The organism is Pseudomonas asplenii (genome assembly GCF_900105475.1).
GTDB classification, from domain to species: Bacteria; Pseudomonadota; Gammaproteobacteria; order Pseudomonadales; family Pseudomonadaceae; genus Aquipseudomonas; species Aquipseudomonas asplenii.
Genome location: NZ_LT629777.1, coordinates 1830614 through 2056940, shown reverse-complemented (window position 1 = coordinate 2056940; position 226327 = coordinate 1830614). Strand labels below are relative to the sequence as shown.

Annotated in this window: 212 protein-coding genes, 1 other RNA gene and 2 pseudogenes (2 of these 215 cut by a window edge); 104 read left to right on the top strand and 111 right to left on the bottom strand. The window is 62.2% G+C overall.

Features of this window, described 5'->3' with window-relative positions:
- The 6 genes from BLU37_RS09345 to BLU37_RS09320 all read left to right on the top strand — a co-directional run.
- Nucleotides 1-782, top strand: the 3' portion of a protein-coding gene (locus BLU37_RS09345) for an energy transducer TonB (protein ID WP_010444910.1). Its footprint begins 118 nt before the window's first position; only the last 782 of its 900 coding nucleotides appear in the window; its start codon lies beyond the left edge, outside the window; the stop codon is at nucleotides 780-782.
- A 49-nt stretch (nucleotides 783-831) separates the two neighbouring features.
- Nucleotides 832-1401, top strand: a complete 570-nt coding sequence (locus BLU37_RS09340; RefSeq protein WP_010444913.1) for a YqgE/AlgH family protein — start codon at nucleotides 832-834, stop codon at nucleotides 1399-1401.
- Nucleotides 1401-1841, top strand: coding sequence for a Holliday junction resolvase RuvX (ruvX, locus tag BLU37_RS09335; RefSeq protein ID WP_010444914.1), 441 nt, complete (start codon nucleotides 1401-1403; stop codon nucleotides 1839-1841). Before BLU37_RS09340 ends, ruvX begins: the two co-directional genes overlap by 1 nt.
- A gap of 68 nt (nucleotides 1842-1909) precedes the next feature.
- Nucleotides 1910-2425, top strand: coding sequence for a bifunctional pyr operon transcriptional regulator/uracil phosphoribosyltransferase PyrR (gene pyrR / locus BLU37_RS09330; RefSeq protein WP_019361594.1), 516 nt, complete (start codon nucleotides 1910-1912; stop codon nucleotides 2423-2425).
- Nucleotides 2426-2440: 15 nt separating this feature from the next.
- Nucleotides 2441-3445 (top strand): aspartate carbamoyltransferase catalytic subunit, encoded by a 1005-nt coding sequence (locus BLU37_RS09325; protein ID WP_010444917.1) that lies wholly within the window; start codon nucleotides 2441-2443, stop codon nucleotides 3443-3445.
- Complete coding sequence (locus tag BLU37_RS09320; RefSeq protein WP_090204274.1) at nucleotides 3442-4713, top strand: dihydroorotase; 1272 nt, start codon at nucleotides 3442-3444, stop codon at nucleotides 4711-4713. The genes BLU37_RS09325 and BLU37_RS09320 overlap by 4 nt, the downstream gene beginning before the upstream one ends.
- Nucleotides 4714-4863: 150 nt before the next feature.
- Here the strand turns inward: BLU37_RS09320 and BLU37_RS09315 are convergent, their stop codons facing one another.
- Nucleotides 4864-5283: a TM2 domain-containing protein gene (locus BLU37_RS09315; RefSeq protein WP_010444922.1), complete on the bottom strand. Its 420-nt coding sequence runs from the start codon at nucleotides 5281-5283 to the stop codon at nucleotides 4864-4866.
- A 251-nt stretch (nucleotides 5284-5534) separates the two neighbouring features.
- Between BLU37_RS09315 and BLU37_RS09310 the strand changes: the two genes are divergently transcribed.
- A complete protein-coding gene (locus tag BLU37_RS09310) occupies nucleotides 5535-6191 on the top strand; it encodes a C40 family peptidase (protein ID WP_010444923.1) in 657 nt (218 codons plus the stop codon).
- A 63-nt stretch (nucleotides 6192-6254) separates the two neighbouring features.
- On the opposite strand, the gene BLU37_RS09305 is transcribed toward BLU37_RS09310, so the two are convergent.
- Nucleotides 6255-7289, bottom strand: coding sequence for a type IV pilus twitching motility protein PilT (locus BLU37_RS09305; protein WP_090204271.1), 1035 nt, complete (start codon nucleotides 7287-7289; stop codon nucleotides 6255-6257).
- 56 nt (nucleotides 7290-7345) lie between these two features.
- On the opposite strand from BLU37_RS09305, the gene BLU37_RS09300 reads away from it, so the two are divergent.
- The 9 genes from BLU37_RS09300 to BLU37_RS09260 all read left to right on the top strand — a co-directional run bounded on the left by BLU37_RS09300 (nucleotide 7346) and on the right by BLU37_RS09260 (nucleotide 13990).
- A complete protein-coding gene (locus tag BLU37_RS09300; RefSeq protein ID WP_090204269.1) occupies nucleotides 7346-8032 on the top strand; it encodes a YggS family pyridoxal phosphate-dependent enzyme in 687 nt (228 codons plus the stop codon).
- 33 nt (nucleotides 8033-8065) lie between these two features.
- Nucleotides 8066-8884, top strand: coding sequence for a pyrroline-5-carboxylate reductase (gene proC, locus BLU37_RS09295; RefSeq protein ID WP_090204267.1), 819 nt, complete (start codon nucleotides 8066-8068; stop codon nucleotides 8882-8884).
- Between the two features lie 15 nt (nucleotides 8885-8899).
- Nucleotides 8900-9490 (top strand): YggT family protein, encoded by a 591-nt coding sequence (locus BLU37_RS09290; protein WP_010444928.1) that lies wholly within the window; start codon nucleotides 8900-8902, stop codon nucleotides 9488-9490.
- 146 nt (nucleotides 9491-9636) lie between these two features.
- The gene (gene metX, locus BLU37_RS09285; protein ID WP_090204263.1) at nucleotides 9637-10776 is read left to right on the top strand and encodes a homoserine O-succinyltransferase MetX; all 1140 of its coding nucleotides are present in this window, start codon (nucleotides 9637-9639) and stop codon (nucleotides 10774-10776) included.
- Between the two features lie 7 nt (nucleotides 10777-10783).
- Nucleotides 10784-11404, top strand: a complete 621-nt coding sequence (gene metW / locus BLU37_RS09280) for a methionine biosynthesis protein MetW (RefSeq protein WP_010444931.1) — start codon at nucleotides 10784-10786, stop codon at nucleotides 11402-11404.
- Between the two features lie 26 nt (nucleotides 11405-11430).
- Nucleotides 11431-11865, top strand: coding sequence for a DUF4426 domain-containing protein (locus BLU37_RS09275; protein ID WP_029530573.1), 435 nt, complete (start codon nucleotides 11431-11433; stop codon nucleotides 11863-11865).
- On the top strand, nucleotides 11862-12458 hold the full coding sequence (gene rdgB, locus BLU37_RS09270) for an RdgB/HAM1 family non-canonical purine NTP pyrophosphatase (RefSeq protein WP_010444935.1): 597 nt from the start codon (nucleotides 11862-11864) through the stop codon (nucleotides 12456-12458). Before BLU37_RS09275 ends, rdgB begins: the two co-directional genes overlap by 4 nt.
- A complete protein-coding gene (gene hemW / locus BLU37_RS09265) occupies nucleotides 12455-13657 on the top strand; it encodes a radical SAM family heme chaperone HemW (protein WP_090204260.1) in 1203 nt (400 codons plus the stop codon). Before rdgB ends, hemW begins: the two co-directional genes overlap by 4 nt.
- Before the next feature lie 9 nt (nucleotides 13658-13666).
- Nucleotides 13667-13990 carry a DUF3392 domain-containing protein gene (locus BLU37_RS09260; RefSeq protein ID WP_010444939.1) on the top strand — a complete coding sequence of 108 codons (324 nt, stop codon included), beginning with the start codon at nucleotides 13667-13669 and terminating at the stop codon, nucleotides 13988-13990.
- A 154-nt stretch (nucleotides 13991-14144) separates the two neighbouring features.
- Here the strand turns inward: BLU37_RS09260 and trmB are convergent, their stop codons facing one another.
- From trmB to BLU37_RS09240, 4 genes are all read right to left on the bottom strand, one after another.
- A complete protein-coding gene (gene trmB / locus BLU37_RS09255; RefSeq protein WP_029532975.1) occupies nucleotides 14145-14870 on the bottom strand; it encodes a tRNA (guanosine(46)-N7)-methyltransferase TrmB in 726 nt (241 codons plus the stop codon).
- 9 nt (nucleotides 14871-14879) lie between these two features.
- Nucleotides 14880-15674, bottom strand: a complete 795-nt coding sequence (locus BLU37_RS09250; protein ID WP_090204257.1) for a thiazole synthase — start codon at nucleotides 15672-15674, stop codon at nucleotides 14880-14882.
- 63 nt (nucleotides 15675-15737) lie between these two features.
- Nucleotides 15738-15938, bottom strand: a complete 201-nt coding sequence (gene thiS, locus BLU37_RS09245) for a sulfur carrier protein ThiS (protein ID WP_010444944.1) — start codon at nucleotides 15936-15938, stop codon at nucleotides 15738-15740.
- A gap of 74 nt (nucleotides 15939-16012) precedes the next feature.
- Entirely contained in the window at nucleotides 16013-16402 is a 390-nt protein-coding gene (locus tag BLU37_RS09240; RefSeq protein WP_090204254.1) for a DUF423 domain-containing protein, read from the bottom strand.
- A 70-nt stretch (nucleotides 16403-16472) separates the two neighbouring features.
- On the opposite strand from BLU37_RS09240, the gene mtgA reads away from it, so the two are divergent.
- On the top strand, nucleotides 16473-17195 hold the full coding sequence (gene mtgA, locus BLU37_RS09235; protein WP_090204251.1) for a monofunctional biosynthetic peptidoglycan transglycosylase: 723 nt from the start codon (nucleotides 16473-16475) through the stop codon (nucleotides 17193-17195).
- Between the two features lie 122 nt (nucleotides 17196-17317).
- Here mtgA and rpoH read toward each other — a convergent pair whose 3' ends face one another.
- The 4 genes from rpoH to ftsY form a co-directional block, all read right to left on the bottom strand.
- The gene (gene rpoH / locus BLU37_RS09230; protein WP_010444950.1) at nucleotides 17318-18172 is read right to left on the bottom strand and encodes an RNA polymerase sigma factor RpoH; all 855 of its coding nucleotides are present in this window, start codon (nucleotides 18170-18172) and stop codon (nucleotides 17318-17320) included.
- 138 nt (nucleotides 18173-18310) lie between these two features.
- Nucleotides 18311-19333, bottom strand: a complete 1023-nt coding sequence (gene ftsX / locus BLU37_RS09225) for a permease-like cell division protein FtsX (protein ID WP_090204248.1) — start codon at nucleotides 19331-19333, stop codon at nucleotides 18311-18313.
- Nucleotides 19330-20001, bottom strand: a complete 672-nt coding sequence (gene ftsE, locus BLU37_RS09220) for a cell division ATP-binding protein FtsE (protein ID WP_017903464.1) — start codon at nucleotides 19999-20001, stop codon at nucleotides 19330-19332. The genes ftsX and ftsE overlap by 4 nt, the downstream gene beginning before the upstream one ends.
- Nucleotides 19998-21458, bottom strand: a complete 1461-nt coding sequence (gene ftsY / locus BLU37_RS09215) for a signal recognition particle-docking protein FtsY (RefSeq protein WP_090204244.1) — start codon at nucleotides 21456-21458, stop codon at nucleotides 19998-20000. Before ftsY ends, ftsE begins: the two co-directional genes overlap by 4 nt.
- A gap of 355 nt (nucleotides 21459-21813) precedes the next feature.
- Here ftsY and BLU37_RS09210 point away from each other — a divergent pair, with 355 nt between their 5' ends.
- The 4 genes from BLU37_RS09210 to BLU37_RS09195 are packed head-to-tail and all read left to right on the top strand — an operon-like array spanning nucleotide 21814 to nucleotide 26305.
- Nucleotides 21814-23166 carry a M16 family metallopeptidase gene (locus BLU37_RS09210; protein ID WP_090204239.1) on the top strand — a complete coding sequence of 451 codons (1353 nt, stop codon included), beginning with the start codon at nucleotides 21814-21816 and terminating at the stop codon, nucleotides 23164-23166.
- Nucleotides 23163-24653 (top strand): M16 family metallopeptidase, encoded by a 1491-nt coding sequence (locus BLU37_RS09205; protein ID WP_090204234.1) that lies wholly within the window; start codon nucleotides 23163-23165, stop codon nucleotides 24651-24653. Before BLU37_RS09210 ends, BLU37_RS09205 begins: the two co-directional genes overlap by 4 nt.
- The gene (gene rsmD, locus BLU37_RS09200) at nucleotides 24653-25270 is read left to right on the top strand and encodes a 16S rRNA (guanine(966)-N(2))-methyltransferase RsmD (RefSeq protein WP_010444961.1); all 618 of its coding nucleotides are present in this window, start codon (nucleotides 24653-24655) and stop codon (nucleotides 25268-25270) included. Before BLU37_RS09205 ends, rsmD begins: the two co-directional genes overlap by 1 nt.
- A gap of 54 nt (nucleotides 25271-25324) precedes the next feature.
- Nucleotides 25325-26305, top strand: a complete 981-nt coding sequence (locus tag BLU37_RS09195; RefSeq protein ID WP_090204230.1) for a hydrolase — start codon at nucleotides 25325-25327, stop codon at nucleotides 26303-26305.
- A 148-nt stretch (nucleotides 26306-26453) separates the two neighbouring features.
- On the opposite strand, the gene BLU37_RS09190 is transcribed toward BLU37_RS09195, so the two are convergent.
- Together BLU37_RS09190 and BLU37_RS09185 are read right to left on the bottom strand one after the other, a co-directional pair.
- Nucleotides 26454-27308 carry a sulfurtransferase gene (locus BLU37_RS09190; RefSeq protein WP_090204227.1) on the bottom strand — a complete coding sequence of 285 codons (855 nt, stop codon included), beginning with the start codon at nucleotides 27306-27308 and terminating at the stop codon, nucleotides 26454-26456.
- A gap of 41 nt (nucleotides 27309-27349) precedes the next feature.
- On the bottom strand, nucleotides 27350-28018 hold the full coding sequence (locus BLU37_RS09185) for a TetR/AcrR family transcriptional regulator (RefSeq protein ID WP_010444966.1): 669 nt from the start codon (nucleotides 28016-28018) through the stop codon (nucleotides 27350-27352).
- Between the two features lie 152 nt (nucleotides 28019-28170).
- On the opposite strand from BLU37_RS09185, the gene BLU37_RS09180 reads away from it, so the two are divergent.
- From BLU37_RS09180 to BLU37_RS09160, 5 genes are all read left to right on the top strand, one after another.
- Nucleotides 28171-29601, top strand: coding sequence for a coniferyl aldehyde dehydrogenase (locus tag BLU37_RS09180; protein WP_090204225.1), 1431 nt, complete (start codon nucleotides 28171-28173; stop codon nucleotides 29599-29601).
- Between the two features lie 31 nt (nucleotides 29602-29632).
- Nucleotides 29633-30178, top strand: a complete 546-nt coding sequence (locus BLU37_RS09175; protein ID WP_090204222.1) for a twin-arginine translocation pathway signal protein — start codon at nucleotides 29633-29635, stop codon at nucleotides 30176-30178.
- Between the two features lie 51 nt (nucleotides 30179-30229).
- Nucleotides 30230-31825, top strand: coding sequence for a GMC family oxidoreductase (locus tag BLU37_RS09170; RefSeq protein ID WP_090204221.1), 1596 nt, complete (start codon nucleotides 30230-30232; stop codon nucleotides 31823-31825).
- Between the two features lie 114 nt (nucleotides 31826-31939).
- Nucleotides 31940-32419: a pantetheine-phosphate adenylyltransferase gene (coaD, locus tag BLU37_RS09165; RefSeq protein ID WP_010444973.1), complete on the top strand. Its 480-nt coding sequence runs from the start codon at nucleotides 31940-31942 to the stop codon at nucleotides 32417-32419.
- A gap of 147 nt (nucleotides 32420-32566) precedes the next feature.
- Nucleotides 32567-32818 carry a YfhL family 4Fe-4S dicluster ferredoxin gene (locus tag BLU37_RS09160; RefSeq protein WP_010444974.1) on the top strand — a complete coding sequence of 84 codons (252 nt, stop codon included), beginning with the start codon at nucleotides 32567-32569 and terminating at the stop codon, nucleotides 32816-32818.
- 144 nt (nucleotides 32819-32962) lie between these two features.
- Here BLU37_RS09160 and BLU37_RS09155 read toward each other — a convergent pair whose 3' ends face one another.
- From BLU37_RS09155 to BLU37_RS09145, 3 genes are all read right to left on the bottom strand, one after another.
- Nucleotides 32963-33301, bottom strand: a complete 339-nt coding sequence (locus BLU37_RS09155) for a hypothetical protein (protein ID WP_029532966.1) — start codon at nucleotides 33299-33301, stop codon at nucleotides 32963-32965.
- Between the two features lie 66 nt (nucleotides 33302-33367).
- Nucleotides 33368-34180: a bifunctional DNA-formamidopyrimidine glycosylase/DNA-(apurinic or apyrimidinic site) lyase gene (gene mutM, locus BLU37_RS09150; protein ID WP_010444286.1), complete on the bottom strand. Its 813-nt coding sequence runs from the start codon at nucleotides 34178-34180 to the stop codon at nucleotides 33368-33370.
- A gap of 34 nt (nucleotides 34181-34214) precedes the next feature.
- Entirely contained in the window at nucleotides 34215-35027 is an 813-nt protein-coding gene (locus BLU37_RS09145) for an HDOD domain-containing protein (RefSeq protein WP_172833097.1), read from the bottom strand.
- Between the two features lie 197 nt (nucleotides 35028-35224).
- On the opposite strand from BLU37_RS09145, the gene BLU37_RS09140 reads away from it, so the two are divergent.
- The 4 genes from BLU37_RS09140 (at nucleotide 35225) to ilvD (ending at nucleotide 41243) form a co-directional block, all read left to right on the top strand.
- On the top strand, nucleotides 35225-36421 hold the full coding sequence (locus BLU37_RS09140) for a class I SAM-dependent rRNA methyltransferase (protein ID WP_090204215.1): 1197 nt from the start codon (nucleotides 35225-35227) through the stop codon (nucleotides 36419-36421).
- A gap of 396 nt (nucleotides 36422-36817) precedes the next feature.
- Entirely contained in the window at nucleotides 36818-37909 is a 1092-nt protein-coding gene (locus tag BLU37_RS09135) for a SagB family peptide dehydrogenase (protein WP_172833012.1), read from the top strand.
- The gene (locus tag BLU37_RS09130; RefSeq protein WP_090204210.1) at nucleotides 37909-39090 is read left to right on the top strand and encodes an MFS transporter; all 1182 of its coding nucleotides are present in this window, start codon (nucleotides 37909-37911) and stop codon (nucleotides 39088-39090) included. Before BLU37_RS09135 ends, BLU37_RS09130 begins: the two co-directional genes overlap by 1 nt.
- Nucleotides 39091-39395: 305 nt before the next feature.
- Nucleotides 39396-41243, top strand: a complete 1848-nt coding sequence (gene ilvD, locus BLU37_RS09125) for a dihydroxy-acid dehydratase (protein WP_090204208.1) — start codon at nucleotides 39396-39398, stop codon at nucleotides 41241-41243.
- Nucleotides 41244-41298: 55 nt separating this feature from the next.
- Here the strand turns inward: ilvD and BLU37_RS09120 are convergent, their stop codons facing one another.
- Nucleotides 41299-42354 carry an HAD family hydrolase gene (locus tag BLU37_RS09120; protein ID WP_090204205.1) on the bottom strand — a complete coding sequence of 352 codons (1056 nt, stop codon included), beginning with the start codon at nucleotides 42352-42354 and terminating at the stop codon, nucleotides 41299-41301.
- A gap of 243 nt (nucleotides 42355-42597) precedes the next feature.
- Between BLU37_RS09120 and BLU37_RS09115 the strand changes: the two genes are divergently transcribed.
- Entirely contained in the window at nucleotides 42598-43989 is a 1392-nt protein-coding gene (locus BLU37_RS09115) for an L-cystine transporter (protein WP_010444279.1), read from the top strand.
- 95 nt (nucleotides 43990-44084) lie between these two features.
- Here the strand turns inward: BLU37_RS09115 and BLU37_RS09110 are convergent, their stop codons facing one another.
- Nucleotides 44085-44597, bottom strand: coding sequence for a dihydrofolate reductase (locus BLU37_RS09110; RefSeq protein WP_090210917.1), 513 nt, complete (start codon nucleotides 44595-44597; stop codon nucleotides 44085-44087).
- Nucleotides 44598-44680: 83 nt separating this feature from the next.
- Here BLU37_RS09110 and BLU37_RS09105 point away from each other — a divergent pair, with 83 nt between their 5' ends.
- Both BLU37_RS09105 and BLU37_RS09100 read left to right on the top strand, forming a co-directional pair.
- Nucleotides 44681-46060: a DUF2868 domain-containing protein gene (locus BLU37_RS09105; RefSeq protein ID WP_090204202.1), complete on the top strand. Its 1380-nt coding sequence runs from the start codon at nucleotides 44681-44683 to the stop codon at nucleotides 46058-46060.
- The gene (locus BLU37_RS09100) at nucleotides 46053-47426 is read left to right on the top strand and encodes a GTPase/DUF3482 domain-containing protein (protein ID WP_090204200.1); all 1374 of its coding nucleotides are present in this window, start codon (nucleotides 46053-46055) and stop codon (nucleotides 47424-47426) included. Before BLU37_RS09105 ends, BLU37_RS09100 begins: the two co-directional genes overlap by 8 nt.
- A gap of 29 nt (nucleotides 47427-47455) precedes the next feature.
- Here the strand turns inward: BLU37_RS09100 and BLU37_RS09095 are convergent, their stop codons facing one another.
- The 12 genes from BLU37_RS09095 to BLU37_RS09045 all read right to left on the bottom strand — a co-directional run bounded on the left by BLU37_RS09095 (nucleotide 47456) and on the right by BLU37_RS09045 (nucleotide 62470).
- Nucleotides 47456-48070 (bottom strand): hypothetical protein, encoded by a 615-nt coding sequence (locus BLU37_RS09095; RefSeq protein ID WP_232000489.1) that lies wholly within the window; start codon nucleotides 48068-48070, stop codon nucleotides 47456-47458.
- Nucleotides 48071-48148: 78 nt separating this feature from the next.
- Nucleotides 48149-49156, bottom strand: coding sequence for a lysophospholipid acyltransferase family protein (locus BLU37_RS09090; RefSeq protein WP_090204196.1), 1008 nt, complete (start codon nucleotides 49154-49156; stop codon nucleotides 48149-48151).
- On the bottom strand, nucleotides 49150-51309 hold the full coding sequence (locus BLU37_RS09085) for a peptidase domain-containing ABC transporter (RefSeq protein WP_090204193.1): 2160 nt from the start codon (nucleotides 51307-51309) through the stop codon (nucleotides 49150-49152). Before BLU37_RS09085 ends, BLU37_RS09090 begins: the two co-directional genes overlap by 7 nt.
- The gene (locus tag BLU37_RS09080) at nucleotides 51306-52586 is read right to left on the bottom strand and encodes an HlyD family secretion protein (protein ID WP_232000488.1); all 1281 of its coding nucleotides are present in this window, start codon (nucleotides 52584-52586) and stop codon (nucleotides 51306-51308) included. The genes BLU37_RS09085 and BLU37_RS09080 overlap by 4 nt, the downstream gene beginning before the upstream one ends.
- Before the next feature lie 111 nt (nucleotides 52587-52697).
- Nucleotides 52698-52856: a hypothetical protein gene (locus tag BLU37_RS28980; RefSeq protein ID WP_019362907.1), complete on the bottom strand. Its 159-nt coding sequence runs from the start codon at nucleotides 52854-52856 to the stop codon at nucleotides 52698-52700.
- A gap of 188 nt (nucleotides 52857-53044) precedes the next feature.
- Nucleotides 53045-53641, bottom strand: a complete 597-nt coding sequence (locus BLU37_RS09075; RefSeq protein ID WP_090204187.1) for a phosphonate degradation HD-domain oxygenase — start codon at nucleotides 53639-53641, stop codon at nucleotides 53045-53047.
- Nucleotides 53638-54777: a TIGR03364 family FAD-dependent oxidoreductase gene (locus BLU37_RS09070; RefSeq protein WP_090204185.1), complete on the bottom strand. Its 1140-nt coding sequence runs from the start codon at nucleotides 54775-54777 to the stop codon at nucleotides 53638-53640. Before BLU37_RS09070 ends, BLU37_RS09075 begins: the two co-directional genes overlap by 4 nt.
- 270 nt (nucleotides 54778-55047) lie before the next feature.
- Nucleotides 55048-56070 carry a putative 2-aminoethylphosphonate ABC transporter substrate-binding protein gene (locus BLU37_RS09065; RefSeq protein WP_090204182.1) on the bottom strand — a complete coding sequence of 341 codons (1023 nt, stop codon included), beginning with the start codon at nucleotides 56068-56070 and terminating at the stop codon, nucleotides 55048-55050.
- Nucleotides 56071-56123: 53 nt separating this feature from the next.
- Nucleotides 56124-57848, bottom strand: a complete 1725-nt coding sequence (locus BLU37_RS09060) for a putative 2-aminoethylphosphonate ABC transporter permease subunit (RefSeq protein WP_172833011.1) — start codon at nucleotides 57846-57848, stop codon at nucleotides 56124-56126.
- A gap of 1 nt (nucleotide 57849) precedes the next feature.
- Nucleotides 57850-58926, bottom strand: coding sequence for a putative 2-aminoethylphosphonate ABC transporter ATP-binding protein (locus tag BLU37_RS09055; protein ID WP_090204177.1), 1077 nt, complete (start codon nucleotides 58924-58926; stop codon nucleotides 57850-57852).
- Nucleotides 58927-59110: 184 nt separating this feature from the next.
- Nucleotides 59111-59974, bottom strand: coding sequence for a LysR family transcriptional regulator (locus tag BLU37_RS09050; protein WP_026007784.1), 864 nt, complete (start codon nucleotides 59972-59974; stop codon nucleotides 59111-59113).
- Between the two features lie 48 nt (nucleotides 59975-60022).
- Nucleotides 60023-62470 carry a heavy metal translocating P-type ATPase gene (locus tag BLU37_RS09045; RefSeq protein WP_172833010.1) on the bottom strand — a complete coding sequence of 816 codons (2448 nt, stop codon included), beginning with the start codon at nucleotides 62468-62470 and terminating at the stop codon, nucleotides 60023-60025.
- An 87-nt stretch (nucleotides 62471-62557) separates the two neighbouring features.
- On the opposite strand from BLU37_RS09045, the gene cadR reads away from it, so the two are divergent.
- On the top strand, nucleotides 62558-63007 hold the full coding sequence (cadR, locus tag BLU37_RS09035; protein ID WP_010450586.1) for a Cd(II)/Pb(II)-responsive transcriptional regulator: 450 nt from the start codon (nucleotides 62558-62560) through the stop codon (nucleotides 63005-63007).
- 13 nt (nucleotides 63008-63020) lie between these two features.
- Here cadR and BLU37_RS09030 read toward each other — a convergent pair whose 3' ends face one another.
- From BLU37_RS09030 to BLU37_RS09020, 3 genes are all read right to left on the bottom strand, one after another.
- Entirely contained in the window at nucleotides 63021-63992 is a 972-nt protein-coding gene (locus tag BLU37_RS09030) for a thymidylate synthase (RefSeq protein ID WP_010450588.1), read from the bottom strand.
- A 48-nt stretch (nucleotides 63993-64040) separates the two neighbouring features.
- Nucleotides 64041-64862 carry a prolipoprotein diacylglyceryl transferase gene (lgt, locus tag BLU37_RS09025; protein WP_010450589.1) on the bottom strand — a complete coding sequence of 274 codons (822 nt, stop codon included), beginning with the start codon at nucleotides 64860-64862 and terminating at the stop codon, nucleotides 64041-64043.
- Nucleotides 64863-64989: 127 nt separating this feature from the next.
- A complete protein-coding gene (locus BLU37_RS09020) occupies nucleotides 64990-65772 on the bottom strand; it encodes a sulfite exporter TauE/SafE family protein (RefSeq protein WP_019362901.1) in 783 nt (260 codons plus the stop codon).
- 109 nt (nucleotides 65773-65881) lie between these two features.
- On the opposite strand from BLU37_RS09020, the gene BLU37_RS09015 reads away from it, so the two are divergent.
- A complete protein-coding gene (locus BLU37_RS09015; protein ID WP_090204169.1) occupies nucleotides 65882-66628 on the top strand; it encodes an NRDE family protein in 747 nt (248 codons plus the stop codon).
- A gap of 33 nt (nucleotides 66629-66661) precedes the next feature.
- Here the strand turns inward: BLU37_RS09015 and ptsP are convergent, their stop codons facing one another.
- Both ptsP and BLU37_RS09005 read right to left on the bottom strand, forming a co-directional pair.
- Nucleotides 66662-68935, bottom strand: coding sequence for a phosphoenolpyruvate--protein phosphotransferase (ptsP, locus tag BLU37_RS09010; RefSeq protein WP_090204167.1), 2274 nt, complete (start codon nucleotides 68933-68935; stop codon nucleotides 66662-66664).
- A gap of 21 nt (nucleotides 68936-68956) precedes the next feature.
- Nucleotides 68957-69436 carry an RNA pyrophosphohydrolase gene (locus BLU37_RS09005; protein WP_010450599.1) on the bottom strand — a complete coding sequence of 160 codons (480 nt, stop codon included), beginning with the start codon at nucleotides 69434-69436 and terminating at the stop codon, nucleotides 68957-68959.
- 143 nt (nucleotides 69437-69579) lie between these two features.
- Here BLU37_RS09005 and BLU37_RS09000 point away from each other — a divergent pair, with 143 nt between their 5' ends.
- Nucleotides 69580-70236 carry a histidinol-phosphatase gene (locus BLU37_RS09000; RefSeq protein ID WP_019362898.1) on the top strand — a complete coding sequence of 219 codons (657 nt, stop codon included), beginning with the start codon at nucleotides 69580-69582 and terminating at the stop codon, nucleotides 70234-70236.
- A 76-nt stretch (nucleotides 70237-70312) separates the two neighbouring features.
- On the opposite strand, the gene BLU37_RS08995 is transcribed toward BLU37_RS09000, so the two are convergent.
- The 4 genes from BLU37_RS08995 to ilvA are packed head-to-tail and all read right to left on the bottom strand — an operon-like array spanning nucleotide 70313 to nucleotide 74044.
- Entirely contained in the window at nucleotides 70313-70780 is a 468-nt protein-coding gene (locus BLU37_RS08995) for a DUF2269 family protein (RefSeq protein WP_010450602.1), read from the bottom strand.
- A complete protein-coding gene (locus BLU37_RS08990) occupies nucleotides 70777-72033 on the bottom strand; it encodes an SDR family oxidoreductase (RefSeq protein WP_090204164.1) in 1257 nt (418 codons plus the stop codon). Before BLU37_RS08990 ends, BLU37_RS08995 begins: the two co-directional genes overlap by 4 nt.
- Before the next feature lie 16 nt (nucleotides 72034-72049).
- Complete coding sequence (locus BLU37_RS08985; RefSeq protein ID WP_090204161.1) at nucleotides 72050-72478, bottom strand: DUF2269 family protein; 429 nt, start codon at nucleotides 72476-72478, stop codon at nucleotides 72050-72052.
- Nucleotides 72479-72529: 51 nt separating this feature from the next.
- Complete coding sequence (gene ilvA, locus BLU37_RS08980) at nucleotides 72530-74044, bottom strand: threonine ammonia-lyase, biosynthetic (RefSeq protein WP_090204158.1); 1515 nt, start codon at nucleotides 74042-74044, stop codon at nucleotides 72530-72532.
- A gap of 159 nt (nucleotides 74045-74203) precedes the next feature.
- On the opposite strand from ilvA, the gene rpiA reads away from it, so the two are divergent.
- Nucleotides 74204-74875, top strand: coding sequence for a ribose-5-phosphate isomerase RpiA (gene rpiA / locus BLU37_RS08975; RefSeq protein ID WP_029533965.1), 672 nt, complete (start codon nucleotides 74204-74206; stop codon nucleotides 74873-74875).
- A gap of 41 nt (nucleotides 74876-74916) precedes the next feature.
- Here rpiA and BLU37_RS08970 read toward each other — a convergent pair whose 3' ends face one another.
- From BLU37_RS08970 to BLU37_RS08960, 3 genes are all read right to left on the bottom strand, one after another.
- Nucleotides 74917-75846 (bottom strand): SdiA-regulated domain-containing protein, encoded by a 930-nt coding sequence (locus BLU37_RS08970; protein ID WP_090204156.1) that lies wholly within the window; start codon nucleotides 75844-75846, stop codon nucleotides 74917-74919.
- A 197-nt stretch (nucleotides 75847-76043) separates the two neighbouring features.
- Nucleotides 76044-76709, bottom strand: coding sequence for a fumarylacetoacetate hydrolase family protein (locus tag BLU37_RS08965; RefSeq protein ID WP_090204153.1), 666 nt, complete (start codon nucleotides 76707-76709; stop codon nucleotides 76044-76046).
- A gap of 41 nt (nucleotides 76710-76750) precedes the next feature.
- The gene (locus BLU37_RS08960; RefSeq protein WP_090204150.1) at nucleotides 76751-78145 is read right to left on the bottom strand and encodes an FAD-binding oxidoreductase; all 1395 of its coding nucleotides are present in this window, start codon (nucleotides 78143-78145) and stop codon (nucleotides 76751-76753) included.
- A 202-nt stretch (nucleotides 78146-78347) separates the two neighbouring features.
- Between BLU37_RS08960 and serA the strand changes: the two genes are divergently transcribed.
- On the top strand, nucleotides 78348-79577 hold the full coding sequence (serA, locus tag BLU37_RS08955; RefSeq protein ID WP_019360234.1) for a phosphoglycerate dehydrogenase: 1230 nt from the start codon (nucleotides 78348-78350) through the stop codon (nucleotides 79575-79577).
- Nucleotides 79578-79650: 73 nt separating this feature from the next.
- Here serA and BLU37_RS08950 read toward each other — a convergent pair whose 3' ends face one another.
- Complete coding sequence (locus BLU37_RS08950; RefSeq protein ID WP_010450622.1) at nucleotides 79651-80091, bottom strand: DUF4399 domain-containing protein; 441 nt, start codon at nucleotides 80089-80091, stop codon at nucleotides 79651-79653.
- Nucleotides 80092-80230: 139 nt separating this feature from the next.
- Here BLU37_RS08950 and BLU37_RS08945 point away from each other — a divergent pair, with 139 nt between their 5' ends.
- Entirely contained in the window at nucleotides 80231-81004 is a 774-nt protein-coding gene (locus BLU37_RS08945; RefSeq protein WP_090204148.1) for a transporter substrate-binding domain-containing protein, read from the top strand.
- A gap of 1 nt (nucleotide 81005) precedes the next feature.
- Here the strand turns inward: BLU37_RS08945 and BLU37_RS08940 are convergent, their stop codons facing one another.
- Nucleotides 81006-81500, bottom strand: coding sequence for a DUF523 domain-containing protein (locus tag BLU37_RS08940; RefSeq protein ID WP_019360236.1), 495 nt, complete (start codon nucleotides 81498-81500; stop codon nucleotides 81006-81008).
- The gene (locus tag BLU37_RS08935) at nucleotides 81500-82132 is read right to left on the bottom strand and encodes a 2OG-Fe(II) oxygenase (protein WP_090204144.1); all 633 of its coding nucleotides are present in this window, start codon (nucleotides 82130-82132) and stop codon (nucleotides 81500-81502) included. The genes BLU37_RS08940 and BLU37_RS08935 overlap by 1 nt, the downstream gene beginning before the upstream one ends.
- Before the next feature lie 108 nt (nucleotides 82133-82240).
- Here BLU37_RS08935 and BLU37_RS08930 point away from each other — a divergent pair, with 108 nt between their 5' ends.
- Together BLU37_RS08930 and BLU37_RS29430 are read left to right on the top strand one after the other, a co-directional pair.
- Complete coding sequence (locus BLU37_RS08930; protein ID WP_090204141.1) at nucleotides 82241-82999, top strand: DUF2059 domain-containing protein; 759 nt, start codon at nucleotides 82241-82243, stop codon at nucleotides 82997-82999.
- A gap of 347 nt (nucleotides 83000-83346) precedes the next feature.
- Nucleotides 83347-83604 (top strand): GNAT family N-acetyltransferase, encoded by a 258-nt coding sequence (locus BLU37_RS29430; protein ID WP_232000487.1) that lies wholly within the window; start codon nucleotides 83347-83349, stop codon nucleotides 83602-83604.
- Here BLU37_RS29430 and BLU37_RS08920 read toward each other — a convergent pair.
- Nucleotides 83601-85553 carry a RecQ family ATP-dependent DNA helicase gene (locus BLU37_RS08920; protein WP_090204138.1) on the bottom strand — a complete coding sequence of 651 codons (1953 nt, stop codon included), beginning with the start codon at nucleotides 85551-85553 and terminating at the stop codon, nucleotides 83601-83603. The genes BLU37_RS29430 and BLU37_RS08920 overlap by 4 nt on opposite strands.
- 280 nt (nucleotides 85554-85833) lie before the next feature.
- Here BLU37_RS08920 and BLU37_RS08915 point away from each other — a divergent pair, with 280 nt between their 5' ends.
- Entirely contained in the window at nucleotides 85834-86961 is a 1128-nt protein-coding gene (locus tag BLU37_RS08915; RefSeq protein WP_090204136.1) for a S8 family peptidase, read from the top strand.
- 64 nt (nucleotides 86962-87025) lie between these two features.
- Here the strand turns inward: BLU37_RS08915 and BLU37_RS08910 are convergent, their stop codons facing one another.
- The 7 genes from BLU37_RS08910 to BLU37_RS08875 form a co-directional block, all read right to left on the bottom strand.
- Nucleotides 87026-88201: a tetratricopeptide repeat protein gene (locus BLU37_RS08910; protein ID WP_010450636.1), complete on the bottom strand. Its 1176-nt coding sequence runs from the start codon at nucleotides 88199-88201 to the stop codon at nucleotides 87026-87028.
- Between the two features lie 369 nt (nucleotides 88202-88570).
- On the bottom strand, nucleotides 88571-89245 hold the full coding sequence (locus tag BLU37_RS08905; protein WP_090204133.1) for a PP2C family protein-serine/threonine phosphatase: 675 nt from the start codon (nucleotides 89243-89245) through the stop codon (nucleotides 88571-88573).
- Nucleotides 89242-89943 carry a hypothetical protein gene (locus BLU37_RS08900; RefSeq protein WP_232000486.1) on the bottom strand — a complete coding sequence of 234 codons (702 nt, stop codon included), beginning with the start codon at nucleotides 89941-89943 and terminating at the stop codon, nucleotides 89242-89244. Before BLU37_RS08900 ends, BLU37_RS08905 begins: the two co-directional genes overlap by 4 nt.
- Nucleotides 89936-90640: a hypothetical protein gene (locus tag BLU37_RS08895; RefSeq protein ID WP_157696369.1), complete on the bottom strand. Its 705-nt coding sequence runs from the start codon at nucleotides 90638-90640 to the stop codon at nucleotides 89936-89938. The genes BLU37_RS08900 and BLU37_RS08895 overlap by 8 nt, the downstream gene beginning before the upstream one ends.
- Nucleotides 90641-91031: 391 nt before the next feature.
- Entirely contained in the window at nucleotides 91032-92579 is a 1548-nt protein-coding gene (locus tag BLU37_RS08885) for a phosphoenolpyruvate carboxykinase (RefSeq protein ID WP_090204128.1), read from the bottom strand.
- A gap of 179 nt (nucleotides 92580-92758) precedes the next feature.
- The gene (gene hslO, locus BLU37_RS08880; RefSeq protein WP_019360243.1) at nucleotides 92759-93661 is read right to left on the bottom strand and encodes an Hsp33 family molecular chaperone HslO; all 903 of its coding nucleotides are present in this window, start codon (nucleotides 93659-93661) and stop codon (nucleotides 92759-92761) included.
- Nucleotides 93662-93786: 125 nt separating this feature from the next.
- Nucleotides 93787-94191 (bottom strand): RNA-binding S4 domain-containing protein, encoded by a 405-nt coding sequence (locus BLU37_RS08875; RefSeq protein WP_010450640.1) that lies wholly within the window; start codon nucleotides 94189-94191, stop codon nucleotides 93787-93789.
- 216 nt (nucleotides 94192-94407) lie between these two features.
- Between BLU37_RS08875 and rimB the strand changes: the two genes are divergently transcribed.
- The gene (gene rimB, locus BLU37_RS08870) at nucleotides 94408-94890 is read left to right on the top strand and encodes a retropepsin-like aspartic endopeptidase RimB (RefSeq protein WP_010450641.1); all 483 of its coding nucleotides are present in this window, start codon (nucleotides 94408-94410) and stop codon (nucleotides 94888-94890) included.
- A complete protein-coding gene (gene rimK, locus BLU37_RS08865; protein ID WP_010450642.1) occupies nucleotides 94887-95792 on the top strand; it encodes a 30S ribosomal protein S6--L-glutamate ligase in 906 nt (301 codons plus the stop codon). The genes rimB and rimK overlap by 4 nt, the downstream gene beginning before the upstream one ends.
- Before the next feature lie 27 nt (nucleotides 95793-95819).
- Here rimK and BLU37_RS08860 read toward each other — a convergent pair whose 3' ends face one another.
- Entirely contained in the window at nucleotides 95820-97133 is a 1314-nt protein-coding gene (locus BLU37_RS08860) for an ATP-binding protein (RefSeq protein WP_010450643.1), read from the bottom strand.
- A gap of 116 nt (nucleotides 97134-97249) precedes the next feature.
- Nucleotides 97250-97990, bottom strand: coding sequence for an osmolarity response regulator transcription factor OmpR (ompR, locus tag BLU37_RS08855; protein WP_010450644.1), 741 nt, complete (start codon nucleotides 97988-97990; stop codon nucleotides 97250-97252).
- A gap of 335 nt (nucleotides 97991-98325) precedes the next feature.
- On the opposite strand from ompR, the gene BLU37_RS08850 reads away from it, so the two are divergent.
- From BLU37_RS08850 to gshA, 3 genes are all read left to right on the top strand, one after another.
- On the top strand, nucleotides 98326-100644 hold the full coding sequence (locus BLU37_RS08850) for a Tex family protein (protein ID WP_090204125.1): 2319 nt from the start codon (nucleotides 98326-98328) through the stop codon (nucleotides 100642-100644).
- Nucleotides 100644-101027, top strand: coding sequence for a PaaI family thioesterase (locus BLU37_RS08845; RefSeq protein WP_090204122.1), 384 nt, complete (start codon nucleotides 100644-100646; stop codon nucleotides 101025-101027). Before BLU37_RS08850 ends, BLU37_RS08845 begins: the two co-directional genes overlap by 1 nt.
- A gap of 200 nt (nucleotides 101028-101227) precedes the next feature.
- Complete coding sequence (gene gshA / locus BLU37_RS08840) at nucleotides 101228-102811, top strand: glutamate--cysteine ligase (RefSeq protein WP_090204119.1); 1584 nt, start codon at nucleotides 101228-101230, stop codon at nucleotides 102809-102811.
- Between the two features lie 175 nt (nucleotides 102812-102986).
- Here gshA and argA read toward each other — a convergent pair whose 3' ends face one another.
- Together argA and argE are read right to left on the bottom strand one after the other, a co-directional pair.
- Nucleotides 102987-104285 carry an amino-acid N-acetyltransferase gene (gene argA, locus BLU37_RS08835; protein ID WP_090204116.1) on the bottom strand — a complete coding sequence of 433 codons (1299 nt, stop codon included), beginning with the start codon at nucleotides 104283-104285 and terminating at the stop codon, nucleotides 102987-102989.
- A 137-nt stretch (nucleotides 104286-104422) separates the two neighbouring features.
- Nucleotides 104423-105583 carry an acetylornithine deacetylase gene (gene argE, locus BLU37_RS08830; RefSeq protein ID WP_090204113.1) on the bottom strand — a complete coding sequence of 387 codons (1161 nt, stop codon included), beginning with the start codon at nucleotides 105581-105583 and terminating at the stop codon, nucleotides 104423-104425.
- Nucleotides 105584-105859: 276 nt separating this feature from the next.
- Between argE and BLU37_RS08825 the strand changes: the two genes are divergently transcribed.
- The 6 genes from BLU37_RS08825 to BLU37_RS08800 all read left to right on the top strand — a co-directional run bounded on the left by BLU37_RS08825 (nucleotide 105860) and on the right by BLU37_RS08800 (nucleotide 117702).
- Entirely contained in the window at nucleotides 105860-107227 is a 1368-nt protein-coding gene (locus BLU37_RS08825; RefSeq protein ID WP_019360251.1) for a CYTH domain-containing protein, read from the top strand.
- Nucleotides 107228-107559: 332 nt separating this feature from the next.
- Nucleotides 107560-108624: a cellulose biosynthesis protein BcsQ gene (bcsQ, locus tag BLU37_RS08820; RefSeq protein WP_090204110.1), complete on the top strand. Its 1065-nt coding sequence runs from the start codon at nucleotides 107560-107562 to the stop codon at nucleotides 108622-108624.
- Complete coding sequence (gene bcsA / locus BLU37_RS08815; protein ID WP_090204107.1) at nucleotides 108621-110813, top strand: UDP-forming cellulose synthase catalytic subunit; 2193 nt, start codon at nucleotides 108621-108623, stop codon at nucleotides 110811-110813. The genes bcsQ and bcsA overlap by 4 nt, the downstream gene beginning before the upstream one ends.
- Nucleotides 110810-113113: a cellulose biosynthesis cyclic di-GMP-binding regulatory protein BcsB gene (gene bcsB, locus BLU37_RS08810; protein ID WP_090204103.1), complete on the top strand. Its 2304-nt coding sequence runs from the start codon at nucleotides 110810-110812 to the stop codon at nucleotides 113111-113113. Before bcsA ends, bcsB begins: the two co-directional genes overlap by 4 nt.
- Entirely contained in the window at nucleotides 113110-117024 is a 3915-nt protein-coding gene (locus tag BLU37_RS08805; RefSeq protein WP_090204100.1) for a cellulose biosynthesis protein BcsC, read from the top strand. The genes bcsB and BLU37_RS08805 overlap by 4 nt, the downstream gene beginning before the upstream one ends.
- Nucleotides 117025-117042: 18 nt before the next feature.
- Nucleotides 117043-117702, top strand: a complete 660-nt coding sequence (locus tag BLU37_RS08800) for an SGNH/GDSL hydrolase family protein (protein WP_090204097.1) — start codon at nucleotides 117043-117045, stop codon at nucleotides 117700-117702.
- Nucleotides 117703-117705: 3 nt separating this feature from the next.
- On the opposite strand, the gene BLU37_RS08795 is transcribed toward BLU37_RS08800, so the two are convergent.
- Nucleotides 117706-118179 (bottom strand): Lrp/AsnC family transcriptional regulator, encoded by a 474-nt coding sequence (locus BLU37_RS08795; RefSeq protein ID WP_010450665.1) that lies wholly within the window; start codon nucleotides 118177-118179, stop codon nucleotides 117706-117708.
- 127 nt (nucleotides 118180-118306) lie between these two features.
- Here BLU37_RS08795 and BLU37_RS08790 point away from each other — a divergent pair, with 127 nt between their 5' ends.
- Together BLU37_RS08790 and BLU37_RS08785 are read left to right on the top strand one after the other, a co-directional pair.
- The gene (locus BLU37_RS08790; RefSeq protein ID WP_090204094.1) at nucleotides 118307-118639 is read left to right on the top strand and encodes a hypothetical protein; all 333 of its coding nucleotides are present in this window, start codon (nucleotides 118307-118309) and stop codon (nucleotides 118637-118639) included.
- Nucleotides 118640-118768: 129 nt separating this feature from the next.
- Nucleotides 118769-120550: a GspE/PulE family protein gene (locus tag BLU37_RS08785; RefSeq protein WP_090204091.1), complete on the top strand. Its 1782-nt coding sequence runs from the start codon at nucleotides 118769-118771 to the stop codon at nucleotides 120548-120550.
- A 12-nt stretch (nucleotides 120551-120562) separates the two neighbouring features.
- Here the strand turns inward: BLU37_RS08785 and BLU37_RS08780 are convergent, their stop codons facing one another.
- On the bottom strand, nucleotides 120563-121630 hold the full coding sequence (locus tag BLU37_RS08780) for a hypothetical protein (protein ID WP_232000485.1): 1068 nt from the start codon (nucleotides 121628-121630) through the stop codon (nucleotides 120563-120565).
- 118 nt (nucleotides 121631-121748) lie between these two features.
- Here BLU37_RS08780 and BLU37_RS08775 point away from each other — a divergent pair, with 118 nt between their 5' ends.
- The 4 genes from BLU37_RS08775 (at nucleotide 121749) to BLU37_RS08760 (ending at nucleotide 124934) form a co-directional block, all read left to right on the top strand.
- On the top strand, nucleotides 121749-122669 hold the full coding sequence (locus tag BLU37_RS08775; protein ID WP_010450673.1) for an SPFH domain-containing protein: 921 nt from the start codon (nucleotides 121749-121751) through the stop codon (nucleotides 122667-122669).
- A 10-nt stretch (nucleotides 122670-122679) separates the two neighbouring features.
- The gene (locus BLU37_RS08770) at nucleotides 122680-123129 is read left to right on the top strand and encodes an NfeD family protein (protein WP_090204086.1); all 450 of its coding nucleotides are present in this window, start codon (nucleotides 122680-122682) and stop codon (nucleotides 123127-123129) included.
- 67 nt (nucleotides 123130-123196) lie between these two features.
- Nucleotides 123197-123514, top strand: coding sequence for a DUF2388 domain-containing protein (locus tag BLU37_RS08765; protein WP_010450677.1), 318 nt, complete (start codon nucleotides 123197-123199; stop codon nucleotides 123512-123514).
- 280 nt (nucleotides 123515-123794) lie between these two features.
- Nucleotides 123795-124934 carry a DegT/DnrJ/EryC1/StrS family aminotransferase gene (locus BLU37_RS08760; protein WP_090204082.1) on the top strand — a complete coding sequence of 380 codons (1140 nt, stop codon included), beginning with the start codon at nucleotides 123795-123797 and terminating at the stop codon, nucleotides 124932-124934.
- Between the two features lie 170 nt (nucleotides 124935-125104).
- Here BLU37_RS08760 and gcvH read toward each other — a convergent pair whose 3' ends face one another.
- The 8 genes from gcvH to BLU37_RS08720 all read right to left on the bottom strand — a co-directional run bounded on the left by gcvH (nucleotide 125105) and on the right by BLU37_RS08720 (nucleotide 134141).
- Nucleotides 125105-125488: a glycine cleavage system protein GcvH gene (gene gcvH, locus BLU37_RS08755; protein ID WP_010450680.1), complete on the bottom strand. Its 384-nt coding sequence runs from the start codon at nucleotides 125486-125488 to the stop codon at nucleotides 125105-125107.
- A gap of 59 nt (nucleotides 125489-125547) precedes the next feature.
- Nucleotides 125548-126630: a glycine cleavage system aminomethyltransferase GcvT gene (gene gcvT / locus BLU37_RS08750; RefSeq protein WP_090204080.1), complete on the bottom strand. Its 1083-nt coding sequence runs from the start codon at nucleotides 126628-126630 to the stop codon at nucleotides 125548-125550.
- A gap of 156 nt (nucleotides 126631-126786) precedes the next feature.
- Nucleotides 126787-128403 (bottom strand): ABC transporter permease, encoded by a 1617-nt coding sequence (locus BLU37_RS08745; protein ID WP_090204076.1) that lies wholly within the window; start codon nucleotides 128401-128403, stop codon nucleotides 126787-126789.
- A gap of 141 nt (nucleotides 128404-128544) precedes the next feature.
- Complete coding sequence (locus BLU37_RS08740; RefSeq protein WP_010450687.1) at nucleotides 128545-129546, bottom strand: extracellular solute-binding protein; 1002 nt, start codon at nucleotides 129544-129546, stop codon at nucleotides 128545-128547.
- Nucleotides 129547-129662: 116 nt separating this feature from the next.
- Nucleotides 129663-130880 (bottom strand): 2-octaprenyl-3-methyl-6-methoxy-1,4-benzoquinol hydroxylase, encoded by a 1218-nt coding sequence (locus BLU37_RS08735; RefSeq protein WP_172833095.1) that lies wholly within the window; start codon nucleotides 130878-130880, stop codon nucleotides 129663-129665.
- A 151-nt stretch (nucleotides 130881-131031) separates the two neighbouring features.
- On the bottom strand, nucleotides 131032-132219 hold the full coding sequence (gene ubiH, locus BLU37_RS08730; RefSeq protein WP_090204073.1) for a 2-octaprenyl-6-methoxyphenyl hydroxylase: 1188 nt from the start codon (nucleotides 132217-132219) through the stop codon (nucleotides 131032-131034).
- Complete coding sequence (gene pepP / locus BLU37_RS08725; RefSeq protein ID WP_090204070.1) at nucleotides 132216-133550, bottom strand: Xaa-Pro aminopeptidase; 1335 nt, start codon at nucleotides 133548-133550, stop codon at nucleotides 132216-132218. Before pepP ends, ubiH begins: the two co-directional genes overlap by 4 nt.
- A 36-nt stretch (nucleotides 133551-133586) precedes the next feature.
- Entirely contained in the window at nucleotides 133587-134141 is a 555-nt protein-coding gene (locus BLU37_RS08720; RefSeq protein ID WP_090204068.1) for a YecA/YgfB family protein, read from the bottom strand.
- Between the two features lie 160 nt (nucleotides 134142-134301).
- Here BLU37_RS08720 and BLU37_RS08715 point away from each other — a divergent pair, with 160 nt between their 5' ends.
- The 4 genes from BLU37_RS08715 (at nucleotide 134302) to BLU37_RS08700 (ending at nucleotide 135725) form a co-directional block, all read left to right on the top strand.
- Entirely contained in the window at nucleotides 134302-134511 is a 210-nt protein-coding gene (locus BLU37_RS08715) for a TIGR02449 family protein (RefSeq protein WP_010448091.1), read from the top strand.
- A complete protein-coding gene (locus tag BLU37_RS08710) occupies nucleotides 134508-134825 on the top strand; it encodes a cell division protein ZapA (protein WP_017125438.1) in 318 nt (105 codons plus the stop codon). Before BLU37_RS08715 ends, BLU37_RS08710 begins: the two co-directional genes overlap by 4 nt.
- A 30-nt stretch (nucleotides 134826-134855) precedes the next feature.
- A non-coding RNA gene (gene ssrS / locus BLU37_RS08705) (6S RNA) lies at nucleotides 134856-135034 on the top strand.
- A gap of 85 nt (nucleotides 135035-135119) precedes the next feature.
- Nucleotides 135120-135725, top strand: coding sequence for a 5-formyltetrahydrofolate cyclo-ligase (locus BLU37_RS08700; protein WP_090204065.1), 606 nt, complete (start codon nucleotides 135120-135122; stop codon nucleotides 135723-135725).
- A 51-nt stretch (nucleotides 135726-135776) separates the two neighbouring features.
- Here the strand turns inward: BLU37_RS08700 and BLU37_RS08695 are convergent, their stop codons facing one another.
- The gene (locus BLU37_RS08695) at nucleotides 135777-136007 is read right to left on the bottom strand and encodes a hypothetical protein (protein ID WP_080579403.1); all 231 of its coding nucleotides are present in this window, start codon (nucleotides 136005-136007) and stop codon (nucleotides 135777-135779) included.
- A 110-nt stretch (nucleotides 136008-136117) separates the two neighbouring features.
- Between BLU37_RS08695 and BLU37_RS08690 the strand changes: the two genes are divergently transcribed.
- Nucleotides 136118-136567: an EVE domain-containing protein gene (locus BLU37_RS08690; protein ID WP_090204063.1), complete on the top strand. Its 450-nt coding sequence runs from the start codon at nucleotides 136118-136120 to the stop codon at nucleotides 136565-136567.
- A gap of 64 nt (nucleotides 136568-136631) precedes the next feature.
- Here the strand turns inward: BLU37_RS08690 and BLU37_RS08685 are convergent, their stop codons facing one another.
- A complete protein-coding gene (locus tag BLU37_RS08685; RefSeq protein ID WP_010443834.1) occupies nucleotides 136632-137045 on the bottom strand; it encodes a flagellar basal body-associated protein FliL in 414 nt (137 codons plus the stop codon).
- Between the two features lie 157 nt (nucleotides 137046-137202).
- Here BLU37_RS08685 and BLU37_RS08680 point away from each other — a divergent pair, with 157 nt between their 5' ends.
- A complete protein-coding gene (locus BLU37_RS08680) occupies nucleotides 137203-138180 on the top strand; it encodes an NADPH:quinone oxidoreductase family protein (RefSeq protein WP_090204061.1) in 978 nt (325 codons plus the stop codon).
- 240 nt (nucleotides 138181-138420) lie between these two features.
- Nucleotides 138421-139770, top strand: coding sequence for a glycerol-3-phosphate transporter (gene glpT / locus BLU37_RS08675; protein ID WP_090204058.1), 1350 nt, complete (start codon nucleotides 138421-138423; stop codon nucleotides 139768-139770).
- Nucleotides 139771-139807: 37 nt separating this feature from the next.
- Here the strand turns inward: glpT and BLU37_RS08670 are convergent, their stop codons facing one another.
- Both BLU37_RS08670 and BLU37_RS08665 read right to left on the bottom strand, forming a co-directional pair.
- Nucleotides 139808-140455, bottom strand: a complete 648-nt coding sequence (locus BLU37_RS08670) for a gamma-glutamylcyclotransferase (RefSeq protein WP_090204056.1) — start codon at nucleotides 140453-140455, stop codon at nucleotides 139808-139810.
- A 27-nt stretch (nucleotides 140456-140482) separates the two neighbouring features.
- Entirely contained in the window at nucleotides 140483-142885 is a 2403-nt protein-coding gene (locus BLU37_RS08665) for a TonB-dependent receptor plug domain-containing protein (RefSeq protein ID WP_090204053.1), read from the bottom strand.
- 301 nt (nucleotides 142886-143186) lie between these two features.
- Here BLU37_RS08665 and BLU37_RS08660 point away from each other — a divergent pair, with 301 nt between their 5' ends.
- Entirely contained in the window at nucleotides 143187-143669 is a 483-nt protein-coding gene (locus BLU37_RS08660) for a sn-glycerol-3-phosphate transporter (RefSeq protein WP_090204050.1), read from the top strand.
- Nucleotides 143670-143688: 19 nt separating this feature from the next.
- Here BLU37_RS08660 and BLU37_RS08655 read toward each other — a convergent pair whose 3' ends face one another.
- From BLU37_RS08655 to BLU37_RS08635, 5 genes are all read right to left on the bottom strand, one after another.
- Entirely contained in the window at nucleotides 143689-144657 is a 969-nt protein-coding gene (locus tag BLU37_RS08655) for a CDP-6-deoxy-delta-3,4-glucoseen reductase (protein ID WP_090204048.1), read from the bottom strand.
- The gene (gene ubiD / locus BLU37_RS08650; RefSeq protein WP_010443848.1) at nucleotides 144657-146123 is read right to left on the bottom strand and encodes a 4-hydroxy-3-polyprenylbenzoate decarboxylase; all 1467 of its coding nucleotides are present in this window, start codon (nucleotides 146121-146123) and stop codon (nucleotides 144657-144659) included. Before ubiD ends, BLU37_RS08655 begins: the two co-directional genes overlap by 1 nt.
- A gap of 141 nt (nucleotides 146124-146264) precedes the next feature.
- Entirely contained in the window at nucleotides 146265-147524 is a 1260-nt protein-coding gene (gene rho, locus BLU37_RS08645; protein WP_090204045.1) for a transcription termination factor Rho, read from the bottom strand.
- 235 nt (nucleotides 147525-147759) lie between these two features.
- On the bottom strand, nucleotides 147760-148089 hold the full coding sequence (gene trxA / locus BLU37_RS08640; RefSeq protein ID WP_010443851.1) for a thioredoxin TrxA: 330 nt from the start codon (nucleotides 148087-148089) through the stop codon (nucleotides 147760-147762).
- 166 nt (nucleotides 148090-148255) lie between these two features.
- Nucleotides 148256-148954 (bottom strand): FadR/GntR family transcriptional regulator, encoded by a 699-nt coding sequence (locus tag BLU37_RS08635; RefSeq protein WP_010443852.1) that lies wholly within the window; start codon nucleotides 148952-148954, stop codon nucleotides 148256-148258.
- 256 nt (nucleotides 148955-149210) lie between these two features.
- Here BLU37_RS08635 and BLU37_RS08630 point away from each other — a divergent pair, with 256 nt between their 5' ends.
- The 5 genes from BLU37_RS08630 to ppx all read left to right on the top strand — a co-directional run bounded on the left by BLU37_RS08630 (nucleotide 149211) and on the right by ppx (nucleotide 153881).
- The gene (locus tag BLU37_RS08630; RefSeq protein ID WP_090204042.1) at nucleotides 149211-149996 is read left to right on the top strand and encodes a transporter substrate-binding domain-containing protein; all 786 of its coding nucleotides are present in this window, start codon (nucleotides 149211-149213) and stop codon (nucleotides 149994-149996) included.
- Nucleotides 149997-150020: 24 nt separating this feature from the next.
- Nucleotides 150021-150686: an amino acid ABC transporter permease gene (locus BLU37_RS08625; protein WP_010443854.1), complete on the top strand. Its 666-nt coding sequence runs from the start codon at nucleotides 150021-150023 to the stop codon at nucleotides 150684-150686.
- The gene (locus BLU37_RS08620; protein WP_029379313.1) at nucleotides 150683-151333 is read left to right on the top strand and encodes an amino acid ABC transporter permease; all 651 of its coding nucleotides are present in this window, start codon (nucleotides 150683-150685) and stop codon (nucleotides 151331-151333) included. Before BLU37_RS08625 ends, BLU37_RS08620 begins: the two co-directional genes overlap by 4 nt.
- Nucleotides 151320-152057, top strand: a complete 738-nt coding sequence (locus BLU37_RS08615) for an amino acid ABC transporter ATP-binding protein (RefSeq protein WP_010443856.1) — start codon at nucleotides 151320-151322, stop codon at nucleotides 152055-152057. The genes BLU37_RS08620 and BLU37_RS08615 overlap by 14 nt, the downstream gene beginning before the upstream one ends.
- 321 nt (nucleotides 152058-152378) lie before the next feature.
- Complete coding sequence (gene ppx / locus BLU37_RS08610) at nucleotides 152379-153881, top strand: exopolyphosphatase (protein WP_090204039.1); 1503 nt, start codon at nucleotides 152379-152381, stop codon at nucleotides 153879-153881.
- Here ppx and ppk1 read toward each other — a convergent pair.
- Both ppk1 and hemB read right to left on the bottom strand, forming a co-directional pair.
- Nucleotides 153868-156087 carry a polyphosphate kinase 1 gene (gene ppk1, locus BLU37_RS08605; protein WP_010443858.1) on the bottom strand — a complete coding sequence of 740 codons (2220 nt, stop codon included), beginning with the start codon at nucleotides 156085-156087 and terminating at the stop codon, nucleotides 153868-153870. The two genes, ppx and ppk1, sit on opposite strands and share 14 nt — an antisense overlap.
- A gap of 18 nt (nucleotides 156088-156105) precedes the next feature.
- Complete coding sequence (gene hemB, locus BLU37_RS08600) at nucleotides 156106-157119, bottom strand: porphobilinogen synthase (protein ID WP_019360272.1); 1014 nt, start codon at nucleotides 157117-157119, stop codon at nucleotides 156106-156108.
- A 207-nt stretch (nucleotides 157120-157326) separates the two neighbouring features.
- Between hemB and BLU37_RS08595 the strand changes: the two genes are divergently transcribed.
- On the top strand, nucleotides 157327-157938 hold the full coding sequence (locus BLU37_RS08595; RefSeq protein ID WP_010443860.1) for a DedA family protein: 612 nt from the start codon (nucleotides 157327-157329) through the stop codon (nucleotides 157936-157938).
- Here BLU37_RS08595 and BLU37_RS08590 read toward each other — a convergent pair.
- Complete coding sequence (locus BLU37_RS08590) at nucleotides 157916-159154, bottom strand: sterol desaturase family protein (RefSeq protein WP_090204036.1); 1239 nt, start codon at nucleotides 159152-159154, stop codon at nucleotides 157916-157918. The genes BLU37_RS08595 and BLU37_RS08590 overlap by 23 nt on opposite strands.
- A 113-nt stretch (nucleotides 159155-159267) precedes the next feature.
- On the opposite strand from BLU37_RS08590, the gene elbB reads away from it, so the two are divergent.
- Nucleotides 159268-159930: an isoprenoid biosynthesis glyoxalase ElbB gene (gene elbB / locus BLU37_RS08585; RefSeq protein WP_090204033.1), complete on the top strand. Its 663-nt coding sequence runs from the start codon at nucleotides 159268-159270 to the stop codon at nucleotides 159928-159930.
- Here elbB and BLU37_RS08580 read toward each other — a convergent pair.
- Nucleotides 159927-160382, bottom strand: a complete 456-nt coding sequence (locus BLU37_RS08580; RefSeq protein WP_010443863.1) for a YaiI/YqxD family protein — start codon at nucleotides 160380-160382, stop codon at nucleotides 159927-159929. The genes elbB and BLU37_RS08580 overlap by 4 nt on opposite strands.
- 2 nt (nucleotides 160383-160384) lie before the next feature.
- Nucleotides 160385-162280: an FTR1 family protein gene (locus tag BLU37_RS08575; protein WP_090204031.1), complete on the bottom strand. Its 1896-nt coding sequence runs from the start codon at nucleotides 162278-162280 to the stop codon at nucleotides 160385-160387.
- A gap of 126 nt (nucleotides 162281-162406) precedes the next feature.
- On the opposite strand from BLU37_RS08575, the gene BLU37_RS08570 reads away from it, so the two are divergent.
- The 5 genes from BLU37_RS08570 to BLU37_RS08550 all read left to right on the top strand — a co-directional run bounded on the left by BLU37_RS08570 (nucleotide 162407) and on the right by BLU37_RS08550 (nucleotide 167310).
- Nucleotides 162407-163756 carry a COG3014 family protein gene (locus BLU37_RS08570; RefSeq protein ID WP_090204028.1) on the top strand — a complete coding sequence of 450 codons (1350 nt, stop codon included), beginning with the start codon at nucleotides 162407-162409 and terminating at the stop codon, nucleotides 163754-163756.
- A 383-nt stretch (nucleotides 163757-164139) separates the two neighbouring features.
- Nucleotides 164140-165537, top strand: coding sequence for a COG3014 family protein (locus BLU37_RS08565; RefSeq protein ID WP_408003660.1), 1398 nt, complete (start codon nucleotides 164140-164142; stop codon nucleotides 165535-165537).
- A 17-nt stretch (nucleotides 165538-165554) separates the two neighbouring features.
- Complete coding sequence (locus tag BLU37_RS08560) at nucleotides 165555-165929, top strand: YcfL family protein (protein WP_010443869.1); 375 nt, start codon at nucleotides 165555-165557, stop codon at nucleotides 165927-165929.
- A 41-nt stretch (nucleotides 165930-165970) separates the two neighbouring features.
- Entirely contained in the window at nucleotides 165971-166561 is a 591-nt protein-coding gene (gene lpoB / locus BLU37_RS08555; protein WP_010443871.1) for a penicillin-binding protein activator LpoB, read from the top strand.
- A gap of 2 nt (nucleotides 166562-166563) precedes the next feature.
- The gene (locus tag BLU37_RS08550) at nucleotides 166564-167310 is read left to right on the top strand and encodes a penicillin-binding protein activator LpoB (protein WP_090204020.1); all 747 of its coding nucleotides are present in this window, start codon (nucleotides 166564-166566) and stop codon (nucleotides 167308-167310) included.
- Nucleotides 167311-167368: 58 nt separating this feature from the next.
- Here BLU37_RS08550 and BLU37_RS08545 read toward each other — a convergent pair whose 3' ends face one another.
- Complete coding sequence (locus BLU37_RS08545; RefSeq protein WP_010443874.1) at nucleotides 167369-168001, bottom strand: LysE family transporter; 633 nt, start codon at nucleotides 167999-168001, stop codon at nucleotides 167369-167371.
- Between the two features lie 106 nt (nucleotides 168002-168107).
- Entirely contained in the window at nucleotides 168108-170018 is a 1911-nt protein-coding gene (locus BLU37_RS08540; RefSeq protein WP_010443876.1) for an ATP-binding cassette domain-containing protein, read from the bottom strand.
- Between the two features lie 50 nt (nucleotides 170019-170068).
- On the opposite strand from BLU37_RS08540, the gene BLU37_RS08535 reads away from it, so the two are divergent.
- On the top strand, nucleotides 170069-170533 hold the full coding sequence (locus BLU37_RS08535) for a TIGR02444 family protein (protein WP_090204016.1): 465 nt from the start codon (nucleotides 170069-170071) through the stop codon (nucleotides 170531-170533).
- Here the strand turns inward: BLU37_RS08535 and BLU37_RS08530 are convergent.
- Nucleotides 170530-171606 (bottom strand): AlgP family protein, encoded by a 1077-nt coding sequence (locus tag BLU37_RS08530; RefSeq protein WP_090204013.1) that lies wholly within the window; start codon nucleotides 171604-171606, stop codon nucleotides 170530-170532. The two genes, BLU37_RS08535 and BLU37_RS08530, sit on opposite strands and share 4 nt — an antisense overlap.
- A 191-nt stretch (nucleotides 171607-171797) precedes the next feature.
- Here BLU37_RS08530 and BLU37_RS08525 point away from each other — a divergent pair, with 191 nt between their 5' ends.
- Nucleotides 171798-172463 carry an FKBP-type peptidyl-prolyl cis-trans isomerase gene (locus BLU37_RS08525; protein ID WP_010445605.1) on the top strand — a complete coding sequence of 222 codons (666 nt, stop codon included), beginning with the start codon at nucleotides 171798-171800 and terminating at the stop codon, nucleotides 172461-172463.
- 63 nt (nucleotides 172464-172526) lie between these two features.
- Here the strand turns inward: BLU37_RS08525 and BLU37_RS08520 are convergent, their stop codons facing one another.
- The 8 genes from BLU37_RS08520 to BLU37_RS08485 all read right to left on the bottom strand — a co-directional run bounded on the left by BLU37_RS08520 (nucleotide 172527) and on the right by BLU37_RS08485 (nucleotide 179968).
- Complete coding sequence (locus tag BLU37_RS08520; RefSeq protein WP_010445607.1) at nucleotides 172527-172985, bottom strand: Rsd/AlgQ family anti-sigma factor; 459 nt, start codon at nucleotides 172983-172985, stop codon at nucleotides 172527-172529.
- A gap of 183 nt (nucleotides 172986-173168) precedes the next feature.
- The gene (locus BLU37_RS08515; protein WP_090204011.1) at nucleotides 173169-173693 is read right to left on the bottom strand and encodes a disulfide bond formation protein B; all 525 of its coding nucleotides are present in this window, start codon (nucleotides 173691-173693) and stop codon (nucleotides 173169-173171) included.
- Between the two features lie 225 nt (nucleotides 173694-173918).
- On the bottom strand, nucleotides 173919-175157 hold the full coding sequence (locus BLU37_RS08510; protein WP_090204008.1) for a heme biosynthesis protein HemY: 1239 nt from the start codon (nucleotides 175155-175157) through the stop codon (nucleotides 173919-173921).
- Nucleotides 175154-176281 carry a uroporphyrinogen-III C-methyltransferase gene (locus tag BLU37_RS08505; RefSeq protein ID WP_090204006.1) on the bottom strand — a complete coding sequence of 376 codons (1128 nt, stop codon included), beginning with the start codon at nucleotides 176279-176281 and terminating at the stop codon, nucleotides 175154-175156. The genes BLU37_RS08510 and BLU37_RS08505 overlap by 4 nt, the downstream gene beginning before the upstream one ends.
- 17 nt (nucleotides 176282-176298) lie before the next feature.
- Nucleotides 176299-177066 carry a uroporphyrinogen-III synthase gene (locus tag BLU37_RS08500; protein ID WP_090204003.1) on the bottom strand — a complete coding sequence of 256 codons (768 nt, stop codon included), beginning with the start codon at nucleotides 177064-177066 and terminating at the stop codon, nucleotides 176299-176301.
- The gene (hemC, locus tag BLU37_RS08495) at nucleotides 177063-178004 is read right to left on the bottom strand and encodes a hydroxymethylbilane synthase (RefSeq protein WP_090203999.1); all 942 of its coding nucleotides are present in this window, start codon (nucleotides 178002-178004) and stop codon (nucleotides 177063-177065) included. Before hemC ends, BLU37_RS08500 begins: the two co-directional genes overlap by 4 nt.
- A 138-nt stretch (nucleotides 178005-178142) precedes the next feature.
- On the bottom strand, nucleotides 178143-178889 hold the full coding sequence (locus tag BLU37_RS08490) for a LytR/AlgR family response regulator transcription factor (protein WP_090203996.1): 747 nt from the start codon (nucleotides 178887-178889) through the stop codon (nucleotides 178143-178145).
- Nucleotides 178886-179968 carry a sensor histidine kinase gene (locus tag BLU37_RS08485; protein WP_090203993.1) on the bottom strand — a complete coding sequence of 361 codons (1083 nt, stop codon included), beginning with the start codon at nucleotides 179966-179968 and terminating at the stop codon, nucleotides 178886-178888. Before BLU37_RS08485 ends, BLU37_RS08490 begins: the two co-directional genes overlap by 4 nt.
- A 160-nt stretch (nucleotides 179969-180128) precedes the next feature.
- On the opposite strand from BLU37_RS08485, the gene argH reads away from it, so the two are divergent.
- A complete protein-coding gene (gene argH, locus BLU37_RS08480; RefSeq protein ID WP_010445620.1) occupies nucleotides 180129-181523 on the top strand; it encodes an argininosuccinate lyase in 1395 nt (464 codons plus the stop codon).
- 100 nt (nucleotides 181524-181623) lie between these two features.
- Here argH and BLU37_RS08475 read toward each other — a convergent pair whose 3' ends face one another.
- Nucleotides 181624-182283 (bottom strand): glutathione S-transferase family protein, encoded by a 660-nt coding sequence (locus BLU37_RS08475; protein ID WP_090203990.1) that lies wholly within the window; start codon nucleotides 182281-182283, stop codon nucleotides 181624-181626.
- Between the two features lie 123 nt (nucleotides 182284-182406).
- Between BLU37_RS08475 and BLU37_RS08470 the strand changes: the two genes are divergently transcribed.
- The 3 genes from BLU37_RS08470 to BLU37_RS08460 all read left to right on the top strand — a co-directional run bounded on the left by BLU37_RS08470 (nucleotide 182407) and on the right by BLU37_RS08460 (nucleotide 186059).
- On the top strand, nucleotides 182407-182691 hold the full coding sequence (locus tag BLU37_RS08470; protein ID WP_010445623.1) for a hypothetical protein: 285 nt from the start codon (nucleotides 182407-182409) through the stop codon (nucleotides 182689-182691).
- A gap of 108 nt (nucleotides 182692-182799) precedes the next feature.
- Nucleotides 182800-183045 (top strand): TIGR02647 family protein, encoded by a 246-nt coding sequence (locus BLU37_RS08465; protein ID WP_010445624.1) that lies wholly within the window; start codon nucleotides 182800-182802, stop codon nucleotides 183043-183045.
- 167 nt (nucleotides 183046-183212) lie between these two features.
- Complete coding sequence (locus BLU37_RS08460) at nucleotides 183213-186059, top strand: class I adenylate cyclase (protein WP_090203987.1); 2847 nt, start codon at nucleotides 183213-183215, stop codon at nucleotides 186057-186059.
- 6 nt (nucleotides 186060-186065) lie between these two features.
- On the opposite strand, the gene rnk is transcribed toward BLU37_RS08460, so the two are convergent.
- The 3 genes from rnk to cyaY all read right to left on the bottom strand — a co-directional run bounded on the left by rnk (nucleotide 186066) and on the right by cyaY (nucleotide 187175).
- A complete protein-coding gene (rnk, locus tag BLU37_RS08455; protein ID WP_090203984.1) occupies nucleotides 186066-186479 on the bottom strand; it encodes a nucleoside diphosphate kinase regulator in 414 nt (137 codons plus the stop codon).
- 139 nt (nucleotides 186480-186618) lie between these two features.
- On the bottom strand, nucleotides 186619-186843 hold the full coding sequence (locus tag BLU37_RS08450) for a DUF1289 domain-containing protein (RefSeq protein WP_090203981.1): 225 nt from the start codon (nucleotides 186841-186843) through the stop codon (nucleotides 186619-186621).
- Nucleotides 186843-187175 (bottom strand): iron donor protein CyaY, encoded by a 333-nt coding sequence (cyaY, locus tag BLU37_RS08445; protein ID WP_090203978.1) that lies wholly within the window; start codon nucleotides 187173-187175, stop codon nucleotides 186843-186845. Before cyaY ends, BLU37_RS08450 begins: the two co-directional genes overlap by 1 nt.
- Before the next feature lie 201 nt (nucleotides 187176-187376).
- Here cyaY and lptM point away from each other — a divergent pair, with 201 nt between their 5' ends.
- Genes lptM through BLU37_RS08415 form a run of 6 tightly spaced genes read left to right on the top strand, consistent with a single transcriptional unit; the run spans nucleotide 187377 to nucleotide 191987 of the window.
- Nucleotides 187377-187541, top strand: a complete 165-nt coding sequence (lptM, locus tag BLU37_RS08440) for an LPS translocon maturation chaperone LptM (protein ID WP_010445633.1) — start codon at nucleotides 187377-187379, stop codon at nucleotides 187539-187541.
- A 9-nt stretch (nucleotides 187542-187550) separates the two neighbouring features.
- Complete coding sequence (lysA, locus tag BLU37_RS08435) at nucleotides 187551-188798, top strand: diaminopimelate decarboxylase (protein ID WP_090203975.1); 1248 nt, start codon at nucleotides 187551-187553, stop codon at nucleotides 188796-188798.
- 4 nt (nucleotides 188799-188802) lie between these two features.
- Nucleotides 188803-189633: a diaminopimelate epimerase gene (dapF, locus tag BLU37_RS08430; RefSeq protein ID WP_090203972.1), complete on the top strand. Its 831-nt coding sequence runs from the start codon at nucleotides 188803-188805 to the stop codon at nucleotides 189631-189633.
- A 13-nt stretch (nucleotides 189634-189646) separates the two neighbouring features.
- Nucleotides 189647-190372 carry a DUF484 family protein gene (locus BLU37_RS08425; RefSeq protein WP_010445639.1) on the top strand — a complete coding sequence of 242 codons (726 nt, stop codon included), beginning with the start codon at nucleotides 189647-189649 and terminating at the stop codon, nucleotides 190370-190372.
- 2 nt (nucleotides 190373-190374) lie between these two features.
- Nucleotides 190375-191274 carry a tyrosine recombinase XerC gene (xerC, locus tag BLU37_RS08420; protein WP_010445642.1) on the top strand — a complete coding sequence of 300 codons (900 nt, stop codon included), beginning with the start codon at nucleotides 190375-190377 and terminating at the stop codon, nucleotides 191272-191274.
- The gene (locus BLU37_RS08415; protein ID WP_090203969.1) at nucleotides 191271-191987 is read left to right on the top strand and encodes an HAD family hydrolase; all 717 of its coding nucleotides are present in this window, start codon (nucleotides 191271-191273) and stop codon (nucleotides 191985-191987) included. The genes xerC and BLU37_RS08415 overlap by 4 nt, the downstream gene beginning before the upstream one ends.
- Nucleotides 191988-192119: 132 nt before the next feature.
- On the opposite strand, the gene sutA is transcribed toward BLU37_RS08415, so the two are convergent.
- The 4 genes from sutA to glnK form a co-directional block, all read right to left on the bottom strand.
- Nucleotides 192120-192449: a transcriptional regulator SutA gene (gene sutA, locus BLU37_RS08410; protein ID WP_090203965.1), complete on the bottom strand. Its 330-nt coding sequence runs from the start codon at nucleotides 192447-192449 to the stop codon at nucleotides 192120-192122.
- A gap of 101 nt (nucleotides 192450-192550) precedes the next feature.
- Nucleotides 192551-192976, bottom strand: a complete 426-nt coding sequence (locus tag BLU37_RS08405) for a secondary thiamine-phosphate synthase enzyme YjbQ (RefSeq protein ID WP_090203962.1) — start codon at nucleotides 192974-192976, stop codon at nucleotides 192551-192553.
- A 212-nt stretch (nucleotides 192977-193188) separates the two neighbouring features.
- Nucleotides 193189-194529, bottom strand: coding sequence for an ammonium transporter (locus tag BLU37_RS08400; protein ID WP_090203959.1), 1341 nt, complete (start codon nucleotides 194527-194529; stop codon nucleotides 193189-193191).
- 35 nt (nucleotides 194530-194564) lie between these two features.
- On the bottom strand, nucleotides 194565-194903 hold the full coding sequence (gene glnK, locus BLU37_RS08395; RefSeq protein ID WP_002555808.1) for a P-II family nitrogen regulator: 339 nt from the start codon (nucleotides 194901-194903) through the stop codon (nucleotides 194565-194567).
- Nucleotides 194904-195319: 416 nt separating this feature from the next.
- Between glnK and BLU37_RS08390 the strand changes: the two genes are divergently transcribed.
- The gene (locus BLU37_RS08390) at nucleotides 195320-195580 is read left to right on the top strand and encodes an accessory factor UbiK family protein (RefSeq protein WP_010445650.1); all 261 of its coding nucleotides are present in this window, start codon (nucleotides 195320-195322) and stop codon (nucleotides 195578-195580) included.
- 59 nt (nucleotides 195581-195639) lie between these two features.
- Here the strand turns inward: BLU37_RS08390 and BLU37_RS08385 are convergent, their stop codons facing one another.
- Nucleotides 195640-197280, bottom strand: a complete 1641-nt coding sequence (locus tag BLU37_RS08385; protein WP_090203956.1) for a methyl-accepting chemotaxis protein — start codon at nucleotides 197278-197280, stop codon at nucleotides 195640-195642.
- A gap of 521 nt (nucleotides 197281-197801) precedes the next feature.
- On the opposite strand from BLU37_RS08385, the gene BLU37_RS08380 reads away from it, so the two are divergent.
- The 5 genes from BLU37_RS08380 (at nucleotide 197802) to BLU37_RS08360 (ending at nucleotide 204174) form a co-directional block, all read left to right on the top strand.
- Nucleotides 197802-199172 carry a cytochrome c gene (locus BLU37_RS08380; protein ID WP_090203951.1) on the top strand — a complete coding sequence of 457 codons (1371 nt, stop codon included), beginning with the start codon at nucleotides 197802-197804 and terminating at the stop codon, nucleotides 199170-199172.
- 15 nt (nucleotides 199173-199187) lie between these two features.
- The gene (locus BLU37_RS08375) at nucleotides 199188-199709 is read left to right on the top strand and encodes a sorbitol dehydrogenase family protein (RefSeq protein ID WP_232000484.1); all 522 of its coding nucleotides are present in this window, start codon (nucleotides 199188-199190) and stop codon (nucleotides 199707-199709) included.
- A complete protein-coding gene (locus BLU37_RS08370; RefSeq protein ID WP_090203943.1) occupies nucleotides 199706-201346 on the top strand; it encodes a GMC family oxidoreductase in 1641 nt (546 codons plus the stop codon). Before BLU37_RS08375 ends, BLU37_RS08370 begins: the two co-directional genes overlap by 4 nt.
- A gap of 304 nt (nucleotides 201347-201650) precedes the next feature.
- Nucleotides 201651-202295 (top strand): hydrolase, encoded by a 645-nt coding sequence (locus BLU37_RS08365; RefSeq protein WP_010445660.1) that lies wholly within the window; start codon nucleotides 201651-201653, stop codon nucleotides 202293-202295.
- A gap of 76 nt (nucleotides 202296-202371) precedes the next feature.
- Nucleotides 202372-204174 (top strand): monovalent cation:proton antiporter-2 (CPA2) family protein, encoded by a 1803-nt coding sequence (locus BLU37_RS08360; protein WP_090203940.1) that lies wholly within the window; start codon nucleotides 202372-202374, stop codon nucleotides 204172-204174.
- On the opposite strand, the gene BLU37_RS08355 is transcribed toward BLU37_RS08360, so the two are convergent.
- Together BLU37_RS08355 and BLU37_RS08350 are read right to left on the bottom strand one after the other, a co-directional pair.
- Nucleotides 204171-205181 (bottom strand): helix-turn-helix transcriptional regulator, encoded by a 1011-nt coding sequence (locus BLU37_RS08355; RefSeq protein WP_090203937.1) that lies wholly within the window; start codon nucleotides 205179-205181, stop codon nucleotides 204171-204173. The genes BLU37_RS08360 and BLU37_RS08355 overlap by 4 nt on opposite strands.
- Nucleotides 205182-205188: 7 nt before the next feature.
- The gene (locus BLU37_RS08350; protein WP_090203934.1) at nucleotides 205189-206211 is read right to left on the bottom strand and encodes an AraC family transcriptional regulator; all 1023 of its coding nucleotides are present in this window, start codon (nucleotides 206209-206211) and stop codon (nucleotides 205189-205191) included.
- Between the two features lie 346 nt (nucleotides 206212-206557).
- Between BLU37_RS08350 and BLU37_RS08345 the strand changes: the two genes are divergently transcribed.
- Together BLU37_RS08345 and BLU37_RS08340 are read left to right on the top strand one after the other, a co-directional pair.
- On the top strand, nucleotides 206558-207367 hold the full coding sequence (locus tag BLU37_RS08345; RefSeq protein WP_090203932.1) for an EAL domain-containing protein: 810 nt from the start codon (nucleotides 206558-206560) through the stop codon (nucleotides 207365-207367).
- 86 nt (nucleotides 207368-207453) lie between these two features.
- Nucleotides 207454-209064 carry a methyl-accepting chemotaxis protein gene (locus tag BLU37_RS08340; protein WP_090203928.1) on the top strand — a complete coding sequence of 537 codons (1611 nt, stop codon included), beginning with the start codon at nucleotides 207454-207456 and terminating at the stop codon, nucleotides 209062-209064.
- Nucleotides 209065-209306: 242 nt separating this feature from the next.
- Here the strand turns inward: BLU37_RS08340 and BLU37_RS29880 are convergent, their stop codons facing one another.
- Both BLU37_RS29880 and BLU37_RS29875 read right to left on the bottom strand, forming a co-directional pair.
- Nucleotides 209307-210149, bottom strand: a complete 843-nt coding sequence (locus tag BLU37_RS29880) for a methyl-accepting chemotaxis protein (RefSeq protein ID WP_408003674.1) — start codon at nucleotides 210147-210149, stop codon at nucleotides 209307-209309.
- A 12-nt stretch (nucleotides 210150-210161) separates the two neighbouring features.
- Nucleotides 210162-210950 (bottom strand): annotated as a pseudogene (locus BLU37_RS29875) (cache domain-containing protein); the annotation flags it as partial.
- Between the two features lie 452 nt (nucleotides 210951-211402).
- Between BLU37_RS29875 and BLU37_RS08330 the strand changes: the two are divergent.
- A complete protein-coding gene (locus tag BLU37_RS08330; RefSeq protein ID WP_090203922.1) occupies nucleotides 211403-212284 on the top strand; it encodes a LysR family transcriptional regulator in 882 nt (293 codons plus the stop codon).
- Between the two features lie 54 nt (nucleotides 212285-212338).
- Here the strand turns inward: BLU37_RS08330 and BLU37_RS08325 are convergent, their stop codons facing one another.
- The 3 genes from BLU37_RS08325 to BLU37_RS29425 are packed head-to-tail and all read right to left on the bottom strand — an operon-like array spanning nucleotide 212339 to nucleotide 215500.
- Entirely contained in the window at nucleotides 212339-213232 is an 894-nt protein-coding gene (locus tag BLU37_RS08325; RefSeq protein WP_090203918.1) for a hypothetical protein, read from the bottom strand.
- Nucleotides 213229-214149, bottom strand: a complete 921-nt coding sequence (locus tag BLU37_RS08320) for a DMT family transporter (RefSeq protein WP_090203915.1) — start codon at nucleotides 214147-214149, stop codon at nucleotides 213229-213231. The genes BLU37_RS08325 and BLU37_RS08320 overlap by 4 nt, the downstream gene beginning before the upstream one ends.
- 10 nt (nucleotides 214150-214159) lie before the next feature.
- Complete coding sequence (locus BLU37_RS29425; protein WP_232000482.1) at nucleotides 214160-215500, bottom strand: acyltransferase; 1341 nt, start codon at nucleotides 215498-215500, stop codon at nucleotides 214160-214162.
- Between the two features lie 377 nt (nucleotides 215501-215877).
- On the opposite strand from BLU37_RS29425, the gene BLU37_RS08305 reads away from it, so the two are divergent.
- Nucleotides 215878-217371 (top strand): YifB family Mg chelatase-like AAA ATPase, encoded by a 1494-nt coding sequence (locus BLU37_RS08305; RefSeq protein WP_090203912.1) that lies wholly within the window; start codon nucleotides 215878-215880, stop codon nucleotides 217369-217371.
- Between the two features lie 159 nt (nucleotides 217372-217530).
- Here BLU37_RS08305 and BLU37_RS29870 read toward each other — a convergent pair whose 3' ends face one another.
- Together BLU37_RS29870 and BLU37_RS29865 are read right to left on the bottom strand one after the other, a co-directional pair.
- Nucleotides 217531-218253, bottom strand: a complete 723-nt coding sequence (locus tag BLU37_RS29870) for a methyl-accepting chemotaxis protein (protein WP_397428746.1) — start codon at nucleotides 218251-218253, stop codon at nucleotides 217531-217533.
- A 132-nt stretch (nucleotides 218254-218385) separates the two neighbouring features.
- Nucleotides 218386-219507, bottom strand: a pseudogene (locus tag BLU37_RS29865) (Cache 3/Cache 2 fusion domain-containing protein); the annotation flags it as partial.
- A 374-nt stretch (nucleotides 219508-219881) separates the two neighbouring features.
- On the opposite strand from BLU37_RS29865, the gene BLU37_RS08295 reads away from it, so the two are divergent.
- The gene (locus tag BLU37_RS08295) at nucleotides 219882-221288 is read left to right on the top strand and encodes a NorM family multidrug efflux MATE transporter (protein WP_090203910.1); all 1407 of its coding nucleotides are present in this window, start codon (nucleotides 219882-219884) and stop codon (nucleotides 221286-221288) included.
- A 59-nt stretch (nucleotides 221289-221347) separates the two neighbouring features.
- Here the strand turns inward: BLU37_RS08295 and BLU37_RS08290 are convergent, their stop codons facing one another.
- Nucleotides 221348-223018, bottom strand: a complete 1671-nt coding sequence (locus tag BLU37_RS08290; RefSeq protein ID WP_090203907.1) for a putative bifunctional diguanylate cyclase/phosphodiesterase — start codon at nucleotides 223016-223018, stop codon at nucleotides 221348-221350.
- 265 nt (nucleotides 223019-223283) lie between these two features.
- On the opposite strand from BLU37_RS08290, the gene rep reads away from it, so the two are divergent.
- Together rep and BLU37_RS08280 are read left to right on the top strand one after the other, a co-directional pair.
- The gene (gene rep, locus BLU37_RS08285; RefSeq protein ID WP_010443774.1) at nucleotides 223284-225293 is read left to right on the top strand and encodes a DNA helicase Rep; all 2010 of its coding nucleotides are present in this window, start codon (nucleotides 223284-223286) and stop codon (nucleotides 225291-225293) included.
- A 108-nt stretch (nucleotides 225294-225401) separates the two neighbouring features.
- Nucleotides 225402-225971: a xanthine phosphoribosyltransferase gene (locus BLU37_RS08280; protein WP_010443772.1), complete on the top strand. Its 570-nt coding sequence runs from the start codon at nucleotides 225402-225404 to the stop codon at nucleotides 225969-225971.
- A gap of 23 nt (nucleotides 225972-225994) precedes the next feature.
- Here the strand turns inward: BLU37_RS08280 and BLU37_RS08275 are convergent, their stop codons facing one another.
- Nucleotides 225995-226327, bottom strand: the 3' end of a protein-coding gene (locus BLU37_RS08275; protein WP_010443770.1) for a response regulator. 336 nt of this gene lie beyond the right edge of the window; 333 of the gene's 669 nt are visible here — the last part of the coding sequence; its start codon lies beyond the right edge, outside the window; the stop codon is at nucleotides 225995-225997.

Below are 226327 nucleotides of genomic sequence, written 5' to 3'. Positions count from 1 at the left end.
TCGGGTTCAGTTTCGTCGAGCCCAAACAGATCAGCAGGACCCTGGAAATCACCCTGGCGACCTTCAAGAGCGAGACCAAGCCGGCCAAGGCCGATTTCATCGCCCAGGAGAACCAGCAGGGCAGCGGCACACTGGACAAGAAGGCGATCCCGACCACCACCGAGGTCGCGCCATTCCAGGACAACGCTGTCAACAAGGTGGCCACACCACCGCCAGCCAAGCCGCAAGTCACCGAAGCAACGCCCAAGGCTGCCGTCGCCACGGTCGCGCCCAAACCGAAGAAAACCGTCACCCACCACGAAGAACGCAAGCCTGAGGCGGCGCCCCAGGCCGAAACGCCGACCTTCGACAGCTCGCAGTTGTCCAGCGACATCGCCAGCCTGGAGGCGGAACTGGCCAAGGAACGCCAGCTATATGCCAAAAGGCCACGTATCCACCGCCTGAGCGCGGCGTCGACCATGCGTGACAAGGGTGCCTGGTACAAGGATGAGTGGCGCAAGAAGGTCGAACGGATCGGCAACCTCAACTATCCCGAAGAGGCCCGCCGCCAGCAGATCTACGGCAACCTGCGGTTGATGGTGTCGATCAACCATGACGGTTCGCTGTACGAAGTGCTGGTGCTCGAATCCTCCGGCCAGCCGCTGCTGGACCAGGCCGCACAGCGTATCGTCCGCCTGGCGGCGCCCTTCGCGCCCTTCACCGGCGACCTGTCGGACATCGACCGACTGGAGATCATCCGCACCTGGCGTTTCGCCCGGGGTGACCGTCTGTCCAGTAATTGAGGGCCACCCCTGCTTGTCAGTTCGCCCGCCCACCGCCACACTAGAGTTCATGAAAAACCTCACACCGACGTACCTCAAGCATCACTTCCTGATCGCCATGCCGCATATGGCCGACCCGAACTTTGCGCAGACCTTGACCTATATCGTCGAGCACAGCGCAAACGGTGCCATGGGGCTGGTCATCAACCGCCCGCAATCACTGAACCTGGCCGATATTCTTGAGCAGTTGCGCCCGGATATCGATCCTCCCGCGCGCTGCCAGCATTTACCGATCTATTCCGGTGGCCCGGTGCAGACCGATCGCGGCTTCGTCCTGCACCCCATCGGCAAGTCCTACCAGGCCACCGTCGAACTCGAAGGCCTGGCCTTGTCGACCTCCCAGGACGTGCTGTTCGCCATCGCCGACGGTATCGGCCCCGAACACAGCCTGATCGCCCTCGGCTACGCCGGTTGGGAAGCCGGACAACTGGAGGCCGAACTGGCCGACAACGCCTGGCTGACCTGCCCGTTCTCCCCGGAAATCCTCTTCAACACCGACAGCGAAGACCGCCTGGCCGCCGCCGCCGCGCACCTGGGCGTCAACCTCAACCTGCTCACCAGTCAGGCGGGTCACGCCTGATGGCCAATATTCGTCTGCTGCTGGGTTTCGACTACGGTACCCGGCAGATCGGTGTTGCCGTCGGCCAGATGATCACCGGCCAGGCCCGTGAGCTGTGCACGCTCAAGGCGCAGAATGGGATTCCCGACTGGAATCAGGTCGAAGCCCTGATCAAGGAGTGGAAACCCGACGCGGTGGTGGTCGGCCTGCCCCTGAACATGGATGGCACACCCAGCGAGATGTGCGCTCGGGCGGAAAAATTCGCCCGCCGGCTGAATGGCCGCTACAACGTGCCGTTCTTTACCCAGGACGAGCGCCTGACCACGTTCGAAGCCAAGGGCGAGCGCATGGCCAAGGGCGGACACAAAGGCAGCTACCGTGACAACCCGGTGGATGCCATCGCCGCCAAACTGCTGCTGCAAAGCTGGATCGAAGAAAACCCCGTATCCCCCGAATCCTGACGGCGCCGCGCGTCGTACCGTCTCAGCCCTCGCCGCGCTTGCCGGGCGAGGCCCTTGAAGGAGCAACCATGAGCCTGCCCAATCCCGCCGAACTGATCGACCAGATGGCCACCCGCCTCACGGCCCATCTGCAGCAGCGAGCCATCGACACCCCGCGCTATATCGGCATCCGCACCGGCGGCGTATGGGTCGCGCAGGCGCTGCTCAAGGCGCTGGACAGCGACTCGCCGCTGGGCACGCTGGATGTTTCCTTCTACCGCGACGACTTCAGCCAGAACGGCCTGCATCCGCAGGTGCGCCCTTCGGAGCTGCCGTTCGAAATCGAAGGCCAGCACCTGGTACTGATCGACGACGTGCTGATGAGCGGCCGGACCATCCGCGCCGCCCTCAACGAGCTGTTCGACTACGGTCGCCCGGCCAGCGTGACCCTGGTCTGCCTGCTGGACCTGGACGCCGCCGAGTTGCCGATTCGGCCGAATGTGGTGGGGGCAACCCTGTCGCTGGCCCCCACGGAACGGGTAAAATTGTCCGGCCCCGCGCCGCTCCAGCTTGAACTTCAAGACCTGGCCCTTCAAGCACCTTAAAAAGAGTCCTCTGCGATGACGCCTCCAGACGCCAAGCGCCCCCTGCAGCTCAATGCTCAGGGCCAGTTGCGCCACTTCCTGTCGCTCGACGGCCTGCCCCGTGAGCTGCTGACGGAAATCCTCGACACCGCCGACTCATTCCTCGAAGTCGGCGCCCGGGCGGTGAAGAAAGTCCCGCTGCTGCGCGGCAAGACCGTATGCAACGTGTTCTTCGAGAACTCCACCCGTACCCGAACCACCTTCGAACTGGCGGCCCAGCGGCTGTCGGCCGACGTGATCTCGCTGAACGTGTCGACTTCGTCGGCGAGCAAGGGCGAAACCCTGCTCGATACCCTGCGCAACCTTGAAGCCATGGCCGCCGACATGTTCGTGGTCCGCCACGGCGACTCCGGTGCCGCGCACTTCATCGCCGAGCACGTCTGCCCGCAGGTGGCGATCATCAACGGCGGCGACGGCCGCCACGCGCACCCGACCCAGGGCATGCTCGACATGCTGACCATCCGTCGGCACAAGGGCGGTTTCGAAAACCTCTCGGTGGCGATCGTCGGCGACATCCTGCATTCGCGGGTCGCCCGCTCGAACATGCTGGCGCTGAAAACCCTCGGTTGCCCGGATATCCGCGTGATCGCGCCGAAGACCCTGCTGCCGATCGGCATCGAGCAGTACGGCGTGAAGGTCTACACCGACATGGCCGAAGGCCTGAAGGATGTCGACGTGGTGATCATGCTGCGCCTGCAACGTGAACGCATGACCGGCGGCCTGCTGCCCAGCGAAGGCGAGTTCTACCGCCTGTTCGGCCTGACCACCGCGCGTCTGGCCGGGGTCAAGCCGGATGCCATCGTCATGCACCCGGGCCCGATCAACCGTGGCGTGGAGATTGAATCGGCGGTCGCCGACGGCCCGCATTCGGTCATCCTCAACCAGGTCACCTACGGCATCGCGGTACGCATGGCCGTGCTGTCCATGGCCATGAGCGGGCAGACCGCCCAGCGTCAATTCGAGCAGGAGAACGCCCAGTGAAGCTCAGCATTATTGGCGCCCGCGTCATCGATCCGAGCAGCGGCCTGGATCAGGTCAGCGACCTGCATCTGGAAGCCGGCAAGATCGTCGCCATCGGCGCCGCCCCGGCAGGCTTCGGCCCGGTCGAAACCCTTGACGCCAAGGGTCTGGTCGCCGCTCCCGGGCTGGTCGACCTGAACGTCGCCCTGCGCGAGCCGGGCTACAGCCGCAAGGGCAGCATCGCCAGCGAAACCCGTGCCGCCGCCGCCGGCGGCGTCACCAGCCTGTGCTGTCCACCACGGACCAAGCCGGTGCTGGACACCTCGGCAGTGGCCGAGCTGATCCTCGACCGCGCCCGTGAGGCCGGCAATACCAAGGTGTTCCCGATCGGCGCCCTGAGCAAGAGCCTGGAAGGCGAGCAACTGGCGGAGCTGGTGGCCCTGCGTGACGCCGGCTGCGTGGCCTTCGGCAACGGCCTGGAGAGTTTCCGTAACAGCCGCACCCTGTGCCGGGCGCTGGAGTACGCGGCCACCTTCGACCTGACGGTGGTGTTTCATTCCCAGGACCACGACCTGGCCGAAGGCGGCCTGGCCCACGAAGGTCCGACTGCCAGCTTCCTCGGCCTGCCGGGGATTCCGGAAACAGCCGAGACCGTCGCCCTGGCCCGTGACCTGCTGCTGGTCGAGCAGACCGGCGTCCGCGCGCACTTCAGCCAACTGACCAGCGCCCGTGGCGTGGCCCTGATTGCACAGGCACAGGCCAGGGGACTGCGGGTCACCGCCGATGTCGCCCTGTATCAACTGATCCTGACCGACGAAGCGTTGATCGACTTCTCCAGCCTGTACCACGTGCAACCGCCGCTGCGCACTCGTGCCGACCGCGACGGTCTGCGCGAGGCGGTGAAATCCGGGGTGGTCAGCGCCATCTCCAGCCATCACCAGCCCCACGAGCGTGACGCCAAGTTGGCGCCATTCGGGGCGACCGAGCCGGGTATCAGCAGCGTCGAACTGCTGCTGCCGCTGGCATTGACCCTGGTGGAGGACGGCCTGCTCGACCTGCCGACCCTGCTCGCCCGTCTGAGCGCCGGCCCGGCCGACGCCTTGCGGCTGCCAGCGGGCAAGCTCGCAGTGGGCGCCGCAGCGGACCTGGTGCTGTTCGATCCGGGCACCTCCACCGTGGCCGGTGAGCAGTGGCTGTCACGCGGCGAGAACTGCCCGTTCATCGGGCATGCGTTGCCGGGTGCAGTGCGTTACACGCTGATGGATGGGCGGATTACCCACCGCGCGTAAATCGCGGCGCGCCCATTCGCGGACAAGCCTGTTCCCATAATCCGGTGGTGAATGGGCTTGTGTGGCGAGCGGGCTTGCCACAAGGCAAGCCGCTCACCCCGGGAGGAAGCCAGACAGGCCTGTTCAACACAATCAGTCCGATGCCAGGCGTCAGCCCTGCCCGTTGTTCCTCAGCGAAATCTGGTCATTCAACGTCCAGAAGTCGTACAGCACCCCCAGCCCCAGCAACCCGCCCGTCACCAGGTACAGCAAGCCGGTGATCCACTTGCCCTGGTACATCCGGTGCACACCGAAGATGCCGAGGAAAGTCAGCAACAGCCACGCAACGTTGTAATCCAGCGGACCCGAGGTAAAACGCAGGTCAGCCTCGCGATCCATACCCGGAATCAGAAACACGTCGATCAGCCAACCGATTCCAACCAACCCGAAGGTAAAAAACCAGATCGTTCCGGTCACCGGCTTGCCGTAGTAGAAGCGGTGGGAACCGGTGAAACCGAAAATCCACAGCAAATACCCGAGTAAAACGTTGTGGGTATTAGCCGGTGTGCCATCTTGCCGATAGCTGTTCATAAGTGTCCTCTCCACGGCCGATAGATAAATTTTTCGTCATTTCGTGTGACTTTTTTACTGTCTCAAAACATGTAACAGAGTCTTGCCGAAAATCGCTGAAAGCCTTGTTCTACCTGACTTGCGCGTGACCCACGAGTCTCTTTTCGCCGCCGGGAAGCTCTTTTGCCCCCTGTATGGTTTCGACAAACGGCCTCGGAAAAGACCAAAAAGCTGTTATAAAGTTGCGCGCTAACCTATATGAGCCTTGCCTAATGCGACCATTTTTCAAGACATGGCTGACCATTTGCCTTTTGATGCCACTGGCCGCCCACGCCACCAATCGTGAGCAACGTCTTCCCAACGTCGACGGTCACACTGCAAAGTCACCTGCAGCTGTTGCCAAACTTTCCGAGATCAGCGTCCCTACTCACAAGCGCCCTGGCAAGCACAACAGCCACGGTAAAGTGAAACACACCGAACTCACCAGCACCGTCGCCGGCGCACCGAATGCCAAGCAAAGCAGCGCCGCGCTGAGCCGTGCAGTGAATGTGCTGGGTACTCCCTACCGCTGGGGCGGCAGCAGCCCGAGCAAGGGCTTCGACTGCAGCGGCCTGGTCAAGTACGCCTTCAATGGTGTCGCCGCCAGCGACCTGCCGCGGACCTCCAATGCCATGGCCTCCGGCCACGGCATGAAAGTCGACCGCAAGGACCTGAAGCCGGGTGACCTGCTGTTCTTCAACATCAAGAGCCGCAAGGTCAATCACGTAGCCATTTACCTGGGCAACGACCGCTTCATCCATGCGCCGCGTCGCGGCAAGTCCGTGACCATCGATACCCTGAAGAAACCCTACTGGGCCAGCCATTACGCGGTCGCCAAGCGGGTAATCGCGAAAGAGCAGACCGGCCATATGCGGGTCGTTCAGCGCTGAGCCTGAAGCCCTGCGCACGCAGGGCCTGATCCCTCAGACAAGGCAGGCTCTCTTGGGGTCTGCCTAGAAGTTGTCGGGGATTTTCGCCTTCTCCCGAGCACTGTCGCGGCCGATCAGTCCCTTGGTCAGCAGTTCCTTGAGGCACATGTCCAGGGTCTGCATGCCCAGCGAGCCGCCGGTCTGGATCGATGAATACATCTGCGCCACCTTGTCCTCACGGATCAGGTTGCGAATCGCCGGGGTGCCCAACATGATTTCATGGGCCGCCACCCGCCCGCCGCCGATCTTCTTCAGCAGGCTCTGGGAAACCACCGCCTGCAAAGACTCGGAGAGCATCGAGCGGACCATGGACTTCTCTTCCGCCGGGAACACGTCGACCACCCGGTCGATGGTTTTCGCCGCCGATGTGGTGTGCAGCGTGCCGAATACCAGGTGCCCGGTTTCGGCGGCGGTCAGCGCCAGGCGGATGGTTTCCAGGTCGCGCATCTCACCGACCAGGATCACGTCCGGGTCTTCGCGCAGGGCCGAACGCAGCGCGGCCGAGAAGCTCTGCGTATCACGGTGGACTTCACGCTGATTGACCAGGCACTTCTTCGATTCGTGGACAAACTCGATCGGGTCCTCGATGGTGAGGATATGGTGGTGCCTGTTGTTGTTCAGGTGGTCGATCATCGCCGCCAGGGTGGTCGACTTGCCCGAACCGGTCGGCCCGGTCACCAGCACCAGGCCACGGGGCACTTCGGTGATCTTGCGGAACACCTCGCCCATCCCCAGCTCGTCCATGGTCAGGACTTTTGACGGAATGGTCCGAAATACCGCACCCGCGCCGCGGTTCTGGTTGAACGCGTTGACTCGAAACCGCGCCACCCCGGGCACTTCGAAGGAAAAGTCGGTTTCGAGGAACTCCTCGTAGTCCTTGCGCTGGCGGTCATTCATGATGTCATAGATCAGGTCATGAACCTGCTTGTGGTCCAGCGCCGGCAGATTGATCCGGCGCACGTCACCATCGACCCGGATCATCGGCGGCAGCCCGGCCGAGAGGTGCAAGTCCGACGCGCCCTGTTTGGCGCTAAAGGCCAGCAGCTCGGTGATATCCATGAGGCTCCCCAATACAGGTAGAATGCCGCAGACTTTTCAACTGCGGGCGAGATTGAATGACCACGATAGCAGACAACATTGCCTCCGTTGCAGCCCGGATCCACGCCGCCGCCCAGGCCGTGGGGCGCGATGGTGATGAGATCGGCCTGCTCGCCGTGAGCAAGACCAAGCCCGCCGCCGCCATTCGCGAAGCCCATGCCGCGGGCCTGCGGGATTTCGGTGAGAACTATTTGCAGGAAGCCCTCGGCAAACAGCTCGAATTGACCGACCGGCCCTTGTGTTGGCACTTTATCGGCCCCATTCAATCGAACAAGACTCGGGCCATTGCCGAACATTTCGACTGGGTGCATTCCGTGGATCGTCTGAAAATCGCACAACGCCTGTCCGAACAGCGTCCGGCCGACCTGCCGCCGCTGAACATCTGCATTCAGGTCAATGTCAGCGGCGAGGACAGCAAGTCCGGCTGCACCCCGGCCGACCTGCCGGCCCTGGCGGCGGCCATCAGCGCCCTGCCGAACCTGACACTGCGCGGCCTGATGGCGATCCCCGAACCGACCCAGGAACGTGCCGCACAAGACGCCGCGTTCGCCAGCGTGCGAACCTTGCAGGAACGCCTCGATCTGCCGCTCGACACACTTTCCATGGGCATGAGCCATGACCTCGAGTCGGCCATTGCCCAAGGCGCCACCTGGGTGCGGATCGGTACCGCCCTGTTTGGCGCCCGCGACTACGGCCAGGCCTGAAAGGGCCCCACACTCTCGTTCTAAGGATCCAGCATGAGCAAGAACCGAATCACCTTCATCGGCGCCGGCAACATGGCAGCCAGCCTGATCGGCGGTTTGCGCGCCGAGGGCCTGGATGCCGCATTGCTTCGCGCCAGCGATCCGGGAGCCGAGACCCGTGCACGGGTTGCGGCCGAGCACGGTATCGAAGTATTTGCCGACAACGCCGAGGCCGTCCAGGGAGCCGATGTGGTGGTGCTGGCAGTCAAGCCACAGGCCATGAAAGCCGTGTGCGAAGCCCTGCGTCCCAGCCTCAAGCCCAACCAGCTGGTGGTATCCATCGCCGCCGGCATCACCTGCGCCAGCCTGAACAACTGGCTCGGCGAGCAACCGCTGGTGCGCTGCATGCCCAACACGCCGTCGCTGCTGCGCAAGGGCGTCAGCGGCCTGTACGCCACCCGCCAGGTATCCGCCGAACAGCGCCAGCAGGCACAGACCCTGCTGGCGGCCGTCGGCTCGGCCCTGTGGCTCGACGAAGAACAGCAGTTGGATGCGGTCACCGCCGTATCCGGCAGCGGCCCGGCGTACTTCTTCCTGCTGATCGAGACCATGACCGCCGCCGGTGAAAAACTCGGCCTGCCGCGTGACATCGCCATCCAACTGAGCCAGCAGACCGCTCTGGGCGCCGCGCACATGGCGGTCGCCAGCGATGTGGATGCCGCCGAGCTGCGTCGTCGGGTAACCTCCCCGGCCGGCACCACGGAAGCCGCAATCAAAACATTCCAGGCCGGTGGCTTCGAAGCCCTGGTAGAAAAGGCGCTCGCCGCCGCCGCCCAGCGTTCGGCCGAAATGGCCGAGCAACTCGGTCAGTAATCGAGGAACTACTTGATGTTCGCACTCAATAGCGCTGCCATTTTTGTCATTCAAACCCTGGGCAGCCTGTATCTGTTGGTGGTGCTGCTGCGCTTCATCCTGCAACTGGTACGGGCCAACTTCTATAACCCGCTCTGCCAATTCACCGTGAAGGCCACCCAGCCGCTGCTCAAGCCGATGCGCCGGGTGATCCCGAGCCTGTTCGGCCTGGACATGTCCTCGCTGGTGTTGGCGATCATCGTGCAGATGCTGCTGATGGCGGTGATCCTGCTGCTCAGCTACGGCATGACCGGCCATATCGGCTACCTGCTGATCTGGGCGATCATCGGTATCACCTCGCTGTTCCTCAAGGTGTTCTTCTTCGCCATGATCATCAGCGTGATCCTCTCCTGGGTCGCACCCAGCAGCCAAAGCCCGGCGGCCGAGCTGGTGTACCAGATCAGCGAGCCGGTGCTGGCGCCCTTTCGCAAGATCCTGCCGAACCTCGGTGGCCTGGATATCTCGCCAATCCTGGCCTTCCTGGTGATCCAGTTGCTGCAGAGCTACGTGATCCCGCCGCTGGCGGTGATGAGCGGCATGCCTGAAGTGCTGTTCCGCCTGATCTGATGCACCACTGCAAGGCAACTTGCCCTTGTGGGAGCCGGCTGGCCGGCTCCCACAAGATTCGCTCCCCAGCAGGCACGGCCCGCGCTGCTTGCCGCTGATCCCCCCGCTCATTAGACTTACGCCTCATTCAAGCGTGAGCAGGGTCGATGTCCACTGTCTTTCCCCACGATTCCGTCGGGCTGGTCGTGCCGCAAACGGCACACTTCAGCGAGCCCCTGGCCCTGGCCTGTGGTCGCTCCCTGCCGGCCTACGACCTGATCTACGAAACCTACGGCACCCTCAACGCCACGGCGAGCAACGCGGTGCTGATCTGTCACGCCCTGTCCGGCCATCATCACGCGGCGGGCTACCACAGCGCTGAAGACCGCAAGCCCGGCTGGTGGGATAGCTGCATCGGCCCCGGCAAGCCGATCGATACCCGCAAGTTCTTCGTGGTCAGCCTGAACAACCTTGGCGGCTGCAACGGTTCCACCGGCCCGAGCAGTCTCAACCCGGAGACCGGCAAACCCTTCGGCGCCGACTTCCCGGTACTGACCGTGGAAGACTGGGTGCACAGCCAGGCGCGCCTTGCCGATCGCCTCGGTATCGGCCAATGGGCCGCAGTGGTCGGCGGCAGCCTTGGTGGCATGCAGGCCATGCAATGGACCATCACCTACCCGGATCGCGTTCGCCATTGCGTCGCCATCGCCTCGGCGCCCAAGCTGTCGGCGCAGAACATCGCCTTCAACGAAGTCGCACGCCAGGCGATCCTCACCGACCCCGAATTCCACGGCGGCTCTTTCCAGGAACACGGCGTGATTCCCAAGCGCGGGTTGATGCTGGCGCGAATGGTCGGGCATATCACCTACCTCTCCGACGACTCCATGGGCGAAAAATTCGGCCGCGGGCTCAAGAGCGACAAGCTCAACTACGACTTCCACAGTGTCGAGTTCCAGGTCGAAAGCTATCTGCGCTACCAGGGCGAGGAATTTTCCGGACGTTTCGACGCCAATACCTACCTGGTCATGACCAAGGCCCTGGACTACTTCGACCCCGCGGCCAATTTCGACAACGACCTGGCGAAGACCTTCGCCGACGCCAAGGCCAGCTTCTGCGTGATGTCGTTCACCACCGACTGGCGCTTCTCGCCGGCCCGCTCGCGGGAACTGGTGGATGCGCTGATGGCCGCGCGCAAGGACGTCTGCTACCTGGAAATCGACGCCCCGCAAGGCCACGATGCCTTCCTGATCCCGATCCCGCGTTACCTGCAGGCGTTCGGCAACTACATGAACCGAATAGCGCTGTGAGGACCCCATGAGAGCCGACCTGGAAATCATCCAAGACTGGATCCCCGCTGGCAGCCGCGTACTTGACCTGGGTTGCGGCGACGGCGAACTGCTGAGCTGGCTGCGCGATAACAAGCAGGTCACCGGCTACGGCCTGGAAAACGACGCGGACAACATCGCCGCCTGCGTGGCCAAGGGCATCAACGTCATCGAACAGGACCTGGACAAGGGCCTGGGCAACTTCGCCAGCAACAGCTTCGATATCGTGGTCATGACCCAGGCCCTGCAAGCCGTGCACTACCCGGACAAGATTCTCGACGAAATGCTCCGAGTCGGGCGCCAGTGCATCATCACCTTCCCCAACTTCGGCCACTGGCGCTGCCGCTGGTACCTGGCGAGCAAGGGTCGCATGCCGGTTTCCGAGTTCCTGCCGTACACCTGGTACAACACGCCGAACATTCACTTCTGCACCTTCGAAGACTTCGAAGAGCTGTGCCGCGAGCGCCAGGCCAGGGTCATCGATCGGCTTGCGGTGGATCAACAGCACCGTCACGGGTGGGCCAGTAAGCTATGGCCTAATCTGTTGGGAGAAATCGGTATCTACCGCGTCAGCAGCCCTGGCCTGCTGGAGCACAAGATCGCGATATGAATCACGAGGGTTCGAGGAGGATGATCATGGGACGTCTGGCGATTTTTCTGTTGAGCGCCTGCCTGGGCCTGTCGGCCATGGCCGCCGACGCCATCAAGGGCGAGCGCCAGGAAGTGTTCGGTGATATCACCGTGCACTACAACACGCTCAACTCCACCTACCTGCAACCGGACATCGCCCAGGCGACCGAACTGGTGCGCAGCAAGAACCAGGGCGTGATCAACGTCGCGGTACTCAAGGCCGGCAAACCGGTGGTGGCCCAGGTCAGCGGTGCTGTCAAAGACCTGACCAACAAGCGTCTGCCGCTGAGCTTCAAGCAGATCACCGAGCCCGGCGCGGTCTACTACATCGCCCAGTTCCCGGTGCCCCAGCAGGAGAATCGGACCTTCGAGATCGCGGTCACCAGCGGCGGGCAAACCCATACCTTCAGTTTCAACCAAGAGCTTTTCCCAGGCGAATGATGAACTTCACCCAATTGGTATTGGCCAGCCATAACGCTGGCAAACTCAAGGAACTGCAGGCGATGCTCGGCGAGTCGGTGCAATTGCGCTCGATCGGCGAGTTCAGCAGCGTCGAACCTGAGGAAACCGGCCTGTCGTTCGTCGAGAACGCCATCCTCAAGGCCCGCAATGCCGCGCGCATCTCCGGCCTGCCGGCGCTGGCCGACGACTCGGGCCTGGCGGTGGACTTCCTCGGCGGCGCACCGGGCATCTATTCGGCCCGCTATGCCGATGGCAAGGGCGATGCGGCGAACAATGCCAAGCTGCTCGAAGCCCTCAAGGATGTGCCTGAAGCCGAACGGGGCGCACAGTTCGTCTGCGTGCTGGCGTTGGTACGGCACGCAGACGACCCGCTGCCGATCCTCTGCGAAGGCCTCTGGCATGGCCGCATCCTCACCGCCGCCAGCGGCGAGCACGGTTTCGGCTACGACCCGCTGTTCTGGGTGCCGGAGCGCGACTGCTCCAGCGCCGAGCTGAATCCCGTGGAAAAGAATCAACTCAGCCATCGCGCCCGTGCCATGGTCCTGCTGCGGCAACGCCTGGGCCTGAAATGACCCGGACTTCCTCCGCGCTGCCGCTGATCCACGGTGGCGCGCAACCTCCTCGGGCAGCCTTGCCGCAGTTGCCGCCCCTGGCGCTGTACATCCATATTCCCTGGTGCGTGCGCAAATGCCCGTACTGCGACTTCAACTCCCACGCCGCCAGCCCGGAGTTGCCGGAAGAAGAGTACGTCGATGCGCTGCTGGCCGATCTCGAACAAGACTTGCCAGCCGCGTATGGTCGCGAGTTGAGTTCGATTTTCTTCGGTGGTGGCACGCCGAGCCTGTTCAGCCCCCAGGCGCTGGGACGGCTGCTCAAGGGGGTCGAGGCACGCATCCCGTTCGCCGACGACATCGAAATCACTCTGGAGGCGAATCCTGGAACCTTCGAGCAGGAGAAGTTCACCGCCTACCGGCAGTTGGGCATCAATCGCCTGTCGATCGGCATCCAGAGTTTCCAGGAAGACAAGCTCAAGGCCCTCGGCCGCATCCACAGCGGCGGCGAAGCCATGCGGGCAGCGGACATGGCGCGCCAGGCCGGCTTCGACAACTTCAACCTGGACCTGATGCACGGCCTGCCCGACCAGTCTCTGGAAGACGCCCTGGGCGATCTGCGCCAGGCCATCGCGTTGAAACCGACGCATCTGTCCTGGTACCAACTGACCCTGGAACCGAACACGGTGTTCTGGAACCAGCCGCCGACGCTGCCGGAAGACGACACCCTGTGGGACATCCAGGAAGCCGGCCAGGCCCTGCTGGCCGAGCATGGCTACGCCCAGTACGAGGTGTCGGCCTACGCCCAGCCCGGCCGAGCGGCACGGCACAACCTGAACTACTGGAGCTTCGGCGACTTCATCGGTATCGGTGCTGGCGCCCACGGTAAGCTCAGTCACCCGGACGGGCGTATCGTGCGCACCTGGAAAACCCGCCTGCCCAAGGACTACCTGAACCCCGCCAAGCACTTCCAGGCCGGGCAGAAGGCCCTGGACAACGACGAGCTGCCGTTCGAGTTCCTGATGAACGCCCTGCGCCTGACCGAAGGCGTCGACGCGGTCTTGTTTGCGCAACGCACCGGGCTTGGTCTCGACAGCTTGAACGAAGGGCGGGCCGAGGCAGAACAAAGCGGCCTGTTGCAGGTCGAACCGACACGACTGGTTGCGACCGCTCGCGGACAGTTGTTCCTCAATGACCTGCTGCAACACTTTTTGACCTAAGGAAACCCCATGGATCTGATACTCGGCCTGCTTGCCACGGTATCGCGCTGGAGCCGCAGCAACCTATCGGAAATTTCCCTGGCGCTGGTGGGATGCCTGCTGGTGCTGTTCGGGGCGGATCTCAAGGCCTGGGTCGACCAGCGCCTGGGCAGCATCGCCGGCGCCCTGCGTGTGCCGCTGATGGCCCTGCTGTGCATGATCGGCAGCGGCCTGGCGCTGATCTACGCCACGCCCTGGGTGGTGCGGGGATTGAGCCAGTTCAACAACTACAGCCTGGCGCCGGTGCTGTTGGTGGTGTTGATCCTGATCGGGGTGGTGGCGGATAGGCGTTGAGTGCCTGATACCGCTATAACTGCAAAATCGATCACGTTGTGGGAGCCGGCTTGCTGGCGATAGTGGCGTGTCAGTCGCTAAAAATGTCGACTGTCAGATCGCTATCGCCAGCAAGCCGGCTCCCACTCGTATCACGTCACTCCCACAAGGGGTGTCAGGCCAGCTTTTCGAACTTCAGGTCCCACACACCGTGCCCAAGGCGCTCGCCACGGCGCTCGAACTTGGTGATCGGCCGCTCGGCCGGACGCGGCACGCACTTGCCGTCTTCCGCCAGGTTGCGATAACCCGGCGCGACGTTCATCACTTCCAGCATGTACTCGGCATACGGCTCCCAGTCGGTCGCCATGTGCAGAATGCCACCAACCTTCAACTTGCTGCGCACCAGTTCGGCGAAGGACGCCTGGACGATACGGCGCTTGTGATGCCGGCTCTTGTGCCATGGATCGGGGAAAAACAGCATCAGCCGGTCCAGGCTGTTGTCCGCCACGCAGCGGTTGAGCACTTCGATGGCGTCGCAGTCATAGACCCGCAGGTTCTTCAGGCCCTGGGTCAGTACGCCATTGAGCAACGCCCCCACCCCCGGACGGTGCACTTCGACACCGATGAAGTCCTGATCCGGCGCAGCCGCCGCCATCTCCAGCAGGGAGTGACCCATGCCGAAGCCGATTTCCAACGAGCGCGGCGCAGAGCGGCCAAACACCTGATCGAAATCCACCGGCGCATCAGCCAGCGGCAGGATGAACAGCGGCCCACCCTGCTCCAGGCCCTTCTGCTGACCTTCGGTCATGCGCCCGGCACGCATCACAAAACTCTTGATACGGCGGTGTTGGCGCTCTTCGCCTTCTTCCGTGTGGATTGGCGTTTCGTTCGATTCAGTCATCAAAGGCTCTTACTTGATCAGACCATCCAGCGGCGAGGACGCGCTGGCATAGAGTTTTTTCGGCATGCGGCCGGCGAGATAGGCCAGGCGACCGGCAAGGATGGCGTGCTTCATCGCCTCGGCCATCAGGATCGGTTGCTGGGCATGGGCGATGGCCGAGTTCATCAGAACCGCTTCACAGCCCAGTTCCATGGCGATGGTGGCGTCGGAGGCAGTGCCCACACCGGCATCCACCAGCACCGGGATCTTCGCTTCTTCCAGGATGATCTGCAGGTTGTAGGGGTTGCAGATACCCAGCCCGGTACCGATCAGGCCGGCCAGCGGCATGACCGCGATGCAGCCGATTTCCGCCAACTGGCGGGCGATGATCGGATCATCGCTGGTGTAGACCATCACGTCGAAACCTTCCTTGACCAGCACTTCGGCGGCCTTGAGGGTCTCGATCACGTTGGGGAACAGGGTCTTCTGGTCCGCCAGCACTTCCAGCTTGACCAGCTTGTGGCCGTCCAGCAGCTCACGGGCCAGGCGGCAGGTACGCACGGCCTCGATGGCGTCGTAGCAACCGGCGGTGTTCGGCAGGATGGTGTAGCGATCCGGCGGCAGCACATCCAGCAGGTTCGGCTCGCCCGGGTTCTGGCCGAGGTTGGTCCGGCGCACCGCGACGGTGACGATCTCGGCACCCGAGGCCTCGATGGCCAGGCGGGTTTCTTCCATATCGCGGTATTTGCCGGTGCCGACCAGCAGGCGGGATTGGTAGGTACGGCCGGCCAGCACGAAGGGCTTGTCGCTACGAACAGTGCTCATGCACACATCCTCTTGAAGGGTTCAGGGCTTGCTGGGTGGATCAGGGCGTGAAATCGGGACGGACTAACCGCCGCCGATGGCATGTACCACTTCGACCTGATCGCCTTCACGCAGGGCGGTCTCGGCGTGCTGGCTACGCGGGACGATATCCAGGTTCAACTCGACCGCCACTCGCCGCCCGACCAGGTCGAGGCGGGTCAGCAACGCCGCGACGGTTTCGCCGTCGGGCAGTTCAAAGGATTCGCCGTTCAATTGAATGCGCATGCGCCGGGCTGCCATCATTTTTTAGGGGCCAATATTCTAGCCCGATCAGTCCAGGCGACCCAAGCCATTCGTCTTTAATACGGCCCCAGCGGTCCGCTCAGGCGCCAGGCAACCAGGCCCAGGCAGAACCAGCCGACGAGAAAGGCCAGACCACCGAACGGCGTGATGATGCCCAACTTGCTCACGCCGCTGAGGGTCAGCAGGTATAGGCTGCCGGAGAACAGCAGGATGCCGACGGTAAATGCCGAGCCGGCCCAGGTCACCAGCCGCCCGGGGACGTGCGCAGCCAGCAGCGCCACACCGAACAGCGCCAGGGCATGTACCAACTGGTAGGTGACGCCGGTGTGGAAGATCGCCAGGTAGTCGGCGCTCAGGCGGTTTTTCAGGCCGTGGGCGGCAAAGGCCCCGAGGGCAACGCCGGTGAAACCGAAAAACGCGGCAAGCAGCAGAAAACCACGTAGCATGACGAACTCCATTCAGTGGGCACAGGGTCTGTATAATGGCCCGCTCCTACGCCCCGGCCAAGCCATCTCTATGCTGCAGTTCCTTTTCCGTCGCCTGCTGACCGCCCTGAAATGGTTCGCCATCGCCAGCATCCTGCTGGTGCTGCTGTTTCGCTGGGTGCCACCACCGGGAACGGCGCTGATGGTCGAGCGCAAGATCGAATCGTGGACCGACGGCCAGCCGATCGACCTGCAACGGACCTGGAAACCCTGGGACCAGATCAGCGACGAACTCAAGGTCGCGGTCATGGCCGGCGAAGACCAGAAGTTTCCGGAACACTGGGGCTTCGACTTCGACGCGATCCAGGCGGCCCTCCAGCACAACGAGCTCGGCGGTTCGATCCGTGGCGCCAGCACCCTCAGCCAGCAGGTGGCAAAGAACCTGTTCCTCTGGTCCGGCCGCAGCTATCTGCGCAAGGGACTGGAAGCCTGGTTCACCGTGCTGATCGAGACACTGTGGCCCAAGCAGCGGATTCTCGAGGTGTATCTGAACAGCGTGGAGTGGGACGACGGCGTGTTCGGCGCGGAAGCGGCGGCGCGGCATCATTTCGGTGTCAGCGCGGCGGCCCTGTCGCATCAGCAGGCCAGTTTGCTGGCGGCGGTGCTGCCCAATCCGCGGGAATGGAGCGCCAGCCATCCGAGCACCTACGTGGCGCGGCGGGCGGGCTGGATTCGCCAGCAGATGAGCCAGCTGGGCGGCACCGGGTATCTGGCTGGGCTGAACGATTCACGCAAGGCGCCCTGGGCGCGATAGCCGGGTTACCGTGGTGCCTGGTCGGACTGCATAAACCCGCCAAGCGCTGAACAACCCGCGCACCGGCACACCAAACAAAAACGCCCCGAACAAGTCGGGGCGTTTTTCATTGCAGCGAAGGCTTAGGCAGCAATCGACAGCTTCAGCTTGTTCATCGCACTCTTTTCCAACTGGCGAATCCGCTCGGCCGAAACGTTGTACTTCTGCGCCAGGTCGTGCAGCGTGGCTTTCTCTTCCGCCAGCCAGCGCTGGTAGAGGATGTCGCGGCTACGCTCGTCCAGGACTTCCAGGGCCTCGTGCAGGTTGCTGTTGGAGTTCTCGCTCCAGTCGGCATCCTCCAGCTGACGCGCCGGGTCGTAACGATGGTCTTCCAGGTAGTTGGCCGGGGACTGAAACGCGCTGTCATCGTCGGCTTCTGCCGCCGGATCGAACGCCATGTCCTGGCCGGTCAGCCGGCTTTCCATCTCGCGCACTTCACGCGGCTCGACACCCAGGCTTTCCGCCACACGGTGGACTTCCTCGTTGTTCAACCAGGCCAGACGTTTCTTCTGGCTGCGCAGGTTGAAGAACAGCTTGCGCTGGGCCTTGGTGGTCGCCACCTTGACGATCCGCCAGTTGCGCAGGATGAACTCGTGGATTTCCGCCTTGATCCAGTGCACGGCAAACGACACCAGGCGCACACCCATTTCCGGGTTGAAGCGCTTCACGGCCTTCATCAGACCGACGTTGCCTTCCTGGATCAGGTCAGCCTGGGCCAGGCCGTAGCCGGAATAGCTACGCGCGATATGGACGACGAAACGCAGGTGGGCCAGCACCATTTGCCGAGCGGCCTCGAGATCCTGCTGATAGTAGAGACTCTCGGCCAGTTCACGCTCCTGCTCCGGCGATAACAGCGGAATGCTGTTCACCGTGTTGACGTAGGCCTCCAGGTTCGCACCCGGGACCAACGCATAAGCAGGTTGCAAAGAAGTGGTCATACGAAAAAACCTCCGACTCACATGACTCGTGCAGTGAAGCACTGCGAAAATTGACCGGGAACCGCAGAACAAGTTCCTCGAACCGCTACTACGGTCAATACCAACAAAAACACATTAATTTGACATTAATTGGTTCAATTACTTCGGTGCCAGCTCCCGCAGGTGCCGTGCGACCGCAATCCACGCACCGATATACCCCAACAACACGGCGCCAAGCAAGAGCGACAGACCATCGGCGACAGGGACACCCGTCAGAGCAAAATCGCTGCCGTAGAGGCCCGCGAGCCCGACTACCGCTTCGTTCAGCCAGTCCAGACCGAACGCCAGGACGCCCCAGGACAGAATCCCCGCGCCAAAGCCATAAAGCGCGCCCATGTACAGAAAGGGCCTACGCACATAGCTATCGGTGCCGCCCACCAGTTTAATCACTTCTATCTCGGTGCGGCGGTTTTCAATATGAAGACGAATGGTATTGCCTATCACCAAAAGTAATGCGGACACCAGCAACACCGTCAGACCGAAGACAAACTTGTCGCCGAGCTTGAGAATCGCCGCCAAACGCTCGACCCAGACCAGATCCAACTGCGCCTGCTGCACCTTGGGCAGCTCGGCCAGACGCTGGCGCAAGGCTTCCAGCGCCGGCTTGTCGACTTCGTCCGGCGTCACCAGCACCACACCCGGCAACGGATTCTGCGGCAACTCCTTGAGCGCCTCACCCAGCCCGGACTGCTGCTGGAACTCGTCCAGCGCCTTTTCCTTGCTGATGAATTCGGCATCGGCCACGCCAGGCATGGCCTTGATCTGCTCGCTCAGGCTCTCACCTTCGCTCGAGCTGGCATCCAGTTGCAGGTACAGCGAAATCTGCGCCGCACGCTGCCAGGAACCGCCCAGGCGTTCGACATTGTTCAGCAGCAGCGACAGCCCCATCGGCAGGCTCAGGGCCACCGCCATCACCATGCAGGTGAAGAAGCTGCCGATCGGATGCTTGCCCAGCCGCCGCAGGCTGTCCGCCAGGCTGGCGCGATGGTTTTCGATCCAGGCACGCAGCAGGGTACCGAAGTCCGGACCGTCGTCTTCGTCGCGTTTTTTCTTCGGTGGTGGCGCGTCAGAGGCTTTCGGAGCCACGCGCTCGGCCACTTTCGGGCTACGGGTCGCACTCATACACCAGCCTCCCCATCGCCGATCAATCGGCCGCGTTGCAAGGTCAGCATGCGATGGCGCATGCGGGCGATCAGGGCCAGGTCGTGACTGGCGATCAGCACGCTGGTGCCCAGGCGGTTGATGTCCTCGAACACCCCCATGATCTCCGCCGCCAACCGCGGGTCAAGGTTACCGGTCGGTTCGTCGGCAAGCAGCAGTGCCGGGCGGTGAACGATGGCCCGGGCGATACCGACACGCTGTTGCTGGCCGGTGGACAGGTCGCCGGGGTACAGCTCGGCCTTGTCCGACAGCGCCACGCGCTCCAGGGCCGAATCCACCCGTTTGGCGATCTCGACCTTGGACAACCCCAGAATCTGCAACGGCAGGGCGACGTTATTGAACACCGTACGGTCGAACAGCAGTTGGTGGTTCTGGAACACCACGCCGATCTGCCGGCGCAGAAACGGAATCTGCGCATTGCTGATCTGGCCCAGGTCCTGGCCGGCCAGCAGCAGCTTGCCGGAGGTCGGCCGCTCCATCGCCAGCAACAGGCGCAGCAAGGTGCTTTTACCGGCACCGGAGTGACCGGTGACGAACAAGAACTCGCCACGACGAACTCGAAAGCTCAGCTCATGCAAGCCGACGTGACCGTTCGGATAGCGTTTACCGACCTGTTCGAAACGAATCATGAACGCTCCCGCTCGGCGAAAAGAGCCTGGACAAAGGGTTCGGCCTCGAAGGTCCGCAGATCGTCGATGCCTTCGCCCACCCCGATATAACGGATCGGCACAGCGAACTGCTTGGCCAGCGCGAAGATCACCCCGCCCTTGGCGGTGCCATCGAGCTTAGTCAATACCAGGCCGGTCAGTTGGACCGTCTGGTTGAATTGCTTGGCCTGATTGATCGCGTTCTGCCCGGTACCCGCGTCGAGCACCAGCAGCACCTCATGAGGCGCGTGCTCATCGAGCTTGCCAATCACCCGACGGACCTTCTTCAGCTCCTCCATCAGGTTGTCCTTGGTGTGCAGGCGACCGGCGGTGTCGGCGATCAAGACATCGATGCCACGGGCCTTGGCCGCCTGCACCGCGTCGAAGATCACCGAAGCCGAATCGGCACCGGTGTGCTGGGCGATCACCGGAATCTGATTGCGCTCGCCCCAGACCTGCAACTGCTCCACCGCCGCAGCCCGGAAGGTGTCGCCAGCGGCCAGCATGACTTTCTTGCCTTCGAGCTGCAGCTTCTTGGCCAGCTTGCCGATGGTGGTGGTCTTGCCAGCGCCGTTGACGCCGACCACCAGGATTACGTAAGGCTTGTGCTGCGAGTCGATCTGCAATGGCTGCTCGACCGGCTTGAGCATCGCCGCCAACTCTTCCTGCAACGATTTGTACAGTGCATCGCTGTCGGTCAACTGCTTGCGGGCGACCTTCTGGGTCAGGCTGCGGATGATCACGCCAGTGGCCTCGACACCGACGTCGGCGGTCAGCAGGCGGGTTTCCAACTCTTCGAGCAGCTCATCGTCGATGGCCTTCTTGCCGAGGAACAGGCTGGCCATGCCTTCGCCGATACTGGCACTGGTCTTGGACAGGCCTTGCTTGAGACGGGCGAAGAAGCCGGTCTTGAGCTCCGCAGCGGCTGGCTGGACCGGTGCTTCGACGACCGGTTCGGCCACCACGGGCTCAACAGCCACGACCGGCGCGGATACGGGAGCAGGCACCGGCTCGACCACCGCAGGAACCACTGGCGCTGGCGCCTCGACCACGACTGGTGCAGGTGCAGGTGCCGCTTCGACGATCTGCGGCGCAGACACGACCGGTTCAGCAACGGCTGCCGGTGGAATGGGCGGCACGACATGCTCGGCCTGGACATCTTCGACCAGCGCCACCGGCTCTTCAGCCACCGGCAACTCTGGCCATGGCGCGAGGGCTGGAGCAACCTCGGCAGCAGACTGCTCGCGCAGCGGCTCGCTGGTCGCTGGCGGCTCGACGGCAACCGGAGCCGTTTCGGCTAGCGGCGCTGGCGCCACCTCAGGCTGGACGGGCGGCTGTTCGACGACGGTTTCCTGCGGCTTTTTGCGCAGCCATCCGAACAGGCCTTTTTTCTCGCCAGCCGCAGCTGGTGTCTTCTTGTCGTCGTTGGAACCAAACATGGAGGACGGCTATCTCAAGGTAGCAACGCGCCATAGGCACGTCGGCAAATGATATTCGATGCAGAACAGACTGCGATTTAACCCGCTTGTTCACGCGCAACATTTTGTCGAGAAGATCAAACTTCTCTCAAGTCAGACGCCAAACGAAGATCTGGAACGGCAAAATCGGCGAAAACACCACGATCTGCAGAGTCAGAGCGCGGGTTTCGACCGTTGACCCATACAGCCTTTTCGGGCCTGGCACGCAGCACAGGAACCGGATAGACGTGGCCGCCAGTAAAACGGATCAGTATCCTAGCACCTCCTCGCCCGCCGACGCTAAACCCAGCGGGCAGTCCTACAGGTTTAAGAACGAATGAATGCTCTAGCCCGCCGCGCTGCCGGCCTGTTGCTCAGCACGCTTTGCCTACCGCTCACGGCGCTGGCCGCCGATCCGCAACCGACCCACGAATTCACCCTCGACAACGGCCTGAAGGTCGTGGTCCGCGAAGACCACCGTGCGCCCGTGGTGGTGTCGCAGGTCTGGTACAAGGTCGGTTCGAGCTACGAAACCCCGGGCCAGACCGGCCTGTCCCACGCACTGGAACACATGATGTTCAAGGGCAGCGAGAAGGTCGGCCCCGGCGAGGCCTCGCTGATCCTGCGGGATCTGGGTGCCGAGGAAAACGCCTTCACCAGCGACGACTACACCGCCTATTACCAGGTCCTGGCCCGTGACCGCCTGGGCGTGGCCTTCGAACTGGAAGCCGACCGCATGGCCAGCCTGCGCCTGCCGGCCGACGAGTTCAGCCGCGAGATCGAGGTGATCAAGGAAGAACGCCGCCTGCGCACCGAGGACAAGCCGATGGGCAAGGCCTTCGAGCGCTTCAAGGCGCTGGCCTACCCGGCCAGCGGCTACCACACGCCAACCATCGGCTGGATGGCCGACCTCGACCGCATGAAAGTCGAGGAACTACGCCACTGGTACCAGGCCTGGTACGTGCCGAACAACGCGACCCTGGTGGTCGTCGGCGACGTCACCCCGGACGAGGTGAAAACCCTGGCACAGCGCTACTTCGGCGCGATCCCCCGGCGCGACACGCCACCGGCGAAGATCCCGCGCGAACTGGATGAGCCCGGCGAACGGCAGATCACCCTGCACGTGAAGACCCAGTTGCCGAGCCTGATGCTCGGCTTCAACGTACCGAGCATCGCCACCGCCCAGGACCCACGTTCGGTCAATGCCCTGCGCCTGATCGCCGCGCTGCTCGATGGCGGCTACAGTGCCCGCCTCTCCTCCCAACTGGAGCGCGGCGAAGAGTTGATCTCCGGTGGTTCGGCCAGCTACAACGCCTACACCCGTGGCGACAGTCTCTTCACTCTGTCGGCGACGCCAAATGCACAGAAGAAGAAAACCCTGGCCAACGCCGAGGCCGGTCTCTGGCGCCTGCTGGACCAGCTCAAGACCAAGCCACCTACCGCCGAAGAACTTGAACGTGTACGCGCCCAGGTCATCGCCGGACTGGTCTACGAGCGCGACTCGATCACCAGCCAGGCCACCGCCATCGGCCAATTGGAAACCGTCGGCCTGTCCTGGAAACTGATGGACAGCGAACTGGCCGACCTGCAAAGCGTGACGCCGGAAGACATCCAGAAGGCCGCCCGCACCTACTTCACCCGCGAACGTCTCAGCGTCGCCCATGTACTGCCCGAGGAAACCCGCCCATGAGCAAGCCCAAGGGTTCGCGTTTCACCCTGCCCGGCCTGGCCCTGATTGTCGCCGTCGGCAGCTTCGGCCTGCCCCTGCTAGGCCTGTCCAGCGCCCAGGCCGGCCAGGCTCTGGAGGAGGCCAAGTCGGGCCATAAGTTGCAATCGCTGAGCGAACTGGACGACAAGGCGCCCGCCCGGCGCAGCCTGAACGTACAAACCTGGAATACCGCCGAAGGCGCCCGGGTGCTGTTCGTCGAGGCCCACGAACTGCCGATGTTCGACCTGCGCCTGACCTTCGCCGCCGGCAGCAGCCAGGACGGCAAGACCCCGGGCCTGGCCACGCTGACCAACGCCATGCTCAACGAAGGGGTGGCCGGCAAGGATGTCGGCGACATCGCCCAGGGCTTCGAAGGCCTCGGTGCGGATTTCGGCAACGGCTCCTACAAGGACATGGCGATCGCCTCGCTGCGCAGCCTGAGTGCCGCCGACAAGCGTGAGCCGGCCCTGAAGCTGTTCGCCCAGGTGGTCGGCAAACCGACCTTCCCGGCCGACTCCCTGGCCCGGATCAAGAACCAGCTGCTGGCCGGTTTCGAGTTCCAGAAGCAGAACCCCGGTAAGCTGGCGAGTCTGGACCTGTCCCAGCGCCTGTACGGCGACCATCCCTACGGCCACCCCAGCGAAGGCACGGCGAAAAGCATGCCGCCGATCACCGTCGCCCAGTTGCGCGCCTTCCACGCCAAGGCCTACGCCGCCGGCAACGTGGTGATCGCCCTGGTCGGCGACCTCTCGCGCAGCGAGGCCGAAGCGCTGACCGCCGAGGTTTCGGCGGCCCTGCCCAAAGGCCCGGCACTGCCGAAGATCGCCCTGGCCAAGGACCCGCAAGCCAGCAAGGGACATATCGAATTCCCTTCCAAGCAGACCACCATCCTGATGGCCCAGATGGGTATCGACCGCGCCGATCCCGACTACGCCGCGCTGTCGCTGGGTAACCAGATCCTCGGTGGCGGCGGTTTCGGCACCCGCCTGATGAGCGAAGTGCGGGAAAAACGCGGACTGACCTACGGCGTCTATTCCGGTTTCAGCCCGATGCAGGCCCGCGGGCCGTTCATGATCAACCTGCAGACCCGCGCCGAAATGAGCGAAGGCACGCAGAAGCTGGTCGAGGACGTGTTGGCCGACTACCTCAAATCCGGCCCGACCCAGAAGGAACTCGATGACGCCAAGCGCGAAATGGCCGGCAGCTTCCCGCTGTCCACCGCCAGCAACAGCGATATCGTCGGTCAGTTGGGCGCGATGGGTTTCTACAACCTGCCGCTGAACTACCTGGAAGACTTCATGCAGCAAACCCAGGCGCTGACCGTCGAACAGGTCAAGGCCGCCATGGACAAACACCTGAGTGTCGACAAGATGATCGTCGTCACCGCAGGCCCCACGGTACCGCAAAAGCCGTTGCCGCCGCCGACTGACAAACCCGCCGAGCAACCGCTCGGGGTTCCGGAGCACTAATGGCCAGCCCATCACGTCCCAGCAAGAAACCCGCCCACCCGCATAACGGGGTGAACAAACTGCGCATCATCGGCGGCGAATGGCGCAGCCGACGCTTGAGCTTTCCCGATGTTCCCGGGTTGCGCCCCACCCCGGACCGCGTGCGCGAAACCTTGTTCAACTGGCTGGCGCCGTATGTCGCCGGGGCCAAGGTCCTCGACCCGTTCGCCGGCAGCGGCGCGCTGTTCCTCGAAGCGTTGTCCCGTGGCGCCGCCATGGGCCAGGCACTGGATGCGAGCAACGTTGCCGTGTCCAACCTGCGTGAGCACCTGGGGACGCTACGCTGCACCGTCGGCCAGGTACAGACCGCCGACGCCCTGCGCTACCTGGAGGCCCAACCGGCCACCGCCTTCGATCTGGTGTTCCTCGACCCGCCGTTCAACCAGAACCTGCTGCCGGGTGTCTGCGCGCTGCTCGAAGAACGCCAGTGGCTGACCGACGACGCCTGGGTCTATACCGAAAGCGAAACCGCGCCCTCGACCCTTGCCCTGCCAGGCAACTGGCGCCTGCACCGCGAGCAGAAGTCCGGCCAGGTGTACTATGCGCTATGGCAACGCAGCGCACCGGCCGCCGGCTGATCGACCGACCGGGTGCGCCGCCTGGCGCACCTTCGACGAGACAGACCACCGCCCATGTCCAACCGTTTCAGCCCGGCTCCCGGCCTGGGCAACCCTCACCTGCAAACCCTATGGGGCCCGCTCTGGCGCAAGAAAACCGTCCTTGAGCGCCAGCGCGAACGACTCTGGCTGGAGGACGGCGACTTTCTCGATCTCGACTGGTTCGGGCCCCACGAGGCCACCGTGCCCCTGGTGCTGCTCCTGCATGGGCTGACCGGGTCTTCCAACTCACCCTACATCGTCGGCATGCAACAAGCCCTGGCTGCCCAAGGCTGGGCCAGCGTCGCGCTGAATTGGCGCGGCTGCTCGGGAGAACCGAACCTGTTGCCGCGCAGCTATCACTCCGGCGCCAGCGAAGACCTGGCCGCGACCATCGCCCACCTCAAGAGCAAGCGGCCACTGGCGGCGCTTTACGCCGTGGGTTATTCGCTGGGTGGCAATGTGCTGCTCAAGCATCTGGGGGAAAGCGCCGGCGACAGTGGCTTGCAGGCGGGCGTCGCGGTCTCGGTGCCGTTTCGGCTCGACCAGTGTGCAGACCGTATCGGCCAGGGTTTTTCCAAGGTCTACCAGGCGCACTTCATGCGCGAGATGCTCGCCTACATCAAGGACAAGCAGCGTCAGTTCCAGCATGACGGCCGGGTCGATGGGCTGGCGACCCTCAGCAGCCTCGGCCCGCTGACGGGGATGCGCACCTTCTGGGATTTCGATGGCCGGGTGACGGCGCCCCTGCATGGCTACCGGGATGCCGAAGACTATTACCGCCGGGCATCGAGCCGCTACTTTCTCGGGGCAATCCGCACGCCGACGTTGATCATCCAGGCGGCGGACGATCCCTTCGTGTTCCGCCACAGCCTGCCGGAGCCGGCCGAGCTGGCAACGGACACCGAGTTCGAACTGCAGGACAAGGGCGGCCATGTCGGCTTCGTCGACGGCAGCCTGGGCAAACCCGGCTACTACCTGGAGCGACGGATTCCAGAGTGGCTGGCCGGGCGCTGAAGCAATACCGCCAATCCCTGTGGGAACCGGCTTGCTGGCGATGGCAGTGTTTCAGCTGGCGAACAGGTCGACGGTTGAATCGCAATCGCCAGCAAGCCGGCTCCCACAGGTTTGCTTCCAATTCTGACTTCAGCGCCAGCCCCGGAACTCAATCGCCGGTAGCGATCGCGCGCTGCGAATCGGTGATCCACTCACTCCACGAGCCCGGATACAGGGTCGCCAGGGGATAACCCGCCAGGCTCAGCGCGAACAGGTTGTGGCACGCGGTCACCCCGGAACCGCAGTAGGCCACCAGTTCCTGCACGGAGCGATCGCCCAGTTTCGCGGCGAAGCGCTGCCTGAGCTGATCGGCCGGCAGGAACCGTCCATCGGCACCGAGGTTTTCATTGAATGCCGCACACTGCGCTCCCGGAATATGCCCGGCGATCGGGTCGATCGGTTCGACTTCGCCACGAAAACGCGGCAACGCGCGCGCATCCAGCAGGGTCATGGAAGGCTGGCCAAGCCGCTGTTGCAATTGTTCGGCACTGATCAACAGCGCAGAGTCCGCAGTGCCGTTGAACGTGCCACGACCACTCGGCGCCGGATTCAGGCTCAGCGGCAAGCCGGCCGCGTGCCAGGCTTTCAGGCCGCCATCGAGAATGAACACACCATCGCGCTTGCCCAGCCACGCCAGCAGCCACCAGGCTCGGGCCGCGTACATGCCGGGGCCGTCGTCATACAGGACGATTTCACTGTCGGCGCTGATCCCCCAGGCCTGCAGACGCTCCACCAGCGCCGCCGGCTCGGGCAGCGGGTGGCGCCCGGTCACGCCCTTGGTCACCGGACCGCTGAGATCACGCTCCAGATCGGCGAAGTGCGCCCCCTCGATATGCCCCTCGGCATAACTGCGCTGGCCATAGTCCGGGTCTTCCAGGGCAAAACGACAATCCAGGATCACCAACCCTGGCCGGGCTTGACGCTCGGCCAGTTGCTGCGGGCTGATCAGTTGCGCAAGGGGCATGACTCATTCCTCGTTAGTGGATAAACGCCAACCGGTGACCCCTAAGCCCCCTCAAGAGCCTTGGCCAGGGGGACATAAAATTCATTCAGCAACTTGTCGACGGCCTCACGGGCCTGGGGCGTGACGAAGCCCGACTCGAGCACCAGCACCTGATACACCCCGCGCTTGATCGACTCTTCACTCAGGTGATTGGCACTTTCCCGGGTGGTGCTGAGAAAACGCACCCAGGAAGTCAGGACAATCCAGGCATTGAGAGTCAGCGACTCGATCTGCACCGCGTCCATCGCCAGAATCCCGGCTTCGACGAAACCACCGTAGATCGACTGTCCCTGGATCAGGCAGCGCTGGGAAAATCGCCGATAACGCGCCGCCAGCTCGGCATCGCTTTCCAGCAGGTGTTCAAGGTCACGGTGCAGGAAACGATAGCGCCACATCGCCGCCAGCAGCGCCTTGAGATAGAAGCGCTTGTCGTCGATGGTCGCGGCGCGGCCCTGAGGCGGGCGCAGGAAGCTGTCCACCAGCGCCTCGTACTCGGCGAACAGCACGGCGATGATCGCCTGCTTGTTGGGGAAGTGGTAGTAGAGGTTGCCCGGCGAAATATCCATGTGCGCCGCGATGTGATTGGTGCTGACGCTGCGCTCGCCCTGCTGGTTGAACAGGTCGAGGCTGTTCTGGACGATGCGCTCGCTGGTTTTTATTCGTGGGGCCATGACTCGGCTTTACTTCAAGAATGCGATGCCCAGCATCTTACGGCCTATCACGCGACGGATAAACGGTTCGTGGCGCACACGGCTGTTGACATTTTCGAGCTTTAGCTCTAAACATTTGTTTAAAAATAAAAACACACCCAATGGAGCGCACCATGTCTGCCGAAATTGCCTACCTGCAGGAGTCCCAGCAGCAACTGAGCCAGCTCCAGCATCAATTCCAGGCCCTGCGCCAGGCTTACGCGGCGCATCCGATGCCGCCGGCCGAGCAACGCCGGCAGTGGCTGGAGAGCCTGCGCCAATTGCTCAGCGACGAACGGCAGGCAATCATCGACGCCATCAGCGTCGACTTCGGCAACCGCAGCGCCGACGAGACACTGCTCGGCGAACTGATGCCCAGCCTTCACGGCATCCATTACGCACGCAAACATCTCAAGGGCTGGATGAAGCCCGCACGGCGCAAGGTCGGCCTGGCCTTTCAACCGGCCTCGGCCAAGGTCATCTACCAGCCTTTGGGGGTGGTCGGGGTGATCGTGCCGTGGAACTACCCGCTGTTTCTCGCCATTGGCCCGTTGGTCGGCGCCCTCGCGGCGGGTAACCGGGTGATGCTCAAGCTCAGCGAATCGACTCCGGCCACCGGCCTGCTGCTCAAGGAGCTGTTGGGCCGGGTATTCCCGGAAGACCTGGTGTGTGTGGTCCTCGGTGACGTGGACATCGGCATGGCTTTCTCCAAGCTGCCGTTCGATCACCTGCTGTTCACCGGCGCCACCAGCATCGGCAAGCACGTGATGCGCGCCGCCGCCGAGCACCTGACACCGGTGACCCTGGAACTGGGCGGCAAGTCGCCAGCGATTGTCTCCAGCGACGTTCCCCTCAAGGACGCCGCCGAACGTATCGCCTTCGGCAAGACCCTCAACGCCGGCCAGACCTGCGTGGCCCCGGACTACGTGCTGGTACCGCAAGAGCGAGTAGACGCCTTCGTCGAAGCCTATCGCCAAGCGGTACGCGGCTTCTATCCGACCCTGGCGGACAACCCGGACTACACCAGCATCATCAACGACCGACAATTGGCACGGCTCAACGGCTATATCAGCGACGCCACCAGCAAGGGCGCGCAGGTGATTCCGCTGTTCGACCAAGGCCAACAACGCCGCATGGGTCACAGCCTGCTGCTGAACGTCAGCGATGACATGACCCTGATGCAGGACGAAATCTTCGGGCCGCTGTTGCCGATCGTCCCGTACAACGGCATTGATGAAGCTTTCGCCTACATCAACCAAAGACCTCGACCACTGGCGCTCTACTACTTCGGCTACAACAAGCGCGAGCAACAACGGGTCCTCCACGAAACCCACTCGGGGGGTGTCTGCCTCAACGACACCCTGCTGCACGTGCCCCAGGAAGACCTGCCATTCGGTGGCGTCGGTCCCTCTGGGATGGGCCACTACCACGGGCACGAAGGTTTCCTGACCTTCAGCAAGGCCAAGGGTGTGCTGACCAAGCAGCGCTTCAACGCTGCCCGGCTGATCTACCCGCCCTACGGCAAATCGATCCAGAAACTGATCCAGAAGTTGTTCGTTCGCTGACCTTCCATCCTTGCTCAGGTGAATAACAATAATGACTTACAGCCTGTCCGAATCTCCCGTGCTGTCCCGACGCGGCCTGCTGAAAATCGGCCTGTGTGCCAGCGCCTTCCTGACGACCGCCGGGCTGGCCGCCAGCCTCAGTGGTTGCTCGGCGGCCGGGCCGGCCAACAGTTTTGTCGTTCTGCAGAGCGCTGATCTGCCGTTCCTGCGGGCGCTGATCCCGGTGATGCTCGAAGGTGCCGTCAGCCCCGACAAGATGCCAGCCGCCATCGAGCAGACCCTGGCCAGCCTCGACAAGAGCCTCGCCCACCTTTCGCCGGAAATGCTCAAGCTCACCCGCCAACTGTTCGACGTACTCGGCATGGGACTGACCCGTGGACCGCTGACGGGAATCTGGGGCGGCTGGGAAAGCGCCAGCACCGAACAGATCCGGGCCTTTCTCAATCGCTGGGAAAACAGCTACCTGAGCCTGCTGCGCATGGGCCATGCCTCGCTGCTGCAACTGGTGATGATGGCCTGGTACAACCGCGCCGAATCCTGGGCCCATTGCGGCTACCCGGGGCCACCCAAGGTCTGAGCCCTCCTCGATCAGCCACACCTGTCAAAACAACAATAAAAGAGGCGTCACATGCCCGTACCCGATCTGTTCCGCGAAGGCCTGGCCCGCGGCTGGAAAACCTATAACGGCGCACAGCTGGAGCAGGACCTGAACCTGGAAGCCGATGTCGCGATCATCGGCAGCGGAGCCGGCGGCGGCACCACCGCCGAAATACTCAGCGCTGCCGGCTACAAGGTCCTGCTGATCGAGGAAGGGCCGCTGAAAACCAGCGACGACTTCAAGATGCTCGAAGACGAGGCCTACACCAGCCTTTACCAGGAAGGTATCGGCCGCATGAGCAAGGACGGCGCCATTACCATTCTCCAGGGCCGGGCCGTCGGCGGCACCACGCTGATCAACTGGACCTCGAGCTTCCGCACACCCGAACCGACCCTCGAACACTGGGCCAGGGAGCACAACGTCAAGGGGCACAGCGCCGCCGAAATGGCGCCCTGGTTCGAGAAAATGGAGCAACGGCTCGGTGTCGCCCCCTGGGTGATGCCGCCCAACGCCAACAACGACGTGCTGCGCAACGGCTGCGAAAAGCTCGACTACAGCTGGAAGGTCATTCCGCGCAACGTACGCGGCTGCTGGAACCTCGGCTACTGCGGCATGGGCTGCCCGACCAACGCCAAGCAATCGATGCTGGTCACCACCATCCCCGCCACCCTGGAAAAGGGCGGCGAACTGCTCTACCTGGCCCGCGCCGAACGACTATTGATCGATGGCGACAAGGTCAGCGGCCTGCACTGCGTGGGGATGGATGCACGCTGCGTGGCACCCAACGGCCGCACGATCACCGTCAAGGCCCGGCACTACGTGCTCGCTGGCGGCGGCATCAACAGCCCAGGGCTGCTGTTGCGCTCCAAGGCGCCGGACCCGAACGATCGCCTGGGCAAACGCACCTTCCTGCATCTGGTGAATTTCTCCGCCGGGCAGTTCAGCGAAGTGATCAATCCCTACTACGGCGCCCCGCAATCGATCTATTCCGACCATTTCCAATGGCTGGACGGCACCACCGGACACATGTCCTACAAACTGGAAGTACCACCGCTGCAACCGGCGCTCGCCAGCACGCTGCTGGGTGGCTTCGGCCCACAAAGCGCACTGCGCATGGAACAACTGCCACACACCCACATGATGCTGGCGCTGATGCGTGATGGTTTTCACCCGGACAGCCCGGGCGGCAATGTGGAACTGCGCGGCGACGGCAGCCCGGTACTCGACTACCAGGTCTCGTCCTACGCCTGGGACGGCCTGCGTCGGGCGTTCCACAGCATGGCCGAGATCCAGTTCGCCGCCGGAGCCCAGTCGGTGCTGCCGTTGCATGCCGATGCCGGGTACGTGAGTTCGCTCGCCCAGGCCAGGACACTGATCGATGGCCTGCGCCTGGAAACCTACCGCACCCGCCTGGGCAGCGCCCACGTGATGGGCGGCTGTGCCATGGGTGAAGACCCGAAAACCGCAGTCGCCGACAGCCTCGGCCGTCATCACCAATTGCGCAACCTGTCGATTCACGATGGCTCGCTGTTTCCCACCAGTATCGGCGCCAACCCCCAGCTTTCGGTGTATGGGCTGACCGCCCAGTTGGCGACAGCCCTGGTCGATCGCCTGAAAACCCCATGAAAAAAGGAATATTCACAACGTCCATGGGGCTTTCTTCCGTACGCACTGACTTGGCCGACAGGAAAGGCTGCGATACCATCCGATTCCCCAACGGACTCCCGCCAGGACGACGCGATGAACCGAGTGTTGTACCCAGGTACCTTCGACCCGATTACCAAGGGCCATGGCGATCTGGTCGAACGCGCCGCGCGCCTGTTCGACCACGTGATCATTGCCGTGGCCGCCAGCCCGAAGAAAAACCCGCTTTTCCCGCTGGAACAGCGTGTGGAGTTGGCCCGCGAGGTCACCCGGCACCTGCCCAACGTCGAAGTGATGGGCTTTTCCACCCTGCTGGCGCAGTTTGCCAAAGAGCAGAACGCCAATGTGTTTCTGCGCGGACTGCGTGCCGTATCGGACTTCGAGTATGAATTCCAGCTGGCGAACATGAACCGTCAGTTGGCACCGGAGGTCGAGAGTCTGTTCCTCACGCCATCGGAACGCTATTCGTTCATTTCCTCGACGTTGGTCCGTGAGATTGCCGCACTGGGCGGAGATATCAGCAAGTTCGTCCACCCGCTGGTGGCCGAGGCACTGACCCTGCGCTTCAAGAAGTAAACCCGCGTGGCAGCTTCCAGAAGCTGCCGCGCACAACGCCCACGACGCCCGCATCGTCGCGCCCGCGTGCACTGTGCGCGTCAATGCGGCACAATTGGCACATCAGTTTTTACGTTGCCCGGGTCTGTCGCCCTGGCCGGAGTGCCCATGTCCCTGATCATTACCGACGATTGCATCAATTGCGACGTCTGCGAACCCGAGTGTCCGAACGCCGCCATTTCCCAGGGCGAAGAGATCTACGTGATCGACCCGAACCTGTGCACCCAGTGCGTCGGCCACTACGACGAACCACAGTGCCAGCAGGTTTGCCCGGTGGATTGCATCCCGCTGGATGAAGCTCACCCGGAAACCCAGGATGAGTTGATGACCAAGTATCGCAAGATTACTGGCAAGGCCTGATAGTCCAAGACCTGCGCGGGGCGGGAGGGTTACGGGCAAGACGTGGCGAACTCTTCGCGGGCAAGCCACGCTCCTACAGGTTGGTGTGGCCCACAAACTGCTCATACGACAGCCATGGATTTATCCGCGAGTAGGCCCGCCTGCTCACTGATCGCCGTCGAAACCTTCCGCCGTACAGCCCAGGCAGCGGGCGAATGCCGCCTTGCCGGGGTCGACCACCAGCGCCTTGCCGGCCTTGCCCACGCCCTTGAAACCACCAAACACGGTGAACGGCAGCGAAACCACGAAAACCGCCGAGCCGACCAACGTCGCACCCACCAATAACGGGCGGGCAACCAGCAGGTCGCCAATCATCGCGTAGGCCGGTGGATTCTGGATCTGGTAGGTCGGGTCGCCACTGGTCCCGTCATCGGCCAGGGCCGGCAGTGCCTGCAGGCCAAAGGTCAGGGCCAGCAACAAGGCCAGGGTACGGAACGGGTTCATGGCACTATCCTTCGGCTAAGCAACGGGGTGGCAAAGACTCACTATAGCGCCTGCCGGCCACTCGGGTCAGCTCTGGCAGCGCGGACAATAAACGCTGGCGCGCTGGCCCAGGCGAATCTCGCGCAAGAGGCTGCCGCAGACCTTGCAATGCTCGCCGCCACGACCATAGACAAACAGCTCCTGCTGGAAGTAGCCGGGTTGGCCGTCGCCGCCGATAAAGTCGCGCAGGGTAGTGCCGCCACGCTCGATGGCATGGGCCAGGATCCGCTTGATCTCGATCGCCAGCTTGAGATAACGCGCCCGGGAAATCCCGCCGGCCTCGCGGCGTGGATCGATCCCGGCAGCGAACAGCGCCTCGGTCGCGTAGATATTGCCCACGCCCACCACCACCGCGTTATCCATGATGAACGGCTTGACCGCCATCGAGCGCCCACGGGACAGCTGAAACAATCGCTCACCGTCGAACAGGTCGGTCAACGGTTCCGGCCCCAGCCGCGCCAGCAACTCGTGCTTGAGCGGTTCGAGACTCCAGAGCATGGCACCGAAGCGCCGTGGATCGGTGTAGCGCAAAGCCAATCCCGACTCCAGCTCGATGTCCACATGCTCATGCTTGGCCGCCGGCAGGCCGACCTCGACCAGACGCAGGTTGCCCGACATCCCCAGGTGACTGATCAGCGTACCGACCTCGGCATTGATCAACAGATACTTGGCCCGTCGCTCGACCTGCACGATACGTTGCCCGGACAGCCGCACATCGAGATCCTCCGGGATGGGCCAACGCAGGCGCCGGTCGCGGACAATCACACGGCTGACCCGCTGCCCTTCCAGATGAGGCGCGATACCGCGCCGGGTGGTTTCGACTTCGGGTAATTCAGGCATGGAGATTCCAGGTCAGGCAGTGGCGAGCGCCAAATCAGTGAACACCCAGTTCGCGGATATTTTCCCTGAGGGTCTCGAAGTCGTAGTCGGACAGTCCGACATAATCGAGCACCAGAGGGGCGATGGCATTCCACTCGCGATCCTCGGATTCACCGCCCAGTACACGGTGGGACGCGCAGATGTGCTCAGCCATTTTCAGGATCGCCAGCAGATTCTTCAACTGACTGTTGCGGGTAGTCTCATCGCTGAAGATCGCCAGCGCGTTGTGGTGGTTGGCGATGGCGTCGGTCACATGCTCCGGCAGGCGCCAGGACTTGGCCGTGTAGTAGCCGACCACCGCATGGTTGGTGTTGAACGCATCGTTCTCGGTATCCACCACTCGTTTATCGGGACCAGCATTGGTGTAGGCCTGCTCCAGCACCGTCATGTAATCGGGGAAACGCTTGATCATCAGCGGAATCCCGCAATCGTGGAACAGCCCCAGCGCATAGGCCTCGTCGATGGCCTGGGAACCGGTACGCTTGGCCAGCGTCAGGCTGGTCATTGCCACGTCCTGGGCGGTATCCCAGAAGCGGTTGAGGGTGACGATGGTTTCATCGGCCATCTCGCCCTTGATCGACTGCGCATTGATCAGATTGATGATCGAACGGCTGCCCAGCAGGGTCACTGCCCGTTGAATAGAGGCGATCTTGTTGGTCAGGCCGTAATAGGGCGAGTTGACGATTTTCAGCAATGCGCCGGAGAGTCCAGGGTCCTGACTGATCAACCGGGCGATGACATCCAGGTCCGGGTCAGGCATGTATTGCTCCATCTGCAGATCCACCATGATCTGCGGTTGGGGCGGCACGCTGATGCCTTGCAAGGCCTGCTGGATCTGTTCGGCTGTAAGTTCTTGGGACATGAGTACACACTCCGGGCGAGTCGCCGATTCTATCGGAAAAGTCGACCCGGATGGGCGATCTGTGAACTCAATCACATGAAACATGACGAGCCGGCGAGGGACAACTCCCGCTATAATTCCGCTCTTTTTTCCGGAGCGACGTCATGTCCCTGCCCAGCCTGCGCCTCAAAGCCAATGCCGATCGCCGCCTGCGCGCCGGTCACCTGTGGGTCTACAGCAACGAAATCGACGTGGCCGCGACCCCACTGCACGGCTTCAAGGCCGGTGACCAGGCCATCCTCGAAGCCGCTGGCGGCAAGGCCCTGGGCATTGTCGCCATGAGCCCGAACAACCTGATCTGTGCCCGCCTGCTGTCGCGCGATGCCCGCCTGCCGCTGGACAAGTCGCTGCTGGTGCACCGCCTCAACGTCGCCCTGTCGCTGCGCGAGCGGTTGTTCGACAAGCCGTTCTACCGCCTGGTCTACGGCGACTCCGACCTGCTGCCGGGGCTGGTGGTCGATCGTTTCGGCGACATTCTGGTGGTACAACTCGCCTCGGCGACCATGGAACAGCACAAGGCCGACGTAATTGCGGCGCTGGTCCAGGTGCTCAAGCCCAGCGGCATCCTGTTCAAGAACGATTCGGCCGCGCGCGATGCCGAAGGCCTTGAGCGTTATGTCGAGACCGTGTTCGGCCTGGTGCCGGAATGGGTCGCCCTGGAAGAGAACGGCGTGAAGTTCGAGGCCCCGGTAATGGAAGGCCAGAAGACCGGCTGGTTCTATGACCACCGCATGAACCGCGCGCGCCTGGCCCCCTATGCCAAGGGCAAGCGGGTCCTCGACCTGTTCAGCTACATCGGCGGCTGGGGTGTGCAGGCTGCGGCTTTCGGTGCCAGCGAAGTGTTCTGCGTCGACGCTTCCGGCTTCGCCCTCGATGGCGTGGAACGCAACGCCACGCTGAACGGTTTTGCCGATAAGCTGACCTGCATCGAAGGCGATGTATTCGAGGCACTGAAAGAGCTGAAATCCGCCGAAGAGCGTTTCGACGTGATCGTCGCCGACCCGCCAGCGTTCATCAAGCGCAAGAAGGACCTGAAGAACGGCGAAGGCGCCTACCGCCGCCTGAACGAGCAGGCCATGCGCCTGCTGAGCAAGGATGGCATTCTGGTCAGCGCGTCCTGCTCGATGCACCTGCCCGAGGACGACCTGCAGAACATCCTGCTGACCAGCGCCCGCCACCTGGACCGCAATATCCAACTGCTGGAGCGCGGAGGCCAGGGTCCGGACCACCCGGTACATCCGGCGATCCCGGAAACGCGTTACATCAAGAGCATTACCTGCCGCTTGCTGCCTAACAGCTGAGTAGTTGCCGCCCGCCCTGCTCCTGGGGCGGGCAGCACCTCACAGACAACCTTCTGCCAACACCCAAGTTGAAATCCCTGCGACGCACTTCTTCCAGAAAGTGCCGCCGACACGCGCCTGTAGCCAATAACTGGATATGACCGACATATAACTCGGATATACCCTACATATCTACTCTTTGCCAACTGCCTGTACAAGCCTACTATCTGAATGATCGCCTTATTCTTGAGGCGATATAAACAGAAAGGAGATACGACAATGGCAAAGATAAAACTTGAACATGAAGTATCCGCCGGCCATCACACGATGCTCGGAACATTAAAATAAACCCGAGTCAGGCTGGATCGATTCCCCCTTCATCGATCCAGCCTGAAACCGAGAAACGGGTATAAGTTCATGTATATAAACCCAGATCTGTTCATCCTGATAAAGTCACCTGCACTTGTCATCTGGAATTACCAGTCCCATGAACAGTATTCGATGGATAAATCCCATGCCGAGCGGCTGATCGAACTGCTCGAAAAGCCCTCCCGTTTCGACCCGAATCACCCGGTCGACTCGACCTTGGTGACCACCGGCGTCCTGAGCGAAAGTCCCTTCGCCAGCGCCTATTGGGGCTGGGATGACCTGTCGAGAATCTTCCATATCGGCACCCGTGATCTGCCGCAGTCGAACCTCCCGGCCAACAACACGCAATGGGCCCGGGACTACCTCGCTCACTGTCGGGACGTCATGCAGCGCCCGCAACCGCAGCCCCACCGCCATGCCAGCGCCCTGCAGCAGGACATGATCCACCTTCCCCTCCCCTTGCCAGGCCATGACGATGGCAGCAACGTCGGCTTCACCAGCGTGCTCCTGCAGCGCAAGACCTGCCGGAAGTTTCTGAGCTGGCGTGTTTCCCTCAAACACCTCAGCACGGTGCTTTATCTTTCCCTGGGGTATTTGAAAGAACGCGAACATGATATCGATCCGTGCATCCCGGAAGCTTTTCGGGCTCGTCGCAGCAGTCCATCGGGAGGTGGCCTGAATTGCAGCGAAGGTTATCTGTATGTCCGTAACGTCGACGGTATCGGGCCGGGGTTTTATTATTACCACCCGGACCAACATGCGCTGACACTTATAAGAGGCCTGAACACCTCCCTGGCGATGTTGGTGCAAGGACAGCACTTTATCGAGAACTTGCCTTTCGGCCTGTTCATTACCTGTCGATTCGACAAGATGTGGTGGAAGTATCCACACTCACAGGGTTATCGCGTCGCCCTGTTGGAAGCCGGGCATATTTCGCAAACTTTCCAACTCGCCGCCACCGCCCTGGGCCTGAAGACCTGGGTGACCGCCGCCCTGACCGAACGGAAGATCGAGCAGGCATTGCGCCTGGAAGACCTTGGCGAACAGCCGCTGTTGTTCGTCGGCGCTGGCTACAGCCATGGCGAGTCGATCTGCGACGAACTTCGGGAACTGCTCAAGACGTCCTCGGAAAACCTTTGATGCCTTCGACCGCAACCAACCCACGATCATCGAACCGCCCCCGACTGCTGCTGGTAACGGGCATCTCGCTGATCAGTTTTTTCCCGCTCAACGTCCTGCTACCAGCGTTTCCCACCCTGGCGGAGCAGTTCGCCACGTCGACCGCCGATATCGCCCTGACGGTCAGCCTGTTCACTCTGGTCTTCGCCTTCTCGCAACTGCTGACCGGGCCGCTCTCCGATCGACTCGGACGCAAGGAAGTGCTGCTGGCATGCCTAACCATTGCCTGTATGGGTGCCATCGGTTGCACCCTGACCCTGAACTTCACCACCTTCCTGTTCTTTCGTGGCGTCCAGGCCCTGGGTTGCGGCTTCTTCGTTCTCGGCCTGGCATTGGTCGAAGACCTCTTCGAGCCGCAGGACCGCGCCTGCGTACGTATCAGCTACATGAGCTTCAGCGGCCTGTTCGTGGCCCTGTCGCCCCTGCTCGGTTCCTGGTTGCTGGACCACTTTGGCTGGAAGAGCAGCTTTCATGCCTTTGCCATTGTCGCCGCGGGCCTCTTCCTGTTGGCGCTGCGGGTGCTACCCCCGCGCTGCGCCGCAGACGCAACACATAGCCCGGCCCAGCGCCTGTCGATCGGGGAAATCCTCAGCCATGGCGACTTCCGCCGTTACTGGCAGATTGCAGCCCTGGTGTTCTGCGCCTACTTTGCCCTGACCAGCGTCTCCCCACTGATCTTCATGGACGGTTTGCGGCTCTCCGAGTACCAGTACGCCATCGTACTGCTGATCTATGGCACGGCCTATCTGTTTGGCGGCGTGGCCGCCGCCTGGTTGCAGAAGCGCCTGGGAGTACGGGCCCAGATCGACATCGGCCTGCTTCTGCTGGGCGCCGCCGGCCTGGCGCTGCTGTTGATCCTGCAACTGGGGCTGGTTTCCACCGCCAGCCTGTTGCTGCCCATGTGCCTGAGCGCCGCCGCGGTCAGTATCACCCGCCCTGCGGCGATCTCCGCGGCGATGCTGCTGTTCTCGGCCAACGCCGGTACTGCGGCATCGGCGGGCAACACCCTCATGTTTCTCGCGGCCGCCGCCGGTAGTGCAGTCCTGGCCCGGAGCGATACCCTGCTGCTGCCGACCCTCGGCATGGGCTTCATCATCTGCAGCCTGCTCGGCCTGTTGAACAGCGCCAGGATCGGGCGCTGAGCGCAGCCTCAGGCCCGCGAGTCGATGCCCTCGCACCACCGGCCCCGGAAATCCATGGCACGTGGATGAAGCCAGGCCTACTCCCCTTGAGCGTCCGCCCCATTCCTTCCAGGCGCCAGCGGTGTAGAATCGCTCTATTCATCGCCAGTCATCCCCCGGCGGGTTTATGAGCTCAGGCTGAAACGCACGGCGATCCCGTGTCGTTATCGGCAGCTTTCGGACACACGGCCATTTTCCAGGTGTTCCCGAAGGTCAATAGAAGCTCACTCCCCACTTGTTACCTGATTAGCCGCCCGGAGTGCTCCATGCCTGATTACCGCTCGAAAACATCCACCCACGGCCGCAACATGGCCGGTGCCCGTGCCTTGTGGCGCGCCACGGGGATGAAAGACGCCGACTTCAAGAAACCGATCATCGCCGTCGCCAACTCCTTCACCCAGTTCGTACCTGGCCACGTCCACCTCAAGGACATGGGCCAACTGGTCGCCCGCGAGATCGAACGCGCCGGTGGCGTCGCCAAGGAATTCAACACCATCGCCGTGGATGACGGCATCGCCATGGGTCACGACGGCATGCTCTATTCGCTGCCGAGCCGCGAGATCATCGCCGACTCCGTCGAGTACATGGTCAACGCCCACTGCGCCGACGCCATCGTCTGCATCTCCAATTGCGACAAGATCACCCCTGGCATGCTGATGGCCGCCCTGCGCCTGAACATCCCGGTGATCTTCGTGTCCGGCGGTCCGATGGAAGCCGGCAAGACCAAACTGGCCTCCCACGGCCTGGACCTGGTGGACGCCATGGTCATCGCCGCCGACTCCAGCGCTTCCGACGAGAAGGTTGCCGAGTACGAGCGCAACGCCTGCCCGACCTGCGGTTCGTGCTCCGGCATGTTCACCGCCAACTCGATGAACTGCCTGACCGAAGCCCTCGGCCTGGCCCTGCCGGGCAACGGTTCGACCCTGGCGACCCACGCCGACCGCGAGCAGCTGTTCCTGCAGGCCGGCCGGACCATCGTCGAGCTGTGCCAGCGTCACTACGGCGACAACGATGACTCGGTCCTGCCGCGCAACATCGCCAACTTCAAGGCGTTCGAAAACGCCATGACGCTGGACATCGCCATGGGTGGTTCCACCAATACCATCCTGCACCTGCTGGCGGCTGCCCAGGAAGCCGAGATCGATTTCGACCTGCGCGATATCGACCGGCTGTCCCGTCACGTGCCGCAACTGTGCAAGGTTGCGCCGAACATCCAGAAGTACCACATGGAAGACGTGCACCGCGCCGGCGGGATCTTCAGCATCCTCGGCGAACTGGCCCGTGGCGGCCTGTTGCACACCGACCTGCCGACCGTGCACAGCAAGACCCTGGCCGACGGCATCGCCAAGTGGGACATCACCCAGACCGACGACGAAGCGGTGCACACCTTCTTCAAGGCCGGCCCGGCCGGTATCCCGACCCAGACCGCGTTCAGTCAGTCGACCCGCTGGGAAACCCTGGACGACGACCGTGAAAACGGTTGTATCCGCAGTGTCGAGCATGCCTATTCGAAAGAAGGCGGCCTGGCCGTGCTGTACGGCAACATCGCCCTCGACGGTTGCGTGGTGAAAACCGCCGGGGTCGACGAGTCGATCCATGTGTTCGAAGGCAACGCGAAGATCTTCGAAAGCCAGGACAGCGCCGTACGCGGCATCCTCGCCGACGAAGTGAAGGCCGGCGACATCGTGATCATCCGTTACGAAGGTCCGAAAGGCGGCCCGGGCATGCAGGAAATGCTCTACCCGACCTCCTACCTGAAGTCCAAGGGCCTGGGCAAAGCCTGTGCCCTGCTGACCGATGGTCGTTTCTCTGGCGGTACCTCGGGCCTGTCCATCGGCCATGCGTCTCCGGAAGCGGCTGCTGGCGGCGCGATCGGCCTGGTGCAGGATGGCGACAAGGTACTGATCGACATTCCGAACCGTTCGATCAACCTGTTGATCAGCGACGAGGAAATGGCCAGCCGCCGTGCCGAACAGGACAAGAAAGGCTGGAAACCGGTGGAAACCCGTCCACGCAAGGTGACTACCGCGTTGAAGGCCTACGCATTGCTCGCCACCAGCGCCGACAAGGGCGCGGTCCGCGACAAGGCGATGCTGGACAAGCTGGTGCCATAAACCACCCGCCCAATGAAAAGCCCGGTCAATGCCGGGCTTTTTATTGCCTGCTGGATTACTGGATATCTTCAGGCTTGACGATCACCCAGTTCTTGTCCGCCGTCACCGGCAAGCCTTCCTTGGCCTGAGCCTCGGCGTAAGTCTTCATCATGCCGTTGAGCTGGGTCATGTACTTGTCCTTGCGGTTGACCCACAGGTGCACGCCGCCCTTGGCCACGTCGACGCTGTGGAACAGCATGTAGCCATCGCTCGAAGGGGTGTCGCCGCCCACCAGTACCGGTTTCTTCCACTGGTCGATATAGGTCAGGATGGCCGCCTGCTTGCCGGCCATCCAAGTCGCCGGAGTCCACAGGTACGGGGTCAGTTCCAGGCCGAGGTTGGCCTTCTCTTCATATTTGCCGGCGCTGATCTGCTTGCGCGCGGTGGTCAGTTCACCGGTCTTGCGGTCCTTGAGCAGCGTTGTCACACCGATCACGTTCTGCGGCTTGACGTTATAGCCGTACTTCGGATCCGCCGCGACCATGCGCACCAGCTCTTCCGAAGCGGCGGTCACCACATAGACCTCGATGCCGTTTTCCATCAACTTGTTGTACAGCTCAGCCTGGCCGGTGAAGACCTTCGGCGGCTGTACCTCGATGTTCTTCACCACGTCGCCATCGTAATAGGTGCTCGGCACCGGCTTGCCCGAAGCCATCATCTCGTCGACGTAACCCTTGAGTTCCTTGAGGGTGAAACCGGAGAACACCTGGGCCACCCAGGGGTAGCAGACCATGTCGTCGATTTCGCAGAGGCGGTAGTAGTAGCTGAACAGGCTTTCCTTGTGGTCGGCAGTGTCCTTGAACGGGATCAGCTTCAGCGAAGAGTCCAGGGTATCGCGGGTGATCAGCCCCTTGTTCTCCAGGTAGGGCAGCAGCGACTCCTCCAGGTCATAGCGATAGCTGGTGTTGTCCATGTCGAACACCGCGAAATTACCCTTGTTGGCGTTGGCGGCGATCATCGCCTCCAGTTGCTTGGCCTGGGCTTCGGGCCAGTGCTTGAGTTCGGTGGCGCAAGCCTGTCCGGCAAGGCCCAGGCAGAGTGCGACGGCGAGGAGTTTCGGGACGAATTTCATGGACGATATCTTCCTGGCTGAAAGGCATCGACGCTAACAAATCCATGTGACAGTTCTCATCCGAGGACGACCGCCCGCGTCCTGATCCCGCCACCGGCATACGTTCCAGCGCCAACGGCTTATTCCAAAAACGACACCCGACATTCCATTTAGATATTAAATCTATATATATCAAGCTGTTAGTCTGATCTGTTCACAGTCACTGACCCAGAGTGATTGGCATCCATTGTTTTCGGAGTTTTCATGAACCTGCCGCTGATCCTCAATCTGCTGGTGTTCCTCGCCCTGTTGCTGGGCCTGGCGCAAACCCGCCATACCTCCTGGAGCCTGGCCCGCAAGGTGCTGTTCGCCCTGGCCCTGGGTGTGGCGTTCGGCCTCGGCCTGCATACCGTCTACGGCGACGGCAACCCGGTGCTCAAGGCCTCTATCGCCTGGTTCGACCTGGTGGGCAATGGTTATGTGCAGTTGCTGCAAATGATCGTGATCCCGCTGGTCTTCGCCTCGATTCTCAGCGCCGTGGCCCGTCTGCATAACGCCTCGTCCCTGGGCAAGATCAGCTTCCTGACCATTGGTACGCTGCTGTTCACCACCGCCATCGCCGCGCTGATCGGCATCGTCCTGACCAACCTGTTCGGCCTGACCGCCGAAGGCCTGGTGGCCGGCAGCCAGGAAATGGCTCGCCTGCAGACCATCCAGACCGACTACGCGGGCAAGGTCGCCGACCTCAACGTGCCGCAACTGCTGCTGTCGTTCATCCCACAGAATCCTTTCGCCGATCTGGCCCGGGCCAAACCGACCTCGATCATCAGCGTGGTGATCTTCGCCGCCTTCCTGGGCGTCGCCGCCCTGCAGTTGCTCAAGGACGACGCGGAAAAAGGCCAGAAGGTGGTCAATGCCATCGACACCCTGCAAGCCTGGGTGATGCGCCTGGTGCGCGTGGTGATGAAGCTGACGCCCTACGGTGTGTTGGCGCTGATGACCAAGGTGGTGGCCGGTTCCAACCTGCAGGACATCATCAAGCTCGGCAGTTTCGTGGTGGTGTCCTATATCGGCCTGGGGCTGATGTTCGTGGTCCACGGGCTGCTGGTATCGCTGGCCGGAATCAATCCGCTGCGGTTCTTCCGCAAGATCTGGCCGGTGCTGACCTTTGCCTTCACCAGCCGTTCCAGTGCCGCGAGCATCCCGCTGAGCATCGAGGCGCAGACCCGGCGCCTGGGTATTCCCCAGTCGATTGCCAGTTTCGCCGCTTCGTTCGGGGCGACGATTGGCCAGAATGGTTGCGCTGGCCTGTATCCGGCGATGCTGGCGGTGATGGTTGCGCCGACCGTGGGGATCAACCCGCTGGACCCGCTGTGGATCGCGACGCTGGTGGCCATTGTCACCCTGAGTTCGGCGGGTGTGGCCGGCGTGGGTGGCGGTGCAACCTTCGCCGCGCTGATCGTGCTGCCGGCGATGGGCCTGCCGGTATCACTGGTGGCGCTGTTGATCTCGGTGGAACCGCTGATCGACATGGGCCGTACCGCGCTGAACGTGAGCGGTTCGATAACCGCCGGGACCATCACAAGCCAGGTGATGCAACAGACCGACAAGCGTCTGCTGGATGCCGATGAGCATACGGAGCTGGCGCAGGCCTGATCAGCTGTTGTGGTGAGCGGGGTTGTCGGGACGCCGCACCGCCGCTCTCGGCTGCCAAGCAGCCGCAAAGCCGGCACCGGCGTTCAGCCGCCCCGTCAGGTTCTTTCCCAGACCTCGAAACTGAACGCCGGCTTGTCGCCTTCCGCCGGATGCGGCTCGTCGGAAACCCGCTGCCACACGCTCAGGTCGAATTCCGGGAACCAGGCGTCGCCTTCCAGACTCAGACCGACCCGAGTCAGATACAGACGGTCGGCCTGCTCCAGCCCCTGGGCATACAACTGCGCCCCGCCGATCAGCATCAGCTCATCGACGCCCTGCTCCAACGCCCATTCCTCGGCCCGCACCAGCGCGGCGTCCAATGATGAAAACACCTCGGCACCGTCCAGTTGCAACCCGGCCTGACGGCTCACCACCAGGTTCAGGCGGCCCGGCAATGGTCGACCAAGGGAATCCCAGGTCTTGCGGCCCATGATGATCGGCTTGCCCAGAGTAGTGGCCTTGAAATATTTGAAATCCGCCGGCAAATGCCAGGGCATGCGATTGTCGACACCGATCACGCGGTTTTCCGCGAGGGCCGCGATCAGGCTGAGGGGGAGTTTGGTTTTCATGCCGCCGAGGATACCCGACACCCGGGTGCAGGCACTAGCCGCAGGGGTTATGCTTCTGACTCTCCCCGGAAACAGGACGGCGCGTGACTGAACCGACTCCCCTGCAACGCCTCTGGCTGACCGAGACCGTGCGCCTGCGCGAAGAACAGGCCGGTTCCCTGGAGGATCTCGAAGCCAATCGTCGCGCCCGCGCCGCCGGTGGCGACCTGGCGACCCGCATCCAGAATCGCGCACTCTGGCTGGCCGAACGCGATGGTCAGCTCGCCGCCCTGCGCCACTGGCTGCAGGGCGCACGACTGGCCTTGTTGTTGCTCGCCATGTTGACGGTCCTCAGCGGCGCCGGCCTGGCGTTCGCCGCGCTGGGCAACGGCCCATTGCCGGTCAATGTGTTCTGGGCGCTGGGCAGCCTGCTCGGGCTGAACCTGCTGCTGTTGGCAAGCTGGGCCCTGGGCCTGTTCTTCGCTGGCGACCACAGTGCCAGTCTCGGACGGCTGTGGTTGTGGCTCAGCGAAAAACTCGCCCGTGATGCCCAGGCGGCCCAACTGGTACCGGCGCTGGTGCTCCTGCTGCAACGTCAGCGCCTGAACCGCTGGGCCATCGGCCTCGTCGTCCACGGTCTGTGGCTGCTGGCCCTGGCCTGCGCACTGGTGGTGCTATTGACGTTGCTCGCCACCCGGCGCTACGGCTTCGTCTGGGAAACCACCATTCTCGGCGGCGACACTTTCGTCGGCCTGACCCAAGGCCTCGGCGCCCTGCCGGCTCTGCTGGGCTTCAGCGTGCCCAGCGAAGCGATGATCCGCGCCAGCGGCAACGCCAGCGTCGATCTGGAAAATGCCCGCCAGGCCTGGGCCGGTTGGCTGGTCGGAGTGCTGGTCGTATACGGTGTGCTGCCCCGCCTGCTACTGGCGCTGCTGTGCCTGTGGCGCTGGCGTGTCGGTGTTCGCGAACTGACACTGGAGCCGAACCTGCCCGGATATGCCCAACTGCGCGAGCGCCTGATGCCCAGCAGCGAACGCCTGGGCATCAGCGATGCCGCACCCGCGCAGTTGCCCAACGCCGAAGCCGGAGTGACCCGTCAGGACAGCGCCGGCGCCTTGCTGGTCGCCATCGAACTGGACGACCAGCGTCCCTGGTCGCCAGCACTGCCCAGAGATGTCCGCGACGCCGGGATTCTCGACAGCCGTGAGTCACGGCAGAAACTGCTCGAACAACTGAGCCGCTTCCCACCGGCCCGCCTGGCGATCGCCTGCGACCCACGGCGCTCGCCAGACCGTGGCAGCCTCGCGCTGATCGCCGAGTTGGCCCGCAGCGCCGCCGCCACCCGTGTCTGGCTGCTGCAGGCGCCACCCGGCCAGGCGCTGGACGCTGACCGTCTCGGCGACTGGCACAACGCCCTGCAACAATTGGAACTGCCATTCGCCGACAGCGCACCGCTGACCTGGCTGGAGACCGGCCATGACTAAACCATTGAAACTGGCCGTGGTCGGCCACACCAATGTTGGCAAGACCTCGCTGCTGCGTACCCTGACCCGGGACGTCGGCTTTGGCGAAGTCTCCCACCGCCCCAGCACCACCCGCCATGTCGAAGGGGCGCGGTTGTCAGTCGACGGCGAGCCGCTGCTGGAGCTGTACGACACGCCCGGCCTGGAAGATGCCATCGCCCTGCTCGACTACCTCGAACGTCTTGACCGGCCCGGCGAACGCCTCGATGGCCCGGCCCGGGTCAGTCGCTTCCTTGATGGCAGCGAAGCCCGCCAGCGTTTCGAGCAGGAAGCCAAGGTACTGCGCCAGCTCTTGGCCTCGGATGCCGGGCTGTATGTGATCGATGCCCGCGAACCGGTGCTAGCCAAATACCGCGACGAACTGTCGGTGCTCGCCAGTTGCGGCAAACCGCTGCTGCCGGTGCTCAATTTCGTCAGCAGCGCCGCCCAGCGCGAGCCCGACTGGCGCGAAGCCCTGGCCCGCCTGGGGCTGCATGCCCTGGTGCGCTTCGACAGCGTCGCGCCGCCGGAAGACGGCGAACGCCGTCTCTATGAAAGCCTGGCACTGCTGCTCGAAGGTTCGCGAGCACAGTTGGAACGACTGGTCCGCGATCTGGAAGCACAACGCCTGGCCCGTCGGCAAAGCGCCCAACGGCTGATCGCCGAGCTCTTGATCGACTGCGCCGCCTGCCGACGCCAGGTGGCCGGTGATGCGGCAGCCGAAACCAGTGCCATCGCCGAGCTGCGCCAGGCGGTGCGCCAGCGCGAGCAACGTTGCGTCGAGGCCCTGCTCACACTCTATGCATTTCGTACCAATGACGCGGCAGCCAGCGATCTGCCACTGCTCGACGGCCGCTGGGGCGACGATCTGTTCAACCCGGAAACCCTCAAGCAGTTGGGGGTGAAGGTCGGCGGTGGAATTGCCGCCGGAGCGGCGGCGGGGGCTGGCGTCGATCTGCTGGTCGGCGGCCTGACCCTGGGCGCCGCCGCCCTGGCCGGTGCCATCGCTGGCGGCGCCCTGCAGACCGCACGCGGCTACGGCGGCCGCCTGCTCGGCAAGCTCAAGGGCAAACGCGAACTGACCGTCGACGACAGAGTGCTACGCCTGCTGGCACTACGCCAACGGCAACTGCTGCTAGCCTTGGAGGCGCGCGGTCATGCGGCGCTGGACAGCATTACCGTTGCAACGCCTGTGGACAAGTCCTGGCGCGAGGGCAAGCTGCCGCAAGCCCTGGACAAGGCCAGAGCGCATCCGCAATGGTCGTCGCTCAACCCACAGCCGAAACTAAGCCAGACCGAACGCCAGGAACAGCTGGAAAAGCTTCTGCAAAAGCTTGATGAAAGCTGAAAAAGAAGATCATCAGATAGCGGGCGTCCTCAAGAACGGAGTCTGGTGCTCCAGGCGTCAAACGCCAGAAAGCTCTTGATCAGCCTCCGGATCAGTTCCTTGTCGGCTGTATCGGCAATGCCGTTGCCATCGACGTCACTGTTGGTAAAGGATTCAAAAATGCCGTCGTTATCCCCGTCATACCCGGCAGCCCGGTAAACCAGCGTCTGCGGCCCCGAAGCCGTGCAATCCTCATGGAACTCCAGCTTGACGACATTCGGCGAGCCATCGTGGTGATAATTTTCGGCCAGCATCTTGAGATAACGCTGTTCATTCCCACCCTGGTTGAACCAGTTCAGTTGCAGGAAAACATCCGTGAATGCCCGCAACAGATGCTGGTCCCGCAGGGAAAACCGGCCGTCCAGGTCAATGTCGCCGGCCATCGCGAAATCAACAAGGGCATCTCCCGTATGATCGACGGCCACGGCAATACCCACCTGTTGTTCCGGCAGGCAGAGCATATCGTTGTAGAACTTGAGCAGGACGGTATTGGCCTGTCCGGTTTGCCCCAGATCCTGGGCAATGGCTTTCAGGTAACGCATGACGACTCCTTTCGGTGAATGTCGCTTCAGGCTAAAGCCATCGCAGGCGAGTGCTCCAGTCAACAACTCCCGGCGCCTCGTGGGAAACCCCGGCAGACTCTGAGAGCCGTCGCCCTACGCCCTCTCGCAATCCGGCGCGGCTCAATCCGGGCGGACGCCAGAAGCGGATCGACCTGCTTGCCGCCTCTCGCTCGATGACCATTGCCGATGATGAAAAGCCTCCATCCTCGGCAGGTACAACCAGTCTTGCGGGGCTTCGAGAATGAAACCCTCCAGCGCCTTGAGCCAATGCGCCCGCATCTGCTCGATGGGACCGCGGAAAACCCGCTCGATAACCCGTAGCTCTCCCACCTGTCCCAGGCAGACTCGATGCCCCACCAGCAAGAGATCACAGCCCAGCTTCGCGGCCAGGAACAGCGGACCTTTGACAAACTGGGCATCGCGCCCGAAGAAGCGGCCACTCATCGGCTCACCAAACTGAATACCATCAAGACTTACCGGCAGATCGCAGAAAATGATCACCTGATCACCCCGTTTCACGCCCCGGGCAATCGCCAGCGCGCTCCTCGGATCATTGCTGTCCAGAACCTCGACCACGTGCCCGAGACCTTCAAGGTTCTTGAGCGATCCATGGGTAAACGGATCCTTGAAGTTCCAGATCGGAATGATGAACCGTGTCGGCGCGCTCGTTCGCTCGACGACGCAGGCGACGGCCATCCAGTACTCGCCGCAATGCGGCAAAGCGATGATCGTCGAACGCCTGGCGCCGCGTTGCCAGTGATCGCCAGGGTCGCTCCAGCGGATCGACCGGATCCAGGCCCGCAGGTGCTCCGGTTCATGGCTTCGGTAGAGATGCTGGTAAAGCCCACGCTGAAACTGGATCGCGCTGTGCTGGCAGGCCAGGACTCGACAACGATCGGCATCCAGATCGAAGAGCTGCAGATTCTGGCAGCTGCGACGGTAGTCCACCCCTCGCAAACGCCGGGGCAATTTCATCAGCATCGCAGGCAGCAGCGTCAGCAGAACGTGAAGCGCATTGACCCGAAAGCACCAGGCCAGGACGAGCAAGCCGTATCGGCGCAGCCGGGCCTTGACCATCGCCCAGAACAACCAGCGCCTCACCGGGCCACTCAAACCGCGGGTCAGCATGCTTGCGCCAACGGTACCAGGCGCCCTTCGCACATCTGCAGCACCGTCGTGCAGGCGTGCGCCACCTCCCGGTCATGGGTGACCACCACGCAGGACAAGGGCAGATGACGAATCATTTCAATCACCACATCGCGTGATGCCAGGTCCAGATGCGCCGTCGGCTCGTCGAGCAGCAGCAACTGAGGGCGCCGATACAGAGCCCGGGCGATCAACAGACGCTGCCGCTGCCCGGACGACAGTTGAATACCCGTCGACCCCAGTTGCGTGTTGAAACCATTGGCCAATTGCAGCACGCACGGGAGCAGCCCCACCTGCTCGACACACGCCTGCAACCATGGGCCATCGAGTTCATTATCCATCACGACATTGTCCACCAGGCTGCCGTCGACGATTTCACCCTGAGCCATGACATAAGCCACACCCTGGCGATAACGGCGCAGACCGAAATGCCGCATCGCCTGGCCGTTGATCCGGAACCGCCCCTCATCCAGAGGATAAAAGCCGGCCAGGACCTTCAGAAAGGTGCTCTTGCCACAACCGGAAGGTCCCAGGATGGCGATCTTCGCCCCCTGGTCCTCCAGGGTGAAATCCAGCTTGTCGAAGGTCGGGCGCTCGAACGAGCTGTAGCAGAATCGTGCGTTCTGCAGGCGAATGGAACGGATCGCATCGGGCTGCCCCAACGGGCTGCTGCTGTAGACGCAGGACTCGAACGGCTCCGGCTGCTCGTCGATGATGTCATCCAGCCGACCCAGCTCGACCTGCACCAGTCGCAGGTTCATGTAGCCCTCCACCAGCTTGAAGGCACACGCCATGAACATGTCCTTGTACAGCACAAAGGCAAACAGATCGCCGACGCTGTTCTCACCGTTCAACACAGTGAGGGCCCCCAGCGCGCTGACCAACAGGGAGTGTCCATGGGCCAGGCCGTCATGGATCACCTGATTCATTGCCTGCATGCGCTGGACCCCGGCGCGGGCCGTTTCGGTGTCCGCCTGCCGGTTGCTCCAGGTCGCCAGTTTCGTCGCTTCGTAGTGATGGAGTTTCATCGACTCGATCCCCCCCAGCACGCCCAGCAGCGTGACATTACGCAGGGTCTCGGCCTCGATCGAGGCCTTGTGGCGCTTTTCCATCACCGGCAAGGTCAGACCACGGAAGAGAAAAAACAGCAGGCACAGCGCCAGGGACAACCCCGCCAACTGGATATTGATCAGTGCCATCAATATCAGGAAGACCAGGCCGAACAGGCTGTCGATGCCGATGTCCATCCACCCCGAGGTGAACGGCAGGAACACCTTGTCTGCCGCCTGGGTGCGACGCAGGATGTCTCCCGGCGCACGCCGCTCGAAGTAACCGAGCGGCAGCCGTAACAGGCGGGCAATGACGCCGGTCGAGAGATCCTGCGTCAGCGCGACCCGCAGTTGCGCATCCAGCAGCGCCCGCAGCCAGGCGGCAATGGTCTTGAACACAAAGATGCCGCCGAAGACATACAGGATCAGGTACAGGAAATCCTCGTCGTTCTTGGCGACGACTTCATCGATCGTCAGGGAAAACAACTTCGGCGCGGCAATCCCGCCCAGGTAGCCGACCACCGACAGCAGCCCCATGGGGATCAGGTAACGCAAGAGCCAGGGGTTCTTGCGCAGCAGGCTGGCAAAGCCCAGCGATGCCGAAGGCCGGGGACCGCTCTGGAGGGTAAAGGCCAGGCCCGGGAGCATTTCCAATGCCACGCCACTGAACATCGGCAAGGCTTCTTCCCAGGTATAGAAACGCCTTCCCACAGCCGGGTCGACCACGTGCAGGCCGGTTCTGGTCACCGATTCCAGCACCACGAAATGTCGCTTGTTCCAGAACAGGATCGATGGCGTTCGCAACTGCCTGAGCCCGTCGAGCAAGGTTTTCAAGGGTCGACAGGTAAACCCCAGTTCGTCGGACACCTTGATGATCTGGAACAGCGACATCCCATCGCGCGCCACGCTGTAGTCGCGGCGCAATTGGCGCAATCTCAGGTGTTTGCCGTGATAACCGGCAACCATGGCAATCGATGCCAGGCCACACTCGGACATTTCGTCCTGCAGGATCACCGGCACCCGCTTGCGCAGCCTCTGTGCGGAGCGTGCCAGGGCATCGCGCAGTACCGCCTTGAGCTGACTCATGCCGGTTCGTCCACCCTTACAGGCTCCGCTCGGGCCGCCGGCCACACGCCTGGATTACGCTTGATGCCCTTGAGCACCGGCAGGAACAACCATTCCATCAGGCTCAGGCGCTCCAGCCTCAAGGAACCCCGGACGGTCATGCCGTCCTTGAGCCAGTCCGGGCGAATACGAACGTGAGCGGCGCTGAAATCGGGTTCCACCTCCACCAGATAGGTGGGCACCTCGCGCGACTCATCGTTGCTCGCACCGGGAATCGCCGCCGTGTAGGTACTGGCGGAACTGTGGACGACGGAACCTTTGACAACCCCATGGCGCTCATAAGGAAAAGCATCGAAACGCAAGGTCACCTCGGTACCGGGAGTGGCGAAACCAATGACCGATGGGCCGACGTCCAGCAGAACCCGAAGCGGCGGATGCCGAGGCTGGACAACACGCAGCAGCAAGATCGGCTGGCCGCCCTCGACCCTGCCACCGGCAAACACCACCACCGTATCGACGATACCGTCCACCGGAGACAGCAGGACATAACCCTGGCTTTTGCCCAGTGATTCCAGACGCTCCAGCCACTCGTTGCGCTGGCGGCCAAACTGCCCCAGGCGGGCCGCCTGGTCCTGCTCCGCCTGGCTCAGGCGCTGCTGCAACTCCAGGCGGCGCTGCTGCGTACTGACCTTGGCCAACTCGTTGCCGGCCTGGTCTTCCAACGCGGATTGGTGGACGACGACCACACGGTCCAGGTCGGAACCGGAAACCGCGCCCTCACCCGCCAATTGTTCATGGCGCTGCCTTTCTTCCAGGGCAACGCGAACTCGACGCTCGATCGATTGCCCGATCCTGCTGTTGAGCGCCAGGTCCTGATCCAGTTGCTGCAACTGGCGTTGTAGAAGGTCTTTTTCGACCGTGTGGGCGGAGCGGGCCTGGCTCTCCTGCGCCGCCAGGCCATCGAGCAGCTCGTTCAAACGCTCGATATTCCTGAGCGAGAGGGCCTGATCACCGTCAGTCTCGATATTTTCCGGGTTCACCGTGTGCAGGCGGATCAAAGGCTGGCCACGCTTGACCGGCTCGCCGGTAGCGACCAGCATCTCGTCGACATGGGCCGCCTTTTCACTGGCGATACGGACCACATCGCGGGTCATGACCCGTCCGGGGACGTCTTCCTTCCTGGCGTAACTTCCCGTCGACAACAGCACCAGCACCGCCACGACAAAGAGGCCGAGTACCCCGCCCAACAGCAAGGGCTGGAGCGCTGATCTCGGGGTGACCGTTCCCCATTCGAGCATGAGCAAATCCGTACAGGGGAAAGTTCGCCGTCGATCAGGCGCCAGACGGAGCAAGGCCATCAGCCGCCCCGCCTGACGCTGTCACTTCAGCTCATGGCCTGTCAGTGAGGGTTACGACTTGACCGTATGTTTGAAAAACTGACCCAGTTCGCTGAAGAAATCTCTAACCGCCTCTCCTCCCTCGGCGCCCCAACCAGCCCCACGGATCTCCATGGTTTCTTCGAGGGTCATTTCCTGCGGGGCATTGTCTTGCTGCTTAACGTCTTCCATCGGGATACCTCATTGATCGAGTTATGAAAAACACATCAGGCCGAACACACGATCCGGCTTGAATTTCATCGCACCCCACAGGCCCGAGGGCATGGCTGGAGTGCCCGACCATTCTCCCAATCAGCGAAAAAGCCAACTATAAGACCCGCGAATACTCGGCGCCTGAATCGTCACCGCCGGAGTCAGAACTAAGCGCCAGGCGTTGTAGTATCGATTACGGATCGGCTCAGCAGATGTTGCGCCTTGCTTCTCAAAAGCTGCAGATCGATGACCGGAATGTGCAACTGCTTGGCCTGCTCGTCCCACTGACGCATGCGCAGGCTCAAGTCGCAGAGGGGGTTCAGGGCGAAGTCCGCGGCCTCCTGCCGGGTCATCATGCCGCCCTGGTACTCCAGCGTCCGCCGGCTGGCCTCGCTCAAGCGCTCGTAGTACCCGGGCTCGACCCGTGTCAGATAACGCTTGGCCTGCACGTGATACTCCACCAGCCGCGCCAGGCGTTCGCTGAAACCCAGGCGGCGCAGATAGTCCGCGCCCAGCCGTTCGTGGCTGACAACACCATAACCGCCCATGCTCTCCCCGGCTGACTCCGGCCGTGGACAGATATGGCCGATATCGTGGAAGAACGCCGCAAGGACCACTTCGTCGTCGCAGCCTTCGGCCATCGCCCGTTGCGCGGCCTGGGACATGTGCTCCAACTGCGAAACCGGCTCGCCGATGTAGTCGGCGCTGCCAAACTGCCGGTAGAGGCCGAAGACTTCGTCCAGCACCTGCTCGACCCGGCTCACCGCGACTCTCCCAGCAGAGAGGCGAGATTGGCCTCGGCCAACGCCGGACCGACGCTCATCCCGACCCCGGTGTGCATCAGCGCGGCATGCACGCCGGGCGCGGCCTGCAGGAACGAAAACGGCCCCGGCCCGCGGGCACCGTAGACGCCCTGCCAACGCTCCAGCACCTGGACCTTGCAGCCGAGGGTGTGCTCGGCCAGTTCCAGCATCCAGTTATCCACCTGTTCGGCATTGAACGGCGAAGGATCGCTGCCGTAGTGATGGGAATCGCCGATGATCAGCTCACCGTGGGGCGTTGGGCTGATCAGCAGATGGATACCATGGTCCTGCAGATGCGGGCTTTCGCGCTGGATCTGCGCGCGGATCGCCGCCGCTTCCGGCAGGTCGGCGAAAGCGCCGTAGTGCACACAGCTCAAGCCGGTCAGCACCGCATGTTGCAGGTTCAGCCCGCTCAACAGCGGACGGGCGCGGAGCATCTGTAGGCGGCAGATACTCGCCTGCAGAGTCGCCAGCGACTCGGCCAGCAGGGTCTGGTAATCGTGCCCCGAGCAGACCACGATGCGTTCGCCGCGAAAGGTTCCGGCGGTGCTGTGCAACTGGCCGGGGGTGACTTCGCGGACCAGGGTCGAGAAGTGGAACTCGACGCCCAGTTCACGGCGCAGGTAATCGATCAGGGTGAGTATCGCCTCGCGGGAATACAGTTGCTGGTCGTCCAGGCCATGCAAGGCGGCGCGGTGATGGCTGAACTGGCCGCCGTGCAAGTCCGCCAGGGCCCGGCCCTGCAACAGTTTTACCCGGTAGCCATGCTCCCGCGCCCGGCCGGCGCAGAAGGCTTCCAGCAGATGCTCCTCGGCTTCACTGCGGGCGAAGAGGAAACTGCCGTGGCGCTTGAGTTCGAAACCGGCCTGCTGCGACCAGTGGCTCCAGATTTCGCGGCTGGCGCGGGCCAGGTCGAGCATGACACCCGGCGGCTGGCCGGTGACCAGCGCCTGGCCGAAATTGCGGATCGACGCGCCCAGGGGCGTGGCGCTGCGTTCGAAGACCCTGACCTTGAGGCCACGGCGAGCGGCCGCGTAGGCATGGGACAGGCCGAGGATGCCGGCGCCGACGATGAGAATATCGCTGTGAGGGGTCATGAAGGGTCCTGAAGCAATGGTTATGTTGATCGTTTCCCCGGCAGCCCTTGACGCTGCACGTCACCAGAGCGGACGCCGAGCTCGGGGAACGATCGAAACCTGTGGCGAGCGGGTTCGCCCGCGCTGGGGCGCACCGCGCCCCTGAAGCCAGCAACCCGGTTGTGTCAGACAGCATCAGGTCACTGGATTTACGACGGCTACGCCGCCGAGCGCGGGGGGCGGCGTTCCGACAAGCCCGCTCGCCACAGGGTTGGTGTGCAGCCGGTTGGATTACTGGGCAACCTTCTCCGACTTGCCGTCATAACGCTTGCGCCACTCGGCGAGGATTTCGTCGCGGTGCGTCGAGGCCCAGGCGAAATCGTTCTTGATCAGACGCTGCTCGTAGTCGGCCGGCAGTTCGGTCTGCGGCTTGGCGATGCCCGGCTGGGCCAGCACGGCAAAGTTTTCCTTGTACAACTGCATCGCCGCAGGACTTGCGGAGAAGTCGGCCAACTTCTTCGCCGCCTCTTCATGCGCTGTCCCCTTGATCACCGCAGTCGCCTCGATCTCCCAGCCCAACCCTTCCTTCGGCAGAATGATGTCCAGCGGCGCGCCCTGGCGCTTGAGCTGCACTGCCGGATACTCGAAGGAGATGCCGATCGGGAACTCACCCGCCGCCGCCAGCTTGCACGGCTTGGAGCCGGAGTGGACGTACTGGCCGATGTTCTGGTGCAGGTCATCCATGTACTGCCAGCCCTGCTTCTCGCCGAAGGTCTGCAACCAGGCGCTGACATCAAGGAAACCGGTGCCGGACGAAGCCGGGTTGGGCATGACGATCTTGCCCTTGTACTCGGGCTTGGTCAGGTCCTGCCAGCTCACCGGCTTGCTCAGGTGCTGCTTCTCGGCTTCGACGGTGTTAAAGCAGATGGTGGCGGCCCAGACGTCCATGCCGACCCAGGCCGGAGGATTGGCCGAATCGCGGTAGTTGCCACCGATCTTGCCCAGGTCCTTGGGTGCGTAGGGCTGCAACATGCCCTGCTGGTCGAGGATCGCCAGGCTCGACGCGGCCAGCCCCCACACCGCATCCGCCTGTGGCCGGGCCTTCTCGGCCAACAGCTTGGCGGTGATGATGCCGGTGGAGTCGCGCACCCACTTGATGCCGATATCCGGGTTGGCCTTCTCGAAGGCATCCTGGTAGCTCTTGAGCTGCTCGGCTTCGAGGGCGGTATAGACGGTCAGTTCGGTTTTTGCTGCAAAGGCATTCAGGCTGAACAGCGAGAGGACGGCAGCGGCAAGAGTCAAAGGCTTGAACATGATGCGGTTCCTTGGGTTATGTGGCTGTGGTTCAGGCAGGTGTTGTGGGCAGATCAATGGCCGGGCGTGGTCTGTCGCCAGGCCTGGGTACGCTGCAGCAAACCGCGCGAGGCCCAGGCCAGCAGCAGCGACACGCCCGCCGAGGTGAACAGGATCAGGGTCGACATGGCCGCTGCGCCGCCGACATTGCCGGCGTCGTCCATGTTCAGCACTGCCACCGCCGCGAGGAGGGTGTCGGGGCTGTAGAGGAAGATCGCCGCCGAAACCGTGGTCATCGCCGAGACGAACAGGTAGCGGATGATGTCCAGCAGGGCCGGCAGGCAGATCGGCACCGTGACCCGCAGGTAGTGGCGGTACAACGGCGTCTTCAGCGACAGCGCGGCGGCCTCGAACTCACTGTCGAGCTGGCGCAGGGCAGTGGTCGCGGTCATCTGTGCGGTGGTCAGGTAGTGCGCGATCGTGCACACCACCAAGAGCGTCATGCTCCCGTAGAACACATGCAGCGGGTTGCCGCCGAGGTTGAAAAAGAACACATAGCCCAACCCCAGGACCAGGCCGGGTACCGCCATCGGCACAAAACTGAGCAGACGCAGCACCCGGTTCAGGCCGCGCTGACCGCGAGTCTTTTCCATCAGGTAGGCGCCGGTGAAGATCAGCAGGCTGCCGACCAACGCCGTACACAGCGCCAGGGTCAGGCTATTGCGATAGGCCAGCCAGCCGCCGCCCGCCGTCTCGTCGAAGCGGTAATGGCTCAAGGACAACGACAGGTTGTATGGCCAGAATTTCACCAGCGACGAATACACCGCCATGCCAAACACCAGCAGCAACGCGGCGCAGACCAGCAGGACAATCACCAGGTAGCAGGCATCCCGCGATCGGCAGCGCACCGGCTGGAACACCTGGGCCCGACCCGTCATCGCCTCGCCCTGGCGCCGGCGCAGCCAGGCATCGACGGCAAAGCTGAACAGCGCCGGCAGCAGCAGGATCATGCCGATCAGCGCACCACGGCCGAACTGTTGTTGGCCGACCACCGCCTTGTAGGCTTCCAGCGCCAGCACCTGGTAATCGCCACCCACCACCACCGGCACACCGAAATCAGTGATGGTCAGGGTGAACACCAAACACAAGGCGGCGAACACCGCTTGCCGGGTGGCCGGCCAGGTGATGCTGCGATAGGCCTTCCATGGACTGGCGCCCATGCTCGAGGCCGCGTCGAACAGCCGGGCATCGGCCAGGGACAGCGCCGACAACAGGATCATCAGCGCATGGGGAAAGGTGTAGATGACTTCGCCGACGACGATGCCCCAGAAGCCATAGATATTCTCCGCCAGCCATCCGCGCAGCAGGCCCTGGTTGCCGAACAGGTAGACCAGGGCGATCCCCGGCAGCATCGAGGGGGCCATCAACGGCAGCAAGGACAGGCCGCGCCAGAGGGGCTTTCCGGGAATCAGCGTGCGTTGCAGGGCGTAGGCAAACAGATAGGCCAGCGGTACGACAATCGCCGCAACGCTCAAGGATACTTTCAGGCTGTTGCCCAGCAGCCAGTGGAAATTGTCGCTGCCCAGCAATTCCCGTGCGGCGAGCCAGCCGCCGCCCTGCCCGGCTTCGCTGCTCAAGCCACGCCAGAAGATCGCCAACAGCGGCAATAGCACCGCGACACCCAGCAGGCAGAGCCAGAGCAGCTTGCCGCCGACCACGAACAGGCGATCGCCCCAGTCACCGCGCCTGACGGTCGAGGTCGATTTGCGCAGCGGCGCCAGGCTGATTGCAGCGGCCATCTCAGGCAAACACCTGCAGGCTGCGCGGGGGCAACGCGACCCAGATATCCGGCGAGCCCAGGCGCGGCATGTCCTGCGGGCCGACTTCGGCCAGCAGCGGATGGCCGGGCAGTTCGTTGAGTTCGAAACGCATGCGGCAGCGATTGCCGAGAAAGGTGATTTCCCGCACCCGCGCGGCAAACAGGTTTTCCTCATGCACCGGCGGGTTGACGCTGATCGACTCGGGGCGGCAGAACAGCCGACCGGAATCGGCCCGCGCAGCGCCATCGGCCAGGCGCAATTGCATGCTGCCCACCTGGGCATGCTGGGCGTTGCGCTGCTGGAACGGCAGCCAGTTGCCCTGGCCGACGAACTCGGCGACGAACGGTGTGGCGGGCTTGTCGTAGATCTCCTGGGGCGTGGCGTACTGCTCGACCTTGCCGTTGTTGATCACGGCGATCCGGTCGGCCATCAACATGGCTTCGTCCTGGTTGTGAGTCACCATCAGCGTGGTCACACCGAGACGGCGTTGCAGTTGGCGCAGTTCGCTGCACAGGTGTTCACGGACCCGCGCGTCGAGGGCCGACATCGGTTCGTCGAGCAGCAGCAACGACGGTGCCGGGGCCAGCGCGCGAGCCAGCGCCACCCGCTGCTGCTGGCCGCCGGAGAGCTGGCCGGGGTACTTTTTCTCGCTGCCGACCAGGCCGACCAGTTCGAGCATCTGGACCACGCGCTGGCGTGCTTCGTCGCGACCGCTGCCCGTCAGGCCGTAGGCGATGTTGGCCTCCACGGTGAGATTGGGGAACAGTGCGTAGGACTGGAACAGGATGCCGTAATCGCGGGCCTGGGGTGGCAGTTCGGAAACATTGCGCTCGCCGAGGAACAGCTCACCGTCGTCCTGGCGCTCAAGGCCGGCAATACAGCGTAACAACGTGGTCTTGCCGCAACCCGACGGCCCCAGCAGACACACCAGTTCGCCAGCGGCGACGTCGAGGGAAACGTTCTCCAGTGCGGTGAAGGCGCCAAAGCGTTTCTGCACGCCGCGAACTTTCAGCGCAGCACCGGGGTTGGCCTGGGGGTGAACGATCGGGTTGTTCATGGACGGACCTCATCAAGCGGATGAGGCTCATGCTAGGGAGGCAATGCGTACGTCGTGTGGCAATAAGGCAAAAGCTACCGATAGTGGTATTGGCGGATTTGGGTAGGAAACGAACTGTAGATATTGTGGAAATTTCCGCGCTCTACTGCTGCGCTGAAGAGATTATGTGACCATCCACGCCAAGTCAGACCGGCGCCATCTCCTGCGCCAACCCCATGAACGCCGCCGGCAGGCGCGCCGACTTGCGCTCCTTGAGGCAATACAGGTACTCGGGGATCTGTGGCGCGTTCTCGATGCTCAACACCCGCAACTGCGGGTCATGGGGCACTTCCTGACGGGCAATGATGCTGATGCCGATGTTGCGCAGCACCGCCTCACGGATCGACTCGCGACTGCCGATCTCCAGCAACGGCCCATGGCTGACCCGGGCATCGCGCAACAGCTCTTCCGTCAGTTGCCGGGTGGTCGAGCCCGGCTCGCGCATCAGCAGGCAATGCCCGGCCAGCGCACTCAACGGCACATGATCATGAATCGCCAGCGGGTGATTGCGATGCACCGCCAACACCAGCGGGTCGCTGCCCAGTACCCGGCGGATCAGCCGCGGGTCGTCGAGCAACTGCGACGAGGCGGCGACATCGACTCGATATTCTTCCAGCGCTTCCAGCACCTGCTGGGAGTTGCCGATCTCCATCGATACCTCGACCTGCGGCAGACGCTCGCGGAACGCCTTGACCAGATCGAGAATGTAGTACGGCGCGGTCGCGGCAATGCGCAAGGCGCCCTGAACCTGGCCACTGTTGCGCAGGAAGAACTCGATATCCGCCTCCTGCTGCAACAGCGCCTTGACCATCGGCAGCAGCCGCGCGCCCTCCTCGCTGACACTCAGGCGGCGACCGCCACGATAGAACAGTTCAACCGAGTACTGGCTTTCCAGGTGACGGATCTGAGTGGTCACCGTGGGCTGGCTGAGGCCGAGTTTTTTCGCCGCCTCGGTGATGCTGCCCAGGCGAGCGACCATGTAAAACGCCTTCAGCTCGGCACTCTTCAATTCGGCACTCTTCAACTCGGCACTTGGCGCACAGCGGCCTCTCATCGTTTATTTGCGCAACAGGCGCAGCCCATTGAACACCACCAGCAGGCTGACACCCATGTCGGCAAAGACCGCCATCCACATGGTCGCCATGCCAAGGAAGGTGACCGCCAGAAAGATCGCCTTGATGACCAGGGCCAGGGCGATGTTCTGCTTGAGGATACTCGCAGTCTGGCGTGACAGGCGAATAAACGCCGGAATCTTGCGCAGATCATCGTCCATCAGGGCTACATCGGCGGTTTCGATAGCGGTATCGGTACCGGCTGCCGCCATGGCGAAGCCGATCTCGGCACGAGCCAGGGCCGGCGCATCGTTGATGCCGTCACCGACCATACCGACACGATGCCGCTTGGCGTACAGCGCCTCGATGGCTTGCAGCTTGTCGGTCGGTAGCAGATCGCCGCGAGCTTCATCGATACCAACCTGAACGGCGATCGCCTTGGCGGTGTGGGGATTGTCGCCGGTAAGCATCAGGGTCTTGATGCCCAATTCGTGCAACTGACGAATGGCCTCGCGACTGCTGTCCTTGACCGTATCGGCCACGGCGAACAGCGCCAACGGCCCCGAGCCATCGAGCAGCAGCACGACGGTCTTGCCCTGCGCTTCCAGGGCGAAGAGTTTTTCCTCCAGGGCCGGCGAGCACAAACCCAGTTCTTCCACCAACCGATGGTTGCCCAGGTGATAGCGCTGACCCGCGATGTCGCCACGCACGCCACGTCCGGCCAGGGCTTCGAAGGCCTCGACTTCCTGCAGTGCGAGTTGCTTGTCCCGGGCATCGCGGGCAATCGCCAGGGATACCGGATGGTCGGAACGAGCCGCGAGGCTGGCGGCAATGGCGGCGGCGCGCTCACGGTACAGCGGCTCCAGCGGCAGGAAGTCCGTCAGCACCGGCTTGCCATGGGTGAGGGTGCCGGTCTTGTCCAGGGCCAGGTAATCGAGCTGATGGCCGCTTTCCAGATAGACCCCGCCCTTGACCAGAATGCCCTTGCGGGCTGCGGCCGCCAGACCGCTGACAATCGTGACCGGCGTCGAGATCACCAGCGCGCACGGACAGGCGACCACAAGCAGGACCAGCGCCCGGTAGATCCAGTCGAACCAGGCAGCGGCCATGAACAACGGCGGAATAACCGCCACGGCCAGGGCTAACGCGAATACCGCCGGGGTATAGACCTTCGAAAAACTGTCGACGAACCGTTGGGTCGGTGCCCGCGCGCCCTGGGCCTGCTCTACCGCATGGATGATCCGTGCCAGGGTCGAGTCACCCGCCGCCGCCGTTACCCGGTACTCCAGGGAACCGGCCTGGTTGATGGTGCCGGCGAACACCTTGTCGCCCGGATTCTTCTCGACCGGCAGGCTTTCGCCGGTGATCGGCGCCTGATCGACGCTGGAAGAGCCTTCGACCACCTCACCATCCAGGGCGATGCGCTCGCCAGGGCGGACCCGGACTCTCGCGCCCAACTCGACGCGCTTGACCTCAAGCTCAAGCCAACTGCCATCGTCCTGGCGGACCGTGGCGGTCTCCGGGGTCATCTGCATCAGGCCACCAATGGCATTGCGCGCACTGTCCAGCGAGCGCGCCTCAATCAACTCGGCGATGGTGAAGAGGAACATCACCATCGCCGCTTCCGGCCATTGGCCGATCAGCACCGCACCGGTCACGGCGATGCTCATCAGCGCGTTGATGTTCAGGTTACGGTTCTTCAGGGCGATCCAGCCCTTCTTGTAGGTACCGAGACCGCCGCTGAGGATCGAGATCAGCGCGACAATGGCCACTACCCAGGTGGGCGCGGCGTTGCTGAAGTGAATGACTTCAGCGGCCAGGGCGCCAATACCGGAGATAGCCAGCGGCCACCAGACTTTCTTCGCTGGAGGCTGGCTGGCAGCCTGGCTGTCCGCACCGTCGTCCAGTGGCTCGGCGTGCATGCCCAGCGACTTGATCGCCTCGACGATTGGCGCGCTCGACGGCAGATCGTGGGTCACACCGAGCACCCGGTTGATCAGGTTGAACTCCAGTTGCTGGATACCTGCCAGCTTGCCCAGCTTGTTCTGAATCAGCGTCTGCTCGGTAGGGCAATCCATGGCCTCGATACGAAAGCGGCTCAAGCGACCATCGGTGCTGCTGCCGAGTTTGACCAACGCCGGAGCCTCTGCATTCGAGCAACAGTGGTGGGAGTGCTCCGAGTGGCTGTGGGCATGAGCGGCTTTCACGGGCTGTAGCGGTTGGCAGGCACCCTGGGCCTGTTTGTCGGCATGGCCATGATCGTGATCGTGATCGTGATCGTGATCGTGATCGTGATCGTGATCGTGATCGTGATCAGCATGCGGGTGACCCGCGTCGGAAACTGGCTCGACGGAATGCGAGCAGCAGGAGCCGCCATGCTCATGCTTGTGCTCATGAGCGCCGTGCTGGTGGGCGCTGCCAGGTTGGCGCGGAGTGTGAATGGAGTCGCTCATGGGATACGTCCCTGAAAAGGTGCCTGTTGCCAAGTGAACACCCTGTAGCCACTATAGGGTCAAGCATCCTTTTCGGGAGATCGATCGATGAAGATTGGCGAACTGGCGAAACTCACCGACTGCCAGGTGGAAACCATCCGTTATTACGAGAAGGAAAACCTGTTGCCGGAACCGGCACGCAGCGAGGGCAACTACCGTCTGTACACCCAAGCCCATGTCGAGCGCCTGACCTTCATCCGCAATTGCCGCAGCCTGGACATGACCCTGGAGGAGATCCGCAGCCTGCTGAGCCTGCGTGACAGCCCGCAGGACCAGTGCGAAAGCGTGAATGCGCTGGTGGACGAGCATATCCACCACGTCAAGGCGCGGATCGACGGGTTGCTGGCATTGCAGGCCCAGTTGCTGGACCTGCGCCAGCGTTGTGGCGGCGGGCCGGAGACCGACCAGTGCGCGATCCTGCAGCGCCTGGAAGTCAGTGGCAGCGTGGTGCCGACCGAAGTCGAACACTCACATGTGGGCAGGAGCCACGGCCACTAGAGTCCGGAACCGATCAGACCGCCATCGGTGCTGTCAGCGGCGCATGGTGCTGGTAGCCGTCCAGCGAGAAGTCTCCCGGCTCCACCAACTCCAACCATTGCGGCTGGTACACGCCGGTCTTGGCAAACTCCGGCACGCGCTCGGAAATCACCAGTTTGGGCATCGGGAACGGCTCGCGGGCGAGTTGTTCGTTGAGCATGTCCAGGTGGTTTTCATACACATGGGCATCGCCGATGAAATAGGTGAACCAGCGCGGCGTGTAGCCGGTCAGGCGGCCGATCAGGCTCAGCAGCGCCGCGCCTTCGGTCAGGTTGAACGGCGTGCCCAGGCCCAGGTCATTCGAACGGATGTAGAGGGTCAGGGAAATTTCCTTCGTCTCGACATTCGGGTGGAACTGGTACAGCAGATGGCACGGTGGCAGGGCCATTTCGTCCAACTGTGCGCAGTTCCAGCCATGGAACAGGATGCGCCGGCTGCCCGGGTCGTTGATGATGGTGTCGACGCACTGGCGAACCTGGTCGATTGCCTTGTACAGCACCACATAGGCCTGACCGTCTTCCTCGCCCTGGGCGATCTGCCGGTAGCCCTGGGCCAGGGTCTGCTCGATGGCCGCGCGATTGCTCGCCGGGATCTGCTTGTAGGCTGGCCACTTGCGCCATTGCACCCCGTAGATCTCGCCCAGGTCGTCATCGCCCTGGCGGAACGGGTTGGCCAGCCACTGGGCGTTTTCGTTGGCGTTCTGGTCCCAGACCTTGCAACCCAGCGCACGGAACTCGGCAGCGTTGTTCACCCCACGAAGGAAACCGCACATCTCGCCGATGGCGGCCTTGAACGCCAGCTTGCGGGTAGTGATCGCCGGAAAACCTTCCTTGAGGTCATAACGCAGCATCGCACCCGGAAAGCTGATGGTGTTCACACCCGTGCGGTTGGCCTGCTTGGTGCCGTTCTTGATGACATGGGCGACCAGATCGAGATATTGCTTCATGAATTACCTGCATCCTTGAATGCGGGGCCCGTGGGCCCCGATTCGAATTTAAAGCGCGGCGTCTTTCGTTGCCGGCGTGTTCGAGGCGCGATGATAGGCGAACCAGATCAGCCACAAGCCGCCAATGATCATCGGCAGACTGAGAATCTGCCCCATGGTCACCCAGCCGAACGCCAGATAGCCGAGCTGTGCGTCCGGCACCCGGACGAACTCGACGATAAAACGGAAGATCCCGTAGAACAACGCGAACATGCCCGATACCGCCATGGTCGGCCGTGGCTTGCGCGTGAACAGCCAGAGAATGACGAACAGCGCGACGCCTTCCAGGGCGAACTGGTAAAGCTGCGAGGGGTGACGCGGCAACTGGGCCGGGTCGCTGAACGGCGGGAAGATCATCGCCCACGGCACGTCGCTCGGCTTGCCCCATAATTCGGCGTTGATGAAGTTGCCGATCCGGCCGGCACCCAGGCCGATCGGCACCATTGGCGCGACAAAGTCCATCAGTTCGAAGAACGACTTGCCATTCCGCCGGCCGAACCACCAGGCCGCCACCATCACCCCGATGAAGCCACCGTGGAAGGCCATGCCGCCCTTCCACACCTCGAAGATCAGCGTCGGGTTGGCCACATAGGCCGGCAAGTCGTAGAACAGCACATACCCCAGCCGCCCACCGACAATCACCCCCATGGCCAACCAGAAGATCAGGTCGGAGAGCTTTTCCTTGGTCCAGGTCGGGTCGAAACGGTTCAGGCGCCGGGAGGCCAGCAGCCACGCACCGCCAATGCCGACCAGGTACATCAGGCCGTACCAGTGGATTTTCAGCGGACCGATGGCCAGGGCCACCGGGTCGATCTGCGGGTAAGGCAGCATTGCGACTCCTTGATAGAGTAGAAAATTCAGGGTCTGCTCGCTCAATCGACGAGCAGACCAGCGGGCCATGATGGGGCCCTGCGATTAAGCCAATATTGCGCCCGACACACTGAACCGGGCCTGAGGTTCAGAGCAGGAACTTCATCCCGACACAGAACAATAGCCCGGCAAACAGCCGCTTGAGCAGCAGCGGCGAGAGCTTGTGTGCCAGCTGCACGCCAAAGCGGGCGAAAAACATACTGGTCAGAGCGATGCCGAGCAAGGCCGGCAGATAGATGAAGCCCAGACTGTGCTCCGGCAACAACGGGTCGTGCCAACCCAGCCAGATGAAACTGAGGGTACTGGCCACGGCGATCGGCAGGCCACAGGCCGACGACGTCGCCACCGCCTGTTGCATCGGCAGACTGCGCCAGGTCAGGAACGGCACGGTCAGCGAGCCGCCACCGATGCCGAAAATCGCCGAGGCCCAGCCGATCACTGCGCCCGCCAGCCCCAGCCCGAGCTTGCCGGGAATCTCCCGACGGCCTTTGGGTTGGAGGCCCAGCGCCATCTGCACGGAAACGATCAGGGCAAAGATGCCGATGATCTTCTGCAGGTTCGGCCCGGCAATCGCCTTGGCCGTCAGCGCCCCCAGGCCCGCGCCCAGCAGGATCCCCAAGGCCATCCAGGTAAAGATCGGCCAACGGACCGCTCCCCGGCGATGATGGCCGCGAATGGTGTTGATCGACGTGAAAATGATCGTGGCCAGGGAAGTGCCGACCGCCAGATGCGTGAGGATCGAGTTGTCGAAACCCTGCAGGGTGAAGCTGAACACCAGTACCGGGACGATGATGATCCCGCCACCGACGCCAAACAACCCGGCCAGCACGCCCGCACAGGCGCCCAGCAGCAGATAGAGCAGAAATTCCATGCAACCCCCGAAACAAGACCGGCATGGTAACGGATGCACGGCGCTCGTCTCTACTGGATGACGACGGGCACCCTGCGTAAAGTGAAGGAAAACACAGAGGGACCACCTGATGTGCCTGATTGTCTTCGCCTGGCGCCCCAGCCATGCCCAGCCGTTGATCGTCGCCGCCAACCGCGACGAATTCTACGCCCGCCCGAGCCTGCCGCTGGGACAGTGGCCGGAAAACCCGCAGATCTACGCCGGACGCGACCTGGAAGCCGGCGGGACCTGGTTGGGCGTTGGCGCTCATCGACGCTTCGCCGCGTTGACCAATATCCGTAATCCGCACCAGCCGCCAGCGCGCCGATCGCGGGGCGAGCTGGTAGCGCGATTTCTAGGCGAAGACCGCTCGATTGTCGATTATCTTCAGGATATCGCCGCACGATCACCGGAGTACGCCGGATTCAACCTGTTGCTGGGTGATGCCCATGAGCTATGGCACTTCAATTCACATGAGGGCCAGCCACGCCAACTGCAGGAAGGGATCTACGGTCTGTCCAATGCCGGACTCGACACCCCGTGGCCCAAATTACTGAAAGCCAGGACGGCCCTGGGACAGGCGCTGGAACGGCCAGCCCCGGAGCATCTGCTGGCGCTGCTCGGCGACCGGCAGACCGCCGCATTTGCCGAACTGCCGGATACCGGGGTGGGCCTGGCGACCGAGAGCCTGTTGTCCAGTGTGTTCATCGCCAGCCCCAGCTACGGCACACGGGCGAGCACGGCGCTGATCGTTAATGCCGATGGCACGCGGCATCTGCTCGAGCGCAGCTTCGGGCCCCATGGCGGGCATCTGGGGGAAGTGGAACTGAAAATCTGACAAGGCCGCCCGGTGCAGGGGCGGCCCAATGACTCAGTGCTTGACCACCGGGTTGGCCATGCGGCCCAAGCCGAGGTTCTTCAGCGCCAATTGCAGGGTACTGTGGATAACTTGCGGGTTATCGATGGTCATCACCTGGGCCAGCAGTTCCTGGGACTTGCTCAGGCTGATCTGACGCAGCATCCATTTCACTTTCGGCAGGTTGGTGGCGTTCATCGACAGGCTGTCAAAGCCCATCGCCATCAACAACACCGCAGCGGCCGGATCGCCGGCCATCTCACCGCAGATACTCACCGGCTTGCCTTCGGCGTGGGCATCACGCACCACGTTCTGCAAAGCCTGCAGTACCGCCGGGTGCAGGTAGTCATACAGGTCGGCGACCCGCGGGTTGTTACGGTCAACGGCCAGCAGGTACTGGGTCAGGTCGTTGGAGCCGACCGAGAGAAAATCCACCTGGCGGGCCAGTTCGCGGGTCTGGTACACCGCCGCCGGAATCTCGACCATCACCCCCACCGGCGGCATCGGCACGTCGGTGCCTTCGTCACGGACTTCGCCCCAGGCCCGGTGGATAAGATGCAGCGCTTCTTCCACCTCGTGGGTCCCGGAGATCATCGGCAACAGGATGCGCAGGTTGTTCAGCCCTTCGCTGGCCTTGAGCATGGCCCGGGTCTGCACCAGGAAAATCTCCGGGTGGTCGAGGGTCACGCGGATACCACGCCAGCCGAGGAACGGGTTGTCTTCGACGATAGGGAAGTACGACAGCGACTTGTCGCCGCCGATGTCCAGGCTGCGCATGGTCACCGGCTGCGGATGGAACGCCGAGAGCTGTTCGCGGTAGATCGCCAGCTGTTCCTTCTCGCTCGGGAAGCGCTGGTTGATCATGAACGGCACTTCGGTGCGGTACAGCCCAACACCTTCCGCGCCACGCTGTTGCGCACGGGCGACGTCGGCCAGCAGGCCGGTGTTGACCCACAGCGGCATGCGGTGACCATCGGTGGTCACGCAAGGCAACTCGCGCAGGGCATCAAGCCCCTGGGACAACTGACGCTCTTCTTCCACCACATTGAAGTACTGCTTGCGCAGCAACTCGCCGGGGTTGGTGAACACTTCACCCCGGGCACCGTCGACGATCATATCGATGCCGTCGACCTTGGAGTACGGCAGATCGACCAGCCCCATCACCGTCGGAATGCCCATGGCACGGGCCAGGATCGCGACGTGGGAGTTGCCCGAACCCAGTACCGACACCAGACCGACCAGATTGCCCTCCGGCACCTCGCCGAGCATGGTCGCCGTCAACTCTTCGCTGACCAGGATGGTGTGCTTGGGGTAGACCATGTTCTGCTGGCGCTCGGACTGCAGATAGGCCAGCAGGCGGCGGCCCAGGTCCCTGACGTCCGAGGCGCGCTCGCGCAGATAGTCGTCATCCATCAGTTCAAAGCGATTGACGTGGTCGGTGACCACTTGGCGCAAGGCGCCCTGGGCCCATTGGCCGGTCTTGATGATGCTGGTGACCTCGCTGCCCAGTGAGGCATCGTCGAGCATCATCAGATAGACGTCGAACAGCGCCCGCTCTTCCGGGCGCAACTGTGTGGCCAGCTTGGTCGACAGGGTGCGCATGTCGTTGCGCACCCCCTCGATGGCGGTCTTGAACAGGGCCAGCTCGGCATCGATATCGGTGACGGTCTTGTCCGGCACCACGTCCAGGTCCGCTGGCGGCAGCATGACCACTGCGGTACCGACCGCAGCACCCGGCGAGCCCGGCACGCCGACGAACTTGGCTTCCTGGATGCCCTTGCCTTCACGCCCCAGGCCCCGGATGGAACCGGTGGCCTCGGCATGGGCGATAACACCGGCCAGTTGGGCACTCATGGTCACCAGGAAGGCTTCTTCACCTTCATCGAACTGGCGACGCTCTTTTTGCTGGATGACCAATACGCCGACAACGCGGCGGTGGTGGATGATCGGCGCACCGAGGAAGGAGGCATAACGCTCCTCACCGGTCTCGGCGAAGTAACGGTAGCGCGGGTGGTCGGCGGCGTTTTCGAGGTTCAGCGGCTCTTCGCGCGTCCCCACCAGACCGACCAGGCCTTCATTCGGTGCCATGCTGACCTTGCCGATCGAACGCTTGTTCAAGCCTTCGGTCGCCATCAGCACAAAGCGGTTGGTTTCGGGATCAAGCAGGTAGACCGAGCAGACCTGGCTGCCCATGGCCTCTTTGACGCGCAAGACAATAATCCCCAACGCCGTCTTGAGATCCTTGGCGGAGTTAACTTCCTGGACGATCTTGCGCAGCGTATTGAGCATGGCTCGGGGTCGAACTCCGTGTCAGTCGCGCGTTAAAAGGCGCGGGGCAAGCTCTTTGAGCGCGCGACGATAAACCTCGCGCTTGAATGTCACCACCTGGCCCAACGGGTACCAATAGCTGACCCAACGCCAGCCATCGAATTCCGGTTTACCGGTCAAATCCATCCGCACCCGCTGCTCGTTGGACAGCAGACGCAGGAGAAACCATTTCTGTTTCTGGCCGATGCACAGCGGTTGACTGTGGGTACGCACCAGACGTTGCGGCAAACGATAGCGCAACCAGCCCCGGGTACAGGCCAGAATTTGCACATCCTCACGTTCCAGGCCGACTTCTTCGTTCAATTCGCGGTACAAGGCGTCTTCAGGCGTCTCGTCAGGGTTGATCCCACCTTGCGGAAACTGCCATGCATCTTGATTGATCCGCCGAGCCCATAGGACCTGCCCAGCATCATTTGTCAGAATTATCCCGACATTAGGACGGAAACCATCGGGGTCGATCACGGCAACCACCTCGTAAACGCATGTCATCGCATTGTTCCACAAAGGTTGTGAAAGCAGCAACGCACCGTCCCAGCTTATGTGCACTCTTGTGAAAAGACCGTATTCTGATCACCTTTTTACAGGCTTTTCAGCGAGTAACTGCAATGCGTCTGGCTTTATTCGACTTGGACAACACACTTTTGGGCGGCGACAGCGACCACGCCTGGGGCGATTACCTGTGCGAACGGGGCATTCTCGACCCGGTGGCCTACAAAACCCGCAACGACGAGTTCTACCAGGACTACCTGGCCGGCAAGCTGGACAACGCCGAGTACCTGAACTTCTGCCTGGAAATCCTCGGCCGCACCGAAATGGCGCAACTGGACGAGTGGCACCGCGACTACATGCGCGACTGCATCGAACCGATCGTGCTGCCCAAGGCCCTGGAGCTGCTGGCCCGGCACCGTGATGCGGGCGACAAGTTGGTCATCATCACCGCGACCAACCGCTTTGTAACCGCGCCGATTGCCGCACGCCTGGGCGTCGAGACCCTGATCGCCACCGAGTGCGAGATGCAGGACGGCCGTTATACCGGGCGCAGCACCGATGTGCCGTGTTTCCGCGAAGGCAAGGTGACACGCCTGAACCGCTGGCTGGAAGAGACCGGCCACAGTCTGCAGGACAGCTATTTCTACAGTGACTCGATGAATGACCTGCCACTGCTGGAGCAGGTGAGCCATCCGGTGGCGGTGGACCCGGACCCGAATCTGCAGGCCGAGGCCGAACGGCGTGGCTGGCCGGTGATCAGCCTGCGCGGCTGAGCTACTGGAACCGGGCAGGGCCTACTGGCCTCTTCGCGGGCATTCAGACTTGCCCGCGAATGGGCCCGCAAGGCGCTCAGGCGGGCTTGGCCACCATCAGATAGAAAATCACCATGAACGCCAGAAACGCCGGCCAGCCCAGCACAAACCACCAGCGCATATACGTCTGCGCCTTGATCGGCATCGCCGTCCCCTCACGCAACGCCTGATCAGCCATCCGGTGCACCCGAATCTGCAGCCAGACCACTGGCAACCAGCAGATGCCCGCCAGCACGAACAGCCCCATGCTCCACATCAGCCAACCCTGGGTCAGCGGCCAGCCCGCCAGATGCACCAACCCCAACCCGCTCAAAGGCTGGAACACCGCCGTAGTCGTGGTAAAGGCCCAATCGGCGAACACCAGGTGGCGGAACGTCACCGCAATCACCTCGACCTTGCCGGTACGCCAGGCACGCAGTGCGTAATAGGCCGAACCGGCACCCAGGCCGAAGAGAATGGTGGAAGACAAGATGTGCAGGGTCTTGAGTATCAGGTAAGCGCTCATTGACGCGGTTCAGTCCATAGAAGCCAGAGAGTCGCCACCATCAGCACCAGGTTCTTGGCGACGGCGGCGTAAGGGTCAAACCAGTAGTGCGGGAGCACCAGGGTAATGATCAGGGTGTAGCTGGCCATCAGCAGCAGCTGGGCCTGGAACGTCCGACGACGCCAGCGCCGGAACAGCATGCCCAACCCGAGCAGGCCGTCACACAACGAGCCGAGCCACACGGCGAAGCTGGCAGCGCCGCCCGTCACGCCGAATTCAGCCATGATCCGCAGGCTCCAGTCGTAACCCGGCCCCAGGCAGACCGCCGCCGTACCGAACCAGATGAGCAGCATGACCGCCAACATCAGCGGGCGCAGAGCCGCCTGGACGCTTTGCGCGGGGTTCGGCCAGTCGACCAGATGAGTCGCCAACGGCGCCGCTCGGTAGCCGCACAACGTACCCAGCAGCTCGGGATCAGCAACATTGTCGCGCCGGGCCATGCTCAGGCACTGGCGATTCAACGCCCGCCAGCCCAGGCGCTCGCCACACCAGACACCGACTGTCGCCAACCACTGCGGGATCTTGCAGTAACGGGCTGGCCCCCAGCCCTGGGCAGCGCGCAAATGATCGAGCAACTGCGCCAGAGTCAAGGCCTGCGGCCCGACCAACGGCACCACACGCGAGGATGACGGCCAATGCCGCAGCAACGCGAGTACCGCACCGCAGACATCGTCGATATGCACGGGCTGCAAGCGTGCATCGAGGTCAAGCAGGGGAATCAGCGGCCAGGGCGACAGACGCGTCAACCAGCCACTGCTGGTCCCTCCCGCCCCCACCAACAGCGACGGCCGCAACACCACTGCGCAGATATCCAGCCCCATCAGGTAGGCATCCGCCTCGGCCTTGCTGGCCAGGAAAGCCACATCCGGCTGCTCGCCGGCACCCAATGCGGAAATATGCAGAACCCGTAGCCCCCGCTGCGCCGCGAGATCGAACAACGCCCGCGTGCCGCGATCCTGAGTACGCCGCAGGGCCTGCGGGTCGACACTCAGCAGACCGGCAGCGTTGATCAGCAGGTCGACGCCCTGGGGCATCACGAAATGTTGGGGATCGCTGGCCAACAGGTCCAGATCGAGAACTTGCCATTCAACTTCGGGCAGATCCCGGGAGTGGCGACGCCGACTGGTGGCAATCACCTCGTGACCATTGGCGACCAATGCGGCGAGCAAGTGGCGACCCACGAAACCCGTGGCCCCCACCAGGAGAACTTTCATGACGATCCTTGGCGGACTAAACCGGCTTGGCGCCCATCAGGGCAGCAATCCCGACGAAACACAGCGTACTGAAGATCGCCAACGTCAGCGTAAACTTCCAGTGGCCGCCCGCCTCGCCCCGGCGCAGGCGATTGAGCCGCACCACGAGCCAGACCCAGGCCAGGCAACCGAACGTGTAGAGCACGCTGGAGCCAAGCAGCCAGGCCTGGCTCAGCGCAAACCCGCCCAGATGCACCAGCCACCAGCCACTGACCGGCTGCACCACCAGACACAGAGCCATGAGCACCCAGGCCAACACCCAGGGCATCTTCAGCAACCGCCCGGTAATCGGCAGATCCCCGCCACGGCGTCCACGCCAGAACCCGATGGCCACGGCCAGCGCGCTGCCCAGCAGCAACACCGTGGCCACGCTGTGAAGCACTTTCAAGGCGGTGAAGGTTTCCATCGGATCTTTCCTTAATCATTGCCCATCAGCTTAGCAGTCATCCGCCCGGCTTCAGCCCAGAAACAGGCGATAGGCCGGGTTGTCGCTTTCGTCCCAGTACGGGTAGCCGATTTCCGCCAAGGCCGCCGGCACCAGGTGCCGTTCCTCGCTCGGCACCTGCAGGCCAGCGACCACCCGGCCATCGGCCGCGCCATGGTTGCGGTAGTGGAACATCGAGATATTCCAGCGACCGCCGAGCTTGTTGAGGAAATTGAACAACGCGCCCGGACGCTCGGGAAACTCGAAACGCAGCACCATTTCGTCACTGACCCGCGCTGCGTGCCCGCCGACCATATGGCGGATATGCAGCTTGGCCAGCTCGTTGTCGGTCATGTCGAGCACCGGGAAACCCTGGCGGGTCAGGCTCTCGATCAAAGCACTGCGCGGATCGCTGTCCGGGTGAGTCTGCACGCCAACGAAGATGTGCGCTTCGCTGCCGGTGTGATAGCGATAGTTGAACTCGGTGATCTGGCGTTTGCCGATCGCCTCGCAGAAGGCCTTGAAGCTGCCCGGCTGCTCGGGAATGGTCACAGCGATGATGGCTTCACGGCCCTCACCCAGCTCGGCACGCTCGGCGACATGGCGCAAACGGTCGAAGTTGACGTTGGCCCCGGAATCGATCGCCACCAGCGTCTGCCCGCTGACCTTGCGCTGCTCGACGTATTTCTTGATCCCGGCCGCAGCCAGTGCCCCGGCCGGCTCGGTAATCGAACGGGTATCGTCGTAGATGTCCTTGATCGCCGCACAGATCTCGTCGGTACTGACGGTGATCACTTCATCGACATGGTCCTTGCAGATATCGAAGGTGTGCTGGCCGATCTGCGCCACCGCGACGCCGTCGGCAAAAATCCCCACCGAAGACAGCACTACCCGCTCACCGGCCGCCATGGCCTGCTGCAGGCAGTTGGAGTCGTCCGGTTCGACGCCGATCACCTTGATTTCCGGGCGCAGGTATTTCACATAGGCCGCGATCCCGGCAATCAGCCCGCCGCCGCCGACCGGAACAAAAATCGCGTCCAGCGGCCCCGGGTGCTGACGCAGGATTTCCATGGCCACCGTGCCCTGCCCGGCAATGGTGTGCGGATCATCGTAGGGGTGAATGTAGACGTAGCCCTTTTCCTCGACCAGTTTCAGCGAGTAGGCCAGCGCCTCCGGAAAGGAATCGCCATGCAGCACCACCTTGCCGCCTCGGGAACGCACGCCCTCGACCTTGATTTCCGGGGTGGTCTTGGGCATCACGATCGTTGCCTTGACCCCCAGCACCTTGGCCGCCAGGGCCAGACCCTGGGCATGGTTGCCTGCCGAAGCAGTGACCACGCCACGGGCGCGCTCGGCGTCGCTGAGCTGGGTCAGCTTGTTGTACGCGCCGCGAATCTTGAAGGAAAACACCGGCTGCAGGTCTTCGCGCTTGAGCCAGACCTGGTTGCCCAACCGCTCGGAGAGCTGGCGAGCGCTGTGCAACGGGGTTTCCACGGCAACGTCGTAAACGCGCGAGGTGAGGATCTTCTTGACGTACTGTTCGAGCATCGGAAAGCATCACTGGCGGGTTGGGCAGGGACCGAGCAGTCTACCCCAGCGCTTGCGGCAACGACCACAGGGGTCCTGAGGTTTTGCTCGCCCCTTTTGCCGGGCCGACGCTTATAATGCCGGCCTTTCGCTCACACCTTGCCCGCTTCCGGAGCCCGCATGACCCAGGATCAACTCAAACAGGCAGTGGCCCAGGCCGCCGTCGACTTCATCCTTCCCAAGCTCGATGACAAAAGCATCGTCGGCGTGGGCACCGGCTCCACCGCCAACTGCTTCATCGATGCCCTGGCCCGACACAAGGGCGCCTTCGATGGCGCGGTCGCCAGCTCCGAAGCCACTGCCGCGCGCCTCAAGGGCCATGGCATTCCGGTCTACGAACTCAACACCGTCAGCGACCTGGAGTTCTACATCGACGGTGCCGACGAAAGCGACGCACAACTGAACCTGATCAAGGGCGGCGGCGCGGCCCTGACCCGGGAGAAAATCGTTGCGGCCGTGGCCAAGACCTTTATCTGCATCGCCGACGGCAGCAAGCTGGTGCCGGTGCTCGGCGCCTTCCCACTGCCAGTGGAAGTGATCCCGATGGCCCGCAGCCACGTGGCGCGTCAGTTGGTGAAGTTGGGCGGCGACCCGGTGTATCGCGAAGGCGTGCTGACCGATAACGGCAACATCATCCTCGATGTGCACAACCTGCAGATCACCCACCCGGTGGAGTTGGAAGCGCAGATCAACGCGATTGTCGGCGTGGTCACCAACGGCCTGTTCGCCGCGCGCCCGGCGGACCTCCTGCTGCTGGGCACCGGCGAAGGCGTCAAGACCCTCAAGGCCTGAGCCTGGCGGGATAGCGCGCGGCCTGGTGCCGCGCGCGACGGTTATTCTGCAGTGCGCTTGAAGACGTAGAACAGGTTCGGCTCGCTGACCACGTACAGGTACCCCTCCTCGTCCATGGTCACGCCTTCAGCACGCGGAATGGTGTTTTTCAAACCATTGAAGCCGCCGAGCAGGGTCATGAAGCTGACCTGACTGCCTTTCTCATCCAGCTCCAGCAACAGATGCGACTCGGCCGACAGCACCAGCAGATGCTGGGTCCGCGGGTCGATCGCCAGCGCTGAAAGATTGCGCACATCCAGCTGATCGCTCGCCAACCTTTGCTTCTCGCCCGAGAATCGAGTGCCGTCGCTTTTCAGACTGAACAACGCGGGTGGCCGCTCTTCGCCGAGCAAAATCTGCTGGTTGCGCGCATCCCAGACCGCCGCCTCGAAAGCCTTGTTCTGGTTCTTCGACGGACCGAGGTCGTACTGCGGGAAGTCCTTGATATTCAGCTCACGGGTGCTCGCATCCACGGTGACGATGCTCAGAAGGTGCATGCGCTCATCGACGATCGCCATCTTGTTGCCTTCCAACACCGTCACGGCCTCGGGATTGTTCCAGCCGACCAGAGGAATCTTGCGCAACACATCGCCTTGCAGGGTCAACTCGGCCAGGAAAGGGTTCTTGCCCATGACCGAAAACAGCGTTTTGGTCTGCGGGCTGTAGCTGACATCGGACGCCTCGTCCTTCTCCATGCCCAGCAAGCGCTTGGCGTCGATCACCACGCGATAACCCGGCAGCCAGACGCTGCCTTCACGCTCGGCCTGGGTCTTGAAACGCTCCTTGAGCCACAGTACACCGCGATCATCCCAGTGCATCGGTACCCCCACCCCGGCGGCCAGCGCAAGCACCAGCAGCAGCCAGTAATACCAACGCAGTGCAAAGCGGGAGCGACGGGAGGAAGACGAAGAGAGCGACAAGGGACGAGCCATGTAAGGATACTTTCCTGGTTTCGTGGCGTTCGGAAAAGACACTGTAGACAAGCCAGAAGGCCAGCCGGGAAATTATCCAGAGCGTATGTGAAAAAAATGGCAAAAAGCGGGAAAGTGGCCTGATCACAAGCCAAAGTGGGCGGCGAACGCCCGAAAAAACGCTCCCACGTGACACGTGGGAGCGATCAACGCACGACTCAGCGCACGCTGCTGTTGAAGCTGCTGGCGCCCGGCAACTCCAGTACCAGCTCGTCACCGACATTCAACGGGCCGACGCCAACCGGCGTGCCGGTCAGGATCACATCGCCGGCCTGCAACGAAAAACACGCGGCCATGTACTGGATCATCGGTACGATGGGGTTGAGCATGTCGCTGCTGATGCCGTCCTGGCGCACCTGGCCATTGATGGTCAGGCGGATGCCGATGCTGGTCAGGTCGGAAAAGGTGCTACCGACCACGAACGGAGCGATCACTGCCGCACCGTCGAACGACTTGGCGATTTCCCACGGCAGGCCCTTGGCCTTCAACTCTGCCTGCTTGTCGCGCAGGGTCAGGTCCAGCGCCGGGGCGAAACCGGAAATCGCATCGAGCACTTCTTCCTTGCTCGGTTTGGTCGACAACGGCTTGCCAATCAATACGGCAATTTCCGCCTCGTAATGCACCGAGCCGCGATCGACCGGAATGCTGAAGCCACCCTCGAGCGGCACGACACAACTGCCGGGCTTGATGAACAGCAGCGGCTCGGTCGGCACCGGATTGTCCAGCTCCTTGGCGTGTTCGGCGTAGTTACGACCGATGCAGACCACCTTGCCCAGGGGAAAGTGAATGCGGGTACCGTCGACATACTGGTGCTGATAACTCATTGAGCAACTCCTGTTCGGTCTTAATCATCGTGACGCGGGGTTCAAACCGCGAATATCTTGCCCGGGTTCATGATTCCATTCGGATCGAACACCGCCTTGATCGCCTTCATGTATTCGATTTCGGCCAGCGAACGGCTGTAGCCCAGATAGTCACGCTTGGTCATGCCCACGCCGTGTTCGGCGGAAATCGAGCCGTTGTACTTCTCGACGATCTCGAACACCCACTTGTTGACCTTGGCACACGTGGCGAAGAACTCGTCCTTGCTCAGGTTTTCCGGCTTGAGGATGTTCAGGTGCAGGTTGCCATCGCCGATGTGACCGTACCAGACGACTTCGAAATCCGGGTAGTGTTCGCGGACGATCGTGTCGATTTCCTTGAGAAACGCCGGAACTTTCGACACGGTGACCGAGATGTCGTTCTTGTACGGGGTCCAGTGGGAGATGGTTTCGGAGATGTACTCGCGCAGCTTCCACAGGTTCTGCAACTGGGTTTCGCTCTGGCTCATCACGCCATCGAGCACCCAACCCTGCTCGACGCAATGTTCGAAGGTTTCCAGGGCCAGATTGGCCACCTCTTCGGTGGTCGCCTCGAACTCCAGCAGCGCGTAGAACGGGCACTCGGTTTCGAATGGCGCTGGCACGTCGCCACGTCCGAGGATCTTGGCCAGGGCCTTGTCGGAGAAAAATTCGAACGCGGTCAGGTCCAGTTTGCCCTGAAACGCGTGCAGTACCGGCATGATCGAGTCGAAGTCCGGGGTACCGAGGACCATGCAGGTCAGGTTCTTCGGTGCACGGTCCAGGCGCATGGTGGCCTCGACCACGAAGCCCAGGGTACCCTCGGCGCCGATGAACAGTTGGCGCAGGTCATAACCGGTGGCGTTCTTGATCAGGTCCTTGTTCAGCTCCAGCACGTCGCCCTTGCCGGTGACGACCTTGAGGCCGGCCACCCAGTTGCGCGTCATGCCGTAGCGAATCACCTTGATCCCGCCGGCATTGGTGCCGATATTGCCGCCAATCTGGCTGGAGCCCGCCGAAGCGAAATCCACCGGATAGTACAGGCCCTGTTCTTCGGCGCGGCTCTGCAACTGCTCGGTGACCACGCCCGGCTGGCACACCGCGGTACGGTCGGTGAGGTTGATGTCGAGAATCTGGTTCATGTAATCGAACGACACCACCACTTCGCCGTTGGCCGCCACGGCCGCCGCAGACAGGCCGGTACGCCCACCCGAGGGCACCAGCGCAACGCGATGCCGATTGGCCCAACGCACGATGGCCTGGACCTGTTCGATGGTCTTGGGAAACACGATGGCCGTGGGCGCAGGGGCGAAATGCTTGGTCCAGTCCTTCCCGTAGGTATTCAGGGAGTCGGCGTCGGTCAGGACCTTGCCAGCGTCAACCAGGGTTTTCAGTTCATCAATCAGGACGGCATGGGTCATCGATAGAACTCTCAAACATTTCATGGTCACCCTGAGAACGCTTCACGTCGCAGAATGAGTGTTTGCGGGTCGCATATGCTAGCATACGCCCCCCGCAGAAGCGTGCTATGAGGCCGATCTGCGGAACCGGCGAACACGCCGCGAGGTCAGCTCAAGCTGTCCATTTTCCTGCCATTTTTCTCCGGGACACAGGTTTACGCAGATGAGCAAGACTTCTCTCGATAAGAGCAAGATCAAGTTCCTTCTCCTCGAAGGCGTCCACCAATCCGCAGTCGACGTCCTCAAGGCCGCCGGGTACGTCAACATCGAGTACCACACCAAGTCCCTGCCGGACGCCGAACTGAAGGAAAAGATCGCCGATGCCCACTTCATCGGCATCCGCTCGCGCACCCAACTGACCGAGGAAATCTTCGATCACGCGAAGAAACTCGTCGCCGTGGGCTGCTTCTGTATCGGCACCAACCAGGTCAACCTCGACGCAGCGCGTGAGCGCGGTATCGCCGTGTTCAACGCCCCCTACTCCAACACCCGTTCGGTTGCCGAACTGGTGCTGGCCGAGGCGATCCTGCTGCTGCGCGGTATTCCCGAGAAAAACGCTTCCTGCCACCGCGGTGGCTGGATCAAGAGCGCGGCCAACTCCTTCGAGATCCGCGGCAAGAAACTGGGGATCATCGGCTACGGCTCGATCGGTACACAGCTGTCGGTCCTGGCCGAGGGCCTGGGCATGCAGGTGTTCTTCTACGACACCCTGACCAAGCTGCCACTGGGTAACGCCACCCAGGTCTCGAGCCTGCACGATCTGCTGGGCATGTCCGACATCGTCACCCTGCACGTTCCGGAAACCGCCGAAACCCAGTGGATGATCGGTGAGAAGGAAATCCGCGCTATCAAGAAGGGCGGCATCCTGATCAACGCCGCCCGCGGCACCGTGGTCGAACTGGACGCCCTGGCGGACGCGATCAAGGATCAGCACCTGATCGGCGCGGCCATCGACGTGTTCCCGGTGGAGCCACGCTCCAACGACGACATCTTCGAAAGCCCGCTGCGCGGCCTGGACAACGTGATCCTGACTCCGCACATCGGCGGCTCCACCGCCGAAGCCCAGGCCAACATCGGCCTGGAAGTGGCAGAGAAGCTGGTCAAGTACAGCGACAACGGTACCTCGGTATCGTCCGTGAACTTCCCGGAAGTAGCCCTGCCGGCTCACCCTGGCAAACACCGTCTGCTGCACATCCACGAGAACATCCCGGGCGTGCTGAGCGAGATCAACAAGGTCTTCGCGGAAAATGGTATCAACATTTCCGGTCAGTTCCTGCAGACCAACGAGAAGGTCGGCTACGTGGTGATCGACGTCGACGCCGAGTACTCGGACCTGGCGCAAGAGAAGCTGCAGCACATCAACGGTACCATCCGTTGCCGCGTGCTGTTCTAAGCCACCCGCGCTGAACGAAAAAGGGAGGCCCTCACAGGCCTCCCTTTTTTGTGCCCGCTATTTCGGCTACGGCTTACTTCACATTGACGGTAATGACCTTCGAGGCCACCGTCGGCTCGAACTGCATATGAATCTTGTCACCCGCCACCAACTGCAGGGTGTGCTTGCCCGGAGCCAGGGTCAGCTGGGTTTCGGTCTGGGCCTTGCCGTAGTGGATCACCTGTTCAGTTGCCGGAATCGGCAGGCTCGGGTCTGGCAGTTCCTTCTGGTCGACCAGCAGGTGATGATGGCCAGAGTTCGGGGTGGCGTCACCGGCCGGCTTGAGCTCCAGGCCCTTCATGCCAAACTTGACGGTGAAGGTCTTGTCGACCGTGGCACCATCCTTCGGCGACAGGATCTCGACCTCGGCGCCCTTGGGCGCTGGCGTGCGCGGAATGCCGTCCGCCGCGACGGCGAGCAGACTGGAACTCAACAAGACAGTGGCTAAAGCAACGCGAGACACTAAGGTTTTCATTAACTTCTCCGGTTTTTCCACAAAATTTGGGCCGTCATGACAACTTCGAGACAAATCGTTGTCCAAACTTGCCCATCAACATAAAGCAAAGCGAGCTGCCGTGGCGCACCGCCCGCTCGATTTCATCCTAGGAGTGACCATGCGTTTCTTGCCTGGCCTGTTGCTGTTACTGCCCCTTGCAAGCCCTTTCGCACAGGCCGAACTGATCGATGACGTCAACGACCGGGGCGAACTGCGCATCGCCCTTGAAGGTGACATGCGCCCTTTCGGCTTCAAGGATGGCGAACGCCTGACCGGCTTCGAGGTCGAGCTGGGCGAACTGCTGGCCCGGGAACTGGAGGTCAATCCGTCGTTCATCACCACCGACTCTGCCGACATCCTGCTGGGCGTCGAGAGCGGCAAGTACGACGTTGCCATCAATCACATAGCAATGACCCCGGAACTCAAGGAACGTTTCGATTTCAGCGAACCGTATAGCTACACCAGCGCCCAACTGATCGTGCGCAAGGAAGAACAGCGACCGCTCAGTACACTCGAATCCTTGAAAGGTGGCGCCTTAGGTGTAGCCCAGGGCAGCCAGTTCGTCGACCAGCCCCGTACGGTCGAAGGCGTCGACCTGCGCAGTTATCCGAATGCACAACAACCGCTCAAGGATGTGGCCGACAAGCAGATCGACGCGGCCATCAGCGACCGCCTGCTGATTCCCTTCGCCATCCGCGACAGCAACCTGCCGATCAAGGAAGGCGCGCCCGTGGGGCCGACCGTGACCCTGGCCATCCCGTTCCAGAAAGGCAATCCGGCGTTTGAAGCCAGCATCAACCTCGCCCTGCAGCGGATCAAGGCCGATGGGCGGCTGATGGCATTGTCGGAAAAATGGTTCGGCATGGACGCAAGCGAGCCGCCGAAGCCTTGACTCAGGAGGCGTCCAGCAGCGCCAGGGCAACGACAGCCTCAGGTAGTTCCAGCTCGCTGAACACCTGGACGCCGGCCCGCCTGAGCAGTGCCGTCGTTACACCCTCGCCAGCAACCTTAACGCCGCTGAAGCTGCCATCGTAGGTCAGCAGATTGCCGCAGGACGGACTGTTGGCCTTGAGGACGGCGATCCGTATGTCGTGGCGCTGCACCAGTTCGAGCGCCTGGTGGGCCCCGTCAATGAACGCCTGGCTGACATCCTCGCCATCATCGGTCACGACCGGGACAATCCCCTCCAGTACCTGCTCACCCTGCCCGCCGGGAATCTCCGCCGCTGCCCGTGGAGTCGGCAGGCCGCCGGCAACTTCCGGACACAGCGCCACCACCCGGCCTTCGGCCTGCCAGGTGGCCAGTTGCTGATAAGGGCCGCTGGCACCACCGTCGTAGCGCACCCGATGCCCGAGCAGACACCGGCTGACCAGAACCTTGCTCGTCATCAGAACGGCTCGTCGCCGCGACGGCGGAACCAGCCGGTCAACGACAGGCGCTCGCGAGTCGCCGGCAGGACTTCATGAGGAATGTCGCCAGAAAGAAATATCACCAGGCAACCGCCGATCGGCAGCACATCACGCTCGATGTCATCGGCCAGGTACATCCGCAACTGGCCACGCTCTTGCGGCTGCCAGTCGTCATTGAGATAGAGCACCGCCGAGACCGAACGCCGGTCATCGTCGCGAAAGCGATCCAGGTGCTTGCGGTAGAACGCCCCGGCCGGGTACAGCGCGAAATGGCACTCGAAGTCCTCAAGCCCCAGGAACAAACCGCGGTTCAGCGCCTGGCGCAAGCTGTCCATCAGCTCCAGATACTGGTCGCAGGGCACGGCCTGGCCCGGTTCGAGCCACTGGATATGGTCGCCCCGCACGCCCTCGCGCACCTGCTGCGCCGTGCCCCGACCGACGCCGGCCGGTGCCAGCTCGCCGTCAGTCGCACGTTTACGGCACTCGGCGGCCAATTGTAGGGTCAAATCAGCGGGCAGGAAAAAATCCTGTTGCGACCAGCCACGCTCGGCCAGATCGTCGACGATAGATAACAGCAACGGATGATCAGAAGGTATTTGCATGGCGTGCATAGTATCCATACCCCCAGGAACCTGACAGAGCCGCCAGACATGACAATACGAATTCTCGACAAGTACGGCGCTCGTCGGGAGAATAGTCGGCTGTAGACAGGAGTCCCTATGCGCCGTTTGCTTTTTTCGCTACTGATGTTCTGCACCTTGCCCGCCTGGGCAGACAGCCACGACCAGTTATACAAGGTCGCCGGTTGGCCAGAGCAGCGCGCGCATTTCAGCGATGCTCTGGGCGCTGCCCAGCAAAAGTACCGCAACAGCTTGCCACCGGCGGTCTACCAGGCCCTGGTCGACAACAGTAACCAGCGCTTTGCGCCCCAGGCCATGGACCAGCGGGCCGAGGCCCAGTTGCGCCAGAACCTGGCCAACCCGGCACCTGCCCTGAAATTTTTCCAGTCGCCTTTGGGCCGCAAGATCATCGCCGCCGAATTGCTCGCCACCCGCCGCGACCAGTTGGCCAAAAACGCCCAGGGTCTGCCGCATATCGAAGCCAGCGCGACCCGCCGGCTGCTGATCAATCACCTGGCCAATGCGCTGCCGGCCCGTGAAGCCGGGGCCGAAGTCAGCCTCGCCATTGCCGGTGTCGCCGCCGACAGTCTCAGCTCGATGATTCCCGGCTTGCTGGGAGCCGGCTCGGCACAAGGACTGCTCAACGGCCAGCGCGAGCGGCTGATGCAGCAGATCGGCAACGATCTGGACAACACCCTGCTGTATGTCTATCGCGACCTGTCCGATCCGGAGCTGGAAGAGTTCTCGACCTTCGCCGAATCGGCCGAAGGCAAAGCCTACTACCAGGCCGCCCTGGCAGCCATCCGCGCGGGGTTGGCCGTGGGCCAGAACCTGACGCCAGCTCAACCTGGAAACTGACTACGACATGACCATGCCTGCAAAAGGTCTATAATCCAGGCGCAATATGAAAGTCCGGGCGCCATCCGTGCAGTAGGCTCACCTCCCCTCAGGAGACTACTCATGTACAGGATCAACCTGGCTACCGCCGCAGACATCGAGGGCATCGCCCTACTGCTCCAGGCCAACTCGCCCTCCCGGGGCGGATCTCTGACCGGGGAATTCCCGCTCGACAAGGTCAGGCAGATGGCCCTTGGTTCCTCGCCCGTAGTGGTCGCTTCCCGTTATGACAGGGTCGTTGGCGTGCTGTTCAGCGCGGCAAAGGACATGCATCCCGCCCCGGCATCGATCCAGGCCATGCTGCGCGCATGGCCGGGTACGCCTGCATCGCCAGCACGGAAAGAGGCCAGGGCCTGCTGCCTCGGCTCTATGCGCAACTCCAGCAGCATTACCCTGGCCGTGAAGCGATTCTTTTTATCCGCAGGGACAATACCGCCTCGCTGCGCGCCCATGAGCGCCTGGGCATGCGTGAAGTCGCGGGCTTTACCTTGGAGAAGGACGAGTACGCCGTGCTCAGCGACCGACCGGCTGCCGAACAGCAAGACGCAGACATCCACAAGGCCTAGGCGGTTTGTGCATGCCACTCATGGGACCGTGCCGCGACCCACTCCCGTACTTGCGCATAGGGATAGGCCTCAAGCGCCGAAAACCCCGGAAACGCCCTCGCCTTCAACTTGGTGAACAACGGCGCGCTGATACCGCACAGAAAGCGCGTCAGGCACTCGGCGCTCGGTGCATGCCCGCTGTGCTCCTGGTGACTGTGGATAAATCCACTGCAAAGCGCCGGGAAATCATGCTGATCGAGAGCCGCCAGTGCCGGAGGCTCAGGCAGCCGGGCAACCTGCCCGTGGCACACCGAGCAATGCCCGCAGCGCTCAGGCGCCTGCTCGTCGCCGAAATAGCGTGCCAATCGATGTCCCAGGCATTGCTCGGTCGCAAACAACGCCAGCATTGCGTGAATCCGCGCAATCTCACTGACCTCATGCTGAGCGAAACAGGCATACAGCTCCAGACTCAGCGCATGGGGATCGAAATCACTGACCAGCAGGCTGTAGACCTCGGTCATCTGCTTGCTTTCCAGCTCGATCCAGCGCCGCTCCTGAAAGAAGTCCAGGGCTTTCACCACCCGCCCGCGCTCGGCCTGATGCTGCTGGTACAAGACGTCGAAATTCACCGTGGCCCAGGTCCGGGCACGACTGGAGGTCTGGATGATCGCCGCGACAAAATCGCGCCGCTCCCCCTCGAATTTCGCCAGCAGCACCTCGGGCTCCACCAGGAACTTGAAGCGGTATTCGGCAAAATACGCATAACGTGGCGCGATCAAGCCACGCAACTCCAACTGCACCAGCAGGGTCTTGAGCGGCAGTTGGCGAATATTGCTCTGGTCCGCCAGGGGGCCGAGCAGAAACTCCCACTGGCCGTCCGCGCTCGCGCCCTGCAACTCATCCAGTACCCGCCGAATTCCCTCCAGCTCCGGCGTATCACCGTAGACGAAGTTCTCAAGCACATTGAGGCTGTCGCGGTTGGCCAGCACCAGGCAATCGGAAGGCTGGCCGTCGCGCCCGGCCCGGCCGATTTCCTGGCTGTAGTTCTCGATGGACTTGGGCAGGTCGAAGTGCACCACGTTGCGGATATCGGACTTGTCGATGCCCATGCCGAAGGCGATGGTGGCGACGATGCAATTCAGTTGCCCAGCCATGAACTGCTTCTGGATCGCCTCGCGCTGCTCATGGGGCAAGCCGGCGTGATAGGCGTGCGCCGCAATCGCGCGCTGGCTCAAATGCTCGGCGATCTGCTCGGCGGTCTTCTGCAGGGTGACATAGACGATACTCGGCTGCCCGCTGCGCGGCGCCAGCCATTCCACCAGGCGACGACGCTTGTCCGGACCGCTGACCGGTTCCACCAGCAGGTTCAGGTTCGGCCGGTAAAAGCCGGTGGTCACCACATCGTCCGGCGCAATGGCAAACTTGCCCTGCATATCGGCGATCACCTTTGGCGTCGCCGTGGCGGTCAGCAGCAAGGCCTGGGGAATACGGAACTGGCGCTGATAGTCCGGCAGCTTGAGGTAATCCGGGCGGAAGTTGTGACCCCACTCGGAGATGCAGTGCGCCTCGTCCACCACCAGCAGGGAAATCTGCACCTGCTGCAGAAAATGTCGAAAACGCTCATTTTTCAGGCGCTCCACGGAAATCATCAGGATCTTCAACTCGCCGGAGCGAGCCCTGGCCATCACCGCATGGGTTTCATCGCGACTTTGCACCGAGTCGATACTCGCCGCCGCAATACCGTGACGTTGCAGAAAGGCCAACTGGTCCTGCATCAGCGCCAGCAGCGGCGAAACCACCAACGTCAGATGCGGCAAAAGCAGCGCCGGCAGTTGATAACACAAGGACTTGCCGGAACCGGTAGGAAAGATCGCTGCCGCCGAACGCCCGGCCAACACCGCACTGACCACCGCTTCCTGACCGTCACGAAACTGTGGATAACCAAAAACCCGCTGGAGGGTGTCGTGCATAAGCTGTCACTCCGTTGACCGCCATGGATAAAACAAACCCTAGGCGGTCAGGCGAGAAAAGGTCCGAGGCAAGCATTACAAAGCGCTACAACGCGCCAGACTAGCGCAAAGCAGGCCGTGGTTGCGCGATAGCGACCAACACCCGGATACAAATCCACGGATGCGCTGCGGTGAAAATACCGATTACATCGAAGCAACCTTGAAGACTGATACCCGATTGCCGATCACTGCGTCGTTGAAATGGGCAGTTCAACGACTTTCGTTTGCACAGGAGCTTTACATGGACACTGCACCGCGCCCTTTCTCATCACTACCCCGTTACGGCCTGTTGCTGGCGCCTCTGTTACTGAGCGGCTGCCTGTCGGGCCTGGATTCGGGCCTGCACAAGCCGGCTACGGCCGGGACAGAGGCGCCCGCCAAGCGCTTTGAAACCCCGGAATACAACGCCCAACGCGCACTGGCGCTGGTCAAGGCGTCGGCCCTTTATGCCCTGGGAGGCACCGGCAAAGGTGTCAGCGTGGCGATCATCGACTCTGGCCTCAACAGCGACCTGCCAGAATTCAAGGACCGTCTCGCCACCCCCGGCCACGATTATGTACGCAACGTCCCCGGCCTGATCGATCCCCACGGCCATGGCACCCAGATGGCCGGGATTGTCGCCGCCAACCGCGACGGCCAGGGCATGCACGGTATCGCATTCGACGCCAGGCTGATCGTCATGCGCATTGGCGACAACAACGAACCGTTCTTTTTCGACGAGCAGATCGCCCGCGCCTGGAAAGACAGCTTCGCCGCCGGAGCGCGGATCCTCAGTAACTCCTGGGCCAACGATATTCCCGCCACCGAAATCACTGAGGCACGTTACAAACAAGTGATGGGCGATTCCTTGCCGGTCGCTCGCCAGTTGGTGGCTGACGGTGCGGTGTTCGTTTTCCCCACGGGCAATGAGCTACGCCGCGAACCCTTGGCCGAACCGGGTCTGCCCCTGGCCTTGCCGGAACTGGAGAAAGGCTGGATCGCGGTGGTGGCGCTGAAGAATGACGGCACCGCCATCAACCAGAAGTCCAACTACTGCGGCGTGGCCGAACGCTGGTGCATCGCGGTCCCGGGCGGGGATGGTGGCGTCGACCGAGGCTTGCTCACCACCAGCGCCAAGGGCGGCTATACGCAAACAGCCGGGACTTCGCCTGCCGTGGCGCTGGTCAGTGGTGCGCTCGCGGCCCTGCAGAGCCGTTTTCCCGAACTCACACCCCAGCAACTGCGCGAGGTGCTGCTCGATAGCGCCAACCACAGCGGACTGTACGCCAAGGGCGAAGCCTACGGACGCGGCCTGATGGACCTGGCGGCAGCGGCGCAACTGGCAGCCGAACGGGTGAAGCAGCAGCCGATAACGCCAGCCCAGCGGTAACGAACCTACACAAACGAACAACGCGCCAGACAGGGCGCGTTGTGGGGCTGGATCAACTCGCTATTCAGCGATTCTTGACCCGCTCGATCGCCGTGTCATACACCGGGTTGGCCTTCTGCTCCTTGGCCAACTCGTAGTGACGCAGTGCGTCGGAGAACTGCCCGGCGTTTTCATAGATGCGGGCAATGTTGTAGTAGGAACTGGCGCGCACGGTGTTCGCCGAATTGCCGGAAGCCAGGGCAACGGCCTTGCGGTTGGCCCAGATGGCTTCAGCGGTGTTACCGGCCTTCTGATAGGCCAGGCCGAGGTTGCTATAAGCCTGACCGAAGCTGTTGTTCAGATCGATGGCCTGACGGAACAGGGCAATCGACTGTTCCAGATCCCCGGCCTTATAGGCCGCTTCCCCCTTCACGTTCAGCGCGCGAGCATCAGCCTGGGCCGTAGAACTGACAGCCACCTCGGCAATCGCCACCTTGTCATCGAGCAGCGGCGAAACCTCATTCAGCACATTCTGAGGCTGTACATTCACGCCACTGAAGGTATTGATGTCCTGGAAGTCACCATTGCCCGTCATACGGAACACGGTCCACAGGTTGCCGCTGCGGTTGGTCGGCACATAATAGGTCCGCACCAGAGACTGCCCCATGTAGACGAACACCTTGGCCTGGCTGTTGGACAGCTGGCGCGAGCCGGGGTTTTCGCTGTTGGTGAAGTCGTGCACGGCATAGACGTAACTCTCGCCGTAGTGCTTTTTCTGCAGGGTGATGGTTTCCGGACCGTAGCTGTCGGTGTCATCCACGTCCAGATCGGCGTCGGCGCCTTGCTTCTGATCGAAGTAGATGTTGTTGCCGGGGAAGATCATGTGCGAGTCGAGGTCCGCCGGGGTCTTGCCCCAGGTCAGTACCACGCGCAGGCCGTCAAGGTTCTGCATCACCGGGCTGATGGCGTAGGTCATGTCCTTGCACGGGCACTTCACCACCAGGTTGGAATAACCGGCCTTCTTGATGATCAGCAGGCTACCGGCGTCGTCGGCGAAACTGCTCTGAAGCGTGACCTGGCCCTGGGCGTTGGTCTTGCCGACCACGTTTTGCTCGCCATTGCGCTGCAACAGCACGTCGGCGTCGGCGATCTTCTGGTCCTTGACCACGGCGCTGAGTACTTCGACCGGCAGCGATTCAGCCTGAACTGACCAGGCCATGGCACACAACGAAAATACCGACGCCATGCGAAGCAAATGCATACCCAACTCCCTTTAAGATCAAGACGTGGGCACCGAAGGTCCCCTGAAAGATGCAGCGGAACATACCGATTTTTTGTGTGAAACGTCTCGTGTGTGCGCAGAAAATTTTAGTTTTGTGGACTCGTTAGCGATAGCAAAAAGCTACTTTGCAAATTTAATCCGCAATCCCGCTCAAACCTATGAAAAAGCGCCGCACAGGCTTCGCAAAACTTCCTATGGCCAGCGGATATTCCGGCAGCCCTTGGTGCCGGCATGCTCGGCTAAATTGCGTACAACCGCACCGCCCACAAAGCCAACCGGGGCCAAAGCCTGCCGCTCCCGTAGCGGCTGAGCCTTCGGTGCGGCCTGAAGATCCAGAGGCCGGGCTGATCACAGACGCACATCAATAACAGTCAGGTCATCATCACTATCAGGTTCAGGCATCCAGCCAAGTGTCAGAAACTGCTGTTGCTTGGCCACAGCCAAGTCGGCCCAGAAACCATCTGTTGCCAATATCCAGCGTGTGCCCTCTGAAATTCGGAATCGACTGACTTGCGGAAAGTGTTCACGTCTTGCGCTAAAGCATCGAGTCAAACTATGCCGGTCAACGTGAACTGCAATTTGTGCATGACTCAAATGCCCACGCCAGTTGGCTCGACAGTGAGGTGATGTCAGCCATTCAACCACTCCTGACTCATCGACTCGACCGAAACAGCAATCGCCGGCATGAATCACGAGTGCCTCACTTGGCATCAACAGTAATATCAGATAACTGGCGCTGGCTGACGCAAACGCCCGAGTTACCTCGATATGAGCATCGTTCAGCAACTGCAGCAGATCAGACTCGATTACATCCGGACACAACTGCCTTGCAGTTAACCGAACAAAGCCTTGCTCCATATATCGGACCCAGGCTTGAGCAAGCTCTGCGCCCTGAAAGGACGAGGTCGAACCATCTGCCAACAAGTAAAGGTGATGCCCTTCTTGAGACGAGAACCCCGCATAGTCGCGGTTATCAGCAGTCCGCCCGCCCCGAATCGATGAAACAAAGTGCGTGGGCGTCAATTACCTTCCTTCACCATCTGCTTCAAACGACCAAAAATAATCTTTTCCCGGGCCAGATCGCCCCGCGTTGCGCTTTGCACAACGTAGGCAAAATCCCTGTTGTTGATCAGGTCGACCAGATGCTCGCGAAGATAGCTCCTGAGCTGGTCAGAAGAGCCCCTCACTTCATTGATCAACTCTTCACGACCATCGACCAGATTGAAGATATCCTCGATATCCTTGCTGTTAAGGGCATCACCTGAGCCTCGCCCCTTATAGGCCTCGAACTTGGTCCCGAGGAAATAGGGTGGGGAGAAGACGCGTATTTGCGCACCGCTGGGAAGGTAATGGAGCTGCGCATGGTGAAAACCTTCATCGAACCACAGGTTGCTGTAGCCCAGAATGGCTTCATCCGAAGGCATGAAATCGACCTTCAACTCACCTAGACGCATGCGGCAATTCACTTCATCGAAGGGACTCTCCATGAATCCCCTGCGACGAAGTTGCTCCATCAGTTTCGGCCAACCGGCATAGCCGGACAGTTGGATGACCAGATCAACGTCATCCGTAAAACGCAGGTCTTCCAGGGTCACCTCATCGGTGACAAGCAGTACAGTGGTGCATCCGCCCACAAACGCCACCTGCTGGCATAGATCCTCACCCAAGGCTTGAGCAACCGTGTCCAGCATGTCCAGAAGGGCTGCGTACTGCTCACTCATGAAGGATCCATTTTCTCAGTAGTTGATTCGCCTCGGCAGATTCTCGCGAGCTTCCCAAGCGGATAGCGTCGACCAACGCCAGATAGTGGTAAAGCAGATAATCACGTTTCACCGCTTCTGGAACGGTCTTATAAATGGGTGCTATAGCCTGCCCTTTTTTATTTCCTTGAGGATCGGGCCAGACCGGGATCATATCCCCGCCACTCCTGAGTCTTCCTTCAAGAATCGGTGCAGCAAAAGCCGTAGGAATGCCTCGAACAACTGCTCCCGGCTTTACAGGAAAGATGTATTTAATTGCATGGGTCACGATGTCCAGCAAAGCACGTTTATTGACTATTGGGAGCCCGCTTTCGTGTCCAAGGGTTACAAGGCCGATTTCGCGCGAGCGTGTCAGGGAATTGGCAACCTCGCTTTTGCTCATGCTCAAGGATTGAGCCAGGGAACGGACGGTATAACTATCGGGACTCACTGCCTTGTTGCTGGCGAGTTCCTGATCCCAGCCCTGCCAATTCAATGTTTCCGGGAAATAGACATCCACACGCTTTGCCACATGGATGATAAACCCTCCCAAAATCGTTGGCTCTTGCGACTTATCTGCCGGGAAGCTCGATAGACGAATCGTCTTATCCACATCTCCGTGTAACCGCTCTTCCAGGCTTATGAGTTTGAAGAGCAGTAAAATATCCTGACTTTTCATGGCAGAAACCCTCATTCGTCCACGGTCCATGGACTGTGGACGAATAAATCAGACGACTGCGGGTGTTGTCAACATCCAAATCTCCGGGGCGACCTCACGCGTCGAGCCTTCAATCCCAAGCAATCAAAACGCAGCGTTAGCCTCGACGACCTGTAAACCAGCGCCTATCAACGTCTCCAGGCTGCCAGCAACCTGTTGGAAACAATGACCTGCATAAGCCTCAATACCCCCTGCGACAAGGATCAGAGCCATATCATCCATGCGGCCTATCTTCTGGTACGGGAGGTTTTTGATTTGCTGCAGCTGACGCAACATTGAACGATGGCACTGACCAACCCAATAAAAAAACCGCCCCGAAGGGCGGTTTTTTCAAGCGGATTGCAGGATCCGATTACAACTTCGGACCAGCAGCCTTGATCGCGTCGCTCACGTCGAACTTCTTGAAGTTCTCGATGAACAGGCCAGCCAGGGCTTTTGCCGCTTCGTCGTAGGCAGCCTTGTCAGCCCAGGTGTTGCGTGGGTTGAGCAGGCCGGTTTCGACGCCCGGTACGGCCAGTGGCACGTCCAGGTTGATGGTGTCCAGGTGCTCGGTTTGCGCACCGACCAGAGCGCCGCTCTGGATAGCGGCGATCACGCCACGGGTGGTCGGGATGTTGAAGCGCTTGCCAACGCCGTAGCCGCCGCCGGTCCAGCCGGTGTTGACCAGGTAGACCTTGGAGCCGAAACCACGGATACGCTTGATCAGCAGTTCAGCGTATTCGCCAGCCGGACGCGGGAAGAACGGTGCGCCGAAGCAGGTGGAGAAGGTCGACTTGATGCCGCCGCCCGAACCCATTTCGGTCGACCCGACCAGCGCGGTGTAGCCGGACAGGAAGTGATAGGCCGCCTGCTCTTCGCTGAGGATCGACACGGGCGGCAGTACGCCAGTCAGGTCGCAGGTCAGGAAGATCACCGCGTTCGGTTCGCCACCGAGGTTTTTCGGTGCACGCTTTTCGATCAGTTCGCGCGGGTAGGCCGCACGGCTGTTCTGGGTCAGGCTGCTGTCGGCGTAGTCGGCCTTCTTGTTGGCATCGAGTACGACGTTTTCCAGTACGGCGCCGTGCTGGATGGCTTTCCAGATAACGGGCTCGTTCTTCTCCGACAGGTCGATGCACTTGGCATAGCAACCGCCTTCGATGTTGAACACCACGCCTTCACCCCAACCGTGCTCGTCGTCACCGATCAGGTAGCGGCTTTCGTCAGCCGACAGGGTGGTCTTGCCGGTACCCGACAGGCCGAAGAACAGGGTCACATCGCCCTCTTCGCCCATGTTGGCCGCGCAGTGCATCGGCAGTACGTCGACAGCCGGCAGCAGGAAGTTCTGCACCGAGAACATGGCTTTCTTCATTTCACCGGCGTAACGCATGCCGGCGATCAGGACTTTCTTGGCCGCGAAGTTGAGGATCACGGTGCCATCGGAGTTGGTGCCGTCGCGCTCAGGCACGCACTCGAACTCCGGAACGTTCAGGATCTGCCACTCGCCCTTGCCACCGGCGTTGTACTGGCCAGCTTCCGGGTTGATGAACAGGCAACGGCCGAACAGGTTGTGCCAGGCGGTACCGGTGGTCATCTTCACCGGCAGGTAATGCGCGGGATCGGAGCCTACATGCACGTGGGAGACAAAACGCTCGCGCTCGCCGACGAAGGCTTCAACGCGGTCCCACAGGGCATCGAACTTGTCGGCCGGGAACTTGCGGTTGATCGGGCCCCAGGCGATGGCGTCCTGGGTAGATGGCTCTTCCACGATGAAACGGTCTACCGGCGAACGACCGGTGCGGTGACCGGTGCGTACTACCAGCGCGCCGGTATCGGCGAGTTCACCTTCACCACGAGCCAGGGCTTCCTTGACCAGATCATCGACACTCAGATCGGTGTACACGGCATTCTTTGCTTGCGTCATGAAATTCCCCGTCGGCCGCTGGCCGAGTGCTCCAAACGTTTTGTAGTAGAAAGTCGCGCACTACTACCGTGAAAAAAGTGCGCCGGATTATGCCAGAAATGCCCAAAAAGAGTAGGGCCCTCCTGTCAGAACGCCTATTTTCCGGCGTTTGACAGGGGATTTACCTGCGCTGAAGCGTTTTAGTGACGAGTATCTGACGGGGTCTCGACCCCTGCGCCGGCAAACAATTGCGCAATATCGGTCGCATCGAACAGATAACGCTGGTTGCAGAACTGGCAATCGATCTCGATTGCGCCGCCACGTTCGGCCACCAGTTGCTGGGCATCTTCCAGCCCCAAACTGACCAGCGCGTTGCCCGAACGCTCACGCGAGCAACTGCAATGGAAGCTTAGCGGCTGGTGATCGAACAGGCGCAGCGCTTCTTCGTGGTAGAGGCGGTGCAACACGGTTTCGTTGTCCAGGCCAAGCAGTTCCTCGGCTTTCAGGGTGCTGGCCAGGGCGGTGATGTGCTGCCAGTTGGCGGCGCGCTCGTCCTCATCCTTGATACGGTCGGCAGGCAGTTGCTGCAGCAGCAGGCCGCGAGCCCGCTGGCCATCGGCATTGAGCCAGAAGCGGGTGCCGACCTGCTGGGACATGACGAAGTAATTGGTGAAGCACTCCGACAAGGTGGCACCGTCAAGGTCGACGATCCCCTGGTAGCGCTGCCCCTGGGTCGGATCGACAGTCAGGGCCAGCACGCCATTGGGCATCAGGTCCGCCAGGCTTGCGCCAGGAGCGATCTGCTCGGCATCGTAACGGGCCAGACCACGGATCTCACGCTCGCTGGAGCACTCGACCATCAGCAATGGCACCGCGCCTTCGGAACGGGCCTGAAGAATCAGCAGGCCGTCGAACTTCAAGGTGCCGACCAGCAGCGCGGCGGCGGCCATCAGTTCGCCGAGCAATTGGGCGACCGGCTGTGGATAGGGATGCTTGGCCAGGACTTCAGCGTAGCTGCGTTCCAGCGACACCAGTTCGCCACGCGTGTCGCTGTCATCGAAGATGAAGCGTTGGGAGTAATCGGTGTCTGGTAGATCTGACATAGGTTTCGATTCTGGAAGTAGTAATAAAGGTGTTCGACTCAGAGAATCTGAGCATTTTATGAACAAATCGCGGTTCTGACCACGCAACATGGGGGCGAATGGCTGTCAGTCAAGGATAGACAGGATTATTCGGCACCTGCGTCGCGGAATTTGAACAGGTCACGGCGTTGCTTCTTGGTCGGTTTGCCATCGGTGGTCAGGCCCAGTGCGCCGGCCTTGCGCTGTGCCGCCTGGGCCTCACGCTTGGCAATGCTGGCGGCGGTCTCGGCATAGAGCTCCTGCGCTTGCGGTGCCCCACGGCGTACGACCGACAGTGCCTGAACCACCACGGTACGCTCATCGAAACCGGTACGGATCAGCAGTTCGTCGCCGACCCGGGGCTCTTTCGACGGTTTGCAACGCTCCCCCCGGCAGTGCACCTTGCCGCTTTCGATCGCCGTCTTGGCCAAGGCGCGGGTTTTGTAGAAGCGTGCCGCCCACAACCATTTGTCGAGCCGAACCTTGTCATCCTCTTCCGTTTTTTGTGCCACGGGGATTCCTCAAACTGAAATATTGCTGAACTGTACTACCGTTGCCGTCGAAGCTGAATTTCCCCGTCCAGTCTAGAATATGGGCAACCCAGTGATAGGTTCACGGCCTGAAAACAAGTCGCACAGATATCTGTCGCCATTTACCGATTATTCTGCGTGAATATCGCCATGACCGCTGCCTGGCGGCCTGAGCAGTTTTTTCACCGGTTGAGCATTTTGAAGACATTTGACCATTTGACTGTTGTGGGTCTGCGCGAGTGGGTTGCGCTCCCGGATCTGGGAGTCGCCGGCCTGCGGGCGAAGATCGACACCGGTGCCAGCACCTCCAGCCTGCACGCCACCGATATCGAACCGTTCGAGCGCGATGGGGCGAAGTGGGTCCGCTTCACCGCCCACCTCGGCACGGTGGTGCAGTTGCGCCATCGACGCTGCGAAGCCCCGTTGCTGGCGATGAAAACCATCAAGAGTTCCAACGGCCATGCCCAGGTCCGCTATGTGATCGCCACCACTCTGGCCCTGGGTGACCGGGTCTGGCAGGTGCAGTTCACGCTCGCCTGTCGCAAGGCCATGCGTTATCGCCTGTTGCTCGGTTCCAAAGCCCTGGTCGATGGCCAACTGGTGGTCAACCCGGGGAGCAAATACGTTCAAGAAAAGCCGGTGTTCCCGGTTACTACTACCTCTGCCACAGGTGTTGCATGAAGATCGCCGTGCTGTCGCGTAATCCGCGTCTGTATTCCACTCGTCGCCTGGTCGAAGCCGGCGTAGCACGTGGCCATGAAATGGTGGTGGTCGACACCCTGCGCGCCTATATGAACATCGCCAGTCATAAGCCGCAGATCCACTATCGCGGCAAACCGCTGGAAGGCTTCGACGCGGTCATCCCGCGAATCGGCGCTTCGGTGACCTTCTATGGCTGCGCGGTATTGCGCCAGTTCGAGATGATGGGCGTCTTTCCCCTCAACGAATCGGTGGCGATCGCCCGCTCGCGGGACAAGCTGCGCTCGCTGCAACTGCTATCACGCCGGGGCATCGGCCTGCCGGTCACCGGTTTCGCCCACTCGCCGGACGACATTCCCGACCTGATCGAGATGGTCAACGGCGCCCCATTGGTGATCAAGGTGCTGGAAGGCACCCAAGGTATCGGCGTGGTGCTGTGCGAGACCGCAACGGCGGCCGAGTCGGTGATCGAGGCGTTCATGGGCCTCAAGCAAGACATCATGGTCCAGGAATACATCAAGGAAGCCGGCGGCGCCGATATCCGCTGCTTCGTGGTCGGCGACAAGGTGATCGCGGCCATGAAACGCCAGGCCCGGCCCGGAGAGTTCCGCTCCAACCTGCATCGCGGTGGCAGCGCCAGTCTGATCAAGATCACCCCGGAAGAACGCATGACCGCCCTCAGCGCCGCCAAGGTGATGGGCCTCAGCGTGGCCGGGGTGGACATCCTGCGTTCCAATCATGGCCCGCTGGTGATGGAAGTGAACTCGTCGCCAGGCCTGGAAGGGATCGAAACCACCACCGGCAAGGACGTCGCGGGGATGATCATCCAGCACATCGAGAAGAATGGCGGGCCGAACATGACCCGGACCAAGGGCAAGGGCTGAAAACCCCGACCGCCAGCCGACGCGGCTCTAGACCGCGTCGCGCGGTAGCATCAGCCCCAACGGCAACCGAACCCGTGCCTCCAGGCCACCACCGGAGCGGTTGCGCAACTCGACGTTGCCACCGTGCATCGAGGCGATCCGCTTGACGATCGCCAGGCCCAGTCCGGTGCCCTTGCCGCCGCGCGCCTTGTCGCCCCGGGTGAACGGGTTGAAGATGCCTTCCAGTTCAGCCGGGTCGATACCCGCACCACGGTCCATGACGCTCAGCACCACATAAGGTGCGTTGGTGTCGCCCGACACGTAGGCGGCCACTTCCACCGCCTCCCCGGCGTGGTTGAGGGCGTTGCCGATCAGGTTGTTCAGCAGGCGCTTCATTGACACCCGGCGCAAGGGGAACGGCTGGATCGGCTGCAGGCGCATCTGCACCCGCTGTTCGTTCTGGTTGTAGGGCGCCACCACCTCGCGCACCAGATCGCTGAGGTCCACCGGCTCCACCGATTCGTCGCGCCCATCGCGGATGAAGGCGAGGAACTGGTCGAGAATGGCATCCATGTCCTCGATGTCCCGCACCATGTCCTCGCTGAGGTCGCTGTGATCGCCCATCAATTCGAGGGACAGACGCAGACGGGTCAACGGCGTGCGCAGGTCGTGGGAAACCCCGGCCAACATCAGCTCACGCTCGCGGCCGGCCTGCTCGACATCTTCGGCCATCTGGTTGAAGGCGCTGTATACCTCGGTCATTTCACTCGGGGTATCGCTGATCGGCAGGCGCACGCTGCGGCCCTGGCCCAGTTGCCGGGCGGCGAAGACCAGGCGTTTCAACGGTTGGTTGAGCTGGCTGACGAAAATCCAGGCCGATGCCGTCGACAGCAACCCGATAGCCAGGAACCAGCCCAGCACGCTCCAGATCTTCTGCCCACGCAACGGATGCGGGTACAGCGGCACCTTCAGCCAACCCGCCCCCAGGCTCGGCGCGCGCACCCAGAGGGCCGGAGGTGCATGCATGCGCAGACGGACCTCGGTGTCGGCACCCAGTTCGGCCTGCATCTGGCGTTGGTAGATCTCACTGTACGGCCAGTGTTGCTCGCCTTCGGGCACGCCGCCGCTGACCACGCGGATCAGTCCCGCCGCGTCGGCGATCTTGTCGCGGTCGCTCTCGTCCGCGGCCCAGTAGGCACGCAGGGTCAGGGCCACGCCATGGCTGTACTGGCGGTCCACCAGGACGTCCTCGTTCATCAGCAGGTAGACCAAGGTCAGCGCCTTGGAGAACAACACCACGATGAGCACCAGCCAGAGGGTGCGCGAGAAAAAGCTTTGGGGAAACCAGAGAGGGGTTTTCATAAATACGGCCGCTACATACTTTGCAGGAGCGAGCGGACGGGCTCGCACAATTGCGGATCGCGACTTGTCCGGGCGGCTTTCGCACACCCGGACAACTCGCTCCTACAAATCACCGATCACTTGGTCGCGGCGCCATCCGGCACGAATACGTAACCTACACCCCAGACGGTCTGGATGTAGCGCGGTTTGGAAGGATCGGGCTCGATCATGCGACGCAGACGGGAGATCTGCACGTCGATGGAACGCTCCAACGCATCCCACTCGCGACCACGGGCCAGGTTCATCAGCTTGTCGCGGGTCAGCGGTTCACGGGCGTGCATCACCAGAGCCTTGAGCACGGCGAATTCGCCGGTGGTGAGCATGTGCACTTCTTCACCGCGCTTGAGCTCGCGGGTGGCCAGGGACAACTCGTAGTCGCCGAAGGTGACGCTCTCGTCCTCGCTGCCCGGGGCGCCCGGAACCGGCGCAGACTGGCGCCGCAGCACGGCCTTGACCCGCGCCATCAGTTCGTCGGGGTTGAACGGCTTGGCCAGGTAGTCGTCGGCGCCCAGTTCCAGGCCCTTGATCCGGCTCAGTTCGTCGCCCTTGGCGGTGAGCATGATGATCGGCACCTGGTTGTTCGCCGCACGCAGGCGACGGCAGGCCGTCAAGCCGTCTTCACCCGGCAGCATGAGGTCGAGCACCACCAGATTGAACACTTCACGGGACAGCAGACGATCCATTTGCTCGGTGTTGGCCACCGCGCGGGCACGATAGCCCTTGCTGGTGAAAAAACGCTCCAGCAGGCTGCTCAGCCCCGGATCGTCGTCCACGATGAGAATTTTTTCGCCTTCAGCAGTTTGTGCAGTGCTGCTCATGGGTTGCTCCTTTGATCTCGGCGCGCATTATGGGGCCAGCAGGCTCTCCTGCGTATCCTGTGCATTGTTAGCAGATTTTTCCTCGACTACCAGCAAACACCGTTTTATGCCTACACGCGCACAATCCCCCCAAGCCCGGAACGCTGGTTATAATGCCCCGCCTTCTGCGTCAGGCAACGTCTGATCATTGCTGTTCGATGCCATCTTTTTTCAAAGGCTCACAGCAATGTGCTGATTTCACGGGTCACAAGGTGCGCCTTTTGATCCCAAACCAGGCACGCCCGACAGGCCCAAAGGCCCGGCTTGCCTGATTTCACACTTTGTCAGGTGGTTTTATGGACAGCATCAACAGCCGCATCGCCGAAGAACTCGGCGTACGCCCACAACAGGTCGAAGCGGCCGTCGCCCTATTGGATGAGGGTTCGACAGTACCCTTCATCGCCCGTTACCGCAAAGAGGTGACCGGCAGCCTGGACGACACCCAACTGCGGCACCTGGAAGAACGCCTGCGTTATCTGCGAGAACTCGACGAACGGCGTGCCAGCATCCTCGCCAGCATCGAGGAGCAAGGCAAGCTGACCCCTGCCCTGGCCCGCGACATCCAGCTCGCCGACACCAAGACCCGCCTCGAAGACTTGTACCTGCCGTACAAGCAGAAGCGCCGCACCAAGGGCCAGATCGCCCTGGAAGCCGGCCTCGGCGAACTGGCCGACAGCCTCTTCAACGATCCGTCGCTGACGCCGGAAAGCGAAGCGGCGCGCTTTGTCGATGCCGAAAAAGGCTTCGCCGACACCAAGGCCGTCCTCGAGGGCGCCAAGTACATCCTGATGGAGCGCTTCGCCGAAGACGCCAGCCTGCTGGAAAAACTGCGCAGCTTCCTCAAGCAGGAAGCGATCCTCAGTGCCCGCGTGATCGCCGGCAAGGAAGAGGAAGGCGCCAAGTTCCGCGACTACTTCGAGCACGACGAACCGCTCAAAAGCATGCCGTCGCACCGTGCCCTGGCGATCTTCCGTGGCCGCAACGAGGGCATTCTCGCCTCCTCGCTGAAAGTCGGTGACGATCTGCCCGGCACGCTGCATCCCTGCGAAGGCATGATCAGCCAACATGTCGGCATCCAGAACCAGAACCGTCCCGCCGACAAGTGGCTGAGCGAAGTGGTGCGCTGGACCTGGAAGGTCAAGCTCTACACCCACCTGGAAACCGATCTGCTCGGCGAGCTGCGCGATGGCGCGGAAACCGAGGCGATCAATGTCTTCGCCCACAACCTGCACGACCTGCTGCTGGCCGCCCCAGCGGGTCCGCGCGCGACGCTGGGGCTCGACCCCGGCCTGCGTACCGGCTGCAAGGTGGCCGTGGTGGACGCCACTGGCAAGCTGCTCGACCACGCCACCGTCTACCCGCACGTGCCGCATAACAAGTGGGACCAGACCCTGGCCATCCTCGCCGCGTTGTGCGCCAAGCACTCGGTGGACCTGATCGCCATCGGCAACGGCACCGCCAGCCGCGAAACCGACAAACTGGCCGCCGAGCTGATCAAGAAATACCCAGCCATGCGCCTGACCAAGGTCATGGTTTCCGAGGCCGGCGCTTCGGTGTACTCGGCATCGGAGCTGGCCGCGCGGGAATTCCCGGACCTCGACGTATCGATCCGTGGCGCGGTGTCCATCGCCCGCCGACTGCAGGACCCACTGGCCGAACTGGTGAAGATCGATCCGAAATCCATCGGTGTCGGCCAGTATCAGCACGACGTTTCGCAGTTGAAGCTGGCCCGTGGCCTGGACGCGGTGGTCGAGGACTGCGTGAACGCCGTCGGCGTCGACGTCAACACCGCGTCGGTGGCGCTGCTGGCACGGATCTCCGGCCTCAATACCACCCTGGCGCAGAACATTGTCAGCCACCGTGACGAAAACGGCGCGTTCAAGACCCGCGCCGCCCTGAAAAAGGTCCCGCGCCTGGGCGAAAAAACCTTCGAACAGGCCGCAGGCTTCCTGCGTGTGATGAACGGCGACAACCCGCTGGACGCCTCCGCAGTGCACCCGGAAGCCTACCCGCTGGTGCAGCGCATCGCCGCCGAAACCGACCGCGATATCCGCTCGCTGATCGGCGACAGCGGCTTCCTCAAGCGCCTGGACCCGAAGAAATTCACCGATGAGACCTTCGGCCTGCCGACTGTCACCGACATTCTGCAGGAACTGGACAAACCGGGCCGCGACCCGCGCCCCGAGTTCAAGACCGCCGCGTTCCAGGACGGTGTCGAAGACCTCAAGGACCTCGAACTGGGAATGATCCTCGAAGGCGTGGTGACCAACGTGACCAACTTCGGCGCCTTCGTCGACATCGGTGTCCACCAGGATGGTCTGGTGCACATCTCGGCGCTGTCGGAGAAGTTCGTCAAGGACCCACGTGAAGCGGTCAAGGCCGGCGACGTGGTCAAGGTCAAGGTCATGGAAATCGACATACCGCGCAAACGCGTCGGCCTGTCGATGCGCATGGGCGACACCCCGGGCGAGAAGATCGACGGTGCCCGTGGCTCGCGTCCGGGCTCGGCACCACGCCAGTCGCAGAACAACGCCCCGCGCAAGGAAACCGCAGCCCCGGCCAACCAGGCCATGGCCTCGCTGTTCGCCAACGCCAAGCAGTTGAAGAAGCGTTGATGGAAATTCCTGACGGTCTGACCCAGAGCGCCTTCAGCGAGTTGCTCGGCTGCCGCGTGCAACGCCTGGACACCGGCATTGCCGAGGTGGCGCTGGCGCTGACGCCGCAACTGCGCAACCGTGGCAACGTGCTGCACGGCGGCGCGCTGTTCAGCCTGGTGGATATCACCATGGGCCTGGCCTGCTCGGCCACCCATGGTTTCGACCAGCGTAGCGCTACCATCGAGTGCAAGATCAACTACATGCGGGCGGTGGCCGAAGGCGAGGTGTTGTGCACCGCCAGGGTCATCCACCCCGGTCGCCGCACCCTGGTGGTCGAAGCCGATGTGCATCAGGGCGACAAACTTGTCGCGAAAGCACAAGGTACGTTCGCTGTTCTCTAGCTGTCCCGTCTCGATTTGGGTTAATTTCGACACTGCAAGCGCAGTGTCGGAATTTTCCTCCGACACCGTGCCCGACTCAGGGAAGAAGTGTCGGCGTTTTCTGACATTTACCAGGCGACAACGCCAGTTCTCCACTTCACCCTTGTAGACCGTCTTGCCCACCCCCATATTGGGGCGACCGACGCGTGAAGGAATCCAACTTGAGCGAACTTCTCAACCGCCGCCTGGCTCTGCTCGGCGAGCGCGACCACCTCTCCCTGCTCGAACAGTGCTTGCACGGCATCGAGCGCGAATGCCTGCGCGTCACCCGTGAGGGTCGACTGGCGCAGACACCGCACCCGGAAGAACTCGGCTCGGCGCTGACCAACGAGCAGATCACCACGGACTATTCCGAGTCGCTGCTGGAATTCATCACTCCGGCCCTGAAAGACCCGGCCGACACCCTCGGTAGCCTGGACAGCATTCATCGTTTCGCCTACAGCAAACTCGGCAACGAGTACCTGTGGAGTCCGTCGATGCCTTGCCCGCTGCCGTCCGAGGAAGATATCCCGATCGCCTATTACGGCACCTCGAACATCGGCAAGCTCAAGTATGTGTACCGTCAGGGCCTGGCCCTGCGCTACGGCAAGACCATGCAGTGCATTGCCGGGATTCACTACAATTTCTCGCTGCCGGAAAAACTCTGGCCTGTGCTCAAGCAGGCCGAGGGCTTTACCGGCACTGATCGCGACTATCAGTCGCAGGCCTACATCGCCCTGATCCGCAACTTCCGCCGCTACAGCTGGCTGCTGATGTACCTGTTCGGCGCCTCGCCGGCGCTGGATGCCGGATTCCTGCGCGGCCGCTCCCATTCGCTGGAACAGTTCGACGCCGAAACGCTGTACCTGCCCTACGCCACCAGCCTGCGCATGAGCGACCTCGGTTACCAGAGCAACGCCCAGGCCGGCCTGACACCGTGCTACAACGACCTGAGCAGCTATACCGACAGTCTGCGCAAGGCGGTGGCGACTCCCTATGCGCCGTATGTCGAGATCGGCACCCACAAGGATGGCGAGTGGGTCCAGCTCAACACCAACATCCTGCAGATCGAAAACGAGTATTACTCCAATATTCGCCCGAAACGCGTGACCTACACCGGCGAGCGGCCGATCCAGGCGCTGATGGCCCGGGGCGTGCAGTACGTCGAGGTGCGCTGCCTGGACATCAACCCGTTCCTGCCGACCGGCATCGACCTGGACGAAGCCCGCTTCCTCAACGCCTTCCTGCTGTACTGCGCGCTGAACGACAGCCCGCAACTCGCAAGCGGCGAGTGCGGCAATGCCACCTCGAACTTCCTCACCGTGGTCAAGGAAGGCCGGCGTCCAGGCCTGCAATTGCAGCGTGACGGCCAGGCGGTGAACATGAAGGCGTGGGCCACCGAGCTGCTGGAGCGGATCGCACCGCTGGCCGCGCTGCTGGACCAGAGCCATGGCGGCGATGCCCACAGCAAGGCGCTGGACGAGCAACTGGCGAAGATCAAGGATGCGTCCCTGACCCCGTCGGCGCGGGTGCTGGCGAGCATGACCGAGCACAAGGAAAGCTTCGCCCAGTTCTCCATGCGCCAAAGCCTGGCACATGCCGAATATTTCCGTAATCAGCCGTTGAGCAAGCAAGAGCAGACCGCGTTCGAGGAAAGCGCCCGCCAGTCGCTGGTCCAGCAGTTGGAGCTGGAGCAGAACGAAGTGGGCGATTTCGACGTGTTCGTCGGGTCTTACCAGGCGAGTATCCTGGCGATCAGTAACTGACGCGCCAGCAGGTCTGACGCGTTCGCGGCGGTTCGGCGTCCCGACAAGCCCGGCTCCTACAGGGTCCGTACCGTAGACAAAGTCTATGTACGACACAAAACCCTGTAGGAGCCGGCGGTGCGGCGATCCGACCTGGCCGCGAAGAGGCCCTCAAGCCATGCTCAAGGGCTGAAGGTCAGAGCGCCTTCTCGAAGATCTTCGAATTACGCTGATAGTTGTACAGCGACGCCCGCGCACTCGGCAGGCGCTCGACGCTGCTCGGGACAAATCCGCGCTCACGGAACCAGTGCGCGGTCCGGGTGGTGAGGACGAACAGGGTCTTGAGCCCCTGCTCCCGGGCACGGGCCTCGATGCGCTCGAGCAATTCGTCGCCGCGACCGCCGTGACGATATTCAGGATTCACCGCCAGGCACGCCAGCTCACCGGCGTCCGAATCGGCAATCGGGTACAACGCCGCACAGGCGATGATCATCCCCTCACGCTCGACCACACTGAACTGCTCGATCTCGCGCTCCAGCACTTCGCGCGAACGCCGCACCAGGATGCCCTGCTCTTCCAGCGGACTGATCAGGTCAAGCAAGCCGCCGACATCTTCGATCGCCGCCTCACGGACCCGTTCGAACTGCTCCTGGGCGACCAGCGTACCGCCACCGTCACGGGTGAACAGTTCGGTCAGCAGCGCACCGTCTTCGACATAACTGACGATATGGCTGCGGGCTACGCCGCCACGGCAAGCCTCGGCTGCCGCATCGAGCAGTTCAGCCTGGTAGTCGCTGCCCAGGCGCTGCAGGTGCGCAGGCACCTGTTGCGGGCGCAATTCGCGGACCAGACGGCCATTTTCATCGATCAAACCATGATCGGCACCGAACAGCAGGAGTTTTTCTGCGCCCAGGTCGATCGCTGCACGGGTCGCCACGTCTTCGCAGGCCAGGTTGAAGATTTCCCCGGTGGGCGAATAACCCAGCGGTGACAACAACACGATGGAGCGCTCGTCGAGCAGGCGGTTGATGCCCTTGCGGTCGACCCGGCGCACTTCGCCGGTGTGGTGATAATCGACACCTTCGAGCACACCGATCGGCCGCGCCGTCACCAGGTTGCCGCTGGCGACGCGCAGGCGCGCGCCCTGCATCGGCGAAGCCGCCATGTCCATGGACAGGCGCGCCTCGATGGCGATGCGCAAATGGCCAACCGCATCGATCACGCATTCCAGGGTCGCCGCGTCGGTAATACGCATACCATGGTGATAATGCGGAGTCAGGCCACGGGCGGCCAGGCGGCTTTCGATCTGCGGGCGCGAGCCATGCACCAGCACCAGGCGTACGCCAAGGCTGTGCAGCAGCACCAGATCGTGGACGATATTGCCGAAGTTGGGGTGCTCGACGCCGTCGCCGGGCAACATGACGACAAAGGTGCGATCGCGGTGGGCATTGATATAGGGAGACGCATGGCGAAGCCAGTTAACGTATTCGGGCATGACCTGACCTGTATAAAAAACAGCCAATGAAAAATGGGTGCAACATGAAAACGCACAACAGGCTGTTGGTTATCGTCGGAACAGGCTTGGCGACACGCGCGCTCTCCTTATCAGTAATGGATGGTTGGGCCTGGCATTTAACGCAAGGTCGGGGCCGGGCTCAAGCAATAATGTTCAATCAGTTCGCGCAACAGCTCTACAGTAGGCTGCAAACGTGACATTTCGAGGTATTCCCCCGGTTGGTGCGCACACGCGATGTCGCCAGGGCCGAGTACCAGGGTCTCGCAACCCAGCCGTTGAAGATAAGGTGCTTCGGTGCCGAACGCTACCGCTTGTGCACGGTGCCCGGTGAGTTTTTCGGCGATACGCACCAGTTCGGCATCAGCCAGCTGTTCGAAGGGCGGCACCTCGGGGAACAGCGGCGCATAGTCGATCTTGACCTGATGCCGCTCGGCCAGGGGTTCGAGCTTGGCGCGAATCGCCGCGCGCAGCAGGCTCGGGTCCATGCCCGGCAGCGGCCGCAGGTCGAACTCCAGGGCGCATTGGCCGCAGATGCGGTTGGGGTTGTCGCCACCATGGATGCAGCCCAGGTTCAGGGTCGGTTGCGGCACCGTGAATTGCGGGTTGTTGTACTCGCGCTGCCACTGTCCACGCAGCCCCCGCAGTTCGCCGATCACGTCATGCATGGCTTCGAGGGCACTGTGCCCCAGGCTCGGGTCGGACGAGTGACCGCTGCGGCCCAGGATGTCGATGCGTTCCATCATCACGCCCTTGTGCAGGCGGATCGGCTTGAGCCCGGTCGGCTCGCCGATCACCGCTGCGCGGCCCAGCGGCCGCCCGGCCTCGGCCAGGGCACGGGCGCCGGACATCGAGCTTTCCTCGTCGCAGGTGGCGAGGATCAGCAGCGGTTGCTTGAACGGCTGAACGAGCAGCGGCCTGACCGCCTCGATCGCCAGGGCGAAGAAGCCCTTCATGTCGCAACTGCCCAGGCCAACCCAACGGCCATCGACCTCGCTGAGCTTGAGCGGGTCGGTCTGCCACAGCGCTTCGTCGAACGGCACGGTGTCGCTGTGGCCGGCCAGCACCAGGCCGCCGGGGCCGCTGCCGAAGCTGGCGAGCAGGTTGTATTTGCCGGGGCTGACCGGCTGGATATCGCAGGTGAAGCCCAGGTCGCCCAACCAGTTGGCCAACAGGTCGATCACCGGGCGGTTGCTCAGGTCCAGCGCCGGCTGGGTGCAACTGACGGAGGGGACTGCGATCAGGGCAGCGAACTGGTCTTTCATCGATGGCAAAGGCATGCGCTTGCTCCTCATTCACAACACGTCAGGTGCAAACTCCCTTTCATTTGGGAGGGCCCATGGCTCCGGGCAAGGCTTGCGGGCCCATTCGCCGGCAAGCCGGGCTCCTACAGGGATCGCGTAGGCCTCAAGGTCCCGGACGAGCCCCATCATAGAGCCATCCGGCGCCTGGAATAAACCGCCACGACACGTGCCATGCGCTTGTCCTGTACACTGCATACCCCAAGGCGGCCACTCTTTTCCCCGGCCGCACTCCCGATCCTGGATTTTCCGGCCATGCAGAAAGAAACCGAAATCAAACTCCGCGTCAGCCGCGAAACCCTCGCCGCCCTGCGCGAGCACCCGCTCTTGAAGAAGCGCAACAAAAGCGGCTGGGAACGTCGTGAGCTGATGAATCAGTATTTCGACACGCCCGAACGCGATCTGGCCAAGGCCAAGGTTGCCCTGCGCCTGCGCCGTGACGGCGAAGAAGTGATCCAGACCCTCAAGACCCGCGGCCAGAGCGTTGCCGGCCTGTCGGAGCGCAACGAGTACGACTGGCACCTGGCCAAGGCCAAGCTGGACCTGAAAAAACTCGACGGCGAATGCTGGCCGGAGCCACTGGCCGAGCTGGACAAGAAAACCCTCAAACCGATCTTCACCACCGACTTCGTCCGCGAACGCGCCGAAATCGCCTGGGGCCGGGGCAAGTCCAAGGTAGTGATCGAGGCCGCGCTGGACCTGGGCTTCGTCATCGCCGGCAAGCAGAAGGAAGAAATCTGCGAGCTGGAGCTGGAATTGCGCGAAGGCGAACCCGAGGCGCTGCTGGAACTGGCCGCCGAACTGGCCGAGAAACTGGCGCTGATGCCCTGCGATATCAGCAAGGCCGAGCGTGGCTACCGGCTGTTCGACGCCAATAGCTATTCGCTGAGCCTGCCGGCGCCGCAACTGACCGCCGAAACCACCGTGGACGACGCCTTCGCGGCGCTGGCCTGGCATCTGCTCGGCAGCAGCCAGCGACTGGCCGAACAATACCGCTTCAACGGCCACTGGCGTCTGCTGCAGGACTGGTTGCAGCAACTGATCGAACTGCGGGCCCTGGTCGGCAGCCTCGGTCAGGTGGCACCACGGCAATCGACCAGCGAACTGCGCAAGGCATTGGATGCGTTGCTGGAGGACTGGCGCCCGCTGGTCAACGCCGGCCTGGAAGACGAAGACGTGCGCAAGGTCGCGCCAGAGCAGTTCCTCGAAGAGCTGGAGGACGTGCGCTGGGGTCAGTTCTCGTTGAACACCTCGCGCTGGTTGCTGGCTCGCAGTTGGACCGTCGAACGTCCCGGCCGTGGCAATCGCCAGGGAGCCGCGCAGTTGCAGAGCTGGCTGCCGCGCCTGCTGGCCGAAGAAGCCGCGTCGCTGCAACTGGGTCGCTACCAGCAGCAGCCGGAAGATCTGGCCGAACAACTGCCACGTATCGAGCGCCTCCAGGCCTGGCTGCACCTGGCCCGCGGCGTGCTGGAACTGCCGGAGCTGGACCGTCTGTTCGGCGAACTGAACAAGCTGGCGCAGTTGGCGCAGCTGGATATCAGCGATGAAGTGCTGGAGGCACGGGTACAGCAGGCCCTGACCGTCTCCCAGGGCCGTGCCTGGAAAGCCCTGTCGCGCCTGTAACGGCAGCACGCCCCAGCAGGAGCAGGCGGTGCGGCGATCCGACTTGCTCGCGAAGAGGCCATCAAGGTCGCCATGACCTCGCGAGCAAGCTCCGCAACGACGCAGGCCAGCAAAATTTCCTTGCAGGGGAAAATCTGGTCTACATTTGAACCTGACTAGCACGATAAAACCGCCAGGAACATTCCCAAGTTCCTTGGGTTCTATCGACAAGACACGCAGGCGACACCTTTAAGAACACCATCGTGTGCCTGACGGCATGCAGTACGACGGCATTGTGTGATTAGCCGTATCTGTCCCCTTTCAAGATCTTCTGGAATGGTACGGATACTGTCATGCAGCCTTCAGACGACGATGATGTCAGAAACCTGATGCGCAAGTTCGGCGCCAGCACCGACCGCTATCGGGAAATCGAGGTGGCCCGGGTCTTCGCCGAAAAGCCGCTCCCCGCGCCTGACAAGCCTCACTCGCCAACACCAATACCCGCCACCGAACCACCCCGGGGGCCCGCCGCCGAGCCGACGATGGCCGGCCAGAGTCCCTCGCCCCCCTTGCGCACGCTGCTCGGCGACCTCGCACGCCAGCGCCAGGCGCAGTCCGGGCAACCACGCCAGGTCACCGCCATGCCGCAGGTGGCGGCACGGATTGTCGCCGTGGTCTCGACCCGTGGCGGCGTGGGCCGCAGCACCCTGGCCAGCCTGCTCGCGGTACTGCTCAACAGCGCTGATCGGCAGGCCCTGGTGCTCGAACTCGACCCACAGAACGCCCAGCACCAGCACCTGGGCATCCTCCCGCAGGCGACAGGCATCTGCCGGGCCAGCCTGGAGGGCCGGGGCTGGCAGGACCTCGCCAAGAGCGGCTACGCCAGCACCCGGTTGCTGGCCTTTGGCGAAAGCGAACCGCAGCAGTTGCACACCCTCGAACGCCAGCTCGAAAACGACCCGCACTGGCTCGCCCGGCATCTGGCCACGCTCGGCCTTGGCACCCATGACACGTTGATCATCGACACCGCAGCCGGCAGCAGCGTCTTCCAGGAACAGGCCCTGCACATGGCCGACCTGATCATCGCCGTCGTGCGGCCCGATGCCGCCTCCCACGCCGCGCTCGACCATCTGGTCAGCACCCTCGCTCCCCACCTGGGCGGCGAACGGCCCGCCATCTGCTGGTTCGTGATCAACGGCGTGGACAGTTCCCATGGGTTGTCCGTGGATATCGCGCAGATCCTCGAGAACCAGCTCAAACCCCAACTGCTCGGGACGGTCGCCTGGGACGAAGCCATCTCAGAGGCCCTGGCCTACGAGTGCAACCCGTTCGAACAGGCCGCCGATGCCCAGGGTTGCCGGGACATCCTGGCCATCGCCGACAAGCTTCATGACCAACTGGAGCCGCGCCTGCCATGACCCTCGAACGTCGCATCGAACGCCTGCTCGGCACCAGCCTCAGGCGCATCCGGCAATGGCCCGGGCACCTGCAACGGCTTCTGCTGCTGTGCACGGCGCTGCTCTGCGTGGTGGTCTTGGCCGGCGTCATCAGCGCACCGGCGAGCCTGTCCCAACAGTTTCTGCTCGGTCTTGCCCTGGTGATCGCGGCGCTGGTGCTGCGGCGCTTCGGGGGACGCCTGCCGATCATCGCGATGATCAGCCTGTCGCTGATCGCCTCGCTGCGCTACATGTACTGGCGCCTGAGCGAAACCCTGGAACTGGAAAGCTTCCACGACACCCTGTTCGGCTACACGCTGGTGGTGGCCGAACTCTACGCGCTGGTGGTGCTGGTCTTCGGCTACGTGCAGACCGCCTGGCCGCTGAAGCGCCGGCCGATCCTGCTGGAGCAGGCGCCCGAGGACTGGCCGAGCGTCGATGTGTTCATCACCACGGTCAACGAGTCCCTGGAGATCGTCAAGATCACCGTGTTCGCCGCACAGGGCCTGGACTGGCCCGAGGACAAGCTACGGGTGCATGTGCTGGACGACGGCCGCCGCGAGGATTTCCGCGAGTTCTGCGAAAGCGTCGGCGTGCACTACCTGACGCGCGACAACAACCTGCATGCCAAGGCCGGCAATTTCAACGCGGCGCTAAAGGTCACCCACGGCGAGTACATCGCCGCCTTCGATGCCGACCATGTGCCGTCGCGCTCCTTCCTGCAGATCAGCATGGGCTGGTTCCTCAAGGACCCCAAGCTCGCCATGCTGCAGACCCCACACTGCTTCTTCTCGCCCGATCCGTTCGAGAAGAACCTCGATACCTGGCACTCGGTCCCCAACGAAGGCGAGCTGTTCTACGGGCTGGTCCAGGACGGCAATGATCTGTGGAATGCCGCCATGTTCTGCGGCTCCTGCGCCCTGATGCGCCGCGCGCCGCTGCAGGCCATCGGCGGAATGGACGAAACCACCCTCACCGAAGACGCCCACACCTCGCTCAAGCTCAACCGCGCCGGCTACAACACCGCCTACCTGGCCTTGCCCCAGGCCGCCGGCATGGCCACCGAGAACCTGGCGCGACATATCAACCAGCGCGTTCGCTGGGCCCGGGGCATGACCCAGATCTTCCGCACCGACAACCCCATGCTCGGACGCGGACTGACCCTCGGCCAGCGCGTCTGCTACACCAACGCCATGCTGCACTTCTTCTACGGTTTCCCGCGCATGGTGTTTCTCACCGCGCCGCTGGCCTACCTGATTTTCGGTGCGCAGATCTTTCATGCCGCACCACTGATGGTGGCCGCCTACGCATTCCCGCACCTGCTGCTGGCCAACCTGACCAACTCGCGCATCCAGGGACGGTTCCGCCATTCGTACTGGAACGAGGTCTACGAGACGGTCCTGGCCTGGTACATCCTGCCGCCGGTACTCAAGGCGATGATCAACCCCCGCTCCGGGCACTTCAACGTCACCGACAAGGGCGGCGACCTGCACCCGGAGTTCTTCGACTGGAAGATGGCCCGTCCCTATATCGTGCTGCTGCTGTTGAACATCGCCGGCGTGCTCTTCGGCCTCTACGACTACATCGGAGCCGACGACACCACCGACATCACCGTGCTGCTCAACCAGATCTGGGCGATGTACAACGTGATGGTGACCAGCGCGGCCCTGGCGGTCGCCAGCGAAAGCCGGCAGATCCGCAGCGAGCCACGGGTCGAGGCGCAATTGCCGGTCAGCCTGCAACTGGCCGATGGCCGAGTGCTGCAAGGCACCACCGAGGATTTCTCGCAACATGGCCTGGGACTCAGCCTGGGCGAAGGCCTGTCGATTCCCCGGGGCGAACGCCTGCGGGTTTCGCTGTTCCGCCATGGGCAACACTACGACTTCGATGGCACCGTGGTCTCAAGCCAAGGCAGCAACATCGGCATCCAGTTCGAGCCGATGACCCTGCACCAGCAAAGCGACCTGGTCCACCTGACCTTCGCCCGCGCCGACACCTGGGCGATGAACTGGGGTACCGGCAAACCGGACTCACCCCTCGCGGCCCTGCGCGAAGTCAGCGTCATCGGTCTGCATGGGATTGGCGAACTGCTCAAGGCCACCGTACGCCTGCTCCCTACGCTGCCCGCAAGGCGCCGCGCCTCTTCCACCTCCGCCCTGGACACGCCATGACCACGACCTCCTCCGTTGGCAGCGCGGGACGCTGCACCCGTTATGCCCTGGCACTGCTGGCCTGCGGCAGTCTGTTCCCCGCAATCGGCAGCGCCCTGCCGCCAGCCGAGGTCCAGGGCAACACGACCACTGCGCCGGCTGTCAGCCCGCTGCCACAGGCAAGCCCCGCTAACAGCTACAGCCTGAGCTTCAAGCAACTCGGGCGCCGCGATCCCATGTACCTGCGGGGGGTCGAGTCCACCGACAGCGCCGATTTCGGCATCCGCACCGACCAGGTCGTCACCGGCGTGCAACTGGTGCTGCGGTTCAGCTATTCACCGTCCATGCTGCCCGAGCTGTCGCAGCTCAACGTGCTGGTCAACGACAAGGTCGCCGCCAGCCTGCCGCTGCCGAAGGAAGAGGCCGGCAAGGACCTGGAAAAAGTGGTCGAGATTCCGGCGCGGCTGGTCACCGACTTCAACCGGATCGACCTGCAACTGATCGGCCACTACACCATGCAGTGCGAAGACCCATTGCACTCGAGCCTATGGGCCAGAGTCAGCAATGACAGTCAGTTGAACATCCAGTACTCGCCCATCGCGCTGAAGAACGACCTGGCCCTGTTGCCAGCACCGTTTTTCGATCGCCACGACGCCCGGCCCTTGAAGCTGCCGTTTGTCTTCGACGCAGCTCCCGGCCCCGCCAAGCTGGAAGCGGCCGCCGCACTGTCGTCCAAGTTTGGCGCGCTGGCCAGCTACCGGACCGCGACCTTTCCCGCCAGCATCGGCCAGTTGCCCAGCCGCGGGAATGCCATCGTGCTGGTCACCCGACGCGATGCCCTGCCCCTGGGCGAACTGTCGGGCAACCCGGCCACCGGCCCCAGCGTGACCATGATGACCAACCCCAACGACCCCTACGGCAAGCTGCTGGTGATCAGCGGGCGCAACGACGCCGAACTCAAGACCGCCGCCCTCGCCGTTGCCCTGGGCAGCAAGGCGTTGTCCGGGGCCACCGCGCTGATCGACCGACTGGACCCGGTGCCGGTACGGATTCCCTACGATGCGCCCAACTGGCTGCCGGCCGACCGGCCGGTCAAGCTCGGCGAGCTGGTCGATGCCCAGCAATTGCATGTCTCCGGCTACAGCCCGCGGGAAATCATCATTCCCCTGCGCCTGCCACCGGACCTGTACGAATGGCGTAACCGGGGCGCCCCGCTCCAGCTCAAGTATCGCTACACCCCCCAGCAGTTCTCGACCAACTCGGCCCTGCTGGTGCACCTCAACGACCACCTGATCCGCTCGATGCAACTGCCGTCGGTACCCAATCTCAATGGCGAGCCGCAGTGGCTGGAATGGCTGAAGAAAGACGACAGCCTGCCCCGCGAGGCCAGCATGTACCTGCCGCTGGACATCTCCACCTTCAAGGCCCAGTTGCAACTGCGCTACATGTACGACTACATCAAGCAGGGCGAATGCCGGGATGTCATCGTCGAGGACATGCGCGGCCAGATCGAGTCGGACTCGACCCTCGACCTCAGCGGCCTGGACCACTACACGCCGATGCCCGACCTGGCCAAGTTCCGGGACAGCGGCTTCCCCTTCACCCGGCTCGCCGATCTCTCGGAAACCGCCGTGGTCATGCCCGACGCCAACGGCCCAGAGGTACTCAGCGCCTACCTGACCGTCTTCGGTCGCTTCGGTGATTCCACCGGCTACCCGACGACTGGCGTACAAGTGATCCAGGCCCGCGACGTCGAGACTGTCAGCGACAAGGACCTGCTGGTCCTGGCCTCCGCCAGCGACCAGCCGCTGCTCAAGCTCTGGACCGACTCGATGCCGGCGCGCAGCGAAAGCAGCCATCACTTCTTCGACCTGAGCGACCTGGCGCTGCGCATCCATGACTGGTTCAGCCCCGACTCCGAGGCAGCGGTCCGCAAGACCCGCAGCACACTGGCCTGGTCGGGCAGCGGCACGCCTTACCTGGCCGGTTTCGAGTCGCCCCTGAAAAGCGGACGCAGCGTGGTGGTGATCGCCAGCAGCGAACCGTCCCGCCTGGAAGAAGTGACGGCGGCCATGATCGGCGGCGATGATTACAAGGAACTGATCCAGGGCCGTCTGGCGGTGATCCAGGACAAGCAGATCACCAGCCTTACCGCCGACCAGCCGTACTATGTCGGCCAACTGGGCTGGTTCCGCCATCTGCAGTTGCTGCTGTCGCGGCATCTCGGCTGGCTGCTGTTCAGCGTCCTGCTTGGCTTCGCCCTGCTCTGCGCGTTGATCTTCCTGGGGCTGCGGGCCCAGGCCAAGCGGCGGCTGTCATGAGCCGGCTGGCGAAGCGCACGGGCCTGCGCCGAACCCTGCCGCTAGCAGTGTTGCTGGTGCTGGGCAGCAGCACGGTCCGGGCCGATGACCCGCAGGCACAACTGATTGAGCAGGGCCGCTACTGGCAGGCCCAGCACAATCCCGACCGGGCCATGGACGCCTGGAACAAACTGCTGCTGCTCGCCCCCGACCAGCCCGAGGCGCTCTATGGCCTGGGCCTTGGCAACGTGCAGCTCAAGCGCCCGGACGAGGCGCGCAAGTACCTCGCCCGACTGCAGGCGCTGGTGCCACCGCCGCGCCAGGCGCAGCAACTGGAACAGGACATCGCCCTGGGCAACGACGAACAGACCCAGTTGTTGACGCGGGCGCGGCAACTGGTCGATGGCAATCAGTACGACGAAGCGGTGAAAGTCTATCGGCAACTGTTCAATGGCCGTCAGCCCCAAGGCGACCTGGCCCGCGAGTATTACTTCATGCTGGGCTATTCACGCGGTGGCGAACAGGAGTCCCGCACCGGCCTCGAACGGTTGCTGCGCGAACACCCCGACGACCGTGCCGCGGCGCTGTTCCTGGCCAAGCACCTGGTGCGCAACCTCGATACCCGCGCCGAAGGTATCCGCCGCCTGGCCGTCCTCGCCAAGGACAAGGATGTCGGCAGCGATGCCAACGAAACCTGGCGCTTCGCCCTGACCTGGATCGGCCCACCGGCGCCGGCGCAGGTGCCGCTGTTCGAACAGTTCCTCGCCGCCCACCCGGACGACAAGGAAATCCGCGAACTGATGAACAAGGGCAAGGCCCTCGCCCGCACCAATGCCGGCACGCCAAAAGCCGCCGCCTGGCGCCGCGACCCGCAGGACGCCCGTGGCCTGCAGGCCCTCGAGGCTGGCGACCTGGCCGCCGCCGAGCAAGCGTTTCAGGCGCGTCTGCGGGAAAAGCCCGACGACCCCGACGCCTTGGGCGGCCTGGGTATCGTGCGGCAGAAACAGGAACGCCTGGACGAAGCCGAAGACCTGCTGCTCAGGGCCACCCGTCAACCCGCTGGGCAGCCCTGGCGACAGGCCTTGGACAACGTTCGCTACTGGCGGTTGATGGCCGGTGCGACCGCCGCGCAGAAAGCCGGGCGCCCGGACCAGGCACGCACGCTGATCGAGCAGGCCGCCAGCCAGAGCCCTGGGCAACCGGCCAGCCAGGTGGCGCTCGCCAACCTGCAGGCACAGCAAGGGCAACTGGCGAAGGCCGAAGCCGCCTACCGGAAAATTCTCGCCAATCACCGCGACGATCCCCAGGCCCTCACCGGCCTGATCGGCGTCCTGGCACAGCAAGGCAAGGCCGATGAAGCGCTGAAGCTGATCGACTCGCTGTCGCCCGCCGCTCAGACAAGACTCAATGCCGAGGTTTCCGTCCGCTCCCTGCGTGCCACCCAGGTGGCCCATGTGGCCGAACAGCGCGGCGACACAAAGGCTGCCGAACAGGCCTATCGCCAGGCGCTGGCCGATGACCCCGGCAACGCCTGGACCCGCTTCGCCCTCGCCCGGATCTATCTCGACCAAGGCCGGCCCCAGGCTGCCCGGGAGCAGATCAACGACCTGCTCAAGCGCCACCCCGACCAGCCCGACGCGCTCTACACCCGAACCCTGCTGGCGGCGCAACTGGGCGAATGGCAGGACGCCCAGGCCAGCCTGGCGCGTATTCCACCGGCCAAACGCAGTCGCGAGATGGACGAACTGGGCAAGGAAATCGCCCTGCATGTGCAGACCGAAGCCGCCGTCGCCAACCTCCGCCGCGGCCAGCGCCAGGAAGCCCAGGCGCTGCTCGCCCGCAGCCAGGCGCTGACCGAGGGCAAACCCGAACGCGTGGCAATCCTGGCCTCGGCCTATATCGACGCCGGCCAGCCAAGGCAAGGCGTCGCGCTGATGCGCGACCTGGTGGAGCACTCGCCGAGTCCCACCAGCCGCCTGCAACTGCTCTATGCCGACACCCTGTTCAAGGCCGACCAGGACAGCGACGCCGCCGATATCCTGCGCAGCCTGCAGGGCGAGCGCCTGAACGACAGCGACCGCCGTCATTATGCCGCCCTGGTGAAGCTGTACCGGATCAAGCAGGCCGACCAGTTGCGCGAGAAGGGCAACCTGGTCGCCGCCTACGACATGCTCAAGCCGATCCTGCGCCAGTCCCCTCGTGATCCCCAGGCGAATGCGGCCCTGGCGCGGATGTACAGCGCCAGCGGCAACACCGCCAAGGCCATGGCCCTCTACAAACCGCTACTGGAGAACGACCCGCGCAATGCCGACCTGCAACTGAGCGTCGCCAGCCTCGCCGCCCAGGCCCACGACAATACCCGCGCCGACAAGGCCCTCAAGACCGCCCTGGCCCTCAAGCCGGGGGTGCCCAAGGTGCTGACCAGCGCCGCCGCCACCTACCGCGCCATGGGCAAGAGCGCCGAGGCCGCCGACCTGCTGCGCCAGGCCGTGGCCATCGAGGGCAGCCAGCGGCGCGCCAACCCGGCACTTGAAACGGCCGACAGCGACGGCGACAACCCTTTCCTTGATCTGCCGGGCCAGCCGCGTAGCGTTGCCTCGCGTGACGAAGACCCCTTGCGCGTCAGCAATGAGGCGGCCGATACGATGCCCGCCGACCCGGCCTTGGCACCTGCGCTCTACAGCCGTCGCGACAGCCTGCTCGACGGCGGCCTGGACGACGATCCGGCGCTGGCCGGCAACCCCTTCGCTGCAGGCCGGCGCTCCGGTAACGCCGAACGGGAGGACCTGAGCCCGGCGCAATTGGCGCTGAGCGAGATTCTCCAGGAACGCAGTGCCTACATCGCCCAGGGCCTGAGCGTGCGCAGCAACAACAATGAATCGGGGCTGAGCAAGTTGACCGACGTCGAGGCGCCGTTCGAAGCCAACCTGCCGGCCGGCGACAACCGCGTCGCACTACGGGTGACGCCCGTCTCGTTGCACGCCGGCAGCGTCCGCGACTACAGCCTCGGCCGCTTCGGCAGTGGCCTGCCCGGCGGCTCACCCGGCTCGCAACAGGCCAGTGGCGTGGGCCTGGCGGTCGCCGTGGAAAGCCCGCCCCACGGGATCAAGGCGGACATCGGTGTCAGTCCCGTGGGCTTCACCTACAACACGGTGATCGGCGGCATCAGCCTGGAACAGCCGCTGGTCTCCAGCCCGAACATGCACTACAGCATCGCGCTGTCGCGGCGACCGGTCACCGACAGCCTGGCCTCCTTCGCCGGCGCCAAGGATCGCCGTACCGGCATCAGTTGGGGTGGCGTGACGGCCAATGGCGGGCGCGCCTTGCTGGGCTACGACGACCAGGACGTCGGGCTGTATGGCTATGGCGCCCTGCACAAGCTGGTGGGCAATAACGTCGAGTCCAACACCCGCGCAGAACTGGGCGCCGGCATCTACTGGTACCTGGACAACCAGCCCGACGACAAACTCACCGTGGGCCTGAGCAGCATGCTGCTGTCCTATGAAAACAATCAGGGCTTCTTCACCTATGGCCACGGCGGCTATTTCAGCCCGCAGACCTTCTTTTCGGTGGCGGTGCCGGTCAGTTGGTCACAGCGCTCCGAACGTTTCAGCTATCGGCTCAACGGCGCGCTGGGGGTCCAGTACATCGACCAGCGGGGCGCCGACTACTTTCCCGGGCACAGCGCCGAGCAGGCCGCCAACGACCTCTCGTATCCGGGCAAGAGCAGCACCGGGGTCGGCTACAACCTGAATGTGGCAGGCGAATACCGGCTCGGCTCGAACCTGCTGCTGGGGGGCGAACTGGCGCTGGATAACGCCCAGGATTACCGCCAGGTCACCGCCGGGGTGTACCTGCGTTACCTGTTCGAAAAGATGACCGGGCCGATGGCCTTGCCGGTCAGCCCGTACCGTTCGCCCTACTCCAACTGATTCACGGGAGCGCACAACATGGCAACTTCATCGGTCGTGGCGGGCCTGACCTTCCTGATCATCGGCGACAGCCACCTGGCGACTCCGTATTTTTTGCTCAATCCCCTGCATGAAGCGCTCAGCCGCCAGGGAGCCCAGGTGCACTCCCTGGGTATCTGCGCAGCCAACGCCGGCGACTGGCTCAAGGCCACGCCCAGCCCCTGCGGCGGTGCCGAACGGCGCGGCAATGCCGAAGCCACGGTACTCGACAATGCCTCGACCCGAGCCATCGGCGAACTGCTGGACAGCGACAAACCCGACCTCGTCGTGATCGTCATGGGCGACACCATGGCCAGCTACGACAAACCGAGCTTCCCCAAAGCCTGGATCTGGCAACAGACCAACAGCCTGGTCAAGGCCATCGCCGCCCACCAACGCCCATGCGTCTGGGTCGGGCCTAGCTGGGGCAGCGAAGGCGGCAAATACGGCAAGACCTACGAGCGGGTGCGAACAATGTCGGACTTTCTCAGCAAGAGCGTTGCGCCCTGCCGCTACATCGATTCGTTGCAGTTCTCCGGCAAGGGCGAGTGGGCAACCATCGACGGCCAGCACCTGACGCTCACCGGCTACAAGGCCTGGAGTGATGCCATCGTCAAGGCGCTGCTGCAGATGCCATTGCCGCGACCAGGAGGCCAATGAACCTCAGGAACGCAACACCGGCAGGCTGGTGGTGGATTTGATCTCGGACAGCGCAACGATGGAGTTGACCTCCTGGATCCCCGGGACCATCGACAGTTTCTCGAAGAAAAACCGCTCGTACGCCTCGATATCGGCAGTGACGATCCGCAACAGGAAATCCACCGCGCCCATCAGCACGTAACACTCCAGCACCTCGGGAAAACCACGGATCGCTTCGGTGAACTCGGTGAAGTTGGAACGGCCGTGGGCGTTGAGTTTCACCTCGGCGAAAATCTGCGTATTGAGGCCGATCTTCTTGCGATCGAGCAGCGTCACCTGGCCGCGGATCACCCCCTCGTCCTTGAGCCGCTGGATTCGCCGCCAACAGGGCGATTGGGACAGCCCTACCTGCTCGGCGATCTGGGCACTGGACAGTGAAGCATCCTCCTGCAGCAACGCCAGGATCCGACGATCATACGCATCCAGCTCACCCTGCATAAAAATACCCCAAACTGTTTATCAGACGAATAATACAATTCTTATTTATGCCAAACCTGTCCATCATAGATAAGAAATACCTGGCTCAGCATGTAAAAATTTCTCCAGCCGATCCAGGAGAAAGACCATGTACCACCTTGATGCCCTCCCCCTTCCACGCCCCGATACCTGGTCTTCCGATAATCCGCACTGCCGGGTGCATTATCAGGTGCAGGCCGAAGCCGAACCGGACCTGCTCTGCCGCCTGCTCAATCTGTTCGCCCTGCAACTGCTCACGCCCCTGCAAGTACAGGCTCGGCAGCATGACGGCCGGTTCCTGATCGAGCTGGAACTGGACGGCCTGAGTTGGCACCGCGCCCAGGTGATCGGTGAAAAAATGCGCAACCTGATCAGCGTTTTCTCCGTGCAATTGCAGTCGTCGGCCCACGTCCAACCACAGGCCCTGCAAGCGGCGGGCTGAGTCCGCGTCGACAAAATCACCGGCCCTGATCCGGTATCGGCACAGACATCAGCCGGCCTCGCGACTATTCTTGGCATTTCGAGGTCAGACAGGGACTACGTCTGGACCATCGTCAAACCAGGAGCCCGCATGCCCGTCGCCTCTCTCACCCAGGATCGCTGGCTGGACCTCAATGAACTGCTGCGTGAGCTGGTCAGCCAGGGCTTCATCAGCCAGGACTCGGCCGAACACGCCATGACCACCCGGCGCAACTTGCAGAACAGCCAGTTGCACCCCCTGGAATTCATCGCCAGCCAGCACTTGCCCGACCTGAGCCGCTCCGGCAAGCCGCTGGACCTGGAAAACCTGACCCTGTGGCTGGCCCAGCAAGCCGGCCAGCCGTACCTGCGCATCGACCCATTGAAGATCGATGTCGCGGCGATCATGCCGTTGATGTCCTATGCCTTCGCCCAGCGCCACAAGATCCTCGCCGTGGCGGTGGACCACGACAGCGTGACCGTGGCCAGCGCCCAACCCCACGTCAAGGCCTGGGAAGCCGACCTGAGCCATGTGCTCAAACTGCCGATCCGCCGCGTGGTGGCCAACCCGGCGGATATCCAGCGCTACACGGTGGAGTTCTTCCGCCTGGCCAAATCGGTCAGCGGCGCCACCCTGGTCGACCAGAAAGGCCACAACCTGGGCAACTTCGAACAACTGCTGAACCTCGGCGCCAGCGACCAGGAGCCGGACGCCAACGACGCGCACATCGTCAACATCGTCGACTGGCTGTTCCAGTACGCCTTCCAGCAGCGTGCCAGCGATATCCATATCGAGCCGCGCCGCGAGCAGGGCACCGTACGCTTTCGCATCGACGGCGTGTTGCACAACGTCTACCAATTCCCGCCCCAGGTGACCATGGCGATCGTCAGCCGGCTCAAGAGCCTGGGCCGGATGAACGTCGCGGAAAAGCGCAAACCCCAGGACGGCCGGGTCAAGACCAAGACTCCGGACGGCGGCGAAGTGGAACTGCGCCTGTCGACCCTGCCGACCGCGTTCGGCGAGAAGATGGTGATGCGGATCTTCGACCCGGAGGTGCTGCTCAAGGATTTCGACCAGCTCGGTTTCTCCGCCGAGGACCTGCGCCGCTGGCAGGACATGACGCGCCAACCCAACGGCATCATTCTGGTCACCGGCCCCACCGGGTCGGGCAAGACCACCACGCTGTACACCACCCTGAAGAAGCTGGCGACGCCGGAGGTCAACCTCTGCACCATCGAAGACCCGATCGAGATGGTCGAGCCGGCCTTCAACCAGATGCAGGTCCAGCACAACATCGACCTGACCTTTGCCAGCGGCGTACGCGCGCTGATGCGCCAGGACCCGGACATCATCATGATCGGCGAAATCCGCGATCTGGAAACCGCCGAAATGGCGATCCAGGCGGCTCTGACCGGCCACCTGGTGCTGTCGACCCTGCACACCAACGATGCGCCAAGCGCCATCAGCCGCCTGCTCGAACTGGGCGTGCCGCACTACCTGATCAAGGCCACGGTGCTCGGGGTCATGGCCCAGCGCCTGGTGCGAACCCTGTGCCCGCACTGCAAGGCGCCGCAGACCCTGTCGGAGGATGACTGGCAGACCCTCACCCGGCCCTGGCAGGCGCCTCTGCCCAGCGGAGCACAACAGGCGGTCGGCTGCCTGGAATGCCGTGACACCGGCTATCGCGGGCGCGCCGGGGTCTACGAGATCATGCTGCTCAGTGACAGCGTCAAGGCGCTGATCCATGCCGACACCGACCTGCTGGCGGTGCGGCGCCAGGCGTTCAAGGACGGCATGCGCAGCCTGCGCCTGTCCGGCGCGCAGAAGATCGCAGCGGGGCTGACCACCATCGAGGAAGTGCTGCGGGTCACGCCCCAGAGCGAGCAGCGTTGAGCTGACAGGAACTCACTGCGCCGGGGTGACGACAAACCAGTCGATCACCCCGACTTCGCTGTTGGGCTTGATGGTCACCGGGGTGGTATCACCGCGCCGCTGGAGAATCGACTGTCCCTCGGCAACCTTCTCGCCCGTGCGCTGGTTGATCGCGTCGTGTTCGCCGGTGGGGCTGAACAGCCAGGCGCCGCGCTCATCGCCACGGACCCGGGTGCCCTGTGGATAAAGCCACTCGCCCAGCGTGGCGGGCCGCGCCAGTTGCCCGTCCCACTTTTCGACGCGCCGTTGGCTGTCGAGATCCAGGCGCAGCGCGGACAGGTGCAGACCATCCAGGGCGATATCCAGGTCGTCGGCGTCCTCGGCCCGCAACATCCAGCCCTGGCGATCGCCACTGAGCACGGTACCGGCCGGCCAGATCACACCGGCCACGTGCACACCGGGAACCAGGTTGCACTGGTCAAAGCGCCAGCGGCTCGGACGATACGTATCCTGCGCCTCGCGCCGGAAACTCACCCATTCGCTCGCGGCACAGGACCAGTCCTCGATGACCCGGTCCCGTTCCAGACGCAGGCGCGATTCACTGTAGCCCGGTGAAAAATCAATCGCCGACACCGGCATTCCGAGGACATCCTGGGGCTCTGGCAGCTCGATGGCCTTCAGGCTCTCCAATCCGTGGGCCTGGGGTTTGCCCTGCCAGTCCTCGGCGTCGAGGGTGACCAGATGCGCCTGGCTGCCTGCCGGAAAACTCAACTCCCCCAGGTGCAGCTCAGCCTCCAGCCGTGGGTTCAGCGCTTGTTGGCGCGCCTGGGACTCGGCATCGATACGCTGGAAATCGCGCCACATCGTGCCGCCCAACCCTGCAAATACCAGGCTCACGACCACCAGGCAGCCATAGCGCCAGGGATTGCGCCGCAGATGGCGCCGCGTGCGCGCGAACAGCAGGGCCACCAGCACCCACAGCAACCCGATCGCGCTGACCACGGCCAGCGCAGCCAACAGGAAGATCAACAGAATGGCGGACGGATCAGGACCGAAGATCATCGAACTCAGACGCTCACAAGCGGGGGCGATGGCCTGCACCTTAACATGGCTCGCGTCCTACAGCCCCGAACACAAATGACACACTTATTATCGAGTCAGAATCGTTATAATCGGCTCATTATCGGCACCTCGATCATCACTCGAACAGGGAATAGTCATGCAAATCGGTAGCGTGCTTCTGCTCTTCGTCGGCCTGGCCATCGCCATCGTCTTCATGGGCTTCAAGGTCGTACCCCAGGGGTATCAATGGACGGTGGAGCGCTTCGGCCGCTATACCACCACCCTCAAGCCGGGCCTGAACATCATCGTCCCGGTCATGGACCGCATCGGCCGCAAGATCAACGTGATGGAAAGCGTGCTGGACATCCCGCCGCAGGAAGTCATCACCTCCGACAACGCCACGGTGCAGATCGACGCTGTGTGTTTCTTCCAGGTGGTCAACACGGCCCAGGCCGCCTACGAGGTGAACAACCTCGAACACGCCATCCGCAACCTGCTGCAGACCAACATCCGTACCGTGCTCGGCTCCATGGAACTCGACGCGATGCTCGGCCAGCGTGACACCATCAACGAAAAGCTGCTGCGCACCGTCGATGAAGCCACCGCGCCGTGGGGCATAAAGATCACCCGGATCGAAATCAAGGACATCAGCCCGCCGGCCGACCTGATGGCGGCCATGTCCGGGCAGATGAAGGCCGAGCGGGTCAAGCGCGCGCAGATCCTCGAAGCCGAAGGCCTGCGCGCCTCGGCAATCCTCACCGCCGAAGGCAAGAAGCAGGCACAGATCCTCGAAGCCGAAGGTAATCGCCAGGCCGCCTTCCTCGAATCCGAAGCCCGCGAGCGGGAAGCCGAAGCCGAGGCCCGGGCGACCCAGGTGGTGTCCGAAGCGATTGCCAACGGTAACGTGCAGGCGGTTAACTACTTCGTCGCACAGAAATACGTCGAGGCGCTTGGCAAACTGGCCTCCGCCAACAACAGCAAGGTGATCCTGATGCCGCTGGAAGCCAGCCAGGTCATCGGTGCCGTGGGCGGCATCGGCGAAATCGTCAAGGCCACCTTCGACGGCAAGAAGACCTGAGGCAGCGGCCATGTGGCAATTCCTGCAACACCTGTCCTTCTGGGACTGGCTGGCACTCGGCACCCTGCTGCTGATACTCGAAGTCTTCGGCGCTGGCGGCTACCTGCTCTGGGTCGGTATCGCGGCGGCGGCGGTCGGCGTACTGACCTTCGTGATTCCCGGCCTGCCATGGGCCTTGCAGTTCCTGCTGTTCGGCCTGCTGTCGGTGCTGACCGCCGTGTACTGGTGGAAGCGCCAGCGCGCCGCCAGCAGTGCCAGCGACCAGCCGGGGCTCAACGAACGCGGCCATGAGCTGATCGGCAAGACCTTCCTGGTGCAATCGGCCATCACCGGTGGACGCGGCAAGATCAAGGTCGGCGACGGCGTGTGGCTGGTGACCGGCCCGGATGCCGAGGTCGGGGCGCGCGTGCGGGTGATCAGCCAGAACGGCGCGATCCTGCAGGTCGAGACACTTGAATAAACGCAACGGAACTCCGTATCGCTGGCTGCGATCAAAGGCTACATACCACCCCAGCGGAGTAACCATCATGCGTCTCAAATATGCTGTCGCCACTGCGGCATTGCTGTCTCTCCCCATTGGTTCGGCCATGGCCGATGGTTTCTGGCGCAATGTCATTTCGTCCGGCGCGACCACCGGCTCGACCTACCTGACCTTCAAGGATCACAAGATGATCGTCGCAGCCCAGGATGATGCCGGCAGCTTCGTCGCCAGCGACGGCAACATCCGTGGCCCCTACCTGGAGGCCGCCATGCAGAAAGTGCGGGCCGACAACCCGGATCTGAAGGCCAGTGACATGGAGCTGGCCAACGCGATCCTGGCGAAAAACGCCCTGACCGACGAGTGATCCACAGGCTCGCTCGTTGATCCATTAAAAACGCCGACAATCAGTCGGCGTTTTTCATCGCCTCACGGCAACACGGGCGAACACTGCGTTGCGAACACTGTAAAAACCGCCTGGCAACCCGTTACCCCGACCGTCGCGAAGCATCCGTTCAGCGTCAGGACAGTAAAAAGCACCGAAATTTCACATCAGATCAGTATCATCGATGACCTCGCGGTATTGCTGCCTATCCTTTACCCTCTGTGAATATTTCCCGGCCTTTAACATCGGACGTCACGACCCCATGAGCCCACTGCCTTTCCTGCCCTTCTCCAAACCCACCATCGATGAAGCGACCATTTCCTCGGTTGCCGAAGTCCTGCGCTCCGGCTGGATCACCAGCGGTCCGAAGGTGGCGGCCTTTGAGGCCCAGTTGTCGGAATACTTCGGCGGACGTCCGGTGCGTACCTTCAACTCCGGCACCTGCACCATGGAGATCGCCCTGCGGATCGCCGGCATCGGCCCGGGTGATGAAGTCATCACCACACCGATTTCCTGGGTCGCCACCGCCAACGTGATCATCGAAGTCGGCGCCACCCCGGTGTTCGCCGATATCGACCCGGTGACCCGCAATATCGACCTGGACCAGGTCGAGGCCGCAATCACCCCACGCACCAAGGCGATCATCCCGGTGTACCTGTCCGGCCTGCCGGTGGACATGGACCGCCTCTACACCATCGCGAAAAAGCACAACCTGCGCATCGTCGAAGACGCCGCCCAGGCTTTGGGTTCGGAGTGGAACGGCAAGAAAATCGGCGCCCTCGGCGACTTCGTCTCGTTCAGCTTCCAGGCGAACAAGAACATCACCTCTTCCGAAGGCGGCTGCCTGGTACTGAACAATGCCGAGGAAGCGCGTCTGGCGGAGAAATATCGCCTGCAAGGCGTGACCCGCACCGGCCATGATGGCCTGGATGTGGATGTGCTCGGTGGCAAGTTCAACATGACCGACGTCGCCGCGGCCATCGGCCTCGGGCAATTCGCTCATATCGACGCGATTACTGCCCATCGCCGTGCAATGGCCGAGTACTACTTCGAATGCCTTGGCAGCGATTTCGAGGAAAAGTACGGCGCACAACTGCCGGTGAAGGACTTCACCCACAGCAACTGGCACATGTTCCAGCTGGTGTTGCCTGAGCGTCAGGACGGTCGCCCGGCGCGGGATACGTTCATGGAGGACATGAAGCAGCAGGGCATCGGCATCGGCTACCACTACCCGGCGATCCACCTGCTGAGCCTGTACCGCGCCCGCGGCTTCAAGGAAGGCATGTTTCCGATCGCCGAGCGGGTTGGCCGCCTGATCGTCTCGTTGCCAATGTTCAACGTGATCACCAAGGCCGATGTCGAGCGTTCAGCGGCTGCGGTCAAGGCCGCACTCTCGCGCTGAGACCGAGGCGACGGCTCTATTCGCGATTCGCGGGCAAGTCGGATCGCCGCACTGCAAGCTCCTACCGTTTTGCAGTCGTCCGTAGTGCTTGTATACGGCCGATAACCTGGAGCTGCTGCAGTGCAGCGATCCGACTTGCTCGCGAAAGGGGCCTGAGACCCTGCGCCGATTTACTCGCCGATGATGGCCTTGTAGCCAGCGGCATCCAGCAGTTTTTCCAGCTCGGCCGGATTGCTCGGCTTGAGCTTGAATATCCACGACGCGTAAGGTTCTTCGTTGAGCAGCTCCGGCGAATCCGCCAGGTCCTCGTTCACTGCAATCACTTCGCCGGACACCGGCGCATAGATATCGGAAGCGGCCTTCACCGACTCCACCACACCAGCCGCATCACCCGCAGCGAAGACTGTGCCGACTTCCGTCAGCTCGACGAATACCACATCCCCAAGGGCTTGCTGAGCGTGGTCGCTGATACCCACGGTCACCGAACCATCGGCTTCCAGACGGGCCCACTCATGACTTTCGGCAAAACGCAGATCGGCAGGGATAACGCTCATATTTAAGTATCCTCGAGAAAAAGTGTCAGCAGCCTGCAATGCAGGCTCGCCGGATAAGATCAGATCAAGGTTTTGCCATGACGCACGAACGTCGGCCTTACCACGCGAACCGGGTACCATTTGCCGCGAATTTCAACTTCAGCGCGATCGGCCGTAGCCATGGGAACACGCGCCAACGCAATGGACTTGCTCAGCGTAGGAGAGAAACTACCACTGGTGATCTCACCTTCGCCAACCTCGGCGATACGAACCACTTGATGAGCGCGCAAAACCCCGCGCTCTTCCAGGACCAATCCGACCAGTTTGAGCCCAGGTCCCTCCGCTCTCTGCCTCTCAAGGGCGGCACGGCCGATGAAATCGCGGGTGCTCGGCTCCCAGGCGATGGTCCAGGCCATGTTGGCGGCCAGCGGCGAGACATTCAGGTCGATGTCCTGGCCGTAGAGGTTCATGCCGGCCTCGAGCCGCAGGGTGTCGCGGGCACCGAGGCCGATCGGTGAAATGCCGGCGCCGACCAGATCGTTGAAGAACGCCGGGGCCTGCTCGGCCGGCAGCACGATTTCCAGGCCATCCTCGCCGGTGTAGCCGGTACGGGCGATGAACCAGTCACCGTCGCTGCGGCCTTCGAAGGGTTTGAGCTGCTGGATCACTTGACTACGGGACTGGCTCACCAGCTCACCGATCCGGTGCCGGGCCTGCGGGCCCTGGATAGCCAGCATCGCAAGCTCGGGACGCTCCAGCAACTGCACGTCGAAACTGCCGAGCTGGGCGTTCATCCAGGCCAGGTCCTGGTCGCGGGTGGCCGCGTTTACCACCAGCCGGTAACCGGAATCGGTGCGGTAGACGATCATGTCGTCGACCACCCCGCCCTGCTCGTTGAGCATGGCGCTGTAGAGGGCTCGGCCCGGGCTGCCGAGTCGCTCGACATCGTTGGCCAGCAGGTACTGCAACCAGGCCTTGGCCTGGCTGCCGGCGACATCGATCACCGTCATGTGCGAAACATCGAAAACCCCGCAATCGCGACGCACCTGATGGTGCTCCTCGACTTGCGAGCCGTAGTGCAGAGGCATATCCCAACCGCCAAAATCGACCATCTTCGCGCCGAGGGCGAGGTGCAGGTCATACAAAGGCGTGCGCTGTCCCATGGGTTTCTCCTTCCGGGCGTGGCGAAGGTGCGGGCAGGTGATGGACTGACTGTAGCCCTTTATGAATGGGGCCTTGAGCCATATTCCCGCACCCGGTCTGTCAGACGGACCGCACCGAATGCCGCGCATTGTAGCCGCAAGGCACCGAGCTGGCACCTAACCGATTTGCCTGGCCGAACGCCGGATCAGGCCGATCACCGGCAACAGGCCGACCAGCACCAGGGTCAAGGCCGGCAACGAGGCCCGCGCCCACTCGCCTTCGCTGGTCATCTCGAAGACCCGCACCGCCAGCGTATCCCAGCCAAACGGGCGCATCAGCAGGGTCGCGGGCATTTCCTTGAGCACATCGACGAACACCAGCAACGCCGCACTCAGGGTGCCGGGCACCAGCAACGGCAGATACACTTTGAAAAACAGTCGTGGTCCACCGACGCCCAGGCTGCGGGCCGCCTCAGGCAACGACGGACGAATACGCTCCAGGCTGTTTTCCAGCGGCCCATAGGCGACGGCGATAAAACGCACCAGGTAGGCCAACAACAGCGCCGAAAGACTGCCCAGCAACAAGGGCTTGCCAGCGCCGCCCAGCCAACTCGACAACGGAATCACCCACTCGCGGTCCAGGTAACTGAAAGCCAGCATGATCGACACCGCCAGCACCGAGCCGGGCAGTGCATAACCGAGATTGGCCAGGCTGACGCCGCTCCGAATCACCCGGGTCGGTGCCTGACGGCGCGCGAAGGCCAGCAGCATCGCCACCGCCACCGTCACCAGCGCAGCCATGCCACCCAGGTACAGGGTATGCAGGATCAGCCCGGTGTAGCGCTCATCGAGGTCGAAGCGCCCGCGCCGCCAGAACCACGCCAGCAGTTGCAGCAACGGCACGACAAAGGCACAGGCGAATACCAGCAGACACCAGCCACTGGCCGCCCAGGCCTTGAAACCCTGTAGTCGGTACAACGCACTGCCCCTTGGTCGCTCGTTGCCAGCGCGACTGGCGCCCCGTGCCCGCCGCTCGCCATAGAGCACCAGCATCACCGCGAGCAGCAGCAGGCTGGCCAGTTGAGCGGCGCTGGAAAGACTGAAGAAGCCGTACCAGGTCTTGTAGATCGCGGTCGTGAAGGTATCGAAGTTGAACACTGAGACCGCACCGAAATCCGCCAGGGTTTCCATCAGCGCCAAGGCCACACCCGCACCGATGGCCGGACGTGCCATCGGCAGGGCAACCCGCCAGAACGCCTGCCATGGCGACTGGCCGAGGACCCGGGCGGCCTCCATCAGCCCCTTGCCCTGGGCCAGGAACGCACTGCGCGCCAATAGGTAGACATAGGGGTAGAACACCAGCACCAGCACCAGAATCACCCCGCCGGTGGAACGCACCCGTGGCAGGCGCAGGCTGCTGCCGAAGACTTCGCGCAGCAAGGTCTGCACCGGGCCGGAAAAATCCAGCAGACCGACGAAGACAAACGCCAGGACATAGGCCGGAATGGCGAAAGGCAGCATCAGCGCCCAGTCGAGCCAGCGCCGACCGGGGAATTCGCAGAGACTGGTCAGCCAGGCCAGGCTGACACCGAGCAGGGTGACGCCGACACCGACACCGGCCACCAGGGTCAGGGTATTGCCCAGCAGGCGGGGCATCTGGGTATCCCAGAGGTGGGACCAGATCTGTGTGTCGACCGACTGCCAGGACAGCAATAATACGCTCAGCGGCAACAGCACCAGGGCGGCGACGGCGAAGACCAGCGGATACCAGCGGCGTTGAATGGGGTGGGCCAAGAAGTTTCTCGGTTGAGGTTATGTACACCCCCTTGCAGGAGCGGGGCTTGCCCACTAAGAACGATAACGCGGTCTCACTGACGCACCGTATCGTCTCATTCGCGGGCAAGCCGCGCTCCTACAGGGAAGGTGTAGGTGGGGTCAGTTCCAGCCCGCGCGGTCCATCAGGCGGATCGCCTCGGCCTGGCGCTTGCCGGCGATTTCCACTGGCAGGGCATCAGGCACGAACTTGCCCCAGCTCGCCACTTCCGCCGACGGCGGTACCGCCGGGTTTGCCGGGAACTCCTGGTTCACATCGGCAAAGATACGCTGGGCCTCAGGCGTGGTCATCCACTCCACCAGCGCCTTGGCCGCTTCCGGGTGCGGGGCATGTTTGGTCAGGCCGATACCCGACAGGTTCACATGCACGCCACGGTCGCCCTGGTTCGGCCAGAACAGCTTCACCGCCAGGTTCGGGTTCTGCTTGTGCAGGCGCCCGTAGTAGTAGGTATTGACGATACCGACGTCGCACTGCCCGGCATTGATCGCCTCAAGCACCGCGATGTCATCGGAAAACACGTCGGTGGACAGGTTGTTCACCCAGCCCTTGAGGATCTGCTCGGTCTTTTCCGCGCCATGGACCTCGATCAGCGTGGCAGTCAGTGACTGGTTGTAGACCTTCTTCGCCGTGCGCAGGCACAGGCGGCCTTCCCACTGCTTGTCAGCCAGCGCTTCGTAAGTGGTCAGATCCGTGGGTTTCACCCGCTCGGTGGAGTACGCCAGAGTCCGTGCGCGCAGGCTCAGGCCGGTCCACTGATGGGCCGAGGAACGATACTGCAATGGAATATTGCTATCGATGGTCTTCGAGGTGAACGGCTGCAGGATGCCCATCTGCTCGGCCTGCCAGAGGTTGCCAGCGTCGACGGTCAGCAGCAGGTCGGCGGTGGCGTTCTCGCCTTCGGCCTTGATCCGCTGCATCAGCGGCGCTTCCTTGTCGGTGATGAACTTCACCTTGACCCCGGTCTTCTGGGTATAGGCATCAAACACCGGCTTGATCAGTTCGTCGATCCGCGAGGAATAGACCACCACTTCGTCGGCAGCGTGGGCGGCGCCCGCCGCCAGGGTAAGGGCCAGGGCTGTCAGTAGGCGCTTGGGTGCCGACATGGGAGCGATCTCTCGAGTTCGAAATGAACGCGAAATGATAGTGACTCACATTTGGTGCCTCAACCGAAGTCGGAACAGAGGCGTTACCAGATGTTGCACGAGTCGCCGAAAGCCCCTCAGGCCCTCGCCAGTTCCGGCAGATCGCCCGTCAGGCCCAATGCCTGGCGCACGAACAGCGCCTTGGCCTCGGGCATCTGCTCGACCATCTTCAAGCCGGTGTTGCGCAACCAGCGCAATGGCAGCCGATCGGCCTGGAACAGCCGCTCGAAGCCTTCCATCGCTGCCATCAACCCCAGGTTGTGCGGCATGCGCCGACGCTCGAAGCGGCTCAGCACCTGCACATTCGCCAGCCGCTCACCCCGCTCGAGCGCATGCAGCAACACCTCGGCCAAGACGGCGGCGTCAAGGAAGCCCAGGTTCACGCCCTGTCCGGCCAGCGGATGGATGGTGTGGGCCGCATCGCCGATCAAAGCCAGCCCTTCGGCGACGTAACGTTTGGCGTGACGCTGACGCAAAGGGACGCAGAGTCGCGGATCGACGGCGATCACCTCGCCGAGACGCCCCTCGAAGGCCCGCTCCAGTTCGCCACGGAATGCCCCCTCGTCGAGCGCCATCAGGCGCTCGGCTTCGCCCGGGGTGGTCGACCAGACGATCGAACACCAATCCTGCCCGCCATCGCGATCCAGCGGCAGAAAGGCCAGCGGCCCATCATCGGTAAACCGCTGCCACGCGGTCATCCGGTGTGGCCGGCTGCTGCGCACGCTGGTGACGATGGCGTGATGCATGTAATCCCATTCCCGCGTCGCGCAGCCGGCCAGGCGGCGCACCGCCGAATTGGCACCGTCGGCGGCAATCACCAGCGCTGAACGCAGCTTGCGGCCATCGGCCAGGGTCAGCAGCCAGTCGTCACCGGAACGGCGCATCTGCTCCAGCCGCGCATTGGCCAGCAAGCCCATGTCGCAGTCGTGCAGACGTTCGAGCAAGGCGTCCTGGACCACCCGGTTCTCGACGATATGCCCCAGCACCTCGGCATGCACGCTGGCGGCCGAGAAATGCACCTGTCCGGTACCGCTGCCGTCCCAGACCTGCATGTCACGGTAGGGGCTGGCACGTCGGCCGGCAATGCCCGGCCACACATCCAGACGCTCAAGAATACGCTGGCTGGCGGCCGACAAGGCACTCACCCGGGGTTCGAACGGGGCCTGCGGATCGAACGGCTTGACGCTCATCGGGCCGCCGTCGAGCAGCAGCACCTGCAGGCCACTGTCTTTCAACGCCAGGGCCAGGGCACTGCCAACCATCCCAGCCCCGACAATCAGCACATCTGCGCGCATTTCCATGCTTCAAGCCTGTAGTAAAAAGTGAGCCTGCCCCTTGCAGGAGCCGTCTTGCTGGCGATCAACGATAACGCAGCCCGACAGACGCACCGCGCCGTCAGCTATCGCCAGCAAGCCGGCTCCCACAGGGAATGGAGTGATGGGTCGATCAGACATCGGCACGTGTCCCCAGGCCCATGGCCTGACGGGCGAACCAGCGCTTGGCCGGCGGCAGCAGATCGAGCCCCAGCAGGCCGAGATTGCGCCCCAGCGCGACCAGCGGTTGGCCGCTGCCGAACAGGCGGGTGACCCGGTCCGAAAAGCCGACGGTCAGTGTCTGGTCCAGGCGCTGACGCTCCTGATAACCGCGCAGGGTGGCAAACTCGCCCAGCGGTGCCTCGCTGGCCAGCAAGGCTTCGGCCAGGGCCTGGGCATCGCGCAGGGACAGGTTGAAACCCTGTCCGGCAATCGGGTGCAGGCTGTGGGCGGCATTGCCCAGCACCACCAGGTGTGGGCGGACCTGCTCCTCGGCCTCCACCAGGGTCAACGGATACAGATGTCGCGCGCCGACCTGCTTCAACGTCCCGAGGCGATAGCCGAATACCCCCTGCAGCTCGCTGAGGAAGCTGCGCTCGTCCAGTTGCGCGAGTCGCTGGGCGTCCATTCCGAGGCGGGTCCAGACCAACGCACAACGGTTGTCCGCCAACGGCAGCAGGGCCATCGGCCCTTCGTCGGTAAAGCGCTCGAAGGCCATGCCATGATGGGCTTCGCTCGGCGAAATATTGGCGATCAACGCGCTCTGGTTGTACGGGCGCTTGCGCACGCCGATACCCAGTTGCTCACGCAGACCGGAACGGCCGCCATCGGCCAGCACGGCCAGGTCGCAATCGAGCACGGTGTCATCGTTGAGGCTCAGGCGATAGCCGTCTTCCAGTGGCTGCAGACGGGTCACCTCGGCCGGGCAGCGCCAACTGACCACATCCTGATCCAGCCCCTGCCAGAGGCATTGCCCGAGCCAGGCGTTCTCCACCACATAACCCAGGGCCGGCACGCCTTCTTCGATGGCCGACAGCCGCGCCGTGGAAAAACGCCCACGGTCGGACACGTGAATCTGCTTGATCGGCTCGGCGCGCTGGGCAATCGACTGCCACAGGCCGAGGCGTTCGTAAATCTGCCGGGCGCCGAAGGACAACGCCGAGGAACGGGCGTCATAGCTCGGCTGGTAGCTGTCGCCAGGAGCAAAAGGCTCGATCAGCACAATCTTCCAGCCGCGCGCCTTGGCGCCGGCCTGCAGCGTCAGCGCCAGGCTGGCACCGACCAGGCCGCCACCAATGATTGCCAGATTGAACCGGCTCATGCTGCCGAGGCTCGGGCAGCGGCCATCAGGGCCTCGATCTCGGCCACGGTCCTGGGCACACCGCCGGTCAGAATTTCACAACCTTGCTTGGTCACCACTACGTCGTCCTCGATGCGTACGCCAATGCCGCGCCATTTCTTCGCCACGTTCTGGTTGTCGGGGGCAATGTAGATCCCCGGCTCCACCGTCAGCGCCATGCCCACCTCCAGCACGCGCCATTGGTCACCGACCTTGTAGTCGCCGACATCATGCACATCCATCCCCAGCCAATGGCCGGCACGATGCATGTAGAAGGCCCGGTAGGCCTCGGTGCCGATCAGATCCTGGACTTCGCCCTGCAACAACCCCAGCTCCACCAGACCCCGGGTGATTACCTGTACCGTGGCTTCGTGCGCCTGGTTCCAGTGCTTGTCCGGGGCGATCTCGGCGAATGCCGCTTCCTGGGCGGCCAGCACCAGTTCGTAGATCGCTTTCTGCTCGGGCGAAAACTTGCCATTGACCGGCCAGGTCCGGGTGATATCGCTGGCATAACAGTCGATCTCGCAACCGGCATCGATCAGCACCAGGTCGCCATCCTTGAGCAACGCGTCATTCTGCTGGTAATGCAGGATGCAGCTATTGCGCCCGGCGGCGACGATCGAACCGTAGGCTGGCATCTTCGCGCCGCCCTTACGAAACTCGTAGTCCAGTTCGGCCTCCAGGCTGAACTCATGCAGGCCGGCACGCGCCGCCTGCATGGCCCGCACATGGGCACGGGCGGAAATCGCCGCGGCCTCACGCATCACCTTCACTTCCGCCGCCGATTTATACAGGCGCATGTCGTGCAGCAGATGATCCAGGGCAACGAATTCGTTCGGCGGCTGCGCGCCGAGGTGCGCCTTGGAACGGATCACGTTGATCCAGTCCATCAGGTGCCGGTCGAACTCCGGGTTGCTGCCCATCGCCGAATACACCCGGTCGCGCCCTTCGATCAGGCCCGGCAGGATGTCGTCGATGTCATTGATGGGAAACGCATCGTCGGCGCCATAATCGCGGATCGCGCCCTCCTGACCCGCACGCAGGCCATCCCAGAGTTCGCGCTCGGCATTGCGCTCGCGGCAGAACAGCACGTACTCGCCGTGGACCCGGCCGGGGATCAGCACGATCACCGCCTGGGGCTCGGGAAAACCGCTGAGGTACTGGAAATCGCTGTCCTGGCGATAGACATGCTCGACATCGCGGTTGCGGATGACCACTGCGGCGGCCGGCAGGATCGCGATGCTGTTGGGTTCCATCTGCGCCATCAACGCCTTGCGACGTCGGGCGTATTCCGCTTTGGGGATATGGATCATGGGCAGATGGAACTCCCGTCAGGCTGGCCCTGAGACTCAGTGCAGCGAAGGCTTGGCAGCCGGTTCGGCCGGCTTGTTGACCTCGGTGAACAGCAGCAGCGGTGCGACGCGCAGGTACTCCATGACCTCCATGTAATCGCCCTCGCCGTCGTCGGACTCTTCCAGGGCATCCTGGACCTGGGCAATAGCCGCCAGGTCCTGCAGCACCTCGGTGGCCTCGACGCTCAGGGCATTGGCGCGATAGGTCAGGCCGAAACCGGCGAGGAAGCCCTGGCACCACTGGCCCAGCGCGGCGGCACGCTCGGTCAGCGGCGCATCGTCACTCGGCAACAGCAGGACCACGGTCATGTCGTCGCTGGTCAGCTCGCCCTTGACCATCTCCTGCAGGCCGATCAGGGCATTGCGCACGTTGTCCTGCGGTTCGCCTTCCAGCAGCTCGGCGGCATCCACCAGCCAACTGTCGGCCTCGAAGCCGGCGCCGGCACAACTGCGACCGAGCAGCAGTCCGTGCAGTTCGGCGGGCGAGACCGGATGGCCATTACTGTTCAAGAGGTTGGCGAAAGCGTTATAAGGGGAATTCTGAATAGGCATGGGCGGCTAGGCGCCGAACGGCGCAGTGTCTAGAATGAAGGCCTTGTATCCTAGCACCCAGGGACATGCCAAGACCATCGAGCCACACAACTCGTTTGCCGAGTGCTCCCCTCACAACCGCTCATCAGTCCTATTCAGTCGACATCAAAGTAGATAACGAATGGAAGACAACGACCTGCACGCGCTGATGGCCAGACTCGAACTGCTGATTACCCGGGTCGAGCAACTAAAAAGCCAAAACGGACTCCTATTAGCTCAGGAAAAGACCTGGCGCGAGGAGCGCGCACACCTTATTGAAAAGAACGAAATCGCCCGGCGCAAGGTTGAATCGATGATTGCGCGCCTCAAGGCCCTGGAGCAAGACTCATGAGTTCAAGCAATAACGTTACCGTGCAAATACTCGACAAGGAGTATTCGATCATCTGCCCCCAGGAAGAGCGCAGCAACCTGGTCAGCGCCGCCCGTTACCTGGATGGCAAGATGCGCGAGATCCGCAGCAGCGGCAAAGTGATCGGCGCCGATCGCATCGCCGTGATGGCCGCGCTGAACATCACCCACGACCTGCTGCACAAGCAGGAACGCCCCGATGTGCAGGCCAGCGGCTCGACGCGCGAGCAGGTGCGCGACCTGCTGGACCGGGTGGATCTGGTGCTGTCTTCCGATTCGGACACCAGCAAGGGCTGATTCCCACGGCCCTTTCGGTTATACTGGCATCACTCCCTGGGGTGCTTGCCAGTTGACGATGTCCCTGAGCCGATTTGCACTACCCTGGAATTTGCACGTTGGGCCGGTGTGCATGTCCGCTAGACGGAAAGCCTTAACGCCTACTGCACCTTCCACCTTGAACTTTCGGGTTCAAGGGCTAAGTCGACAGCGGTTCATCCGGGGAGCCTGACTTCCAGGCCAGTGTCGGTGAGTCCCGACATTCGCCGTCACGGGCTGCCGTTCTGGCCGCTCCACTGCCTACAGCACGAATCCATGACCGAACCTGCGCCGCTTTCCCGCCCGCAACTTCGACGACGGCTGCGCAAGGCCCGCCGCGCCCTCACGCCCGGCGAACAACGCCAGGCCGCACGCGGTCTGTATCGGCAGTTGGCCCAACACCCACTGTTGCGCCGCGCCCGCCATATTGCCCTGTACCTGCCGACCGACGGCGAAATCGACCCGCGCCTGCTGCTGCGCGAAGCCCAGCGTCGGGGCAAACACACTTATCTGCCGGTACTCAGCGCCTGGCCGCGAACCAAGATGGTGTTCCAGCGCATTCGCCCGGGGGAAAAGCTGCGACCCAATCGCTTTCGCATCCTTGAGCCACGGATCAACCCGGCCGCCCAGCGCAAGGTCTGGGCACTCGACCTGGTGCTGCTGCCGCTGGTCGGCTTCGATCCGCTGGGGGGGCGACTGGGCATGGGCGGCGGATTCTACGACCGCAGCCTGGCCTATCGGTCGCGCCGTCAGAACTGGCACAAACCCACGCTGCTGGGACTGGCCCATGAATGTCAGAAAGTCGAAAGACTGGACCAGGCCAGTTGGGATGTACCCCTGCGGGGAACGGTCACCGACAAGGCGTGGTATATCGCGCAATGAATCGACGGGAGTAAAGGCGTCAACGCGGATGGCGACGCCTTTGTGGTGCTATCAACGCTTGAACAGGGTCGACTGCTGAGGCTGGTTTTGCGCGACTTCTACTGGAGCGTCCTTCTTGCCGGACCACAAGCCTTGAGCATAACCTGTAGTTACCACACCCAAACCGAACAAAATAACCAAAGTCCATAGTAAATCCGGTTTGCGTTTCATCGATTGCCCCCCTAGGCAAATCACATACGATGACAGCAGCGGTTCGTTTGATAGGCCGTGCAGCAGCGTCAAGCTTAAAATCCCGGCATTTTGCGATAACGTGAACCAACACGCAAACGCTGACGTCAACCGACCGTCGGTTTGTATGAAATTGCCCAACAAACTGCCCAAGGAGCAACACAATGGCCTATTGGCTGATGAAATCCGAGCCGGACGAACTCTCGATCCAAGGGCTGGCCAAGCTGGGCGAAACCCGCTGGGATGGCGTACGCAACTATCAGGCGCGCAACTTTCTGCGGGCCATGGCGGTCGGCGACGAGTTCTTCTTCTATCACTCCAGCTGCCCGGAGCCGGGGATCGCCGGGATCGGCAAAATCCTCGAGGCCGCCTACCCGGACCCGACAGCCCTGGACCCGCAAAGCCATTATCACGACCCCAAGGCCACCCCCGAGAAAAATCCCTGGAGTGCATTGCAGGTCGGACATGTCGAGACCTTTGCCAAGGTGCTCGGGCTCGGCTACCTGAAGCAGCAGACCGCGCTGGCGGAAATGCCGCTGGTGCAAAAAGGCAGCCGCCTGTCGGTGATGCCGGTGACGACGCAGCAGTGGGCCGCCGTTCTGGCCTTGCGCTGATTGCGCTGACCCCTTCGCGCCGAACCGCCGCGAAGAGACCCGGCCAGCCATCAAAAATCCCGAATCACTGCACGATCAGGTTGTTGAACAGCAGGTCTTCCACCTGGGGCTTGCCGGTCTCGTCGGTCATCACCTGCTGGACCTGTTTGAGCGCCTCCTGACGCATCTTCTCCTTGGCTTCGACGTTGTTCATCGAATCCACGGTCTGCTGGGCGAACAGGGCCACCAGTTGGTTGCGAATCAACGGCTCGTTGGCCTTGACCGCCTGAGCAGCGGCATCGCCGGTCACGCGCACGGCCACATCGGCCTTGTAGACCTTCAGCTTGGGGCTGCCATCCAGGCCATAGTTGCCGACGAACGGCGGGCTCAGGCTGATATAGCTGACCTTGGGCCCCGCACCCTCGCCCTCCTTGGCCTCTTCTGCCATTACCGCCATCGGCAGCGACAAGGCCACCATCAACATGATCCACGCTTTCACGATTCGCTCCTTATCCGGTTTACGGCCTAGCATAGCGAGCCCTGCCAGATAGCCCAAGCACAAAGCTTATAGGTGACTATCAGGCCAGGGCATGCTCGTTGACCCATTGACTCACACTCCTACACTTATCGGCCATCACTCCCAAAGGAATAGCCCGATGAAAGCCTTACTGTGCAAAGCCTTCGGCGCCGCCGAAACGCTGGTGCTGGAGGAAATCGCGAGTCCGACGCCGAAAAAGAACGAAATCCTGCTGCAGGTCCATGCAGCCGGGGTGAACTTTCCGGATACGCTGATCATCGAGGGCAAATACCAGTTCAAGCCGCCGTTCCCGTTTTCGCCCGGCGGTGAAGCCGCCGGCGTGGTCACGGCGGTGGGAGAAAAGGTCAGCCATCTCAAGGTCGGTGACCGGGTCATGGCGCTCACCGGCTGGGGCAGCTTTGCCGAGGAAGTCGCGGTACCGGGCTACAACGTGTTGCCAATTCCCGCCGCGATGGACTTCACCCGTGCCGCCGCCTTCAGCATGACCTATGGCACCTCGATGCATGCCCTCAAACAGCGCGCCCAACTGCAACCGGGGGGAACTCTGCTGGTGCTCGGCGCCTCCGGCGGTGTCGGCCTGGCGGCGGTGGAGATCGGCAAGGCAATGGGTGCCCGGGTGATCGCCGCGGCCAGCAGCGCCGAGAAGCTCGCAGTGGCCAAGGCCGCCGGCGCCGATGAACTGATCAACTACAACGAAAGCAGCCTCAAGGACGAGATCAAGCGCCTCACCGACGGCAACGGCGCCGATGTGATCTACGACCCGGTCGGCGGCGACCTGTTCGACCAGGCCGTGCGGGCCATTGCCTGGAACGGTCGATTGCTGGTGGTCGGCTTCGCCAGCGGACGTATCCCCGAGTTGCCGGTGAACCTGGCACTGCTCAAGGGCGCGGCGGTGGTCGGGGTATTCTGGGGCTCGTTCGCCCAACGTCAGCCACAGGACAACGCCGCGAACTTTCAGCAACTGTTCGCCTGGTTTGCCGAAGGCAAGCTCAAACCACTGGTCTCGCAGACCTATCCACTGGCCGAAGCGGCCCGGGCCATCGATGATCTCGCCCAGCGCAAGGCGGTGGGCAAGGTGGTGGTGCAGGTCCGCTGACGCCGTGATGGGGTGAACGGGCCTTCCCGCTCATCCCAGAAGCCCGCCTGCTCGGCAGATCGCGACAAGGATGATCCCCATCCCGAGAACGTCCTTCAGTTAACTCTGCGCGACATGTTCATAAAACAACATCGATCATGCTCCATTTCTTACATTTGTAGATGAGAAAGCCTGCTATTTTCGGTAACGAAAATGTAACATTCGCATCCGCAGTCAAAACAAGAAATCTGGAGCTCTTGAATGTTTGCCTTCTTTCGACCTGCCGCACACCGGGCGCCGCTGCCCGAGGAAAAAATAGACAGCACCTATCGACGTCTGCGCTGGCAGATCTTCGCCGGGATCTTTTTCGGTTACGCCGGCTACTACCTGCTGCGCAAGAACTTCTCCCTGGCCATGCCGTACCTGATCGAAGAAGGTTACAGCCGTGGCGATCTGGGCCTGGCAATGTCGGCGATCGCCATCGCCTATGGTCTGTCGAAGTTCCTCATGGGCCTGGTATCAGACCGCTCCAACCCGCGCTACTTCCTGACCTTCGGCCTGCTGGTATCCGCCGCGGTGATGTTCATTTTCGGCTTCGCCCCCTGGGCCACCTCCAGCGTGACCATGATGTTCATCCTGTTGTTCATCAACGGCTGGGCCCAGGGCATGGGCTGGCCGCCAAGCGGGCGGACCATGGTGCACTGGTGGTCACAGAAGGAACGCGGCGGCGTGGTCTCGGTGTGGAACGTCGCGCACAACGTCGGCGGCGGCCTGATCGGCCCACTGTTCCTGCTCGGCATGGGCTGGTTCAACGACTGGCACGCGGCATTCTATGTCCCGGCGACCGTGGCACTGGCTGTGGCGGCCTTTGCCTTCATCACCATGCGTGATACTCCACAGTCGGTCGGCCTGCCGCCTATCGAGAAGTACAAGAACGATTACCCCGAAGGTTACAACGACAGCCACGAGAGCGAATTCAGCGCCAAGGAAATCTTCGTCAAGTACGTGCTGCGCAACAAGATGCTCTGGTACATCGCGCTGGCCAACGTCTTCGTCTACCTGCTGCGCTATGGTGTGCTGGACTGGGCGCCGACCTACCTCAAGGAAGCCAAGCACTTCAACGTCGACAAGACTTCCTGGGCCTATTTCTTCTATGAGTGGGCAGGGATTCCGGGCACGCTGCTGTGCGGCTGGATGTCGGACAAGATCTTCCGTGGCAACCGGGGCCTGACCGGCATGGTGTTCATGGGCCTGGTAACCGTGGCGACGCTGGTGTACTGGCTCAACCCACCCGGCAACCCGACCATCGACATGATCGCGCTGTTTTCCATCGGTTTCCTGATCTATGGCCCGGTGATGCTCATTGGCCTGCAGGCGCTGGAGCTGGCACCGAAAAAGGCCGCAGGCACCGCAGCCGGCTTCACCGGACTGTTCGGCTACCTCGGCGGATCGGTCGCGGCGAGTGCCGCCATGGGCTACACCGTGGACCACTTCGGCTGGGATGGCGGCTTTGTCCTGCTGGTCGCCTCCTGCCTGCTGTCCATGGTGTTCCTGGCGCCCACTCTGTGGCACACCCGCGCGGCGAGCACGAGCCGTACCGCTACCGCATAGGAACCCACCGCCTCTCCCACCCGGCGGGAGAGGCGACTCAATGGGATCCCGAGCGACAACGCTTGAGCCGCGCCTCCAGATTGCGGTCCGGCATGGCATGGCTGCGCAAGGCGCTGGCGGTCTGCTCGACGTAGTCGCGGGTGGTGCCGTAGCGCCCACAGGCACTTTGCAGTACCTGGGTCAGCACGCTGTCGGGCAGATTGCCGGCATAACTGGGCAAGTGCCGTTCCAGCACGAAGCCCAGGGCCTGGACCGTATGCCCGCTTTCCAGCCGACAATTGAGCCAATGCGGGCGATAGGACGGTACCGGCATCTCGCGCTGCCACAAGGCATACAGCGATGCCTCCAACTGCTCCTCCGGCAGCCGATAGGCAAAACCGCTGCAGGAGCCACCGCGATCGAGGCCAAACACCAGCCCCGGCAACTCCGGCGTCCCGCGATGCTCATGAGACCACAGGTACAGGCCACGGTGATAACCGTGGACCCGTCCCCGCACCCGCTCAACCGCCGAGCACTCTGGTCGCCAGATCAGCGAACCGTAGGCGAACAGCCAGACCGGACCGCCCTTGTGCCGGGCCATGGTGGCCTGCATCGAGCTGAGCAATTGTTCGTGGGTCAGTTGCGCCCCCAATTCGAGGCGCGGCGGATAGGTCAAACCCGATAACACAGGATCTGTAACAGCCATGACGAATCGCTCGGGACTCCTGAATCATTACCAGTTATAGGTCACTTTACCGTAATAAAACGCACCGCTGTAACCGTACGGCGAATAAGTGCTATAGGCCAGATTGCCGCCGCTGTTAGCGTAGGCACTGAGTTTTTCCGGATACTTGTCGGTGACGTTGTCGCCACCCACGGTGAAGGTCCACTGCTTGAGCTTGTAGTCCGCCGCCAGGTCCAGCAGCCAGGCCGCCTTGAAGGTCTGGTCATTGACCGCATCGGCCTGGTAACTGGTGAACGAGCCGTAGCGGGTCAGGTTGCTGTGCAGCACCCAATTGCCGAAGCTCAGGTCGTTGCCCAGGGTCAACTTGTGCCGGGGCGTAGTATCCCCCAGCAGACCGAGCCTCTCGCGGCGGTCGACCCGCACCAGGTTGACCCCCAACTGATTGAGGATCGCCGGGTTGTCCTTCACATCGGTGACCTTGGTCCGGTTGTAGTTGTAGCCCAGGGTGCTGTTCCAGCGCAGGCCGTTGTCCAGTTGATAGCGATAGTTGGCCACCAGGTCGATGCCGTTGGTGCTGGTGTTGGTGGCATTGGTGAAATAACGCGCGCTGGTGTAGTTGATATTGCCGACACCGTTGGCCTGCAGGTAGTTGATCGCCGCGTTGTTCAGCACCAGGTTGGACGACAGGCTGATCCGGTCACGAATGTCGATCCGGTAGAAATCGGCCGTGACCGTCAGGTTATCCGTCGGCTCCAGCACCAGGCCGAGGCTGTAGTTGCGCGACTTTTCCGCCTTCAGGTCTTCAGCACCGAGCAGCTTGGCCACCTGGCTGTTGGCGGCGAACGTGCCAGCCTCCTGGATGGTCGAGCCGATCAACTGCGACGAGGTGTAGGTAAAGTTCTGCTGGGCCAGGGATGGCGCACGGAAGCCGTTGGAGATACTGCCGCGCACCGCCACCTGTGGAGTGAAGTCGTAGCGGGCCGCCAACGAGCCACTGACGTTCGAGCCAAAATCGCTGTAGTCTTCATGCCGCACCGCCGCCGAAGCACTCAGCTTCTCGGTGAAGTTGGTTTCCAGGTCCAGATACTGGGCGAAGTTGTGCCGCGAATAGCTGCCGGCATCCGCGGCGCGGAACCCACCCAGCCCGGAACTGCCGCTCTGGTAGTAGGACTCTGGCTGGCCGGCGCTGATCTGGTAGCCCTGGCGCAGGTACTCGGCCCCCAGCGCCACCGACACCGGGTAAGGCAGCCAACCGAGGTTGAATTCGCGCGACAGGTCGAAGTTCAACTGGCGCTGGTCGTTGCTCAGGGTGCCGTTATCAAATTTGCGCGGGCTGTTCAGGCCCAGCGAGGTGTTGATGGTTTCGGTACTCAGTTCGTACTCGTTCTTGCCGTAGTTGGCCGACAGGTCATAGTGCCAGTCGTCCATCAGCAGGCCACGCAGGCCGACCACCAGCGAGGTGTCCTCTAGGTTGCCGTGGATCAGCGGCAGGTAGCCATTGGGGAAGATCGCCGGAATGTTGTTCGAAGCGTTGCTCGCCCGATAGAACGCTGCGGTTTCGCCCCGGCGCTTGCTATAGCCGCCAAAGCTGTAGAGTTCGGCAGCGTCATTGAAACTGTAGGCGGAGTTGAACTGCAGCTTGCCCTCGTTGGTCGACGGCTCGCCCTGGCGGAACACCTGCTGGCCATAGGTCGTCGAACCGACGCTGGCCGGGCGATAGTCCTTGCCGGCACGGTTGGTGTAGTCGTTGTCAGAGCCTTCGCCCGAGACGTTGAAGAAACCGTTGTCACCCAGGGCAAAGCCGCTGTTGCCGTCGAGCTGGCGATGAATGCCGTCGCCCTTCTTGTATTCGCCGAACTTGCTGGAGACCGAGCCCCCCTGGTCGGCGCTCTTGAGGATCACGTTGATCACCCCGGCAATCGCATCGGAACCGTAGCGGGCCGAAGCACCATCACGCAGCACCTCGATATGGTCGACCGCTGAAATCGGGATCGCATTCAGATCAGCCGGGGCCGAGCCACGTCCGACCGCGCCGCCAAGGTTGACGAAGGCGCTGGTATGCCGGCGCTTGCCGTTGACCAGCACCAGTACCTGATCCGGCGACAGGCCGCGCAATTGCGCCGGACGCACCAACTCGGCACCATCCACCAGCGATGGGCGTGGGAAATTGATCGAGGGAATCAGCCGTGCCAGCACCGTGCCCAGTTCATCCGAACCGCTGCTGCGCAGGTTGTCGCCACTGATCACGTCGATCGGCGACAGCGAGCCACTGGCCGTGCGCTCCTGGGCGCGAGTGCCGGTGACGATGACGGTATCGAGTTTCGGCGCATCGGCCGTGGTGTTTTCCGAATCGGCGGTTGCTATCGGGGTGAAGCTCATCGCACCTGCGGCGGTCAGCAAATGAGCGGACAAAATCGCCGAGTACAGCCGGTGTTGCGTGTTGCTCCCCATACCGCTCCCCTTGGAATCCAAAGTCGAGGCGTCATGCCTCGAGTTCGCACGATCGGTCCGTGTGGCGAACGGTGTCGGTCATTGTGTTGATGATTGGCAAATACTCAGCCGGTGGTCCGATTCATATACCTTAAAGATATTTAATAAATAAAATAAATAACATAATCGAATATATCTAAACCAAACGTTCTACTCGCAACAATTCCTACAGACCTTTCAGACACCAAGGACTGACGACCCAGAGCTGGCTTCGTATAACAGCCCACTCTTGAAACGTCCTGCACCCGAAGGGTCAAGCACCATGAACAGACCGATACTCACCGCAGCCTTCGCCCTGCTGCTGGGGCAAGCCACACCTGCCCTGGCCACCGAGCAGGGACCACCGAAACCGGGCTTCTGGTATGCCCAGACCAGCCTGTATTCCCGTCACTACTCACCTGCGCCCGAACACAACAACCGCCAGGACCTGATCGGCCTGGAACGTCATGATGGGGATGGCTGGCTGTACGGCGCGGCGACCTTTCGCAACTCGTTCAGCCAACGCTCGTACTACGGCTATGTCGGAAAGCGTTACGACAGCGCACGTTATCCGCTCTATGTGAAGGTGACGGGAGGGCTGTTGCAAGGCTATCGCGGCGAGTACCGCGACAAGATTCCGCTGAACCGGCTGGGCGTGGCGCCGGTGATCATCCCGTCGATCGGCACCCATTACGGGCCGGTGGCAGCGGAGCTGGTGCTGCTGGGGTTCAATGCAGCGATGATCACCACGGGCGTCAGGTTCTGACTGTGCAGGGAGGTGCTGGCTAGGACCTCGGCGCGTAGGCGAAGGCATCAGCGCGCATCTGATGCGCATCCATGCCCGCTTCCACCAGCGCATCCAGGGTTGCGTAGATCATCGCCGGCGAACCGCTGGCATAGACCCGCACACTCGACAGGTCGGCGATATCCTCGCAGACCGCCTCGTGCAGCATGCCGCAACGCCCTTCCCAGCCACATAGCTCACTGACCACCTTGTGCAGGAACAGGTTGGGCAGCTTCTTCCACTCGTCCCAGTGCTCCAGCTCGTAGAAGTCCTCGGGCCGCCGCACACCCCAATACAGATGCACCGGATACTCGAAACCCCGAGAACGGCAATGCTCGATCAGGCTGTGCATCTGCGCCATGCCGGTGCCCGCCGCGATCAGCACCAGCGGCGCCTCCGGCAGTTCGGCCAGGTGGGTATCGCCGAATGGCAGTTCGATCCGCGCCATCCGGTTGCGCTGCAACTGTTCGATCAGCCCGCGCGCACTGGCTTCGCGAACCAGCACATGCAACTCCAGATCGCGCCCGGCGTGTGGCGCCGAGGCCAGGGAAAACGCCGATTTATCGCCGCTGTCGCGCTCGATCATCACGTATTGCCCAGCGTGATAACGCGGCGGCTTGCCCGCAGGAGTCCGCAGTCGGACCCGCCAGACATCACCGCCGATTTCGACACATTCGCTCAACTGACACGTCAGGCTGCGCACCGGTAGTTCTCCCAGGGCCAGGACACCGTCCCAGAGCACCACGCAATCTTCCAGCGGCTCGGCGATACACGTGTAGAACTCACCATGGTCACGCACGACACCTGCCTGCGCGACCCGGCCTTCCACCAGCAACGCCGCGCAGACATGACAGTTGCCATTGCGACAGCTTTGCGGGCAGTCATAGCCCAGGCGCCGGGCGCCATCGAGAATCCGCTCGCCGGGCCGTATCTCCAGCACGGCTCCAGAGGGCTGCAAGGTCACACGCATCAATCTATTCCTAACTGATTCCAGATGGCATCGATCCGCCGGGTTACGGCTTCATCCTTGACGATCACCCGACCCCACTCACGCGTGGTCTCACCGGGCCACTTGTGGGTGGCATCCAGCCCCATCTTCGAACCCAGGCCGGAGATCGGCGAGGCGAAGTCGAGGTAGTCGATCGGCGTGTTGTCGATCATCACCGTGTCGCGCTTGGGGTCCATGCGCGTGGTGATGGCCCAGATCACGTCGTTCCAGTCCCGTGCGTTGATATCGTCGTCGGTGACAATAACGAACTTGGTGTACATGAACTGTCGCAAAAACGACCAGACGCCCAGCATCACGCGCTTGGCATGGCCCGGATAGGACTTTTTCATCGTCACCACGGCCATCCGGTACGAGCAACCCTCGGGCGGCAGGTAGAAATCGGTGATTTCCGGGAATTGCTTCTGCAGGATCGGCACGAATACTTCATTCAACGCCACACCCAGAATCGCCGGCTCATCCGGCGGCCGTCCGGTGTAGGTGCTGTGGTAGATCGGCTTGATCCGGTGGGTGATGCGCTCGACGGTGAACACCGGGAAGTCGTCAACTTCATTGTAGTAGCCGGTGTGGTCGCCATACGGGCCTTCCGGGGCCATTTCGCCCGGATGGATCACGCCTTCGAGGATGATCTCGGCGGTGGCCGGAACCTGCAGGTCATTGCCACGGCATTTCACCAGCTCGGTGCGATTGCCCCGCAGCAGGCCGGCGAAGGCGTACTCGGACAGGCTGTCCGGCACCGGTGTGACTGCACCGAGGATGGTCGCAGGGTCCGCGCCCAGGGCCACGGATACCGGGAACGGCTGGCCCGGATGCTTTTCGCACCACTCGCGATAATCCAGCGCGCCGCCACGATGACTGAGCCAGCGCATGATCACCTTGTTGCGGGCGATCACCTGCTGGCGATAGATGCCGAGGTTCTGGCGATCCTTGTTCGGCCCCTTGGTGACCGTCAGGCCCCAGGTGATCAGCGGCGCCACGTCGCCCGGCCAGCAGTGCTGCACCGGCAGCTTGCCGAGGTCGACGTCGTCACCCTCGATGACGATCTCCTGGCAGGCTGCGTCCTTGACGACCTTGGGGGCCATGGCAATGATCTTGCGGAAGATCGGCAGCTTGGACCAGGCATCCTTGAGCCCCTTGGGCGGCTCCGGCTCCTTGAGGAAGGCCAGCAGCTTGCCGATTTCACGCAGCTCACCGACATCATCGGCGCCCATGCCCAGGGCGACCCGGTGCGGGGTGCCAAAGAGGTTGCCGAGCACCGGGATATCGAAGCCGGTGGGCTTTTCGAACAGCAGCGCCGGGCCCTTGGCCCGCAGGGTGCGGTCGCAGACCTCGGTCATTTCCAGGATGGGGGACACCGGAACCTGAATGCGCTTGAGTTCGCCGCGCTGTTCCAGGCCGCTGATAAAGTCGCGCAAGTCGCGATACTGCATGCGTGAGCCTCGTAGGGTCCGTGGCGTTCGGGGTGGGCAGTGTACCCGGTTCGCCCCGATATCGTGCAAGCGAACACGCACGCTGGCTGGCGTCCAGACAGCAAAAAGCCGGGTTTCCCCGGCTTTTCTGCTCTGTTCGACTTACTTGCGTTTCATCGACAGGAAGAACTCATCGTTGGTCTTGGTCGCTTTCAGCTTGTCGATCAGGAACTCGATGGCCGCTACTTCATCCATCGGATGCAGCAGCTTGCGCAGGATCCACATGCGTTGCAACTCGTCGTCGGCCGTCAGCAACTCTTCGCGGCGGGTACCGGAACGGTTGATGTTGATCGCCGGGAAGACGCGTTTTTCGGCGATCTTGCGGTCCAGCGGCAGTTCCATGTTACCGGTGCCCTTGAACTCTTCGTAGATCACTTCGTCCATCTTCGAACCGGTTTCAACCAGTGCGGTGGCGATGATGGTCAGCGAACCGCCTTCTTCGATGTTACGCGCGGCACCGAAGAAACGCTTCGGCTTCTCCAGGGCGTGGGCATCGACACCACCGGTCAGGACCTTGCCGGAGCTCGGGATCACGGTGTTGTAGGCACGGGCCAGACGGGTGATGGAGTCCAGCAGGATCACGACGTCCTTCTTGTGCTCGACCAGGCGCTTGGCTTTCTCGATGACCATTTCGGCCACCTGCACGTGGCGGGTCGGCGGCTCGTCGAACGTCGAGGCAACCACTTCGCCGCGCACGGTGCGCTGCATCTCGGTCACTTCTTCCGGGCGCTCGTCGATCAACAGGACGATCAGGTGGCACTCGGGATTGTTACGGGTGATGTTGGCCGCGATGTTCTGCAGCATGATGGTCTTGCCCGCTTTCGGCGGGGCGACGATCAGGCCACGCTGACCCTTGCCGATCGGGGCGCAGAGGTCGATGACGCGGCCAGTGAGGTCTTCGGTGGAACCGTTGCCGGCTTCCATCTTCAGGCGCTCGTTGGGGAACAGCGGCGTCAGGTTTTCGAACAGAATCTTGTTCTTGGCGTTTTCCGGACGATCGTAGTTGATCGTGTCGACCTTGAGCAGGGCGAAATAACGCTCGCCTTCCTTTGGAGGGCGGATCTTGCCAACGATGGTGTCACCGGTGCGCAAGTTGAAACGACGGATCTGGCTCGGCGACACGTAGATGTCATCGGGACCGGCCAGGTAGGACGCGTCGGAAGAACGAAGGAAGCCGAAGCCGTCCTGGAGGATCTCCAGCACGCCATCACCAGAGATTTCCTCACCGCTTTTCGCGTGCTTTTTCAGCAGGGAGAAAATCACATCCTGCTTGCGCGAACGGGCCATGTTCTCTATGCCCATTTGTTCGGCCAATTCGAGCAGTTCGGTAATCGGCTTTTGCTTGAGTTCAGTCAGATTCATATAGGAATGACGTAATCATTTATAGAGGGGGGGAAATTAAGCTTTTGGCTTAATGAGGCCGCGCCGCAGAGAAGGCGACAGGATCGCGTACTTGTTCGAAAAGGAGTGCGTCGGCGACGGCTTGCAGGGGGCACTGGAGAAACCAGTGCGGGACCGAATGTAACACCTGCTTTTGGCAGCGTCTAGCCCTAAACAACGAAAAAGCCCCGCAATTTGCGGGGCTTTTTGATGACACTCAGATGTGAGCGTCGAGGAAAGCTTGCAGCTGGGACTTCGACAGTGCGCCGACCTTGGTCGCCTCGACGTTGCCGTTCTTGAACAGCATCAGGGTCGGAATGCCACGCACGCCGTGCTTGGCCGGGGTTTCCGAGTTCTCGTCGATGTTCAGCTTGGCGATGGTCAGCTTGCCTTCGTAGGCGCTGGCGATATCGTCCAGAACCGGCGCGATCATTTTGCAGGGACCACACCACTCAGCCCAGTAGTCAACCAGCACAGGGCGCTCGGCCTTCAGAACTTCTGTCTCGAAGGACGCGTCGGTGACGTGCTTGATAAGATCGCTGCTCATGGAAATCTCCGCAGTGGTGAGCCAAAAAAAACGTTGCCCATCATAGCCGTCCTTCCTACGTACAGGAAGCCGCAGATGATTGAGTCTAACTATGAGGCCCCATGGGTTTGAGTATGGGCAAAACGGTGAGAACCGCACTTACTTGTGCAAGTAGCTTCAGCGAGGATCAGGCGGGCGTCACAAAAGCGATCCCGGTACGCAGCGCGGCATTGCGCACATGCTCCTGCATAGCCTTCTGCGCCGGCCCCGAAGCGCGCCGAGCCAGGGCACGGAGGATCTTGCGATGTTCCTGCCAGGTCTCCATCGCCCGCTCGGCGCGGATGAACGGCAACTTCTGGCTCTCCAGGAACAGTTCGGCGGTGGCGCTGAGAATCCCCAGCATCGCCTGATTGCCACTGGCCAGCAGGATGCGCCGGTGAAAATCGAAATCCAGCCGGGCGGCAGCCTCGAAATCTGCGGCGCGCAGTTCGGCGCGCATGGCGTCGACATTGTCCTGCAGCGCATCCAGCTCATCCGCCGTCAGCGTGACCGCCGCCAGCCCGGCGGCAAAACCTTCGAGCGCATAACGCAACTGGAAGATGTCTTCGGCCGACGCCTGGGCCGCGAACGGCCAGGCCAGGCCGCCTGTCACCGGCGCTTGTGAGGGTGCCTGGACGAACACGCCCTTGCCCGGCTGCACGCTGATCACTCCCAGCGCGCTGAGGGACGACAGCGCCTCGCGCAGCGATGCCCGGCTTATCCCCAGGCGCTGCGCCAGGTCTCGCTGCGAAGGCAGCGCGTCGCCCGGGCCGAAGCCCTCCTCGCTGATCAGTTTACGAATGGCTTGCAGCGCCACTTCAGGTACGGCGCGGGAAATCGAGTTCATTGTGTTCAGGCTGGTCGGTCCGGTGGAGCACTAGTTGTAAAGCTATTGCGAGCGGGCGGCAAGTCGCGCCCAGCACTGGTTCGGCCCGCACGCCGAATGCCCGATAACGGTGCGCAAACGCTGACAACTGTTCAGACCAGTAAGACCATGAAAAGCCTACCGAGGCCAGCAACAGCGGGCTTTGCGACCGGCATGGCATGGGCTGTGCAATGTTTCCAGGCAGCCAACATCCCCTTTTTGCATTCGGAGACCCGCCATGACCAAAGGCTTCAGCGCCCTGCTCGCAGCCCTGTTCACCAGCCTGATGCTGGGCCAGGCAACCGCCCAGGCCAACGGCCTGGACGATATCGTTGCCCGTGGCACCCTCAAGGTCGCCGTGCCTCAGGACTTCCCGCCCTTCGGCTCGGTCGGCCCGGACATGAAACCCCGTGGCCTGGACATCGACACGGCGAAGCTGCTGGCAGAGCAGCTCAAGGTCAAACTGGAACTGACCCCGGTCAACAGCACCAACCGTATTCCGTTCCTGACCACCGGCAAGGTCGACCTGGTGATCTCCAGCCTCGGCAAGAACGCCGAGCGGGAAAAGGTCATCGACTTCTCCCGGGCCTACGCGCCGTTCTATCTCGCGGTCTTCGGCCCACCTGACGCCGCGATCGCCAGCCTGGACGACCTCAAGGGCAAGACCATCAGTGTCACCCGCGGCGCCATCGAGGATATCGAACTGACCGCCGTGGCGCCCCAGGGCGTGACGATCAAACGCTTCGAAGACAACAACTCGACCATCGCCGCCTACCTCGCCGGCCAGGTCGATCTGATTGCCAGCGGCAACGTAGTGATGGTCGCAATTGCCGAGCGCAACCCGAAACGGATTCCGGCGATGAAGGTGAAGCTCAAGGACTCCCCGGTCTATGTCGGCCTGAACAAGAACGAACCGGCCCTGCTGGAAAAAGTGAACCAGATCCTCGCCGCCGCCAAGGCCGACGGCAGCCTGGACAAAAACGCCCAACTGTGGCTCAAGCAACCGCTGCCAGCCGATCTCTGATCAGGTTTTTCCGAGGTCCGTTCCATGGCTTATCAGTTCGACTTCCTGCCGGTGCTGCAAAACGCCGACCTGTTGCTGCGCGGCGCCCTGTTTACACTGGAGCTGACCACCATCGGCACCCTGCTCGGGGTTGGCCTGGGGATCCTCGGCGCGGCAGTACGAGCCTGGAAGATCCAGCCGTTCTCGACACTCTTCGGCGTGTATGTGGAACTGATCCGCAACACGCCGTTCCTGGTGCAACTGTTTTTCATCTTCTTCGGCCTGCCGTCCCTCGGCCTGCAGATTTCCGAATGGCAGGCAGCGGTACTGGCCATGGTGATCAACCTCGGCGCCTATAGCACGGAGATCATCCGCGCCGGCATCGAGGCGATCCCGCGCGGGCAGCTGGAAGCTGCGGCAGCACTGGCCATGAGCCGTTTCGAGGCGTTTCGCTACGTGGTCCTGCGTCCGGCGCTGGGCAAGGTCTGGCCGGCCCTGAGCAGCCAGATCATCATCGTCATGCTCGGTTCGGCGGTCTGTTCGCAGATCGCCACGGAGGAGTTGAGCTTTGCCGCCAACTTCATCCAGTCGCGCAACTTCCGCGCCTTCGAAACCTACGCCCTGACCACCCTGATCTACCTGTGCATGGCCCTGTTGATTCGCCAGTTGCTGAACTGGCTCGGACGCCGCTACCTGGCGAGGAGTCGCTGATGGATTTCACGTTCTGGGACATACTCAGCAACCTGCTGGTCGGCCTGCAATGGACCCTGCTGCTGTCGCTGGTAGCCTTCGCCGGTGGCGGCCTGCTCGGCCTGTTGCTGATGGTCCTGCGCATTTCCGCGAACCGCCTGACCCGTGGTCTGGCCCGCGCCTACATCGAGCTGTTCCAGGGCACGCCGCTGCTGATGCAACTGTTCATGGTGTTTTTCGGCGTGGCATTGCTCGGCGTGGATATTTCACCCTGGCTCGCGGCCGCAATCGCCCTGACGCTGTTCACCAGCGCCTACCTGGCGGAGATCTGGCGCGGCTGCGTCGAGTCGATTTCCCCCGGCCAGTGGGAAGCTTCAGCGAGCCTGGCGCTCAACCGCTACGAACAACTGCGCCATGTGGTCCTGCCACAAGCGCTGCGGATCGCCGTGGCGCCGACCGTGGGCTTCTCGGTGCAGGTGGTCAAGGGTACCGCGGTCACCTCGATCATCGGCTTCACCGAACTGACCAAGACCGGCGGCATGCTCGCCAACGCTACCTTCGAACCGTTCATGGTCTACGGCCTGGTGGCCGCCGGCTATTTCCTCTTGTGCTACCCCCTGTCCCTCAGCGCGCGCTACCTGGAAAGGAGACTGCATGTCGCTTCTTAGAATTTCCGCCCTGCATAAATACTACGGCGACCACCATGTGCTCAAAGGCATCGACCTGAGCGTCGAGCAAGGCCAGGTGGTGGCGATCATCGGCCGCAGCGGCTCGGGCAAGAGCACCCTGCTGCGTACCCTCAACGGTCTGGAGTCGATCAACGACGGCGTGATCGAGGTCGATGGCGAATACCTCGACGCAGCCCGCGCCGATCTGCGCAGCCTGCGCCAGAAGGTCGGCATGGTGTTCCAGCAGTTCAACCTGTTCCCCCACCTGAGCGTCGGCGAGAACGTCATGCTTGCGCCCCAGGTGGTGCAGAAGGTGCCCCGGGCCAAAGCCGCCACCCTCGCGCGACAGATGCTCGAGCGGGTCGGCCTGGGCGAGAAATTCGATGCCTTCCCCGATCGTCTCTCCGGCGGCCAGCAACAGCGCGTAGCTATCGCCCGAGCCCTGGCGATGTCGCCGAAAGTGCTGCTCTGCGACGAAATCACCTCGGCCCTGGATCCGGAGCTGGTCAATGAGGTCCTCAGCGTGGTGCGACAATTGGCCCAGGACGGCATGACCCTGATCATGGTGACGCACGAAATGCGTTTCGCCCGGGAAGTGGGCGACAAACTGGTCTTCATGCATCAGGGCAAGGTCCACGAAGTCGGCGATCCCAAGGTACTGTTCGCCAACCCGCAGACCGCCGAACTGGCGAACTTCATCGGCAGCGGGGAATCGCAGGCCTGAGTGCCGGCGCCCCCATCACCCAGTCCATCCCCTCGCCTGCCGTCACGTTCCGGCGTGACGGTAACCCGGTCCCCGCAGCCGCCCTGCCATCCTCGTCACTGAAATGTAATATTTCAGCCGGAAAAACCCCTTAATATCGTCGCGCTGATAATAGCTTCCAGATACGCAAAGCCCTTTCAAAGCAGTCCTACTCATCGTCCGAATCCTTCCTGCATGGCCGGGCCAGTCCCCCTGCGACCCACCCAACGCCGAGCGGCATCCGTTGGCGGCGGCGATTGATCGTGGCACGATGACTGGGTTATCGACCGAGATCCCTCAACCATGCCCCATTCCAAAGCCAAGAATCTTTCCCTGATCGCCGCTATCGACCTGGGCTCGAACAGCTTCCACATGGTCGTGGCCAAGGCCCAGAACGGTGAAATCCGCATTCTGGAGCGGCTCGGCGAAAAGGTTCAGTTGGCCGCCGGCATCGATGAAGAACGCAAACTCAGCGAAGAATCGATGCAGCGCGGGCTCGACTGCCTGAAGCGCTTCGCCCAATTGATCAACGGCATGCCACTGGGCGCCGTGCGGATCGTCGGCACCAACGCCCTGCGCGAAGCACGCAACCGGATCGAATTCATCCATCGCGCCGAAGAGATTCTCGGGCATCCGGTGGAAGTCATTTCCGGCCGTGAAGAAGCCCGCCTGATCTACCTCGGCGTCTCCCACACCCTCGCCGACACGCCGGGCAAGCGCCTGGTCGCCGATATCGGCGGTGGCAGCACCGAATTCATCATCGGCCAGCGCTTCGAGCCGTTGTTGCGCGAAAGCCTGCAGATGGGTTGCGTCAGTTATACCCAGCGCTATTTCCGCGACGGCAAGGTCACCCCGGCCCGCTACGCCCAGGCCTACACGGCGGCGCGCCTGGAAATCATGAGCATCGAGCACGCCCTGCACCGCTTGAAATGGGACGAGGCGATCGGCTCGTCCGGCACCATCCGCGCCATCGGCCTGGCCCTCAAGGCCGGCGGCCACGGCAATGGTGAAGTGAATGCCGAGGGCCTGGCGTGGCTCAAGCGCAAGCTGTTCAAGCTCGGTGAAATCGAGAAAATCGACTTCGAAGGGATCAAGCCGGACCGCCGCACAATCTTCCCCGCCGGCCTGGCGATTCTCGAAGCGATCTTCGATTCCCTCGACCTGCAGCGCATGGACCACTGCGACGGCGCGCTGCGTGAAGGTGTGCTCTATGACCTGCTGGGCCGCCATCATCATGAAGACGTCCGCGAACGCACCCTCACCTCGCTGATGGAGCGTTATCACGTCGACCAGGAACAAGCGGTACGCGTCGAACGCAAGGCACTGCACGCCTTCGACCAGGTGGCCAAGGACTGGGAACTGGAGGATGGCATCTGGCGCGAACTGCTCGGCTGGGCGGCCAAGGTCCACGAAGTCGGCCTGGACATCGCCCACTACCAGTACCACAAGCACGGCGCCTACCTGATCGAGCACTCCGACCTGGCCGGCTTCTCCCGGGAAGACCAGCAGATGCTCGCACTACTGGTTCGCGGGCACCGTCGCAACATTCCCAAGGACAAGTTCGCCGAGTTCGGCGATGAAGGCATCAAGCTGATCCGTCTGTGCGTGCTGCTGCGCTTCGCGATCCTGTTCCACCACATCCGTGGCACCCAGGAAATGCCGCAGGTCACCTTGCGGGCCGACGGCGATAACCTGGATGTGGTGTTTCCCAAGGGCTGGCTGGAGGAGAACCAGCTGACTCAGGCCGACTTCGCCCTGGAGGCGGAGTGGCTGACCCGAGTCAGCATTACCCTCAACGTACGCTGAGGACCGGGTTGCTCAGGCGATCGAGCAGGGTCGCCTGGGCACTGCGCGGGTTCTGGTTGCCGGTCGGCGTGTTGCGGATGTAGCGACCGTCCGACTGCAGGCTCCAGCTGTGGGTGTTATCGGTGAGATAACTTTCCAGCTCTTTCTTGACCCGCAGGATCAGCTTCTTGCCCTCCACCGGGAAGCAGGTCTCGACACGCTTGTCGAGGTTGCGCTCCATCCAGTCGGCACTGGACAGGAACATCTGTTCCTCGCCACCGTTGAGGAAGTAGAACACCCGAGTGTGTTCCAGGAAACGGCCGATGATCGAGCGCACATGGATATTGTGCGACACCCCGGCAATGCCCGGACGCAGGCAGCACATGCCACGCACCACCAGATCGATACGTACGCCGCACTGGCTGGCCTTGTACAGCGCGCGGATGATCTTCGGATCGGTCAGCGAGTTGAACTTGGCGATGATGTGCGCCGGCTTGCCATCGACGGCGAACTGGGTTTCCCGGGCAATCATGTCGAGCATGCCCTTCTTCAGGGTGAACGGCGCATGCAGCAGTTTCTTCATGCGCAGGGTCTTGCCCATGCCGATCAACTGGCTGAACAGCTTGCCGACGTCTTCGCACAGGGCGTCGTCGGAGGTCAGCAGGCTGTAGTCGGTGTACAGGCGGGCGTTACCGGCGTGGTAGTTGCCGGTACCGAGGTGCGCGTAACGCACGATCTCGCCGGCTTCGCGGCGCAGGATCAGCATCATCTTGGCGTGGGTCTTGAAGCCGACCACGCCGTAGATCACCACCGCACCGGCCGCCTGCAGACGGCTGGCCAGTTGCAGGTTCGACTCTTCATCGAAACGCGCACGCAGTTCGATCACCGCAGTGACTTCCTTGCCGTTGCGCGCCGCATCCACCAGGGCGTCGACGATTTCCGAGTTGGCGCCGCTGCGGTACAGGGTCTGGCGTACGGCCAGGACGTGCGGGTCCTTGGCGGCCTGGCGCAGCAGGTCGACCACCGGGGTAAAGGATTCGAACGGGTGCAGCAGCAGGATGTCCTGCTTGCTGACCACGCTGAAAATGTTCTCGCTGTTCTGCAGCAGTTTCGGGATCTGCGGGGTGAACGGCGTGTATTGCAGCTCCGGATGGCTGTCCAGGCCAGTGATGCTGAACAGACGGGTCAGGTTCACCGGACCGTTGACCTGATACAACTCGGTCTCGGCCAGGTTGAACTGCTTGAGCAGGTAGTCCGACAGGTGTTTCGGACAGGTGTCGGCCACTTCCAGGCGCACGGCATCGCCGTAGCGACGCGAGAACAGTTCGCCGCGCAGCGCGCGGGCCAGGTCCTCGACGTCCTCGGAGTCCAACGCCAGGTCGGCGTTACGGGTCAGGCGGAACTGGTAGCAGCCCTTGACCTTCATGCCCTGGAACAGATCGTCGGCATGCGCATGGATCATCGACGACAGGAATACATAGTTATCGCCAGGCCCCCCCACGTCTTCGGGTACCTTGATGATCCTCGGCAGCAGGCGCGGCGCCGGAATGATCGCCAGGCCGGAGTCGCGACCGAAAGCGTCGATACCCTCGAGTTCGACGATGAAGTTCAGGCTCTTGTTCACCAGCAACGGGAACGGGTGCGTCGGGTCGAGACCGATCGGCGTGATGATCGGCGCGATCTCGTCGCGGAAATAGCGGCGAACCCAGGTCTTGAGCTTGGTGGTCCAATAGCGGCGACGGATGAAACGCACCTGGTGCTTTTCCAGCTCCGGCAACAGGATATCGTTGAGGATCGCGTACTGGCGGTCGACCTGGCCGTGCACCAGCTCGCTGATGCGGGCCAGCGCCTGGTGCGGTTGCAGGCCGTCGGCACCGGCCTGTTCACGGGCGAAGGTGATCTGTTTTTTAAGCCCGGCGACACGGATCTCGAAGAACTCATCGAGGTTGCTGGAGAAGATCAGCAGGAACTTGAGCCGTTCCAGCAACGGATAGGACTCGTCCAGCGCCTGCTCCAGCACGCGGATGTTGAACTGCAGCTGCGACAGCTCGCGGTGGATATACAGACTGCTGTCATCCAGGTTCGTAATCACCACCGGCGGCGCGGGCACAGGAGCTGCTTCGGCAACCACCGGCGCCGGTTCCAGCTCCGGCGGGGTTTCGACGATCTGCTCGACCACCGGTTGAGCGTCTTTTACTTCAACTTCGCTGAGTCCTTCGGTATTCATCGAGTGTTCCTGTGAGGGCTATTTTTGCTCTCGTAGCAATTGAGCGGCGCGAACGGCAAAGTAAGTCAGGATGCCATCAGCGCCGGCACGTTTAAAAGCGGTCAGGGATTCAAGAATGACCCCTTCACTCAACCAACCATTCTGGATCGCCGCCATGTGCATGGCGTATTCACCGCTGACCTGATAGACAAAGGTCGGCACCTTGAATTCAGTCTTGACCCGGTAAAGGATGTCCAGGTACGCCATGCCCGGCTTGACCATGACCATGTCGGCGCCTTCGGCAAGGTCGGCCGCCACTTCATGCAGGGCTTCGTTGCCGTTGGCCGGATCCATCTGGTACGAGGCCTTGTTCGCCTTGCCCAGATTAGACGCCGAGCCGACCGCATCGCGGAACGGACCATAGTAGGCACTGGCGTACTTCGCCGAGTAGGCCATGATTCGCACATTGACGTGACCGGCCAGCTCCAGGGCTTCGCGAATCGCCTGGACGCGACCATCCATCATGTCCGACGGGGCCACCACCTGGGCACCCGCCTCGGCGTGGGACAGCGCCTGGCGCACCAGGGCGTCGACGGTAATATCGTTCTGGACGTAGCCTTGCTCGTCGAGAATACCGTCCTGGCCATGGGTGGTGAATGGGTCCAGGGCTACGTCGGTGATCACCCCCAGTTCCGGGAAGCACTCACGCAGCGCACGAGTGGCACGCTGGGCAATGCCTTGCCGATTCCAGGCCTCGCTGGCATCCAGCGACTTGAGTTCGGTCGGCGTCACCGGGAACAGCGCCAGCGCCACAATCCCCAGTTCGACCCACTTCGCTGCTTCTTCGAGCAGCAGGTCGATGGTCAGGCGCTCGACCCCCGGCATCGATGCCACTGCCTCGCGACGGTTCTCGCCATCGAGCACGAATACCGGCAGGATCAGGTCATCGACTGTCAGAACATTCTCGCGCACCAGGCGCCGGGAAAAGTCGTCACGACGATTGCGGCGCAGGCGGGTGGCAGGGAACAAGCGATTGGCGGGGGTAAAGCTCACGGCAGACTCCTGAGCCCGCACGGGCGGGCGAGCATGGCAGTTATAAGCGCCCATTATGACGAATGAATGACAGTTGTGCTTAGTCCTGCGACCGGGCGCCGCAGCCGCCGCTTTTGTAGGAAATGTTAACGTTGAGACACATTTGGACACTTTCCTCTGTGTCGTCGAAGGGGTAGGCTGCGCGTTCATTTCGCCAGCATCCAGACAATGCTCCAACAATTTCTGCAGGATTTCGGCTACTTCGCCCTGTTTCTCGGTACGTTTTTCGAAGGCGAGACCATTCTGGTACTCGCAGGCTTCCTGGCGTTTCGCGGATACATGGATATCAACCTGGTGGTTATCGTAGCGTTCTTCGGCAGCTATGCCGGCGATCAGCTGTGGTACTTCCTGGGGCGCAAGCATGGCCGCAAATTGCTGGCGCGCAAGCCACGCTGGCAGATGATGGGCGACCGGGCCCTGGAGCATATCCGCCGCCATCCGGACATCTGGGTATTGAGCTTCCGCTTCGTCTACGGCCTGCGCACGGTGATGCCGGTGGCGATCGGCCTGTCGGGCTATCCGCCGGGACGCTACCTGCTGCTCAACGGTATCGGCGCGGCGATCTGGGCTGCGGCCCTGGCTGCTGCCGCCTATCACTTCGGGGCAATCCTCGAAGGCCTGCTGGGCAGCGTGAAGAAATACGAACTGTGGGTCCTCGGCGGCCTGCTACTGGTCGGCCTGCTCCTCTGGAGCTGGCGCCGCTTCAAGAGCGCCCGCCTGGCGCGCAAGACCGAGGCCGAGCAGTCCCTGGCCGGCCCTACGAACCCGCCAGCCGAATGATCCGCCCCCTGCTGCAATAGAGCCCGATCGCGCTCAGCAGGCTGTAACCGAGCAGGCCGATCCAGCCCAACGGGCTGGCCGGCCACAGCCCGACCAGCGGAGCCAGCCAGACCAGCGGTACATTCGACAGTAACCGCACCACTTCCAGCTTCAACGCCCACGGCCGGTTCTCCAACCCCACCCCGAGCACGAACAATCCCAGCAGCATCGCTCCCCAGCCCAGCACCAGCGCCGCCTGCGGCAATTTTTCGGCGAAGTTCATCAGGTAGCTACCCAACGCCACGTACACCGCGAACTGCAGACCGATATAGACCTGCTGGCGCAACTGCAGCGGCACGTCGAACTTGCGAAACCGCGCCAGATCATGCTTCGCCATCGGGTACTTCGCCGCGACATCTGCCGGACGCCAGCCGGTCGGCATGAACCAGATACGCAACTTGTCCCGGTAGCTCCCCGTATGCCGGGCATCGGCCGCCAACTGGACATAGAACTGCAGGTTGGCCCAGAGCGGGTTCCAACTGGCCAGCGGCGTCGTCACCCCGAACACTGGCGGCTCGGCGTCATCCTCCTGCTGGAAGGTGCCGAACAGACGGTCCCAGAGAATGAACACACCGCCATAGTTACGATCCATATAAAGAGGGTTCTGTGCATGATGCGCCCGGTGGTTGGATGGCGTGACAAAGAATCCTTCATACCAGCCGAGCTTGGGAATGTGTCGGGTATGCACCCAGAACTGATAGAGCAGGTTCAACGCTGCCACGGTGATGAACACCGCCAGCGGTACGCCGAGCACCGCCAACGGCAGATAGAAGATCCAGCTCAGCAGGAAGCCGGTACTGGTCTGGCGCAAGGCCGTGGAGAGGTTGTACTCCTCGCTCTGGTGATGCACCGAGTGCGCGGCCCAGAGGATGTTGCGCTCATGCCCCAGGCGATGCAGCCAGTAGTAGCAGAAGTCGTAGACCACGAAAGCCATGAGCCAGACCCACGGGCTGTCGGCCGGCAACTCGAACAGTGCCAGGTGATCAAGGGCGATGGCGTAGGTCACCAACCCCACGCCCTTGGTCAGCAGGCCAGTGGTGGTCGAGAGTACGCCAGTGCTGAGACTGTTGATCGCATCGGCCACGCGATAGTGGCGGGTACCACGCCGATAGTCGGTCAGCAGCTCGACAATGATCAAGACGACGAAAAATGGAATCGCATAGGGAATGAGGTCCATGGCGCTACCCAAGAGAAACGATTGGACCAAGATTAGGTGGAGTCCGCGTAAATGCCGCTGACAATGAATGCCAGATTGCTAGACATTTAACGCCAGACATCGGGAGATCCGACATGAGCAGGAAAATCGCTGTAATCCTATCCGGCTGTGGCGTGTACGACGGCGCGGAGATCCACGAGAGCGTCCTCACGCTGTTGCGCCTGGACCAGCGCGGTGCCCAGGTGCAGTGCTTCGCGCCGAACATCCCGCAGTTGCAGGTGATCAACCACCTGACTGGCGAGGAAATGCCCGAGTCGCGCAATGTGCTGGTGGAGTCGGCCCGCATCGCCCGAGGCCAGGTCCGGGACCTGCGCGAAGCCGATGTACGGGAGTTCGACGGGCTGATCGTGCCCGGCGGTTTCGGCGCGGCGAAAAACCTCTCCAACTTTGCCTCTGAAGGCGCCAATTGCAGCGTACAGGCCGACGTCCTGGCACTGGCCGAAGCTTTCGCCGAGTCCGGCAAACCGGTAGGGCTGATGTGCATCACACCGGCGCTGGCGGCGAAGATCTATGGTCCAGGCGTGACCTGCACCATCGGCAACGATGCCGACACCGCCACGGCGCTGACCACGATGGGCGCCACCCACCACGAGTGCGCAGTGGATGAAATCATCGAGGACCCGGCCCGCAAGCTGGTGACGACCCCTGCCTACATGCTCGCCCAATCGATTGGCGAAACAGCGGCGGGAATCAACAAGCTGGTGGACCGGGTGCTGGAATTGGCCCAGGAAGGTTAAGTCGCGCGAGCAAGCCGGGTCAGGATCCGATCCAGCGAATTGGCGAACGCCTGCTTCTCACGTTCGCCATACGGTGCCTGGCCTCCACCGACCTGCCCCTGCTCACGCAGGTCGGTGAACAGGTTGCGTACCGCCAGCCGCTCGCCCATGTTCTGCTCGTCGAAGGGCTTGCCCCGTGGATCGAGTGCGGCCACACCCTTTTTCACCAGCCGGTCGGCCAGCGGCACATCGCTGCAGATCACCAACTCCCCCGGCACCGCGTGCTCCACCAGATAGTCATCGGCGGCATCCGGCCCACTGGGCACCACGATCAGCCGGACGCAGGCGAAAGGCGGTCGGGGTTGCGGCTGCCCCGCCACCAGCAGCACCTCGAACTGACGCTTGAGGGCGAACTTCACCACCAGGTCGCGGGCGATCCGCGGGCAGGCATCGGCGTCGATCCACACGCGCATGCTCAGGACGCCTGCAACCGGCGTTTCTCTGCCAGCCGGCTACGACCGTAGAGCACGATGATCGCCAGCAAGGCGACCACCTGAGCACCCAGCGAGTAGGCGTCGGCATGAATTCCCAGCCAGTCGAAATCGAAGAACGCCACAGGCCGCGTACCGAAGATCCCAGCCTCCTGCAGTGCCTTGACACCATGTCCGGCGAACACCACCGACAATGCACACAGCAACCCGGCATTGATCCCGAAGAACAGCGCCAGCGGCAGTTTCGCCGAACCACGCAGGATCACCCAGGCCAGCCCGATCAACAGCACCAGCGCCGTCGCACCACCGGCCAGCACCGCGTTGTGCCCGGCAGGACCGGCTTGCAGCCAGAGGGTTTCGTAAAACAGGATCACTTCGAACAGCTCGCGATAGACCGAGAAGAACGCCAGTACCGCGAAACCGAAACGGCCACCGCCGCTGACCAGGCTGCTCTTGATGTAATCCTGCCAGGCTGCGGCATGCCGACGGTCGTGCATCCACACCCCCAGCCAGAGCACCATCACGCTGGCGAACAAGGCCGTGCAACCTTCGAGCAATTCACGCTGGGAACCGCTGACATCGATCACATAGGCCGCCAGCGCCCAGGTTCCAGCGCCGGCCAGCAGGGCCAGGCCCCAGCCGATATTGACGCTGCGCACCGCCGATTGCTGGCCGGTGTTGCGCAGGAACGCGAGAATCGCCGCCAACACCAGGATCGCTTCCAGGCCTTCGCGCAGCAGAATCAGCAAGCCCGAGATAAAGCTCAGCGACTGGCTCAGGCCATCGTTGCCCAGCAACCCGGCGGACGCCTTGAGCTTGTCCTTGGCAAACGCCAGGCGCTGTTCGACCTGCTCCACCGACAGGCCGTCCTGCAGGGACTGCCGATAGGCCATCAGCGACTTCTCGGTGTCCTTGCGCACGTTGGCATCGACGTTGTCCAGAGAGCTTTCGACCAGTTCGAAGCCTTCCAGGTAGGCCGCTACGGACAGGTCGTAGGCCTGCTCGCGGTCGCCGGCGCGGTAAGCGGCCAGACTCTTGTCCAGGGTCGTCGCGGTGTAGTCGAGCAACTGCGACGGGCCACGCTTGACCTGCGGAGGCTGCGCACGCTGGGCGCGGAACAGCGCTGCAGCCTCGTCCCCTTCGGCGGCCTGAATCTCGCCGGGGGTCTGACGCGCCAGGTCGGCGATGTTATAGGCCTTGTCGGTCTTCGCCACCGGCGCGGCGCTGAAACTGGCGATGTAGGTGGCCAGATCCCAGCGCTGGCGTTCGTCGAGCTGGTCGGCGAACGACGGCATATCCGTCCCCTCCACGCCCAGGGTCAAGGTGTTGTAGATGCCATAGAGACTCAGGCGATCCAGTCGCGCGACGTCACGCAGGTTGGCCGGCGGCGGCGTCATGCCACTGCCTGCCGGGCCATCGCCAGCGCCGTTCTCACCGTGGCAGACCGAACACTGCTGGGCATAGAGCGGCGCGCCACGGGCCGGGTCCGGAGTGATCGCCGGGGCCTGGCTGACCTCGTAGGCCACAGCCAGTCTAGCGCCCAACTGCCGAGCCTGGCGTGCCACCTGCGACCCGTCCTGACGGCCGCTGATGGCCTGGCGCAGAGCGGCCACGCCCTGCTCCAGCGCCGCCCGCTCGGCACGGGCCGGCAACGCGACAATCAGCTTTTGCAGCGCCGTGAGAAATTCCAGTTGCTCATGGTATTCGGTTTCGTCGATGACCTTGCCATCCGCCACCGTGGCCGGATAGTCGGCGCCGATGTAATCGATCAGGTGCAGGGCCTGGGGGGCACCTTCCACCGTGTTCGCCAGCAGGTTGGAGCTGCATAGGGCGAGTATCGGCAGCATCAGCCAAACCAGGAAACGCGTGGGAACAATCATTGAAACAACCTAAATGGAAATGCGAAGTAACATATTGTTCCTTCTCGCCGCGCCTCACTCAAGGGCTACGCGGTACAGCGGGACAAATAGCCGCGTGCAACGCTTGCAAGGAAGACACTAAAAACCATGGTTTGGCGCCTGCTCACCCCCCTGCTGCTCTGCTACCTGTTGAGCAGTTGCGCGATCTACCGCGACTACAACTACGAAATGCAACTGACCAACGAGCAGTTGAGCGCCGGCAATGCCGACCAGGCCCTGTCCCTGCTCGAACGCCACAACCCCTGGGACGACAAGGACCTGCTGTACTACCTGGAGAAGGGCGAGCTGCTGCGGGCCAAGGGCGACCTGACCGCCAGCGAGACAGCCTGGCGGGCGGCGGACCGCGCGGTGGTGGTGCGCGAAGACTCGACGGACATCGACTACCTGAAAATCCTCGCCACCCTGGGCAGCCTGGCGATCAATGACAAGGTGCGTCGCTACGATGGTTACGACTACGAAAAGGTCATGCTGACCACCCAGATGGCCCTCAACCGCCTGGCGCTGAATGACTTCGAGGGTGCCCGCGTCGATATCCGCAAGACTCACGAACGCGAGACGCAGATTGCCGAGCAGCGCGACCAAGAGTACCTGCGCCTGGAGACCGAGGCCCGCCAGCAAGGCATCGATCTGCGCTACAAGAACCTGCAGGGCTACCCCGTGCAGATCCTCGATGCGCCACAGGTGCTGGCCCTGAAGAACGGCTACCAGAGTGCCTTCAGCCATTACCTCTCTGGATTTGTCTACGAGGCACTGGGCGAACGCGACCTGGCGGCGCCCGGTTATCGCCAGGCCATAGAGCTGCGGCCGAACATCGGGTTTCTCCAGCAGGCCCTGGCGAACCTCGGCAAACCCCCTCGGGCGCAGGACGGCAGCGATGTGCTGATCATCGTCCAGACCGGGCTGGCACCGGCCCGCAGCTCGATACGCCTACCCATTCAAGTACCCATGAATGACGGCCAGACCATCACCTCCTTCGTGTCCTTTCCCATTCTGGTGCCGGACAACTCAACGCCCCAGCCAGACTCCGCCAGCATCGACGGTCATAAGCAGCCACTGAACCTGCTCAACAGTATCACCGACATGTCCCTGCGTACCCTGCGGGATGATATGCCAGGCATCATTCAACGCACCCGCCTACGTGCCAACGCCCACGCGCTGGTCCAGGCCCAGTACAACCAGAAACATCCGAAAGAAGCCAAGCAAATCGCCGAAGCCCCCTTCGAACAAGCCGACACGCGGACCTGGCGTACCCTGCCGGACAATACCTTCGTCGTCCGCCTGCGACTCAAGCCGGGGCTGCATCAGGTGCGCCTGCCCCAGGCCGAAGCGATCACTTTCAACATCGACCAACCGTTCCAGGTAATCGGCCTGCGGCTCATCGGCAAGCGGGTATTCGTCAGCGGCTATGCAACTCAATCGGCCGGAGCGAAACCCTGATGTTTCTTGCGCAGGGGTAGGACAACCCTGCATCGGCCCACGCCAGATGAGCAAACACCCACCAATCCCCCGATTTTTCCGGCTGAAACGGATGCCGACGCCTACACCATCTTCGTCCCTCGACACGCCGACACCACAACACACGGCCCTTTAACGTGATCGGGTATCACAACCGCGCAAGGCTCAATAAGCCATCACTTCTGGAGCAAAAAGCCATTACATAGCCAGCAATCACTGCCTATAATGCCGCGCCGCGTTATGGGCAAAAGTAATAAAAGCTCCTCTTTTAATGAGGAATTGTCAGGATAGAGTTCGCCTGCCAATGGGTTCATCCAGCCAGGCCCGCCCTCCGGCTTTTTTCACCATCAGGGAAGATGTCGCTCATGACACCCAGCACCCGCCTTTTGATCGCCCTTGGGGCCGTGACCCTATTGTCCGGTTGCTCGGTGTTCCGCAACTACGACAGCGAACTTGCGCAAACCAACCAGCAACTGGCCTCCGGCAACGTCGATGGCGCGCTGGCGCTGCTGGAGAAGAACAACACCGGAGAAGATCGCGATCTGCTGTTTTTCTTCGAGAAAGGCGAGCTGCTGCGGGCCAAGGGCGATATCGCCGGTAGCCAGAAGGCCTGGGGCAGCGCCGACCAGGTCGTCGGCCAGTGGGAAGATGCGGTCAAGCTCGACTACGCCAAGTATGCCGCCCAGTTCGGCAGCTTCCTGGTCAACGACAAGGTCCGCCGCTACGAAGGCTACGACTACGAAAAGGTCATGCTGACCACCCAGATGGCGCTGAACTTCCTCGCCACGAATGACTTCGAAAGCGCCCGTACCGCGATCAAGAAGACCCACGAGCGCGAAGCGGTCATCGCCGAACTGCGTGACAAGCAATACCTCAAGCGCGAAGAGGAAGCCGACAAGGAAGGCATCAAGACCCAGTACAAGGACCTCAAGGGCTACCCGGTGGCCAGCCTGGACGCACCCGATGTGGTCAGCCTGAAGAACAGCTACCAGAGCGCCTTCAGTCACTACCTGGCCGGCTACGTCTATGAAGCCCTCGGCGAGAAGGATCTGGCTGCGCCAGGCTATCGCCAGGCGGCCGAACTGCGTCCCAACACCCCGTTGCTCGAACAGGCCCTGGTCAATCTCGACAAGCCGGCGGCCAAGGACGATGACAGTGACATCCTGATCGTCGTGCAGAGCGGCCTGGCTCCAGCCCGCGACTCGATCCGCATCCCACTGCCGCTGCTGATCTCCAATAACGTGGTCATCACTCCGCTGTCGTTCCCGATCATCAAGGCCGACACCTCGACCCCGGGCTTCAGCCAGATCGGCGTCGACGGCCAGCAGGTCAACCTGACGGCCCTCAACAGCACGACCGCCATGTCCAGCCGCGCGCTGCGCGACGACATGCCGGGCATCATCCTGCGCAGCAGCGTGCGGGCGATCAGCCGTGGCATCGCCCAGAAGAACCTGAACAAGGTCAATCCGATGGCGGGCCTGGCCGTGGGCCTCACCTCCGCCGTGCTCGAAGGCGCCGACACCCGCACCTGGCGTACCCTGCCGGACACCACCCAGGTGGTGCGCCTGCGTCTGAAGAAAGGCGAACACCAGGTGTCGCTGCCCAGCGCCGTCGGCGGCTCGCTGGTCAAGGTCACGATCGATCAGCGCTACCAGGTCATCAGCCTGCGTGCCATCGGCAACCAGGTATTCACCAGCGGCCTGGCGGCGCAACGGGTCCCGAGCGTCAATCCGACCGCCGTGGCCACTATCAAACAACCTTGAGAACGGAGTCTTTTTCCATGCGTTTCAAACTGACTGCTGTCGTTGCGCTGGCCCTGCTGGCCGGCTGTGCGACGCCTGCGCCACCACCGGCGCCGGGCAGCGCCGCGAGCAAGATCGTCGCCATGGGCGAAATGGAAGACATCCAGGTGGGTGCCATCCGCGTTGCCCGGGAAAACGGCTTCCTGACGGTCAAGGTGCAGTTGAGCAACACCCGCACCAAGAACAAGATGATGTACTACCGCTTTGCCTGGCTGGGTAACGACGGCTTCCCGGTCGCCGATGAAGAAACCTGGAAGACCCTGAGCCTGTATGGCGCCCAGAGCACCTTCCTGCCCGCCATCGCTCCGACGCCCAAGGCCACCGACTTCCGCCTGGAAGTCAAGACGCCCTGATGCAACGCCACTCCTTGCGCCCCCTTGAAGAGAACCTCTCCATGTTTGCACGTTTTTCGTTCATCGCCGTCGTTGCCCTGCTGGCCAGTGGTTGTGCCCAGAACACCTCGCCAGTCCTCGGCGGCAAGAACATCAGCTACGGCGATACCAAGGCCGTCGAGCTGGTCACCAACGAGTTCGGCTCCACCGACCTGCAGATGATTGCCGAGTCCATGACCCGTTCCCTGGCTCAATCCGGTGTGCTGCAAGGCCGTCCGGTGGTCCAGGTGTATGACGTGAAGAACAAGACCAGCGAATACATCGATACCCGTGAGATCACCACTTCGATCAAGACCCAACTGATGAAGTCCGGCACTGCCCGCTTCGCCAGCGACAACACCGAGATGCAAAGCCAGGTCGACCAACTGAAGCTGCAGAACCAGAGCGGTCTGTACAAGAAGAGCACTGTCAGCAAGACCGGCAACATGATCGCCGCCAAGTACCGCCTGGAAGGCTCGATCAGCTCGATCGTCAAGCGCAGCAGCGACTACAAGGACGTGTTCTACAAGTTCAGCCTGCAACTGATCGACGTCGAAAGCGGCCTGGCCGAATGGATGGACGAGAAAGAGATCCGCAAAACCACGGAGCGTTAACAATGCGAGCATGGATTGGCATTATCGGTCTGGCCTGGGCCTTTGGCGTGCAGGCCGCACCGAAGGTCGCAGTGGCCGACCTGGCGTATCAGGCACAAGTGGAGCAGTACATCCGCAGCGTCTCGGCACGCAGCAACTACCAGCAGAGCTATTACGGTGCTTCCGGTTCGGCGAGCTACGACGAGTATGAAAGCCGCAGCAGCTATATCGAGCAGGGCGAACTGCGCAAGTTCACCGGCGATATCAAGGGCGAGATCCTGCGTAGCGGCATGTTCCAGTTGGTCCAGGGTACGCCCTATACGTCCAACTCCAAGGGTGACGTCTACGACGTCATCAAGCGGATCAAGGGCGGCAGCTTCAAGGGCGCCGACTACGTGCTGTTCGGCACGGTGTCGGATATCGACTTCACCCAGGACATCAATGAACTGGCCAACACCAACAGCTACTCGGCGGTGCTGGGCCTGACACTGGTGGGTGATTTCAGCCTGATCAACACCCGGACCTACGAGATCACCTCGGCGTTCACCGCCATGGGTGAAGGCCAGGACACCAAGCTGGTCAACAGCCGGGACATCCGGGTGTCGTTGAACCGTCCGCGGGTGGTACGCGATGTGTCGAAGGCCCTGGGCGAGGACGTCGCACGGCAGTTGAGCATGCAGTTGGGCGGACCGGACCTGTATCCGGATACACGCCCACCGCTGCAACGCAACAACCTGCCGCCGGATCAGCCGGCCAGGATTCTGCAGTAATTACGCGTGGCACAAAAAAGGCGACTTCGAGTCGCCTTTTTCTTTGCACCCTTGCGCCTCAGGCCGTGGCCTTGTGCAAGGTTGCGAGGAAACCCGCCGCGCCCACGAACAGCCCGGCAAAGGTCCGGTTCATCCGGCGCTGCTGGCGAGGTGTGCGCAGCAAACGCAGGACCTTGGCCGCCAGGCCGGTGTAGCCGGCCATGACAATCATGTCGACACCGATCATGGTGACCCCGAGAATCAGGTACTGATGCACCAACGGCGCATGCGGATCGATGAATTGCGGCAGCACCGCGAGCATGAACACCAGGGCCTTGGGGTTGCTCACATTGACCAGGAAGCCCCGCAACATCAGGGTCATGGGCTTGCCGACCGGACGAATCGCCGCCTCTTCGGTCATGTCACTGGGCAGCGCACGCCATTGCTTGACCGCCAGATACACCAGGTAAATCACACCGAACCATTTGATGGCGTAGAAGGCCGTGGAGGATGCCGCGAGAATCGCGCCAACGCCGGCAGCGATCACCGCGATCTGCGCCGCCAACCCCAATTGCAGACCAAGGGCGTTCCAGTAGCCGCGCAGGAAACCGTATTGCAAGCCACTGGACATCGAGGCAATGGCACCAGCCCCAGGAGACAGGCTGATCACCCAGCATGCAGCGAAAAAGGCCAGCCATGTCTCAAGCAGCATCACGCACCTCGGATCAAGAGTTGTCACAAACCTCTAAGCTAATCCGAAGGCGTGGACTTGACCACCGTTTTCTTGGCCTGCCGATAACGGCGGCGGGACGTGTCCGTCAGGACAACGCCTCCAGTTCCGCCTGCATACCTTCCAGCAGTTCCAGGGCTGCCATCCAGGCCTCCTCCAGCTCGGATTCGCGCCCTTTCAGCTTGGCCTGCTCGGCCAGCAGATCACGCAGCTCGTCCTTGCGGGCGGCTTCGTAGATCGCGCTGTCGCCCAGGCTCGTCTCGATCTTCGCCAGACGCTCATGCAGCTTGCCCAACTCGGCTTCAAGCTTGTCGGCTTCGCGCTTGTGGGGCGCCAACTGCTGACGCAATGCAGCTGCGGCCTGACGCTGGGCCTTCTTGTCGGTCTTGTCGGGATTGACCGGCGTGCTGCTGACCGGCGCATTGCGCTGACGATATTCCACCAGCCAGCGGGCGTAGTCATCCAGGTCACCATCGAACTCCTCGACCTTGCCGTCGGCGACCAGGAAGAAGTTATCGGTGGTGCTCTTGAGCAGATGACGATCGTGGGAAACCACCAGCACCGCCCCGCTGAACTCCTGCAAGGCCATGGTCAGCGCCAGGCGCATTTCCAGGTCGAGGTGGTTGGTCGGTTCATCGAGCAACAGCAGGTTCGGGCGTTCCCAGGCGATCAGGGCCAGGGCCAGCCGGGCCTTTTCCCCGCCGGAGAAATTCAGCACCGGTTCGTCGAGGCGCGCGCCACGGAAATCGAAGCCACCAAGGAAGTCGCGCAGAGTCTGTTCACGCTCGGTCGGCGCCAGGCGCTGCAGATGCAGCAACGGGCTGGCCTTGGCATCCAGCGAATCGAGCTGGTGCTGGGCGAAATAGCCGACCACGGTGTTTTCACCCCGGGTCAGGCGACCCGACAGGGGCGACAGATCGCCGGCGAGGTTCTTGATCAGCGTCGATTTGCCCGCGCCGTTGGGGCCGAGCAGACCGATGCGGGCACCCGGGGTCAGTTGCAACTTGACCTTCTCCAGGACGGTTTTCTCGCCATAACCCAGGCGCGCATCGGAGAGGTCCAGCAGTGGGCTGGAGATCTTGTGCGACTCGCGGAAGGTAAAGTCGAATGGCGAATCGACATGGGCCGCCGACAACTCTTCCATCCGCTCCAGGGCCTTGATCCGGCTCTGGGCCTGACGGGCCTTGGTGGCCTGGGCCTTGAAGCGGGCGATGTAGCTTTCCATGTGCGCACGTTGCGCCTGCTGCTTCTCGTAGGCCTGTTGCTGCTGGGCCAGACGCTCGGCACGGGCGCGCTCGAAAGCACTGTAGCCGCCACGATAGAGCACCAGCTTGCGCTGGTCGACATGGGCGACGTGATCGACCACTTCGTCGAGAAAATCGCGGTCGTGGGAGATCAGCAGCAAGGTGCCCGGGTAGCTCTTGAGCCAGTCTTCGAGCCAGATAATCGCATCGAGATCGAGGTGGTTGGTCGGCTCGTCGAGCAACAGCAGATCCGACGGGCACATCAGTGCCTGCGCCAGGTTCAGGCGCATCCGCCAGCCACCGGAGAAGTCCCCGACCTGACGATCCATCTGCTCGTTGGTGAACCCCAGCCCGGCCAGCAGCTTGCGGGCACGGGCATCGGCGGTATAGCCGTCGGCGCTGTCGAGTTCCGAGTGCAGACGTGCCAGGGCCGCGCCATCGTGGGCGGCTTCGGCGACCGCCAGGTCGCGTTGCACCTGGCGCAGACGCACGTCGCCATCGAGCACATAGTCGACCGCCAGGCGTTCGAGGGTATCGACCTCCTGGCGCATGTGGGCGATACGCCAATCGACCGGCAGGAAGCAGTCACCCGAGTCCGGGTGCAGCTCGCCCCGCAACAGGGCGAACAGGCTGGATTTGCCGGCACCGTTGGCACCGATCAGGCCGGCTTTCTGGCCGGCGTGCAGGGTCAGCTCGGCGTCTTCTAGCAGACGTTGCGGGCCACGCTGTAAAGTCAGGTTCTGAAGTCGAATCATAATGGCGGCGGAGTCTACCAGCTTCCCTCGCAACTGGCGCGGATCTCACCATGCATGCTGACCTGTGGACATTTTCCCTGGATATTTACGCCAACCCTGACGTGGAGGCAGCCTGTCTGGCGCTGCAAGGGCATGGGGCAAATGTCTGCCTGTTGCTCGGTGCGGCCTGGCTCGGAGCCCGCGGCGTCCGGTATGAACCTGAGCGACTGGCAAACCTGCAGCGGGTCGCGCACCCCTGGCACGAGCAGGTGGTGCAGCCCCTGCGACGACTGCGTGAGCAATGGCGAACCATGGCCTTGCAGGACAGCGAACTGAAGGGATTACGCGATCGAGTCAAGGCGCTCGAACTGGAAGCCGAGCAGCAATTGCTGTTGCGTCTGGAGGGAGTGAGTCGGGATTGGCCACAGGGTGTTGCCGACGATCTGGCCGTGTGGCTGGAAGGTGCGGCCAGCGAGGCGGCGCACCTGAGCCACGACGCGCTGCACAAGCTGCGCGTCATGGTGAGCCAGGCTTAGGAAGCGCTGGTCGGGGTGCTGCTGGCGGCCGGAGTGGTCGCTGGAGTGGCTGGGGCTGGAGCAGCCGCGGCTGGAGCCGATGCTGGTGCTGCAGCAGTGGCCGGCTTGGCCGCAACAGGTTTGGCAGCAGCGGGCTTGGTGGCAGGCTTCGCAACAGCTGGCTTCGCAACAGCTGGCTTGGCGGCAGCGGGTTTGGCAGCGGCTGGTTTTGCAGTTGGCTTGGCGGCAGCAGTTTTAGCAGCGGCTGGTTTTGCAGCGGGCTTGGCGGCAGCAGTTTTAGCAGCGGCTGGTTTTGCAGCGGGCTTGGCGGCAGCAGTTTTAGCAGCGGCTGGTTTCGCGGCTGGCTTGGCAGCAGCAGCTTTAGCAGCAGCCGGTTTCACGGCTGGCTTGGCAGCAGCAGTTTTAGCAGCGGCCGGTTTCGCGGCTGGCTTGGCAGCGGCAGTTTTAGTAGCGGCTGGTTTCGCGGCTGGCTTGGCAGCAGCAGTTTTAGCAGCAGCCGGTTTCGCGGCTGGCTTGGCAGCGGCAGTTTTAGCAGCGGCTGGTTTCGCGGCTGGTTTGGCAGCAGCAGTTTTAGCAGTGGCCGGTTTTGCAGCTGGCTTGGCAGCAGCAGCTTTGGCAGCTGGTTTTGCAGCAGGTTTGGCGGCGACCTTGGCAGGTGCGGCAGGCTTGGCCTCGCGGGTCGACAGCGCCTTGGACACGGCCTCTTTGACACGACCGACGCCCTGAGCCAACTTCAGGCTTTCCTGTGCATCGCGCTTGAGTTGCAGGATGTAGGCACGGGTCTCGGACTGGCTGGTTTTCAACTTGTCGAGCAGCTCTTCCAGTTCGCCAACAGCGGCCTTGGCCTTGGCTTGTGCCTTGGCTTTACCGGCAGTGGCAGCGTCCTGCAATTTGGTGCGGGACTTGTGCAATTTTTCCTGGGCCTTGCCGCGTTGTTTTTCCAATTTGGCGAGCAATTTTTCAGCATCAGCCAAGGCTTGGGAACAAGCGTTTTCCAAATGCTCGAGCAGGCTGCCCGACAGTTGTTGGAGTAAGTGCAACGGAGTATTTACAGGCTTCTTGGTGGCCGACATGGTTTACCTCCTGGCTGAAGTGATTGCGGCTCATACTAGACCTTCTGTGACTACCGCCGCTAGGGCATGTTGACAGTATTGAAGAGCCGGCGTTGCATACGGCAAAAAATGTTGTCCGGGATCATTCGCACAAACCCACAACCCATGTGCCGCACTGGCATAATCCGTCGGGTCTCAGTCGGAGAGTCCCCATGTCGCGTTACCTACTGCTGTCGCTGTGTCTTGTCCTGCCGCTCGCCCATGGCGCGCCGGAAGAAAAAACCGACGACGCCCATGACCTCGCCTACAGCCTCGGCGCCAGCCTCGGCCAACGCTTGCGTCAGGAGGTCCCGGACCTGCAACTCAAGGCCCTGGTCGACGGTTTGCAACAGGCCTACCAGGGCAAGCCACTGGCGCTGACGAGTGAACGGATCGAACAGATTCTCGCAGCTCACGAAGCACAGAACACCGAGGACTCGGCCAAGCCGCAAAGCGAGATCGCCCTCGAGGCCGAGCAGAAATTCCTCGCCGAGGAAAAAGCCAAACCGGGCGTGCGCGAGTTGGCCGATGGCATCCTGGTTACCGAAGTGACACCGGGCACCGGCGCAAAGGTCGCCGCCAATGGTCGGGTGCAAGTACGCTACGTGGGGCACCTGCCCAATGGCACGATCTTCGACCAGAACAGCCAGCCGCAGTGGTTTCGCCTGGACAGCGTGATCAATGGCTGGCGCATCGCACTGCCGCAGATGCCGGTCGGCGCCAAATGGCGGCTGGTCCTGCCATCATCCCAGGCTTATGGATCGGACGGCGCAGGCGACCTGATTGCCCCCTACACCCCCCTGGTATTCGACATCGAGCTGCTCGGCATCGCCAACTGACCTGCCGCCAAAAAGAAAAACGGCGCGCCATGCACACCGTTTTCAGGGCCCCACCACCGCAATTCAAGCCTGGGCGACAGCCTCTTCCTTGTGTGCGTTGTGCAGCACTTCGATCAGGCAATCCTCAAGCTCGAAGCGCTCATGCAACAGACCGCCCAGTTCCTTGAACTTCTCTGCCACGCACTTGCCGGCGTCGCACAGATCGTTGAAGGCCAGCAGCTTTTCGGTAATCACGTCGATACGTGGGTAGATCGTGTCGGCCAGCTTCAGCCCGCGTTGGTCGCCAAAGGCCTTGGCTTCGCTGGTGAGCTGTTCATAGATTTCGAAGTGTCCCGCCGACACGTAGTCCACCAGAACCCCACAGAACTCCTGCAACGGCTGGCGACTGTCCGCCAGGGCACCGGGCTCGGCCCCCAGCGCATCGTAAGCCCGCACGAGTTCATGACGATTCTGCAACCAGCGGTCAATCAGCAGGTGCACCCCGCCCCAGCGTTCCTGAGCATTCTTACAACTTTCGAGCATGGTGATTTCTTCCCTTCTGGGTCATGCCGCCCGACACCTCGTACCCGCCGAGGATCCTGACTTGGCCAAACAAGGCAACCTGGTTTGGACTGAATGTATGCGGGCCAGATTATGCCCGCCCGACACCTGCTTCAAGGTACGCAGCCGATAAAGTTCATACAAGCGTTTAAAGCACGGGGGCGACTATCGGTCGCTTCCGGCGCCCCACCTGGCTCCGACCACCGAGGCCGCTATCTGGTAGATCGCCATGAGACTCATGCCGACAAAGGCCAGCAGGCTCCATTCCGGAATGCTCAAGTCGAACAGCGTCCAATGAATCTGGGCACACTCGGCGGTTGCGCGGAACATCAATTGCAACGCCTTGAAGAAAGAGACCTGCTGCATCAGGCAATGCAGCCCGGGCTGACAGATCATCAGTTGCTCCAGCGGTACCTGCTGCAACAGCACCTGACGGGCCGCCGTCGCAGCGCCCGCCAGGGCGAACAACAGCCCCAACACGCCATACACTCGGCGACCGAGCCTGCCGGGCCCATGCAACGCCCCCAGCAGGCTGACCAGACAGAAGCCGGCGAGGAACAACCGCTGCACCACGCACAACGAACAAGGTTCCAATCCAACCCCATGCTCCAGGTACAACGAGGCCCCCATGACCAGGGCCGCTGCCAGGAAAGCCAGGGAGAACAGAGAACGTGAGCGGGCCAAGAACATGGCTTTTCCGTAACAGGAGAGACAGGCAGTTACGGTAGAGGAAAGGCTGCGGCCCTTTCAAGGCGAGCCAGAGCAGATAATTCCTCAAGCCTGTAAGGAATTACCGATAGACGTCCTATGAAACCATTACCTGGAAAGTAGGATTTCGGTATCAAGGCATTACAGGGAAATAGACAGAGAAGACGGGACAGGGCAGCGACGACCGCTGCCCCGCCCGTACAGCCCCTAAGCGCTCACCGGAACAGGCAGAGGTCGGGCGAGCAAACGCTCATCCAACAGACCGAGACCTTCCTGAAACAGCTGGTTGCTACCCTCGGTATCCCCCAACTGGGCCAGCAATCTGGCAAGCTCGGCACAGGTCTCCGGGTTGCGTTGCACTCGCAGGCTGCCCTCCAGGTAATCCCGTGCCTTGCCCCACAGGCTGTTCTGCAGGCACAGGCGTCCCAGTGTCAACAACAGGCTGGCATCGGCCGGATGGTCCTTGAGCCAGCCCTCGGCGGTCTGCAACTGGCGCACCGGGTCGCGTCCGCGCAACAAGCCGTACAACCGCGCCAGGTGACTGTCGTACTGGCGCTTGAGCGCTGTACGCAGTATCTCTTCGGCTTGCCCGTCAGCACCCAGTTGACGCAACTGCTCGGCATAGGCCAGGACCAACTGCGGCTCCTGCCGCTGGGCCGCGGACAACTGCTGCCAGGCCCGTTCCAGCGATTGCAGCCCAGCCTCGCCATCCTGTTCGCGGCGTGCCGCCAGGCTCAGGTTCTCCCCCCAGGCGCGTCGTTCCAGCTCAGCCAGTTCGGCCTGTGGCAGCGCCTTGTCCTTGCGCAGTTCCGGCAATAACCGGACCACCGCCGACCAGTCACCGCGCTGCTGATGCAGGCGCTGCAACTGGCGCAGCACCTGGACGCTGTGCGGATGCAGATCATGCATGGCCTGCAGGGTACTCAAAGCCCCCTCGGTATCGCCACGGTCCACTTGCAACTGCGCGTGACTCAGGGCGATCGCCAGTTCGGCCTGCGGCTGGCGACTCAGGGCGCGTTCCAGCAGGCTGTCGCACTCCTCATACTTACCCTGCTCGTTGGCCGCACGTGCCGCGCCCAGGTAATAAAGCAACGGTTGACGCTCGGCCTCGGCAGCCCGGTGCAGATGTTTCTGGGCACTGGCCCAGCGGCCTTCGGCCAGATCCATCTGACCTTGTTCGATGGCCAACTGCACCCGTCGACTACGGTTACGCCGGGACCAGGGATTGGCCGCCGAGCTGGATGCCGTGACCAGACCGATCAGGAATTTCAGCAATCGATAGGCCAGCCACAGCACCAGCAGCACCGCGAGAAATGCCCACAGACTGGATTCGTAACGGAAGCTGTCGTAGGCAATCAGGACGTAGCCGGCGTGCCGATAAATCGCGAACCCCAGCAGACCTATGACAACGGCGACCAGCAGTGCAATCGCGATGAAGCGCTTCATCGGGTGGTCTCCTGCTCCGGATTCGCCTCACCGCGCGCTGGCGTCTCGGCGTCCACGTGTCGCCGCTCAAGGTAGGCCTGGACTGCACTCAGCGTCGCGGCGAGATCGGGAGTCAGCACCGTCACCGGCTTTTTACTCAACTCGGCGAGCTGTTCGACCATGACCTTGCTCTGCGGGTTGTCCGGATTGAAACTGCCGGTCAACACATCGCGGGCCTCCCTCAGGGCCTGGGTATAGACGTCTGCCTGCCCGTTCAGCGCAGCCCACTGCGCCTGCTCCAGCGCCAGGCTCAGGGCCAGGCGGACCTGGGTCAGGCTCTGCCCGGCCAGCAGCGGACGGATGTTCTTGTTGGCATTGAAGTCGATGCGGATGTAATGCGAAATCTCGTCCCACCACTGCGACCAGCGGCTGGCGCCGTCGCCATCGGCGGTCAGCCCCAGCAACGAGTCGCCGCGATCCTTGTATTCCGGAGCCAGTTCGTTGAGCTGGTTGACCTGATCACGCAACGCACCCAGTTGCAGGAACAACCCGGTGCGATCCGGTTGTTCGGTACTGCGCAATGCCGCCAGGCTCTTGGCCAGTTGCTCACGGGCGGCAAACGAGCCCGGATCGTTCTGCTCGCGCAGGATTTCGTCGGCACCCTGTACCAGCGCCAGGGCACTGCTGATGTCCTGCAACGCGGACAGACGCAGAGTGGCCAGGCGCAGCAGGTGCTCGGCCTCGGCCAGGCGCCAGTCCTTGCGGCTGGCGCCCAGCACGCTTTCCAGGCGCTGGCTCAGACGCTGCTGATCACCCTGCAGTTGCGCCACCAGCCGCCGCCGTTCCTCAAGCTCGGCGGCAGCCGGCAGTTGGTCCAGGCGCGTGGCCAATTGTTGTTCGCTGAGTTTGAGCGACTGTGCCTGGTTGCCCAGGTCCTGCAGTTGCCCACTCTGCTGCTGGTGATTGGCCTGCAGATTGCGCATCTGCCAGACGCCCCAGCCGCCAACGGCCACCCCGGCGGCGCCCACTAGCAAGGCGAGGACCGCCAGGCCGTTGCCACGGCGCTCGACAGGCGCCGCCGACGGTTTGGCCGGCGTCTCGGGCGCCGGTTGAGCTTGTTCTTTTGGCAAGGCTGTTTCGCTCACGTGTCCATCCTTTGCATTCAGAAAGCGGGTACAGGGTGCTCCTGTAGCGCCGCCAGCAAGGCCGTGGCGCTGGCACCACGACAATCCACAACATGTTCTGCCCCGGCAGTACGGGCCATCTGCGCGACCCGAGGGCTGGGAACAAACAACGGTAACCGGGCCACCTGGGACCAGTTCGCCCCCGCCACCTGCTGCAGGTGTTCAAAACCCTGTCCACTGCTGACCACCAGCCCGTTCAGGCGTTCCGCTTGAATCTGCCGGGACAGGGTGCCGTCGGGGTACTCGGGCAGGCGACGACGGTACAATTCCAGATAGTCGACACTAGCACCTTGGGCGCGTAAACGCTCGGCCAGCAGTTCACGCCCGCCCTCTCCACGCAGGATCAGTACGCGCGGCTCAGGCTGGGCCAGCGCCTCCTGCAAGGCTGGCAGTTCCAGCAGGGCTTCGCTGTCGTCGCCCTCGGCCGGGTAATACACCCGCAGGCCATAGTCGTCCAGCAGGCCCGCCGTCGCGGCCCCGACGGTAAACCAGCGCAACATCGGCGGCTGCGGCCAATAGCGATCGACCAGGTCGAGCCCCAGGCGCGCGGCCGGCTTGCTGACGACAATCGCCGCCGAGTAGAACGGCAGTTCGAGAATCTTGCTCAGTTCGGCCCCTTCGACGGTCAGCGGCTCGATCGCCAGCATGGGCAGGGCACTGCTGAAGACCCCGGCGTCGGCCAGCGTCGTCGCGAGTGCGGCACACTCATCCGCAGGTCGCGTCAACAGCAGACGCCAGCCGCTCATTGCGCGTCGGCCTCACCATAAACCGCCTTGAGGATGGCGTCCGCGCCCTGCTCCAGCAGCGCCTCGGCAACTCGCACACCCAGGGCCTCGGCGTGCGCCTGCGGTGCACGGGCCTCGGCGCTCAGCAACAGGCCACCGGCCGGCTGGCCAACCAGGCCACGCAACCAGACCTGCTCGCCTTCCAGCACGGCGTAACAGGCGATCGGCACCTGGCAGCCACCATTGAGATGTTTGTTCAGGGCCCGCTCGGCCGTGACCCGCACGGCGGTGTCGGCATGATGCAGAGGCGCGAGCAGCGCATGGATCTCGCTATCGGCACTCCGGCACTCGATCCCCACGGCACCCTGCCCGCCAGCCGGCAGGCTGTCCTCGACGCTGATGGCCGAGGTGATCCGGTCTTCGAAGCCCAGGCGAATCAGCCCCGCCGCCGCCAGGATGATCGCGTCGTACTCGCCGGCATCGAGCTTGGCCAGACGGGTATTGACGTTGCCTCGCAGGAAGCGGATCTGCAGATCGGGCCGACGGGTCAGCAGTTGCGCCTGGCGACGCAGGCTCGAAGTGCCGACCACTGCACCGGCCGGCAAGGCCTCAAGGCTGGCGTAGGTATTGGAAACGAAGGCATCGCGAGGGTCTTCACGCTCGCAGATGCAGAACAGTCCGAGCCCTTCCGGGAAATCCATCGGCACGTCTTTCATCGAGTGCACGGCGATGTCCGCCTCGTTTTCGAGCAGAGCGGTTTCCAGCTCCTTGACGAACAATCCCTTGCCGCCGATTTTCGACAGCGGCGAGTCGAGCAGCTTGTCACCGCGACTGACCATCGGCACCAGGATCACCTGCAAGCCCGGATGCGCCTGCTCCAGGCGGGTCTTGACGTATTCGGCCTGCCACAGGGCGAGCGCGCTCTTACGGGTAGCGATGCGGATTTCGCGAGAAGACATGGATCGGTCCGTACTGAATAGATACGGCAGATAATAACAGTTCAGCCCGGCCAGCTTTGATTTGTGTCAGGAACTGCGCAGCCTCCCTGGCCAGCAACAGCGGAAGAATGAACCGCGGGGCCCATTGCAAGCCCCGGGTTAAAGCTGTTGCATCATCTTGCGCACCCCGGCGACATGCCGTCGGCTGACGATCAACGCATCACCGTTGAGCCCCTTGAGGAACAGTTGGAAATGTCCCAGGGGCGTGCGTTGCAGACGCTCGATACGTTCGCGGGCCACCAGCGCATTGCGGTGGATACGCACGAAACGCTCGCCGAATTCGTCTTCCAGGGCCTTCAGCGGCTCGTCGAGCAGCACTTCACCGCCTTCATGGCGCAGAGTCACGTACTTGTGGTCTGCGATGAAATAGATCACCTGGCCGATGGGGATCAACTCGATACCTTTGCGGGTCCGCGCACTGATATGAGTACGGGGCCCGGTACCGCTTTCCGCCGCCGGCCGGGTCAACGCAGCCAACTGCACACGGTTGGGCCGCTCGGCCTTCTTCAAGGCTTCGAGCAGATGCTCGGGGCGCACCGGTTTGACCAGATAGCCCACGGCGCTGACCTGGAAGGCTTCCAGGGCAAACTCGTCGTGGGCGGTGCAGAACACCACAGCCGGCGGCGTCTCGCGTTCACACAAGCGCGCGGCCACCTGCAGGCCGTCCAGGCCGGGCATGCGGATATCGAGCAGAACGACATCCGGCTTGAGGCTGTCGATCAGGGCCAATGCCTCTTCGCCATTGCTGGCGCTGGGCTCCAGTACAGTGTAACCCTCGAGTTCGCCCACCAGTCGGGTCAGGCGTTCGCGGGCCAGGGGTTCGTCATCAACGATCAGGACATTCATATTGCGCTGGATTCCTGCGTGAGTCTCGGACAAGGATAGCGTAGACAAGTGAAGTGACGTCCGTCACGGCGGTCCACGCTAAGACTAGCGCGAGGCCCAAAAAGTGCCGTAAGTCGGGCACCAATGTTCACCAGCGCCAAGTGAGTACCGGTGGACGCCTGCCGCACGGCGGCGTCGTCATAGGGATTGCTGATACACAATACGAACTCTCCCTCTTCATAGTCGGCTTCAACTCTGACCACCCCACCTTCGACACGCGGAGCGATGCCATGGATCAGAGCGTTTTCAAGCAAAGGTTGCAAGGTCAGCTGCGGGATCGGCAAATCGTCCGGAATGGTGCCTACCCTCCAGTCCAACTGTAGACGGTTGCCAAGACGATAGCGTTCGATCGACAAATATCGTTGCGCTAATTCCAGTTCCTCACGCCAGGTCACCAGGTTTCCCGGCTTGGCCAGGCTGGCCCGGAACAGATCGGACAGATCCAGCACCGCCTGCTCGGCCTGGCGCGGATCGCTCGCCACCAGGCTGGCAATGCTGTTGAGGCTGTTGAACAGAAAGTGCGGGCGTATCCTTGCCTGCAGGGCCTCCAACCGCGCCTGCAACTCGGCCTGTTGCTGGCGCCGCCACTGACTCTGCAGATAAAAGTAGCGCAGCATCAGCGCCGACATGATGAGACTGATCAGCGCATGGCGCAGGTAACGGCCAGGACTGCCGCTGTCGACCTGGCTGGTGACGAGAGAAAAGTACTCGGTCAGGGCGGTGCAGATCAGCGTCAGACCGACCACCAGAGCGCAACATAATGCACCGGCTACCCCTGGCTGCAAGCGCGCCAGCCTGCCCCGGGTAGCGCACAACACCGCCGCCGACACCAGCACGATCCACTGCACGTACAGCGACGTCAGGGCCAGGCGCACCCAATCGAAACCGGCGGGCATCGGTTCGCTGAGCACCAGCACCATCACCAACAGCTCAGCCAATACCACCAGCACCAGCAGCGCTTCTGGCAGGCAGAGCTCCGGGAGGAAGAATTCCGGTGTCACGGACGCATCACGCCCGGTGTTCGTTCGGGAGGTTGGCATGCCCCCAGTGTCAACGTCTGTGCTGTCGGCGACAAGCCATGCGACCGATTCGGTCGAAATAAAAACCGCACGACCGCCGTCAGCCCCAGCCGGAGCAACCCTGCTATGATCGGCAACGATTTTTCCGGCAATCCATCTTCAGCAGATCACGAGCGAATTCATGAGCACCGACAAGACCAATCAGTCCTGGGGCGGCCGTTTCAGTGAGCCGGTCGACGCCTTCGTTGCCCGCTTCACCGCCTCCGTCACGTTCGACCAGCGCCTCTACCGCCACGACATCATGGGCTCGATCGCCCACGCCACGATGCTGGCCAAGGTCGGCGTACTGACCGATGCCGAGCGCGACAGCATCATCGACGGACTGACTACCCTCCAGGGCGAAATCGAGGCCGGCAACTTCGACTGGCGCGTGGACCTGGAAGACGTGCACATGAACATCGAGGCGCGTCTGACCGATCGCATCGGCATCACCGGCAAGAAGCTGCACACCGGGCGTAGCCGCAACGACCAGGTTGCCACCGACATCCGCCTGTGGCTGCGGGACGAGATCGACCTGATCCTGGCGGAAATCACCCGTCTGCAGCAAGGTCTGCTGGAACAGGCCGAGCGCGAAGCCGGCAGCATCATGCCCGGTTTCACCCACCTGCAGACCGCCCAGCCGGTAACCTTCGGCCACCATCTGCTGGCCTGGTTCGAAATGCTCAGCCGTGACTACGAGCGCCTGGTCGACTGCCGCAAGCGCACCAATCGCATGCCTCTGGGCAGCGCCGCGCTGGCAGGCACCACTTACCCGATCGACCGCGAGTACACCGCGCAGTTGCTGGGCTTCGAGGCTGTGGGCGGCAACTCCCTGGACAACGTCTCGGATCGCGATTTCGCCATCGAATTCTGCTCGGCGGCCAGCATCGCGATGATGCACCTGTCGCGCTTCTCCGAAGAGCTGGTGCTGTGGACCAGCGCGCAGTTCCAGTTCATCGACCTGCCCGACCGGTTCTGCACCGGCAGCTCGATCATGCCCCAGAAGAAGAACCCCGATGTGCCGGAGCTGGTGCGCGGCAAGGCCGGCCGGGTATTCGGCTCGCTGACCGGCCTGCTGACCCTGATGAAAGGCCAGCCGCTGGCCTACAACAAGGACAACCAGGAAGACAAGGAACCGCTGTTCGACGCCGCCGACACCCTGCGCGATTCGCTGCGAGCATTCGCCGACATGATCCCGGCGATCAAGCCCAAGCACGCGGTGATGCGCGAAGCGGCCCTGCGCGGCTTCTCCACTGCGACCGACCTGGCGGATTACCTGGTGCGCCGCGGCCTGCCGTTCCGTGACTGCCACGAGATCGTCGGCCATGCCGTGAAGTACGGCGTGGAAACCGGCAAGGACCTGGCGGAAATGAGCCTGGAAGAGCTGCGCCAGTTCAGCGACCAGATCGAGCAGGACGTGTTCGCGGTGCTGACCCTGGAAGGCTCGGTCAATGCCCGCGACCATATCGGCGGTACCGCGCCTGCCCAGGTCAAGGCAGCGGTCGCCCGCGGCAAGGCACTGCTCGCCAGCCGCTGACGCCCACCAGGGCCTGTGGTTGCCACAGGCCCTGGCAACGCCGAGTCAACCTGTGGTCAGCGGCCTGGCTGGCGATAGCGTCCGCCAGGACGCCAGCAAACTACTTCTTCGCCGCAATCATCGCCAGGAACCCCGGCATCACCGCAGCCTTGTCAGCCGCGATGCGCTTGGCATGGTCCATCTGCTGCAATTGCGCCAACAGAGCCTTCGCCTCCGGCATCTCGGCCAGCAGATCGATCCCGAGCAACTTCGTACCCACCTCACAGGCCACGTCGACGCTGTAGAGGAAATACAGATCCGCCACGCTGAACTCGCTGCCTGCCACATAAGGGGCAAACTTGCCATGACGCTTGAGCGAGGCAAAACCCAGCAGCAATTCGTCGCGGGCCTTGTCCTTGATCGCTTGCGGCACCGACATGCCGAAAAACGCTTCGGCAAAGCAGGTGCGCGCCGGCAGCTCGATGTACAGCTCGATCTCCCTGGCCAGCGCCAGCACCTGAGCCCGCTGAAACGGCTCCTGGGGCAACAGCGGCTTGCCGCCCTGAGTGCTCTCGAGGTATTCGAGGATCACACTGGTTTCGTGGATGAAGCCCTGTTCCACAGCCAATACCGGAACCTTCCCGCGCGGGCTGATCGCCAGGGTCTGCGGGGTCTGCCCGGGGTAGAACAGTACTTCCTCGAAGGGCAGGCCCTTTTCGAGCAAGGCCAGCTTGACCATGTTGTAGTAGTTGCTGACCGAAAATCCATAAAGCTTGAGCATCAAAGAGCCTCCAGGCCGTGCGGGGTTGGCGCACGCAGTTATAGTGCACAGGGTAAAAATTGACCAGCAGCATCAACCCGGCCAATGCAGGTAAACTGGTGACCTTTCCCCAAGGAGCCTGCCATGAGCGAGCCAAGCGATATCGACAACGACGACGAAGCGTTCGCCGAGACCACCCTGGTCCAGGCCATCGAAAACCAGATCGAAAGCGACAACCCGCCAGCGGCCAAGGCCACGTTCAACAAACTGACCCTGGTCGGCTACGAGCGCGACGAGATTCTCAACCTGATGGCCCATGTGCTGGCAGTGGAGATCGATGCGATGCTCGACGACGACCGTCCATTCGATGGCGAATGGTACGAAGCGGCCCTGCGGGCGCTGCCGGAACTGCCACCCGAGAAAGAGTGAGTTCTGCCGTCTACACTGAAAACGCCTCGGCACTGGACAGGCCGCGCAAGTGGGATCACCTTAGTGGTGCTGTCGCTCGATAATAATTTCTGAAAGTCTGGAGTCCTTATGTCGTATACCCCTGAGTTGGTTGCCGAACTGGAAATCCTTGCACTGTTCAACCTGGGGAGTTCCCAGGAGGGCCTGAAAATTCATCAGACTGCCGCCCCATCCGCCATTGCCGCCGCCCAACGCCTATTCGACAAGGAACTGATCACCCAGGTCGATGGCGGCTACCTGACCAGCCTGGGCCGCGATGCCGCCGAACATGCCCAGGGCCTGCTGACCATCCTGAACGTCAAAGAAGCCGCCTGAACCGCTCCCTGCCCACGCGGTCCTTTGCTGCACGGACTGCGCGGGCCCGTTGTGGCGGGTGATCGGGCCATCTGAAAGCCATCGACAAATTCAGCTTAAAGCGGCGCACGCTTAGCCTGTAAACTGCCATTCTTCAGATATTTCCTACTGTCGAGCGCCGCAAGCCGATGACGCGCACCCACGAAATACGCCCGAACCTGGACGAGGGCATCGACCGCCAGGTGCTCAACCAGTTGCGCTCGCGCTTCCTGAAGCTCAATCAGGGCCGCCTCGCGCGGGCGCTGGAAGGCCTGTCGCCACGCCAGCAGGTGGTGCTGAACGTGCTGCCGCTGTTTTTCCATGTCAATCATCCGCTGCTGCCCGGCTACGTCTCGGGCAGCACACCGGCCGGCCTGTCGAACTACGAACCGAACGATTCGGCCCTGGCCGAAGCCCAGCGTCTGACTCGCTCGTTTTCCTACAAGACCCGCCCTGCCAGCCTGCCCCGTCCGATCCACGGGCTGTTCCTGATGGGCAGCCTGGGTACCCTGGCCCAGGCCGATCAGAGCGACATGGACTTCTGGGTCTGCCATGCCAGCGATCTGAGCCAGGGCGAGTTGGCCGAACTGCGCAAGAAATGCCAGTTGCTCGAAGCCTGGGCGGCCAGCCAGGGCGCCGAAGCCCACTTCTTCCTGATCGACCCGGCCCGCTTCGTCCGTGGCGAGCGCGACGCACAACTGAGTTCGGAAGACTGCGGCACCACCCAGCACTACCTGCTGCTGGACGAGTTCTACCGCACCGCCATCTGGCTCGCCGGACGCACACCTCTGTGGTGGCTGGTGCCGGTGTACGAAGAGCCGCGCTACGACCAGTACACCCATACATTGCTGTCCAAACGGTTCATCCGCGCGGATGAATGCCTGGATCTGGGCCACCTCGCGCACATTCCACCGGGAGAGTTCATCGGCGCCGGGCTCTGGCAACTGTTCAAAGGTATCGAATCACCCTACAAGTCAGTGCTCAAACTGCTGCTGACCGAGGTCTATGCCAGCGAACATCCCCAGGTCGAATGCCTGAGCCTGCGGTTCAAGCAGGCAGTGTTCGCCAACCGGCTCGACCTCGACGAGTTGGACCCGTACATGGTGGTCTACCGGCGGATCGAGGAATACCTCAAGGCCCGCAACGAACCGGATCGCCTGGAGCTGGTGCGGCGCAGCCTTTACCTCAAGGTCAACCGCAAGCTCACGGGCGGCAATACACGCAACAGCAGCTGGCAACGCCTGCTGCTGATCCGCCTGGCCGGCGAATGGGGCTGGGACCGTCGACAACTGACCCTGCTCGACAGCCGCAGCCAGTGGAAAGTCCGTCAGGTCAGCGCCGAACGTCGTGCGCTGGTCAACGAACTCAACCACAGCTACCGCTTCCTGACCCAGTTCGCCCGTACCGAACAGGCCGTCAGCCTGATCAACAAACGCGACCTCAACGTGCTCGGTCGCAGGCTCTACGCAGCGTTCGAGCGCAAGGCCGGCAAGATCGAATTCATCAACCCCGGCATTGCCCCGGACATGGCCGAAGACACCCTCACCCTGGTCCAGTCACCCAACCGCAAGGAGCCGGGGCAGACCCATTGGGCGCTCTACAATGGCAGCCTGGGCGCCCACGAGTGGGAGCATTTCGCACCGATCAAGCGCAGCCGCGAACTGCTCGAACTGCTCACCTGGTGCCATCGCAACGGCGTGATCGACAGCAGCACCCGCCTGGCCCTGCATCCCGGCAGCAGCGACCTGACCGAATTCGAACTGTTCAACCTGCTCGGCAGCCTGCAGCAAGTGATCGCCCTGCCGCTCAACAGCGTCGACGAGGAACAGTTGCTGCGCCCCAGCATCCCGGGCGAGGTACTGATTCTGGTGAATGTCGGCGTCGACCCGCTCAAGCATCACCGCGACCTGAATATCCTGATGACCACCGAACGCACCGACTCGCTGAGTTATGCCGGTGTCCGGGAAAACCTGGTCCTGACCCTCGACCAGGTTACGCTCAACACCTGGAACGAGGTGCTGATCAACCGCTACGACGGCCCACATGCTCTGCTCGATTGCCTGCGAGACTACCTCAACAACCTGCCGCTGGGCCGCGACATGCCCCGGCTACGGGTACGCTGCTTCTGCCACAACCGTGCACAGTTCATCGCCCAGCGCGTCGAGGAAGTGCTCAACACCGTCCAGGAACTGCTGCTGGGCAACCTCAACCATCGTTATCTGGTACAGGTCCAGCAGCATTACCACGCACTGGAACTGGTACCCGGCCACGTCAACCACATCGCCCTGGACAGCACGTCGATGCTGCTCGACTACCTGAGCACCGACCGGTCGAGCTATAGCCCGTTGCACCTGGACCTGCGTGCCATGGAAGAACACGACCTGGCCCTGATCCTGCCGATGGGCCAGCCCGAGTGCGTGCAGGTGTTCTACCGAATCAACGAAGACCAGGCCGATCTGTACGTGCTGGATGAGTTCAATGCCCTGTGGCAACAGCGCCTGCCGTTCCACGACGAGCAGAGCCTGCTGGTGCCGCTGCAACGCTTCCTGCAGTCGATCCTCTACCGTCGCGAAGCCTTGATGCCGATGGACGCCTCAGCTCCCGCCAAGGCCCTGGATACCCTGTATTACCAGTTGCAGCCTTCGGCACCCGGCCGGGCACGGCGGGTCGAGGCACGGCCTGCGCCGCAAACACCCGTGAACAAGCCGTTCTACGACGTCCAGGCGATTGTCGGCAAGACCGGCCAGGACGAAGTCCAGGTCACCCTGTACTGCAATCAGCGGGAATTTTCCGAACTCGACTACGGCAACCAGCTGTACATCGCGGTCGCCCAGGAAATCGTCGGCCAGCGGCGCGAGGTCGAGCGCTACCGCTGCTATATCACCGACCTGGACCTCAGCGGCCTGGTCGGCGAAGGGGTGGGATCAACCAATCTGCACCTGCGCTACAAGGCCGAGCTGGAAAGCTCGCTGAATATCGCGCTGGATCTGGTCTGAAACCGATCAGAGGTGATAGTCGCCAGCGGCTTCGGGCTGGTATTCCACTTCGAGCAGAGCCAGCTTCAGGGTCTTGCCGCCCGGCGCCGGCCAGTTGATGTGCTGGCCCACCTGCAAGCCGAGCAAGGCGCTGCCAACCGGCGCGAGGATCGAGATCCGGCCTTCGTCGGCATTGGCGTCCTGGGGGTAGACCAGGGTCAGGCGGTAATCCTTGCCGCTGCCTTCCTCGCGACAATGCACCCGGGAATTCATGGTTACGACACCGGCCGGCACTTCTTCGTGCCCCACGACGCTTTCAGCGCGGTCCAGTTCGGCCTGCAAGGCGACGACACCCGGCAGTGAATCATCCAGGCTGTCGATCAGGCGCTCCAGACGCTGCACGTCGAGGCGGGTGAGAATGATGGAAGGTGCGGTGCTCATGATCCAGGCAGACTCCTTTTTTCTGCGCGATAAAAGCAAAACCCCGCCACGAAAGGCGGGGTTCTCACTCCCCACTTCAGTGTGGGGCATAGCCGGACACTACCACAGCAGCACCAATACACAAACCACAGCGCGTTGCTCAGGCCTGTGCCTTGCGCACCCCGGCCCGCTCGCAGATCACCCGCCGGCGCTCATCGTCCGCCGATCGCCATTCGCGGATGTCCTCGACATGCCGAAAACAGCCGATACAAATTTTCTGCTCATCGAGCCGGCAAAGACTCACGCAGGGCGAAGGTACCGCCGGGCTGACATTGCTGTAGAGCGGTTTGGCGGGTCTCACGGGAGCGGGTTGCTGCGTCACCATCAGATCTCGTCGAAGTCCAGCTTGACGCCGGCCTGCTCCCAGGTCGCACGGGCGACGATCTCGCTGAGCAGTTCCTCGCTCTTGTCGCAAACCCAGCGGCTGCTCTCCGGGTCATAGTCGAAATGATAACCGCCAGAGCGCGCGGCCAGCCACATCTGGCGCAGGGGTTCCTGGCGACTGAAGATCAGCTGGCTGCCGTCCTCGAACTTCACGGTCAACACACCGGCGGAGTTTTCCAGGTCCACATCCAGGTCACTCTCGTCGAAGACGTCTTCCAGGTTTTGCTGGGTGTTATCCACCAGATCGTGAAAACGGGCTTCATTCAAACTCATAGTGCGAACCTCGAAAAAAACGTGTGACTCCAAGCGAACGAAGATACGGGGGCTGCCGAATGTTTGCAAAGCATAACCAGCCGGCGGCCACCCGGACATCCATCAGCGCTCCGCCACTGTCCGGCTGGCGGCTCGCATAGGCAAGCCGCCGGGTGGCCGGTATACTCGGGCGCAATCAATGCTTTTACAAAGGATTTCGCCATGAAGCGCCTGATCTCTTCCCTTGCTGCGCTCCTCGCGATCGCTTGCCTGGTCTCTGCCTGTGGGCAAAAAGGTCCACTGTATCTTCCTGATGACAGCCAGAACCCCAACGACCAGGCCAAGTCCTCGCAAAGCAAAGCGCACAAGCACGACACCTACGAGTAAGGGATCACCATGGACGCTTTCAACTACCGCGACGGTGAACTGTTCGCGGAAGGCGCGGCTTTGTCCGCCATTGCCGAGCGCTTTGGCACGCCCACCTATGTCTACTCGAGGGCCCATATCGAGGCGCAGTACCGCGCCTATGCCGACGCCCTCGAGGGCACACCGCACCTGGTATGCTTTGCGGTCAAGGCCAACTCGAACCTTGGCGTGCTGAACCTGCTGGCCCGCCTGGGTGCCGGCTTCGACATCGTGTCCCGTGGTGAGCTGGAACGTGTACTGGCCGCTGGCGGCCGTGCCGACCGGATCGTTTTCTCCGGCGTCGGCAAGACCCGCGAAGACATGCGACGGGCCCTGGAAGTCGGCGTGCACTGCTTCAACGTCGAATCCGCCGAAGAACTGGAGCGCCTGCAACAGGTGGCCGCCGAGCTGGGCGTACGTGCGCCGATCTCGCTGCGGGTCAACCCGGACGTGGATGCCGGCACCCACCCGTACATCTCCACCGGCCTCAAGGAAAACAAGTTCGGCATCGCCATTGCCGACGCCGAAGAAGTCTATGTTCGCGCGGCACAGTCGCCGAACCTGGAAGTGCTCGGCGTCGATTGCCATATCGGCTCGCAGCTGACCAGCCTGGATCCGTTCCTCGATGCCCTCGACCGCCTGCTGGGCCTGATCGACCGCCTCGGCGAGTGCGGCATCTACCTGCAGCACATCGACCTCGGTGGCGGTGTCGGCGTGCGGTATCGCGATGAAGAGCCGCCATTGGTGGCCGACTACATCAAGGCCGTGCGCGAGCGTACCGCTGGCCGCGACCTGGCCCTGATGTTCGAACCCGGCCGTTTCATCGTCGCCAATGCCGGCGTGCTGCTGACCCGGGTCGAATACCTCAAGCACACCGAACACAAGGATTTCGCCATCGTCGACGCGGCGATGAACGACCTGATCCGCCCGTCGCTGTACCAGGCCTGGATGAACGTCACCGCCGTGCGCCCACGCGATGCACAGCCGCGCACCTACGATGTGGTCGGCCCGATCTGCGAGACCGGTGACTTCCTGGCCAAGGACCGTCAACTGGCGCTGGAAGAAGGCGATCTGCTGGCCGTGCATTCGGCGGGCGCCTATGGCTTTGTCATGAGCTCCAACTACAACACTCGCGGTCGCGCCGCCGAAGTGCTGGTGGATGGCGAGCAGGTGATCGAGATCCGTCGCCGCGAAACGCTGGCCGAATTGTACGCCGGCGAAAGCCTGTTGCCGGAGTAAGCCCATGCTGCTGCGTTTTACCAAGATGCACGGCCTGGGCAACGACTTCATGGTCCTCGACCTGGTCAGCCAGCACGCGCACATCCAGCCCAAGCATGCCAAGCAATGGGGTGACCGGCATACCGGCATCGGTTTCGACCAGTTGCTGATTGTCGAGGCGCCGAGCAATCCCGAGGTGGACTTCCGCTACCGGATCTTCAACTCCGACGGTTCGGAAGTCGAACAGTGCGGCAACGGTGCGCGCTGCTTCGCCCGTTTCGTGCTGGACAAGCGCCTGACCGCCAAACGCCGGATTCGTGTCGAGACCAAGAGCGGTATCATCGAGCTGGATGTCCGTCAGGACGGCCAGATTAGCGTAGACATGGGCGCCCCGCGCCTGGTGCCGGCGGACATTCCGTTCCAGGCCCAGGCCCAGGCCCTGAGCTACCCGCTCGACGTCGATGGCCACACCGTCGAACTGGCCGCCGTGTCCATGGGCAACCCCCATGCGGTGCTGCGCGTCAACGATATCAATGCGGCTCCCGTCCACGAACTGGGCCCGAAGATCGAACACCATCCGCGCTTCCCGGCACGGGTCAACGTCGGTTTCCTCCAGGTGATCGACCGCCACCGCGCACAATTGCGCGTCTGGGAACGCGGTGCCGGGGAAACCCAGGCCTGCGGTACCGGCGCCTGCGCGGCGGCGGTGGCCGCCATCAGCCAAGGCTGGATGGACTCGCCGGTCACCATCGACCTGCCCGGCGGACGCCTGTCCATCGAGTGGGCGGGTGTCGGCCAGCCGGTGGTGATGACCGGACCGGCCGTGCGGGTGTATGAAGGACAAGTGCGTCTATAAGCGAGCGAATGTCATGAGCGATCAGCCACAGGCTCCAGCCGAACAGCCCAACGAACTGCCAGAGCAGAGCCTGGAGGCGGCCACCGTGGCCGCCTACCTGGAGGCTCATCCGAACTTCTTCGTCGACCACGAGGAACTGCTGCCGGCGCTACGTATCCCGCACCAGCGCGGCGATACGGTGTCGCTGGTCGAGCGGCAGATGAAAATCCTGCGCGAGCGCAACATCGAGATGCGTCATCGGCTGTCCCAGTTGATGGACGTCGCCCGTGACAACGACCGACTGTTCGACAAGACCCGTCGGCTGATTCTCGCGCTGATGGACGCCGCCAGCCTCGACGACCTGGTGATCGCTGTCGAGGACAGCCTGCGCCAGGACTTCCAGGTGCCCTTCGTCAGCCTGATCCTGTTCAGCGACAACGCCATGCCGGTGGGTCGCTGGGTCAGCGGCGCCGAAGCCCAGCAGGCAATCGGCGGGCTGCTCTCGGAAGGCAAGAGCGTCAGCGGCAGCCTGCGCGAGCACGAACTGGACTTCCTGTTCGGCGAAGAACAACGTCGGCAGATCGGCTCCACTGCCGTGGTCGCCATCAGCCATCTGGGCCTGCATGGCGTGCTCGCCATCGCCAGCCGCGACCCGCAGCACTACAAGAGTTCGGTCGGCACCCTGTTTCTCAGCTACATCGCCGAAGTCCTCGGGCGGGTCGTCCCGCGCTTCACCCACTCCCTGCGCTCGGTACGCTAGCCATGGAACGACAACTGGACGCCTACTGCGAGCACCTGCGCAGTGAGCGTCAGGTGTCGCCACACACCCTGCAAGCCTATCGCCGCGACCTGAACAAGGTCCTGGCCTTCTGCGAGAAGGAGCAGGTCGCCGGCTGGGCCGCCCTGGACATCCAGCGCCTGCGCCGGCTGGTCGCGCGCCTGCACCAGCAGGGGCAATCCTCGCGCAGCCTGGCTCGACTGCTGTCGGCGGTGCGCGGCCTGTACCAGTACCTCAATCGCGAAGGGCTGTGCAATCACGACCCCGCCACCGGCCTGGCCCCACCCAAGGGCGAACGCCGGCTACCCAAGACCCTCGACACCGATCGCGCCCAGCAACTGCTCGACGGCGCCGTGGAGGACGACTTTCTCGCCCATCGTGACCAGGCGATCCTCGAACTGTTCTACTCCTCGGGCCTGCGCCTGTCGGAACTGACCGGGCTCAACCTCGATCAGCTGGATCTGGCCGACGGCCTGGTCCAGGTCCACGGCAAGGGCAGCAAGACCCGCGTGCTGCCGATTGGACGCAAGGCCCGCGAGGCCCTGCAGACCTGGCTGCCACTGCGCGCCCTGAGCAATCCGGCGGACGATGCGGTGTTCGTCAGCCAGCAGGGCCGGCGCCTCGGGCCTCGGGCCATTCAATTAAGGGTCAAGGCCGCTGGCGAGCGTGAGCTGGGACAGAACCTGCACCCGCACATGCTCCGCCACTCCTTCGCCAGCCACCTGCTGGAGTCGTCCCAGGACCTGCGCGGCGTGCAGGAACTGCTCGGCCACTCGGACATCAAGACCACGCAGATCTACACCCATCTGGACTTCCAGCACCTGGCAACTGTCTATGACAGCGCCCATCCACGGGCCAAACGCAGCAAGGACTCCTCGCAATGACGATTGAGCTGGTCACCTTCGACCTCGACGATACCCTGTGGGACACCGCTCCGGTGATCCACAGCGCGGAGAACATACTGCGCGAATGGCTGGCCGCACACGCCCCCGACCTCGGCGGCGTGCCGATCGAGCACCTGTGGGCGATTCGCGAACGGATACTGCTCCAGGAACCGCCCCTCAAGCACCGTATCAGCGCCCTGCGGCGCCGGGTGTTGTTCCACGCCCTGGAAGAAGCCGGTTATCCACATGCGCAGGCCTCGTCACTGGCTGAGGAAGCGTTCGAGGTGTTCATCCACGCCCGACACCAGATCGAGGTGTTCCCGGAGGTCGAGCCGACCCTGGAGGTTCTGGGCCGCAGCTTTGCCCTGGGCGTGGTCACCAACGGCAACGCCGATGTGCGCCGCCTGGGTCTGGCCGACTACTTTCGCTTTGCACTGTGTGCCGAGGATATCGGCATCGCCAAGCCGGATTCACGGCTGTTCCACGAAGCCCTGTCCCGCGGCGGCAATATCTCAGCCAGCGCGGCGGTGCATATCGGCGATCATCCGGGTGACGACATCGCCGGGGCTCAGCAGGCTGGGCTGCGGGCGGTCTGGTACAACCCCACGGGCAAGGCCTGGGAAGCCGAGCGCCACCCGGACGCCGAGATTCGCAGCCTCACCGAACTGCCAGCCCTGCTCGCCGCCTGGAACCGCCAGCCTGCACGCTCCTGACGCTTTGTGGGAAGGGGGGCTTGTCCCCTCGCCACTGCTTTCGTTCAAACCTCTGCTCCAGCTCCAGCCATTCTGCAGACATGAAAAAGCCCGCAGCGACGGCGGGCTTTTTCAGCAAGCATGAAGCGACACTCAGATAGGTCGGCTGCCGTACTTGTTATCCGGCTTCTTGGGCGGATCGGCGACCACATTGGCCTCCACTTCCTGCACCTTGCCACCGCGCGCCAGGAACTCTTCCATGGCACGTGCCAGAGCATCACGCTCCTTGTTCTTGGCCTCGACACTGGGCAATTCGTCGATCGATACCGCAGCCTTGGCCTTGCCCTTGGCGGTCGGGGCAGGGGCATCGCCGCCATCGTCGTCCGCCACGTCCACGTCTTCTGCAGACGCTTCCAGGCCTTCTTCGGTCTCGTCTTCGTCGCCTACTTCGAGGTCATCATTTTCCAGATCATCGTCGCTCATGTTCTACCTCATGACTTGCGAAAAGCAGATTAGTTATAGACCAGCCATGCCGACTGTCGAAGGCCGCTGGAAAAAATCAACATCCGCTGGAGACCAGCGGCTCAAGCCCATTCACCCTGAAGGGTGGCAAGGACTTTACGAGCACCACCCTGATCGCGGTGCTCGCCAAGATAAACGCCCTGCCAACTACCCAGCGCCAGCCGCCCCGCCGTGACCGGCAAGGTCAACTGACAGCCTAGTAAACTGGCCTTGAAGTGCGCCGGCAAGTCATCCGCACCTTCGTCGTTGTGTTCATACTCGAGGCCACCTTGCGGGACCAATCGGTTGAAAAAACGTTCGAAGTCGCGGCGAACCGCCGGATCGGCATTCTCGTTGATGGTCAACGAAGCCGAGGTATGTTGCAGCCACAGATGCAACAGACCGACGCGACATGCCTGGAGTTCAGGCAAGCCGGCGAGCAACTCCTGGGTCACCAAATGAAAGCCCCGGGGCCGGGCCCGCAAGGTAATCAGTGTCTGTTGCCACATACAGTTCTCCGCCCATCGGCGCGCATTCTAGCGCGCTCAGGAAAAAAGCAAAGCGCCTAATACGCCTGCCATGCTGTAAGTAATCGTCCCATGGCAGCGGGCTTCGATGTTTTGTCCGCAATGCCCTTGGATAAATCCTTTCAACCCTCTTCACGTTGACAAAACCCAGACAAAAAAATGCCCGGCAAGCCGGGCATATTTTTTCAACGCGCTCAGAGGTTATAGCCGCGCTCGTTGTGTTGTGCCAGGTCCAGACCGACCGATTCTTCTTCATCGGTCACACGCAGGCCCATCACCACATCCAGGACTTTCAAGATCACGTAGGTGACGACTGCGGTGTAGAGGACGGTGAAGCCGACACCCTTGCACTGAACCCAGACCTGGGCGGCAATGTCGGTGGTCGCGGCGTTGAAGCCACCCATCGACGGTGCAGCGAATACACCGGTCAGGATCGCGCCGAGGATACCGCCGATACCGTGCACGCCGAAGGCGTCCAGGGAATCGTCGTAGCCCAGCTTGCGCTTCAGGGTGGTGGCGCAGAAGAAGCACACCACACCGGCCGCCAGGCCGATGATCAGCGAGCCCATCGGGCCGACAGTACCGGCAGCCGGGGTAATGGCAACCAGGCCGGCCACTACGCCCGAGGCGATGCCCAGTGCGCTTGGCTTACCGTGGGTCAGCCACTCGGCGAACATCCAGCCCAGTGCGGCGGCGGCGGTGGCGATCTGGGTCACCAGCATCGCCATGCCGGCGGTACCGTTGGCCGCAGCGGCGGAACCGGCGTTGAAGCCGAACCAGCCGACCCACAGCATGGCTGCGCCGATCAGGGTGTAACCCAAGTTGTGCGGTGCCATCGGGGTGGTTGGGAAGCCTTTGCGCTTGCCCAGCACCAGACAGGCCACGAGACCTGCAATACCGGCGTTGATGTGCACCACGGTGCCGCCCGCGAAGTCCAACACGCCCCAGTCACCCAGCAGGGAACCCGGACCGCTCCAGACCATGTGCGCGATCGGCGCATAGACCAGGGTGAACCAGATGCCCATGAAGATCAGCATCGCGGAGAATTTCATCCGCTCGGCGAACGCACCGACGATCAACGCCGGAGTGATGATCGCAAAGGTCATCTGGAAGGTGACGAACACCGCCTCAGGGAACAACGCCGTCGGGCCGGTAATGCTCGCTGGCGTGATACCGGCGAGGAAGGCCTTGGCCAGGCTGCCGACAAAGGAGTTGTAGTTGACGACGCCGGCTTCCATCCCGGTGGTATCGAACGCCATGCTGTAGCCATAGATGAACCACAGGATGGTGATCAGACCGGTAATGGCGAAGCACTGCATCATCACGGAAAGAATGTTTTTCGACCGCACCATGCCGCCGTAGAACAGCGCGAGGCCTGGAATGGTCATGAACAGCACGAGGGCTGTGGAAGTCAGCATCCAGCTGGTGTCGCCGGAATTGAGGACTGGAGCCGGTACCGGGTCCGCCGCCATGGCCAGGGCCGGCATTACGAGGGACAACAGGGCTCCTAGCCCTGCGAATTTACGCAGAGTCATATTGTTTTCTCCTGGGGCGTTGGGGTTTGGTCGGCTTAGATAGCGTCGGTATCGGTTTCGCCGGTACGGATGCGAATAGCCTGTTCCAGATTGACCACGAAGATCTTGCCATCACCGATCTTGCCGGTGTTGGCGGCCTTGGTTATCGCCTCGATGACCCGGTCGAGATCCTTGTCGTCAATGGCGACATCGATCTTCACCTTGGGCAGGAAGTCGACCACGTATTCCGCGCCGCGATACAGCTCGGTGTGACCTTTCTGCCGACCGAAGCCCTTGACCTCAGTGACGGTAATGCCCTGCACGCCGATCTCGGACAACGACTCGCGCACATCGTCCAACTTGAACGGCTTGATGATGGCAGTGACTAGCTTCATGAAACTTTCTCCCGAATTGGTGGACTTGCCCCAGGAAAACAAACCCGACTCAAGTCTAAGCGCAGTGCCTGGCTTTGTAACGCATCGTCGGCCCTGATCAGCTTGCCGACATCCGCTAACCGTTGCCGGCGCAGCCTTGATTGACGGCTCCGACCGCACTGCCTGGTCACGGCGACTGCATCAGTGCATGGGTCATAACCGACTAAGCAGAAACCTTGCCATCTCTGCAAAATCCATTGTTTTCAAGCTTTTGCCCGTCACATTGCAGGAAAATCCGTCGCGTACCCGCACCACACGCACAACAACGGTGCGTGAGCGCCCGGCACGTTGCGCAAAAATCGTGCATCGCTGCCGACAGAAATCACTATAGACACTGCGTGGTACACTGCAGCGACCTGTATCCGGAAATCCACACCATGCTCGCGCCCAAAGCCTTCCTCGACGCCCTGAGCGGCCAAGCCTCCCGCCTGTTCAGTGGCGAAAGCCCGTTGCCGCGCAACGAAATCGAAAGCCAGTTCAAGGCCCTGCTGCAGAGCGGTTTCAGCAAGCTGGATCTGGTCAGCCGGGAAGAGTTCGACAGCCAGATGGTGGTTCTGGCCCGTACGCGTGCGCGCCTGGAAAGCCTGGAAGCGAAGGTCGCGGAACTGGAAGCGCGGCTGTCTCCGACTCAGGAGTAAGGCGCCCGGCATTAGCCGCCGGGTTCGACCCGAGGCCGGATCGAACCCGCGCGATGGACTCAGAGCCGGAAACGGCTGACCAGCGAGTTGAAGGACAGGGCCAGGTTCGACAGTTCCTGGCTTGACGCGTTGGTCTGGTGGGCGCCAGCCGCCGTCTGGGTCGACAGATCCTGGATATTCACCAGGTTGCGATCCACCTCGCGGGCCACATGAGCCTGCTCCTCCGATGCCGTGGCGATCAGCAGGTTGCGGTCATTGATCTGCGAGATGCCGTCGGCAATCTGCTCCAGTGCCGCGCCCGCCGCCCGAGCCAGGTCCTGCGTCTCGGTCACCAGCGCCTGGCTCTTGCCCATCGCGTCAACCGCGCTGTCGGCACGATCCTGCATCGAATGGATCATGGTCTCGATTTCGCCGGTGGATGCCTGGGTCCGCGCCGCCAGGGCCCGCACCTCATCCGCGACCACCGCGAAACCCCGCCCCTGCTCACCCGCACGGGCCGCCTCGATGGCCGCGTTGAGCGCCAGCAGATTGGTCTGTTCGGCAATCCCACGGATCACATCCAGCACCTGGCCGATATCGCGTACCTGCACGGCCAGATCCTTGACCAGGCCGGTGGACGAGGTGATTTCCTGAGTGGCGTTGTTGATCGCCTGCACCGCACTGCGGGCCTGATCGCGTCCGCTGCTGGCCTGCGTGCTGGTCGATTGCGAAGCGTACGAGGTCGAAACGGCATTGCGCGCCACTTCCTCGACCGCCGAGGTCATTTGCGTCACCGCCGTGGCGGCCTGCTGGATTTCGTCGTTCTGGCGGGTCAGCGCCCGGCTGCCGTCATCGGTGACCGCCGTCAGCTCCTCGGCGGCGGAGGCCAACTGGTCGGCGGCGCTGGCGATCTGCTGGATGGTGGCCTTGAGGCTATCCTGCATGCCACTCAGGGCTTGGAGCAACTGACCGGCCTCGTCGCGGCCATGACTGGTGATGCGCTGGGTCAGATCGCCCTCGGCAATACGCTGCGCGCACAACACGGCCGTAGAGATTGGCCGGCTGATCAGGCGACTGATGAAGAAGCCCAACAGCAGGGCCGCAATGAAAGCGATGACAATACCGCTGTACAGCAGCGTCCTGGCGCTTGCCTCCTGGAGCGTCGCCGCCTGGGCATCTTCGCGGATCTGGCGGTCATTGGAGTCGATCATGATGGTCAACTGATCCATCACCTTGCGGTAGGCCAGTTGCAGATCGCCCAGCAACAGGACCCGGCCATTCTCCAGGTCGCCCGCCGCCATCAACGCCACATAGCGCTGTACCAGCGCCTGGTAGACCGGCCAGTCGCGCGCCATCTGGTCGCCGGCGATACGCTCGTCATCAGCCAGCTTGCCCTTGCGATAGGCAGCGAATGCCTGCTCGCTGGCCAACTGGTTGGCCTTCATCGAAGCCAGGAACTCATCCTTGAGGCTCTGCGGGGCATTGCCGGCGGTGGCGACATACAACCGATACATGTCACGGGTCTGACCGACCGCCTTGGTCTTGGTCTGCGAGGTGTTGGCGACCGACACCAGGTTGTTGTTGAACACCGCCTGCAGGCGCGCCGACAACGCGGAGACGCCACTGATGCCCAACATGCCCACGGCGAGCGTGATCAGGGTGCAGAGGAAAAAGGAGGTGATCAGTTTGGTCGAAAGCTTTGCATCATTGAGCCAGTTCATCGGTGGATCCTTGTGGGTACGGGTCGAGTGGCCCTTTTCATGTGTGCGTTTCCCTGCCCCCGCGTACGGCCAGGTGGCGGGCCGGTGTAGGGATTCCATCGCTGCGTGCGCCCGACAAAAGCACGGGCACCACGGGCACATGGCGAGTTTTTCGGCCAATGACGTCGTACCACAGCACAAACGTACAAGCCGAATCGCTCTTTTCCCCTCAAGCTTGCTCGGATCAATTCCTTTCTCGCCGACCCCTCATGCGCACGACGCCGGCGGACCACAAAACTCTGAAACATGCGTTACAGAGCTATCCGATGAAACAAATACGTAATGGCCTTTTGCCATAGTCGTAGCCAAATGTTACAGCATGTGAAATATTAATCGCAAACATACGACGTCATACGACACTATTTCAGTCATGAAAGTGACAGGAGTCGAGGTGTCACCCACGCACGTCAAACCGTGAGGAGTTACACATGCATCCGCAAAGGATGGGTCGGCTATTGCCTGGCGTGCAGAAGGCAAGATCCATGAGCAAGACCCTGGCAGGTTGGCTGGCCCTGATGACCATCAGCCTGGGCGCCCAGGCCGAGGCACTCGACGCCAACGCTTCGCCGGGCAAACGCCTGGCGGTGGCCGCCGACTGCGTGGCCTGCCACACCCGCGCTGACGGCAAGGCGTTTGCCGGCGGCTACCCGCTGAATTCGCCGATGGGCGTCATCTACTCGACCAACATCACGCCGTCCAGAACAGCCGGAATCGGCAATTACAGCGAGGCGGACTTCGCCCGCGCCGTACGCGACGGCACCACGCCGGACGGCACTCACCTGTACCCGGCGATGCCCTACACCGCCTACGCGAAGATGACCGACAGCGACATCGCCGAGCTGTACAAATACTTCATGCATGAAGTGCCGCCGGTGGATACGCCAAGTCCCAAGACGACACTGGACTTCCCCTTCAACATCCGCGCCTCGATGCTCGGCTGGAACGCCCTGTTCCACAGCGACAAACGCTTCGCCCCGGATCCGGCCAAGTCGGCCCAGGTCAACCGTGGCGACTACCTGGTCAACGCGCTGGCCCACTGCGACACCTGCCACACACCACGTAACGGGCTGATGGCCGCCAACAACGACAAGGCGCTCGCCGGCGGTTCGCTGGGCGCCTGGTACGCGCCGAACATCACTTCGGACAAGATCAGCGGCATCGGCGCCTGGTCGAGCGACGAGCTCGTCGCCTACCTGCGCACCGGCCATGTCGAAGGCAAGGCCCAGGCCGCCGGTCCAATGGCCGAAGCCGTCGAGCACAGCCTGCAATACCTGGGCGAGGACGACCTCAAGGCCATCGCCGCCTACCTGCTGCAGACCACCCCGGTCGCCAGCGGTGAGCGCCAAGCGCGCCACACCTTCGGCCAGGCCTCCAGCGACGAACTGACCCTGCGCGGCGGCAACCCGCAGGACAACCCGGGCTGGCACATTTTCAGCGGCACCTGCGCCAACTGCCACCAGGCCAACGGCCAGGGCAACCGCGAGTACCCATCACTGTTCCACAACACCACCACCAGCCGTGCCGACAACCTGATCGCGACCATCGTCTACGGCGTACACCGCACCGTCGACGGTGTCGCCATCGACATGCCGGGCTTCGGCCCCGAGGCGCTGTACACCGATCGTCTCAACGACCAGGAGATCGCCGAAGTCAGCAACTATGTACTGACCCGCTACGGCAACCCTGAAACCACCGTGACCGCCGCCGACGTGGCGCGCGTGCGCGAAGGCGGTCCCAAGGCACCGCTCGCCGCCCTGGCGCAGTACAGCGTGCCGGGCCTGATCATTCTCGGCCTGCTGGTCATCCTGGCGCTGTTCAGGCTCAAGGCTCGTCGCCGGCGCCTGGAGGCCTGAACCATGGAAACTTCGATGACTGACAAGCAAATACCCGCCCACACCCTGTCCCGCCGCAGCCTGTTGCGCGGCTCGGTGACCCTGGGCCTGGCCGCCATGGTCGGCAGCCTCGCGCCATGGCAATCGGTCCTGGCCGCCGACGACCAGGACTTCATCACCCTGTCGCAGTTCCTCGTCAGCCGCCCGGTCAACCCGATACTGGCGGCGCGTTACTACCGCGCCCTGAGCAAGCGTGCGCCGAACTTCAGCGGCAACGTCGATGCCCTGCGCCAACTGATCGCCAGCCAGGGTTTCAAGCACGTCGACGAATACCTGGCCCAACCCGGTGCGGATGCGTCGTTGAAAGCGACCGCCACCAGCATCATTTCGGCCTGGTACCTGGGCATCGTCGGCGAACTCGCCGATGCCGAGTTGATCAGCTACGCCGAAGCACTGATGTACAGCCCGACCCACGGCATCCTCGCCATTCCGACTTACGGCGGCGGCCCCGACTCCTGGGGCAACAAGCCAACCGCTAAACAGGACTTCACACTATGAGCAGCGCTGCTTACGACGCCGACGTGGTCATCATCGGCTCCGGCGTGATGGGCGGCCTGATCGCCGCCGAAATGGCCAAGGCCAACAAATCCGTGATCGTCCTCGAGGCCGGTCCACGGGTAAACCGTCGCGACATCGTCGAAACCTTCCGCAATGCGCCGGTCAAGCTGTCGCTGGCCAACGCCAAGCTGCAGGGCGCCGGCTCGCCGTATCCGAGCCTGCCACACGCGCCGTCCACCTATGGCGACTACCTGCAGCAGATCGGCCCGGTCAAATACAACACTTCCTACCTGCGGGTGGTCGGCGGTACCACCTGGCACTTCGGTTCATCGCTGTGGCGCATGCTGCCCAACGACTTCCGCCTCAACAGCCTGTACGGGCGCGGGCGTGACTGGCCGATCAGCTACGACGAACTGGAACCCTTCTACGCCCGCGCCGAAACCGAACTGGGCGTGTCCGGCGTCGACGGCCAGGACGAAAGCGGCCAGGGCGGCGCAGCCTTCCCGCCGCGTTCGATCCCCTACCCGATGGAAGGCCTGAAGCCGAGCTACATGTTCAAGCGCCTGTCGACGATGCTGAGCAAGGGCGGCTACAACCCGATCCTCGAACCCAACGGCCGGGCCACCCGCCCCTATGGCAAGCGCCCACCGTGCGCGGGCAACAACAACTGCAACCCGGTCTGCCCGATTGCCGCCAAGTACGACGGCTCGATGCACATCGACGAAGCCGAACGCCATGGCGCCAAGCTGCTGGACAACTCGGTGGTGTACAAGATCGAAGCGGGCGACGACGGCAAGATCACCGCGATCTGGTACATGCGCCCGGACAAGACCCAGCACCGCCTGACCGCGCGCTACTTCGTACTGGCGGCCTACGGCATCGAATCGCCGAAGCTGTTGCTGATGTCCACCTCCGACAAATACCCGAACGGCATCGCCAACGCTTCCGACCAGGTCGGCCGCAACCTCATGGACCACACCGGCATCAGCATGAACGTGATGACCCAGGAAGACATGTGGCCCGGCGAAGGCCCGACCCAATTGCTGGTGTACCTGAACAGCCGCGACGGTGGGTTCCGCAAGGACTACCCGAGCTACAAGATCAAGGTGCGCAACACCGTGCCGACCTCGCAGATCACCAGCAGCCTGATCGCCAAGGGCGTACTCGGCTCGAAGCTCGACGAGCAGATCCGCCTGCAGTCGGCGCGCTCGCTGAACTGGGCGGTGGACTTCGAAACCCTGCCGCTGCCGGAAAACCGCGTCACGCCGAGCAAGACCAAGTTCGACGCCATCGGCCTGCCGGTGCCGGAGATCTACTACAGCGTTCCGGACTACTGGCACGCCGGCAAGGAAAAGGCCCTGGAGGACTTCAAGCAGTTCGCCAAACTGCTCGACGCCGACATTCTCAGCACCGACGTGGGCTTCCAGAACCGCCAGCACATCATGGGCACCACGATCATGGGTGACGATCCGAAGAACTCGGTGGTCGACCGCGACTGCCGCACCCATGACCACGCTAATCTGTTCATCGCCGGTACCAGCGTGATGCCGTCGTCGTCCTGCGTGAACCCGACGCTGACCGGTGCCGCCCTGAGCCTGCGTATCGCCGATCAACTGCTCAAGGATTTCCAGGCGTAACGCCCGATCCCGCAGCAATCGACGTGACAGGCCGTCCTGGCCTGTCACGCTTTGCTCACCGCGCGTCCAGCGCCCCTCCCTTCTCTGCCATGCCCCACGCAAACGTCCGCTCGGAGCCTTTTCAGCCCTCAGGAAAGCTTCGAAAATATTGTCCCTGTTTTGGAATCAATCATTCTCATTTTTGCCAGATTGTCTCTATCAAGACTCAGCCTCAAACTACACCCATACCGCAGCCACTGAGCAAAACGCCAGGCCGGTGCCGAATCCGCTTCACTCACTTTATCGACTTAAAAGGAACTCAATCATGTCCAACCGCGAACTGCTGAACCCAACCAACTCCGCCCTGATCCTGATCGACCACCAGCCACAAATGGCCTTCGGCGTGCAGTCGATCGACCGCCAGACCCTGAAGAACAACACGGTCGGCCTGGCCAAGGCGGCGAAAATCTTCAACGTACCGACGATCTATACCTCGGTCGAAACCGAAAGCTTCAGCGGCTACATCTGGCCGGAACTGCTGGCCGTAAATCCGGGCGCCAAGCCGATCGAGCGGACCTCGATGAATTCCTGGGAAGACAAGAAACTGGTGGAGGCGGTGAAGGCCACCGGTCGCAAGAAACTGATCATGGCCGCCCTGTGGACCGAGGTCTGCCTGACCTTCCCGGCCCTGGAAGCCCTGGCTGAAGGCTACGAGGTGTACATCGTCACCGACGCGTCCGGCGGCACCACCCAGGAAGCCCATGACATGTCCGTGCAGCGCATGATTCAGGCTGGCGCGATCCCGGTCACCTGGCAGCAAGTGCTGCTCGAATACCAACGCGACTGGGCACACAAGGACACTTACAATGCGGTGATGGACCTGGTGCGCGAGCACAGCGGCGCCTACGGCATGGGCGTGGACTATGCCTACACCATGGTGCACAAGGCCCCACAACGTACCTTGAGCTGATCCCGCCGAACACTGACCCGCCAGGCTGTACTGCTGGCGGGTTTTTACCGTCTTACTGAAGAAAGGGAATGCTCCCATGCCACACGAAGGCAGTCTGCTGCAGGCCTCGGTCATTTTCCTGATGGCCGCCGTCATCATCGTCCCCCTGGCCAAGCGCCTTCAACTCGGTGCCGTGCTCGGTTACCTGCTGGCCGGCGTGCTCATCGGTCCGCAAGTGCTGAAGCTGATGGGCAACGCCGAACACGTCGCGCATTTCTCCGAGATGGGTGTGGTGTTCCTGCTGTTCATCATCGGCCTGGAACTGTCGCCCAAACGCCTCTGGCTGATGCGCAAGGCGGTGTTCGGCGTCGGCCTGGCGCAAGTGCTGCTGACCGGACTGGTGATCGGCACCGTGGCCATGATCGCCTTCGGCCAGAGCCTGCAAGCAGCGCTCGTACTGGGTCTGGGCCTGGCCCTGTCGTCAACCGCACTGGGCCTCCAGAGCCTGGCCGAAAGCCGCCAGTTGAACAGCCCCCACGGTCGACTCGCCTTCGCCATCCTGCTGTTCCAGGACATCGCCGCCATCCCACTGATTGCCCTGGTGCCATTGCTGGCCGTCACCGGCGTACAGGAAACCGGTGAAAGCGGCCTGGTCCACGGCCTTAAAGTGCTCGGCAGCATCGCCGTGGTGGTGGTCGGTGGTCGCTACCTGCTGCGTCCGCTGTTCCGCGCCGTGGCACGCACCCGCCTGCCGGAAGTCGCCACCGCCACCGCGCTGCTGGTGGTGATCGGCACCGCCTGGCTGATGGAACTGGCCGGGGTGTCGATGGCCCTCGGCGCGTTCCTGGCTGGCCTGCTGCTGGCCGATTCGGAATACCGCCACGAACTGGAATCGCAGATCGAGCCGTTCAAAGGCTTGCTGCTGGGCCTGTTCTTCATGAGCGTGGGCATGGGCGCAAACCTGCCGCTGCTGTTCGAAAATCCGGGCCTGATCATCGGTCTGACCCTGCTGCTGATCGCCATCAAGCTGCCCCTGCTGATGTTCGTCGGGCGCATGGCCGGTGGGCTGTCGCGCATCGCAGCCCTGCGTCTGGGCGTGGTGCTGGCCGCGGGCGGCGAGTTCGCGTTCGTGGTGTTCAAGCTCGGCCAGAACCTCGGCCTGTTCGACACCCGGACCTACGACACACTGATCATGACCATCACCTTGTCGATGGCCGCCACCCCGCTGCTGCTGATGGCCTGCGCCCGCTTCATCAAGACGCCACCACCGCCAACTCGCGACGTACCGGAAGAACTCAAGACGATCAAGAGCGACGGCCCTCGCGTAGTCATCGCCGGCATGGGCCGTGTCGGCCAGGTCGTCGCGCGGATCCTGCATGCCCAGGGCATACCCTTCATTGGCCTGGACACCTCGGTCGACACCATCGAGATGACGCGCAACTTCGAGCATGTTCCGGTGTTCTACGGCGACCCGATGCGCCCGGAGATCCTCAGCGCCGCCAAGGTGGGTGAAGCCGAGTACTTCATCGTCGCGCTGGATGATCCGGAACAGGCGGTGAAGACCGCACAAGCGGTGCAACGCCTGTATCCACAGGTCAAGGTCCTGGCCCGCGCCCGTAACCGCCAGCATGTGCATCAATTACTCGATGCCGGCGCAGAGCCGGTGCGCGAAACCTATTACTCAAGCCTGGAAATGACCCGTCGTGCCCTGGAGGGCCTGGGCCTGGGTTCGGCCCAGGCGGAGCGTCGGATCCAGCAGTTCATGGCCCATGACGAAGAGACCCTGACAGCCCAGCACCTGGTACGTGGTGACCGGTCGAAGGTCATGCAGACCGCGCAGGAAGCGCGGGTGGAATTGGCGCGGTTGTTTGCCAGTGATACCGATGAGGCGCAGCACTAGCCGATTGCACGCGGGGCCGATTTCAGGCGGTAGGAACCGGGAGAACAGCCGAACCAGCGATTGCAGGCTCGATAAAAACTGCTGACCTCATTGAACCCCAGCGTTTGCGCAATCGTCGCCGAACTCTGATCCGTCGCGGCGATCAAGTGCCTGGCCAACTGGAAACGGCACTCGTCCAGCAACTCCCTGAAGCCGGTCAGTTCCTCATCCAGTCGATTGCGCAGCATGCGTGGGCTCAGGTTCAGCACGCTCGCAATACCCTCAAGGGAAACGACGATGCCCTTTGCCAACCCCACCACAATATGATTTTTCACCACCGACGACACCTTCACCGCAAACTGCTGAAGCTCCGAGTTGACCAGGCTCTCATGATGCAACTTCAACTCGGTCGAGGCGGTTGATAACTTCTGGTGCCAGTCCCTGGCAGAAAAGGTGACTTTGTTGACGAGGCTGGAAAACGTCAGGTTCTTGCCGAAAAGAGCCTCCAGCCCGGTGCGGTCAGGCGGCGCGTCATAACTGAAAGTCGCCGCAACCGGCACCACCCGGTGCAAGGGGTGCAACCAATGGGCGATGGCCATAATCGTCGACAGAAAACAATCGATATAGGACCTGCACAGGCCCAACAACTCCAACCTCAGGAACACAATACTGTAGGAGTCGGCTTCCTCCAGGATGACCATCGGCACCCCATCGGATAACAGTGATGAATACCGAGCAAGCATCGTGAGTGCTTCACCCAGCGTAGCGCTGGACATCATGGGGTAGAGCTGAGAGTGCAGTTGACCTGGATGGAACAGCTCATAACAACCCAGGCCGATGTCGGGATACTCTGCCTCGGCCTGAAGACAATCCACAAAACTGGAAATGTCCTCGACATTCACGCGATGTCCGTCTGCTGCCATACCGCTTAAACCGACATACAGGCTATCAACTTGATGAGAGGTGGGAGGCGCCAGTTCCTTGAGTCTGAGGACCACTTGGGCGCAAGAGGGGGCGATTGTCGACATGGATAACTCAGCAAGCCTGCAGATGTTTGGATTTTCCTGCCCTGAGCTGGCCAGGTGATGAGCCAAACCAACGCCGGCAGGCCTTGTGCAGGCTGCTTGCCTGGCAAAACCCCAGTATCGAGGAGATTTTCTTCAGGCTCAATGTGGAAATGGACAGCAGATTACTGGCAATTTCCTTGCGTAGATCCTCCTGCAGTTCAGAGAACGTGACGCCTTCGCGCTCCAGAGATTTTTGCAGTGTTCGCATGCTCATGCGCAGGGTGAACGCCACCTCCTGAAGCGAGGGTAATTTCCCCTCGGCAACGCCTGCGGAAAACGCTGAGCGAACCTTTTCAACCAACGACCCGTTTATTCTCTCTTCCAGCAGCGCATCTGCATACCTGCAATGAATATCTTCAAATGCGGAATTCGCAGTAAACACTGGCGCATTTTTTATATCGCTATTGAACGACAGACTAAGATGGGAAGCCCCGAATGTTATGTGACTACCCAACAACTGTTGCAAATTTTTCGTATCAGCCGGTTCGGGATAAGGCAGTTCCACCCGACATGGCTGGATATTCACAAGATGCCCAAGCCAATGAATGACACCGAGAATAGCCGCCGCTGCCGCATCAATAATATATCGAGGGACCTGGGTACCAGACAGGCTATGGGCATGCACACTGATTACAAGAGTTCCGTTCTGCTCATCCAGACTGAGGAATGATGAGTCGGCGATCAGCGGATAATATTTGACCAAGCGCTCCAGCGCGATTCCAATAGTCGCGCTGGACATCACCGAGTAGCCGGGTACACCAAAGAAATAGGGCCTGGCGTATTGGTAGGCGACAAGCCCCACATCAACGTCCCCCGTGCACTCATGGGCTTCAGTGAAGAAACGATAGGCCAGGGCAAAATCCAATGGGTGAGGTGCGGCCGACTCGGACAGTTGCACCTTATAAGCCTCAAAAAGACTTTCTATCCTGGAGTGCCTCATCAAGATCGCCTGGGCAATGTTAGTAGATGCATTCGCTGAAATCTTAAACATTGCTCACCCTGAGTATCTTTATTGAAAACTTACCGCACACGCCAACATGATGAAAGAGTGATCTGCGCGAGAGGACATCATAAAAGAATCTCAAGACACTAGGCAAGGTAGAGCACCGGTGTAATCATCGCCCGGGAGACTGCGCATGACTAGTTCATATAGGCCGCCTCGCATGCCCGCCCAAGGGGGACAAGCACGGGCATTTCTGTTTGACAAGCAGTAGGCCGGCTTTTTTAGAATACATGCGAGTGTGAGCCGTTTAATTTCGCCGTATGGGCTCGACATCGCTGTTGAGAACCCTGACCCATTAAGTGCACAGGTGCCTGTTACCGGGGAGGGGATACTCATGGTCTCTCACGCAGATATAGATTACGGCTTGGAGTTCTGCAGCGTTGACTCCGAGGAAACGCCAGATTTCGCTCACTGGTTCTACGATGAGCTGGCGCAAGGTCATTTTTTCCTCGCATTCCAACCGATCATGTCTGTCGGGACGAAGACGAATTTGTACTACGAGGGGCTGCTGAGGCACTGCGATGGCCCCATGAAGCTCAACCCCTTTCCTATCCTGGAAGGCAGAAAATGCATAAGGACGCTCGATCATTGCGTCGTGTCGAGCGTTATCAACATGCTGCGCGATTATCCAGAGATACGGCTGGGTTGCAATATATCTGCACAAAGTGCAGTGCTGGACGAAAAATGGAATCGCATCATTTCACAGCTGGAAGCCGAGCCCGGGCTAGCTGAAAGACTGGTTATTGAAATAACCGAAAGCGCCTCTTCAAATAACACGGCCGCTGCAGACTTTGTTATTCGCATGCGCCGATTAGGTTGCCTGTTGGCTGTGGACGATTTTGGTTCCGGGTTCAGCACCCTCGAATTCATCCGCGCGGCATCTCCAGACATTATAAAAATTGACAAGGGCTATTTACAACGCGCAAGGACTTGCGAAGTGGCTGACCAGGCATTCGGGCATCTAGTGGGGCTGTGCAAAACATTAGCACCTCATGTGATAGCCGAGGGCGTGGAGTTTGAGAGTGATACTGAGCGCTTGATGAACTGCGCGGCGGCATGGATGCAGGGTTTTTTAGTAGGCAAGCCCCAACGCCTTTTGCCTGGAGTGTTCAGGCAATGTGTGATCGAAAACCATCTGCCCTGACCCAACTCCTCCCGGAAGCCTCCGGTCATCTCACCATATTCCAGTTTTTGACTATTGAATCGAGGTAATACATTTTGCTGCGAAAAATGAAAATCGCCAATCGGGTGCTGGTGTGTTTCGCCTCGATCGTCCTGATTGTCTTGATGTTGGGTCTTTTCAGCCTGATGCAGATCGCCCAGGTAAGGGAAGAAGGGCAGAAAATCGAAAATGATGCCTTGCCCGGCATCGCTCTGGGTGACGATATAGCCTTGGCGTTCTCAAACACCAGGACCGACGTCGTCCGCCTGTTGTCGGTAGATCAGGCAAAACTGCCCGAAGCCTATGCCAGCACTCAGCAAAAACAGAAACAGTTCCATTCGGCAATCGAATTGTATCGCCCCCTGATAGGGACTGACGCGGAACAAGCAGCGATCGACACCATTGTTAAGCTATTTGCCACGTACAGTGCAGATACGGAAGCCAGTTATAACCTTTTGAAGGATGGCAAACACGAAAATGCCCAGGAACTCGTCATGGGCAAAATGGTTGCGACCGCCGACCAGATCAAGGAGCAGTTGAAGAAGATTGAAACGATAAACGACGATGCCAAAGCGCATGCCTCGGCTGCCGCTGAAGCCGCCTACAGTAGTGCCAAACTGGTGATCGGCATCGTACTGGTCATGTCGCTCTTGTATACGCTGACCCTCGCCTGGCGATTGATCGTCAGTCTGGCAGGCCCCATTAGCCAGGCACTCGGCAGCTCGGAAAAAATCGCCGCCGGCGACCTGCGCAAGGTCACCACGGACATCGACGGTACCGACGAAGCGGCCTTGTTGCTCCAGTCAATGGAGCGTATGCGGGGCAATCTGAACACCATGCTGCAGCAGATTGGCGCTGCCGCCAACCAGTTGGGATCCGCAGCAGAAGAACTCAACGCGTTGATGCGCGATAGCCATGCCGATTTGAATGCGCAGAATATTGAAATCGAAATGGCGGTAACCGCCGTCACGGAAATGACCCAGGCCGTGGAGGAAGTGGCTCGAAACGCCGCCTCGACCTCCGACGCTTCCCGTTCGTCCAACAGCGCCGCACGTTCAGGACAGGAAGAACTCGATGTCACCCTGGGCTCGATCACCAACCTTGTGCGCAATGTGGGCGACGCCTCTGCACAGGCGCAGTTGCTTTCGGCTCATACGCAAGCGATCAGCAAGGTGCTGGAAGTCATTCGCGCCGTCTCCGAACAGACCAACCTGCTGGCGCTGAACGCCGCGATCGAAGCGGCACGAGCGGGCGAAGCCGGCAGAGGTTTCGCCGTGGTGGCCGACGAAGTACGCGGCCTGGCACATCGTACGGGTGAGTCCACACGAGAAATCGAAGGCATGATCGAACAGGTTCATGTCGGGACGCATAACACGGTCAAGGCTCTCGAACTCAGTACCTCACAGGCAGAGCATACGCACAGCCAGGCGACCTCTGCCAACCAGGCGCTGTCGACCATCGTCAAATCGGTGGCCGAGATCGATGAACGCAATCTGGTGATCGCCAGCGCTTCGGAGGAACAGGCCCAGGTTGCGCGGGAAGTCGACCAGAACCTGGTCCGGATTCGCGATCTCTCCGCCCAGTCCGCCGTACGTGCAAGCCAGACCACAGGGGCAAGCCAGATGCTGGCTCAACTGGCCGGCGAACTCAATGGCACGATCGGACGGTTCACGCTCTGACTGAGCTGCAAGCGGCTGTTGGGTGGGCGGGAGTTCGCAAGCACAAGGACCGTGCTGATTGTGTAGAGCCAGAAGGTTTAGGCCTTGCCGGGCGCAGACCAGCGGGCAAACCCTGACTGACACTTGCTCGGAACAGGGTGACCCAGGCCAATGCCGAAGGGATAAGCCTGGTTCCAGCGAACAGGGTGAGCACTTCGACCTGGCATCAACCAGGTCCCATGCAAGGGCTCACCCTCTGCCGGTCAAACCTTGAAGCGCTTGATCAATTGGTCCAACTCGCGCGCCAGATGCTCGAGATCCTGACTCATCTCATTGTTCTGCGCTGTCATGCCCTGCGTCTGACTGATGTGACGGGATATTTGCGTCAGACTGTGGTTCACCTCTGCACTGATACTCGATTGCTCTTCGGCAGCCGTCGCAATCTGATTGTTCATACCGGTAATGTCCGAGACGGCCTGACTCACGCCCGACAGGATCTGCCCCGTGCCATTGGCTTTGGTCACCGCCACTTCACTGACCTTGATGCTGTTCTGCATGGTCAGCACTGCCGCGCGAGCGCCCTGCTGCAACTGACTGATTTTTGCCTGAATCTCTTGCGTACTCGTTTGCGTACGCGATGCCAGCGAACGGACTTCATCGGCCACGACGGCAAATCCGCGCCCCTGCTCGCCCGCACGGGCGGCTTCTATCGCGGCGTTCAAGGCGAGCAGATTGGTCTGCTCGGCGATTGCACGAATGACATCGAGAATGGAACCGATGGATTCGACATCCTGGCCGAGCGTCTGAATATCTTGCGCCGCCGTCTCGATATCGGTAGCCAGGCCACCGATCGACTTGATCGTCTCATCGACGTTGACCTGGATGGCGCGGGCCTGGTCATCGGTATCACGTGTCATCTGAGCAGCGCTTTGCGCTGACTCTGCAACATTGTGAGTGGCTTGTGCCATCTGCTCCATCGCGTGAGCGACCTGTTCGGCATCGGCATTTTGACGGACCAGGGCATCAGCTGCCTGCTGGGTGCTATGGCGCAACTGACCGTTGCGTTCTTGCAGGGCATGCACACAACGCGTCAAATCCAGAATCATGTCGCGAATCTTGCTGACAAACAGGTTGAAAGCATTCGCCATCGCGGCTGTTTCTTCATTGCCATCAACCGGCAGATGATGCGTCAAATCCCCATCTTCGGAGGCCAGCAACTGCAGGTTGTTGGTCAGCAGCCGTATAGGACGCACAAGAGAAGCCGCCACCCAGGAAGCCAGAGCGGCGAGAGCCACCAACAGCACGGCCAGTGTCAGCCACTGCTTCATGCGCATCTCATCCAGCGCCTTCTGCTGTTGCTGCATCTGATCGTTGATCAGGGCATCGACGCCATCAATGTAGAAACCAGCGCCAAGCGTCCAACCCCATTTTTCCAGGTAACGAGCGTAGGACAACTTCGGATAGGACGCGCTGTCGCCCGGTTTGGGGAAGTAATAGGTGACAAAGTCACCGCCACGCTTGGCCGCGCCAATCAACTCGCGGATCAGGTAAACACCGTTGGTGTCCTTCAGATCCCAGAAATTCTTACCCTCGTCTTTCCCGGCCAGAAAGATACGATCGCCCTTGTCGGTGTAGGCAAAGAAGTAACCGTCGTTGCCATAACGCAACGCCCGCAAGCGATCGGCGGCTTCTTTTTTGACTTCAGGTGACTGGGCATCAGGGCTTTCATAAAGCGTTTTAATCGCCGTAAAGGCGATATCCATGTAATGCAGCAACTCGTCCTTGCGCGTTTTCAGCAAGTTTTGGCGGGTTTCCTCCAAGCTTCGCTCGCTCAAGGCTCTTTGCTCGGAAATGGCCAGGAACTGTACGACAAGAGCGGTGAAGAACGCAGGAATGATGGCCAGCATCAAGACCTTATTACGAATATTCCATTTCATACGGTGCCGCCAATTATTAATATTATGATGCAGACTCTATCGGCAGATTATGAAAATCTTGAGTTGAACCGACAGGGTTATAGGGACTGAAACGCAGTGTCTTGATAAAGCTCAAGGGCTTCAAGGTGCGACGTTATCCTGCTGAACCGGTTTCAGGGGACAGAGATCACAATGGTGCGGACCTCTTGCGAGGTGGATGAGCGTTTTCACCGCTCAGCGCTACCTTCTCAGTGCATTCGTTATTCAACTGTTGGTTGAGAACAAGCGGAACTCAATCAAGCGTGAACGCAACCGGCGACACACAGAACGAGAGAGACCATCTGGCTCGCCAAGGCACTGGCGGCATGTTTCATCCAATACTGGGTGTCAAATAACTATCATGGGTGAAGGAAAAACCAAAACATTAAGGATTCTCCCATTCCATGATGGAAATTGCTGAGCTTGAAGCCTTCAAGGCAATCGTTGATCACGGCAGTGTGACGCAGGCGGCGGTTCGCTTGAACCGGGTTCAGTCGAGTATATCTTTTCGTATCAAGACGTTGGAATCACGGCTAGGCGTACGCTTGTTTGAACGGGTTGGCCGCCGGATCGTTGCCACCAGGGCCGGACAAGAGTTGTACGGTTACGCCTCTGAAATCCTGGAGCTGACAGCTCGTGCCCATGCGGTCCTGGAAAACATAAAGGTAACCCAGCGAATCCGACTCGGTGTGATCGAGTACTTCACCATCGCAAGGCAGCCGCTACTGCAGCGCATTATCAGCAATCCCATAGATCTGCAGGTTGATATCACTGTTGGGAGCTCAACTCTCCTTATAGAAGCGCTCCAGGCGGGAACCTGCGACGCGGTGATCGTCGGTGCAGGGTTGGCCCCACCGCATTTGGGCCGATCGAAGCTTTTTGACGACTCGCTAGTGCTGATCTATGGAAACACGCATCCCGCGGTTGATCTTGCTTCCTTGAGCGGTTACCAGTTCCTGGTCAATAGCAGTCAAAGCGCCTCACACCGTAACCTGAAGGAACTATTGACCCTAAGTCGGGCCAACCCAACACGCATCGTGGAGTGCGGTTCCTATGCGCTACTGTTTTCCCAGGTTGCTGCCGGGGCCGGCATATCCCTTGTTCCGAAATCCCTGGTGGACGCGCTGAGCGACAGCTACAACGTACAGAGCCTTGCGTTGACAGGCTCATTTTCAGTATTCAGCACAGAATTCGTTTTCGCGGACGCCTCGCCTCACTCGGCGGCGAGGAAGTTAGTGGACTGGGTTCTCTTGCCCGAGCAAAAGCACGAGATGCTCAGTGATTGATATCAAAGGCGGGCGAATTGAACCACCCGCGCGATTCCGGACTCCTCAATGGGCTCAACTGTTGCAGGAACACCTGATAGCCTCATCGGCGTAGGCTACCTCAATATTGAGATCACCGATCTCTGAGCTGGCCCTGATGACATCGCCATGCTGCAGCAGCAATCCATCCCTGTCGGTGCTGATAGAGGCACCGAGTAGGACGAAGTGCAAAGCCCCTGGTTCGCAGAAACTGTCATGCTGGAATAGCATAGCTTCAAGGTCAGGCAGCGAGACGTTTAGCTGATCCAACCCAAGCTTCGACGACTTCTGCCATACAAGCTGTCCGTCCCGAACGACGGAGCTGCTGACTACTGTGCTCAAAGGCGGCAGCTCAAGTATCAGTTCAGGAGATATGACGGTCTGTCTCAGCTTTGACAGGCCGGCAAGGCTTGGATGGCGATGGCGCAAATCCGGATCCGAAAAGTCCAAGGCCAAGGTATATCCGCAGTAACGAGGGTTTCCCAACTCATCAATGAGGTACGCACAGAGATACTCCACCTCATAACCTGAGCCGCAGGCATGGAATGGTGTGGTGACCTCCCCTCCTGAAATCACAACGCTGTTACCGTTGCCTTTGAAGTACCAGTCCGGGGCGTCCCGCTGCGGTACAGGGACGCCGTTGATCTCCCGATGGGTGTAACCGAAGCTGCTAACCCAGCAGTCACGTGGCTCGTGAGTCTGCAGGGGCATTACGGCTCTGGCGCCTTTAATACGATAGCCGTCATCTGAGAGAATCCCGATACCGTGAAGAAAGTCCGACCAGTCCATCCCGCTCAGCGACTGTTTTCTGAGCACATCGATACTGCGTGTGAACCCTGAGACTGTCCGACGCGACACGCTAGCGGCGTCCTCGGAAATTTCTACCCAACGCATGCCATCTTCAGAAAGCCATTCGGTCAACTTCTTCATTGCGCAGCCTCCACTTTAGCCGTCAGTTGGAGCTTTGGCTTGGCTGAGCACATGACCACCCCGACAGCAATCAGCAGCAGGCTGACCAAGTGGTAGATGTGCAACGGCGTCCCCAGGAAAACGATGCTAAGCACACCACCGGACAGGGGGACCAGGTGCGTGAAGATCTCGCCACGGGTAGCCCCTATCTCAGCGATGCCGCGATTCCAGAACAGGTAGGAGAGATAGGATGGGAAGATAACCAAGTAGGCAAGACCCCAAAGATTTACCGATTTCAGCGATTCCAACACCCCGACCGTTGCAGGCTGATAGAGCGTGTACAGCGTGAACGGCACTAGCAGCACGGTTCCGACAACGGCCGAATAGGTGACGAAGGCTTGTCCAGGAATCGACTTGGGCTTGGTGCGCAGAAATGCACAATAAGACGCCCAACTGGCAGCCGACAACATCGTCCACAGATCACCCTTGTTGAATTGCGTGAGGAAGCTCAGATCCGAAAGCTGTCCCATGGTGACCAACCACGCGACGCCGATTGTGCTCGCCAACACGCCCAGCCAGTTGCCCCGAGTGATGGTGTCACCAAACACGAAACGATTGATCGACAACACCAGGCACGGCGTTGCGGAAAGATAGATCGCCGCGTTAAGCGATGTGGTGTATTGCAGACCAATGTACAACGTCAGCGGGAAAAGCACCTGGCCGCAGATAGCGAGCATGGTCAATGTTGACCAGGCTTTACGGATTTCACCGGCGGAGCGAACCAGTGGCCGCATATTGATGACCAGTAACAGTACGCTGGTCAGCAGCCACCGAGCCTGGGACAGAAGTATCGGGTCCATGTCGACAACCATCAACTTGCCGACGACGTAGTTGCCACCCCAGAAAATGGCAGCCAAGGATAAATAGAGATAGGGCATCGTCGTCACCTCATGCTTTTTGAAGGACGGCGAAGTCCTGCTCGTTCAGACGAATGTCCGGCAATCTCTGCCAGTCGCCAGAAAGATCCTGCGAAGCTTCCAAATCAGACAGCGGGTAAAGCACTACACCACCCGGTGCGCAGACTCGCAGCCCCTCGGCCAGGACGGTGGCGGGTTCAGTGCTATCGCTGCTGCCAATGATGACCACCCCGTAGCCCAACTTACGACGGTAGTGATAGTGGCCGCCGCTGATAAAAGGCAATGCAGTTGCGCTCAGATCACCTCGAACACGAAGACGGCGTTGGCCGTTATCCTGTGCCCATTGGAGCAACGCTGCGAAGTGTTCACGGGAGTGGGAGATGATGTCGGTCGAATGCTCCCGAAAATAGGGCGCCAGTTGCGCTGCTTGCGGCCCTATCAATAGCACTGAGGACAGGTTTGCAAACAGTGCATTCACGCCCGTCGAGGTGTAAACCGATTGCAGAGGGTTGTCGCGATAAGTCGTAAGCCAGTCCGAATTGACCGCAGCCCAGTCACTTATTTGAAGTGTTTGCTCAACCGCTGGTTGAAAACGCTCCATCAGCCAAGCCTTGTAAGGCAGATACTGTAGAACCTTTCCTTGATCACCAACGATCGAGTAGTCACCCACCCAACTGTTCACGACACTGCGCAATCCAACGATACTGCTTTTACCCAGGTAATCAGCGTTCCAACCGACAATCGCTTCGCGACCGACCCACGCATAATCGCATAGGCGCACGGCAGGAAGCCGTGTCATCGCTACCGTTCGAGAGCCCACCGAGGGACGACCGTACGGATCATGATCCTGACGCAGCAATTGCGAACCTGGGGATAGCCAGACGGCGTCACCCACATAGACATCGCCACCGGCGTTGATTGCTGCATTACGCCCCAGACGCACGTATTTTCCGACCTGGATCTTGGGAAGGTCAGCAATAGAGTGCTCAAGTTGATGATCAGCATGGGGATGACTGAAGTAGGCGCCGTTTTCAAAGTGAGTTGGCGAGATGACGTGCTCACCTGTTGACTCACGCACAATCAGCGGGCTGCCGGATGTGTCGAAGTGATAGTGGCTAGCGCTAAGGTCAAGCTCGGCGGCAACAGCCCTCAAACGCGCATGAGCAGTATGCGAAAAGCGAATTTCGTCTCCGTGCCCGTTGATCGCCTGAGAACCTTTGCGCAATTCTCGCAACGCGTTGACGTAGAGAGGAATTGGACGACGATCCTCAGGGTCCCTAAGCGCCTGTTCGAGCGCGCCGATAGTACTACCCACTTCAGGCGCTGCGACCGCTTCAACGTTTACATTCCGATCCAGATAGCGCTCGAACATATCAATCTCTCTTTATCCCATCACTTGGTCGAGCGTCTTGCTCGAAGGACGTGAAAGTAGGCTGCATGGATACAGGCGACTATCGAGAAATTTCGCTGAATCGATTCGGGAAATTCGATTCGGCTGTTTGGCAAGACGCTCACCTGGACCTCTTCGTGAACAGCGCACACGAGCGCTACGATCCGCTGAAGCACACGAAGCCGATCAGGTTCGATCTTTATCCTGCCGATCCGGCTTCAGGCATCACCGACGCTGATTTCTACAGCACGGCACAGACAACGAATCGTCTCGACACACAAAGGCACCCTGCTCCCTCCCCCTACTCAGCTAGCCTTTCCAGAACCGCAACAACCCCGCTCCGCGTTCAAGGAAAGAACATGTCCCTGGCCATCGTCCACAGCCGCGCCCAGGTCGGTGTGGAAGCCCCTGCCGTCACCGTCGAAACCCATCTCGCCAATGGCCTGCCGAGCCTGACCCTGGTCGGGTTGCCGGAAACCGCCGTGAAGGAAAGCAAGGATCGGGTGCGCAGTGCGATCCTCAATTCGGCCCTGGAGTTTCCCGCCCGGCGCATCACGCTGAATCTGGCTCCGGCGGACTTGCCCAAGGACGGTGGCCGCTTCGACCTCGCCATCGCCCTGGGCATTCTCGCCGCCAGTGTGCAGGTGCCGGCACTGACGCTGGACAACATGGAATGTCTGGGTGAACTGGCGCTCTCCGGTGCCATTCGTTCGGTGCAAGGAGTGTTGCCGGCAGCGCTGGCTGCACGGGCGGCCGGGCGTACGCTGGTGGTGCCGCTGGCCAATGCCGAGGAGGCTTCACTGGCCTGTGGGTTGACGGTGATTGCGGTCGATCACCTGCTGCAACTGGTCGCCCATCTCAACGGTCACACGCTGATCAAACCCTTCGAGTCCAGCGGACTGCTGCATGCGGGCAAGCCCTACCCGGACCTGAGCGAAGTACAGGGCCAACTCGCCGCCAAGCGGGCCCTGTTGATCGCCGCTGCCGGTGCCCACAATCTGTTGTTCAGTGGCCCGCCCGGGACGGGCAAGACCCTGTTGGCCAGCCGACTACCCGGGCTGTTGCCGCCGCTGGACGAGCATGAGGCGCTGGAAGTGGCGGCGATCCAGTCGGTTGCCAGTCATGTGCCATTGACCCGTTGGCCACAGCGACCGTTTCGCCAACCCCACCATTCCGCGTCCGGACCGGCGCTGGTGGGTGGAGGGTCGAGGCCGCGTCCTGGCGAGATTACCCTCGCCCATCATGGTGTGCTGTTTCTCGATGAGTTGCCGGAGTTTGATCGCAAGGTGCTGGAAGTGTTGCGCGAGCCACTGGAGTCGGGCCATATCGTGATTTCACGGGCCCGCGACCGGGTGCGTTTTCCGGCACGCTTCCAATTGGTGGCGGCGATGAATCCGTGTCCCTGTGGATATCTTGGCGACCCGACCAACCGCTGCCGTTGTACACCGGAGCAGATCCAGCGCTATCGCAACAAGCTGTCCGGCCCGTTGCTGGACCGTGTCGACCTGCACCTGACCGTCGCCCGAGAGGCCACCGCACTGAGCCCGGTCAAGGAGCCGGGAAACACCACGGCCGAGGCCGCCGAGCGGGTTGCGCAAGCCCGTCAGTGCCAGCAGCAACGCCAGGGGTGTGCCAATGCCTTTCTCGATCTGGAAGGTTTACGTCAGCACTGCAAGTTATCCACAGCCGATGAAAACTGGCTGGAAACTGCTTGTGAGCGCCTGACCCTGTCGCTGCGGGCGGCGCATCGGTTGCTGAAGGTGGCGCGGACGTTGGCGGATCTGGAGCAGGTGGAGATGATCAGCCGCCAACATCTGGCGGAAGCACTGCAATATCGGCCTGGCAGTGCCTGATGAAGCTGGGATAGGGGCTACTGCAGTGAGATTCAGGGCCTATTCGCGGGCAAGCCCTGCTCATACAGGCTGTTGTCGTGCACAAGATCTGTGATCGACACAGGTGTGTAGGAGCAGGGCTTGCCCGCGAATGGATCTCAAGACAAGACCGACGGTGCCTCACCGAAACCGATCAACCTCCTGCCGCAACTCCGCTGCCAGTGCTTCCAGCTCACGTGCAGTCTGCGCCAGGTTGGACACCACTTCGCGTTGTTCGCTGTTGGCCAGGGCGATGCTCTGCAGGTTGCTGCTGAGCAGGGTTGCGGTGCTGCTCTGCTCCTGGGTGGCGGTGGTGATGGCAGCGAATTGCTGGCCGGCCGAACGGCTCTGTTCGTCGATCCGGGCCAATGCCGAGGCGACGTTGGCATTGCGCGACAGGCCTTCCTGCATCAGCGCATTGCCCTGCTCCATGGTCTGGATGGCATGGCCGGTTTCCTGCTGGATGCTGTGGATCATGCTGGAGATTTCGTCCGTGGCCTCGCGGGTGCGGCCAGCCAGACTGCGCACTTCGTCGGCGACCACGGCAAACCCACGGCCCTGCTCGCCAGCACGGGCGGCTTCGATAGCGGCGTTCAGCGCCAACAGGTTGGTCTGTTCGGCAATCGAGGTGATCACACCGACGATGCCGCCGATTTCCTGGGAGCGCTGGCCGAGGGTGTTGATGACCGTGGCCGTACCGCCCAACGCGGCGGCGATCTGCTCCAGGGACGATGAAGCCTCGTCCATGGACGCGCGGCCGATGCGGGTCTGCTGGGCGTTCTCCTGAGCCAGACGCTCGGTGTTACCCATGTTGTCGGCAATGTTCAGGGAGGTGGCGCTGAACTCCTCGACCGCACCGGCCATGCTGGTGATTTCGCCGGACTGCTGTTCCATGCCTTCGTAAGCCCCGCTGGACAGGCCGGACAGGGCCTGGGCACGCCCGTTGACTTCCTCGGCCGCCTTGCGGATGTGCTCGACCATGGTCGACAACGCCTGGCCCATCTGGTTGAAGTTGCTGGCCAATTGGCCGATCTCGTCGTGGCTCGACACATCGAGTCGCACGCTCAGGTCCCCCGCCCCCAGAGCCTGCGCCTGGCGTACCAGGTCGCCGAGGGGACGCAACTTGCTGCGCAGCAGCCAGACCGCCGCACTGACCGCCAGCAGCATCGCCAGCAGGCTACCCAGTACCAGGCTGATCCCGACGCTCCAGGTCACTTCGCTGATCTCGGCCTTGGGCATGCTGGCCACCACCGTCCACGGGCCCTCCGCAAACGGTACCGCGACGCTGTAGATATCGTCGGCCTTGTCGCTCCAGAAACGCCCCTTGCCCGGCTGCTTGGCCATGTCAACGATCGTCGGGATCGCCTGTTCGGCGTCCGTCACACCCGCCGGCGGCACCAGCCAGTGTTTTTGCTCATCCAGCAGCGCCAGGGAGCCGGTGGTGCCGATGCGGAAACGCTTGAGGTTGTCGAACTGCGCCTTCTGCGAATCGGTGTAGTCAAAGCCGACGAACAGCACCGCGAACACCTTGCCGCTGCTGTCGCGCACCGGGGTGTATTGGGTCATGTAGTAACGGTCAAAGAGCAACGCGCGCCCGACATAGCTCTGGCCCGCCATCAGCTTCGCGTAGGCCGGGTGCTGGTGGTCGAGCAGGGTGCCGATGGCACGGCTGCCGTCCTGCTTGGTCAGGGAAGTGCTGACGCGGATGAAATCGTCGCCACTGCGCACGAACAGGGTCGCGACGCCAGCGGTCATCTGCTTGAACTCGTCGACTTCGGTGAAGTCGTTGTTGAGCAGACTGTCGCGCAGGTAAAGGCTCGGGGCCTGGGTGCCGGCCACGCTGACCGGCGCATCGGCACGCAGGCTCAGGCCAGTGCTGAAGCGCTTCTCGAACAGCCCGCTGAGACGTTGGGTACTTTCGCGCAGGGTGCTATGGAAAGTATTCAACTGGTCAGCCAGCAGGCGCGCTTCACTGGCCAGATGTTCTTCGCGGGTATCGAGGTTAGCCGAATCCAGCGAACGCAGGGCAAAAACGGTACTGCCGCTGATAACCACCGCCAGGATGACGGAAAGCGCAAGGCCGAGTTGCGTGGCGATTCGGGCACGGGGTTGAGGCATGAACAGCTCCTGACCGAGTGCCTGGGTCATCCTAATCCCTGGGCGCAACCCGGCTTTTTAAATTGAGTCGTGAGAGGCCTTTCTGAACGAAGGTTCCATGTCGCAACAGTCGGCAGCTCATACAGATACTTGAGCAAACAACCGGGATATTTGCCAGATATCTGACCAATGGGTTATGACTTCACCCCAGACGCTCACCATTTGAGCAGGCTTGGGCCACACCAGGGACCTTGCGAAGACGCAATGGAGCAGAGTTTGGCAGAAATACCTTGCATGGGTTTTTTATCATGCGAGTTATCGCTTTATCCCTTTGTACAAAGCCTTGCAAGCGCCGAGAATCAACCTTTTACCTACCCTGCCACTCATCGAGCCTCATGATCATGCAGCATCCAGCACGTACCGAACTCCGGGCCATCCTGCGGCTGTCAGGGCCGTTGATCGCCTCGCAGTTGGCGCACATGTTGATGGTGCTGACCGACACCCTGATGATGGCCCGCCTCAGCCCCGAAGCGCTGGCCGGGGGTGGCCTGGGGGCGGCGAGCTATTCGTTCGTGTCGATTTTCTGTCTCGGGGTGATTGCCGCAGTCGGCACCCTGGTCGCCATCCGTCACGGAGCCAGCGATGTGGAGGGGGTCACCCGTCTGGCCCAGGCCGGGCTCTGGCTGGCCTGGGCCATGGCGCTGGGCGCCGGCCTGCTGCTGTGGAACCTAAAACCCCTCCTGCTGCTGTTCGGCCAGACGCCCAGCAACGTGCAGGCCGCCGGCCAGTTCCTGATCGCGCTGCCGTTCGCCCTGCCCGGCTATCTGAGCTTCATGGCCCTGCGCGGCTTCACCAGTGCCCTGGGACGGGCGACGCCGGTGATGGTCATCAGCCTGTGCGGGACCGTCGCCAACTTCCTGCTCAACTATGCGCTGATCACCGGCATGTTCGGCCTGCCACACCTGGGTCTGACCGGGATTGGCCTGGTCACGGCCATTGTCGCCAACTGCATGGCGCTGGCCCTGGCCTGGCATATCCGCCGGCATGCGGCGTATCGCGATTACCCCCTGCGCCGTGGCCTGTCGCGGCCGAACTGGCACTACCTGCGCGAACTCTGGCGGCTGGGCCTGCCGATTGGCGGGACCTATGCGGTGGAAGTCGGGCTGTTCGCCTTCGCCGCCCTGTGCATGGGCACCATGGGTAGTACACAGTTGGCGGCGCACCAGATCGCCCTGCAGATCGTTTCGGTGGCGTTCATGATTCCGGCGGGGATTTCCTACGCCATTACCCTGCGCATCGGCCAGCACTATGGCGCCGGGCAATTGCTGGACGCACGGCGGGCGGGACGGGTCGGTATCGCCTTCGGTGCGGCGACCATGCTGGCCTTCGCCATGCTGTTCTGGCTGGCACCGCATCAGTTGATCGGGCTGTTTCTGGATCACAACGACCCGGCGTTCCGGCCGGTGATCGATCTGGCGGTCAGCCTGCTGGCGGTGGCCGCGTGGTTCGAGCTGTTCGACGGCACCCAGACCGTCGCCATGGGTGCGATTCGCGGGCTCAAGGATGCCAAGACCACCTTTCTGGTGGGGCTCGGTTGCTACTGGCTGATTGGTGCGCCGTCAGCCTGGCTGCTGGCGTTCAACCTCGGCTGGGGGCCGACCGGCGTCTGGTGGGGGTTGGCGTTGGGGCTGGCGTGTGCGGCCACCGGGTTGACCCTGGCGTTCGAATGGCGGATGAAACGGATGCTTGGCAAAAGCCAGAAGAATGCGGCAACTCGAACTGCCACGAACGCCTCCCTGTAGGGGAGGCGCTTGTGGAATTGTGGTCTGACCGAAAAATCGAAGTGGCTTGAAAGCCGCCCTCAGCAAAAGGCCTGGATCGCCGGCTGGCTGGCGGATGACGTCAGGTACTGGGCCAGTTCCTCCAACGGCAGCGGTTTGCTGATCAGGTAGCCCTGTACCTGGTCGCAACCAAAGCCGTGCAGCAGCGCCAGTTGTTCCGGCGTCTCGACACCTTCGGCCACCACTTCCAGGTTGAGGTTGTGGGCCAGGTTGATCATCGCATGGACCAGCTTGCGGTTCTCTTCGCGCTGCTCCATGCCGCCGACGAAGCTCTTGTCCACCTTGAGCAAGGCGATCGGCAGGCTGTTGAGGTGCACGAACGACGAAAAACCGGTGCCGAAGTCGTCCAGGGAAAACCGCACCCCCAGCCGCCCCAAGGCATCCATGGTCTGCTTGACCAGGTCGCTGCGGCGCATCACCGCCGTCTCGGTGAGTTCGAATTCCAGCCATTGCGCCTCGACACCCCGCTCGGCGATCAGCCGACTCAGGGTCGACAGCAACTGGCTGTCCTGGAACTGCCGGAACGACAGGTTGACCGCCATGTGCAACGGCGCCAGCCCACGTTCACGCAGGTCTTGCATATCGCGCAGGGCCCGGGAAATCACCCAGTAGCCCAGCGGCACGATCAGCCCGCTCTGCTCGGCCAGCGGCACGAACTCGCTCGGCGGCAGCAGGCCACGCTCGCCGTGACGCCAGCGCACCAGAGCCTCCAGGCCGACAATCTGTCCGCTGCCCAGGTCAAGCCGCGGCTGGTAGTGCAGTTCCAGTTCGTCACGACGCAATGCCCGGCGCAGCTCGCTTTGCAGGTCAGCGAGGCTGCGGGCATTACGGTTGATACGGTCATTGAAGGTATTGAAGGTGCAACCCTGGATACTCTTGGCCTGCTGCATGGCAATGTGCGCATGCCACATCAGCGGGTCGGCGCCGGCATTGGCACGGGCATGCGCGATGCCCAGGCTGCAGCCGATCAGCAGGCTTTCGCCGTCGACCCAGTAAGGCTCGGCCATGACCTCGATGATCCGCTCGGCCATCCACTCGGCACGTTGCGGCGCCCGGCGGGTGTCGATCAGCAGGGCAAACTCGTCGCTGCCCAGACGGGCCAATTGGTCGCCGGCCTCGAGTTGGCTCTTGAGCCGCGCGACCACTTGCAGGATCAGCCGGTCGCCGGCCTGGTGGCCCAGCGCGTCGTTGGCATGACGAAAGCTGTCCAGGTCGAGGTGACCCAGGGCCAGGCCACGCCCTTCATTCTCGGCCAGGCGCGCAGCCAACAGGGTCTGGAACCCCTGGCGGTTGGCGATGCCGGTCAGCGGATCCTGTTCGGCCAGACGTTGCAGAGTATTTTCCAGCACGCCGCGCTCACGCACATGGCGCAGGCAGCGACGCAGGGTCGCGGTATCCAGGGTGTCGCGCACCAGCCAGTCGCTGACGCCGAGCGGCGCAACCTCGGGTTCGTCGTCAAGCAGCAGGACGCTCGGCAGGCTGCAACGCCCCGGCGCCGGCTGCAATTGAGGCTCAGTCAACAGGATCGCCGAGCGCTCATGATCGAAGAGGTCGCGGACCAACTCCCACGAAGTCGCACTGACCAGCATGGCCGTGCCCTCCAGCGGAGCGAGACACTCGCGCAACAACGCCGCCCAGGCCGGATCATCGGCCAGCAGCAGCAAACGCAAGGGTTCGACAAGCGTAGACAAACCAGCTCCCTAGACTCTGCAAAAACATTGGCGAAGTCATCATGAATCGCCATCGAGCGATTTCAATACAAATAGTTATCAACCGCTACCTTATACAGCGTAAGGTTGAACAATAGCCTCAAATAATCTGCGCATCCTGCGGGAAAGTAACAAAACCGGCAAATTTAGATCGTCAGGGGTGTCCCCTCTGTCGCAGAGGCGCGGCAGAATCCGTTCAGCCTGTTAAAATGCCGGCCCTTTTTCGTAACCGATCACTTACTTCGTCATGTCCCGACTCAATCCCCGGCAGCAAGAAGCCGTGAACTACGTCGGCGGCCCTCTTTTGGTGCTCGCCGGTGCAGGCTCCGGCAAGACCAGCGTGATCACCCGCAAGATCGCGCACCTGATCCAGAATTGCGGCATCCGCGCCCAGTACATCGTCGCCATGACCTTCACCAACAAGGCCGCCCGCGAGATGAAGGAGCGGGTCGGCACCCTGTTGCGCGCCGGCGAAGGCCGTGGCCTGACGGTTTCGACGTTCCACAACCTGGGCCTGAACATCATCCGCAAGGAGCATGCACGACTGGGCTACAAGCCGGGTTTCTCGATCTTCGACGAGGCCGACGTCAAGGCCCTGATGACCGACATCATGCAGAAGGAATACTCGGGCGACGACGGCGTCGACGAGATCAAGAACATGATCGGCAGCTGGAAAAACGACCTGATCCTGCCGGCCCAGGCCCTGGAAAACGCGCGCAACCCCAAGGAACAGACCGCCGCCATCGTCTACACCCACTACCAGCGCACGCTCAAGGCGTTCAACGCGGTGGACTTCGACGACCTGATCCTGCTGCCGGTGAAGCTGTTCGAGGACAACGCCGACATCCTGGAAAAATGGCAGAACCGCGTACGCTACCTGCTGGTGGACGAATACCAGGACACCAACGCCAGCCAGTACCTGCTGGTGAAAATGCTGATCGGCAAGCGCAACCAGTTCACCGTGGTGGGCGACGACGACCAGTCGATCTATGCCTGGCGCGGCGCGCGCCCGGAAAACCTGATGCTGCTCAAGGACGACTACCCGTCCCTGAAGGTGGTCATGCTGGAGCAGAACTACCGCTCCACCAGCCGCATCCTGCGCTGCGCCAACGTGCTGATCTCGAACAACCCCCACGAGTTCGAGAAACAGCTGTGGAGCGAGATGGGCCACGGCGACGAGATCCGTGTGATCCGCTGCCGCAACGAGGACGCCGAGGCCGAGCGGGTGGCCATGGAAATCCTCACCCTGCACCTGCGCACCAACCGTCCCTACAGCGACTTCGCCATCCTCTACCGGGGCAACTACCAGGCCAAGCTGATCGAGCTGAAGTTGCAACATCACCAGGTTCCCTATCGACTGTCGGGCGGCAACAGCTTCTTCGGTCGCCAGGAAGTGAAGGACCTGATGGCCTACTTCCGGCTGATCGTGAACCCCGACGACGACAACGCCTTTCTGCGGGTGATCAACGTGCCGCGCCGGGAAATCGGCTCGACCACTCTGGAAAAACTCGGCAACTACGCCACCGAGCGCAAGATCTCGATGTACGCCGCCACCGACGAGATCGGCCTGGGCGAACACCTGGACAGCCGCTTCACCGAACGCCTGTCGCGCTTCAAGCGCTTCATGGACCGGGTGCGCGAGCAGTGCGCCGGCGAGGACCCGATTTCCGCGCTGCGCAGCATGGTCATGGACATCGACTACGAGAACTGGCTGCGCACCAACAGTTCCAGCGACAAGGCCGCCGACTACCGGATGAGCAACGTCTGGTTCCTCATCGAGGCGTTGAAGAACACCCTGGAAAAAGACGAAGACGGCGACATGACCGTCGAAGATGCCATCGGCAAACTGGTGCTGCGCGACATGCTCGAACGTCAGCAGGAAGAGGAAGACGGTGCCGAAGGCGTGCAGATGATGACCTTGCATGCCTCCAAGGGGCTGGAATTTCCCTACGTGTTCATCATGGGCATGGAGGAGGAGATTCTTCCCCACCGCTCCAGCATCGAGGCCGACACCATCGAGGAAGAACGGCGCCTGGCCTATGTCGGGATCACCCGCGCCCGCCAGACCCTGGCCTTCACCTTCGCCGCCAAGCGCAAGCAGTATGGCGAAGTGATCGATTGTGCACCGAGTCGTTTCCTCGATGAACTGCCGCCGGACGACCTCGCCTGGGAAGGCAACGACGACACGCCGACCGAGGTGAAAGCCGTACGCGGCAACTCGGCGCTGGCGGATATACGAGCGATGCTAAAGCGCTAGAATTGACCCATTTTACCCCCCGCTCCCGCCCTTCCTGTAGGAGCGTGGGGTGATGGGACAACTACTCTTATTTTTTCAGCGCCACAAGGCGCTGTTCGAGGACGTTACGTGGAAGCACTGCATAAGAAAATTCGCGAAGAAGGCATCGTGCTTTCCGATCAGGTCCTGAAGGTCGACGCCTTCCTGAACCACCAGATCGATCCGCAATTGATGAAACAGATCGGTGACGAATTCGCTCGGCGGTTCGCCGACTCGGGCATCACCAAGATCGTCACCATCGAGGCCTCCGGCATCGCTCCGGCAGTCATGACTGGCCTGAACCTCGGCGTTCCGGTGATTTTCGCGCGCAAGCACCAGTCCCTGACGCTGACCGAAAACCTGCTGTCGGCGACCGTGTACTCCTTCACCAAACAGGTGGAGAACACCGTGGCGATCTCGCCACGCCATCTGACCAGCAGCGACCGGGTGTTGGTCATCGATGACTTCCTGGCCAACGGCAAGGCGTCCCAGGCGCTGATCTCGATCATCAAGCAGGCCGGTGCGACCGTCGCCGGCCTGGGCATCGTCATCGAGAAGTCGTTCCAGGGCGGCCGCGCCGAGCTGGACGCCCAGGGCTATCGCGTGGAATCGCTGGCGCGGGTCAAGTCCCTCGCCAATGGTGTGGTGACCTTTATCTGAGCCCCGCAGGCGTGAGCCCGGAATCAGAAACCCACCGCGTTGGAATCCCGTAGCGAACTGGACAACTTGAACAGTTCGCTGTCGGTCTTGATCCCCAGCTTGCGATAGGCCGACTGTTTCTGTGTGCTGATGGTGTTGGCGCTGCGCGAGAACTTCTCGGCAATGCTGTTCACCGACATGCCGTCAAGGAAACAACGCAGTACCTCCCGCTCACGGGGCGACAGAATGTCATGGGCACAGGCGTGTGTCGCCTCGTTGGCACTCGCTGCCTCGTAAACCTCCGTCTCCGTCACCGCGGCCACCTCCCGGGCCATGATCGGATGCAGATAGATCTTGCCCCGGGCCACGGTGCGGAT

Bases quoted from the DNA above. Each gene is read 5' to 3' on its own strand.
- BLU37_RS08965 (WP_090204153.1), bottom strand. From the start codon at position 76,709: ATGAGTTATCAGCACCAGTATGTCGACGGTACCCGCATTCACTTTCCC.
- BLU37_RS08565 (WP_408003660.1), top strand. From the start codon at position 164,140: ATGACACCCAGCACCCGCCTTTTGATCGCCCTTGGGGCCGTGACCCTA.
- BLU37_RS08680 (WP_090204061.1), top strand. From the start codon at position 137,203: ATGAAAGCCTTACTGTGCAAAGCCTTCGGCGCCGCCGAAACGCTGGTG.
- pyrR (WP_019361594.1), top strand. From the start codon at position 1,910: ATGAGCCTGCCCAATCCCGCCGAACTGATCGACCAGATGGCCACCCGC.
- rsmD (WP_010444961.1), top strand. From the start codon at position 24,653: ATGGCCAGCCCATCACGTCCCAGCAAGAAACCCGCCCACCCGCATAAC.
- rpoH (WP_010444950.1), bottom strand. From the start codon at position 18,172: ATGACCACTTCTTTGCAACCTGCTTATGCGTTGGTCCCGGGTGCGAAC.
- BLU37_RS08985 (WP_090204161.1), bottom strand. From the start codon at position 72,478: ATGGAAACCTTCACCGCCTTGAAAGTGCTTCACAGCGTGGCCACGGTG.
- BLU37_RS08805 (WP_090204100.1), top strand. From the start codon at position 113,110: ATGAGCCGGCTGGCGAAGCGCACGGGCCTGCGCCGAACCCTGCCGCTA.
- argA (WP_090204116.1), bottom strand. From the start codon at position 104,285: ATGCCCGAATACGTTAACTGGCTTCGCCATGCGTCTCCCTATATCAAT.
- BLU37_RS09000 (WP_019362898.1), top strand. From the start codon at position 69,580: ATGCGTCTGGCTTTATTCGACTTGGACAACACACTTTTGGGCGGCGAC.
- BLU37_RS08325 (WP_090203918.1), bottom strand. From the start codon at position 213,232: ATGAAGAAGTTGACCGAATGGCTTTCTGAAGATGGCATGCGTTGGGTA.
- BLU37_RS08765 (WP_010450677.1), top strand. From the start codon at position 123,197: ATGCGTCTCAAATATGCTGTCGCCACTGCGGCATTGCTGTCTCTCCCC.
- BLU37_RS08570 (WP_090204028.1), top strand. From the start codon at position 162,407: ATGGTTTGGCGCCTGCTCACCCCCCTGCTGCTCTGCTACCTGTTGAGC.
- hemC (WP_090203999.1), bottom strand. From the start codon at position 178,004: ATGTCTTCTCGCGAAATCCGCATCGCTACCCGTAAGAGCGCGCTCGCC.
- xerC (WP_010445642.1), top strand. From the start codon at position 190,375: ATGGAACGACAACTGGACGCCTACTGCGAGCACCTGCGCAGTGAGCGT.
- BLU37_RS08330 (WP_090203922.1), top strand. From the start codon at position 211,403: ATGATGGAAATTGCTGAGCTTGAAGCCTTCAAGGCAATCGTTGATCAC.
- trxA (WP_010443851.1), bottom strand. From the start codon at position 148,089: ATGAGCAGCGATCTTATCAAGCACGTCACCGACGCGTCCTTCGAGACA.
- BLU37_RS08400 (WP_090203959.1), bottom strand. From the start codon at position 194,529: ATGACTCTGCGTAAATTCGCAGGGCTAGGAGCCCTGTTGTCCCTCGTA.
- BLU37_RS08460 (WP_090203987.1), top strand. From the start codon at position 183,213: ATGACGCGCACCCACGAAATACGCCCGAACCTGGACGAGGGCATCGAC.
- BLU37_RS09135 (WP_172833012.1), top strand. From the start codon at position 36,818: ATGTATATAAACCCAGATCTGTTCATCCTGATAAAGTCACCTGCACTT.
- BLU37_RS09315 (WP_010444922.1), bottom strand. From the start codon at position 5,283: ATGAACAGCTATCGGCAAGATGGCACACCGGCTAATACCCACAACGTT.
- BLU37_RS08690 (WP_090204063.1), top strand. From the start codon at position 136,118: ATGGCCTATTGGCTGATGAAATCCGAGCCGGACGAACTCTCGATCCAA.
- BLU37_RS08615 (WP_010443856.1), top strand. From the start codon at position 151,320: ATGTCGCTTCTTAGAATTTCCGCCCTGCATAAATACTACGGCGACCAC.
- BLU37_RS08545 (WP_010443874.1), bottom strand. From the start codon at position 168,001: ATGCTGCTTGAGACATGGCTGGCCTTTTTCGCTGCATGCTGGGTGATC.
- BLU37_RS08845 (WP_090204122.1), top strand. From the start codon at position 100,644: ATGGAAATTCCTGACGGTCTGACCCAGAGCGCCTTCAGCGAGTTGCTC.
- rimK (WP_010450642.1), top strand. From the start codon at position 94,887: ATGAAGATCGCCGTGCTGTCGCGTAATCCGCGTCTGTATTCCACTCGT.
- trmB (WP_029532975.1), bottom strand. From the start codon at position 14,870: ATGACTGAATCGAACGAAACGCCAATCCACACGGAAGAAGGCGAAGAG.
- BLU37_RS09115 (WP_010444279.1), top strand. From the start codon at position 42,598: ATGAACCTGCCGCTGATCCTCAATCTGCTGGTGTTCCTCGCCCTGTTG.
- ftsE (WP_017903464.1), bottom strand. From the start codon at position 20,001: ATGATTCGTTTCGAACAGGTCGGTAAACGCTATCCGAACGGTCACGTC.
- BLU37_RS08425 (WP_010445639.1), top strand. From the start codon at position 189,647: ATGAGCGATCAGCCACAGGCTCCAGCCGAACAGCCCAACGAACTGCCA.
- BLU37_RS09085 (WP_090204193.1), bottom strand. From the start codon at position 51,309: ATGAGTCAGCTCAAGGCGGTACTGCGCGATGCCCTGGCACGCTCCGCA.
- BLU37_RS08540 (WP_010443876.1), bottom strand. From the start codon at position 170,018: ATGATTCGACTTCAGAACCTGACTTTACAGCGTGGCCCGCAACGTCTG.
- cyaY (WP_090203978.1), bottom strand. From the start codon at position 187,175: ATGAGTTTGAATGAAGCCCGTTTTCACGATCTGGTGGATAACACCCAG.
- BLU37_RS29425 (WP_232000482.1), bottom strand. From the start codon at position 215,500: ATGTTCGAGCGCTATCTGGATCGGAATGTAAACGTTGAAGCGGTCGCA.
- BLU37_RS09070 (WP_090204185.1), bottom strand. From the start codon at position 54,777: ATGACCCCTCACAGCGATATTCTCATCGTCGGCGCCGGCATCCTCGGC.
- BLU37_RS09110 (WP_090210917.1), bottom strand. From the start codon at position 44,597: ATGAAAACCAAACTCCCCCTCAGCCTGATCGCGGCCCTCGCGGAAAAC.
- BLU37_RS08320 (WP_090203915.1), bottom strand. From the start codon at position 214,149: ATGCCCTATCTCTATTTATCCTTGGCTGCCATTTTCTGGGGTGGCAAC.
- BLU37_RS08715 (WP_010448091.1), top strand. From the start codon at position 134,302: ATGGAAGACAACGACCTGCACGCGCTGATGGCCAGACTCGAACTGCTG.
- BLU37_RS08590 (WP_090204036.1), bottom strand. From the start codon at position 159,154: ATGGACCTCATTCCCTATGCGATTCCATTTTTCGTCGTCTTGATCATT.
- BLU37_RS08850 (WP_090204125.1), top strand. From the start codon at position 98,326: ATGGACAGCATCAACAGCCGCATCGCCGAAGAACTCGGCGTACGCCCA.
- ppx (WP_090204039.1), top strand. From the start codon at position 152,379: ATGCCCCATTCCAAAGCCAAGAATCTTTCCCTGATCGCCGCTATCGAC.
- metW (WP_010444931.1), top strand. From the start codon at position 10,784: ATGAGAGCCGACCTGGAAATCATCCAAGACTGGATCCCCGCTGGCAGC.
- BLU37_RS08595 (WP_010443860.1), top strand. From the start codon at position 157,327: ATGCTCCAACAATTTCTGCAGGATTTCGGCTACTTCGCCCTGTTTCTC.
- BLU37_RS08405 (WP_090203962.1), bottom strand. From the start codon at position 192,976: ATGTGGCAACAGACACTGATTACCTTGCGGGCCCGGCCCCGGGGCTTT.
- BLU37_RS08935 (WP_090204144.1), bottom strand. From the start codon at position 82,132: ATGCACGCCATGCAAATACCTTCTGATCATCCGTTGCTGTTATCTATC.
- BLU37_RS09305 (WP_090204271.1), bottom strand. From the start codon at position 7,289: ATGGATATCACCGAGCTGCTGGCCTTTAGCGCCAAACAGGGCGCGTCG.
- BLU37_RS08415 (WP_090203969.1), top strand. From the start codon at position 191,271: ATGACGATTGAGCTGGTCACCTTCGACCTCGACGATACCCTGTGGGAC.
- BLU37_RS08450 (WP_090203981.1), bottom strand. From the start codon at position 186,843: ATGGTGACGCAGCAACCCGCTCCCGTGAGACCCGCCAAACCGCTCTAC.
- BLU37_RS08630 (WP_090204042.1), top strand. From the start codon at position 149,211: ATGACCAAAGGCTTCAGCGCCCTGCTCGCAGCCCTGTTCACCAGCCTG.
- dapF (WP_090203972.1), top strand. From the start codon at position 188,803: ATGCTGCTGCGTTTTACCAAGATGCACGGCCTGGGCAACGACTTCATG.
- metX (WP_090204263.1), top strand. From the start codon at position 9,637: ATGTCCACTGTCTTTCCCCACGATTCCGTCGGGCTGGTCGTGCCGCAA.
- BLU37_RS08960 (WP_090204150.1), bottom strand. From the start codon at position 78,145: ATGACCCATGCCGTCCTGATTGATGAACTGAAAACCCTGGTTGACGCT.
- BLU37_RS08785 (WP_090204091.1), top strand. From the start codon at position 118,769: ATGCCCGTCGCCTCTCTCACCCAGGATCGCTGGCTGGACCTCAATGAA.
- hemW (WP_090204260.1), top strand. From the start codon at position 12,455: ATGACCCGGACTTCCTCCGCGCTGCCGCTGATCCACGGTGGCGCGCAA.
- BLU37_RS08560 (WP_010443869.1), top strand. From the start codon at position 165,555: ATGCGTTTCAAACTGACTGCTGTCGTTGCGCTGGCCCTGCTGGCCGGC.
- proC (WP_090204267.1), top strand. From the start codon at position 8,066: ATGAGCAAGAACCGAATCACCTTCATCGGCGCCGGCAACATGGCAGCC.
- BLU37_RS08340 (WP_090203928.1), top strand. From the start codon at position 207,454: ATGAAAATCGCCAATCGGGTGCTGGTGTGTTTCGCCTCGATCGTCCTG.
- elbB (WP_090204033.1), top strand. From the start codon at position 159,268: ATGAGCAGGAAAATCGCTGTAATCCTATCCGGCTGTGGCGTGTACGAC.
- BLU37_RS08950 (WP_010450622.1), bottom strand. From the start codon at position 80,091: ATGAAAACCTTAGTGTCTCGCGTTGCTTTAGCCACTGTCTTGTTGAGT.
- BLU37_RS09325 (WP_010444917.1), top strand. From the start codon at position 2,441: ATGACGCCTCCAGACGCCAAGCGCCCCCTGCAGCTCAATGCTCAGGGC.
- ppk1 (WP_010443858.1), bottom strand. From the start codon at position 156,087: ATGAATACCGAAGGACTCAGCGAAGTTGAAGTAAAAGACGCTCAACCG.
- BLU37_RS08295 (WP_090203910.1), top strand. From the start codon at position 219,882: ATGATCATGCAGCATCCAGCACGTACCGAACTCCGGGCCATCCTGCGG.
- bcsA (WP_090204107.1), top strand. From the start codon at position 108,621: ATGACCCTCGAACGTCGCATCGAACGCCTGCTCGGCACCAGCCTCAGG.
- hslO (WP_019360243.1), bottom strand. From the start codon at position 93,661: ATGTCAGATCTACCAGACACCGATTACTCCCAACGCTTCATCTTCGAT.
- BLU37_RS09175 (WP_090204222.1), top strand. From the start codon at position 29,633: ATGACTTACAGCCTGTCCGAATCTCCCGTGCTGTCCCGACGCGGCCTG.
- BLU37_RS09155 (WP_029532966.1), bottom strand. From the start codon at position 33,301: ATGAACCCGTTCCGTACCCTGGCCTTGTTGCTGGCCCTGACCTTTGGC.
- rep (WP_010443774.1), top strand. From the start codon at position 223,284: ATGTCCCGACTCAATCCCCGGCAGCAAGAAGCCGTGAACTACGTCGGC.
- BLU37_RS08385 (WP_090203956.1), bottom strand. From the start codon at position 197,280: ATGAACTGGCTCAATGATGCAAAGCTTTCGACCAAACTGATCACCTCC.
- BLU37_RS08360 (WP_090203940.1), top strand. From the start codon at position 202,372: ATGCCACACGAAGGCAGTCTGCTGCAGGCCTCGGTCATTTTCCTGATG.
- BLU37_RS29430 (WP_232000487.1), top strand. From the start codon at position 83,347: ATGGCCGGGTACGCCTGCATCGCCAGCACGGAAAGAGGCCAGGGCCTG.
- BLU37_RS08930 (WP_090204141.1), top strand. From the start codon at position 82,241: ATGCGCCGTTTGCTTTTTTCGCTACTGATGTTCTGCACCTTGCCCGCC.
- mtgA (WP_090204251.1), top strand. From the start codon at position 16,473: ATGCTGCAGTTCCTTTTCCGTCGCCTGCTGACCGCCCTGAAATGGTTC.
- argE (WP_090204113.1), bottom strand. From the start codon at position 105,583: ATGCCTTTGCCATCGATGAAAGACCAGTTCGCTGCCCTGATCGCAGTC.
- BLU37_RS08895 (WP_157696369.1), bottom strand. From the start codon at position 90,640: ATGAAAAGTCAGGATATTTTACTGCTCTTCAAACTCATAAGCCTGGAA.
- sutA (WP_090203965.1), bottom strand. From the start codon at position 192,449: ATGAGCGACGATGATCTGGAAAATGATGACCTCGAAGTAGGCGACGAA.
- lpoB (WP_010443871.1), top strand. From the start codon at position 165,971: ATGTTTGCACGTTTTTCGTTCATCGCCGTCGTTGCCCTGCTGGCCAGT.
- BLU37_RS08915 (WP_090204136.1), top strand. From the start codon at position 85,834: ATGGACACTGCACCGCGCCCTTTCTCATCACTACCCCGTTACGGCCTG.
- BLU37_RS08635 (WP_010443852.1), bottom strand. From the start codon at position 148,954: ATGAACTCGATTTCCCGCGCCGTACCTGAAGTGGCGCTGCAAGCCATT.
- BLU37_RS08475 (WP_090203990.1), bottom strand. From the start codon at position 182,283: ATGCTCAAGCTTTATGGATTTTCGGTCAGCAACTACTACAACATGGTC.
- BLU37_RS09120 (WP_090204205.1), bottom strand. From the start codon at position 42,354: ATGAAATTCGTCCCGAAACTCCTCGCCGTCGCACTCTGCCTGGGCCTT.
- BLU37_RS08370 (WP_090203943.1), top strand. From the start codon at position 199,706: ATGAGCAGCGCTGCTTACGACGCCGACGTGGTCATCATCGGCTCCGGC.
- ompR (WP_010450644.1), bottom strand. From the start codon at position 97,990: ATGAGCAGCACTGCACAAACTGCTGAAGGCGAAAAAATTCTCATCGTG.
- ubiD (WP_010443848.1), bottom strand. From the start codon at position 146,123: ATGCAGTATCGCGACTTGCGCGACTTTATCAGCGGCCTGGAACAGCGC.
- BLU37_RS08860 (WP_010450643.1), bottom strand. From the start codon at position 97,133: ATGAAAACCCCTCTCTGGTTTCCCCAAAGCTTTTTCTCGCGCACCCTC.
- BLU37_RS09250 (WP_090204257.1), bottom strand. From the start codon at position 15,674: ATGAGCACTGTTCGTAGCGACAAGCCCTTCGTGCTGGCCGGCCGTACC.
- BLU37_RS09210 (WP_090204239.1), top strand. From the start codon at position 21,814: ATGAATGCTCTAGCCCGCCGCGCTGCCGGCCTGTTGCTCAGCACGCTT.
- BLU37_RS09015 (WP_090204169.1), top strand. From the start codon at position 65,882: ATGTGCCTGATTGTCTTCGCCTGGCGCCCCAGCCATGCCCAGCCGTTG.
- BLU37_RS08710 (WP_017125438.1), top strand. From the start codon at position 134,508: ATGAGTTCAAGCAATAACGTTACCGTGCAAATACTCGACAAGGAGTAT.
- bcsB (WP_090204103.1), top strand. From the start codon at position 110,810: ATGACCACGACCTCCTCCGTTGGCAGCGCGGGACGCTGCACCCGTTAT.
- BLU37_RS08550 (WP_090204020.1), top strand. From the start codon at position 166,564: ATGCGAGCATGGATTGGCATTATCGGTCTGGCCTGGGCCTTTGGCGTG.
- BLU37_RS09065 (WP_090204182.1), bottom strand. From the start codon at position 56,070: ATGTTCAAGCCTTTGACTCTTGCCGCTGCCGTCCTCTCGCTGTTCAGC.
- gcvH (WP_010450680.1), bottom strand. From the start codon at position 125,488: ATGAGCGTTATCCCTGCCGATCTGCGTTTTGCCGAAAGTCATGAGTGG.
- BLU37_RS08995 (WP_010450602.1), bottom strand. From the start codon at position 70,780: ATGAGCGCTTACCTGATACTCAAGACCCTGCACATCTTGTCTTCCACC.
- BLU37_RS09290 (WP_010444928.1), top strand. From the start codon at position 8,900: ATGTTCGCACTCAATAGCGCTGCCATTTTTGTCATTCAAACCCTGGGC.
- BLU37_RS09090 (WP_090204196.1), bottom strand. From the start codon at position 49,156: ATGCTGACCCGCGGTTTGAGTGGCCCGGTGAGGCGCTGGTTGTTCTGG.
- BLU37_RS09190 (WP_090204227.1), bottom strand. From the start codon at position 27,308: ATGCCCCTTGCGCAACTGATCAGCCCGCAGCAACTGGCCGAGCGTCAA.
- BLU37_RS08735 (WP_172833095.1), bottom strand. From the start codon at position 130,880: ATGCGCGCAGATGTGCTGATTGTCGGGGCTGGGATGGTTGGCAGTGCC.
- BLU37_RS09300 (WP_090204269.1), top strand. From the start codon at position 7,346: ATGACCACGATAGCAGACAACATTGCCTCCGTTGCAGCCCGGATCCAC.
- BLU37_RS08665 (WP_090204053.1), bottom strand. From the start codon at position 142,885: ATGGGGAGCAACACGCAACACCGGCTGTACTCGGCGATTTTGTCCGCT.
- BLU37_RS09140 (WP_090204215.1), top strand. From the start codon at position 35,225: ATGTCCCTGCCCAGCCTGCGCCTCAAAGCCAATGCCGATCGCCGCCTG.
- BLU37_RS09130 (WP_090204210.1), top strand. From the start codon at position 37,909: ATGCCTTCGACCGCAACCAACCCACGATCATCGAACCGCCCCCGACTG.
- mutM (WP_010444286.1), bottom strand. From the start codon at position 34,180: ATGCCTGAATTACCCGAAGTCGAAACCACCCGGCGCGGTATCGCGCCT.
- cadR (WP_010450586.1), top strand. From the start codon at position 62,558: ATGAAGATTGGCGAACTGGCGAAACTCACCGACTGCCAGGTGGAAACC.
- BLU37_RS08375 (WP_232000484.1), top strand. From the start codon at position 199,188: ATGACTGACAAGCAAATACCCGCCCACACCCTGTCCCGCCGCAGCCTG.
- BLU37_RS08970 (WP_090204156.1), bottom strand. From the start codon at position 75,846: ATGGCTCGTCCCTTGTCGCTCTCTTCGTCTTCCTCCCGTCGCTCCCGC.
- BLU37_RS09160 (WP_010444974.1), top strand. From the start codon at position 32,567: ATGTCCCTGATCATTACCGACGATTGCATCAATTGCGACGTCTGCGAA.
- rpiA (WP_029533965.1), top strand. From the start codon at position 74,204: ATGACCCAGGATCAACTCAAACAGGCAGTGGCCCAGGCCGCCGTCGAC.
- rnk (WP_090203984.1), bottom strand. From the start codon at position 186,479: ATGAGCACCGCACCTTCCATCATTCTCACCCGCCTCGACGTGCAGCGT.
- BLU37_RS08525 (WP_010445605.1), top strand. From the start codon at position 171,798: ATGTCGCGTTACCTACTGCTGTCGCTGTGTCTTGTCCTGCCGCTCGCC.
- BLU37_RS09260 (WP_010444939.1), top strand. From the start codon at position 13,667: ATGGATCTGATACTCGGCCTGCTTGCCACGGTATCGCGCTGGAGCCGC.
- coaD (WP_010444973.1), top strand. From the start codon at position 31,940: ATGAACCGAGTGTTGTACCCAGGTACCTTCGACCCGATTACCAAGGGC.
- rho (WP_090204045.1), bottom strand. From the start codon at position 147,524: ATGAATCTGACTGAACTCAAGCAAAAGCCGATTACCGAACTGCTCGAA.
- BLU37_RS09310 (WP_010444923.1), top strand. From the start codon at position 5,535: ATGCGACCATTTTTCAAGACATGGCTGACCATTTGCCTTTTGATGCCA.
- BLU37_RS08700 (WP_090204065.1), top strand. From the start codon at position 135,120: ATGACCGAACCTGCGCCGCTTTCCCGCCCGCAACTTCGACGACGGCTG.
- gcvT (WP_090204080.1), bottom strand. From the start codon at position 126,630: ATGGGACAGCGCACGCCTTTGTATGACCTGCACCTCGCCCTCGGCGCG.
- BLU37_RS08945 (WP_090204148.1), top strand. From the start codon at position 80,231: ATGCGTTTCTTGCCTGGCCTGTTGCTGTTACTGCCCCTTGCAAGCCCT.
- BLU37_RS08825 (WP_019360251.1), top strand. From the start codon at position 105,860: ATGCAGAAAGAAACCGAAATCAAACTCCGCGTCAGCCGCGAAACCCTC.
- BLU37_RS08490 (WP_090203996.1), bottom strand. From the start codon at position 178,889: ATGAATGTCCTGATCGTTGATGACGAACCCCTGGCCCGCGAACGCCTG.
- BLU37_RS28980 (WP_019362907.1), bottom strand. From the start codon at position 52,856: ATGGAAGACGTTAAGCAGCAAGACAATGCCCCGCAGGAAATGACCCTC.
- BLU37_RS08580 (WP_010443863.1), bottom strand. From the start codon at position 160,382: ATGCGCGTGTGGATCGACGCCGATGCCTGCCCGCGGATCGCCCGCGAC.
- BLU37_RS08500 (WP_090204003.1), bottom strand. From the start codon at position 177,066: ATGAGCGGCTGGCGTCTGCTGTTGACGCGACCTGCGGATGAGTGTGCC.
- ilvD (WP_090204208.1), top strand. From the start codon at position 39,396: ATGCCTGATTACCGCTCGAAAACATCCACCCACGGCCGCAACATGGCC.
- BLU37_RS08900 (WP_232000486.1), bottom strand. From the start codon at position 89,943: ATGAGTGAGCAGTACGCAGCCCTTCTGGACATGCTGGACACGGTTGCT.
- BLU37_RS09340 (WP_010444913.1), top strand. From the start codon at position 832: ATGAAAAACCTCACACCGACGTACCTCAAGCATCACTTCCTGATCGCC.
- BLU37_RS09020 (WP_019362901.1), bottom strand. From the start codon at position 65,772: ATGGAATTTCTGCTCTATCTGCTGCTGGGCGCCTGTGCGGGCGTGCTG.
- BLU37_RS08910 (WP_010450636.1), bottom strand. From the start codon at position 88,201: ATGCATTTGCTTCGCATGGCGTCGGTATTTTCGTTGTGTGCCATGGCC.
- BLU37_RS08990 (WP_090204164.1), bottom strand. From the start codon at position 72,033: ATGAAAGTTCTCCTGGTGGGGGCCACGGGTTTCGTGGGTCGCCACTTG.
- BLU37_RS08940 (WP_019360236.1), bottom strand. From the start codon at position 81,500: ATGACGAGCAAGGTTCTGGTCAGCCGGTGTCTGCTCGGGCATCGGGTG.
- lgt (WP_010450589.1), bottom strand. From the start codon at position 64,862: ATGCTGCCTTACCCGCAGATCGACCCGGTGGCCCTGGCCATCGGTCCG.
- thiS (WP_010444944.1), bottom strand. From the start codon at position 15,938: ATGCGCATTCAATTGAACGGCGAATCCTTTGAACTGCCCGACGGCGAA.
- ftsX (WP_090204248.1), bottom strand. From the start codon at position 19,333: ATGAGTGCGACCCGTAGCCCGAAAGTGGCCGAGCGCGTGGCTCCGAAA.
- BLU37_RS29870 (WP_397428746.1), bottom strand. From the start codon at position 218,253: ATGGCCGGTGCGGTCGAGGAGTTCAGCGCCACCTCCCTGAACATTGCC.
- BLU37_RS09195 (WP_090204230.1), top strand. From the start codon at position 25,325: ATGTCCAACCGTTTCAGCCCGGCTCCCGGCCTGGGCAACCCTCACCTG.
- BLU37_RS08470 (WP_010445623.1), top strand. From the start codon at position 182,407: ATGAGCGAGCCAAGCGATATCGACAACGACGACGAAGCGTTCGCCGAG.
- BLU37_RS08345 (WP_090203932.1), top strand. From the start codon at position 206,558: ATGGTCTCTCACGCAGATATAGATTACGGCTTGGAGTTCTGCAGCGTT.
- BLU37_RS08535 (WP_090204016.1), top strand. From the start codon at position 170,069: ATGCATGCTGACCTGTGGACATTTTCCCTGGATATTTACGCCAACCCT.
- BLU37_RS08485 (WP_090203993.1), bottom strand. From the start codon at position 179,968: ATGCCAACCTCCCGAACGAACACCGGGCGTGATGCGTCCGTGACACCG.
- BLU37_RS08885 (WP_090204128.1), bottom strand. From the start codon at position 92,579: ATGACGCAAGCAAAGAATGCCGTGTACACCGATCTGAGTGTCGATGAT.
- argH (WP_010445620.1), top strand. From the start codon at position 180,129: ATGAGCACCGACAAGACCAATCAGTCCTGGGGCGGCCGTTTCAGTGAG.
- BLU37_RS08355 (WP_090203937.1), bottom strand. From the start codon at position 205,181: ATGTCGACAATCGCCCCCTCTTGCGCCCAAGTGGTCCTCAGACTCAAG.
- BLU37_RS08305 (WP_090203912.1), top strand. From the start codon at position 215,878: ATGTCCCTGGCCATCGTCCACAGCCGCGCCCAGGTCGGTGTGGAAGCC.
- BLU37_RS08720 (WP_090204068.1), bottom strand. From the start codon at position 134,141: ATGCCTATTCAGAATTCCCCTTATAACGCTTTCGCCAACCTCTTGAAC.
- BLU37_RS08775 (WP_010450673.1), top strand. From the start codon at position 121,749: ATGCAAATCGGTAGCGTGCTTCTGCTCTTCGTCGGCCTGGCCATCGCC.
- BLU37_RS09170 (WP_090204221.1), top strand. From the start codon at position 30,230: ATGCCCGTACCCGATCTGTTCCGCGAAGGCCTGGCCCGCGGCTGGAAA.
- BLU37_RS09100 (WP_090204200.1), top strand. From the start codon at position 46,053: ATGACTAAACCATTGAAACTGGCCGTGGTCGGCCACACCAATGTTGGC.
- BLU37_RS08380 (WP_090203951.1), top strand. From the start codon at position 197,802: ATGAGCAAGACCCTGGCAGGTTGGCTGGCCCTGATGACCATCAGCCTG.
- BLU37_RS29880 (WP_408003674.1), bottom strand. From the start codon at position 210,149: ATGATTCTGGATTTGACGCGTTGTGTGCATGCCCTGCAAGAACGCAAC.
- BLU37_RS08520 (WP_010445607.1), bottom strand. From the start codon at position 172,985: ATGCTCGAAAGTTGTAAGAATGCTCAGGAACGCTGGGGCGGGGTGCAC.
- BLU37_RS08770 (WP_090204086.1), top strand. From the start codon at position 122,680: ATGTGGCAATTCCTGCAACACCTGTCCTTCTGGGACTGGCTGGCACTC.
- BLU37_RS09060 (WP_172833011.1), bottom strand. From the start codon at position 57,848: ATGGCCGCTGCAATCAGCCTGGCGCCGCTGCGCAAATCGACCTCGACC.
- BLU37_RS09030 (WP_010450588.1), bottom strand. From the start codon at position 63,992: ATGAAGCAATATCTCGATCTGGTCGCCCATGTCATCAAGAACGGCACC.
- BLU37_RS09205 (WP_090204234.1), top strand. From the start codon at position 23,163: ATGAGCAAGCCCAAGGGTTCGCGTTTCACCCTGCCCGGCCTGGCCCTG.
- BLU37_RS08530 (WP_090204013.1), bottom strand. From the start codon at position 171,606: ATGTCGGCCACCAAGAAGCCTGTAAATACTCCGTTGCACTTACTCCAA.
- BLU37_RS08365 (WP_010445660.1), top strand. From the start codon at position 201,651: ATGTCCAACCGCGAACTGCTGAACCCAACCAACTCCGCCCTGATCCTG.
- serA (WP_019360234.1), top strand. From the start codon at position 78,348: ATGAGCAAGACTTCTCTCGATAAGAGCAAGATCAAGTTCCTTCTCCTC.
- BLU37_RS09045 (WP_172833010.1), bottom strand. From the start codon at position 62,470: ATGAGCGACTCCATTCACACTCCGCGCCAACCTGGCAGCGCCCACCAG.
- BLU37_RS09180 (WP_090204225.1), top strand. From the start codon at position 28,171: ATGTCTGCCGAAATTGCCTACCTGCAGGAGTCCCAGCAGCAACTGAGC.
- BLU37_RS08515 (WP_090204011.1), bottom strand. From the start codon at position 173,693: ATGTTCTTGGCCCGCTCACGTTCTCTGTTCTCCCTGGCTTTCCTGGCA.
- BLU37_RS08390 (WP_010445650.1), top strand. From the start codon at position 195,320: ATGCTCGCGCCCAAAGCCTTCCTCGACGCCCTGAGCGGCCAAGCCTCC.
- BLU37_RS08740 (WP_010450687.1), bottom strand. From the start codon at position 129,546: ATGTCGGCACCCAAGCGCCTACTGACAGCCCTGGCCCTTACCCTGGCG.
- BLU37_RS08790 (WP_090204094.1), top strand. From the start codon at position 118,307: ATGTACCACCTTGATGCCCTCCCCCTTCCACGCCCCGATACCTGGTCT.
- ftsY (WP_090204244.1), bottom strand. From the start codon at position 21,458: ATGTTTGGTTCCAACGACGACAAGAAGACACCAGCTGCGGCTGGCGAG.
- BLU37_RS09275 (WP_029530573.1), top strand. From the start codon at position 11,431: ATGGGACGTCTGGCGATTTTTCTGTTGAGCGCCTGCCTGGGCCTGTCG.
- BLU37_RS08670 (WP_090204056.1), bottom strand. From the start codon at position 140,455: ATGGCTGTTACAGATCCTGTGTTATCGGGTTTGACCTATCCGCCGCGC.
- BLU37_RS08795 (WP_010450665.1), bottom strand. From the start codon at position 118,179: ATGCAGGGTGAGCTGGATGCGTATGATCGTCGGATCCTGGCGTTGCTG.
- glnK (WP_002555808.1), bottom strand. From the start codon at position 194,903: ATGAAGCTAGTCACTGCCATCATCAAGCCGTTCAAGTTGGACGATGTG.
- BLU37_RS09240 (WP_090204254.1), bottom strand. From the start codon at position 16,402: ATGCTACGTGGTTTTCTGCTGCTTGCCGCGTTTTTCGGTTTCACCGGC.
- BLU37_RS08920 (WP_090204138.1), bottom strand. From the start codon at position 85,553: ATGCACGACACCCTCCAGCGGGTTTTTGGTTATCCACAGTTTCGTGAC.
- BLU37_RS08800 (WP_090204097.1), top strand. From the start codon at position 117,043: ATGGCAACTTCATCGGTCGTGGCGGGCCTGACCTTCCTGATCATCGGC.
- BLU37_RS09055 (WP_090204177.1), bottom strand. From the start codon at position 58,926: ATGAACAACCCGATCGTTCACCCCCAGGCCAACCCCGGTGCTGCGCTG.
- rdgB (WP_010444935.1), top strand. From the start codon at position 11,862: ATGATGAACTTCACCCAATTGGTATTGGCCAGCCATAACGCTGGCAAA.
- BLU37_RS08575 (WP_090204031.1), bottom strand. From the start codon at position 162,280: ATGATTGTTCCCACGCGTTTCCTGGTTTGGCTGATGCTGCCGATACTC.
- ilvA (WP_090204158.1), bottom strand. From the start codon at position 74,044: ATGCTCGAACAGTACGTCAAGAAGATCCTCACCTCGCGCGTTTACGAC.
- bcsQ (WP_090204110.1), top strand. From the start codon at position 107,560: ATGCAGCCTTCAGACGACGATGATGTCAGAAACCTGATGCGCAAGTTC.
- lysA (WP_090203975.1), top strand. From the start codon at position 187,551: ATGGACGCTTTCAACTACCGCGACGGTGAACTGTTCGCGGAAGGCGCG.
- ruvX (WP_010444914.1), top strand. From the start codon at position 1,401: ATGGCCAATATTCGTCTGCTGCTGGGTTTCGACTACGGTACCCGGCAG.
- glpT (WP_090204058.1), top strand. From the start codon at position 138,421: ATGTTTGCCTTCTTTCGACCTGCCGCACACCGGGCGCCGCTGCCCGAG.
- BLU37_RS08350 (WP_090203934.1), bottom strand. From the start codon at position 206,211: ATGTTTAAGATTTCAGCGAATGCATCTACTAACATTGCCCAGGCGATC.
- ubiH (WP_090204073.1), bottom strand. From the start codon at position 132,219: ATGAGCCGGTTCAATCTGGCAATCATTGGTGGCGGCCTGGTCGGTGCC.
- BLU37_RS08655 (WP_090204048.1), bottom strand. From the start codon at position 144,657: ATGCGTGTGACCTTGCAGCCCTCTGGAGCCGTGCTGGAGATACGGCCC.
- BLU37_RS09080 (WP_232000488.1), bottom strand. From the start codon at position 52,586: ATGCTCGAATGGGGAACGGTCACCCCGAGATCAGCGCTCCAGCCCTTG.
- BLU37_RS08510 (WP_090204008.1), bottom strand. From the start codon at position 175,157: ATGAAGCGCTTCATCGCGATTGCACTGCTGGTCGCCGTTGTCATAGGT.
- BLU37_RS09185 (WP_010444966.1), bottom strand. From the start codon at position 28,018: ATGGCCCCACGAATAAAAACCAGCGAGCGCATCGTCCAGAACAGCCTC.
- pepP (WP_090204070.1), bottom strand. From the start codon at position 133,550: ATGATCCATATCCCCAAAGCGGAATACGCCCGACGTCGCAAGGCGTTG.
- ptsP (WP_090204167.1), bottom strand. From the start codon at position 68,935: ATGCTCAATACGCTGCGCAAGATCGTCCAGGAAGTTAACTCCGCCAAG.
- BLU37_RS08465 (WP_010445624.1), top strand. From the start codon at position 182,800: ATGTCGTATACCCCTGAGTTGGTTGCCGAACTGGAAATCCTTGCACTG.
- lptM (WP_010445633.1), top strand. From the start codon at position 187,377: ATGAAGCGCCTGATCTCTTCCCTTGCTGCGCTCCTCGCGATCGCTTGC.
- BLU37_RS08625 (WP_010443854.1), top strand. From the start codon at position 150,021: ATGGCTTATCAGTTCGACTTCCTGCCGGTGCTGCAAAACGCCGACCTG.
- BLU37_RS08760 (WP_090204082.1), top strand. From the start codon at position 123,795: ATGAGCCCACTGCCTTTCCTGCCCTTCTCCAAACCCACCATCGATGAA.
- BLU37_RS08660 (WP_090204050.1), top strand. From the start codon at position 143,187: ATGAACAGACCGATACTCACCGCAGCCTTCGCCCTGCTGCTGGGGCAA.